The organism is Permianibacter fluminis (genome assembly GCF_013179735.1).
In the GTDB taxonomy this organism is placed as follows: Bacteria; Pseudomonadota; Gammaproteobacteria; order Enterobacterales; family Permianibacteraceae; genus Permianibacter; species Permianibacter fluminis.
The window spans coordinates 517704-747594 of sequence record NZ_JABMEG010000001.1 but is presented as its reverse complement, the minus strand read 5'-3'; the positions used below and the strand labels follow the sequence as shown (position 1 = coordinate 747594).

The following is a 229891-nucleotide window of genomic DNA, read 5'->3' as shown; positions in this document are numbered from 1 at the left end:
CAAACGCGGTCAGCACCAGTACTTTCGGCTGGGGCGTCAACGTTGGTAACAGCGCGTGCAGAAAACTCAGGCCATTGGCTTGCGGCAGCCCGACATCGGAAATGATGGCGTCGGGCCGGAATGGCGTCGCCATCGCGAGCGCATTGTAGCCGTCGGGCGCCGCCAGAATCTGCGCCGACGGAAACAGGGCCGCGATCATGATTTTCAGCGCCTGCAGCTGATCCGGATCATCTTCTACCAACAGGATTCGGTTGATGGTCATCGTGCCCTCCGTGGTGCGGTCAACTACCGGGTTTATTTTCCGATGCAAAATGAACTGAAAATGCGGCCGAGCAAATCGTCGGCACTGAATTCGCCGGTGATACTGTTCAATTGCTGCTGCGCCAAGCGCAGATCTTCGGCCAGCAATTCGCCGGCACGAAAATCCCGTAGTTGCTGCGCGCCATGTTGGATCAATGCTTGCGCCTGTTCGAGCGCATCAAGATGACGACGGCGCGCCATGAACAGGCCTTCGGCCGGTGCGGTCAGACCCGCCAGTTGTTTCAGGCGCTCACGCAGCATCGTCATGCCGGCACCGGTTTGTGCGGACAACGCGATGACCTGTGCTCCATGTTCGGGATGAATGCCAACGCGTTCGCCACTGAGATCGCTTTTGTTGTGCAGCACGGTGATCTTGTCGCGGCTGACCGGTAGCGGTGAGGCGAGCGGCCATAGTTTTTCCGGATCGGTTTCCCGGCTGTCGCTGCTGTCGACGACCAACAGCAAGGCATCGGCGTCGCGCATTTCGCGCTGCGCGCGCTCGATGCCGATTTGTTCGACCGGATCGGCACTGTCGCGCAAACCGGCGGTGTCGATTAAATGAATCGGCAGACCATCAACCGTGATCAATTCCCGCAACACATCGCGAGTGGTGCCGGCAATCGCGGTGACGATGGCCGCGTCGCGGCCGGACAACGCGTTCAGCAATGAGGATTTGCCGGCGTTCGGTTTGCCGGCAATCACCACTTTGATGCCTTCGCGCAGCACCTGACCCTGACGCGAGGCATTGAGCAATTCGGCCAGATCGGTTTGCAATTGCTGAACATCGCTGGCGACTTTACCGTCGGACAGAAAATCGATTTCCTCTTCCGGAAAATCGATCGCGGCTTCGACATAAATGCGCAGCCGAATCAAGGCTTCGACCAGTGCGTGCACGCGCGCGGAAAATTCGCCGCTGAGCGAGCGCATCGCCAATCGCGCAGCAGTTTCGGAACTGGCGTCGATCAGATCGGCGATGGCTTCGGCCTGGGCCAGATCGAGTTTGTCATTGAGAAAGGCGCGTTCGGAAAACTCGCCGGGCCGGGCAACCCGGGCACCGAGCTGGAGGCAGCGCCGTAGCAAGCGGTCCAGCACCACCGGACCACCGTGGCCCTGCAGTTCCAGCACGGGTTCGCCGGTAAAGGATTTCGGCGCGGCAAAATACAACGCCAGACCATCATCGATGGCGCTGCCGTCGGCATCGCGAAAATGAGCCCGGGTCGCCAGCCGGACCGGCGGCAGCTTGCCGAGCAGGGCTTCGGCCATCGCCGGCACCAGCGCGCCAGAAACGCGGACAACGCCGACCCCGGCACGGCCGGCCGCGGTGGCTATCGCTGCAATGGTGTCGGTGCTGGCTTTCATGGCGACTCGCGGTCGGCGGGTTTCAGGCCGGGCAGAAACAACTCGGCCCCGGCGCCCGGTCCATCTTAGCGGAACAGGGCGGGCGGGGCCGATAGTCTTCGATCGGAGGCTAACTCAGCTCTTGCGGGCCTGTTCGTGCTCGATCTTCTTGGTGATATAGGTTTGCTGGGCGATCGACAGCAGGTTGTTGACCAGCCAGTACAGCACCAGACCGGCCGGGAACCACAGGAAGAACACGCTCATGATGACCGGCATGTACTGCATGATTTTCTGCTGCATCGGGTCCATGGTCGGGCTGGCCGGCTGCATCTTCTGCATGACCCACATCGAGATGCCCATCAGAATCGGCAGCACGTAGTACGGGTCCATGACCGACAAGTCTTTGATCCACAGGATAAAGCCGGCGTGGCGCAGCTCGACCGACTCCATCAGCACCCAGTACAGCGCCATGAAAATCGGCATGGTGATCAGCAGTGGCAGGCAGCCGCCGAGCGGATTGACCTTTTCCTTCTTATATAGCTCCATCATGGCCTGCGAAAAGGCCTGACGGTCGTCGCCATAACGCTCTTTCAGCGCCGCCAGTTTCGGCGCCATCATCCGCATCTTGGCAAAGCTGCGGTACTGGGCGCTGGCGACTGGATAGAGCAGCAGCTTGACCAGCATGGTCACTAGAATGATGGCGACGCCCCAGTTGCCGACAATGGCATGGATGGCGGTCAAGGCGATAAACAGCGGCTGGCCGATCCACCAGAGGAAACCATAGTCGACCGTCAGGTCGAGACCGGGGGCAACTTTGGCCAGATCGTCCTGGATCTTCGGGCCAAGATACAGCGAAGCCGAAAGGGTCATGCTTTCGCCCGGGGCAATGCTGACCGGCGCTTGTTGGATACCGATGATCGACTGCTTGTCGGCGCGGACCCGGGTATAGATGTTGTTGGCGGTCTTGTCGGCCGGCACCCAGGCCGCGATGAAATAGTGTTGCAGATAGGACACCCAGCCGCCGGTGGTGTCGATGTTCAGCGGCGCTTCGTCCATCGCTTCGAACTTGTACTTCTCGTAACGCTTGTCGGCCGTGTTGAAGGCGGCGCCGGTGTAGGCGGAAAGTCCCATCGAGTTGGCTTTGGCCTCGACGAAGCGGTCACGCTTCAACTGGGTGAAAAGCCGGCCAGCAAATGGAGCGGCAGTGCCATTCTTGACGTCGACATCCAGCTTGATCAGGTGTTCGGCACGGGCCAGCGTAAAACGCTTGCTGACGCTCAGGCCTTCCGGGCTGGTCCAGTCGAGTTTGACAGTGAGTGCTTCGTTACCGTCGGCCAGCACGGTCGCGCCCGGCTCGATGCTGTAGGTCGCCCGGCCCGTATCGCTATCTGGACCGCCGGTGCCTGACAAACCACTCTGAGCGACATAGGTACGGTTGTCGCGGTACTGCAGCAGATGGATGGGGTCGCTGTCGGCGCTCAATTCTTTCCGGTATTTCAGCAGGTCGGCTTCGACCACATCGCCGCCGACCCGGTCAATCACGACCCGCAGGACGTCGGTGCGCAGTTCGACATAGCGGTCGGCTTCGGTTGCTGCCGGGGCCGGCTCGGTCGGGCTGATCGACGGTGCGGTCGGTACATCGGTACCGCTACTGGCAACAACATCGGGACCCGAATCGGCCACCGGCGTTGTCACCGGCGTGCTGAGCTCGGTTGCCGGCCGCATCGCTGCCTGTTGCTTGGCGTTCTGGTCATCTTTCCAGTTGATGAACAGCAGGGCGCTGACAGCGGCAAACGCCAGCAGCAGAAAACCGCGTTGCGATTCGAGCATGTGAGGATCAGCCTTGAGTGCGATCGGATGGGGGAGCAGCGGAGGGCGAACGGGCCAGCCGGGTCAACAACAGTTGGACCTGACGGCGGAGTTCTGGCGGCGCAAGCCGGTCGACACCGGGTTTGGCCAGTACGATCACGTCACGGGCCGGCAGCGCTGGCTGCGCCAACCGGAAGGCTTCGCGTACCGCCCGCTTGATGGCGTTGCGGTCGGAAGCAAGACGGACGTGCTTTTTGGCTATCGCCAGACCCAGCCGGGCATGGCCCAGCGGGCTCGGTCGTGCCAGCAGTGTCAGGCCGGTCGCGTGGAAACGCTCATTCTCGGCAAACACCTGCTGGAACGCCGCCGGCTCGGTGAGGCGAAGCGCCCGGGTAAAGGCAAACCCCGCCACCGGCACGGACGGAAACCGTAAAGTCTTAGACTACCGTCAGACGCTTGCGGCCTTTGGCGCGGCGGCGCTTCAGCACCAGACGGCCGTTCTTGGTCGCCATGCGGGCACGGAAACCGTGGTCGCGCTTTTTCTTCAGGTTGCTGGGTTGGAAAGTACGTTTCATGACACACCTGCACAAACAAGACGCAATGGCGGGCTGCCACTGGGTCGGAAAAGGGCGCGCATTCTACTGTGCGGCTTTTGTTCGGGTCAAGAAAAAACCAAGGAAAAACGGCCACTTAGCGTTGGCGTACCAGGCCAATTCACTATCGCTTGGCGTTGGTTTGCTCTCGGACCACTAGATATTGTGATCTTGCTCATTTTCACGGCTCTCATTTTGGTCGAATTTGTGTATAACTTTTGTCCGTTTTCGGGCTGCAGAGATATACACAATTTGGTCGGCCGTTGCACGTCTTTTGACCCGAAAGCGATGTCTTTCCGGTTTGGCAAAACCCTAATAAGTTCTTTTGGTGAAAGAAGATCTTTTCTTACTGTTAATAACTATTATGTCGAAATTTTCTGTTAGTAAGATATTTAAGTGATTGTTTTTATTTAATTAATTTGCTTTGTTATGCTGTGATAAACCGGTAATACTGAACGGTATAGATGACTTGTTTCTGTTGATAAAAGTAGCTTTTTTTTGAATCGATAATATTTATCAACAGATTTACAGAGGTTTTCCTTTTTTCTGCCGAGAACCAGCCAGTTTTGCAAGATCCGATCCGGTAAAAGCTTGTCAAGGGAAACAAATTTGACCAAGCCCTGTGGATTATTTTTGCGCTCGTCCTTACACTCTGCCGCTTGCTTTCCCGCCGCCCCAAAAATCAGAACGGTAGAAATGAGCCAGGGATCGTTTTGGCCGCATTGCCAAGCCCGTTTACAAGATGAACTGAAGCCGGACGAATTCAGCATGTGGATTCGGCCGCTGCAAGCCCATGAAACGGAACAGGAAGTCCAACTGTTTGCCCCGAACCGGTTTGTTCTGGAGTGGGTGCGCGACCGCTATTTGCCAAGAATCCGTGATTTTCTGGTTGAACTGGCCGGTGACAAAGCGCCGATGGTGCAATTGGCCGTTGGCGAGCGTCGTCTCAATGAAGCCGCCAAACCCGCTGCAACAAGTCCGGCACCGGCAACGAGCCGAGTCGAGGTGATGCCGGAGCGCAAGCCCGAGGAATCGGTGGCAACGCCAGTTCCGGCGGCACCCAGTCATCGCAGCAATCTGAATCCGACCTTTGTCTTCGATAACTTTGTCGAGGGCAAATCAAACCAGGTCGCCAAAGCGGCAGCACTACAGGCTGCGCTCAATTCAGGTCGGGCCTACAACCCCTTGTTTATTTATGGCGCAACCGGTCTGGGAAAGACCCACCTCATGCACGCGGTCGGCAATGCCATCGAGCAACAGAAGCCGGGCGCCAAAGTGGTGTACGTGCGGTCTGAGCGCTATGTCCAGGACATGGTCAAAGCCTTGCAGACCAACAGCATCGAGCAATGGAAGCGTTATTACCGTTCACTTGATGCCTTGTTGATTGACGACATCCAATTCTTTGCCGGCAAGGACCGCTCGCAGGAAGAGTTTTTTCACAACTTCAATACTTTGTTCGAGACCAACCGGCAGATCGTGATCACCTGTGATCGCTATCCCAAGGAAGTGGAAGGCCTGGAAGACCGACTGAAATCCCGTTTCGGTTGGGGACTCACCGTTGCGATTGAACCGCCGGATCTGGAGACACGTGTCGCGATCTTGATGGCAAAAGCCGAGAATGCGCACGTTGGCCTGCAACAGGAAGTCGCGTTCTTCATTGCCAAACGGATTCGCTCGAACGTGCGCGAGCTGGAAGGGGCGCTGACCAAGGTCATTGCCTATGCCCATTTCACCGGCCGCCAGATTTCGGTCGACATGGTGCGGGAAGCCTTGCGGGATTTGATTGCCGCGCAAGAAAAAATGGTTACCATCGAGAACATTCAGAAAGTGGTCGCCGAGTATTACCGCATCAAGCTGTCGGATCTGTTGTCGAAGCGGCGTTCGCGTTCGGTAGCGCGGCCACGACAAGTCGCGATGGCCTTGTCGAAAGAATTAACCAACCATTCACTGCCGGAAATTGGTGAAGCGTTTGGTGGAAAGGACCATACGACGGTGTTGCACGCTTGTCGCAAGGTCAAGGAATTGAAAGAAAGTGATCGCAGCATGGAAGAAGATTACGCGAACTTGTTGCGTACGCTTTCCAGCTGATGTGATCGGTGTATAACTAAAACACAATATCTTGTGATCTCGAGCCCAACATGAAATTCACGATAGCGCGCGAAAATTTGCTTCCGGCTTTGAACATGGTTTGTGGCGCGGTGGAGCGTCGCAATAATTTGCCAATTCTGGCCAACGTGTTGGTCAGTGTCGAGGAAGGCAAATTGAGTCTGACCGGCACCGATCTGGAAGTGGAATTGCGCGCTGAAGTTGCGCTGGAGAAAGGTGAGCCTGGCGATATCACGGTGCCGGCGCGCAAGTTTCTCGACATCGTCAAAGCCCTGCCGGACAAACAGACCGTGACCTTTCAGTTGGGCGATGGCCGTGTCACGGTTCGCTCTGGCAGCAACCGGTTTACCCTGACGACCTTGCCGGCCTCGGAGTTTCCGTCGCTGGAAGAGGGTCCGGGCGCGGTCAGCTTTGATTTGCCGCAGGTGGAATTGCGCTCGCTGTTTGAACGCAGCCAGTTCGCGATTGCCCAGGGCGATGTTCGCTATTACATGAATGGTCTGTTCGTCGAGCTGAAGTCCGGCCGGCTTCGTGCCGTTGCCACCGATGGCCACCGCTTGGCCTTGGCCGAGGCGCGCAGCCCGGTTGAAGCGCAGGGCGACTTTGGCGTCATCGTGCCGCGCAAGGGCATCATGGAGCTGTTGCGGCTGCTGGAACCGTCTGATCAGACCGTCAAAGTCACGGTCGGTACCAATCATATTCGGGTCCAGACTGATAGTTATCACTTCGTGTCCAAGTTGGTCGATGGCAAGTTTCCGGAATACGAGAAGGTCATTCCGCGAAGCGGCGACAAGATCATGGTCATCGCTCGCGAATCCTTGAAGGAGGCCTTGGGCCGCGCCGCCATCCTGTGCAACGAGAAATTCCGCGGTGTTCGGCTGAATCTGAAGACTGGCCAGCTGGTGCTGGTTGCCAACAACCCCGAGCAGGAAGAGGCGGAGATTGAAGTCGACGTCGATTACACCAGCTCGGATCTGGAAGTCGGCTTCAACGTTAACTACCTGATGGACATCGTCAATGCCGTGAAGTGGGAGAAACTCCGGTTCATGTTCAGCGATGCGGCCAGCCCGGCCCTGGCTGAAGAGCACGGAGGCAGCGGCACGCTGTATCTGGTCATGCCGATGCGGCTGTGATGTTGTTGTAATGAGCCTGCAAGCTGCATGCTGACCGAGCTTCGCTTTCAGCACATACGCAATTTGACCGATGGGGCGCTCTTACCGGCGCCCCATCTCAATTGGGTCTTTGGTGGCAATGGCGCCGGCAAGACTTCACTTCTGGAAGCCATTGGCCTGTTGGCCACCGGCCGATCCTTTCGTAGCAGCCAGATTGAGCGGGTCATCCAGGACGGCAAGGCCGAACTGACGGTGTTCGGCCGTTGGCAGAGTGGGGCACAGGAACACCGGATTGGTGTTCGGCGCGACCGCCAGAGCGGCTTCGAACTTCGGCTGGACGGGCAGAGTGAGCGCAAGCTGTCGGCTGTCGCGACTTTGATGCCGGTTCAGGTACTCACCCCTGATAGCTATTCCCTGTTGTCGGCCAGCCCGCGCGAGCGCCGGCGCTTCCTCGATTGGGGCGTGTTCCACGTGGAACATGGTTACGCCGGCATCGCCCAGCGTTATGCCCGGCTGCTGCAACAACGCAATGCCTTGTTGAAGGCAAAGGCCGGTAGCAAGGAGCTGGCGCCATGGACCAGCCAACTCGTTGAAGCTGCGGACATTTTGCACCGACTTCGCCTGCACTACTGGCAGATGCTGGCACCTGACGTCGAAGCGGCCGTGGCTGGCTTCCTGCCGGATGCCGGTGTCAGCTTCGATTGGTACCGTGGCTGGCCCGAAGGCCAGCTGGCAGAGTTGCTGGAGACGGGCCTCGAACGCGACCGCATCAATGGCGCGACCGGCTACGGCCCCCACAAGGCCGACCTCCGTGTCCGTATCGGCCGCATCGCTGCAGACGAGAAGCTCTCCCGCGGCCAGTGCAAGCTGGTCGTCCAGGCCTTGCATCTGGCCCAGCTGCGTAAAGTTGCCGAGCAGAATGAGCGGGGCGGGCTGTTGTTGCTGGATGACATCAGCACCGAGCTGGATGCGGCCCGACAGGCGGAATTACTGGCGTCGGTGCTGGCGTTGCCGGGCTGGCAGGTGTTTGTCACGGCCACACAAAAGGGGCCGGAGGACCTGCTGGCGCGGTATAATGGCGCCATGTTTCACGTGGAACATGGCGTGGTCTCGGCACTACAGTGATGCGCCGGCGGCAGACGTCACCACCACCCGATTTTCCGGTCCGGCAACCCAGTGTTGGCGGGCCGTTGCAGCACTAAAACGAAACCTGAAACTTGGCAAAAACGTTGCGCGCGCAGCAGCGACGTGTGGAAACCCAGCATGACCACTGAACATACCGATAACGGCGGCTACGATTCCTCCAGTATTTCCGTTCTGAAAGGCCTCGACGCGGTGCGCAAGCGCCCCGGCATGTACATCGGCGACACCGACGACGGCACCGGCCTGCACCACATGGTGTTCGAGGTGGTCGACAACGCCATCGACGAGGCACTGGCCGGCTGGTGTACCGATATCAACGTCATCATCCACACCGATGATTCCGTCTCGGTGGCCGACAACGGCCGTGGCATCCCGGTCGATATTCACCCGGAGGAGGGCGTTTCTGCCGCCGAGGTGGTCATGACCGTGCTGCACGCCGGCGGCAAGTTCAACCAGAACAGCTACAAGGTCTCCGGTGGCCTGCATGGCGTCGGTGTTTCGGTGGTCAACGCGCTGTCCGACGTGCTGAACCTGACCATCCGCCGTCAAGGCAAGATCTGGGAACAGACCTACCACCTCGGCGTGCCGCAGGCCCCGATCGCCCCGACGGGCGATGCCAACACCACCGGCACCACCGTTCGCTTCCACCCGAGCCCGGAAATCTTCACCAACACCGAGTTCCATTACGAGATTCTGGCCAAGCGCCTGCGCGAGCTGTCGTTCCTGAATTCCGGCGTCTCAATCAAGCTGACCGATGAGCGCAATGGCCGCCACGATCACTTCTGCTACGAAGGCGGTATCAAGGCTTTCGTTGATTACCTGAACAAAAACAAGACTTTGGTTCACCCGACCGCGTTCTATTTCAGCCGCGAAGTCGAAGGCACCCCGCCGGTCACGGTCGAGATCGCCCTGCAGTGGAACGACACCTACGCCGAGAACGTGTTCTGCTTCACCAACAACATTCCGCAGCGCGACGGCGGCACCCACCTGGCAGGCTTCCGCGCTGCGTTGACCCGCAGCCTGAACCAGTACATGGAAAAAGAGGGTCTGCTGGCCAAGGCCAAGATCCAGACCACCGGTGACGACTCGCGCGAAGGCCTGACCGCGGTCGTCTCGGTTAAAGTGCCGGACCCGAAATTCTCCAGCCAGACCAAGGACAAGCTGGTCTCGTCGGAAGTGAAATCGGCGGTCGAAACCGCAATGTTCGATGCGCTTGAAACCTTTCTGCTGGAAAACCCGAACGACGCCAAGGCCATCTGCGGCAAGATGATCGACGCCGCCCGCGCCCGCGAAGCCGCCCGCAAGGCCCGCGAAATGACCCGCCGCAAAGGCGCGCTCGATATCGCCGGCCTGCCGGGCAAACTGGCCGACTGCCAGGAACGCGACCCGGCGCTGTCCGAGCTCTACATCGTCGAGGGTGATTCTGCGGGTGGTTCGGCAAAACAGGGCCGAAATCGCAAAAATCAGGCGATCTTGCCGCTAAAAGGCAAGATCTTGAACGTTGAGAAAGCCCGCTTCGACAAGATGCTGAGCTCGCAGGAAGTCGGCACCCTGATCACCGCGCTTGGCACCGGCATCGGCCGCGAAGACTACAACCCGGACAAGGCTCGCTACCACAGCATCATCATCATGACCGACGCCGACGTCGACGGCGCCCACATCCGGACCCTGCTGCTGACCTTCTTCTACCGGCAGATGCCGGAACTGATCGAGCGCGGCTATCTCTATATCGCCCAGCCGCCGCTATATAAGGTCAAAAAGGGCAAGCAGGAGCAGTACCTGAAAGACGAAAAGGCGCTGGAAGACTTCCTGACCAATATGGCGCTCGATGACGCCGCCCTGTTCAGCAACCCGCAGGCCCCGGCCATCACCGGTCTCGGCCTCGAAACGCTGGTCAAGGACTACCGTGGCGCTCAAGCCGTTGTAGAACGACTGTCCCGTATTTACCCGGCCGAAGTCATGGAACACTTCATCGAGCTGCCGACCCTCAGTGTCGAGCAACTGACCGAAAAAGCCGCCGTCGAAGCCTGGGCCAAACAGCTGAACGAGCGTCTGGAAACCCCAGCCGGCGCCGCCACCCGCTACGAGGTCATCGCCGCCGAAGACAGCGAGCGCCACCTGTTCCTGCCAGAAGTGCACATCCGTCACCACGGCGTCGACCAGGTCTACCGCTTCGACAAAGACTTCTTCAGCTCCAACGACTATCGCAAGATCGTTGCAGTGGGCGACACCATCCGCAGTCTGTTGGAAGTGGGTGCTTACATTCAGCGCGGCGAGCGCAAGCAGGAAATCACCCGCTTCCGCGAAGCCATGATCTGGCTTATGGAACAATCCAAACGCGGCCTCGGCGTCCAGCGCTACAAAGGCTTGGGCGAAATGAACCCCGAGCAGCTCTGGGAAACCACCATGGACCCGAACGTCCGCCGCATGCTCAAAGTCACCGTCGAAGACGCCGTCGCCGCCGACCAGTTGTTCACCTGCCTGATGGGCGACAACGTGGAGCCGAGGCGGGAGTTCATTGAGTCGAACGCGCTGGCTGTCGCCAACCTCGACGTTTGATAAAAAAATTGTGGGATCTCACAATAAGGCGTTCGAATTCTCACAATAAGACCGAATAGACGTCCAAACAGAAAAGGCCCGAAAGGGCCTTTTTCTTTAATATCAACGTGTTACTTAAATGAGTAGTTGGTGGCGATTTCTTCATTATTTACCGGGAACAGTGTCTGTAAGTGTAGGTACCGGACCGAATTTCCGGCCAAACCGGCCCACCTCGACAGGGCGGCCATTCAATGAGGTGACCCGACCGTTCTGCTTGTGGGCCGGGTCCAGCCGGCTCGAATCACCGAACGGGCACCAGCACAGCGAACTGCACGTTGGTACCGACTGTAAGGCCGAGCCACCGATTGGGATTGGAGGCTCGGCCACGTCAGCATATTGCGTTGAAAAAAAGGGCCACTTTTCCAAAGACTATTATTCTGCGGCTCATTGCGAGATACGCAATTTATGTGCATATTTTACGCATTAATTGTGCATAGGAAGTAATTGCCATGAGCGTCCGTTTCAACGTGGTCCTCTCTGATGACCTTAACAATGAACTCGACCGTGTGGTAGCGGAAGCCGAAACCAACAAAAGTGAAATTTTGCGGAAAGCCCTCCAACTATATCTCGCTGCTCGTGAGGGAAAGCAGCGGGGCTTGAAGCTCGGTTTGGCCAACCCACAAACCAAACAACTCGAAACGGAAATTGTGGGGCTGTGAGTCAGAATGATCTAAACAATCCAACCACCGAACCGCAATTTCAAAGTCACGGTTGAGCGTGAGGAAACCAAAGCGGTACGTAGCGTTCGTCTCTTCAACCTTGCGCAATGGTTGATGAACAGCCAATTTTTCAACGCCATTGCAGGACTCGCTGGAGATATGTGCCGTATGGGACAAGCCCGGATAAAGCAGAGAGCGGCTTTCGCTCCGAATTTGATTGAGGAGTGGGAAACCAACGACTGCGTGGACTTTGCTGTCGCACTCGCACGAATAACGGGATGGCTATTGCAAGTGGACTGGTTGTCCAACTCAGTGGAACATCAAGAAAGTATCACCACCGACAAGCTCCGGCCTCTACGCGTCCACGTTGCAGACAATAGCGAGCTGGTCTTCGATGTTCGAGGTGTACGGTCATTTTTTGAATACAACGAGCGCATTATTCAACCACTCGCTACCAAGATGCAATTGAGTGGTGGTGGGGTTTACACGCGTTATTATAGTGAGGAGGGTCTTACACGCCAGCCCTTACGTGTTCAGCCTAACGAGGCAAATATCAAGCGAGCGTCAGAAGCGATCGCTTTGAATTTCCACTTCCTTGCCTCCATCCCACAGAGAAACTCGCCAAGTTTGCCGGCAGATAGAGCGGCGACATTCACATACGGCCGGTGCGCACCTTATGCAGAGGCGATGAAGGAGCTAACCGGGCTGACCCCTGTGGGACTAATTGCAAAGCGATTCTCGCCTCGATTCGAAGGGACTAAGAGAGCTGCTAGTGGATATGTGCACAGTGTAGTGATCCACCCTGATGGTATGGCAGAGGACTCGTGGGGAAAGGCTCCACTGAGCGAGATTGCTGGGCGATTCGGCGTCATAGAATTTTCGACGAGCGAGGAGGCGCATCGTTCGGTTGTAGCTAGGCTTTGCCACAACAGTAACGACCTGTACTCGGCTGCCTTACATGAGGCCCAAGAACTTATCCGTCTCCACCGCCTATGAGCCTACGCTTTATTTTGCACATCTACGAAAAACAGCTGTCGCAATGCAGTGACTCAGAAGTTGTGAAATGAGCGGTTGCTATTGGTCGCTTTCGGCCAGAAGCGGACGGTCGAAATGAGTTCGCAGAATGGGTAGAACCTAAGCGAAACCCATTAGTCGGTTTACGCATTCGAAGAATGAGCTCAGTGAGTTGGGTGAATCCAGCAACCGGGACTCTCGCTGCCGAAGAACTCCACTTCGACATGCGCGCCCAAGATGTCGTGGATCATCTGGAATATCCGGTTGCAGTACGCCTGATCCCCTCGGAATACAGAAACCGCTACACGATTGATGCCCGTGTCTCGCATACGCTGCAGGAGATGGATGTCTTGGTCGGCGAAGCCCCAGCCGTAGACCACAAGCGTGTCCTGCCGCGATTTCAGGACCTCTCTGTAGACCGTGGAGAGGTAGTAGCTGTTTTGGATGGAAGCAACTTTCTGCTGCCATGTTCCCTCGCTCACGAACAAAGGCACGACTTCTCCGTTTTGCCAGCGTTGCAGGATCGCCTCCAGCAACCCGTCCTGAACATTGTGGATCTTGCGCTCCTGCTCCACCAAGTTTCGGCACAGCACCAGACTGCCATGGGCATAAAACACAAGCGTGGTTGAACGGTCCCCTCGGATCGGCTGTCTGAAACGTTGCCAGTCATCATCGAAGGCGCCACCGTCCACGAAGCAGTCCTTGAAAGCATGCTGGTCTTCGACATCCAGCCCATAGGTCATGGCCCAGTACAGCACCAAGTCGTAGTTGAGTGAGATGACGGTTCTGAACCGCTTCAGGAACTGATAAATGCTCGGCAAGTGTGCGCTAACAGCATCGTGCTCCGGGTGAATGTCGCGGACTGTTTGTATGAGGCAGTCCCGGAGACTCACATAGGCAGCATGGGTTCGTTCGTCCGGTATGCGCAGCGACTGATTGACGTTCGATGCCTGCCAGACGATCCGAAGAATTAGCTCGAAGTCGTTGGTCTGAAAGAAATCAAACAGCCGCTGAGCATCCCCGGGAAGGAGGTTATTCTCAGCGGCATGTTGGAGTAACGAGCCGTAAGAGAAGCTCGGGTTCACAGAAATGCTAGCTCCGTTGCCCAGCAGAATTGTGCACCCGTAGTCCTCAGCAATCGCTTCCCAAGGTTTGATCTCAAACGGCATGCGTCGGTCCTTGCGTATTCAAGTCGGGGCGGTCAAGGCTGTTAGTTTCGCGCGAGGTGGTTCTTTAGCAGAAACCAGCACATATTGAGCGCGAAGGAGCGGCCGAGTCGCGTCATCTGATCTTCCGGGATGCCCACCGGACGGTGAGCGCCAGGACTCAGAAAACCGAACACGCCAGCCAATCCTTTTTCCTCCTCGACCGTGATCTCGCCGCTGCTGCGCAGGAATGCAAGCACCTCACCCCACTTCGATGAGTTGTAGGTGGGGGGTATCTGCTGCTGTGAGGCGACATTTGCGGCTACGTCACCAGCCAACGTCTCAAGCGCGACACGGGCGTTCACAAGCGAGGCGTTGTAGTCGGGCGGTGTCGCCCGGAACGCGCCAGCCGAGTCGTTGACCTTAGCGATAATTTCCTGCGCACGAGGAGCTCCCGAGTTCTGTAATGCGTCGATCAGGTCGTCTTCCAAGGGCGCAGCATCGGCAATCGACGGATCGGTTTGAACCAGCTTCTTGCCCTGGATGATGTAACCGTCCAGCAGCAGGCATTGCGCCAGGTCGTGCAGGCGCTCGTCGAACCGATATTTCGGATTGACCCTGGCCCGCAGATCGCCCGCAGTCGCAACGACCTCGGTCAGCGCCAGCATGAGCGTGCGGTCATCGAGACCGCGCAGCGTGTTCAGTAAACCGTGCAACAGTTGTCCGTGCAGCAGCGACAAATGTTGCACGCCGTATTTGCCCAAGAGCACGATTGAATTCATGGGCTCTTGAAGCTCCAGGAATTGCGCGAACGAATAGCGGGTTCTTTGCCCAATCATGCTTCTTATCTCTCGCAGATCTCAGGTGAATGGTGTGGCCTTACTTGCCCCGATTGCCGATGCCCATGGAACTCCTGGAATTCAGGCACACTCCAATATTTCAACCGCCATCAATCTTGCATTCATCCAAATCTGATGCCAAACAGCCCACCATCTTCAGTGGCATCAGTTAAACGTTTAGGCAGCACATAGTCGTTAAGGTCGAAGCCATCGATGGTCTCCTTGAAGGCATCGTCCTCATTCATCGTCACGATGTACTGAAAACCAAGCTCCTGCGCGATCTCTGAGCCAAGTCGCAATGCACTGATAACCTGGCGCCCGTCAACACCATCAAACAGATGGCTGTCATGGATCAGGAATCCCGGCCCGATTTTCCGCTTGACGCATAAACGCATCAGCATCATGTCGAAGCAGAAGATCTGCATGTTTTTGATGCCCTTGCTGCGTTCGCCCTGCATCGGAAATTTGAATATCGGCCCATTGGAAGTTTCATCGACAGTCATGCTGCCGGCCGATTCATACAAGCGTTGTGAAGTTTCCTCGAAGGCGACGATGGCTTCGGCCAATCGCTCCTTCTGCTCGGCGAAATCACGCCGAAGGCGGATCGTGAGGCGGTTGCGCTCGATCTCCAACTCGTTCTTGGTGCCTTCGAGCTGCTCGGCAGCCTCGAAGCGTTGTCGCAACGATTCCACTTCTGATTCCAGCCGTCCCAGTTCGCCTTGCAGTTTAAGGAACTGTTCGAGCGCACCGTGGCTCTTGAGAATGCCCAGGATTTCACCGCGCCGCCGATCGAGCTGCGCCTTCTTACTATCACGCAGCTCGATACGCAGCTTGGCAGCTTCAAGTTCACTGGACAGATAGTCTTTGCGATTGCGCACCACCGATTCGTGAAAGCTCTTCACGTCCTCATAGCGGCGCTTGACCAGTCCAGGAAGTACGACGCCTGCTTCTTGATAGACCGCTTGGAGGTCTTCATGGTCTGGAGGAACCTCGGAGGCAAGTGCGCTTTCCAGATCACGAATAGCCGTGAAGTCGATGGTGTTGGCGTTGGCCAACTCATTGAGCTGGCGTGTCAACATGGCGCTTTCAACTTCCAGTTCTCGGTATTCCGGCAAGACATGAAAAGTCTCAACTTCTGCGTGAAGCTTCTTGAGACGAGCTTCCTGAATGGTCAGCTCCGTGCGCAAGTCAGCGGCCTTACCGATGATTGAACCGAATGCGCCGTTCCCAGCTGCCTTCTTCAGCTCTTCGAGGGTCTTTTCCCGATCGCGAACAGCTTGCCAATCCCGGGCAATCTGCCAGTCCAATCCGAGCAGGAACATCAGCGCCATCTGCATGTCGCCAGTACCCTGCATAGCGGCCTGCTTTTCCGGCGTCGTAAAGGCACCGCTCGACTGTCGGCGCACAAAGTAGGCAAACAGCGACCGGAACGAAGGAGGCTTGCTGCCTGCAGCTTCAAGGCTGCTCAGACCAAACATTTGTTCGCCGAGGAACGTACACCAATCGGTGGCCGAAAACTTGACCTTCGCTGCTGGCGGGGCTGCCATGAAGACTTTGGCTTTGGAACCACCGCTGCGCTCGACGACCGTGCGTTCTGACTTCAGGTCGAAGTCCATGCCGAAGGTGTGCTCCGCCAACTCCGGGGTGCGGAATATCGAGTCCGGACCAGCGTCGGAACCAAGCAGAAAATGCACAAGCTCAACGAAACTGGTCTTGCCGGCGCGATTGCGCGTTTGCTTGCTGGTCGCACCCTCGGTTTTTTGAGCAAGCAGCACATTCAGGCCGGGCTTCAGATCTCCAAGGCTCTTGAAACTGGGCAGCGTGCTGAAAATGTGATGAATCAAGCTGTCCTCCGTGCCACAAGGCCGCTCTCAAGTTCGATGGTCCCAAGGGCGTACAGGAGATCGAGGGCGAGCAGGAACCAGTCGTAAGTAATTCGCCGAGGCATTGCAGCCAGGCCTGCCTCATGCCTGTTCAATTCATCCCAAAGTGCGGAGACAGTCTTTGGCAGTTCGAGAAAAGTCAGAACATGCGCGCCGACGGTCAATAGCGCGCGGTCCTGCGGCAGATGTTTCGACGGCAGGATCATGCAGCCCCCACCGCTTGAGCGTCTTCAAAAATCTCGCACTTATCGAATAGGTATGCCATAACAGCCAACACCGCCGCTTTATGCGTGGGCGTAGTATTCGCCGTGCCCCCGGCCCATGCTTCGAGGCGGCCGAATATTTCATCGGGATGGAGTTGGGGAATTTCGTCCCGCAGCTTCAAGTATTCACTCTTGAACGCCTGCGCGATTTGTTCACCGTAGGTAGGGTTCTTCCAGTTATTGAAGAACTGCGCAACGAGTGGCGACTTCTGCATGCCAATCTTCAGAAAGTCAGCTACAGCTTGGGACAGGAGGTTTGCCTCGATCTTCCCGCGAGACACGTCCTTCACTTCGCTGGCCGTAGGCACAGGAGCGATGCTGATGTGGGTGAGCACAGCGATCAGGTCGCTGTACCCGAGATTGACATTCGCTTCCATCGTTAGCGAGGGCCCAAACCAGGATTCAATATCCTGCAAGCTCAACTGGCGGAACTTCGCCAGCATTTCCTCGTATCCGCAGTGGCCGATTTTGATCTTTGGATTTTCTTGCCCAAGTTTGGCTAGGACTTCGATGATGTGAGGACCCAAGCGACCATCGGGTGCGTTGTGAACAAAAGTCCATTCATCGAAATAGTCTTCCCAGTGCTCTTTGGCCCCCTCGAAATCTTCGTTGATCTTCTTGATGGCCTCGGCTGCGCTCAATTCATTGGGGGCATAGCTCTGGAACAGGATTCGCGCGGAAGGCAGATACCCATCGTTTTTCCGGTCTCCAACACTACCCCAGGGACGGCAAGCCATGAAATCGTTGGGGTGAGCCTTCGACATCAGCTTCTCAAACAGGCGTTGAAACCCGTCCCCCTTGGATTCCAAGAAGGCAATACGGAAGTCCTTTTCGTAGTTGAGCTGCTGTATGCGATCCATGGATTCAAACCCGTGACTTAATGTTCTTGGAATCCTTCAGGCTAGACCTCATGGCTTCTTGGTATCCGATTGGGACGGAGCACGATTGATATCAAAGGGAAGTGCTTTATCGGCCGCAATGCGAGTGAGCAGCATCCGAATTGCATCCGAAACAGACAGGCCCATTCCGGCCAACACGTTCGTTGCTTCCTCTTTGATATGCCCGTCAATCCGGGCGCGAACGACATCACTACTGCTTGCCATTGTATGCCCCAAGGTAGTTTGTAGCTACATTGTGCCCCATTTGTATCGCTGAGTCATTGGGTTCTCGTTTTGTGGCAACTCACAGCATTAGAAAGCCAACGCCACTTTTTGCTCCGTCTGCTTTGGGTCGAAACCAGTCATAAGTCAGCCTCAACTGAATTGCCGGCTCAATAGACCGACATACTGTCTATGTTGCTAACGCGCATGAATACTGAGCCGGCAACTAACTGCTTGTGTGCATACCTCAGAACCCAAACTCATCTCGTCTTTTTAAGTATCGGTCTAAGCCTCTTCCATCAGCAAACCCCAAAACATGGCCAGCATCATCCTGATCACCGTACTTGTCCTTGGCCAATACAGCTAGAAGCGTGACAAAAGCATCCCTCAATCGGTCCAATGGGCAAACGTTTTCTGGCCAGTGGCCGGCTGCGATTTCCTGCAATTGCTCCATGAGCGCTTGGCCACGAGGCATCTTTTCGTCTGTCTCTGGCTTTGCTAGGACGGTCGCCACAGCCGCCCGAGCGAATGCTTTAAGGTCATCTGTACCGCCATCTCTCAACACGTTTCTGGCTTTTTCGAAGCTTTCGAAAGGTACCAGTTCAAAGCCACGTTTGACACGCTGGTTATGAAAGGCCTCTGCAATTGCATGTGACACCATCGCAAGATTTCCACGGTCAGAATCCACGTGCTCGCAAATTTCAATCACTCGTCCGGAAACCTTCGATAGGCTCTTCCGTACTTCCTTGGTAGTGCGCCGCCCAACGACAAATGCCGTACAGAAGCGTCGATCAACCGACCTTGATAAGAGATAGCGATGAAACGCTTTGCCAAGCAACTGTTCATTCCAAACAATACTGTTTGGATCGGCAAAGTCAGGATTAAAGAAGACCACTGGCTCTTCGCCAACCTCACGGAGAAGATCAATATCACGATGATAAGTTGAGATCGGGCTGGTAAAAACGACCTCTTTTCCTTTCTCATAATGGAAATCCATCGAAACAGAAATGTAGGTCTGTGGTTCGAAATGGGCGAAAACCGAAAGCGCTTGCTCCATGTCTGAAATGTTGTGGGCCAACAGCATGACGTGAGCAGTGGACTCATGGCTGAGCTGGTCCACTAATGTCGACCAACGCGGGTCGTCAAAGAGAATCGTGGTGAGCCCACAAAATCCCAATCGCCACTTTCCGTCCTCCTCAGTTCTGAGAACGGCTTTCGGCAATACAATTCCGACACTTTGATTTTTGACCAGCTCGCTTGAGTACCTCATTCGAGATCCATCGACAAGAACCCTCATTCCTCTGGGCAGAGAGCGACTCTTTGGAAAAAACTCGAAGGGCTGAATATCAATGTAATGAGGGCGAAGAAAGTAGATGTATCGATGGCGCTCCTCTTCCTTTATGGAGCGAGAAAAGGTGTCGAATGCTGCCTGAAATCGATGCTCGCCAGGTACAACGCGAACAAACTCAACCTCCAGATGATGAGTTCCTTTCACCCATGCTCGGAACGCCTGCTCTCGTTCCTCGGCTGCTTCAGAAAGGCATATCAGCTTACCAATCGGGTGATGGCACAGAACGAATGACAGTGGATGCTTTTCCGGTGGCTGGTCTTCATCAGCCAAACGCAGGTCTTCTGGTTGCAACGACATGACCAACACAAAGGACTCCACGGCTTTCGGATTTGGATACCAAGCTGGAATCGGCGCCAACAGCGATGCCAGTTCAGGAAACGCTTCAATACGTGGAATCTGTTCCATAGAAATCGCCCTTTTTAAGACCGTAAAACCACGTTTTGTGGGTAAATTGTCTTTATAAATCAAATTGTTGCGAGCGGGTAGCCGAAGAGCTAAATTTCCGATGCTACGAATAACGGCTACCTGATGTGACATGCCAACACCTGCTTCAGCAGTGCTCGCGGATATCCGCCGACGCCGAAAAATACGACAAGCAGAATTAGCTGAGAGGCTGGGGATCGGCGCGAGCTATTTAAGCCAATTGGAAACCGGCGCACGGCGAATGCCGGAACGGTTCATTGAGCGAATGGCTGTGGAGTTGTCGCTTTCAGAAGGCGAGCGCAAAGCTTTAGAGAAAGCTGCGCGCATTTCGCTACGGCACAGAACGGTGCCGACAAATGCTTCACCTGAGGAATACGAACTGGTGGATGCGTTGTGGGAGGCACTAGGCCGCCTTGGCAGCAATCAGATTAATGCGATGCGGTTTGTCATCCTGACGAACACCGCTAACTCGACTGAAGGTTCTATGGACCCATAAAAGCAAAACGGGACGACCTCCTGAGAAGCCGTCCCGCTCTGAGTGGGTATCAGATACCACACCTGGCCGTGCAAGTATCTGAATCACCTCCCTGAGCGTCAAGGCTCCCAGGACGTCTTTTCCCCAACCAAGGCTGCGAAAGAAAACAGCGGATCTTGCTGTAGTGGCACTCGCCCTTGAGGAAAGCCATCAGCGTTCTGCTGCAGGGATAGCTTTGCCTGGAGATTGAGAAATGCTGGTTGACCTGTTTGCCGGCGGGGGGCTGATCACGCCCGAAAAACCGCCCACCTCAGCAATTCGCTGGGGTAACCCGACTGTCCGTGACCCAATGAGCCGGTCCAAGGAAACCGTCAGAGCTTGGATGAATGACCCCAAAGCTCGCCGCTTTATTGCGACGGAGTCTGGGATTGAGCGGCGGTTTGTTTTGTCCGTCCTTTATTGGTCAGTTGCGGCCGCGATACAAGAGCAGGCGCTTGAGGTGAGGGTGCCGGGACCAGAACCGTTCTCCGCCTTTCCGGATTTTCTGCTGACGCTAAAGTCCGGCCGGAAACTCGTAATCGAAATCAAAGCGGCTGAACGCCTAGCTGAAGACGAGTCGCTTCGACGGCGCCTGACTCGCGTGGCCCATGCTCTCGCCGAGCATGGGCTGCTGTATTCGGTGGTAACCGAACACGATTTCAGCGCTGCCTACCACCTTTCCAATCTCATTCAGCTCAAGCCGTATCTCAGCTACGCAGTGCCTCAGCTTCCAACGATTGTTGATGCTGTCTATCGACACTCCCCAGCCAATTTTGGGCAGCTCGCTGCCGTCACCGGCGACAGGCAGGTGGCGTTAGCGTTGATCGCCCAAAAGTACGTGAGCGCGAGTTTGCAGTCCCCGCTCGTTGATGAAACACCCATCTCACCCGGAGGACACGATGAACCACCTCACTTTGACGGTTGGCACCCAACTGACGGTCCGTGGCAAGCCATGGAAGATCGTCAACATTGACGAGAACGAGACCTATCTGCTCAAGAATGAACAGAACGGCGGCATCCAACAAAAAAGCCGTTCCGAGCTGATCGACCTCTATTCCGAAAAGAAGCTCCGTATTGCCTGCGAGGATGCGAGCAAACCGCAGTACGACGAAAAAACGGGGGCCGCAAAGCGCTTCCAACCGACATCACTTCTTCATGTCAGTGAAAAACAACGTGCAGAAGCGATGTTTCGCCAGGCACTTGTCCTGAGCACGAAAGAGTTTGTTGGCAAGGAGAAGTTCGTCACAAGCGATATCACGGAAGACGTGACGACGGAGCTGAAAATCCGATTCCCAGAACAGGAGATTCCGGCCCCAGGAACCATAACGTATTGGGCGAGGAAGTACAGGAAGTCGGGTGACAATCCAGTAGCTTTAATTGGGCGCGAGTGCCTGCGCGGCCGAATTGGGTCCCGAATCGACAAGCGCACAGACCATTTCATTCAAGAAGCTGGGCTGCCGCAATATCTGTCAAAACAGCGCAAGGCTGCCAAAGTAGCGTTCAACGTTGTACGTTCCCAAATCGCGCGCCACAACCAACAACATAACGACGATATTCCACTACCCTCACGTGCAACCTTTTATCGGCGTTTACGAGCTCTGCCCTCATATAATGTCGAGAGAGCCAGGCACGGCCGTCGGATCGCGGACAAGAAATTTCGGATGTCGGGCGCTGGCGTCGAAGTCAGCACCATCCTTGAGCGGGTCGAGATCGACCACACACCGATTGATGCCTTTCTGATTGACGACCTGACCGAGAAAGTCATCAAGCGGGCCATCCTCACACTCATCATCGACGTCTATTCCCGAGCCATTCTTGGCTACGCCATCAGCATTGGTGGCACGCCGGCATGGAGTGTCAAGCGCGCGCTCTATCACGCGATCATGCCCAAGAAGTACCTGGACCTAAAATACCCTGGAAAAAATTGGCGGTGGCCATGTTATGGAATTGGGCTGCAGTACTGGTTGGACAATGGTTCAGAGTTTCATTCCGAGTCACTTCGTGCCAGCCTGTTCGACCTCGGCGCGGATGTCATCTTCATTCCGCGTCGTCAACCCCACATGCATGGCGTTATTGAGCGGTTCAATCAATCCATCAATCGCGGCGTGAGTGATCTGTTGCCCGGTCGTTCCTTCTACAAGGCCAGTGAACGCCAAGACTACGAATCGATCAAGGAAGCCTGTATCACGATCAGCCAGTTCGAGGAGCTGCTGCATCAGTGGATCATCGAGGTGTACCACCCGCGTGTGCATTCGACCACGGGCGAACCGCCGATCGAGCGCTGGAATCACCGTGCCGAAATCATTCCACCCTTACTGCCCGCATCTGCAGAAGCGCTTGAGTTCGCCTTGTCCGAATTCACGACGCGCACCCTCAGCCACAAAGGCGTTGAACTTCATTCCATCCAATACAACAGTCCAGAGCTACAGGAAATACGCAAGCGGTACGGCGAAACGATCGTCGTTGACGTCCGGTACTACCCGGATGATCTGACCTCTGTATTTGTCGCGCCGACCGGTTCAAAGGACTTTGTCCTGGTTCAAGCCGTACACCATGAACAGTATGTCGGCCTCAGCCTGTACGAACACAAATTGCGTCTGAAAGCAAAGCGTAAGGGTTCTGATATGGAAGAGGCGCATGCAACCGCTCGTCTGGTCGACACGATCGATGACATGGCCGCACAAACCAAGCTTAGCCAGCGCACTCAGAAGGCCAAACTCGAAGGTGAGCGTAAGGCCGCACGGAATCGCAAAGGCTTGACGCAGCAGCAGGTCGCTGCCGCACAGGCCCCAAAAGTCCTTATCGATTGCGAAGCAAACTAAGCGAGGGGGTGTAATCATGAGTTCGGTTAATTGTTACAAGCACATTGAAGCCGCTGTTTCGCACACGCCTGTTCTCCATAGAGGATTCGCGCGCGCGCTGGATACTCTCGAAATGATTTATCAGTCGAACGGGACGCTTAACGCCACGCTGTGCGGGGAGTCCGGTACCGGCAAGTCGACGCTTTGCCGAATATTTCGACAGAACCATCCGATTAGTAATGGCCCCGAAGGCGACGAAATTCCGGTGGTATGCGCCACCTTACCGTCTCGACCCACCGCCAAATCGGTCGCCCGAAATGTCATTGGCGCGATGGGCGCCGTGGTGTTGGGCCGACCCGACCAGGACCAGCTCACCAAACAGCTACGTACACTGTTGCAGGGCTGCAAGACGAAAGTGATCGTGCTTGATGAGTTCCAGCACTTCATTGACCGCCGCGGTCAAGATGCTGTTGCCGAAATGGGTGATTGGCTGAAAGTTTTGCTCGAAGACCTACCAGTGTCTCTTGTGCTGGTTGGCCTGCCGCGTACGGGGTTGATTCGCCAATCCAACGAACAGTTCCGCCGGCGCTTCAATCTGGACCATGTCATCAAGCCGTTCTCGGTCGAGACTGCCACAGATCAGCAGGAGTTCTTTCGCTACCTCCGCAAGTTGGAGGCGATGCTGCCGTTTGAGCAAACTCAGCGCATCTCAACCGAAAACCTGTTGTTGCCGTTGTGGTTTGCCTCAAATGGCTTGATCGATTACCTCAACAAAGTGGTGGGCCTGGCCGGCGATATCGCGCTCGAAAATGGTGCTGATTTCATCAGCCGTGAGCACTTGGAGCTGTCGTTTCAGCGCTATGTCTGGCCTGGCGCCAAGAATGAAGACAACCCGTTTCACCCCGATTTTCGGATGCGCGCCTTGGTCGGTGTGTATGAGCCGTTCGCGCCGGTGAATGTCGCTCACGTCACACGGAGGGCCGCTTGATGACACTTCGTTTGGTCCGCCGACCCGCAACGGGAGCTGATGAGTTTCCGGCATCACTGGTAAACCGAGCTTTGCGCGCCAATGGCTACACGGCTTCGCGGCCGAATCGCAAAGTCATTACTGCAGCAGTAGTCGAAAATCCGGTTAACGGCTATCTCGACATCATCAAACAGCAGCAGCTCTGTGCCGCGATGATGTTCTCACGCCGATCCGAGCAAGAGGACGACACGTGGCTCGCCGGTGCCCTGTGTACGGCCTGTATTGCCGAGGGTAGCAAGCTGTCAATGATCGCGGCACATCCTTATTTCGCGGTTTGTGTGCGCCACGGGATCAAGTTGCACGCGTATTGCCCGAACTGTCGAACGCCAACCTCGTGGACATGGCTTGTGCATCAGCGGTGTCAAACCTGCCGAACAGCAATCATCCATTTTTCGAAACTTCCCTGCAATGAAGCCGAGGCATGCACCGCGCAAGCGGTGCATGCCTGGCTGTCAGGTGCCAGCGAGAGCCCGACCGTCGATATCCTGGCGGGACTCTGGTCGGTGCCGTTAACGCAGCGACCTTCCGTGCTGCGTTCGTTGGTTTCCACAGCGCTACCACGGCCCAAAGATCCGTCCTTTGCCGAGCAGCAGTGCTATTTCACTGCATGTCGCGACTGGCTGCTCAGCAATGCCGCCAATTGGCGGTTTGTTCTCATAGCAGCGTTGGCGCAGCGCTTTCCGCCACCACGAAACGACACCGGATTTCTGGCGGCTTGCCGATGGTTGGGGCGAGCGCTCAACCAAGGCGAAGTCGCGTCGACATGGCCACTTCCGGTACCCACCGACAGTTTCAGGTGGTTGCCGGCATTGCTGGCCGAGGATTTTCTGGTGCTTGTCGACCGAGCCCGAACTCACTCCAGCCATGAACCAGGTGATGTTCGGTTGCCAACAGTCCATGCGATCAGGCGACCCAAGCTCAGCAGTTGTACCTGTCAGTGGTCTTTGAAATTGCCAGGCTATTACCAATCGCAAAAGGCTGTGGTCTCGCTACGTCGGCTGAATCGCGCAAGGCCGAAGAAGGTACGGCATTCATCCGAGCAAGTGCCGGTACAGCGGAGTGCACGTGCAAAGCGCTTCCAGTTTCAAACGCACCGCCAACAATCGCTCGATGCGTTTGAACTCTTGGTTCGCCGCTTGGTTGTCGGTAGCCGTGAAAAAAGTGAGCACTACATATCGTTGGGCGAGATTGAGCATGCTTTGCCGGAACGTCAGCTTATGCACGCAGAAACTGCCATCGCGAATCAGCTAATTCGTTGCTATCTCATCGACAAGACGGGCAACTATCGCAACGACATTGGCGTCACTCGTCAGGCTTTGGCGACGTGGCAAGCAAAGCAGGAAGGAGGTCAATATGTCATTCCACTCTGTGCATGAGACGGCTCGGTCGGTGCCGATGCCACGGCGGCCGGTGCGCGCTGCCGGTGAGTCCGTGACCGGACATCTCGTCCGCAAGGCCAACCAGAATGGATTGCCAGGCCGAGTACTGCTGAATCATGCGAGGGCCGCACTGCGACATGGTTTGTCGAAGTGCTGTAGCAGGTGTTTGAAGGAGGGCGGACATTTTCTTCGCGAGTGGGATCGCGATGATTCACTCTGGTGCCAGCAACACCAAACTTGGCTTCTCGATACTTGTCCCGGTTGCCAAACACCGCTTCGCTGGCAACGTGAACAGTTATTGCGTTGTGACTGTGGCATGCGCCTCGACCAAGTTCCTGAAAATTCGGTCACCGAGCTTGATGAGAAGACATTTCAGTGGCTGACCAGTGAACGCAAACGGGCGCCAGGGTTGCCTCGAATTGGCAAGGCACATCGCTTGAAGTTGGCCATATTGATCGGCGCCTACTCCTGCACCAATGGCCGTGACACACCATTGCACAAGCGCCATGGCCGCACCGTGGAGACGCGCAAATCGCTTCTGTTGGCAGGACTGGCGCAGTTGAAGAGTTGGCCTCACGCCTTCGACGGTTTTCTCGATGACCTGTACTGGCGCAGCGTCTGCGCCCTGCCCAAGTCGAGAGAGTCTCTGCTGTTCACGGCGTTCGGCCGTCAGCTTCGCCAGCTTTGCAAACATCTCCCGCGTGATCCGGTTCGAGTCCGTTTTGAGTTAAAGCAGGACCTGCATGCGCGAAGAGCGTTGAACGGGCGCCATCGGCTAGCGACTGAACGCGTCCGTGAGCAAAATCGCTGGCTTACCGTATCGGCAGCGGCCCAGGAGTTGGAGGTTGCACCGGCAGTACTCAGTCGGTTGACTGACATCGGCAAACTCAATGCACTGGAGCGACCGTCTGAACGGGGTCGAACGTTGACGGTCATCGAGCAGGCATCCGTAGTGCATCTGAAAGCCGAACTGCAAGGCCTGTTCGATGGAACTGCGGCAGCGAATCGACTTGGCCTCAACAAGGCCCAGTTTCGGTCGGTTGTCCACGCCGGTTTCCTGCAACCGGTATTGCCAGCGACCAAAGCCGGCATGGCTTCGTACTTCTCTGGCGCAGCGCTCGCGCAATTACTGTCTCGATGGGAAGCACGCGTGTTGCCGGGGCTGCCGGTGGACGCATTGTCGTTCAACCGTGCAACCAAGCATGCGCTGCTGCTTGAGCGCGGCCTCACGGCGATCTTGGTTCGGGCCGTTATGGCTGGAGAGTTGGCAATCTACCGCCATCCAACAAGTGAACCCGGTATCCAGCGTTTTTGTTTCTCAAAGGCAGAGGTACGAGACTGGGCCAGAATTCATCGGTCTCAGCAGTGGGTGTATCCGACAGGCTTGGCTGCACGGCTGCACATCAAGCCCGAGGTCGCTCAGCACTTGATCGCAAATAAGGCGCTTTCATGCCCGCGGACACCGCTGTCGCATAGTGAAGCCGACCGAGCTATTGCGGCCTTTCGGCAGGAGTATGTGCTGGCATCGTCATTGGCCAAACGGAACCAGCAGTCTCCGCGCTGGTTGGCAGCGCGGCTCGCGAAGAAAGGCATTACCCCAGTGCATGGGCCGGCAGTCGACGGCTGTCGGATGAATATCTACCGTCGCCTTGATATCCCCGAAAGCCTGCTTCGAGGTGCTACATCATGACTGTCAGGGTGGATCGGGTTTGGCGCCGGGATGACGGCGGCTGGGGTTGGGATATCAAAGGTTACGAGGGGCGAGGCATTTATGTGTTGCTGGCGACTGACCCGGGCGGCAGGGGTATCTTCGTTATCGATGGCATGACCTCGACGACCGGCAAATGTGTGGTTCCGCAACAGGACTTCGCTCTCGCCAGAGACGCTTCAAGGCGACAAGCTGTCGAGGCGCTTGAGGTGGCGCTGACGGCCATAGGCTGGGGGCCTGCCATCAGGGATGGCGAAAACATGAATAAGGATGAAGCGTCACAGCAAAGAGAGGCATTCGAGTTGATTACCCAGCCAGAGTTGCTGCAGGAGGGCACGACAAGACAGCGGCTGCTTGGTGCTGAGCTGCGCTACGACATTATCTCCAGCGTTGAGCATTTGGATTACCAAGGAGTAGCCAAACGGATGGGGCTTTCGGCTGAGTGTGCTGGCGAAGTCATTGCGGAGCTAACTGCCGGGCAGGAAATATTTTCCGTCACCGTTGGCAATGTGGAAATATTTCCTGCTTATCAGTTTGACCCCGTCCATGGCACCCCGCGCCCTGAGATCAAACAGATCATGGCGTCCTTTGCGAACGGCACCAGCGCGTGGGCAATTGCGTTCTGGTTTCATGCGCCCAATGGCTACTTGAGTGGTGCTCGCCCTTACGAGCACCTATCTGTTGACTCCAGCGCAGTGGTTAATGCCGCACGAGCGGGCAATGAGCTGCTGGATTATTGATACAGTGATAAACGCAGGCACCTAGGTTGACTGCGGTCCGGCCAAGGGCATTGCCGATAAAAGCATCAATACGGACGAAACTTGATGGATATCGAGACCATGCTTCAGCGCTCGCTTGAACTAGAGCGAGCGCTGGTGAATTTAATCGAGACAGTACCGCCTGCGACGAACAAGCGGGCGGTGGTTGTTCGCAATCTTTGCAAGTTGTCATTTGAGCATGGCAACAGCACGCGGTTGCTGATAGCGCATCAGAACCTGATCTCGGCTATCGCGCTCATCCGATTGCAGTACGAGTCCATCGCACGGGCAGTCTGGGTACTATACGCCGCGGCAGAACACTGGGTTGACCTTCTCAACAGCGATTTGACACAAGAATCCGACGAAGAGGCAAACAAGCTTCCATCCCTTCAAAAGATGTTGAATGCGCTTCCAGGCGTAGCAGGAAACAACGAGCTCATAAAAGAACTGCTCCGAATGCTAGACGAGTTCAAGCGCTCTGCTTGGAAACAATTGAGCTCTTTCGCCCATGGCGGAATACATGCCATTAGGCGCTCAGAGAACGGGTTGCCACGTCCACTTCTGGAAGAGGCCATCAAAATGTCGAATGGACTTCTGATCATGGTTGGCATCGTGATGGTCGTCCTTTCGCGCGATTCGAGGCTGTACGGAAGCGTCCCTGCGATACAACGTGACTTTCGGGAGTGTTTGCCGCCAGAAATTCTGGCCACATCCAAACAGGAAAGCTCTTAACTCAAACAGCACCTTTCCATGGCGACCAACTGTTGCCAGATACATTCTTTGTTTTACAAGATGCACAGCCGACCTTGGCGATACTGCCGGTGGAGACCGCCTTGGCTGATCTGGGCTGGGGCCCTGTCAAGCAATGGCGAGAACTAGATGAATACATGTAGGCACCGACTGACTAAGCCCAAGAATTAACGATGGCACTACTGGAAGAATTAAAGACCCTGAATGAGGTCCTGCGAATGGATGAGCGCCACCATCTGCTTGGTCAGGTGATAGACGGCGTCCCCACTCTGGAGCGGCTCCACTTCATTGTCAGCGAAATTCGCATGCACGATGGCGTGCCGCAAGCAGTGCGTGAGCAATTCAATATCGCCAGAAACATGGCGCTATACACCTACTTCATGATGACGCTGGCGCCTGAGGTCCAGTTTAAGACGTTCCGAATAATCGAACAGGCACTACGTATCCGGGCGAACGCCTCGGCAAGGGACTCCTTGAAAAGCATTCTTGACCGAGCTGAAACGGAAGGGTGGCTTGCTGATAGCGGGTTTCGACATATTGCAAGCCCATCACTGGAGAACGTTTATTGCATTCGCCTTTTCGAGAGCCTGCGACGACTCCGAAATAACTTTGCCCACGGCGGTGCAACCTTGACGCCTGATAGCGCCATATACCTCAGCGTATGCGCCGATTTCGTCAATCAGCTTTTCGCACCTTACAGCAAGACATGGTGACGGCCAGTTTCGCTAGCGAAACTGGTCAGATGGTCGCCTTTGCCCGCAGCCCTCTGTGAGGACGCCGTTGCCAAGCCAGAAAGGTGCATGCAGTAAATGGGATGCTTGCCGAAGATCATAGAACGCCAGCTTGACAGTCTGCGGGCTGGCCTTTAGCGTCACGACGTTACCGACAGTCGTCCGTTATTGTGTCGGTCAAAAAAACCACAAATAAACAAGAAACAAGGAAGTTCCCAAATGAAGTTGCCCACCTGCGACCCGAAAGGTCTGTCTGCGTTATCTGTTAGTGCAGTTTTGATGGCCTGTATTGGCCATCCAACTTCACTCGATACCTCGAGTGCCAACGGTACTTGGCAAATTGTCGATAGCTTCAATGGCAATATCCACATCGATGTCCTCGATCAAGGCCTGTCGAATGCAGAACACAACGTGGTGGTCAATGGGATTGAGGCCGCTGCAGCGCAGAGCTGACACGATGGGCATTTGGGCTCAACTGGAGTTTGCACGTCGGCTATGTCAGTAGTGATGTGGTGCTCCAAGCCAAGACGGGCCCTGTACTGAGTGACCCGTGCGGGGTTAGCGAGTCCAGTGAGTTGGGTGGATCACTGATGAACGGCGGAAGATGAAACCGCTCCCAAAAAGGACATCTCTGCAATGCGTTTACCAGCACTCCTAAAGCGATGCTCCAAAACTTTGGGAACAGCAAGTATTTCCTTAGTAGGCATCGGCTAACGCTGCGGCCACATACTAGTGGTTCAAATTTTAGTGGCACTCAACAGGTATGTCGGATTAACAGAAAAATAACTTTGGGAGTTGAGTACATGGTCCGTTTTGTTTTTTTTGCTTTAATGCTTGCAGCGCAGTTTTTGCCAGTAGCGTCAGCGGATTCCTACATAATTCGTTGTCCGAAAATCCAAAGCAACGGAAAGCCGCCGGGAGACGGAATACCCTTCACCGTTCATGGCAATTCCATTTGTACGATCACGCGATTCGGGTCGGGAGGCCCAGATGTTTCCTACTTTTTGGATGCAGGAAGTAGAGGCAAGCCGCAGAGCCCGGACTCTGAACAGAGTAGCGAAACCTCTGGTCCGTGCGATAAAAAAAACCCAACGTCAAAACGACCTGTAGTGATTTCCTCGGGTGTAAAGCGACAAACAGAGCCTGATTTCGCGACGTTGGGTGCGTACTCGTTAGCTATGACCCGCGAGTACCGATCAGACCTTGTCAATGTAGGGATCTTTGGCGCAAATTGGCTGAGTACCTACGACTATAGATTGAATTTTGTCTATACCAACATCACCTGTCGACCTGAACCTGGTGTACCAGACACATGCAACGGCATAAACACCATGGCTGGTGTTCTGCTCGCTCGGCCCGATGGCTCCTTATATATGTACACGTGGAATGCAGCGCGCGGTGTTTGGGATGATAGCAAGCCGAATTCCATCGCCTCACTCAAACAAGAAACAGACGGGACATGGACACATAAGACAGAAGACAACGTAACTGAGCGCTATAACAGCTCTGGTTTCATTTTGTCGCTGAAGGACGAAAGCGGAGTGGGATACGATTTTGCCTATTCGGGGGTGAACCTTCTCAACCGTGTAACGCACACTAACGGCAAATACCTGCAATTCAGCATGTCCGGAAACAAAGTCAGCACCATTACCGATCCCGCAGGTAAAGTTTACACCTACACTTACAACAGTTATGGCTATCTTGCCAGCGTCAAATATCCCGGAATACCCTCCGTTACTCGCAGCTATCACTACGAAGATTCAAGTGGTCGACACAGATTGACCGGCATTTCCGTAAACGGTGTTCGCTATTCGACTTACAGTTACTACAGTAACGGAAAGGTCAAGGAAAGCGGGCTGGCGAACGGTGTAGAAAAGTCCACTTTTGTGTATGGAACAAATGCTGCAGGTTACCGTCAGACAACCGTGACCGATGCATTGGGACAGGCCGCTACCTATGTTTACACACCAGTCAATGGCGTCGATAAGCTTTCGACGGTGAATCAGGCAGCCACTGTGACTTGCCCTCACGCTAGCGCCGGCAACTCTTACGATAGTAGGGGTTTTCTGGATGGGACGAAAGACTGGAACGGGAATTGGACCCGATATGTCTACGATGACAAAGGGTTGCTTCAGGAAACCCGAGAAGGTGAATACGTTTACGGTAGTGATTACGAACGTAGGACTTTCAACACGTGGGACCCGGTCGAAAACTGGCTGACAAGTACAGAGGTCCGTGACCGCTCCGGTGGGGTAAAGAGTCGAACGATTTATGCTTATCTCCAGTCCGGCCTGTCCAAAGGGCGAATTCAGTCTGTTACACGAACAGACTACACCGGCACCGGCACAATGAGCCAAGAGGTGACAACCTACGCGTACGGTTACACGGGTTCGCTATTAACCCAAGTCACCATTGATGGGCCTGCCACCGATATCAACGATACGGTAGTAATCAAATACGACACGGCCGGCAACCTTCTAGAAGAAAGTAATGGTTTGGGCCAAAAAACCGTTTACAGCAATTACAACGCCATGGGGTGGGTTGGGCGTGTAACGCAGCCTGACGGAAGCTATGTTGACTATACCTATTACGACAACGGCCTTATCAAATCTGAGACTCGTTACATTAATGGCGTAGCCACTACGACAAGTTATGGTTATACGGCGTTGGGTAAGCTGGCCTCAATTTCAAAACCCGGCGGTGGCACTTCAATCAGCTATCAATACGATGCAGCAGGGCGATTGATTGAACAGTCGCAATATGAGGGCGGGATCAGTGACCACCAATGGACTGATTTCGAAACCGTATACACCTATGATTTGCTGTCGAACCTGACAAAGAGAGAAAGCAAACGCATCACCACAACCGAAACGTATCAAAATGGTGAATGGGTAGTGAGTCAGGCTTTCGACACGAAATTTTCCGAGAGTCGAGATTACGACAGTCGCAGTCGATTGCTCAAAATCCGGGGCAACAATGGGCAGGTTACTGAGTTCAGTTACGATAGCAACGGGAACCTCAAAACCAGCAAGGATTATTACGGCAACACGACAACGCGAGACTACGATCCGTTAAATCGATTGGTGAAGGTCACCGACCCAGCTAATGGCATAACGAGCCTGGGCTATGATGCGTTTGACAACCTGGTCTCAGTGACCGATCCGCGCGGAAAATTGACGGCCTATAGCAAGGATTCATTCGGCTATACCTGGAATACCAACAGCCCCGATACCGGCAACAGCACAGCGACGGTGCTAGCTGGCGGCCGATTGAGCAGTTTTACCCGTCAAGATGGGTCGACGGCCAGCCTAGGCTACGACAGCATCGGTCGGCTGAGCGGCATCAGCGCAAGCGGGCAAAGCCAAAATCTGCTCTACGATTCCTGTAGTTATGGCAACGGCAAGTTGTGCGGTTTTACGGATGTCTCTGGCAGCAACAGTTATGCTTACACCAGCTGGGGCGCATTGGATACCCATACTCAAGTTATTAACGGGATGAGTTTCCTGCTTGATTACAACTACGATAGCAAGGGTAGATTGCAGGACATTGTTTATCCCGGAGGTGTCATCGTTCGCTATGAGTACAACGTAGAAAACGACAGTATCAGCGCCATCAAGGCCTATGTGGGTGGCGTCTGGAAAACAATAGTAAGTGGCATCGGCTATCAGCCATTCGGCCCCGTTGCCGGATGGAGTTTTGGCAATGGTTTGGCGCGGGCGCTCAACTTCGATACGGATTGGCGATTAACCAGCATCAGCAGCGCCAATGTTCAGAGCCTGAGCTATCAATACCTGTTTAACAACAATCTTTACAAAGTTACCAATGGCATCAATGGCGGGCTGACTCAAACCTTTGGCTACGATGGTTTGTCTCGTGTTAAGACCGTCACGGGTGGTGGTGCCCAGACCATCGGCTATGACGCCAACGGTAACCGCACCACGTCGACCTCAGGTGGCTATAGCTATAACTACGGTACAGACAGTACTAGCAACAAACTGACTAGCGTGGCTCGGACTGGACTTGCCAGGAGTTTCACTTCCGACGGACGCGGCAATATTACGAATATGACTGATGCCGATGGCGCAAGCTTGGCGATGACCTACAGCGGGTTCAATCATGTATCAGCCGTAAGCCGTAACGGGGTCAGCACCAGCTACCTGACCAATGCATTGAACCAGCGGGTTTACAAGAGCAACGGCAGCGGAACCTATCGCTACCTGTATGACCCAGCAGGTAACCTGGCTGCAGAAACCGGCAACGGCACCAGTACGCTGAACACTATCTACGTGCGCTTCGGCGGTGAAGTGGTCGGGCTCATTCGTAATAACGTGCTGTACTATGTTCACAATGACCACCTAGGCCGGCCGGAAGTGGTGACGGATAGCGCCAAGACAGTGAAATGGCGGGCCAGTAACTATGCGTTTGACCGGACGGTGACGACCGATACGATTGGTGGATTGAATATTGGCTTTCCCGGGCAGTACTTCGATCAAGAAAGCGGCCTCTGGTACAACTGGCATCGGTATTACGATGCATCCATTGGAAGGTACATCCAGAGTGATCCGATTGGACTTGCGGGCGGTCTGAATACGTATGCTTATGTAAGTAACAACCCGATAAGTTTCATCGACCCTCTTGGGCTGCTTGAAGAGGGTGCCACGTCTGCAATGTGTGGCTTCATGGATAAAGCAAATGGCGATGCGTTTGTGGCTTTTGGTTATGCAAATAGCGCCAGAAAGGAAAATGGTGCTGAAAGTTGGAATAATCCGTCATTGCGGGATGCCGAAAACTATTTGTATGCCTACTCGGCGGTAGCGGCCTATGGTGACAATCCAGCGGTTGTTGAGATGGGGGTGAATTTCCATGCTGCGCTGAAGCCGCTAGGGAGGTTATTTGGAGTTAAGACGTCGCCATACTCTTTATCTGCTCATGCAGCAGGAATGGAGGGAGTGCAAGACGCTAAAGCAGGCACGAATCCAAGTTCGAAATGTGGGTGCTCGCAATGATTTCAGTCGAAAATAGACACAAAATTCTCGGGGCACTTCTAATTGTCAGCGCTCTGATTTCAATTCTGCCTGTTTCTCCTTATGCGGAGTTACGTGGAGCAGTTAAGTATGTTTTAACCATTTCGTTTGGATTGCTTGGCATTGCATACCTTATCAAGCTGTCCGTGAGGCGATGGTTAGTGAAGCTTCTGATCTGGTTTAACTTTATTGCGCTCTGCGTAATTACCCTTGGAGACCCGGAGCAGCTAGAGCCGAGAGAGTACGGAAATTTGTCGTATGTGTATTTGGCGTGGACTGCGGTATTCACAATCGCCTGCCTTTACTTGGTTGACGGCAGACTCGGTTCGGCAAGGAGAGTGGAAAACTCAGCGCGGTAGGTTGGGCTGAGTTTGCGAAGCCCAACAACGGTTAGGCCGGGACATGCTTACGATGCAGATCAAAACATTTCCCGGCCAGTATTTCGATAGTGAAAGTGGGCTTTGGTACAACTGGCATCGGTATTACGATGCGAGTATCGGGCGGTATATTCAGTCTGATCCGATTGGGTTGTACGGAGGACTTAATACGTATAGCTACGCTTTAAATTCACCTACTCATAACATTGATGAGACCGGGTTGAAGTCTTGCCTTCTGACTGTAAGAAATTCGGGCGGATTCGGCGTGCACTCTGCACTTCACACCTCGACAGATGGGCCACTCTATGATCCAGCTGGGGGGTTCACGCAAAGCAGAAACTCCGGGGAAGTTACGCAGGCAAGTATTGATGATTTCAAAAAATACCATGAAGGTCTGGGTGATACGGTTGATGTGCAGTGCAAAGACACAACAGCGGCCCAGGAGGAGAAGATCTCCAACCAAATCACAATTTCGCCCACGGCCGCCCCTCTGGAGTGCGCCACTGCGGTATCAAATGTCCTGATGCAGTCGGGCGTTTTCTCAGGTATTCAAAGTCGATTTTTTCCTGGAAACTTATCAAGGGATTTCGGAAATGCAACCATCAATGGCCCTTAATAAAACGAGAGCTGCCATTTTTGGCATTTCGATAGCTCTGGCTTGGCTCTGGATTGACAGCTGGCTCAGAAGCTATTCGAGCGTGTTGGTTGTCATGATTCAGACTGTTCTAGTGGCGACGCTAGTTACTTGGAGCAGCAGGAGGATAAAAACTCTTGCGTTGGGTATCGCAACAGCTGTGTTGGCTGGATGGTTAGCAAGCATTTTTGCTCATCAAATTATGAGCTTGCTCTTTGTCCCTAGCTACTGGCACGTTTGGATAGAGCGGTATCAGCTAAATGTCCTGTCGAGCTACATCTGGTTTGTTGCCTATTCCTCATTGCTGTTTGGCGGAGTCGTTCAGGCCGTTTTACTCCTATTGTTACTGCGGACGAAAGCGGAAAAAGGTGACCGATCTATTTGATCGGCCTTCTTAGCTGAAAACCCTCACCAACCCCGGCTGCCGCGCCGGGGTTTTTAATGGGTTCCGTTTTAGCCGCCGTCAGCCTTGCTGTTGCAGCATGGCGTCGAGCATCTCGATCACAAACTTCTGTTTGGTGCCCCGTCCGCGTGTCCGAAGCGTAAAAACACCGTCGAACTACGGTGCTTTTAGCTGCGCAATGCGGTCGCATTCAGGCTGAATGCCTGATTGCATACCCAATCAACAGCCAGATCTTCTTGTTTCCTCCGCCGAACTATTGGCATTTTGTTCACTCACCGTGCGGGAGACGTGCGCCGGTGCGGACACTTGCTCCGAACGCGTTCTCCACGAAACCACCGAGCCGAGCTACGAGTCGTTTATGCAGTAGCCCGTCAACAAACCGTGCCAACCACAAAAATGCCGGGATTGAATCGGCGCATTGAGGTAAGGGTCGATGCCTTGCCAGCATTCATCCGGTGTCCGGCCGGTGAGATGCTGATGCGGTCGCACCCGGTTGTACCAGAACCGAAACTCCGCCAGCGCATCTATCAGTTGTGCTCCATCAGCAACGACGAGCTTACCCAGCCGTTCTTTGAGCGTGCCAAACAGGCGTTCGATGCGCCCGTTCTGCGACGGGCAATGCAGCGCGGAGCGTTGATGCCGGATGGCCAGCATGCGCAGAGCCAAGGTAAACCACCGTGAAGTAAATGCGAGATCGTTATCGGTTCGAAGTACACGCGGTTTGCCGAACTGTTCGATACAGTCGAGCAGCACCCGCAAAGCCATGATGCTGGTGCGGGACGGCAGCGTCCTCAATGCCAGCGCCTTGCGACTGCCGTGGTCGATAACGCCCACTATTGAGTGCTGGCAGCCGCTCTCGTCCATTCTGCCCGTAAAATCCATTGCCCAGATGGTGTTGTTTGGCAGTGCACTCGGAATTGCCCGTTTCCAGCGACAACGCAACTCATAGATCTCGGAATGGTGCCGGCGCAGCGTATTGGCGACAAAGGTCTTGCCCACAGTCATTGGTGTCGCGCGAGCATGCAAGCGATTGAATGTGAGGGCGATGCGACGACAGCCTGCTTCGGGCATATGAGCCGCAAGGCGAATCACCTCCTGAGTTACCCATTTTGGTTTTGTTCGATTGAGCGCTGGTGGCTGTGCTGTCACAACCCTGTGGAGATAGCGTCGCTGCTGGGTGGGTTTGAATTGCCAGCAAACGACCGCAACGATTGTGAACAGAAGCAAGAGCAAGAGCAAGAGCATTGCGCGAAGAGAGTGGAAGCTCGATGAAATACCTTAACATCCACCAGCCTTTGCGACTCCATCAGCTCTGTGTTTGGAAGTCCTGATTCGCCGCAAGATGGGCGTAATTCAGTATTTAAACTCGCCAACAGTGCGCCTAGCCGATGGGTCCTGCCGAAGCTTTATGAGGGGGGCAACTAACTGTTTAATTGGGCTTCCAGATAACGTCGGACCCGAATCATTCCTGAATTACCTTCGGAGATCATGACCTGAATGACTTGCTGGCCATGGAATACTGGATTGTCTTGACGAACCCAAGCCCCAGCATGGTCCGCCGGAACGAGTGCAAGCAACGCTTGCTGTATCCCAGTCAACAGACTGATGCGCTCCAGGATGGTGCTCGACACAGCCTCTTCAGTCTGGACCCTGCTTTGGAAAGTTTGCTCGTCCTGCATCCCCAGTAGTTGCCATCGCTCCGAATCTGATTACTCCCAAACGAAAAAAATGCCGAGAAATAGCTGAGGAGCACCCCGTCAGGCTTTCACGTGGTGTGAGTCGGCGCGTAACTTAGCGGGGCATCCAGCCCAACGGAATTTGCTGTGTTTGAATTGGCTGGCCAGTAAACCAACTCCAAAGGAGTGAACAGCGAATCGACACCTTGTTCCAACAAATCCCTTTGCTGTTGTACAAATGGTGTTATGTCTTCAACTTTCACAATCGCCTCGTCGGAGAAGCGTCGCAACGATGGCCCCCTCAGACCAAGCTGAACGGCACGACGGGCTAGCGGTTTCCCGTGTGGATCATGATCCGGATCCCACTGCAGCCGAACATCGGAGGTCTCTATTGCCGTTGCCCAGTCGTCCCGGGTTGCATACCGATTACTGTCAAACGAAGAGGCCACCGCCGATGCCAACAATTCATCAAAAAAATCACGCTGGAGCCATAAAGCGAGAATGCGCTCCTGACCCTCCTTGGTGGCCCAGCCAGACCGGTACATCATCCAAAGAAAGTTTGGCTTTACCCAGCTCATTCTAGTGAAGCTGAACTCACCACCGAAACGCTGATGGTTGACCGCGTAGTCGGCGATAGCAGGTCGGTAGGCTTGGTAAACCACCACCGAATCATCATCGAACTGGGCGAGAATATGCCGCCCTGTCTCAGGCCAATGGGCTTGTTGTTGCAGGTACGGCGATTTGATTAAATGCTTAATAAAGTTTCTCCAAACAAAAATCAGAGTCGTTCTGACTCAATAGTAAAGAACTGGGGCGGCACCTGCTTAGTCAGCCATACTCCGTTCGCAGAGCACTGAAACGAGTGCCCGGCTTCGTACATCTTTCGTGCCAACACCTTGAGCACAATCACCTTGCCATGACGCTTCCCTACCGCGAGGGCGGTTTCGTAGTTCTCTGACAGGTGCACGTCATGCCGGGCTTTGGGTTGCAACCCAAAGCCAGAGATGTCATCCAAGAAGCGTGTAGCGGTACCGTGAAAGAGGAATTCAGGCGGTTCACGGTTCGGCAACGCCAGTTCCACGGTAATCGAATGACCTTGGTTGGCCCGAATGCGCTGGCCATCAGTCGAAAGTGCAAAACGCTGTTTGTCGCTTTCCCGGACAATTCGGGTCAAGGTACCGAGATCGATTGGCGTTCCAGCGCGTGCCGCACAGTCGATCAGCTCGCTGACCTGTGCCCAGCCATTGCTGTCCAGGTTCAGCCCGATGGAATCTGGTTTGTGCCGCAGCACGTAACTCAGAAATTTACTTGTTTTTTCGTCACTCATTTTTTCTACTTCTATTCAGGTCGCCGGAATTCTCGGATCACTTCGATCCGTCCGACGATATTGTCATTTAGTGCTTCTAGCTCTTCGGCGGGTACCCACCATTCGGTGTGGTGTGAAGTACCGACTTGCTGAACCGGATAGCGGTCCATAAAGGTCTTCTTGACCATGAAGCGGGCGACATAGCCCACACCGCTGTCTTTCACATTCCATTGGCTGGCAATTTCCGCTGCATATTGCTCATTGGTTACCGGATAGAAAATCGGTTGATCCGGCAATCGCGGTGGCCAACGGCGGTATTCACTTTGTGCAACCAATTCCAGTTCCCTCGGGCCGGTGGGACGGTACAGCGTGACCGTTTCTTCAGTCATGTTGGGTTACCACCGTTTCAGCAGGGCTGGTCCAGCGCTTGGCGATAGGCATCCGGCGACCGGTGCCGAACGAGCGCCGATGTACGCGAATGATGGGTGGCGCCTGCCGGCGTTTAAACTCAGCGGCATCGACCATGCGCAGCACGCGGTTCACATCGAAATCCGCGTAGCGCACAACCAAAGCATTGTTCTCAGCGATTTCCGCTTCGGTCAGCAGATCGCGTTCGATATACAGCCGCAGAATGGCATCGAGCACCGGGTAGGGTGGCAACGAGTCCTGATCCTTCTGGCCTTCAAACAATTCTGCTGACGGCGCTTTATCGATAATGGCCTGCGGGATGATTTCGCGGCCGTGGTGCTCGTTGAGGTAGCGAGCCAGCGCATATACCTCCATTTTGTACAGATCGCCGATAAGGTTCAGACCGCCATTCATGTCGCCGTACAGTGTGGCGTAGCCAACCGACATCTCACTCTTGTTACCAGTTGATAGCACCAGGTTGCCGTGATGGTTGGAATACTCCATCAGGATGCGGCCACGGATGCGTGCCTGCATGTTTTCCTGCGTTAAGCGCGACGGCGCCTCGCCGAATGCCTCCGTGAAGTCGGCCACCGCTTGCTTGAATTGCGCTTCAATGGGAGCCCGATACAGCTTGATCCCTAGGTTGGTGCAGAGCGCCACCGAGTCGGTAACGCTGCCTTCAGACGAAAACCGGGATGGCATGGTTACCGCAACCACGTTCTCGGCACCGAGAGCATCATGGGCCAAGGCCAGTGTTACGGCGCTATCGATGCCGCCGCTAGAACCGACCACAACGCCACGAAAACCGCATTTGCTCACGTAGTCGCGCAAGCCCATGACGATTTGCTGGTAGTAAAACTCAACATCGCTGGGTTCGTTGCAGCGCGGATGCACCGTGCAGGACAGCTCATCGTTTTCATCGAGCATCAACGAAGCGGTGTGCTCAGCAAAGGCTGGTAGCTGCGCAATCAGCTCTCCGTTGGCATTGGTCACAAAGCTGTTGCCGTCAAACACGATCTCATCATTGCCGCCGACTTGGTTCACATAGATCAGCGGTAGCCGGTACTTGGCGCTGAGCTTACGAAACCGAATCAAGCGTTCGGCTTGCTTGCCCAGATTCGATGGCGACGCATTGATGCTGACAATGAAGTCAGGCTTCTCCCGAGCCAGCAACTTGATTGGCATCGTGGCGTAGTCACCGTCTTCATCGTCATTCCACAGATCCTCACAAATGGCGAAGCCGATGCGATATCCATTCAGCATCAGCATGCCAGGCAAATTGCCTGGTTCGAAGTGACGGGCTTCATCGAAGATGTTGTAGGTGGGCAGCAGTCTCTTGTGATAGACAAGCTGTGTCACACCTTTTGCCAGTACCATCAGGCCATTGTGAAACGGCTTGCCCGTCCAATGGTTACGGTCGATAAAACCCAGCACCACGGCAGCCCCAAACGAGCGAGTGGCTTCACGTACAGCTTCTATCGCCTCTTCCTGAGCCTGGAGAAATCCCGGTTGGTGCACCAGGTCCATTGGGTAATAGCCGGATAGGCAGAGTTCCGAGAACACAATAAGGTCGTGGTCGTGACCATGGCGCCAGACCAGATCGAGAATCTTCTGTTTGTTGCCGGAAAAATCGCCAACCGTAAAATTGCATTGGGCCATCAAAATTTTCATGGTTCAGTCCTTACGCAGCGTCGCCTACTTGGAAAACCTTACGGAGGTAAGCCAGGTAAGTTTCGTCGCGGCACATCGTTTTGCCGGGTGAGTCGCTCAGTTTGGCGACTGGTTGGCCGTTGCATTCGGTCATTTTGATCACGATGTTGAGTGGTTCGTAACCCAAGTCATTGGTCAAATTGGTACCGATGCCAAAACCGGTATTGGCACGGTCTTTGAAGCGCTGATACAGCTCTAGTGCTCGCGGGAAGGTCAGGCCGTCGCTAAACACCAAGGTCTTGCTACGGGCATCGATACGAAATTTCTGATAGTGCGCTAACACTTTCTCCCCCCACAGGAAGGGGTCGCCAGAGTCGTGGCGAACACCATCAAACAGCTTGCAGAAATACAAATCGAAATCGCGCAGGAACGCATCGACACCACAAACATCGCTTAGTGCAATACCAAGGTCGCCGCGGTACTCCTTGACCCAGGCTTCCAGCGCAAATTTTTGGCTATCGACCAAGCGGACCCCGAGAGCTTGGCAGGCCTGTAGAAACTCATGTGCCATGGTGCCAATCGGTCGGATCCCGCGAGTACGCGCCAGGTGCACATTGCTGGTGCCGGTCAATTGATTCGGTAGTTCCTGGATCAGCTTGTCCACCACCTCATAATGCCAGTCACGGTTGAAGCGGCGGCGAGTGCCAAAGTCCGAGAACAGAAAGCGGTCGTACGGTTGCAGCGCTTTGACTTGCCCGATTTTCTCGTTGAGTCGGCGCCGGCCTTCCTCGTAGTTAGGAGTTGGTTGGCTGTGCCGGAAATAGATCTCGTTGACGATGGCCAGCAGCGGGATCTCAAACAGAATTGTGTGCACCCAGGGACCGCGAACTACGATATCGAATTCCGGATCGGTAGTGATGGTCACGAAGCGCGGGTTCAATTGAAATAGCCGCAGGAAATCAATGAAGTCCGGCTTCAGAAAACGTAGCTTGCTCAGGTAATCCAGTTCGTCGGGTTGGAAGCGCAGCGTGCAGAGATGATCGATTTCTTGTTGTATGGTTTCGACCAGCGGTCGCAAGTCGACCCCCTTGTTCCGACATTTGAAGCGGTACTCAACTTGGGCTGCAGGAAACTGATGCAGTACGGTTTGCATCATCGTGAATTTGTAGAGGTCGGTATCAAGCAGCGATTCGATAATCATGATGGAAATACCTTGTTGTTCTTAGATAGTTCTTAGGCGGCAGCGATGCCGTTGTTGTTCAATTCATCCGCACGGTTCACAAAGCGAACACCAGCTGCTTTCATTTCGGTAATGGCCGCTGTGATAGTTTCGGCGGCGATACCGCGGCAGGCTCCGAGGTTGACCACAACATTGAAACCCGCGCGGCACAGCTGCATCACCGTCGTTTTGACACAGTAGTCGGTGGCGAGGCCGCCGACGATGACGGTGCGGATCTGCTTGGCTCTTAGGAACTCGATTACACCAGTGCTAAGCCGGTCAGCCAGGTCGTGGTAGCAGGCACCGTAGGGGTGCATGTCTAACTCAACGCCTTTCCAGACAAAGAAGTCGTAGTCAGCCGGTTTCGGCAAGCCTTCAAGCAATTCAAATCCCTTGGTGCCCGGCACGGCGTGAGCGGCCCAGCGGATGTCCATGTCCCGACCTTCAACTGGGGAAAACTGGGGGTGATCGGTATCGGCGACCCAGGCGGCGGCCGGTGAGTGGGCATCTTTTGAGCCGATGCGGACCGAGGCAAACCGAGCCTGTGAGTTCAATTCGGCCGCGATCTCATCGCCGCCGAGAACCGGCAACTCATTCGGGCAGACCGGCGTGAAGGTGTACTGCGGGTCGACATCAAAGCTGGCGACCTGTTCGATGCGGTCGATAACGAGATGGTCCATGGTTTCCCTCTTTTTTTACTGCCTGGCTACTACTGTTTAGCCATTAGATAGTGGCTCTACGAAACTATGGTTGTACTCTATCCATGATAGTGGCAATATGCAACTATCTTTTGAAGGAAGCCCGATCGCGTCGGGCAGCATGAGGAAAGGCTATGAGCAAGGCAATTAGCGAAGCCGATTACCTGAAGGGCTATGACGCCAAGGCCTTTGATGCGCCGCTGACCACGGTCGATACCGTGATCTTCACGCTCAAGGATGGCCAGCTGCAGGTTTTGCTGGTCCGTCGTAGTGACCATCCGGCCCAAGGGTTGTGGGCGATCCCTGGCGGCTTTCTGCGACTGGACGAAGACCGTGACCTGGAACAGGCAGCGCTGCGCATCCTGAAGGCCAAGACTGGGGTTGCCAGTCCCTACGTTGAGCAGTTGCTGACGGTGGGCAATAGCAAACGAGACCCGCGCGGTTGGTCGGTCACCGTCGTCTACTTTGCGTTGATCAACAGCGAAGCGATTGAACTCAGCAAGGGTGGCAACGCCGATGATGTTGCCTGGTTTCCGATACACGGCGAGTCGGTGAGTGAGTCATTGGCTTTCGATCACGCCCAGTTACTGCAACAGGCCGTCGAGCGTTTGCGGGCGAAGGCTGAGTACACAGCCTTGCCGGTGCATCTGCTGCCGGAGCAATTCACGCTGACTGATTTGCAGCGGACATTCGAAACCTTGCTTGGCCGACCCATCGATAAAAGCGCCTTCCGCCGACGCATCAATGACGCCGACATCCTGGAGGAGATCGATGGAGTGTTTCGCGGCGGCGCTAATCGACCGGCACAGCTGTATAGATTGAAAGACGGTACGCGGCAGCATTTCTTCCCGCGCATCATTACCAGCGGGGCGTGAGCAGCAAAATGGAACAACAAGAACGCTTTGAAGGCTGCTTGCTCGGATTGGCTTGCGGTGACGCACTCGGCGCTCAGGTGGAGTTTCGCGAGCGCGGCGCATTTGAAACCCCCACCGAAATGTTAGGTGGGGGTCCGTTTGAGCTCGGACCCGGTGAATGGACTGACGATACCTCCATGGCGCTTTGTCTAGCCGAAAGCTTGCTGCATTGCCGTGGCTTCGATGCCGTCGATCAGATGAATCGCTACTGCAATTGGATGAACTACGGCTACCTGAGCAGTAATGGAAGTTGCTTTGACATCGGCGTGACAACCTCGGTGGCGCTGCGGCAATACATCGCAACCGGTGAAGCGTTCGCCGGTAGCACTAATCCCAACTCGGCCGGCAACGGCAGCTTGATGCGCCTGGCACCTGTCGCAATGTTCTGGCTAAACGATTTGGATCAAGCGATTACTCAGGCAGGCCTGAGTTCAAAGACCACGCATGGTGCCGTTGAGTGCATCGAAGCCTGTCAACTATATGCTGAATACCTCATTCGAGCGCTGAAAGGAACACCGAAGACTACTCTGTTCGCTACGCCGAAATATGTACCGAGCTCACCATCGCTGCAACGCATCGCTAGTGGTGAATGGCAGCACAAAACTGTAGAGCAGATCGCCAGTTCGGGCTATGTCGTGCATTCGATCGAAGCGGCATTGTGGTGTGTTCATGGCACCAGCAGTTTCGAAGAGGCCATCCTGACAGCGATAAGGCTTGGTGATGATACCGACACAACCGCAGCTATCACTGGGCAACTGGCGGGTGCGTTGCATGGTGTATCTGCGATTCCCGAGCGTTGGCTTAGCCGACTGGTAGACCGTGAGCTAATTGCCAGCAAGGCCAGCGCCCTGTATGACGCCGCGAATGCCATGCCCTAACTAATAACGAGCCAAGAAATGAACGTGGCAGAAAGCATGATCAAAAACCTGAGCGAACTCGAAGACTATCTGCGCCTAGGTGGTGAGGTGAACTACCTATTCTTCTGGGGCCATCAAGGCAAGGGTGTTCAGATCGGCAAGTCATGTTTGAGTCAGTGGTATGAGGCGCCGTTTTTCGTGGAGGAGGTGCGGTATCCATCGGCAGAGCATTACATGATGGCCGAAAAGGCGCGATTGTTTGTTGATGAGGCGATTCGCGCAAAGGTTATTGAGGCGAAAACACCTGGTGCTGCGAAAGCATTCGGTCGCGAAGTAAAGGGATTTAACGAAGTCCTGTGGCAGGCCCAGCGCTTTGAGATTGTCGTTGCCGCCAATCAGCACAAGTTCGAACAAAATGCGCAGCTAGCTGAATACCTGCTAGCTACTGGCAACAAGGTATTGGTTGAAGCGTCGCCAGTAGATCGGGTCTGGGGCATTGGTCTTGCTGAGGCCGATTTGGCTGCACGTAACCCTAAACAATGGCAGGGTCTGAATCTACTTGGATTTGCACTGATGGTTGTTCGAGCGAACCTGCAGGCGAAGTCAGCATGAATGAGATAGTCCCGGCATGGGTCTTTGACTGGACAGGATCGATCCTCGTCGGGGTTTCATTGCTGTATCTCATACCGAAGAAACTTGCGTATTGGCATTTTTCAAATGCAAGCTTGTTGCCGTACTTCATTCTTTTCTTGGCGGGTGAGCAGTTTATGTTGGCTGGGCTTCAGTTGGCATATCTGATCTTCGGCATTCATGGCTACTGGTTATGGCATCTGGAGCAACGTCGTGACCAGCAGCAACATCCCTTTAACGAGCTGTTTTGGTACAACCTTGGTTGGGTGCTGACGCTACTAATCTTTGCCTATACGGCCTACATAACCGGTTTTTCCAATACCTGGGCCTGGTTGCAATTCGCCATCGTGTCACTGTCTTTGCTAGCAAACTGGGCAACGACCCGGAAGTGGGTGTGGAGTTGGTACGTTTGGTTGCCGGTTAATCTGTTGCAATCAGTGTACTTTTGGCACTACGAATACCTAGCATTGTTTCTGCTTCAGTTTGTACTGTTCAGCCTATCACTGCGCGGGCTTGTTGTCTGGCGTCGGGAGCGGGAGATTCATGCATAAGCATGCTTTGGTAGTAGGTAAGTTTGCGCCGCTTCATTGCGGCCACATGCTACTGCTTGAGGCAGCACGTGCTGGCGCGAAGCGAGTAACTGTATTGGTCTGGTCCAACCCAGACTTCCCGGACATGCGCGCGCCGGTAAGGGCTGGCTGGGTTCAGAAGTTATTCCCGGCTTTTGAAGTCCTGACACCATTGGATGCTCCCGCAAACAATGCTCCGGATGATGAGCACCGTCAATTTGTAAAACAGTGGTTGCAGCATCGCGGATTGTTCCCTGACGTGGTCTACAGCAGTGAGACCTACGGGCCTGGATTTGCACAGGTTATTGGATGCCAGCATGTATCGGTGGATGTTGGGCGCCAGCGGGTGCCCATTTCCGGTAGTGAGATTCGTAAGGATGTCCATGCTCACCGTAGCATGCTACCGGCCACTGTTTATGCACACTTTGTTCGAAGAGTGGTATTTCTAGGTGCGGAGTCAACCGGCAAATCAACGTTAGCTGCGCACATGGCTTCCGTAATGAATACGTGTTTTGTGCCGGAGTATGGGCGTGAGGTCTGGCAGACCCGAAATGGGCGGCTCGTGCTCGAAGACTATGTTGAGATTGCGGAGCGGCATCGCCAACTGGAGGATGAGGCAATCCTGCAAGCTAACCGATACCTTTTCGTTGATACCAATGCGCTGACAACGTTGTTCTTTAGCTATTACTACAACGGTGGTGGGCTACCGCGGCTGCATGCCTTGGCCGATGAGTGCATTGCACGCTATTCCATTGCATTCTTGTGCGGGGACGACATTCCGTTCGAGCAGGATGGCTGGCGCGACAATGTGCTCTGGCGCAGCCGCCTGCAAGGCTTGGTGCGTTACGATCTGGACCGTCGAGGCATTTCCTATCAATCGACTCTAGGCACGATTGCAGATCGAGCGGCCATAGTCCGCAAGGTATTGAGCGGGTTGTAACGCCATTGATAGGACAGGTGGAGCTTCAAACCACCAATACGGCTTGATGCGCTGCAGGCTGGATATGTGCGGTAAAGCCGGCACCAAACTGCAGCGCATCGACCTCCATGCCATCAGCGAAAATCACGCCACCTTCAGGCATCTCCGAGGCGATACGCAGTGGCATCGCCTTATCAACCTGACCCATGATCAACTCAGTACCTGTCGCGCGCGAAGGGAAAGCCTCTCGCACTACAAATCGCAGCTGCTTTTTATCCCATGGTAGCGGCTCGTAATGCGGCACATCGTCAGGGTGCTCAAGCCTACGCGCGGTGGTCAGCACACTGCGTAACCAGCCGGTAGAGCCGAGCCCGGTAGAAACGATGACGCCACTCGATGACTGCCGTTCTTTCAGCTGGCCGTGTTGAATGGCATACCGGGCCGAGACATGCGTTCTTTGGCCGATGAATAGATCGTTTACGGCGCGCAGGCGCTGACCGTCATTCAGTGTGACTTCGGCCATTGTGATGCGTTTACATTGCCGCTTGTTTGCCAATGCCTCAGCAACGATTGCCGCTGTGTCCTGCACTTGAAATGGCAACAGCACACCGTCCCAGCGTGTAGGATCTGGATTGATGGCTACTACAGGTTGCGTATCCAGGTATTTGAGTGTGTTGGCAACCAGTCCATCCTGGCCAAGCGTCACAATGATATCGTCTGGAGCAAATATAAAGTTGGGTAGGAAGCTGCGGTCCAGCTGCTGGATACGAACCATGGGTTCTACCCGCTGTAGGCAGCTATCCAAAGCGCGACGGTAGGTGTCGTGCTCGAGTACATAGTCAGCGAAATCCGCGCCCAAGTGCTCAATGTAAAATTTTGCTTGGCCGACCGAATTGTGACGCACCACGAGCTCCTCTAGCCGGGTGCGTCGAGTCACCAGTACAACCTTGCGGTCGCTGCTCATGCCTTGGCCTCGCTGGTAATCAGTTCACGCAGCAGATCGGGGCTGACATTCAGCTGGCCAATTTTGCTTGCGCCTTCCGCTAAACCGCGGAAGCCGAGCGCAACCATCCGCGAAGCATCCATACCGTTGAGTGCGAGCGCTTCTAGGGTTTTCACGTCCACGCCTTTGACAGTATTGAGCATCGCGGCCAAGTGATAGGCCTTGGCGTCTGCTTCGGCACGGGTATTCTCGGCAGCCTTAGCGACCAGCGCCTTGCGCTTCTCTTCACGGTCGACCTGGGCAGCCAGATCTTCCTCTGCAATGGCGTTCTTTTTCTGTTTGAAAATTCGCTCGGCCTCGATCCGCTCTTCTTGAACTTCACGCTTCTTCTTTTCAATCGCCACTTCGGTGTTAAGTTCATTTTCCTTGATGGTTCGTTCTTGTTCGACGGCGGCATTGCGCCGAGCATAGGCTGCTTCATCGGCTTCGCGCAGAATACTTTCGCGAACTCGTGCCTCAAGTGCTTTGCCGGTTTCCGGCTTTGGTTTAATGGCAAGTACTGAAAGGCCGAGCAGTTCCAGGCCGAGCGCTTCGAGTTCGCGATTGTGGCTCAGCGATTTCTGCACGGTTTCCACTAGCTGAGCGGAGGAGGCAAGTGCAACCTGCAACTCAAGTGCATTGAGTTGGGCACGCATCGCAACCTGCACCTGTTGCAGCACGCGGGCTGGCAGCTTCTCCGGGTCATCCGAAACGTACTTAGTGCCGCTAGCATCGAGGGTGAAATTCATCATGCTGGCGAGGCGAGGGGCATCCTTCACCCGCCACGTCACCCGACCCTGGAGCGTGACTTCTTGATAGTCATGGGTGGTCTCTTGAAACATGAAGGGCTCGTCCCGGCTGGCGACGGGTATCGAAACTAGGGAGCTCGTAGGGGCGAAATAGAAGAACGATAGACCCTGGCCCTCGCGGCGGATGCTGCCATTCCGGTATTGGATGAGGTAGCTGGTGGGCAGGGTCTTGATGTAGCGGAAGCCAAACATGGCGGTCTCCTTTGTTAGATAGGTGCTTTATGCAACTAACAGGGTGACGATACGCCAATAAGTGTTTCTATGCAACTATCAGTGTTAGGACCCTGCGAAAGGTCGACATATGTAGGATGAGGATCTGTCCAGAAGAGGCAGCTTAACTGAGGCCTCCAGCCAGAATGACGGGTGTTTTGCTTTTCTATGAGATTTAGGGAGAAAAATCCCGTTATTGTGAGAATATAAGGCAGGTGCCAGTCTCAAAGAATGGCAAATTTACCTGCGAATACAATAGTTTGCGGTTCTGTGGAATTATGGGATCCCACAAAAATCTCAGTTTCAAAAAAGGCCCTGCGGGGCCTTTTTCTTTTCATGAATTCATTCGTTCTAAAATTGACACCCGATACGTTACAGGTTACAAGGTGGTGTGCGACAGAACACATGACGGGGAGAACGCCAAATGAGCATCAGCATTCGAGGACCGATGAATGATCAAATCCATCCGTCACAAGGGACTCAAAGCCCTTTATAGCAAAGGGGATTCGAGCGGGGTCCAGGCCAATCATGTTGACCGGCTGCGGACACAGCTTTCCGCTCTGGATGTTGCGGTCACCGTCAAAGAGCTCGACCTGCCCGGCTGGCGCTTACATGCGCTGAAGGGAGATCAGAAAGGCCGCTGGTCACTGACCGTCAACGGCAACTGGCGTCTGACGTTCGAATTCCGAGACGGCGACGCCTATGTTCTGGACTACGAGGACTACCATTAACTTGGTAGTGCCTACACCGGCGAAATCCGGCTTCTATTTACGGAGTGACTTATGGCTATGCACAACCCCGCCCACCCGGGAGCCGTGCTGCGCAATGATGTTTTACCTTCACTGGAATTGAGTGTCACGGACGCAGCTGCTCACCTGGGAGTATCAAGAAAGACCCTGTCAGCGCTGGTAAACGAAAAGCAGGGCGTCAGCGCCGCAATGGCGCTCCGCCTTTCCGCGGTGTTCGGCAGCACGCCGGAGTTCTGGCTACGGCTACAGGAAGCCTACGACCTTTGGCAAGCGCGCCAGACCTTGGATACTTCCAACCTGCGACGTGTCGCGGCCTGAGCTTGGTGCTTGTTCATTTTTCCAGCGTGTTCACGGAACGTGAACACGGAGCGAGACTGAACAAATCGGGCTTATTGGCGCGATACGCCAAATCGAGCCAATAAACCCGAAATCGCGCCAATACCAAACCGGGTCCGGCGTTGAGCCACGGTTTTCGGCCACGTCTGCCAACCAACTCGCCCAATCAGCTTTCCCGGTCAAGACCCCTGCCTCTATATAGGCACAGACCCGGCGCAACAGGTACATTGCCCGCCTTCGCTGTCGTGTCCACAACACAGAAACCCGATCCCATGTTCGAACAAGCCTTTAGAAACATCGACGACGCGCTCTGGAAAGAAAGCGGCTGCACCACCGAGCTCGATTACACCGAGCAGACGTCCTGGCTCTTGTTCCTCAAATACCTTGACGGGCTGGAGCAGGACAAAGCCAACGAAGCAGCACTGGAAGGTAAACCCTACCGCTACATTCTCGACGAGGACTACCGCTGGCAACGCTGGGCGGCGCCAAAGGGCGCCGACGGCAAGCTCGATCACAACATCGCGCTGACCGGTGACGATCTGGTCGAGTTCGTCGATCGCAAACTCTTCCCTTACCTGCATGGAATCAAGCTGCGCGCCAGCGGCCCCAACACCATCGAATACAAAATTGGCGAGATCTTCGGCGAGATCAAAAACAAGATCCGCAGCGGCTACACCCTGCGCGACATCATCGACCACATCGACGAACTGCGCTTCCGCTCGCAAACCGAGAAGCACGAGCTGTCTATGCTCTACGAAGAAAAAATCAAACGCATGGGCAATGCCGGCCGCAACGGCGGCGAGTACTACACACCGCGCCCGCTCATTCGCGCCATGATTCAGGTGGTCCAGCCGAAAATCGGCGAACGCATTTATGATGGCGCCTGCGGCTCCGCCGGCTTCCTCTGCGAAGCCTATGACTTTTTAACCACCGTTCGCTCCCGTGTCGAGCACGGGACAGGCTCTGAGCCTGTCGAAGGGCAGGCTACACGCACCCTCTCAACCAGCGATCTCAAAACCCTGCAAGAAAAAACCTTCTACGGCAAAGAGAAGAAAAGCCTCGCCTACGTCATCGCCATCATGAACATGATTTTGCATGGCATCGAGGCACCAAACATTCAGCACACCAACACGCTGGCCGAGAACCTTGCCGACATCCAGGACAAAGACCGTATGGACGTCATCCTCGCCAACCCGCCATTCGGCGGCAAGGAGCGGGCCGAGGTGCAACAGAACTTTCCCATCCGCACCGGTGAAACCGCCTTCCTGTTTCTGCAGCATTTCATCAAGATGCTCAAAGCCGGTGGCCGCGCTGCCATCGTCATCAAGAACACCTTCCTGAGCAACTCCGATAACGCCTCGGTGAGCTTGCGCAAACTCCTTTTGGAAAGCTGCAACCTGCACACCGTGCTCGACTGCCCCGGCGGCACCTTCCAAGGCGCCGGCGTCAAAACCGTGGTGCTGTTTTTCGAGAAAGGCGCGCCGACCCGCAAGGTCTGGTACTACCAACTCGACCCCGGTCGCAATATGGGCAAAACCAACCCACTCAATGACAGCGATCTGAGCGAGTTTATCGCCCTGCAAAAAACCTTCGCCGACTCCGCCAAAAGCTGGAGCCTAGATGTGAGCGCCATCGACACCGCCACCTATGACCTGTCGGTGAAAAACCCGAGCGGTGGAGAAGAGGTGAAGCACCGCAGCCCGCAGGACATCCTTGATGAAATCGCGGCGCTGGATGTGGAAAGTGCAGTAGTGTTGGCAACGATCAGGGCGATGGTATGAAGGCCGGTTGGAGTCAAAAGACTATTGCCGACGTATGCAGCGTTGTTAATGGAGGAACGCCAAAAACGGGCGTGACTGAGTACTGGGATGGACTGCATCAGTGGATCACTCCTGCCGAAATGGGTAAGCGATCCACTCCCTATGTCTCCAGTACGGAGAGAACCATCACTGACGCAGGGCTGCAAAATAGCTCCGCGCGCTTGTTACCACCTTTCTCGGTCATCTTGTCATCGCGAGCACCGATCGGGCACTTGGTGATCAATACGGAGCCAATGGCAACAAATCAAGGTTGCAAAGGGTTAGTACCGAGCGCCGATCTGAACCACAAGTATCTTTACTACTATTTGAGCAGCATCGTTCAACTGTTGAACGACCTTGGAACTGGCGCTACGTTCAAAGAGCTTTCCGGTGGCAAGCTAAAAGAGGTGGCGATTCCGCTACCATCTTTGTCAGAACAACAGCGCATTGTCTCCGTTCTCGATGAGGCGTTTGCCGGCATTGCCACGGCCCGCACCAACGCAGAGAAAAACCGCCAAAACGCCCGCGCCCTCTTCGAAAGCCACCTCAACGCCATCTTCAGCCAGCGGGGCGCACGGTGGGAGGAAAGACCGCTAGGTGAGGTCGCTGATTTGTTAGATTGCTTACATAAAACACCCACTTACTGCGAAATCGGCTTCCCAATGGTTAGGGTGACAGACATCAAACCTGGATTTTTGGATCTATCCAAAGCAAGAAGGGTGGACGAGCAAACCTTTGTCGAGTTCTCAAAAAGGTACACACCGAAAGTCGGCGATATTGTCTTCTCAAGAGTTGGATCTTGTGGAGTATCAGCACTAGTAAGTTCCGATGAGCCATTTTGTCTTGGACAAAATACGGTGTTCATTCTTCCAAAAATGAACCCGACCCTACTTTACTATTTTTTGAACAGCCCACCCGCCAAAGGTCAACTCGAAAGACTCACAGAAGGCACAACTCAGCCGACTATCAGTATGAAAAGCATTAGAACGGTAAGGGTCTGCATACCCCCTGCTGGAGATCAGGAGCGTATCGTCACAAGCCTTAATGCCGCGAATATTGAAACCCAACGCCTCGAATCCCTCTACCAGCGCAAACTCGCCGCGCTGGACGAGCTGAAACAATCGCTGCTGCATCAGGCCTTCAGCGGCCAGCTTTAGGAAAAATGCCCATGCCTCCTGTTTCGTACCATCTCGGCAAGTTCCCTCCCGTGGATCTCGACTGGGCTCGCTTGATCCCGCTGGTGGGGCCGGCCAACGCCGGGTTGGCACGTTATGATGGATTGCTGTCTGCCATTCCGAATGCCCAGATTTTGCTTTCACCGCTGACGACGCAGGAAGCGGTGCTGTCATCGAAGATTGAGGGCACGCACGTCACCATCGGGGAAGTGCTGGAAATTGAGGCGGGCGGCGAATCGGAGGCCTTTACTCAACCGAAACGACTGGATGCTGAAGAGGTTTTGAACTATCGCCGCGCCATGCGCGCCTGCGTAGCAGAAATGCAGCACCGCCCGTTTTCCCAACATATCTTGCGCGGTGCGCACGAGTTGCTCATGCATGGTGTGCGTGGGCGCGACAAGACCCCGGGCTACTATCGGAACGACCAGAACTGGATTGGTCCACAGGGCAGCACCATCGACACGGCGAGCTTCGTACCGATTGCTCCTGAGCATTTGCGTTTTGGCATGGACGAGTGGGAGCGCTACTTTGGCAGCGTTACTGAACCCGATGCACTGGTTCAACTCGCGATCATCCATGTGGAATTCGAGGCCCTCCATCCCTTCATGGATGGCAATGGCCGTTTGGGTCGAATGCTAATCCCGTTGTTCCTGTTTCAGCGCAAGCTGCTGGCAAGCCCCGATTTTTATATGAGCGGCTATCTCGAAAGGAACCGAGACGAGTATCAGGAACGTTTACGGGCGGTTTCACGAGATGGCGACTGGACGGGCTGGTGCGTCTTTTTCCTTCAAGGCGTCCGTGAGCAGGCCGCGGATAACGAACGTCGAGCGCGCGCAATTTTGGACCTGTACGACAGAACCAAAACACAAATGGCCGACCTCACGCACTCTCAACATGCCATCAGGGCGGTGGACTTTCTTTTTCAGGCTCCGATCTTCAGTGCACCGACCTTCATTCATCACGCCGATATTCCCAAGCCAACGGCTAGCCGAATCCTTGGGCTGCTGAGGGAGGCCGACATTCTTAAGACGCTGGAGGAGGGGCGAGGGCGGAGGGCAGGTATCTATGCTTTCCGTGAGCTGCTGAATGTGGCGGAAGGCTATGAAGTGTTTTGAATCTCACTTGTGAGACTCAAATACACTTGTGTCTCATAATTCAGAAAAAACGAGACACAAATGCCATTGAGTCTCATGGGTGAGACTCAGCAGGTGAGAGAAGAGGGGATTTTCGTCCAAAAAAGCGAAAGGCCCCGATGCAACTCACCGAGGCCCTAACGCCGACCGGGAACCCCCTGTCCACTTGGGCCTATTTTAGAAAGCCGGAGCCATCCCGGACAAGACCATGCGGCTCCCCTCCTTGGCTAGGAGGGGCTGGGGGTGGTTAAGCTCAGGGTGAGATCAGCGGGCTGACGCACTCATGTTGTTCGGCCATCGTCCGCTGTTGTTTGCCCCAGCTTTCTTGATTGGGTTTTGATTTCGAATACAGACAGTGGTCACTCTGGCACAAGCGTTGGCTAACAACACTCGCCAAATCAGCCACTTAGGCCAAAATAGGTTTCGCCAGATTTCTTGATCCGGTTTTGATAGGCTGAATTGAGCGCACCTGCCCCTCTCCCCAACCCTCTCCCGCGAGGGGAGAGGGAGTCGCCCTGAGTGCAGGAATAGGGGCTCAGCGGTTCGCCGATTAGGCAGAACACATGTCATGGGGCACGTTGTGTCTCATTTTTTCAGAATTTCGAGACACAACCCGCTTTGTGTCTCACCGATGAGACGCAAATGAACGAAGCCGAAACCCGTGCTGATCATATCGACCCCGCCCTTGCCGCCGCCGGCTGGGGCGTGGTCGAGGGCAGCCGTATTCGGCGCGAATACCCGATTACGCTGGGCCGGCTGGAAGGGGCGGGCAAGCGCGGCAAGCCTCTGTCGGCCGATTACGTGCTGGAGTACCGCAACACCAAGCTGGCGGTGGTCGAAGCCAAGGCCTGGGCCAAGCCGTTGACCGAAGGCGTCGGTCAAGCCAAGGATTACGCCGGCAAGCTTGCCATCCGCTTTACCTACGCCAGCAATGGTCAGGGTATTTACGGCATCGACATGCACACCGGCACGGAAGGCGAGTTGCCGGCGTTTCCGTCGCCCGAGGCTTTGTGGGCCGCCACCTTCGCCAGCGAAAACGCCTGGCGTGATCGCTTTGCTGCGGTGCCGTTCGAAGACAAGGGCGGCTACTGGCAGGGCCGTTACTACCAGGACATCGCCATCGAGCGGGTGCTGGTCGCCATCGCCGAAGGCCGCGAGCGCATTCTGCTGACGCTGGCGACCGGTACCGGCAAAACCTTTATCGCGTTTCAGTTGGCGTGGAAGCTGTTTCAGAGCCGCTGGAATTTGTCGGATTGGAAAGCCAACAATGAACCTTCGCGGCGGCCGCGCATTTTGTTTCTTGCCGACCGCAATATTCTGGCCGACCAAGCCTACAACGCGTTCTCGGCATTTCCGGAAGATGCGCTGGTGCGTATCGCGCCGGACGATATCCGCAAGAAAGGCAAGGTGCCGAAGAACGGCAGCATTTTCTTCACCATTTTCCAGACGTTTATGAGCGGGCCGGCCCTTCGACAAGCTCAGGGCGAACGGCCAATAGAGTCCGTTCGTGGTGAGCCTGTCGAACCACCAACCGACCGGCAGTTTTACTTTGGTGAATACCCGCCGGACTTTTTTGACTTCATCATCATCGACGAATGTCACCGTGGCGGCGCCAATGACGAAAGCACATGGCGCGGCATTCTTGAGTATTTTGCACCAGCCGTTCAGCTCGGCCTGACCGCCACACCAAAGCGCAAGGACAATGCCGACACCTACGCCTATTTCGGTGAGCCGGTGTTCATCTACTCACTGAAAGACGGCATCAACGACGGCTTCCTGACGCCGTTCCGGCTCAAGCAAATCGCCACGACGCTGGATGAATACGTCTACACCGCTGACGACAAAGTCGTCGACGGCGAAATCGAAGCCGGTAAGCGTTACGAAGAAGCCGATTTCAACCGCCGTATTGAAATCCGCGAGCGCGAGCAAAAGCGCGTTGAGATCTTTATGAACGCCATTGACCAGCGCGAGAAAACCATCGTGTTCTGCGCCACGCAGGAACACGCGTTGCTGGTGCGCGATCTGATCAACCAGAGCAAGAAAAGCCAGGACCCTCATTACTGCCAACGCGTCACTGCGGAAGACGGCGCGCTCGGTGAGCAATGGCTGCGCGACTTTCAGGACAACGAGAAAACCATCCCGACCATCCTGACGACCTCCCAGAAACTCTCAACCGGTGTAGATGCCCGCAATGTCCGCAATATCGTCCTGATGCGGCCAGTCAACTCGATGATCGAGTTCAAACAAATCATCGGCCGTGGCACCCGGCTCTACGATGGCAAAGACTACTTCACGATTTATGACTTCGTAAAAGCCCACCAGCATTTCAGTGACCCGGAATGGGATGGCGAACCACAAGCGCCGGAAGCTTGCGACAAATGCAATCAGCAGCCTTGTGTTTGTGAAAAGCAGACAAAGGCGCCTTGTGCCGAATGCGGCAACCAGCCCTGTACCTGTCCGAAAGAGCCCTGTGAGGACTGTGGTCAGCGGCCTTGCGTCTGTGCAAAGCGAAAGAAAGTCAAAATCAAGCTTGCCGACGGCAAAGAGCGCCAGATTCAGCACATGATGGCGACCAGCTTCTGGCACCCGGACGGCACCCCGATGTCCGCCGCCCAATTCATGGAAGCGCTATTCGGCAAGCTGCCGGAATTCTTTCATGACGAAGACGAGTTACGCGCCATCTGGAGCGCGCCGGATACCCGTCGCAAATTGCTGGAGGGCCTGGCGGAAAAAGGTTTCGGCAAAGACCAGCTTGCCGAAATGCAGAAAATTCTCGACGCCGAAAACAGCGACCTGTTTGATGTTCTCGCCCACGTCGCCTATGCCGAAGTGCCACTGACCCGAGAAGAGCGAGCCGAACGAGCCAAGGCAGCAATAAGCTCACGCTTCGACCAAAAGCAACAGCACTTTTTGAGTTTTGTGTTGGGACACTATGTTTACTCAGGTGTCGAAGAGCTGGACGAAACCAAACTCGGCCCTCTGCTCAAACTCAAATACAACAACGCCATCGCCGACGCTTTCGCTGATCTTGGCCAACCCGATTCGGTGCGCAGCACCTTTGTCGGGTTCCAGAAGTATCTGTATGAGCGATAGAGCGAAACATCTTCCGTCAGTACGGTTAGCTGCGAAAGCCAAGCCTACTCAAACACGCTAACTCAATCACCGCCCGTTGTAAGCCAGCTTGGCTTCCCGGACAAAATTCTCGTATTCGGCCCGGCTGATTTTTTGGGCGCGGTAGGCAAGCTTCAATTCACGGATACGGTTTTCGTAGGTCTCTTCCAACTTGACCACAATCTGTTTGTATTCCGGCTTGCTGATTTGGCCGGCGCGGTAAGCGGCTTTGGCGCTGGTGACGTTCCAGACGACTGGCGATGGTGTTTTGGTTGGTGCTGGTGCTGGCTCTGCTTTCGCCGTGACTAGTTGCTTGTTGTCGGTATTGGCAACCTTTGTGTTTGCTGATTTGTTGGTGCTGGCGACTTTGTTCGCGGTGGTGTCGCTTTTGGTTTTGGTTGCGCTGTTGCCTGTGTTGTTTGTGGCTGTTGGCGCTGGGTTCACTGAGGCGGCGGGTGTAGGAGCGGTTTCGACAAGTTTGTTTTCAGCAGGCGCCTTAGCAGGTGCGACGGTGGAATCGCTATTACTTGTTGCCGGTGCAGGTTCTGTCGCGGTTACCGTGTTGGTTTTTGTGGCTTCCACAGGCGTGTTGGCTGCGACCGGTTCCGCATTGCGGTTGTTCTCCGCTGCGCTTCGCAGCCAGGCATAACCGGCCCAACCAAGACCGGCAACGACGAGCAATATGAATGCGGGCATGGCGAGTCGGTTCAGCGCGGGCGAGCTGTGCAAGCGTGAGCTGGATTGTGGTCGTGGTGCGCGCTGGTGCATGCCACCGTACGGGAACAGCAATTCGCTGCCCTGTTCCGGCGGCTGGATATTTTGCGGAATCAGCCGATGGGTCGCGAAGCGCGGAATGCTGTAAATGCGCACCGGTTGCGTGATGCCGGCCAGTTCCTTGAAGCCGACTTCCTGGGCTGGGACTTCGGCTTTGTTCATCGCCATGTACACGGCTTCGGAGAGATAAATTTCGTCAGCAGGCGCGACGCCCTCAATGCGTGAGGCGACGTTGACCGGTTCGCCGAAAATATCCTTTTTGGTGACGCGCACTTCGCCCAGATTGGCGGCTACCCGGATGTGAATTTTCTCGGCGTCCGGCGCATTCAGGTTGTGCGCGTGCATCGCATCCTGCAGCGCCATCGAGCAGAGCATGGCATCGGTTGGCGAGCGAAACGTCAGCAGCAGCGCGTCACCAATGCTCTTGACCACATTGCCTTTGAAACGCTTGATCAGCGGCAGCAAGGTGCGTTCAAACGTCTGCAGAAGATGGGCATTTTCAGCGCGCGATTGCCGGCTGGTGGTGGCGGTAAAACCGGCGATGTCGACAAACAGAATGGTCAGATTTTCGGTGCGGATATCCATGCCGGTCAGGATCCTGTCGAAACAACAGCGAGCGCTGCTTGGCAGTATAGCCCTGACGCCGGCCGGCGCCGCTGGCGGCAGTGAAACAGAGCGGCGCCAGCTGTCTGTTACTCCGCCGCCATCAGCACCCTTCACGCCGCACCCGCGCAGCGCTGGCGGGGTGGGCAGTATCGTTGCCCACCGGCACCGGTCCGGCGGCGACAATGCTGGCGAGCGGGCTGGTCCGGTGTGATTGACCAGGCTGGCCATCAATTCAAAGCAAGTGGCCCAGCTTGCGGCTCTTGGCCATCAAATAGCGGACGTTGTGCGAATTGTTGCCGACGTCTATCGGCACCCGTTCTGTCACGGCGATGCCCGCCTGCCTTAGCGCCTGCACTTTTGCCGGGTTATTGGTCATCAGCCGTACGGCGCTGAGTTCCAGCGACTTCAACAGCGATACGGCTTCACCGTAGTCACGTTGATCGGGCTCAAATCCGAGTTTGAGATTGGCTTCAACGGTATCCAACCCCTGATCTTGCAGCGCGTAAGCACGCAGTTTATTGACCAAGCCAATGCCACGACCTTCCTGGCGCAAATAGACAATGGCGCCACGCTGTTCGGTGGCAATGAAAGACAGCGCGGCTTTCAATTGAAAACCACAATCGCAGCGCAGGGAGTGCAGGGCGTCTCCGGTCAAACACTCGGAGTGCAGACGGACCAGCGGCGGTTTACCGCGCAGGTCACCCATGGTGAGCAGAATCGGTGCCTGCTCATCGGTGCTGTCTGTGCGGACATGCAATTGGAATGAGCCATACGGTGTCGGCAAATGCGTGCTGGTAAATTCAGCTGAGAAGGACATCGGAAACCTCTTCACGGATTCAGATCATTTGACACGCCGGTCGGCAAGCGCGCGACCAAGCCAAGCCGGCTTGCTTCTGCTTTCGCGACAAGTGCGGGGAGAAAATACCGGGTCACGCCAACAGTGCGTGACCCGGTGCCAGGCGCTAGCCCGGTAACATGCCTCTGCCACGAACCGGCTGGCTGACAGAAAAATGGTGTTTCAATGCCGCCGCAACATGGAGCAGCAACAGTCCATACAGCGCATAAGACAAACTGGTATGAATCAAGCCAAGCACTTCATGCCAATGCTCCTTTTGCACCGGTTCCAGCTGCATGATTGCGCCAATGCGCGGCCATTCAAACAGACCGAACAAATGCATTGGATGATCGCTGGCCGCTTTCCAGGCCGAATCGTGCAACCATCCAGAAATGGGTAGCAGCAGCATCAGGCTATACAGAAAGAGGTGGGTGGCGTTGGCCAGAAAGCGCTCAAGTGGCGGCTGCGGGTAGGGAAACGCCGGCGGCTGGCGATAGAGGCGCCAGAAAATCCGCAGCAAGACAAAACCCAGCACGCTAATTCCCAGCGATTTGTGGGTGTCGATGGCAAAGCGAATGTTGTCGTCCGAAATGAAATTGAACGACCACGCCAGCGCCACGTTGACGAGGATTCCGGCCGCAACGATCCAGTGCAAGATGACGGCGAGCGACGAATATCGGCTAGTTGTTTGCATAGTCAGCCCAATCAAATTCTAGAAAAATGCCGACACACCAACACCGATGGCGGTGTGAATGTAGCTGTCCTTGCGATCTTCGCGGGCATAGTCAATACGTGCGCCCCAGCCGTCACTCAAGCGCATCACCAAGCCGGCGCTGATCACGCTGATGTCGGCAACCTCGAGCGGCGGTGTCGCTTCCTTGCCTGTTGTATAGGAAAGGTAGGGTGAATATTTTTCGCCGTTGAAGGTCAGCTTGCCGGTATCAACGCTGGTGGTGGAGTCATCCAGATTGGTGGTCCGGCCGTGACGCAGCTCGATGCTGGCGCTGGCGAAATTCCAGCGCAGGCCGGGCATGATGGTGGTGACGTCGCCTTGGCTGAATGCCGAGTCGTAATGCGAGCGGCGGTAGCCCAGCAGTGGCTGCAGCTGCGCACTAAACAGAAACTCCGTGTTCAGCAGCGCGATGCTGTCGGGCCGAAAATCGGCATCGTCGGTGGTCCGTGCCCATTCCGCGTTGATCAGAATGCTGTCCATTGGCAGCCAGTACACGCCGAGCCCGGCACCGCGATCGGTTTCGTCGAAGTTGAAATAGTCTTCCCACTTGGCGTACAGCGTGGTTTTGTTGGTGGTGGTATAGCCAAGCTGAAGATAAGCGCTGTGTTCGTTATCGCGGACTTCACTAAAGTGATCGGCGACATAGCCGGCATCCAGCCGCCAGTGTCTGGCGGGCTTGGCTGCCGAAATCTTTTTTTCCAGCGCCGGGTCGGCGTTGCCACCCTGGAGCGCCTTCGCCTTCAGATAGGATTCGCGGGCCGCATCGGGTTGATTGTCCGCCAGCAACACGTCGCCTTGCAGGATCCAGATATCGTCCGCGCTGGGTTGGGCGTTCAACGCGATGGCAAGTTGGCTTAATGCTTCCTGGCGCTGACCTTGCCAATACAGCACGCGAGCCAGGCCAACGTGCGCATTGGGGTATTGTGGGTCTAACACCAGCAGGTGCCGAAAGCTGGCAACGGCGGCGTCAAATTTGTTTTGCCAGCTTTGCACAACCGCCAACTGTTCCAGCGCTCTGGTGTCAGAAGGATTGTCAGCCAACACGCTTTTAAAGGCGGCTTCCGAGGCTTCCAGCTGTTGATTGTTCTTCAGCTGCATGGCTTCATCAAAGCTGGCCGCGTTGCTGACCAGTGGCAGCAGCAAAAGCAGTCCACACACTTGCTTCACGGTGATTCTCATATCTGTTCCTTGTTGTTCACGGAGAGAAAGTAATCGGGCCCGGCATGGCGGATGGGCTTCCATTTGGCCTTGCCGGTCAGCAAGCTGCTCCAGCCCAGCAGGGCACCGACGTGGCGGATCAGCTGGAAAAAGAACGGCTCGGTCAGACAGCACAGCACCGCACGCCACCACAGCTGTGGCGCCACCGGTTGTTGCAGCCATTGGTGATAGCGACGCAACGCCCACAGGTGGTAACAAAAATCGATGCCCAGTTTGATCAAAATGACGGCCAATACCTGACTGGCAAGCTGAATGTCGGTGAACAGAAAGCGCAGCAGAAACGAGAACGCGACCAGACCGAACAGCGGCTGCAGGGTGTCGACGGTTTTGATCGGCAACATCAGCTTGCCGACCTGCTTGTAGCGCGTCGCACCGATCAAGTCGCGATACTGAAATTGGGTACGCAGAAAGCCGGTGAACCAGCGTTTTCGCTGTTGCAGAAAGGCGCGCAGGCTGGCGGGTGCATCGGTATCCGCCTGCGCGCCCGGCAACACCCGAACCGTCCAGTCACAGCCGCGATCACAGGCATATTTGTGCAGGCGATGGATGAGCTCGTAGTCTTCGACCAGGCTGTGCTTGTCATAGCCACCGATGGCCACCAGCGCGGACTTTCGGTAAGCGGCAAAAGCGCCAGACACCAACAGCAGCGCATTCGACTGCATCCATGCGGCGCGCGCCAAAAACGCGCGCAAATACTCAAAGTATTGAAACCAGGCAAAGCAGCGACTGACCAAGCCGCCGCGCGTGCGCGGGCTCAGCACGCCGCAGGCCGCCACCAGCGCCTGCTCGCTGGTAAACGCGCGGCGAATTTCGGCAATGGCGCCGGGCGCGAGCAGGGTGTCGGCATCGACCGTGACCACCACATCGCACTGCAGATGTGGCATGGCCAGATTGAGTGAGTCCGCTTTGCCGCTGTTATGTTTCTCCAGCAAAAACAATTGCGGGTGGCTGGCGGACCGAAACATGCCGCGGCCGGTAACGGTAAATTGAAAGCCGGCTTGCAAGACGGTCGACGTGTCATCGGTGGAGCCGTCGTTGATCACGATGATCTGCTCGGGCCCCTGCTGCTGTTGCAGCAAGTAGTGCAGCGTCGCGACGATAACCGCGCTTTCGTTATGGGCCGGCACCAGCACGCCAATGCTGACGGCTGGCACGTTGGAATGCGCCAGCGCGGTCGGCGATTTCACCGCCGTGATGGCCCGCGTTTTCCACGCGACGTAGGCCAGTAGCCAGGTGTCGTAGCTGACATAGAGCAAGCCTACGGTCCAGGCCAGAATGCCGCCGAAGGCATTCGCGCTGTAGATCGACAGCGACAGCAAGGTGCCGATGGCAAGGAACAAGGCCCAACCAAAGAAGCCCTTTGCTGGCGTGCGGTGGGTCCGGTGATGCAATGGCTGATGACGCACAAAAACCCCCAAGTACCAAGCAATTGCGGCGTAACGTTTCGGAGCTGATGCCGACCGGACTGCCTTCACAATCTGCTTGCCAGTACTTACGGCGCGACCGCTAAAAAAGTTGCACGGTCCGAATGTGGTTGAGCGGGCTGGGCCAGCCCTGTCGAGCAAAATCAACGAATAACGTGCGGCAAAACGGCCTGGCAGTCGGTAAGGAGCGGTTGCTAAAAGCCGGCAAAGCGCTGGGCTGGGTCAGGCAGGGAGTGGGGTGGCGGCGGGTCTGACAAACGTGCCCGATCGGCTATGATGGCCCGGGCACCGCCGGTGCTGACCGGCCTCGCCAACAGCAAAATCGCCAAGTCATGCAACTTTGCCGCTCCTGCGCCGTATATCGTCAGCAACGTTCACGCTGTTTGTCAGCACATCAATGGGCACTGCCATGCTGGATGAGGAAGAACTGATCACCCTGATTGCGCGCTGCGCCTTGCGTGACAGGAAGGCGCTGAAGCAGCTGTACGACAACACCAGCGCCTATATGAACGCGATTGCCTACCGGATTGTCCGGTCGCCGGAGCTGAGCAGTGATGTGTTGCAGGAAGCCTATTTGCAGATTTGGCGCAACGCGGCCACGTATCGGCCGGAACAAGCCAGGGCGCTGACATGGATGAGCAGCATTGTCCGTTATCGGGCCATCGACCGACGCGATCACGAGCATGTTCACAACAGCCGAACCATCGAATGGGATGCCGAAATTGAAAGCAGCTACGTTGTCGACCAGGCGACCCCGGAGCATCTGGCGATAAATGATCAGTTGCGCGATCAGCTGGTTCATTGCCTGGAAAAATTGAACGAGCGGGTCAAGCTCAGCATTCAGATGGCATATCTCGAGGGCCATTCGCGGGAAGAAATCGCCAGTCGATTCAACACCAATGCCAACACCGTGAAATCCTGGTTGCACCGTGGCGCCGACGCGCTGAAGCAATGTCTCGACACCACCATGGCGGTGTACCAATGAACGACCGCGAGCTGGCATTCGAATACGCCCTCGGTACGCTGCGTGGCCAAGCGCGCAAGGACGCTGAGCAGCGCCTGCGTGAAGACCCTGAGTTTGCCAACGCGGTCGCGTTCTGGGAGCAGCACATGATGGCGATGCAAAAACCGGCAGCGTTGCCGACCGCGGCCAGCACCTGGGCCCGCATTGCGGCAAAAATTGATCAGACCGTCGAGGTTCCGCGGCAGACCTTGCGCGAACTGTTGCTGTTGCGCTGGGCGCTGGCCTTGAGTCTGTTGTTTGCTGTAGGGCTGTCCAGTTACTCGCTGTTCTGGCGGGCACCGCCGACCGCGCCGAACGCCAGCTATGCTGCGGTCCTGCTCAACCAGAAAGGCTCCGCATCGCTGACGGCACTGACCTCAGCCGACAGCAAGCAGCTCTGGTTGCAATGGGAAACCGTAACGGTCAAACCGAACCGCTCGCTACAGCTGTGGGCGGTATCAAAACGAGACGGCGAAGCGCGATCCGTCGCAATTTTTTCCGGCACAGTGCAAACCGGTGTCGCGCTGGACGAAGCCACCGCCAGACTGATTCACGATGCGGCCGAGCTACTGTTGACCGAAGAAGAAACCGGCGGCTCCGCACTGGATCAACCCAGTGAGCAACTGATCGCGCGCGGGGTTTGCGTGCAGCTGAAGCGAGTGTAAACGGTGATCGCGCTACGGCATTTCGCTACGTTGGCGTTGTTCTGGGCGGCCGCTGGCGCTGCTTGGCCAAGCGAGAGCACAACCAATAAAACAGCCGAATGGTGGTCGACTCTGCCGGATCCGGCGCTGGCCGAATGCGTAAAAACGCTTGCCGCTGAAAACGGCTGGCATCAGCCAACAGATGTCAAATCCTTGAGTTGCCACTCACAGTCCATTCGTTCCCTGGCTGGTATTGAACAACTGAGCCAGCTGGAAAGCCTGAGTCTGCACAACAATCAGTTGACCGAGGTTTCGATTCAGAACCTGCCGCAGCTCCAGCGGCTGGCGTTGAGCCGAAATCGGCTCAGCGCGCTGCATCTCCAGAACGTTCCGCAACTCTCGGAGCTGTACATCTTTGACAATGCCTTAACACTGCTGGAGTTGGCTGATATGCCAAAGCTTGCGCTGCTGAAAGGCAACGCCAACCAGCTGACGGCGTTTCATTACCGCCAGCTTCCGGCTTTGGCAAAGATCTATCTGTTCAACAACAAGCTGCCTGACATAGATATTGATCATCTCCCGGCGCTACGTTATATGGATGTACGACAAAACCCGATGCCCGATGAGCTCTACCAACGCATGGACAGCATGAGAAGCGTGACGTTTCTGCACGACGGCAACGCCCCTGACTGGAAACAATAATGTCGCATCGCTATCGCCGGCGTGCTGCGCGCATGGTGGCAGTCGGTTTGTGCGCGGTCTTCGCACAGGCCGCGCTGGTGTTTGCGGAGTCCGATTTGACCGGCTCGGTTCGCACCCGCTACAGCGCAATTGATCAGGATGGCAATGCCGGTGCCGCCTTTTCGGCATTGCTGCGCCTCAATCTGCGGAGCCATTGGCAAGACAACTGGACCACTCTGCTTGAGCTGGACTATGTCGGCCGTGCTTTGCGAGACCAACACAGTGATGGCGTAACCGACAATGGTCAGCCGGTGGTGCCCGATACCGACGGATTTGATCTGAACCAGTTCTACCTTGAAAGCAACAATGATATGGCGCCGTGGAAGTTAGGCCGGCAACGCATCGAGTTTGATAACCAGCGCTTCGTGGGTGGCAATGCCTTTTGGCAAAATGAACAAACCTTTGATGGTCTGACGGTACAGACACGGTTAGCCGCGTCATCGCTGCTTCAATACGCTCATGTCTACAACGTCAACCGCATTTTTGGCGACGATGCCGGACGTAGCCTGTCAGAAAGCGACCAGCGCTATGATGATCTGAACGGTGTGCGCCCGGCGGCGCGGCTGGGTGACCATCGCATCAATGCCAATTGGCTGCGGGCGGAATGGAGCGAATGGGATTACCAGCACTTTGTTGGCTACGCCTATTTCAATGACTATCTCGATTTTCCCGAGTTGTCACACCAGCAGTTTGGCTTGCGGCATCAATTCGACTACAAATTTGACGCCTGGCGTTTGCGCACGCAGCTGGAATACGCGCATCAACACCGCGACAGCGTCAGCGGAGCGCTGCCAAAATCAGCGGTATCCGTTGTCTATCGCTTGCTGGATGCCGCGCTGGGTTATGATGCGGTTGAATTTGGCGCACGTTACGAAGTGCTGGACTCACAGCAGGGCCGGTCATTTATCACGCCGCTGGGCTCGTCACATGACTTCCACGGCGTGGTCAATAAATTTTCCAGCACACCTGAACAAGGATTGCTGGAGAAATCCGCTCGGATCAGCTGGCGGCAAGCGCCATGGTTGGTCGAGCTACGCCAGCAGCGGTTCAGTGCGGCCGCCACCGGCGTCGACTACGGCGACGAAACGGATCTGACGCTGCGCTGGCGCCGCGACCGCGTCCACAGCTTCATGCTGACCAGTGGCCGGTTTCAGGCCGCATCAGATTCCAGCTTCACGGATGAGTGGCGAATTTATCTCGACTACCGCTTTGAGTTTTAGCCATCGGCCACCGACACCGCTTTTGCCCCAGGGCCAACCCGCTCATCCGGTCACGACCAAGAGTCACACGGTCGACGCTCCGGATCAGTGCAGACCATCGTTTGCTTTGACCTGCGGTGATGGCTGGCGCTAACGACGATTTCCGGCGATAGTCGGGCAACCCGCATTCCGACCACAACCACATCCAAAACGACCATGACTTCGCCTCGGCTGCTCGTGCAAATTCAGCAAGGTATCGCCCACGTTACCTTGAACCGGCCTGACAAGCGCAATGCGCTGGATCTGGCGATGTTTCAGGCCATCGACCGGGTGATTGGTCAGCTCAAACGAGATCGCTCGGTTCGCGCAATCATTCTGGCTGGCGCCGGCGAAGACTTTTGTTCCGGGCTCGATATCAAATCGGTGTTCGGCAATCCGCTGACCGGTCTGCAGCTGCTGTGGAAATGGCTGCCCGGCAACGCCAACCTGGCCCAGCGCGTCAGCGTCGGCTGGCGCCGCCTGCCGGTGCCGGTGATCGCGGCGATTCATGGCCGCTGCTGGGGTGGCGGTCTGCAGATTGCGCTCGGCGCCGATTACCGGATCGCGACGCCAGAGGCATCACTTTCGATCATGGAAGCCAAGTGGGGCATCATCCCGGACATGGGCGGCACGCTGGCGCTGCGCGAATTGCTGCCGGTGGATGTGGCGATGCGACTGGCCAGCACGGCGGAATTGTTAAGTGGCAATGAGGCGCAGGCCTTGGGTTTGCTGACGGCCGTGGTGAATGACCCGTATGCCGCAGCGCAAGCGCTCGCACAGACCTTTGTTGCCCGTTCGCCCGACAGTGTTGCCGCGGCGAAACGGCTCTACCATTACGCATGGTCAGCGAATGCGCGTGCGGTGCTAGCGCGTGAAACGGCTTTGCAATGGCGCCTATTGCTTGGTGCTAACCAGAAAATCGCAGTACAGCGAGCGAAAGCCCAAGCGGACAACCAGCCGGAAAAACCGTATCGCCCGCGCGGACGGTGGTAAGGATCCCACTCGGCAAATCGCCAAAGCGCGCAACGCGAGAATGCCTGCCTTTGTTGGTAGGAGCGAGCTTGCCCGCGATAGCAATCCGCAAATGGCGACAGAAAAAGCAGCCCGCGTGGGAGCAATGCCGATCCGCTAAGCAAAACTGCTTTTCCCGCATAGGCGGCGGTGACAGATAATTTCCCAACTGCGCGGCATTACCTGTGTGAGAGCGACCTTACCCGCGATAAGACCCACACGCGCTATGCTGTGACAACAGTAAAACATCGCGGCGAGCGCCGCTCCCACGCCGAACCATTCGACGACGGAAAGGAGTGCCGATGTCCCGTTATCTACTCGCACTCGATCAAGGCACATCCAGTTCGCGCGCCTTGCTGTTCAACGAAAACGCCGAACCCGTAGCGCTGCATGCTGTGCCGTTCGCCTGTCAGTTTCCGCAACCCGGTTGGGTCGAGCAAGATGCCAATCTGTTGTGGCAAACCCAGCGCGATGCGGTGCTCGGCGTTCTGGACAAAGCCAAACTGTCCGCACGCGACATTCTCGCCATTGGCATCACCAATCAACGCGAAACGGTGATGGCCTGGCATCGCGACAGCGGCATGCCGCTGCACAATGCCATCGTCTGGCAATGCCGGCGCACCAGTGCGTTCTGTGAGCAACTGAAAGCGCAAGGACACGAACCCGATGTGCGTGCTCGCACCGGTCTGGTGATCGACCCGTATTTCTCCGCCAGCAAGATGCGTTGGCTACTCAATGAGGTCCCGGCGGTGAAAGCGGCTGCCGCAACCGGCAAGCTTTGCTTCGGCACTGTAGACAGCTGGTTGGTCTGGCAACTGAGCAAAGGCCGCGCCCATCTCACCGATGCCAGCAATGCGGCACGCACCCAGCTCTATAATATTCACAGCGGTGACTGGGATCCGGTGTTGCTCAAATTATTCGGTATTCCGCGCGAAACCCTGCCGAGCATCGTCGATTGCAGCGGCCCACTCGCGATGACCGATGCTTCGATCTTTGGAGCGGCCATCCCGATTACCGGCATGGCCGGCGACCAACAAGCGGCGTTGTTCGGCCAAGCCTGTTTCACGCCGGGTATGAGCAAAAACACCTATGGCACCGGCTGCTTCATGTTGATGAACACCGGTGATCAGATTGTCACGTCCAAGCACGGTCTGCTCAGCACCGTTGCCTGGCAGCTGCACGGCAAACGCACTTACGCGCTCGAAGGCTCGGTGTTTGTCGCCGGCGCCTTGATCCAATGGCTGCGCGACAATTTGGGTTTGTTTGAACATGCCAGCGACGTCGAAGCGCTGGCGCGGCAAGTGCCGGACAACGGCGGCGTGTACATCGTGCCGGCCTTCACCGGACTTGGCGCGCCGTACTGGGATGCTGACGCCCGCGGTCTTATCTGCGGCCTAACCCGCGGCACCAGCAAAGCGCACATCGCGCGCGCGGCGCTCGAAGCCGTGGCTTATCAAAGTGCCGATTTGTTGGGCGCGATGGAAGCGGATGTCGGTATGCCGCTGCCGGAACTGCGCATCGATGGTGGCATGGCGGTTGATGATCTGCTTTGCCAGATTCAGGCCGATGTTTTGCAGCGCAAAGTCACCCGACCGCAAGTTACCGAAAGCACCGCACGCGGTGCCGCAATGCTCGCTGGATTAGGCGCTGGTCTTTGGCAAACCACCGATCAACTCGCCGCGCTATGGCAGGCCGAGCGTTCGTTTGAACCGCAGCAAACGGCCGCTGCCATGGCGCCCCGTCTGGCAGGCTGGGCCAGTGCCGTTCGCCGTGCGTTGCCGTGTAAAAGCGACGTTAGCGCCGGCACATGATCGTTCTCCTGTCTCGTTCTCGAGCCGCTCTGACTCAAAAGGTGTTGCCGCTGAGCCGGGCCAGGCGCGGTATTGACGCTCAGCCAATGCCATGAGTGCGGAAGTATTCGCGTCGGCGCTGTGCGAAAATGACCCATCACCCCGATACAACGGTTGCCAATGAATTCAGGCGTTTCCCTTCCTGTTGTGATCATCGGCGCCGGTCCGGCCGGACTGATGGCGGCCGAATGCCTTGCCAGGCAGGGTTGGCCGGTGCGGGTATTCGATGCGATGCCATCGGCGGGTCGCAAGTTTCTGCTCGCTGGCATTGGCGGCATGAACATCACCCATTCCGAAGATCTGCTGGCGTTCATCGCGCGCTATGACGATGCGGCGGTGCCGATCGGCAAGTGGTTGCAGCGCTTTTCACCGCAGCAGTTGCGGGACTGGATTCATGGCCTCGGCATCGAGACGTTTGTCGGCAGTTCCGGTCGGGTGTTTCCAAAAGACATGAAAGCAGCGCCGCTATTGCGAGCCTGGCTGCAGCGTTTGCGCGAATTGGGCGTGCAGTTTCAGCCGCGTTCGCGTTGGCTGGGCTGGGCGGAGTCGCCGGCGGGCGGCGGGCAGCGGCTGCGCATCCAGACGCCCGATGGCGAACAACACGTGGATTGCGCCGCGCTGGTGCTCGCGCTCGGTGGCGGCAGCTGGCCGAAACTCGGCAGTGACGGCGGCTGGCTGCCACTGCTGCAGCAACAGGGCGTCGACGTTGCGCCATTGAAGCCGGCGAATTGTGGCTTTGATATCGGTTGGAGTCCGCTGTTTGCGGAAAAATTTGCCGGCGAAGCGCTAAAGCCGGTCGTGCTCGACTTTGTCGATAGCCGCGGTCGCCATTGGCAGCGCCAAGGTGAAGCGATGATCACCGCCACCGGCATCGAAGGCGGCCTGATTTACGCCGTGTCAGCGGCGTTGCGCGATGCCATTGATGCGACCGGCCACGCAACGCTGCGACTGGATCTGGTGCCGGGTCGCGACTACGCGCGCCTGCTAACCGAATTGAACAAGCCGCGCGGCAGCAAATCGCTGGCGGCGCATTTACAGCGCGCTGGTATTGGCGGCGTGCGTGTCGGCTTGCTGCGCGAAGTGCTCAGCAAAGACCGGATGAACGACATGGCGCAAATCGCGAAGACGCTGAAGGCACTGCCGCTCACCCTGAACGCCGCACGACCGCTCGCCGAAGTGATCAGCTCCGCCGGTGGCGTGCGCTTTGCTGCGCTGACCGATACCTTGATGCTCAAGCGGCGGCCCGGCGTATTCTGCGCCGGTGAAATGATCGACTGGGAAGCGCCAACCGGCGGCTATCTGCTGACCGCCTGCTTTGCCAGCGGTTGCGTTGCCGCCGACGGTGTCCAGCAGTGGTTGGCGCAATCAGGCTAGGTCAGTCATTAGCGCAGCGTGACCGAACGTGTCAGATGGCAAACGCGGGGCAGCTTCAACGCTGCGACCATTCCTGCACGGCGGCGCGGTCGAGCAGGTCGGACAATTGTTTTTTCAGCGGCCGCAGCAACCACGCGGCCAGCACAAATCCGGTGACGCCGCCGACCGCATGGGCCAGCGTGTTGACGCCAGTGCTTTCATCAAACGGGCCTTGCTCAAACAAAAACCATAACTGGCCGCCGAGAAAGACCAGACCGAACACCCAGACGCCGAGTCGCATCGGTATCGGAATGATGCCGATGAAAACGATCGATTTGATCGGCGCCAACGGCATCAGGAAGAGCAGGGCGCCGAGCAGGGTGAAATCGACGCCGGAAAAGCCGAGTGACAACCCGAGCGTGTCGCCATTGAGTTGGGTGGCAATAGCGTAGGAAAGGCCGACGGTCAGTACTGAGGCGAACATGAAGCCGAGATAGGCAATCGGCCCGATCACGACTTCCAGAATGCAGCCAAAGGCGATCAGGAAAACCATGTTGAAAATCACATGCCACCAGTCGCCGTGTGCCAGCGTGGCGGTCAGCATCCGGACCGGGTTGAGCGATTGCGCCGGCTGCGCCAGTTTTTCCTGCAGCAGTCGCGGGACGTAGAGTTCGGCTTTGCCAACCTGTTGTTCCAGATCGGCGCGCAGCCGGTCCTGACCGCGTTCATCCAGATGTGCGAAGCTGTCGTCGTCGAGCACATAGTCATAGGCGCCGGGTTTGTCGCCGACCCCGGCGATGAGGCCCACGACCGAGTCGCAGCGCCAGTACTCGGCGTCTTCATCGTCCGGCAGTTGCGATTGCCGGCGCAGCAGTTTGCTGAACGCTTCACCGTCATCGCTGGCGCAATAGCGGGCGACCGCTTCACCGACTTTTTCGGCGTTGATCTCGACCCGCCAATGGATGAACAGCATCAGGCCGACCAGGAAAAAAGTCAGCCAGGCGCGCTGGGTGGTTTTGTAGCCGAATTCGAGCGGGAGAATGAACACTGCGGCAGCCGTGGCCAGTGAATCAATGAGGCGAGCAGAATAGCGCGAGCGGTGGGGGAATTTACAGCGAACGCGGCGCGGTTTATGGTTGCAACTGCCGCCAACACCCCGGTTGATGGCACCTGACACGGAGGTAATGCAGATGGCGCTCAAAGCCAAAACCCGCAGTACAAAATTACGTCCTGGCAAATTGCTCAAGGCAAAACGTAAAGGCCCGAAACTGACCGCCGAGCAGCGCGCAGAAAAAGCCCGCGCCAAACGGGTCGCCGCCGCGAAGAAGAAAATCACCGCCATGAAAGCCAAACAGGCCAAGCAGCTCGCCGCATTCAAGGCCAAGCTGGCCAAGGCGCTGGAAAAATTCGAAGCCAAGGCGATGAAGGAAGTCGACAAGCCGAAGCGCAGAAAGAAAGCCCGCCGCAAAGCCGGCATGAACAAAACCGACTTGATCGAAGTCACTGGCAAGACGTCGCACTGACGGCGGCGCCGTCCAACGGCGCACATTCAGTGCACAACAAAAAGGGGCCATTCGGCCCCTTTTTGCTACTCCGCAATACCTCCCTGCAATGACTATTTGGTCAGCATGGTCGGGATATCGAGCCGGCCGTTGCTGACGACCTTGCCATTGACCGAAGCGGTCGGTGCGGCGCCGGTCATGATGGCGTTCTTGATGGCGGCAGCGGATGCCGCCGGTTTGACCGCCTTGTACAGCGCGGCAGCGCCGGTGACATGCGGCGTTGCCATCGAGGTGCCGCTGTAGCTGGCGTAGCTGGAGACAATCTTGCCTTTCGACGAGGTCGGCACGCTGGAATAAATGGCCGAGCCCGGCGCGGCGACATCGACCGTTGTGGCGCCATAAGAGCTGAATGAACTGAGCGCGCCGGTATTGGTGATGGAGGCGACGCTGATCACGTTGCTGTTCGGGTATTCGGCCGGATAGCAGGTCGAGCTCGAATCGCAATTGAAGGCGTCGTTACCGGCGGCGGCAACGAACAGAATGCCGGCGGTGTTGGCGCGTTCGATGGCGTCTTGCAGAGCCTGCGAGAAACCACCACCGCCCCAGCTGTTGTTGGTCGCGACGATGTTCAGGCCGTGCCGGGTTTTCAGATCGGTGATGTAGTCAACCGCGAGCACGGCGTTCGCGGTGGTGCCGCCGCGACGACCGAGAAATTTCGCGCTGATGAGCTTGGCGCTCCAGCAGACGCCGGCCACGCCTTTGCCATTGCCGCCCATGCCGGCAATCGTGCCGGCGACGTGGGTGCCATGATCATCGGAGGTGCCATCGAAGGTGCTGTTGTTGCCGCCGTCGAAATCCCAGCCGTGGGTGTCATCGACGTAGCCGTTGCCGTCGTTGTCGACGCCGTCGACCGGATCAAAGGGATTGGTCCAGGCGTTGCCCGACAGGTCTTCATGGTCGTACATGAAACCCTCGTCGATGATGCCGACGTAGACATTGCTGCAATTGGTATTGCCGGCGGCCCAGGCTTCAGCGGCCTGCGAGCCCCATTGATTGGCCGGGCTGCTGGCGTCGCCATACATGCCCCACAGCGAGCCGTTGGTGTAGTAGGTGTCGTTGCTGGTGGCGCTGTGCTGATAGACCCAGTTCGGTTCGGCGAACTCGACGTTCGGATCGTTTTCTAGTTGTTGCAGCACTTTTTCGAGCGCCTTGCCTTGCGGCAGGAACAACACGTCGATGTCGCCCTTGTTGTCGGCGCGCAGATGGCCGCGCATCAGGTTTTCATCGCCCAGCGCACCCAGTTTGCGCAGCACGGCGCCCTTCTGGTTGTCACTGGTGCTTTGTCGGTATTGCACGATGATTTCATCGGCGACGTGGGCACGACCGGCTTTCAGCCCGGCCATCACCTTGTCGAGATGCTCCCCGGCGGAAGCGGCGGTCCCTGCCAGTGCCAGCGCAACGGCCAGCGTTACCTTGTTGATTTGCTGCATGTGGACTCCCTCTGTCTCTGGTTATGTAGTCGCCGTGTGGTGGCGCTCCAGCCAGGCTTCCATACCTGAACGACGATTCCTTGCCGTCGTCCGGCAACTGCGTTGCCCCTGCTGTAAACAAAAAGTACACCACTGTAAAAAAGTCGTGGACTGACCATTATTTGGCCACCCAAGCGGCAAAGCGGCTGAATTTTGCCCAGCTTGGCGACATTCACAGCAAAATCGCTTGCCAACCTATACTGTGTGAAATACAGTGTCTACCACATACTGTGCAAAACACAGTATAACGAGACAAACCCGCACAGGAGCGGCCGATGGAACCGGATCTGTTTGAAAAACTCAGGCTGGAATTGCGCCGCGGCAGTCTGACGCTGGCCGTATTGGTCCAGCTCAGGAGCGAGCACTACGGCTATACGCTGCGCAAGGCACTGGCCGAACTGGGGCTCGATATCGACGAAGGCACCTTGTACCCGCTGCTGCGCCGGCTGGAAGCGCAAGGCCTGCTGACCAGCGAATGGCGGGAGGAGGACAAGCGCAACAAGCGCTTTTACCGACTCTCGGCCGAGGGCCAGCCGGTGCTGGAGCAGCTGTTGGCCGAATGGCGCGCGCTCGATGCCGCGCTGGCGCGCATTCATGGCGAGGCTGCCGGCCAGCCGCCGCGTCAGGCCCACCCCGAATCTGAACCGAACACCGTCGCCAAAGCGGCGACCGCAAAGGAGTCCTGATCATGGAACTGGTTGAACGTTATCTGCAGGCCGTCAACGGCTACCTGCCCAAACCGCAGGCAGCCGACATCATCGCCGAGCTGAAAGACAGCCTGTTGTCGCAAATCGAGGAGCGCGAAAGCGCGCTCGGCCGGGCACTGACCGAGGCCGAACAGCAGGCGCTGCTGAAACAAAGCGGCCATCCGTTGTTGGTCGCCGGTCGTTACCTGCCGCAGCAACATCTGATCGGGCCAAGTGTGTTTCCGCTTTGGTGGTACAGCCAGCGTTTGATGCTGACGATCATCGGCATCGTCTACGGCGTGCTCGCCGGCATCGACATGGTCAGCAGCCACAACCCGGTGCAGTCATTGATGCAGGCAGCGTTCGGTTATGCCGGTACTGCGCTGGTGTACATGGCGATCATCACGCTGTTGTTCTGGCTGTTCGAGCGCTACCAGGTCCGGCTCGGTTTTCTCGACAACTGGCAGCCCGCCAAGCTGGCGCCAGTGAAGGACCGGCTGCACATCAAACGCAGCGAAGCGCTGTTCGAACTGGTGGTCGGCGTGCTGTTTCTGTTCTGGTGGTGCGGCTGGCTGAAATTCCCGGCGTTGTTCATTCACGACGACGCAGTGGTGCCGTTCCAGTTGGCATCGGCGTGGACGCCGTACTGGTGGCCCATCTTGGCGCTCGGCATTGCCGACGTGGTGCTGGCCGGCATTAATTTGCTGCGCCCTTACTGGAGCCGTGACCGCCTGCTGCTGCACATCTTGCTGAACGTCATTGGCATCGGACTTTCGTATGCGCTGTTTCAGCACGATGTGCTGGTCACGGTGGCCGCCGCTGGCGTCCAGGCCGGTGTCGATACGCTGGAAATCGGTCGCTATGGCAACGTGGCGGTGCTGTTGAACAAACTGGTGCACGGCGTGCTGGTGGTGTTGATGCTGGTGTATGTCATCGAAATGATCGCCGACATTCGCCGGTTGCTACGGTATTTACAGCGCTGACACTGCTACCAAATCGGAAAAAAAAGCGAGGCCGTCTGCGGCCTCGCTTCTATTCATCCTCGCTGCGAAGGGTCACCTCGGGCGGTTCCTCGTCGCCAAATTCTCCGTCCGGCACGCGCACCTCAACGATCATCGGTCGGCAACAAACCGGACAATCTTCGATATAGCTCTGCTCGGCAATCGAGCCATCAATCAGCAGCTCGATGGACTCACCGCAATACGGACAACTCTGTTCGCTGCTGTGCAGACCGTTCATGCTGATTCACTCTCCGTCGGTGGTCACGCGCGCTGCGCATCGAGCGGCGCCAGCCGCTTGCCGAGTTCGCTGCGCAACAACAACAAGCTGGTCAGCATCTGCAAACCGACCGTTGCCACCGACAGATACCAGATGTGGACAATCTCAAAGCCCGGTTGGCGCGACAACCACAGTGCCGGCAGCGCGAACGTCAGCAAGCGCGTGGCCATGCTGATCAGGGCCGGCCAGGTATTGCCGAGTGCCTGAAACATGCCGGAGCAAGCGAAGATCACACCGGAGCCGACGAAATTCCAGGAAATGATCTGCAGGAATTGCGCGCCGACGGTGATCACGGCAGCTTCGCTTGAAAACACCCCGACCAAGGCGGCCGGTTTGATTTGGCAGAGCAAGGTCAAGGCAAACATCAGCGCCGCTTCCAGATACAGCGCCTTGCGGATGGTTTCGCGCACGCGCGCCGCATTTCTGGCGCCGAAATTCTGGCCGGCAATGGGCGCGACGGCGAAAGCGATTGCCATGGCCGGCAAGAAGATCGCTTGCATGACCCGCGAGCCAACGCCGAAGCCGGCTTGGGCCGCCGCACCAAAGTGGCTGATCACCGAGTAGATCACCGCCATGAACACGAACATGCAGGCAAATTCGCCACCAGCCGGCAGGCCGACATTGAGCAGACGCTTCCAGATGGCAAAATCCGGTCGCCAGAGTTGGCGATCAATGCTGACGTAATGTTCCAGCCGCAGAAAATACCAGGCCAGCACCATCACCCCGACGATCACCGCCAGCGAACTGGCGAGACCGGCACCGGCGACGCCCAGCGCCTTGCCGGTACCCCAACCGGCGATCAACACCGGCGCCAACACAATGTTGACCAGCACGGTCAGCATCTGCACCAGCATGGTCGGCTTGACGATGCCGGTACCGCGCAAGGCGCCGCTCATGCCGACCAAGGCAAACTGCAACGCCAAACCGGGCGCAAACCAAAATAGATAGCTGATGCCGGCAGCGTGGGTCTCCGCATCGGCGCCGACGGCGCTGAAGTAATAATCGGCCAGACCGTAGCAGCCGAACAGCGTCAGCAGGCCGCACAGCACCGACAGCAGCAAGGTCTGATTGAATGCCAGATTGGCGTCGGCCTGATCCTTGCGGCCGACCGCGTGCGAGATCAGCGTCACCGCGCCGACGCTGAGCATCTGGGTCAGCGCCATGATCAGGAACATCACATTGCCGCCGGCACTGACGCCGGCCAGCGCGTGATCGCCAAGCTGCGCGACAAAATACAAATCGACCATGTAGTAAAGCGTTTGCACCAGCATTCCGATGGCAATCGGTGCGGCCATCCGCAGCAGATGTGTGTGTATGGGGCCTTGGGTCAAATCTTTCATCGCGTGTCCTTGTCGAGACGCAGCGCCGTGTTCGTGATCAGCTCAGCAATTGCCAGAGCCCGCCAACGAGCACAACCAACAACAGCAGCAGCACTGGAATCAAGCCGAGCGTGAAACCGAGACTGCGGCTGCGCGGATCGGCCACATACGCACGGAAATACAGAAACCGGCCAATCAGATAGAGCACGCCCGCCAGCGCAACCCAGTATTCGGCGACATAGCTGCGCGCCAGCAACATCAGCGGCAGCAACAGGATCAGTTGCTCCAGCGTATTCATCTGCACGCGGTAGTAGCGTTCGAACACGTCATGACCGGTAGTGGCCGGTGCCTTGACGCCATACTTGCCGCGCGCCTTCGAGACCAGTGCGCCAAACAGCAGGTACTGCAGCAGCACCAGTGCAATGATCACATCCACCATTTTCATTCTCCTCGTGATGCCGCGTTCACTCGCCAGCATCGTGTTTTGCTTTTGTTGTTGCTGACCTGTCCGGTCAGTCCGCATCCACCGCTGCATAAAATGCAGCGACCGGAAAAAACGTGACGGCGCAAACTCTATCAGTGTTCGTCGTTCGGGTGTCAGGTGCCTGAGACGAGACGCCAGGAATTAGGCGTCAGTCGTTAGGAGCGAAGACGCGTGGCTTCTGCCGAGCGCGGAAGCGTGATCGTTCACCATTTGCCGCGATCGGATTTGCTGCGGCCAAAAGTGTGCGCCGAGGCGTAACGGAACAGTCCTCACCGCCGTCATCACTGCTGCGATGCAGCACAGTCATGCCGACCGCGCTTGCGCGGGCTGCATTTGTAACGCAAACGCCGTTCGATAAGCGCATTTGCGTCAGCATTTTTGACAACACGAAATTACACGGTGATTAAATCCCAACTACATCAGCGAGTTGCCGCGACGGCACGGTTCCTGCGGGCGATCCGCGTCGGCCGCCAGCCGGATGGGCTGGTGTCACATCTTCTTTACCCCACCTGTCGTAAAAAAAGTCGGTCAAAACCGTTTGTAAAAACAATCATTGGTTCGCAACGCTTGGAGAAATCAGGATGAAAGCCTTATCAATAGCTGCGGCTCTGCTGCTGGCGTCCGGAGTGGCGCAGGCAGATCCTATCTTTACCGAGGACTTTGATGACATCACGACGCTGGCCGGTGACGGCTGGGCGCTGATCAACAACAGCACCGCTGGCGGCCAAACCAGCTGGTTCCAGGGCAATGACGGCGTGTTTTCCGCCTATGAAGGTAGCGATAACAGCTATATCGCCGCCAACTTCCTCAATGCCGGCGCCGGTGGTCAAATCAGCAACTGGCTAATCACACCGCTGCTGACGCTGAATGAAGCCAGCTATCTGACGTTCTACACCCGCCGCAATGACTCCGAGTTTTTTGATTCGCTGGAAGTGCGCTTCACCACCAGTGATTCGATCAATGTCGGCAGCAGCGCCAACGATGTCGGCGATTTCACCAGCATGGGTATGGTCGAAGTGCTGCTGGCCGGCGCCGACTATCCGCTCGACTGGGTGCAGGTGCGGGTGACCTTTGGTGACATCGGTTTCGGCAATGGCCGTATCGCGCTGCGTTATGTTGTCGACAACACCGACCTCAATGGCGATTACATCGGTATCGATTCGCTGACCGTTGGCGTGCCGGAGCCGACCAGTCTGGCCGTGCTCGGCCTTGGTGTGTTCGGTTTGCTGGCGGCGCGTCGTCGCGCCCGCGTCTGAATGATTGACGGAGATCTCCCATGACTCGAACTCAATTTACCGGGCGCCTGCTGGCGTCCGTGTTGGTGCTGGCCTGCGCCGGTGCCGTGGCTGCCGACCAAACCGGCGATGAAGCGGCCGCTGCCAGTGCTGGCATGCGGGTGTTCAAAGATCCGGTGACCGGACAATTCCGCGAGCCGACCGCAGCGGAAGTCAAAACGCTGGAGCGCGCCGCGAGCGCCAACAAGCAAACGCGCAGCAAGAGCGCTGCCACGATGGTGAACAAGGCGCTACCGGCCAAACCGCAGCGCACGATGATGACGAGCAGCGGTGGCGCGGTCGGCATGGAAGTGCCGGAAAGCGAATACAGCTATGTGGTTGTGACGCGCGGCACTGACGGCAAACTGCACCAGGCCTGCGCGCAAGGTGAAGATGCCGCCACGCATGCTGCCCATCTGCAACTGCAATCGCCCACCGTTGCCCAGGAGACTGTCTATGAAACTCAATAAACTGCTCCTTGGCGCGGCGCTCACTGGCGCAATGGCGCTGCCGATCGCGGCAAACGCCGCGGCGACCATTGTCATCGTCAACGGTAATGCTCCCGGCGTTGGTTTCAATGACGCGACCCCGGTCGCACCGGTCGGTGGCAACGTCGGCACCACACTCGGCCAGCAACGGCTGATCGCGTTTCAGGAAGCGGCCAACATCTGGGGCGCAACGCTGAACAGCAACGTGACGATCAGCGTGCTGGCAACCATGGAACCGCTGACTTGCACCTCCAGCAGTGCGGTGCTGGGCAGCGCTGGTCCGTTGTCCGTCTGGCGCGATTTTGCTGGCGTGCCGATGCCGGCACACTGGTATCACGGCGCGATCGCCGACAAGCTGTTCGGTGCCGATTTGGATCCGGGTCAGCCGGATATCCGCGCCCGCTTCAACTCCAACCTCGGTCAGCCGAACTGCTTGGCCGGTTCGCCGTTTTATCTCGGTCTCGACACCAATCACGGCACCGCGATTGATCTGGTCACCGTGCTGCTGCATGAGTTTGGTCATGGTCTCGGTTTCAGCAACGTCACCAACGGTTCCACCGGTGCCCAGCTGGCCGGCTTCCCGTCGATGTGGGACCCCTTCCTGTACGACCTGAGCTTGAACAAGAACTGGGAGCAGATGACCCAGGCCGAACGGCAAAGCTCCGGCATCAACGGTCGCAAGGTGGTTTGGACCGGTAACAACGTCACTGCGCTGACACCCAGCGTATTGACGCTCGGCACGCCGCGTCTGGCAGTGACGGCTCCGGCCAATCTGCTCGGTGACTATCTGGTTGGCGCTGCCAGTTACGGTCCGGCCATTGCGGCACCGGGCGTGTCCGGTACCGTGATGCCGATCTCGACCGATGGTTGTGCGCCGCTGAGTGCAGCCAATGCTCTGGCGGTGAAAAACAACATCGCGCTGATTGACCGTGGTGTCTGCGGCTTCACCATCAAGGTGAAAAACGCCCAGGACGCCGGCGCCATCGGCGTGATCATTGCCGACAACGTTGCCGGTACGCCGCCGGCCGGTCTCGGCGGTGCCGATCCGAGCATCACCATTCCGTCGGCTCGGATCACGCTGGCCGATGCCACGCTGCTGCGCACCGCCCTGAAAACCCGGTCGCGGACCAGCTCGGCGCTGAAGGTCAATCTCGGCGTCAATCCGAACCAGCTGGCCGGTGCCGATACTGCAGGTCGGGTGATGATGTTCACGCCAAGCCCGTATCAAAGCGGTTCGTCGGTTTCGCACTGGGACACCAGCGCAACCCGCAACCTGCTGATGGAGCCGTCCATCAACGGCGATCTGACCCACTCGGTCAACGCGCCGGAAGATCTGAGCAAGGCCTTGCTGACCGACCTCGGTTGGTAAGCTTCAGGCTCGTTCAGGCAGAAAAAAACCGCCGGCAATTGCCGGCGGTTTTTTTTTGCGGGTTGCGCGCTGAAGTAGGTGTCGCTTGTGGTCAATAGCGGCTATTTCCTTCGACTATTTCCCACCGACGAACTCCGTCAACTATTTCCAAACGACATCAACCGCCTCGCACAGCGTGTGCATGAATTCTTCGGTGGCAGCAAACCGGGTCAAGCAGAATTTGCCGAACGATTTCTTCAGCGCTTCCTCGGTGGCAAACGGATGGATCGCAATGAAATCCTTGCGCTTCAGGTCAACCGCATGCTCATGGCTATCCGAATAGCCACGCGGCATCCGCTGCAGGCTGTCACCCTCCAGGCTGAAATACTTGCGAAAGGTCTTGTCGCGCACCGACATGCCCCAGGTGTAGGGATTGTCGTGAATGTAGTTGCGGATCTTCTTCAACGCATCGGCTTCCGGATGCCACATGCCGGCGCCGAGAAAACATTCCTGCGGGCTCAGGTGAATGTAAAAGCCGGGGGCGTGGACGTTTTTGCCGGTGACATGGCGAAACTGGATGCCGATATTGGTTTTGTACGGAGTCTTGTCGTTGCTGAACCGGGTGTCGCGGAACACCCGCATCAGCGAGCCGCCCATTTTCTTGGCGCTGACGTCAAATTGCGGCGCCAGCGTTTGCATCGGCGCCTGCAGGCTGGCGATGAACGCCAGCGCCGGTTCACGCACCAGCTCTTCATAGCGCGGCTTGTTTTGCTCAAACCAGTCGCGGTTATTGTGTTTGGCCAAAGCAGCCAGAAACTTGAAAGTGCCTTCGGTAAAACTCATGGAACTCCTTTCGGCGATCACCCGGGGTTTGCTGCGGCGCGACCGCGGCAACGCGGTCGTCAGCTAGGGCGTTGCGGCCGGGCAGACCGGATTGCCGCGATCAAAAATGATGCGCCAGACGCCGGGCGCTTCGTGTCGCCAGATTGAACTGAACTGGGCGATTACTTTACCGCTGCCGTCGCGAACCGGGCCACTGCTCAGTGCCAGCTGACCGGAGTTTTGAATTTCGACAAATTCCGGCTCCCAGGAAAATGGCGCCGTCGGTGCCTCATACAACGGCTTCCAGGCGTCGGCAACGGCCTGCTTGCCGCGCAGGTGCGAAGCGCCGGAAATGAAAATGGTGTCGTCGGCCAGAAAGCCGGTGAACGCGGCGTGATTGCGCTCCGCCATGGTCCGGGCGAAGGCGCGTTCGGTTTCGGCGACTTCCGCTTGCAATCGCGCCAGCTCGGTTGCCGCGGGCGGCCGGTGCGCGCAGCCACTCAGCAATGCGGCGACGAACACGATGCCGGCGCTGAATTTGCCAGCGAGAAAGTGGTTCATGGATGGGTTCCTCCCAAGTGTCTACGTGCGCTAGCGATGGGCGCGGTATCGCGGCCTGCGAATTTTTGCAGCCTGCGCGTTTGTAGCAAGCGCGAGTCGTCGCTGTCAGTGCACTAATGCCGCAACGACGGCGTTATCAGAACGTGCGTTTCAGTTGCATTTGCGCTAGTTGAACTCACGTCTCTGATGCCTACAAAGCGATACAAACCGCTACCAAAACGCAGTACTCGCGGTCGGCACATTTCACTAGATTCGGTCGCTCGGGCCGAAGAGCCCGAAATAAAACAAGCAGTGGCCGCCTATGAGCGATCACGCTACGCAACGCTACGGAGACACACCATGCATCACGCTTTTCGCGCCCGAACTCTGCCCCACTTCAAACCACTCGCACTCGCGGTAGCCGCCTTCGCCGGTACCGCGCTCGCCGCACCGGCAACCTTTCATGACGATGGCCGCTCGGCCGTAAAACTGGATTTGGTCAACGCCAAATCGGCACCGCTGGATTATCTGCGCGCCAATGCCGCGCGCTATCAATTGCCGAAACAGCTGAACAATCTGCAACTGGTCAAGGTGCAGGAAAGCCTGACCGGCAAGCACTATCACTACCAGCAAATGCAGGCCGGCTATCCGGTCGACAAGGCCGAAGTGGTCGTCAGCGTCGGCAACAATGGCGCGGTGTATCAGGTCTATAACAACAGCTTCCCGGTTCCGGCAACGCTTGCTGCTGCCAAAACCGCGCCAGTCGCCAAGCTGTCGCGCGAAGCCGCGCTGGATCGCGCCTGGGCCAATCAGAAAGTGCGTCACGGTTTGACCGACCAACCGACCGCTTCGCTGGTCTGGGTGCCGGTTGATGGTCAATTGAAGCTGAGCTGGAAAGTGCATGTGGCGGCACAAATGCCGACCGGTGCCTGGCTGCAATATCTCGATGCCGACAGCGGCAACCTGCTGAAGAGCGAAGCGACCACGCTGGTGCGCAAAGGCGAGCGCGCGCTGGTACTCGGTGGCGACGACCGCGCTGCCACCAGTGAGCCACTGCTGGATCGCAAAGCGGCGATGCAGGAATTCACCCGCAAGCAGGCCATCTCGGCCAAGAACGATTTCAGCAAAACCAGCGCGATCGCCCGCGCCAGTGCGCTGGCCAGCGGTATCAACGGCAGCGGCAATGTGTTTGATCCGGACCCGCGCACCACGCTGAACAACGACTCGCTGAGCGACACCACCGCTGCCGCCAGTTTTGATGCCGCCTACCAGAACAAGGCGCTGCTCGATCTGACCGTCAGCAACGGCGTCTATTCGCTGTCCGGTCCGTGGGTCAACATCAAAAACATCGAAGCGCCGAATACCGCACCGTCGACCACGACCACCGGTATCTGGACTGCCAAGCGCGGCAACAACGCCTTCAACGACAGCAACACCTACTTCCATCTCGATCAAAACCAGCGCTATATGCAGTCGCTCGGTTTCACTGGCAGCAAGGGCATCATTGCCCGGCCGCTCGATGTCGACACCGATGGCCTGAATGGCGATGACAACTCGCATTACAGCTTCAGCGGTTCGACCGATTATCTGGCCTTCGGTCACGGTTGCGTTGATGACAACGAAGATGCCGACGTCATCCTGCACGAATACGGTCACGCCATTCAGCACAACATCAACAGCAACTGGAGCGGCGGCGACACCGGCGCGATGGGCGAAGGCTTTGGTGATTACTGGGCTGGCAGCTACAGCTACAGCACGCCGAACGGCGCCAGCTATCACCCGGAATGGGCGTTCAGCTGGGATGGTCACAACAATTGCTGGGGCGGCCGGGTGATGAACAAGACCACCGCGCTGTACAACAGCAGCAAAACCTACGGCGCGCACCAATCGGTGACCGAAGGCGGCGTGACGTTCCAATCGGATGAGCTGTGGTCAACGCCGCTGTTTCAGGCGCTGGTGGAACTGATGGCGCAAGGCAAACCGCGCGCCAACGTCGACAAGATCATTCTGGAAGCGCATTTCGGTCTCGGTGCCAACCTGAAGATGCCGGACATGGCGAACGCAACGGTTGCCGCGGCGACGGCGCTGTTCCCGAGCGACCCGACTTACGCCAATGTGTTCAAGGCGAAGTTTGTCGCGCAGAAGATTCTGTCTGACACCACCACGCCGCCGCCGAGCGGCAACATGAACGAAACCGAAAGCAACAATTCGTTCAGCACCGCCAACAGCGTTGCCACCTCCGGCACCGTGGTCGCCGGCAACATGGCCAGCAGCAGCGACGGTGATTACTTCAAAGTGACGCTGCCGGCCGGCAAGACGCTGACCGCGACGCTGACGCCGAATGCCAGCTCCGACTACGATCTGTACGTGTACAACAGCTCGCAGAAGCAGGTGGCCTCGTCGACCAACGGTACCGGCCAGGTGGATACCGCCAGCAGCAAAAACACTGCGACAAGCAGCAAGACTTACTATGTGCGGGTGAAGTACTACAGCGGTGGCACTGGCGCCAGCAACGGCACCTATACGCTGAAACTGAGCTGGTAAGTTCTACTGGATCAGTACAACCAGAAACGTTCCGGTCATTAATATTTTTGGCCGGCCACGACAAAAGCCCCTCGATCGAGGGGCTTTTGTTTTGTGCCAGTGAACGCCAAACCGCATTTGTGATTACGGCGACGCCGGGATGACGATGGCCGCGATGCTGTTGGACAGATTGCCAATGTCCTGCAGCGTGTGATTGGTTCGATTGGACATGATTGCGATCACCGTCCCGTCATCGCGATAGGCGCGCAGCCAAGTGCGGGAGCCGGTCCAGCTGCCATTCCAGTCGGCGACCCGTTGACCGCTGCCAGTGGTGCCGACCGCCCAGGCCAAACCGTGACTGAAGCTCGGATTGACCCGGGTCCAGAGCCGATTGTCGCGGGTATCAGCGCTGACGATATCGCCATGCAACACCTTCCAGCCGAAGCTTGCCAAATCCAGCGTATTGGTTTCCAGACCGCCACCGAGCACTTTCCAGCTGCTGTCGGTATAACTGCTGGCGACATTGGGATTGTTGACTGCATTGGGTGGATCAAAGCCAACTTGCCCGGCTGTGCCGATCGGATCGCGAACCGTATACGGCACCGCACGCAGACTGTTGCTGGGCAACGCCGCGCTTTCATACATCACGCGGGTGCTGCTGAGTCCATACGGTGTGAACAACTCGTCTTCCAGCAATTGGTTGATGCCGCGGCCGGACACCTGTTCGAGCACCGCGCCGACATAGGTAAACGCATGAGTCGAGTAGTTCCAGCTGGTGTTAGGCGTGCAGCCAACAATGTTGGCGCTGTTCTTGATGCTTTGCAGCGCGGCAGTTGCCGAACTGTAATGGCTGGTCTGGTCGGCAATGCCGGGGTTGGTGTTGTAATGCGGTACGCAGCTTAAGTGTGACAGCAACTCACGCACGCGGTGCTTGTGTTGGGAAGGCAGGCCCGGCAAATAGCTGGAGCTCAAGTTGTCCAGATCCAGCGAGCTCGACAGCGCGGTGCCATCGTGCAATTCCTGATCTTGTTCCAGCTTGGCGGCCAGCACGCCACCGTAGATCTTGGAAATCGACGCTGCCGCATAGACGGTGCTGGCATTTGCGGTTTTGTTGCCGGCGACATCGGCAAAACCGAAGCCACGCCGATACAAGGTCTTGCCATTCTGAATCACCACCACCGAAATGCCGGGCAAATTATTCAGGTTGCGGTAACTGGTGATGGCGCTGTCCAGGTTCGCTTTCTTGCTATAGCGAAAGCGCTCGTCATTCTCGCGCCAGATACCGCCGTAGCGCGTTCCGTCCGGTGTTTCGTAGCGCTCGAAATCGACCAGCCGATAGCCTTCGTCCAGATACTGGTACCACAGATTGGAGAATTCCTGTGCCGTCCGGTCGGTACGCACCTGCGCGGCGTGGCCGCTGCCCTTTTCCCAGATGCCAGCATACGACTGGCCCGACGGTGACGAATAGGATTCAAAATCGACCAACTGAAACCCGGCGGCACTGCGCGCTGCCAGCTCGGCGTCATATTGCTCGCGGCTCATGTCGCGGCGCTCGGCCCACGGTGTTTGCTCAGGATTGGCCTGCCAGATGCTGTTGTAACGCAGGCCGTTGCTGGTGTTGTAGATATCGATATCAACGATGCGCCAGCCGGCGTTGCTCTTGCTCTGGAACAGCGTGCTGAAATCGGCGCTGGTCAAGCCGCGATGAGATGACCAGTTGAGGTTTTCCTTGTTTTGCACCCAAATGCCGGCCCAGCGGATTTGACCGTTGAGCGGATACGCTTCGACATCGACCAGGCGCATGCCCTGACCGACGTAGGTATTCCAGGCCGTGGCAAAATCGGCGCTGCTCAAATCACGTTTCTCGGCCCAGCCACGATGATCGGTGTTCTTTCGCCAGAGCATGGAATAACGGGTGCTTGAGCCGCTCGGGTAGGCGTCGATATCGGTCATCAGATAGCCCTTGTCGCTGTAATCGGCAAAGGCGGTCGCGAATTGCGCGCTGGTCAGATCGCGTTTGAAAACCCAGCTCTGGCCGACCTCATCTTCCACCAGAGCGGCCTGCGCAGCGCCGGCACTGCCGAACAGCAGCGCTGCCATGGCGAAACGGCGAATCGGTTGCAGTGTGCCAATTTCCGGCAACACCGGGGCACTCGCCACGACACGTTGCCGTGGGCGTTCGTCCTTGAACATGCTGATCTCCTGTCTTGCAAACTGGCGCCGGGCGCAGCGCCCAGCGGATACCATGGCCACCGTCATGGCGGACCATGACAGGCTACGGAACGTCGCCAAGACTGGACAGTTCGAAGAGTTGAAGAGGCGTTAAGAAAAACTGAAGCGCGGCCAGAGCGCTGTGCCAGCGGGGCTCATGAAGCGTCTTTACGCAGCAAAGCTGCTTGGGCACCGATCAGCAGCAACCAATCACCAACGCCCCAGCAACCTGGCGCGGTTGTGGTCACCCGCGAACCAGAGCGGTCGCTATTCAAACACCGTATAGCGCAGCTGACAGCGGTTCACCGCAAGGGCGTCGCGGCAATGGTTGATCAGGGCATCGCGGACCGCACGCAGCGGTGCCGGATAGTAGTCCCGGTGTGGAAACTGCAGCAGCACGGGTGTTGCCCAGGCGCGTTCGTAACCGGGCACCAAACGCAGTCCCATGTCCGGGCTGAGCAAATGCACCGGCACCACGCCACGACCAAAACCCAGCCGGGCGGCGTCGAGAATGCCGTAAATATCGTCGCAGAAACGGCGCCGTATCAGTTTGTCGCTGCCGCCATCGTGGCGGTGCAAAAAGCGTTCGGTGAAATCGTCCGACTGATTGTGATCGAGATAGACCTCGCTTTGGCCCTGACCATCGGCGCGTTCCACCAGCACATTGTGTTCGTGACCCACCAACAGGCTCTGAAAACCAGCGCGTTCGATCTCATCCTGCGAGACGATAAAATCGACCTGACCGCGCAACAGGATTTCCCGTAGCTCATACATATGAGCCACCCGGAAATGCACCGTCAATTCCGGATGCGCCAGCTGCAGCGCTTGCAGTGCGGGCATCAGCACCGAACGCGACGCCGACGAGAAGCCGGCGATATTGACGGTGCCGCCCAGGCTTTTGTTGCCACCGATATCGCGCAGCAGTTCTTCTTCCAGCCCCGCGACCGCCTCGCAGTAGCGCAACAAGCGATCACCGACTTCGGTCAGCGTAATGGTGTTGGCCTGACGGTGAAACAACCGGCTTTGGAGTTGGCTCTCCAGCGAGGTAATGCGCTGGGAAAAGGCCGACGGTGTAATGCACAGCAACTCGGCAGCCTTGCCGAAATGCAGGGTTTTCGCCGCCAGCAAAAAAGCTTCGACATTGCGGGATTGCAGTTCGACTTTCACGAGCACGACCGGGCCGCAGTGGGAGTGGTCATGCTAGCGTGAAAGCGTGCTCAGGCCGAGCGGTTTCTACCGACAGCCTGAGCACGCTGACATGAACGAACGTAAGGACACACTGTGGCCGTGTCCGCTATGACTCAAAAACGGTAGCCGATGCCGACAAAGCCGCCGGTAATACTGGCGTTCTCCACCATCGGACTGTCGCTCACCTGCTGATCATAGCGACGGACATACAGCATCAGCATGGCCTGCCAGTCGTTGGCGAAATTGTGCATCACGCCACCACCCACGGACAGATCATTGCCAGCCCCCGGCGTGTAAGCGGCGAGACCAGATCGCGTGGATTCGGCGGCACTGACGCCAAAGTAGTAATCGTTGTAATCGGCATCGACCATTCGCAGACCGATCTGACTGAATACCTGACTATTCTCGAATCCGAAATCGAACATGTGTTTCCAGCCGAGCTCGGCCACCCGGCCATGATGGCGATTGGTGAGCTCGCCGAGCAGACCTGCCGTCACGGTATCGGCAGCACCGATTCGATACTCCAGGCGGACGCCAGCCAGCACGCCGGCTTTGCGTTCATCCAGTGCGGCCAAATCGGCCCGCCGCGCTTCCTCCGGATCGTACTGACGAAAATCCAGATCGCCGGCCAATGACACCGTGAGCTGTTCTGACTGCGTCAGCTGATAACCAAAGCTGGTACCTTCAAAGAAAAAACGATCGCCGTGATAAACCACCAATGGGAAACCATTGAGTTGCTCGGGTTGCTGGTAATACTCCGATTCGCTGATCGCGGCACCGAGGCCAACGGTGGCCTCACCCGCATTCGCTACCCCGGCACAGGCGAACACGCCCAGCAATGACATTGATACGACACGCACTCTCTACTCCCAACGCGTTACTGATCGGGCAATCAAAGCCACCACTCGGTAACGCGCTGGCGGCTCAATCGTTGCAGAACAATCTGCCGGCGGGAGCATGGCGATCAGGTGTGTAATCGATCACGGCGGGAATGGCTGCGCCTGTAACAAGCGGTTGCGGCCGGGCGCCGCGCCAACATCCGGAAAGGGCGGGGCGCAGATCGGATTTCGGCGGGGATAAAAGGAGTCAGCGTGCGATGGAGCCACTAGCAAAGAACGGGCACCGCCGCCGCCAAATACCAGCGAATTTCCCGGCGCCGGCACTGGAGCCACTTTGATTGGCCGCGCCAGCGCAAGGAACCGGCATCTGAACGCGACCACGTTGCAATCAAGCCATCAGGTCGACGTATCTATACACAGCTGGGCACGAACTTACTCAGAGACCACCGTACGCATTGCCGGCGGTTCGTTCAGCAGCGCCGCCCAGAATCCGGTCGTGATGTCGTTGATGACGGCGCTTTCGGCATTGAGCAGTACCACGAGGCCGGTGCGCCGGACTTTGGAGTAGGCGATCTCGGTGACATAGCCCTCGACCCAGCCGCTGTGCATGAACAACTCTTCTTTTTTCTCCAGCTGATAGATGCGCCAGCCGAGTCCGTAATGGGCGTCGGTGATCAGCTCACGCCATTTTTTCCGGCGCATGTCGCGCAGGGTGCGCACACGCTTTTCGGTCAGTTGATCAATCACCTGAGTCGGCACCACCTCGGGATTGTTGCCCATCTGGGCGATCAACCACTTGCCGAGATCGGTCACGCTGGCGTTGATGCCGGCGGCTGGAAGCACTTCGTAGTAACCGGGTTGCACTTCGGTGGCGACCCAGTTGCCGCGCCGTTTGATATGTGGCAACGCGCGGTTGTTGGCCCGCAAAAATGCCTGCATGCCGACCGACGCCTGCTGCATTTGCAGCGGTTGAAACAGCCGTTGCTGGATCAAGTTGCTGTAAGAAGCATGCGCGGCCTGCTCGACCACCGGTGCAATCAAACCGAACATGATGTTCTGGTAGCTGTAACACTGGCCGGGTTGGCAAATCGGGTCGAGCTCGCGAAAACGCGGCAGAATTCTATTCAGCGGCTGATTGGCATTGAGCAGGTTGTCAAAGGCATTGGCAATCAAACCGGTGCTTTGGCCAAGCAGATGCTGCACCTGCAATGCCTGCGAATAGCGCGGCGTCTTGAACTGAAAATCTGGCACGAAGCGGTTGACCGGGTCGTCCCATTTCAGCTTGCCTTCCCGCACCAGCAGCGCCGTCAATTCTGCGGCAAACGTCTTTGACACCGATGCCAGTCGAAACACGGTGGTCGGGCTGATCGGCTCGTTGTAACCCAGCGTGCGGGTGCCGTGGCCTGCTGCCTGAATGATCTTGCCATCGCGAACGATGGCGTAGGCACCACCCGGAATCGCCGCGGCATCGAGCTGCTGACGAAACGCATGATCAAATGCTTCAAAGGGCAACGGCGCCAAGACCGTTTGTGTCAGTGAAGTCTGCGCCAGTGGAGCCTGCCCAAGAGATGATGGCGAAAAAGCCGACGGGGCGACCGGCGGCAGCACAAACGGCTGCCGAGCAGATGGCAGTTCCATGAGCGACTGTTCTGTGAGCGGCTGCTCGACAAGCGGCGCAATCATCGGCGCTTCAGCGAGCGGTTCCGCGCCCACCGGCTGTTGCGTGGGCAACTCCTGCCCGAATGCCGACGCGGTCAACGTCAGCAGCATGGCGCTGAAAAAAAATCTCAACATGGATTCATCACAAACGATTCTGCTGTTCAGGACCGGTCGACAAGGGCTGCGCTACCAAGCAACACACCAATCAATGCCAGACCGTCCGGCGCGATGCCGGCATTGTAAGCGGCAATGCCGGCAATTGACGACTGTCTGGCGAGTGATCGGAATAAAAACGGCGGAGCTCAGCGCGGTGGGTAGACAAAAAACTGCCGAAGCGCTGCCAGCGCGGCCGGGTGATAAATCGTGCTGTGACTTTCCTGCGGCATCGGCGTGTAAGACCAGTGGAAGTCCGCCGGCGCTGCGGCCTTCACCGCAGCAACCAGTTTGTTGACGCCATCTTCCATTTCGCCGCCTTCGTCACCGAGTGCCAGATAAAGCCGCTTGTTGTGTAGATTGGCAGTCGCCAGCAAACCGGGTGCGGCCTTCGCGAGTGATTGCCCGTCCCACCACAGCGACGGACTGATCGCGATGTAACCGTTGAACAACGCTGGCTGGCGCAAAAACGTTTCGGTGACAAACAGACCGGCCGCAGATTCACCCATCAGTACCGACTCGTCACTGACCCGAAAATGTTGCTGCACGTAAGGAATCAGTTCTTTGGCCAGAAATTCGCGAAACTGCGCCGAGCCGCCCGCCGTCGGCCAACGCTGTTGCTCTGCCGGCACAGCGCTTGGATGATCCAGCTCATGGTAGCGATCCAGTGACGCGACGCCGATGACAATGAACTCGCGAATGTTGCGCCAATCTGCCGCCAGTGAGGCGATACCGGCAATATGAATAAAGTCCTCATCAACGCCGCCATCGAGCAGATACAGCACCGGATACGTCGCCTTACTGTCGTCATAGCCCGGTGGCAGGTACACATTAAGTGGGCGATTCTGACCGAGTAACTTTGATTGAACCGTGTAAGACTGGCCCAATGCGATAGGCTGCGGCTTGTCAGCCGCCGAACCTGCACCGGCAACGCTGAGCAAGAGTAGCGCCAATAGTTGAACTGGCAATCGTAAAGGCTTCATCGAGCGGGCATCTCTTCGGGCGAGGAGCCGGGACTATATTCAAGACCAAGTGAAAAGCACAAGGCGTCATTCTAGAGGCGCGTTTTCATTAGCGGCAATCGATGAATTTTCCAACAAGAAGCCAACAAACCTGGGCAATGGCATATGCTGGCAAGGCCTTGCCCATGACCAGCTCAGCTACATGGCGCAACGCCACCGCCGTAAAACGGAATGCGGACTCTACGAATGCATGACTTCTCCCTGATAGAGCTGATCTTCCATTTTGACCAAGCCATAGGCCCCGCTTTGAGCGCCTATGGCAACAGCATCTATCTCGTGCTGTTCACGGTGGTCGTGCTGGAAATCGGTGTCCTGCCGCTGTTTTTCCTGCCGGGCAATCCAATGCTGTTTATCGTCGGTGCGCTGTGCGCGGCCGGCAGCCTGCAGCTGGCGCTGGTCGTGCCGTTGTTGCTGCTGGCGACAGTGCTGGGTAGCGTGCTGAGTTATGGTGCCGGCTATGCGCTTGGTGATCGCGCCTATCACCAGCATTACCGCTGGCTGAATCAAGATGCGCTTCGTCGTGCCCACGCGTTCTATGAGAGCAGAGGCGCTTACACCTTTCTGCTGACACCATTCATTGCGGTAATCCGCACCTTTGCACCGTTTGCTGCCGGTGTCGCGCAGATGACCTTCCGCAAATACCTGATCTCGGTCACGGCCGGCGCTGCGGTGTGGACCATTTCCCTGCCGGTTGCTGGCTACTATCTTGGCAATGTGCCCTTGGTCCGCCAGCACATGGCGACAATGGTGCTGGCGGGCATTGTGCTCGGTGTCGGCAGCTTGGTTGTCGTCAGCGTGTGGAAAGTCTGGCGCAGGCGCTGAAGACGTCCGCACAGCGAATGCGCAGAATGAATCTGCCGGAAACTCACGAAACAAAAATACCAAGCCGCATGAAAGACAGACAGCACCTCGCAAGAAAAGCGGAGTAGACATGACCAGCGTTCAACACATCGCCGAACAATCGATTGCCTTCGTTCGCCGTGCCGGCTTGAAAGTGCTCGACTGCAAACCGGGTTATGCCCATTGTCTGATCCCGCTGGCTGGCAATGAAAACCATATGGGCAGCATGTATGCCGGCGCGCAATTCACCCTTGCCGACATCACTGGCGGCGTACTGGCGCTGGTCAGCTTCGACATGCAGCGGTTTTACCCGACCTTGAAAGATCTGAAACTGGAATTTCTGAAACCGGCCACTAGCGATCTGAGCTTGGTATATCAGCTCAGTGAGACTGAGCTCGGTGAGCTGCAGCAGTCCGCCACGGCCAACGGCAAAGCCAAATTCCTGCTGCAAGGCGAATTGAAAGATGTGCAGGGCTCGGTGGTTGCGCGCGCCAGTGGCGAGTTTCAGGTGCGCTCACGCTAACGCTGTTTTTTGACTATGGCGCCAGTTTTCACTGCCACGGGCACTTAAGGTCAGTCCGCTGAGACCGGTTTGGCTATTGCGTCACAGCATGCTGCGAAGAGGCGATTACACTTTACTGGCGCAGATGGCAATGCGCGGGACGGTCGTTTGACTGTGTATCGTTAAGCACCCATGCCAGTGAGGTCTTCCCATGAAACAGCTCTCGCAACGACACGGCGTTTTTCCTTCGGTAACAGTTTCTCTGGCAACAATTGCCTTGGCAACCATGCTGGCCAGCTGCGGTGGTGATGGTGGCGGCAGTGATGGTTTCGGCATGTTGTCGCTTGGTCTGACCGACGGACCGGTCGATGATGCCGAAAACGTCGTCATTCGATTCACCGGCGTTGAGGTCAAGCCGGCTGACGGCCCGGCGCTGAATTTTGATTTCACCACACCGAAAGATCTGGATCTGCTGAGCTTGCAAGGTGGCAATGCGGCGCCGCTGATCACGGCTCAGCAAGTGCCAGCCGGCAATTACGAATGGCTGCGCTTGAAAGTCTCGGCGGTGCAAGACAATGTGTTTGACTCATACATTCAAATCAACGGCACCATGCATGAGCTGGACGTGCCGAGTGGCAGCCAAACCGGTCTGAAGCTCATCAGCGGTTTTACCGTCGCCCAGGGCGGCGACGCCAACTACACCATCGATTTTGACCTGCGCAAATCAGTGACCGCGCCGCCCGGTCAGGCGCCAGCCTATATTTTGAAACCGGTGTTGCGCTTGGTGAACAATCTGGAGGTCGGCACGCTGGCCGGAACGGTTGACCCGTCGATTATCGCCGCCGAATGCAGTGGTGACGGCACCGGCGCGGTGTATCTGTGGCGTGGCGCCGATGTCACGCCGGATGATGTCGATGGCGACGCCGGTGATCCGCTCAGCACCGGATTGGTCAGTCTGGTGGCGCCCGGCAGCTACCAATACCAAATCGGCTTTTTGGCCGCCGGCAGTTACACCATTGCCTATACCTGCGATGCCGCGACCGACATTGCCGACAGCGATGAGGCGCTGACCTTTGTCGGCACCCAGAACATCACCATCACCGCCGGCATGACCAGCACCGGCAATTTTGACGGCGGGATGTAAGCGCCTTCCGGTTCGGGAATCGCGGCGTTCATTGCGCGATTCCCGAATGCGCGATTCCCAAATGAATCTTTGACGCAGCCAACGACGTCATAACCGCAAACGAAAACCAAACACCGACAGTTCGCCCTGCTGGAAATCCAGCTCCGCGGCGCGGACAAAGCCGATCCGTTCATACATCGCCCAGGCAATTTGCATGGCGCGCGTTGTGTGCAGCAGCACCTGCTCATGGTGGCGCGCACGCGCCAGGGCAATGCAGGCCTGCGTCAGGGCTTTGCCAACACCGAGACCGCGAGCGCGGGGGCTGACCGCCAGCAGGCGGATGCCCGAGGCGTTGCGCTCGGCGGTGGCGGTACCGCCGGAACCGTATTGCGCCATGTCGCCGAAATAGACCACGCCGCCGAAGAGTTCACCGTCGGCAGAAGGTGCGACCAGCACCTTGGTGTCCGGCTTCTCGGTAAAGCGGCCGATATTGGCCAGCATGTCGTAATAGCCGGGTTGTTCGGCCGGTGTCGGAAAACCGCTGAGCTGCGAATAGACCTCGACCAGCAAAGCGCCGAGCCGGGCAAATTCGTCGCGGCGAATTTCGCGTAGGGTCAGGTTGGTGTTCATCGTGACGGGCATCCGATAACGCGGCGTCACGCCAGCAGTTGCGACACGCAGTGCCAGAGCAGCAGCAACTGGCCGACAAAACTGCCAAAAAAGCCGAGCGTGCGCAGCCACGGCAGCGCCAAGGTATAGGCGACCACGTGCAGCAGTCGCGACCAGAAATACAGCATGCACGCCAGCGCCGTCATCGCGCTGCTGACTCCAAGCTGCTGCGTGAGCAGGACGAGCGGTGCAAACACCACCAGATTTTCCACCGCGTTGGCGTGGGCCGCGCGCAGCCGCTGCGCCCACGGCGCCAAGGGTTTCGGGTGGGCCGGATAGCTGACGGTATCCCGCAGGCCCCAGACGACGATGCGGTTCAGCACATAGGGCAGCCACAACAGCGCAGTCAGTGCCAGCACCAACAGCAGATAAAACAGTTCCGTTTTCATGCTTACTCCAGCGAGCTTCGATCGGTTAGGGCGGGGTGGAGTTGGTCTGCACAGATCAGCGCGCACGCCAACCGGCACACCAAGGCCTTCCCGCCGTGGGCAACTTTACGAACCCCGCCGCTGGCGCAATACTGTCCAAATTGACAACTTTGATAGCGCTATTGCCATGAAGGACAGGCCATGAATATCGCCGTGCTGGCCCTGGAGGGGGTGTTCGATACCGGTATCAGCACCGTGCTCGATGTCTTCCACAGTGCCAACGAACTCAACCAGCTGACCCAGCTGCAGGCGCCGGCGCTGACCGTGCAGGTGGTCGGCTTGCGGCCCACGGTGCAGAGCGCACTGGGCTGGCAGATCCCGGTGCAGCCGGTTCCGGCGGCCACGCCGGATTGGGTCGTGGTGCCGGCCATCGGCTACAAGCTGCCCGAGGCTCTGGTGCCGGCGCTGGCCCGTGCCGATGTCATCGACGCTGGCGCCCAGTTGCGCCAGTGGGCCGGGCAAGGGGCCAGCATTGCCGCTGCCTGCATCGGCACCTTTGTTCTCGCCGAAAGCGGTCTGCTGAACCAGCATCAGGCCACCACCACCTGGTGGCTGGCGCCGCTGTTCCGCCAGCGCTATCCGGAAGTGCAATTGAACGCCGAGCAAATGATTGTCGCGGATCGCAATTGCGTAACGGCCGGCGCCGCGCTGAGCCATGTCGATCTGGCGTTCTGGCTGTTGCGGCAACACAGCCCGGCGCTTGCCAGTCTGGTCGCCAAATATCTGGTGGTCGATTCGCGGCCCGCGCAATCGGCCTATGTAATTTCCGATCATCTGGCCCGGGCCAATCCGCTGGTGGAGCAATTTGATCGCTGGGCGCGCGCGCATCTCGCGCAGCCGTTCAATCTCGATGCCGCCGCAGCGGCGCTCGCCACCAGCAAACGCACGCTCGCCCGTCGACTCAACGCGGTGCTGGGCAAATCGCCGGTGGCTTATCTGCAGGACCTGCGCATCGAACGTGCGGTGCATTTGCTGAAGACTAGTCAATACAGCGTCGACCAGATCGCCGAGCAGGTCGGTTACGCTGATGGCGTCACGCTGCGGACGCTGATGCGCCGGCGCCTGGGTTTGGGTATCAAGGAATTGCGCCGTGCCTAGTCAGTGCTTGAGCAACGCGGCGGCGATGGCGCAGGTGCTACGGTGATCGGCTGTACTGGAGTCTGCTATCGTGGCCGCTCCGTCGGGTTCCTGTGTTTGGTGGAAAATATCAGAGCCGCGATGACGGCCAAGAGAAAAGGAAAGTTCGCTACATGAAAACGACGTCGCCGTTCGCTGTGTTGCTCGGTGCAAGCCTCATCACCTGGGCTGCATTCGTCTCGGCAAATGACATCAAGCACGATGAATACATTCAGTTTGCCCGCGGCATCGCCACGCTGAACAAAGACGGTCTGGTTGAAGGCCAAATCACCGCCTGGGTGTATGAGAAAGAAAGTCGGCCGGGCGCCAAGCAATTGTTCGCGACCTTTGCCGGGTTTGATGTTGAGGCCATGTCCGAGCGGGAACGAAGCAACTTTGATAACCGGACCCAACTGTTCCGATTTGATTCGGAGCATGGCAAGCAAATCACGCTGCACCTGTCGCCGAACAAAACACTGACACTGCCAGCCACCGATTCCGACGGCATCACCCGCGCGCAGCTGACGCTGGCGCCACTGAGCGAGCTAAGCGTAATCCAAACACCCGGCGCAGCACCGGTCATTGACTATCACGCCGTGTTGCCGGCAAACGACAACCGGGAATTCAACGGCCAACTCTTGCTGGTGCCCGAGACCGGCGTATCGGTGGTGTCCGATATCGACGACACCATCAAGGACAGCAACGTCCGCAATCGCACCGAGTTGCTGAACAATACCTTTGTTCGTGACTTCCGGGCGGTGGCTGGCATGGCCGAGCGCTACGGCCGTTTTGCTGCCGAAAATACCACGGTGCGCTTTCACTACCTGTCCAGCAGCCCGCACCAACTCTATCCCGCGATTGACGAGTTTCTGCAAGGCAATGGCTTTCCCGTCGGCAGCCTCCATTTGCGCTATCTCGATGTTTCGGACGAGCTGTTCGGCAACGGCGACAGCTCTCGGCGGCAAAAGCTCAATACGCTGCAGCAGTTGCTGCAGCAATTCCCGCAGCGCCGATTTCTGTTGATAGGCGATTCCGGCGAAGCCGATCCGGAGATCTACGCCGAAACGGCGCGCCGTTTTCCGCAGCAAGTGTTGGCCATTTACATCCGTGATGTCACCGGCGAACCGGCAACGGCCGCGCGCTACCGCGACACGTTTGCCGGCTTGCCAGCCGGCCAGTGGCAGATCTTTACCGAGCCCGGCAGCTTGCCGGCGATTGCGCCGCTGCCGTAGAAATTGGGTAGAAGCTATCGCGTAAACGCGAAGCAGCTGCAGATGCCTTCTAGGCGCCGCCAATACAGTTGTGGTCGCCAAACGGCAACGGCATACTCGAACCGTTTGTGATGACCGGCGCCGGGCTTTCCTGCCCGTCGCTTTGTGGGGAAAAAGGCGTAGGGAGGGCTTCATGACCAATCAGAACAGCAATAATCCGTATCAACCGCCGGTGGCCAATGTGGAGCCGCCGATGACGCCGGTGGGCGGCGACTTTATTGATGGTGGCCGCACCGTGCCGGCAGGTAATGCCGCCAACTGGCTCGGCGAGGCCTGGCGACTGTTCGCCAAATCGCCGGGCATCTGGATCGCCAACATGCTGATCCTGTTTGTGCTGGCGATGATGGTGAATTTTGTCCCGATACTCGGTGGTCTGGCATCAAGCGTGCTGACCCCGGTGATCATCGGCGGCCTGATGCTGGGCTGCCGTGAACTGGATGGCGGTGGTCAACTGAAAATCGAGCATCTATTTGCCGGCTTCAAAACGCACGCCGGCCCGCTGATGCTGCTAGGTCTCTTGGTGTTGGTCGCCATTGTTGCGGTGATCATTGTGCTGACCATTCTTGCCATGTTGTTTCTGGGCGCCGGCTTTTTCAGCTCGTTCTCAGGTGGTGAGTCGGCCATTCTCAACTTTATCGGCCAATATGGTCTCAAGTTCCTGTTGATCATGTTGCTGCTCTACATGGCGTTGATCATCCCGGTGTCGATGGCCTACTGGTTTGCACCGGCGCTGATCGTGCTGCACGGCATCGAGCCGCTAGCCGCGATGAAGCAAAGCTTCAAAGGCTGTCTGCGCAATTTCCTGCCGTTTCTGCTGTACGGCATTTTGCTGCTGATCTTGATGATCATCGGCATGATCCCGCTGCTGCTCGGCCTGTTGGTCGTTGTGCCAATGATGTATGCGTCGATGTACACCGCGTACAAGGACATTTATCTGCGCTAGAAAGATTCCGACCCCAGCGGAACGCGACGCAAAGTAATCACCCCGGCCCAGGCCGGGGTTTTTTCTGCCGGCAAATAACGAACGGGAGTCAGCGGCGTTTACTGCGGGTGATGGCATCTGTGCGACGAGCGCGCACAGCGGGCCGCTCAGTTCTGCTTGCCAAACTGATTGAGGGGAATGCTCAGATACCGCACACCATTCTCAGCAGCGGCTGGCAGCTCGCCGCCACGCAGATTGCAAATAATCGATGGCCAGAACAGTGCAGGTACCGGCAGGTTGGCATCGCGGCCCTGGCGCAGCTCAACAAACGCATTTTGTGTTTTGCCGTTGCCAACATGAATATTGTCGGCGCGCTGTTCGGCCACACTGGTCTGCGAGCGGGCAGCGCGGCCCTGTACCGGATAGTCGTGGCACAGATGCAGCGTGGTGTCATCGGGTAGATTCAGCAGCGCCTGAATACTGCTGAACAATTGCTCGGCGCTGCCACCGGGAAAATCGCAGCGAGCGCTGCCAACATCCGGTGCAAACAGCGTGTCACCAACAAAGGCATGCTGGCCAATGCGGTAGCACAAGGAATCGGCAGTGTGGCCGGGCGTGGCCATCACGGCGACAGCAAAACTGCCTGCTTGCAGCACGTCGCCATCACGCAGCAGGCGATCAAAGCCGTGCACATTCGCGGTCTGGTTTTGGGTTATACCCAGCGTGTCAGCAAAATTGTCCAACACCTCAACAATGCCGGCACCAATCGCCAGTGGTGCACCAAGTTGCGCCTTAAGGTAAGCGCCGGCCGAAATATGATCGGCATGGGCGTGGGTCTCCAGCAACCAGTGAACCTGCAGCGTGCGCTCGGATAGCCACGCCAGCAACTGATCGGCGCTGCGCGTGCTCACCGTCGCCGAGCGGGCATCAAAGTCGAGCACCGGATCAATCACCACGGCATCGCTGCCGGCACTGACCACGTGGGTCCAGGTGCCGGTATCCGGATGAAAAAACGACTTCACTTCCACTAACGCTTCTCCAAAGCAGCGACATAAAGTGCTCGATGAAGAGCAAGCTGCGGCCACAATCGGCACATCCGGCAACCGGTCAATGCGTCATCGACACCGTCACAGCTACGGTGTGTTGCTCAATGGCATGTGCCAGCGGTTGCTTCAACACCGCATCGAGCTGGTCCAACGACGACAGGCTGACATTGTCGATCATGACCCAGCGATTGCGGCCGCTGGCCTTGCCGAAATACAGCGCTGCATCGGCGAGGCTGACAAGTCGGTTCCAGAGGCTGCTCGCGTCGCCGTCGATAAACGGGTGCTTGATGGCGCCGATGGTACAGGTCACGGCAAACGGTTCCTGCTCCGGCAGCGAAAACGGGTCGCCGTTGACCGTGGCCAATAGGCGGTCGGCAAGCTGCTGGGCTTGCTCGGCACTTTCCAACCGGGCGACAAACAGAAACTCTTCGCCGCCCCAGCGAACGAACAGGTCCGTGTCGCGGATGGCGCCCTGTATCCGGCGACTGAATTCCACCAACACCTGATCGCCAACGCTGTGGCCGAAGCGGTCATTGATACTTTTGAAGTAATCAATGTCGATCAGGAAAATGCCGAGCACAGCCTTTGGATGCGTGCGGCGCAGACGCTGATATTGCGAGAACTCGCGATCAATCTGCTGTTCCAGAAAGCGCCGATTGCCCAGCGAAGTCAGACTGTCCTTGACGCTCAGCTGCTCAAACTGCTCGGCCAGTTTCTTCTTTTGCCGCCACTGCGACAGAATCAGCAACACCACTACCAGCAGTAACAAGCTGAGCGTAATAAACAGATTCTGGCGCTGGGCGTTGGTGGCATCGCGCTCACGCTGCAACTCCTTTTGCTGCTCCAGCACCACGGTTTTCAGCTCGGATTCACGCTGCAGCCGTTTGACTTCGGTATTGGAGGCCGCGCTGGAGCCGCGTCGGTGCAGTTGTGGCTCCAGCGTGTTGACAAACAAATCGCGCAGCCGAGTCAGGCCGGCGAGGGCGATGTCGGCATCCGCGCTATTCGACAAGCGCTTGTAGACGTCCAGCTGCACTTCCACCGTGGTGGCCGGGCTCAGTTGCAAACAGGCAGTAACGGATTGATTGCGATCCCAGTGCCGGATGGCGAGTTGGCGGTAACAGGTCAGATATTGTTGCACCACCGGATCATTGGCATAACGGCTTTCATTCGCATCGCTCAGGCCACGCAAATAGGCCTTGGCCTGATCGACACGGCCGAGCTCGGCGGCGGCCACCGCAGCAAAAATCAGGCTGCTGTTTTTGTAGTTCTCGCTGCGTTTGCTAACCCCGTCAAAATACGGCAGCGCACGTTGGTAATCTTGCAAGTGCAACAGATAGGCAATGCCGGTGTTGAATTCGGTCAGTGCGATGGTGTCTTCGATCAGTGCCCGGTCGATGCTGGCATCGCCGCTGCTTAGCCGCTGCTCGCTTTGGCTCTTCACCTTGGCCAACAGTTCAATGCCCTTGTTGATGTAATGGGCATCGCCATTGACGATGTAGTTGGTGGCCGTGTCGGTCATAATCGACAGCATCAACTCGGCATTGTCGACCGGTACCTCTGACAGCGCCAGTTCATAACTTTCAAACGCTCCGGCGATATCGCCGGCCTGCGATTGCCGCCACGCCATGTCGGCGAGCACCTGCGCCGCCGCCGATTGATTACCAAACTGCTTGGCCTCGTGCACCAGTTGCAGCAGCAATGGCAGCTGCTCGTCAACACTTGGCTTGCTGATCAGAATGCAACGTTCGCGGTAGTAAATGTCATCGCGAAGCGGCTCGTTGCTTTGGCACAGCGCGGTCGCTTCTTTGGTTCGGTTGTCGTAATAGTATTCGTGGAAAAGAATGCGCTGATAGCGGTACTGGTTGGCGCTGTCAGGTGTCGCCCGCAGCTGCTGCTGCAACCAGTCAATGCGGGTCTGCAGTGGCCAGGCATCATATTCGGCGGGGATGGGCGGCAGTGCTCTCACTTCAGCCAGCGTCAGTTCGGCCGCGCAGGGCAATGCCAGCAGGCAAAGCAGACACAGCAAGGCCCGCAGCCGTCCGGCCAGACTGAACCTGCCGAGTTGCAATTGCCCAACCTGAACCATAGCCCTGCTCGCGGCCCCGACCCACCGGTAATCTACAGTGTAGCAAGTCAGGCTGGCCGGGCCGAGCGGCGTTAACGTGGCCGAGCTGAGCAAAACCTTAGAGGGCCTATAGCAGCTCCATCTTGTAGCGTGCCCACCTGTGGCGCTCAGTGACCTGACTACCAAGCGCGCTATGACGTACCCGACGACTTCCCCGCCTACCGGTTTGCGACTGTAGTGTTTTGTGGCACTGCGACCTGTATCACAAACGGATCGGCGTTCAGCGACTTTCCTTCAAGGCCGGCAGCGCCAGTGCCTATTTGTCTTGTTCTGCCCGTCGTCCATCCCGCTTATCGCACGGAACCGGAGACACCCTCATGTCCAGAACCGCTTTGCTGTTCCCTCTCGTGTTGTCAGTTGTAGCCATGGCGCCAGCCCATGCCGAAAATGCCGCTACCGTGAACTGTCCCAACAGCATCAACGATCGCAGCGCTGTGATTGATTCTCTGCACGCACTCGGCAGCCGCCTCGCCATGGGCCGCATCTGCGCAATGAATGAAGATGTGTTGCTGCAGCTCAAGCACCAAACGCTGTCACGTTATGCCGGCTGCCTGCTGACGTACCAGATCAAAGCCACGGAAATTCAGGATGCCCTGGAAGCGCCGCGCTTGGAGGCGCATACCGTATGGAAACAAGCGAAAGACAAGTCGCTGCTGTGCAAACAGGTGCGCCTGGCGACCAATTAAATGGTCAATTAGCCAGTAGCCAGTAGCCAGTAGGGCGGGTTCAGCGCGTAGCGCCAACCCGCCATTTCGAATTACGCACCCCTCTTACGCACCCTCTTCAAATCACGAAGTGGTGGATTGCTTCGCGAATCAACCCTACGCCGAGCCGTGATCCGTTTTACGCGCGTTGCATCTTGTTTTACGGCCGCCAGCTGCCGGTGTCCGTTGGTAAAATGCAATCCAACATCGCGCGTGACCTGCTCCACGTGCAGTAGGTGTCGGAATCGGACAGTCAGTCTCACGTAGGGCGGACCGTGATCCGCCATTTCGCAACACCCAGCAAACCAGTACGTTACGACGCATTCTGAGTTGGCACACTTTAGGCGGGCAATGGCAATGTTGCCGTGAGCCGCGCCGGCATTTCTGCAACCAGTGCGTCAATTGCCACCCGCATTTTTGCCGGCAGGTGCCGTTGCTGTGGCCAGAGTGCATGAATCGCCATTTTGGTCGAGCCGACATCGGCAATCGCCAAACGTTTCAGTTCACCGCGCTGTACGTGTGTTGTTGCCAACCAATGTGGCAGGCGGGTGATGCCGGCGCCGGCCATGGCGGCATCCGCCATGGCTTGCACATCGTTAAAGCGCAGCCGGCGTTTGACTTTCAGTTCCTGAATGTGGCCACCGGCATCGCGAATTTGCCACGGCGTTTCCGGGCCGACGCCGGCATAAGCAATCGCGCTGTGGCCGGCAAATTCATCAGCGGTGTTCGGCTCGCCGTGCGCGTGCAAATAATGCGGAGCGGCGTACAGCGCGAGCTGCTGCGTGCCGAGCGGGCGCGCGGCAAGGCTGGCGCTGTCGGGCAAGTCGCCAATGCGCACGGCCAGATCGAATCCTTCCTCCAGCAAATCAATCACCCGGTCGGTAAATGCCATTTCCAATTCCAGTTGCGGATAGCGCTGCACCAGTTGACTCAGAATCGGCGCGACGCAAAGCCGGCCGAGTAGGGTCGGTGCCGTGATCCGCAAGCGGCCCATGGGTTCGCGACCACCGGCGTCGAGCTCCGCTTCGGCGGCTTCGAGCTCAGCCAACAACCGCTTGCAGCGTTCATAAAACAGTTGGCCGCTTTCGGTCAGGCTCTGGCTGCGTGTTGTCCGATGAAACAGCCGCACCCCCAGCCGGAGCTCCAACCGGGCAATGCTTTTGCCCACCGCCGACCGGGTCTGGTGCAGACGTTCGGCGGCGACGGCAAAACTGCCGGCCTCCACGGCCTGAACAAAGCTGGCAATGCCCTTCAGGCGCTCATCCATTCCGGCCATATTGGTTCCAAATAGGCAACTAATTGCTGATGAAACTACGCCACTGGCGCCCGCATGTCACCTATAGACTGACTTCCATCGTATCGACAGCCGTTCTGCGGGTAGCCGCAGGCACGACGTGACCGGGAGCATGACCATGAAGGCATACCGAATTCATCGAGGCGGGCAGATTGACGGCCTGGAGCAAGTGCAGGAAACCCTGGCGGCCCCGGCCGCGCACGAAGTGCAGGTAAGGATGCGCGCCGTCGCGCTCAACTACCGGGATCTGGCGGTTGCGCGCGGCCAGATGGGCGCCACCGACCGGGCCATCGTGCCGGGCTCGGATGGCGCGGGCGAAGTGATCGCCATTGGTTCGGCGGTGACACGGTTTCGGGTTGGTGATCGGGTGGTCGCGGCGTTCTATCCCAACTGGATTGATGGTCCGGTCAGCACGGAGGCCACCGCGGTATCGTTCGGTGGTTTGCTCGATGGCATGTTGGCCGAGCAGGTAAATGTGCCGGAATCGGCGTTGGTGCCAATTCCAGACGGCATCAGCTTTGAGGCGGCAGCCACCGTGCCCTGTGCCGGGGTTACGGCCTGGCATGCCCTGTTTGCAGAACTGCCGCTCGTCGCCGGTGAAACGGTATTGCTGCTGGGCACCGGTGGTGTCTCGATGTGGGCGCTGCAACTGGCAAAAGCGGCCGGCCTGCGTGTGATCATCACCTCATCGGACGATGACAAACTCCGCCACGCTCTGGCGCTCGGTGCCGACATCGGCATCAACTACGCGCGCATCCCCGATTGGTCGCAAGAAGTGTTGCGACTGACCGATGGCCGCGGTGTCGACAAAGTGTTGGAGATCGGTGGCAAAGGCACGTTCAAATCGTCGGTGGCCTCGGCCAAGATTGGCGGCGCCGTCATGATGGTCGGTGGCGTCAGTGGCGGTTTTGGTGTCGAGCTCGACCCGTTTGCGCTGGCCATGAACAAGCGGGTGGTCGGCATTGTGGTGGGCAACCGCGCGATGACCGAGGCAGTGCTCAAGTTTGCAGCGTTGAACCGCATCAAGCCGGTGACCGACCGTGTATTTGGCTTTTCCGAAGTGCGCGAAGCCTACCGCTATCTTGCAACAAACAAGCATGTTGGCAAGGTGTTGATCACAGTTGCTGATAGCTGAGCAATGCCGTCAAGAAGGCCAGAGCATTCATCGTTGGGATTTGATCTGAATTGAAGAAATTTGAAGGGGTCTGACGCCTTAAACAGGGCGCCTTAAATAGAACCCCTTAAATTGCACAGATGGTCACTCGCCACGCAGCGCTCGCATCAGCAACACCGGCATCAGCTCCACTTTGCCGTACTTCTCGTTTTCAATCGCGCGCATGCGGTCCATGGCTTCATTCCGCTGCTTGATTTCTTCAGGGCTCAAACTATTCCGGCGCTGCGTTGCCAGTTTCATGATTTGCCAGTCGGCCATGTAATCGGGCCTGTTCAGCAGCTCCGCCGATTTTTGATAAACGCCGACAATTTCCTGCTTCTTGTTGCTGCAAGTGGTGCGGGCTTCTTCCGGTTTGCCGGCAGGATCATAGCGCCAGCCGGGCGAATAGCCGTCGCTGCGGGCCAATTCATCCAGACTTGCCAATCTCTGGGCTGCGGACACGAACTCCTGCGGCGCATTGAAAATGGCTGAACTGATGGTGCCGTTGAGCTCATCTGTCGCCGCGGTCAACTCGTCTACCTTGCCGCTGTCCCGCCACCACGGCGAGTAAAGCAAGCGATCGCAATCCAGCCGTAGCCGCGCGGTTTGAATCAAGAAGCTTGCATCGGCGACCCGGCCGGCTGCCAAGGCCTGACGCGCTGCCTCGGTCAATCCAGCGCTGGCTGTGCCGGCGATATTGGTGAGCGCGGCGTCGACGCTATTTACGCTGTCAGAGCCGGTCGCCTGTTCTGCATAGCAGGGTGCCAGCAGCAGCCCAAGCAGCAGCGTGCTTAAAATCCGCAAAAAATTTTTCATCTCAATCAAGCTCCACTAAGTGCAATGCCGAATAAACAGAGAAAGCATCAAAGGACCATGCCACAGATAAACCGATGTGGTAATGCAAGACCTGACTCTCGCATCTTGCTGCGAAGGATCTTCCGCCGCATGTGAGAGTCGATAGATAGCACTCGGCGGAAACGCTTTGCGGTTCCATTGCCCTACGAGATCTGAAGTATCACCGCAACCAGATCTTTCTGTATGGTGACGATAACGCAAAGTCACGACGTGGTAGCCCGGAACGAGCGTAGCGGGTTCCGGGGAAAGGATCCTGGGTCATGCTGCGCACGACCCAGGCTACGCTTGCTAAAAATCCATAGGTAAATCGAGTGCTCGATTTGCCGATTCCATGACCAATTTCCAGTCGCCATGGCCAAAAAAATTCCTATAATTGCTTTGATCATCTGGCTTCACATCAATAGAGATTTCGCCATCTAAACTGCGATAGGCAGATGACAGGACATTCAAATTCGATTTATGCCAAGTACTATTGCCAGGCTGAAATTGCTCCGCAAAATTTTTCAGTAAGTCCGACACCTCCCCACAAGCGCTTCTATTCATCGCTCTAACTCGGCCAAACAAGTCGGGGTATTTCAGTTTGAGTGATACGAGATGTGCCATAAGTGCCCCATATCGGCACCCAGACAGAACAAAAAGTGCGCAGGCCCGTTCAATATCTCGGAGAGATAGTTTGTAGTCGATAGCGAAATGTGGAAGGGCGTCAACGAAGCCATTTATGCTGTTGTCATACTGTTCTATAGTGAAATTTGACAGAACTTTATTGACATATTGTTGAATCCTGTTGAAACCGATCTCGCCTCCAGTTCTGGGGTTTGGTAGGGACAGTCCGAGATGAATAAATTTCCCGAGATATGTGCTGGCATCAGTTTCGGAGCCATAAACACCTCGCACAGCGCCTTCCAACTGCGTTCTATTTATGAGAAGTACAAACACGATGTTCTGCACTTCAAAGAAATGCTTTATCCTCTCAACAAGACTAACTGCGAATCTCGGATTACACCTGTCGAGTTCATCTATAAATATGACGACAGGATTTGGCTGCTTCTCTGCGTATGAAGCCAACAATTTCCTAAAAGAGGCAATTGAGTTTTTCTCTTTATCGTAATCCTGTATTTTCTCTGCAACCATCGTCTCTGTTATGCCGCCCAATTCAGAAACTATACTTTTCATCTCAGAAGATATGGTTTCTGATAGGCCGGCAGTGCCTAAGGCAAATCGACCAACCCCATCGACAAGTAATTTTGCCGCGGCAGGAAGAATTGCCTTGCCGACAGTTGCCGCCTTATCAATAAAGGCCAGTTTCGTCGACTCATCACCCTCAAGTAGTTGAGCAATTTCCGAAGCTATCAATAAGAATGGATCAGAAACGTAGTCCTGCTGGAACGCGTCGATATAGATAGTCTTGCGGTTTGATTTTCTAAGAAAATTAGCCCAGTTTCTTCCAAGCCATGTTTTACCTTCTCCCCACGGCGCGTCTATAGCAATGACAGCACCGACTTTCAGTCTGTCTATATACCCTGTGAGAATCTCTGCTGTAGCTTTTCTACCAAGCAAATCACCATTGAAGGGCATAAGTGCATCGCATGTGCTTCCGGCCACGTTTAGTGGAGCAGACGCAATTTGATTCTGTTTCAGCACCTTTCAGCCTCCTTGCGGGTATTGCTGTTGCGAATCTATATGAAGCCGGCTCGGTACGTTGGGCTACTAAGCCCAACGTATACGCTCGCTAATCTCTGTTGGACTTCGCAAGCTCAGTTCAACCTCCAATCTCACTTCACCATCGCCTGCATCTTGCCAAACGCCGTCTTCATCTCCTCTGACGGCTCTTTGTCCAGCTTGCTGCCCACCACAATCGCGATACAGGCAAAGGCAAAGCCCGGCACCATTTCATACAAGCCAAACCAGCCGCCGTTGCGCCAGATGATCACGGTCACGGCACCGACCAACATGCCAGCGAGGGCGCCGTTGCGCGTCATGCGCGGCCAGAGCAGTGAGAACAAAACAACCGGACCAAACGCAGCACCGAAGCCGGCCCAGGCGTAGCCGACCAGGCCGAGCACGCGGCTGTCCGGATTTGATGCAATGCCAATCGCCAGCACGGCGACGGCGAGCACCATCAGGCGGCCGAACCAGACCAGTTCTTTTTGCGAGGCGTTCGGGCGCAGGAAGGCTTTGTAGAAATCTTCGGTGAGCGCAGACGAGCAAACCAGCAATTGGCAGGAGAGTGTGCTCATTACCGCCGCGAGAATGGCACTCAAGAGAATGCCGGCGATCCACGGATTGAACAGCACTTGTGCGAGCGTGATGAACACGGTTTCGCGGTTCGCGGTGACCGGTGCCGCTTGATCCGGGTGCGCGGCAAAGTAGGCGATGCCGAAGAAGCCGACGGCCATGGCGCCGAAGAGACAAACAATCATCCAGGTCATGCCGATGCGGCGGGCGTTTTTCATGGTGGCGTAACTTTCGGCGGCCATGAAGCGGGCGAGGATGTGCGGCTGGCCCATGTAACCGAGGCCCCAGGCCATCAGCGAGACGATGCCGATAAACGTGGTGCCGCGGAACCAGTCGGTGTAGTTCACATCGACCGCTTGAATGGTGCTGATGGCGTGATCAAAACCGCCGAGGTTCACCAGCACCATGATCGGCGCCAGCAGCAGCGCGAAGATCATCAGCGTGGCTTGCACGGTGTCGGTCCAGCTCACGGCGAGAAAGCCACCAATGAACACATAGATGATGGTGGCGGCAGCGCCGGCCCACAGCGACACGCCGTACGAGAAACCAAAGGTTTCCTGGAACAGGCGCGCACCGGCGACCATGCCGGAGGCGCAGTAGATGGTGAAGAACACCAGAATCACAATCGCGGCGAGTACGCGCAGAATTTTGCTGTGGTCTTCAAAACGGTGACTGAAGTAGTCGGGCAGGGTCAGCGCGTTGTGAGTGATCTCGGTGTACACGCGCAGGCGGCCGGCGACCATATACCAGTTGAACCAGGCGCCAATGATGAGGCCAATGGCGATCCAGCTTTCCGATAGGCCGCTGGCGAACAGCGCACCGGGCAGACCCATCAGCAACCAGCCGCTCATGTCGGAGGCGCCGGCGCTCATCGCGGTGACAAACGAACCGAGGCTGCGGCCGCCAAGGATGTAATCGGACAGGTTGTTGGTGTAGCGCCAGGCGGCGAAACCGATGCCGATCATGGCGAGGATGTAGATGATGAAGGTGATGCTGGTCGGGTTGCTGAAGTCCATTGGCGGCGGGCCTTGTTGTTGGTCTTGGCAGAGTGGAACGAAATGCCACGAAGTGCGGGCATTCTGCGGGCAGTTGGCGCCGGGGGCAATTGTGCGGAGCGGCAAGGTGTCGCGGTGGTTACTGGCAGGGGGGATTGGGTGGAGCGTTTAGCGAGAGTGGTTGAAGGTTGAGGGAAGGGGGCGGCCCTTCGACGGGTACGCGGTATTGGCCGGATTTGCCCCGGCCTCGCGACTCGCCGGGTCGAACCACCGCGGCAAGGCGTGCAGGCGCCAGCGGGATGATCTAGCCTACAGCCATGTCGTGGATTCCCGCCGCGACCATGGATGATGTTCTCTTATGCTGTTACCTGACGATATTGCCCTCGGCAATACCTACAACTTTGTCGTCGCCCATTTGCCGCGTGCGCCTGCCCGGGTGCTGGAAGTCGGTGCTGGCGATGGCGCGCTGGCCGAGCGCCTGCAACAACGCGGTTACGAAATCACGGCGCTGGATAGCGACACCACGGCGGTCACCGCGGCCCGGGCGCGCGGCGTGCGTGCGGTTGCGGCGGTCTGGCCGGAGTACAACGACGCGCCCTTGCAGGCGATTTTGTTTACCCGCTCGCTGCATCAAATCTCGCCGCTGAAAAAAGCGATTCTGCGTGCCAAGCAATTGCTGGCGCTGGATGGCGTGCTGCTGATCGAAGACTTTGCCCACGCCCAGGCGCGGCCGCAGGACATCGAGTGGTGGTGTCGTCATGCCGGGGATTGGTTGAAATCGTTTGCTGCGTCGTCGGAAGAAGGCGTTAGCCGCGAGTTCCGGCTCGACAGCACGGCTGCGCGCTTGCTGACAGCAAAAAATCCGATCGAAGTCTGGCGCGAGCAGCACGATCGTCCGCGCCATGATGCCGATGAAATTGACGCCGAGTTGCGGCTGCAGTTTGGCAACGTCCGGATGGAAGGCGCGCCGTATTTTTTCCGCTATCTCGCTGCCGCGCTGCCGGCCAATACCCGCTACACACCGCTGCTGCGTTATGCCTATGAACAGGAGTTGATGGCGATGACATCCGGCAAGCTCGGGCCACTGGGCCGCCGTTGGATCTGCCGTTGAGCGCCGCGACCATGTGTTGGAATGCGGAATGAAGCCACTCAGCTCGCCATCATCCTTTTCTTTCCGGCAAATCTGCTGGCAGCCTGCCGCACGCGCGTCATCGTCACTAATCGTCGCGTTACTATTGCTGCAGTTGAGCACCAAAGCGCAGGCGGTTGATGCCGGGTTTCGTTTGTGCACGGAAGACCAGCCGTCGCTGCCGCTGTCCAATCTGGATCCGGCCCATCCCGGGACGGCGCAGGTGCTGATCGCGACGGCGGCCAGCAATCTGAAACTGAACATCGAGCATTACACCGACACCTGGCAAAACTGTCAGCGCCACTTGAAAGCGGGAACTACCGATGCGGCGAATATCGCATCGTATGCCGGTATCAACAAAGTGATTGCCGTGTTTCCGATGCGCGGTGACAGCGCGGACCCGAGCAAGGCGCTCGGGCACATTCCGACGCTGCTGTATCGGCGGGTGGGGACAAACGTGGATTTTGTCAACGGCACGTTCGTCAATCTGAAAACGTCGGTTGGCGTTCTGAATTCATATCAAGCCAACAGTGTTGATGTCGGTCGCGCCGGCGGCATCGTCGATGACCGTTCACACAGCGTGCATTCGTTGGCGCGCCGACTGCTGGCCGGCAAACTGGATTTGGTTGCGGCGGACCCGAGTCTGGCCGAGCTGGTGAAGCGGGAATACAGCGGTCAAATCGAGGCCTTGCCGAACTGGCTCAACAACGAGCCGCACTATCTGGTGTTCACACCCACGTACTACGCCCGTAACCGGGATCTGGTCGAGGCCTTTTGGGCCGAGCTGGCGCGCCTGCGCAGTCGCCAGCCCTGAACAATCTGCCCTGCTTGCTAACGACGATTTGATTACGTCTTCACGCTGTCATTTCTGCGGGTGCTCTCGCCGGAATGACAGTTTGATTTGGATTCCAGAACTTGCTCAGCGCTCGCCAAACATTGTCTCAATGCGGTGAAGAGTCTTTCCAGCCGGTCAGCATGGCCGCAACCAATTTCTCTTTGTGCTGGCGGCTGGCAACAATCACGCCGAGCACATGCAGCACGACCAATGCCAGCGCCAGGTTGGCAAAAAATTCGTGCAGCTCTTCCCATTGCTCGTGACGGGCATAGGCAGCTTCATGGTCGGCCGCACTGGTCGACAGAGTTGTCGATGTGCCTGTCGCTGTGACGGCGACTTCGCTACCACGCGTCTCGTGTTCTTCACCGGCTTCGCCGGCTTCCTCTTCGCGTTCGGATTCGGCGCTGAATGCGGCCTTGGTCTGGCCCGGCAGATCACCGTTCAATGCCAAGCCGGTGACGACGATACCGCTCAGTGACAGCAACAGCGCAAACACCATCAGCGCGCCGAGTGGATTGTGGCTCAGATAGCGGGCCGGCTGACCGCGAAAACTGCCGCGCACATAGTTAAGCGTTTCCCGCGGCGAATACAGAAACGCCGTGAAGCGGGCGTAACGCCCGCCGACAAAACCCCAGAGCAAGCGGAACGCGACCAACCCGGCCACGGCATAACCGGCATAGACATGCAACGGGCTTTCGTCTTCGGAGGTGAGCCAGGCCAGCGCAAACGCTGCGACCAGCGACCAGTGAAACACCCGCACGCCCAGATCCCAAACCTTGATACGTTCCGCCATGATCATGCCTCCATCAGTACTGGGCCCAAGCATGAACCCTGCGGATTAGCTTGGGCTTAACGGACCGTGACGAAATCGCTTGGGTTTGCGCGCGATCAAACGATCGTGGGCATGGCGCGCCCGGATCAGCAGCAACGCGGTCGGTCGCTGCCGCTTTCATAACGGCTGCGCTGGGCCTGATCATAGAACGCCCGCCGATTGAGTACCGGCTGGTCAGGATGGCTGGCCCGCATATGCGTCAGATAGCGCTCGTAATTGGGCAAGCCGAGCAGGCGGTCGAGCGCTTCACGCCAGTGCCCGAGCGTTAATCCGATTGTGGTGCTGGCCATGAATCAGCTCCTGCTTATCGTTTGTGGTGGGGCGCGGCACTTACTCCACCTCATTCCTTGTCTCGGGAGTTCTTTGCACCTCCCCCTGTGAAGGGGGAGGCCGGGAGGGGGTAGTTGCCGCCCCGAATCACGATTGCGTCACCGCTGCCTGAAGCAGTGCTTCTTTCAGCGCCGGCGCTTTCCTTGCGACGGAAGTCTTTCGCTCCTCCCCCTGTGAAGGGGGAGGCCGGGAGGGGGTAGTTGCCGCCCCGCATCACGACTGCGTCACCGCCGCCAGAAACGACGCTTCGTTCAACACCGGCGCTTTCCTTGCGACGGAAGTCTTTCGCTCCTCCCCCTGTGAAGGGGGAGGCCGGGAGGGGGTAGTTGCCGCTCCTCCTCATGACTGCATCACGACTGCGTCACCGCCGCCTGAAACGGCGCTTCTTTCAGCGCTGGCGCTTCACCGCGCCAGATGCGCAGGCAAGCACGCAAGGCCACCACCGCCATCGCGATCACAATCAGCGCAAACAGCGCGCACAGACCGGCGTTGATCTGGTCGTTCAACACAATGCGACTCATGTCATCGAGCGACTTCGCTGGTGGCAAAATCTCGCCGCGTTCCAGCGCGGCACGGAATTTCTCAGCGTGCGAAAGAAAGCCGATGCGAACGTTGTCGTGAAACAGTTTTTGCCAGCTGGCCGTAAGGGTCACAATCAACAACCACGCCGCCGGCAGTGCGGTCACCCAGACCAGCAAACCGCGCCGCATCTTGACCAGCAGCACGGTGGCAAACAGCAGCGCCATCGCCGCCAGCATCTGATTGGCGATACCGAACAACGGCCACAGCGTATTGATGCCGCCGAGCGGATCAATTACGCCTTGGTAAAGGAAATAACCCCAGCCAAACACACACAACGACGTCGCCACGAGATTGGCGGTCAGTGAATGGGTGTGGCCCAGTTTGGGCACGTACTGGCCAAGCAGATCCTGAATCATGAACCGGCCGACGCGGGTACCGGCATCAAGCGTGGTCAGAATGAACAGCGCTTCAAACAGAATGGCGAAGTGATACCAGAACGCCATCATCGCGGGGCCGCCGAACACGCTGCTGAAAATCTGCGCCATGCCAACGGCCAGCGTCGGCGCGCCACCGGCGCGCGACAGGATACTGCTCTCGCCAATGTCCTTGGCGGTCTGCACCAGCACATCCGGTGTGATGACAAAGCCCCAGCTGTTGATGACCGCTGCTGCCTGTTCCGGCGTGGTGCCAATCAGCGCCGCCGGACTGTTAAGTGCAAAATAAACGCCCGGTGTCAGCACGCAAGCCGCAACCATGGCCATCACCGCAACGAACGACTCCATCAACATGGCGCCGTAACCAATCGGCCGGATATGCGATTCGCGTTCAATCAATTTGGGTGTGGTGCCGGACGCCACCAAGGCATGAAAGCCGGACACAGTACCGCAGGCGATGGTGATAAACAGGAACGGAAACAGACTGCCGGCAAACACCGGACCGCTGCCATCGGTGAACGAGGTCAGCGCCGGCATGTGCAATTCCGGCAGCGTAATGGCAATGCCAATCGCCAAACCAAAAATGGTGCCGATTTTCAGGAAGGTGCTGAGATAATCGCGCGGTGCCAGCAACAGCCAGACGGGCAACACCGAGGCGATAAAACCATAACCGATCAATCCCCAGGCCAGCGTCTTGCCGTCCAGATCAAACCACGCCGCCAGCGCCGGTGAGTGCGCGATTTCCTGCCCGGCATACAGCGACAGCACCAGCAACACCACGCCGATCAGCGACACTTCACCGACCCGGCCCGGCCGCAGATAACGCAGATACACGCCCATGAACACCGCGATAGGAATGGTCAGCACCAGTGTGCTGACACCCCAGGGGCTGCCGATCAACGCTTTCACGACAACGAGTGCCAGCACGGCGAGCAGAATGATCATGATCGCGAGAATGCCGAACATCGCCAGCTTGCCGGCAAAGGTGCCGATCTCTTCACGGATCATGTCGCCGAGCGATTTGCCGTTGCGCCGCGTCGAGGCAAACAGCACCACCATGTCCTGCACTGCGCCGGCAAACACCACGCCGACCACCAGCCAGATCGTGCCGGGCAGATAACCCATCTGCGCGGCGAGCACCGGGCCGATCAACGGACCGGCCCCGGCAATCGCAGCAAAGTGATGACCGAACAGCACCGCCTTGTGGGTCGGCACAAAATCCTTGCCGTCGTTGACCACGTGCGCCGGCGTCAGCCGTTGATCGTTCAACTGCAAGACGCGGTCGGTGATAAAGCGGGCATAAAACCGATAACCGATGGCGTACACCGACAGCGCCGTCACCACCAGCCACAGCGCGTTGATCGTCTCGCCCTGATGCAAGGCAATGGTGGCCAAACCACCCGTCGCCACCAAGCCCAACACCACCCACAGCGCCATGCGCGGCCATGCCAGATTCACGTTCGTCCCCCGTTATCTTTTTGCGCGGCGCCTCGGTAATACACTGGCGCCGCTGATTCGGTCGGTACAGTAACGCAGATAGCGGAGATGGGCTACCGCTCAGAACGGCGGAGCATTTGATGGCCAACATGGCTCCGCGCAATACGACTCTCTCCCCTGTCAGGGGGAGGGGGCAAGACTGTTCCTCCTCCTGTGAAGGGGGAGGTCAGGAGGAGGTAGTAGTCGCGCGGAACTCAGCAGTCCTTGGATTGCAACGTTATCGCGATGTGTTGCAAAACCCCGGGCAGATTATCGATGACATCCTGATTCGTGACCCGAACAACCTGCAAGCCCAGTTCTGCCAGATAAGCGTCGCGGTCACTGTCGTACTGGCGAGCTTCGGTGTCGGTGTAATGACTGTCACCGTCTACTTCGATAACGAGTCTGGCTTCTGCGCAGTAAAAGTCGACAATGTAGGAACCCATATTGTGCTGCCGGCGAAACTTCACGCCGAGTTGTTCACCGCGCAGCGCTTGCCAAAGTCGATGTTCTGGTGCTGTCGGGTTGTTGCGCAGTTCGCGGCGGAACTCTGCGCTGGATTTGCGGTTGAAAGTGAAACCCATTGCTTCGCCTCCATGGCTTGCAAATAGCATCCGGTAGCGGAGCGGCAACTACCCCACCCCGGCCCTCCCCTTAACAGGAGAGGGAGCAAAACCGTTCCTCCCCCTGTAAAGGGGGAGGTCAGGAGGGGGTATTTGCCGCTTCGATATTGAATCGCGCATTAGCGTCTGGCTATTGCCGCTCCATCTTAACAACGCAGCCAAAATCACACACGACGCAAACCACACCCAACAATCCCCTCACAATTCCCCCCGCTCCAGCTTCAACAACCAGCTCTTGCGATGCAGGCCGCCGCCGTAGCCGCCGAGATTGCCGGATTTGTTCACGACGCGGTGGCAGGGAATGATGATGGCCAGGCGATTGCAACCGTTGGCGGTGCCGACGGCGCGGCTGGCATTTTCATCGCCGACCCGGCGCGCCAACTCCTGATAGGAAATAGTTTCACCATAAGGAATGCCCTGCAGTTGTTGCCAGACGCTCTGCTGGAAACTGGTGCCGGGATAGATCAGTGGCAAATCGAACTGCTGGCGCGAACCGGCAAAATATTCCGCCAGTTGTTTGCGCAGCGCCTTCAACCATTTGTGCTCACCTGGCACGGCTTTGCATTGCAGCCATTTGCAGATCGCTTCGAGTTGGCGGGTGTGGCGTTTCTGCATGACGAATTCGAGCAGGCAGACGCCGTCATCGGTAACGCCGGCAAGCAGCGGACCGACTGGCGATTCGATTTGCGCGGTGATGATGCTGGCTTGTTTCGCGCTGGCGCCGGGGGCGTGACCGAAGGCACGATCAAACGCCGAGCGAAAACCGCTTTCCGAGCTGTAACCCCGAATCGCCTTGCTGGCTTGCTCGCCGCTGCGGATCGTCTCGCGTGCTTCGTTCAGACGCCGGCTGCGCGCCCAGGCTTGAAAGGTCATGCCGTGATGCTGGCGAAAATAGCGCCGGGCCCGCGCCGGATCGACGCCCAGTTCGCGCATGCGTTCATCCGGCAGACGGCCGTCGGCGCTTTGCTCCAGCGCCTTGAGCAGGGTTTGCACCCAGGTTGGCGGCCTGCCGTCGGCGTTCAGCGGATGGCAGCGCTTGCAGGCGCGAAAGCCAGCTTGCGCTGCAGTATCGGCATCGTGGAAATAGCTGACGTTTTCCGGTTTAGGCCGGCGCGCGGAACAGGATGGCCGGCAGAATATGCCGGTGGTTTTGACGCCAACAAAAAACAGGCCGTCGTAGTCAGCGTTTTGATCATAAAACGCCTTGGCCATTTCACGTGGCTTCAGTTGGGCTGTGGTCATGGCGGACCTCCGTGCGGGTTACCGCTGAGTCGGGTTGGACGGAACACGACCGCCATGGTCCGGCCAACGGCAAACAGACTCCACCGAAAACTGAACACGATATTGGCGTGGGGCGGGGACTCGAGTCAGGACTTGTAGGAGCGGCCTTGGCCGCGATTGTCCGAACGAGTTATCGCGGCCAAGGCCGCTCCTACACAATACGCCGATTACGACAGGAAACAGCCTACGCCGGCGATTGCCGCGCCCGCCAATCCGATTCCAACAAACTCATAATCAGCGAATCATACCAGCGACCATTGAGCCAATAGGTGTCACGCAAGCGGCCTTCGACCTGAAAACCAAACGCTTCCAGCAGCTTGCGTGAGCCGGCGTTATCCGGCTCCAGATCGGCGCCGATGCGGTGCAACTGCAATCCGGTAAAGGCGTGCCGTATCAGCGCGCCGGCGGCTTCGCGGGCATAGCCCTTGCCTTGATGACTCGGCATCAGCGCGTAGCCAATCATGCAATGGCGATGGCGGTGATCAACCGCACTCAGTGTTGCGGTACCAATCAGCCGATCAACGCCAGCAAGGGTAATGGCCCACTGGAACAACTCACCGCTTTGGGCTTTGGCGACGATATTCTGCAGTAGGGATTCTGCCTGAGCACGTTCAGTCCAGGCCTCGTGACTCCAGACCTCGGTGATACGCGGATCCGAGAACAGCGCAAACAGATCATCGATGTCGTTAGCGCGCGGAGGCCGCAGCGACAGTCGCTCGGTGTTCAGGACGGGAAACATGATCGGGCCAGCGTCATTGCAGTCGATGTGGTTCGCGATTGTCGCGCTGGCCATCGCCGAACACAACCGTGGTTTCCGGATCAGGCTGACTCAGGTCGGCGCCGACAATCCGGCACACAGTTGCTGAATGCTGTCCTTGCCTGGATACAGCGCTGCGACCGGAATGCGCGGAAAGTCGGCGCTCCAGAACGCTTTTGCCCGCAACTGGAACTTGCCGATCAAGCGCCGCGCAACGTCGAGATGCGGACCGCGCCGTTCGCGCACCACTGGAAACGAGCCGACCAGATAGCCTTCCTGAAAATACGGCCGCTTGGCATCGGGCGGACAAATGCCGAGCAGGCGCACCATCAGCAATTCTTCTTCTGCAGAATAGGTCAGCGTGCCACTCGGGTGTGGCAGCGCATACACATAGACAATGCCATCCTGCTCCTTGCCGGTGGCAAACGACGCGGCAACGCGCAGCGAATGGGTGACATCGAGCAAAGGCGTCGGGCACACCTCGTAATGTTGCAGCACCGACCACGCCAGCTCCGGGAATTTCTCCAGCTTATCGTGTCCGGGCAACTTCGCCTGTTTGAACGCGGTGGCGATGGCAGTCCGATAATGTTCCAGCTGGCTCAGCCGTTGTTGCAACTCGCGATCTTTCAAACGGCCGTTACTGCTGCTGCGATACAGCGTCGGATAGCAACTACTTTGCTGCTGTGAGTTGAAATGCTCAGTGGACTGGCCGCGATAAAACAGTGCGTATTCCGGGTTGTGGAATGCCAGCTTGGCGACTGCCTGCACCAACTCCGGATAGCTGCGCACCAGCTTCGCTTTGCTGGCGCGGATATCCGGTACTGGCAAACGCTGTTTTGGTTCTTCGGTCAGGTGACACCAAAGTCGGGGTTTCATGGGCTGGCGCATGGCAATCCTTGGCAAGTGTGCGACAGAGATTATCCGCCGCTGCCGGGCGAAAACCGTGCGCCCGAGTCCGCCGTACCCTAGCACAGAAGCGATCCGCACACGACCAGCCTGAATGGTGAGCTGTCTCCGCAGAATGCGAGATGGCAACAGCAGAAAAGCCGGCGCCAGAAAAGACAATCACAAAAAAACCCGCCGGGAGGCGGGTCTTTTTGTTTGGCCAAATCAGCAGCCGCGCTGACAATTGAAGCCGCTGTAGCCGCCACTGGTATACCAGTATTTTTGCGTGCCACCGGTGCCGGACCAGTTGGTAAAGCTGAAGCTGCCGTTACCGGTTCGGCTGCCCTGAATCCAGTACACCGTGACGGCCGTGTTGCCGCTGTTCCAGATCAGCGTGCTACCACTCTGAATGCGCTCAGGGTAGACATTGGGCTTCAGGAAATAGGCCCGACCGATGCCGTAGACCTTGGCGTTGCCGCTGCCATCAAGGGCGATGAAAGTGCCTTCATCGACACCGATCGCGCGGGCATCCAGGGTATTGCGGGCAGCAACACTGCGCGCCAGAAAGCCGAGCACGCGACCGTGCCGGGTTTCGGCGTTGCGGCCACTGCCGGTGATGCGATTCAGGTGCGTGTCGGTGATGACATTAGCCAGCTGCGGGTGCAGCAGAAAATCGCCGTGATTGATGTCACGGGTGTTGGTGTGGAAGGGATTGTCGAGAATTTCTTTTGACAGCACGCCGGTGCCGGCCGGGGCGTAATAGGACTGACCGAGTATCGCCAGGCCAGCGCTGGTGCCGCCGATCGGTTCGCGGCTGACCCGGACATGATCATTCAGGGCCGTTTCCACCGCGGTGTCTTTCCAGTAATCCTCGTATTTGTTTTGATCGCCGCCGGCAATGAAAATGATTTCGGCATCGCGGATTTTCTGGGCAACCGTGGCATCGTTGGCGCCGGTGCGGTTGTCAATCGACAATTCCGCTGCGGAACCAATGCTGCTGCCGAAGTTGCTGCACACCCACGACGCCTGACCACCGGTGCCGCCGGTGCGCAGGACCAGATAATCGCCACCCTTGGCGTTGTTCAGTAACCATTGGGTGGCTTCGACTTCCCCCGTGGCACCGGCCTCGGCGCCACCGACCAGCAGCGTCGCCGTGCTGGTGGTCACCGTGTGGTTGGCCGTGCCGCAGGCGACACTGTAGGTGTAGTTTGCCGCGAGTGCGACCGGGCCGCACAACAGGCTGCCGAGGATCAGAATGAAACGTCTCGCACGATTGTTTTTCATGGTTGTGACTCCGTATTTGCGTTGCGTGATGGAAATCAGCGGACAACAGCTCCTTCGCGCGGCATAGGCCGCGCCAACGCGCAGACGGACTTCGGGCCTGACAGCAACCGGAAAACAAAGCAAGAACCTGACTGCCGTTACCGGCACAAGGCGGGGTGAAAATCGGCAAGTGGCAGGGAGCACCAGTGCATCAAGCAATGCACTGTTGGCGTGCCCCGCTACCGTTTCGCTGTGGTCACCCGGACCTGCACGCCTGCGCAGGTCCGTGGCTAATTATTGAACCACTCGCTGAGGTAGTAGGGGGTGTAGCGATAGGCGCCCAGATTGTGCGCTTTCTTCAGCATGACCCCATACCCTGGTGAAGACGCGCCAGAGATGCGCGTCAGCACCGAAACTAGTCCTGTTAAAAGCCAGTGTCAACGCTGATGACGGCTCGTCATAAGACTGTTGCGGGGCAACAGTATTTATATACAGGGCATGGAATGAATTCGCATTGAATCGGTCACCGGCAGCGCGGGCTGAAGCGGGAAACCTCAGCGGTTTTTGCCGCGCTTCCAGCAGCCGGGCATATGATCATCGACCATGCCGCTGGCCTGCATGAAGGCGTAACAGATAGTCGTGCCGACAAAGGTGAAGCCGCGTGTCTTCAGCGCTTTTGACATGGCGTCGGAGGCGGCGGTCGAGGTGACTGGCGTGCGGTCGTTGTCGTGGCCACGTAATGCTTTACCACCGACAAAGCTCCACAAAAACTCGCTGAACGAGCCCAGCTCTTTTTGCAGCGCCAGCATTGCCAGCGCATTTTTGCGGATGCCGTAAACCTTCAACCGGTTGCGGACGATACCGGGATCAAGCAGCAGCTTTTCCAGTTTGTCATCGCTGAAGCGGGCAACCTTCTCCGGCACAAAACCGGCAAACACCTTGCGGTAGTGCTCACGCTTTTTCAGCACCGTGATCCACGACAGCCCGGCCTGCATGCCTTCCAGACAGAGCAGCTCAAACAGCTCGCGGTCATCGCGCAGCGGCACGCCCCATTCCTGATCATGGTAGGTGATGTAAATGGCTTCGCTGGTGCACCAGCTGCACCGAATCTTGTCTGGGTTCGCGGCTTTCTTGGGTTTGGCGGTGATGGTGGCCTTCGCGACGGCCGTGGATTTTGAAACTGTTGCGGCTTTCGAAACTGCTACGCGTTTCGAAACAGTCGCGGGCTTCGCCGCTTTCTTCGGCGTCGCGGTTTTCACAGGTTTCAAGGCTTTCATAAACACACTTCCATCGGTGAAAGGGCCGCGACGCCAGCAGCAAAAACCGGAGCGGCTGCTTGATGCAAGCGCTCCGGCAAGCTGGCTAGCGAGACAAAGTACAACTCACGTTAACACGAGAGTTCGGAACTGAAATAATCCGACTTCAAGCGGGCTCGTGGCAGACCGCTTCAATGTTGTGGCCATCGGGGTCGAGCACGAACGCGCCGTAGTAATTCGCATGATAATGCGGCCGCAAGCCCGGCTCGCCGTTGTTCCGGCCACCCGCGGCCATGGCGGCGCGGTAGAACGCGTCAACCGTGGCGCGATCCTTGACCCGGAAAGCAACGTGAATCGGCGGCTGATTCGGTGTGCCGCGGCTGAGCCAGAAATCCGGTTTCGGCGGCTCGCCATAACCGGCGACATCGGTGTGGCCCGTGATTGCCGCAGAAAACTCCATCAGCCGCTGATAACCGATGGCGCCAAGCGCGGCATCGTAAAAGCGTTTGCTGTGGTCGTAGTCGGACACGACAAGGCCAGTGTGATCGATCATGAGACGCTCCCTGTGGTTAAAAAGAATGAATCCGGTCACGCGCATTTTTACCGCGCGGTAACGGGCGCGCAACTGTAAACGGTTGCTGGTTGGCTTAGGCCGCCGTATTCGGAAACTGCGGATTCTGGATCAAACCAAAATGATTGCCGAACGGGTCGACCACCTGCGCAATCCAGATGCCACCGCCGACATCTTCCGGGGCGGTCAGCGTGGTGGCACCGAGATCCAGCAGGTGCTGGTAAATGCGCTGAATGTCATCGACGCCCCAGTAAGCGCAGCAACCGGTCTGCTGCAGCGCCGCTTCACCGGGCTCTTTCGGGTGCAGGCCAAGCTCATATCCGGCGACGTTGAAGCCGACGTAATGCTCAATCGATTCCCAGTACGGCTCCTGGCCCAGCGCCTCGACATACCAGTCACGGGCGGTCTTCATCTGGGCCGGGTCGATTTTGTAAATCGCGGTCATCAGGGCTTTGTAGCCGGTGCGGCTGGCAGGTGTATCAACGGCGGACATGGTGGCGCTCCTTGGCCTTGAGTGGACGGGCGCCAGTGTAGGCGGGGTGCCCTGACAACAGTCTGTCAGCAGTGATGCGCGGGGCGCGGCCGGCGGCGACGGCCGACTGGCAAAAAAGCCTGAGCCCGGGTCGGCTGATCTGGCCGGACAGGCCGCTATAATGCCGGTCCTTTGTCGACTCCCGGATGAGCGTTGTGGCCATTGGTAATGAAAACACCCGGACCTTTCAGGGCCTGATCCTGACCCTGCAGCAATACTGGGCCGAACAGGGCTGCGTGATCCTGCAGCCGCTGGACATGGAAGTGGGCGCCGGCACCTTCCACCCAGCCACTTTCCTGCGCTCGCTCGGCCCGGAGCCGTGGAGCGCCGCCTACGTGCAGCCGTCGCGCCGGCCGGCCGATGGCCGCTATGGCGAAAACCCGAACCGCCTGCAGCACTACTACCAGTATCAGGTGGTGATCAAACCGTCACCGAAGAACGTGCTCGATTTGTATTTGGGCTCGCTGCGCGTCATGGGCATTGATCCGCTCGAACACGACATTCGCTTCGTTGAAGACAACTGGGAATCGCCGACCCTCGGCGCCTGGGGTCTCGGCTGGGAAGTCTGGTTGAACGGCATGGAAGTGACCCAGTTCACCTACTTCCAGCAAGTTGGCGGCATCGAATGCGCGCCGGTCACTTCGGAAATCACTTACGGTCTGGAGCGGCTGGCGATGTACCTGCAAGGCGTCGACAACGTTTACGACCTGACCTGGACCGACGGCCCGCTCGGCAAGATCACCTATGGCGATGTCTTCCATCAGAACGAAGTCGAGCAATCGACCTACAACTTCGAGCACGCCGACACCGAGTCACTGTTCAAGTGGTTCGACAACTGCGAGAAAGAAGCGCTGCGTTTGATCGAGCTGAACCTGCCGCTGCCGGCCTACGAACAAACCATCAAGGCCTCGCACACGTTCAACCTGCTCGATGCCCGCAAGGCGATCTCGGTGACCGAGCGCCAGCGCTACATCTTGCGCGTGCGCACGCTGGCTCGTGCCGTGGCCGAAGCGTATTTCAAGGCCCGTGAAGCACTCGGCTTCCCGATGTGCGCGACGGTGAAGAAAGCAGGGTGATTGCTTTCTCCCTCTCCCCTTGTAGGAGAGGGTTGGGGTGAGGGGGCGCCGGTCGCGCAAGTGCGCTTCGGATGACGCAATGCGTAATTCACCAACCACCCCCAACCCCTCCTTGACAAGGAGGGGAGTAAAAGCCAAAGAAGATACGAAATTTATTGCTCACCAAAAAACGGTGGGTGAAAAGCAGAACTGGAAAACAACACAATGCAAACACCAGATTCATCTAAACATCAGGATTTTCTGTTTGAACTCGGCCTCGAAGAACTGCCGGCGCGTTTTCAGCAAGAAATGTGGCAGGACCTGCACACGGCACTGAAAGCGCGGCTGGCGGAGCTCGGTACCGTCGAGTGCGACGACAGTCTGCAACTGGTGACGCCGCGCCGCTTGGCGGTGAAGTTCAAGATTCCGGTGACCCAGCAGGATCGCACGGTGTCACTGTTCGGCCCGCCGAAAGCCGTGGCCTTCGATGCCGACGGCAAACCGACCAAGGCACTGGAAGGCTTCGCCAAGAAAAACGGTCTCGACGCCAGTGACTTTGTGCTCAAGGCCGACGGCAACGTCGATAAAGCGTTCTGCGAGAAAGTGGTCAAGGGCCGGCCGGCCATCGAATTGCTGCCGGAGATGATCAGCAGCGCGGTCAGCAAGATCACGCTGGCCAAACCGATGCGCTGGGGCGCGGAAAAACATTTGTTCATCCGTCCGGTGCATTGGCTGGTGGCGCTGTTCGGCCATGAAGTGGTGGATGTTGAGCTGTTCGGCGTCAAATCGGGCCGTGTTACTTACGGCCATCGCTTCCATGCCCTGGAAGCCATCGAAATCGAATCGGCCAATCATTACGAGATTCTGCTGCGTGAGCGCGGCAAGGTGATGCCATCCATCGCCGAGCGCCAGCGCGCGATCGTCGAGCAGGTCAACACGCTCACGTCAGCCAATGGTGGCGTCAGCGTATTCGGCAAGCCGACCTTTGACGGCGAAAGCTGGGATCGTCTGCTTGATGAAGTGGCCGGTCTGGTCGAGTGGCCGGTGGCCGTGCTCGGTGAATTCGAATCGCGTTTCCTGGCGGTGCCGCAGGAATGTCTCATCTCGACCATGCGCGACAACCAGCGCTATTTCCACATCGTTGATGGCAACGGCAAGCTGCAGAACAAGTTCATTGTCATCGCCAACATCGAGAGCAAACGGCCGGCCTCGATCGCCGAAGGCAATGCCAAGGTTATTCGACCGCGCTTTTCCGACGCCGAATTTTTCTTCAATCAGGACAAGAAAACCCGGCTTTGCGATCGCCGCGCCGGTCTGGCCAATGTGGTGTTCCAAAAAGAACTCGGCACCGTTGCAAACAAAGCGCAGCGGGTCGCCGAACTGGCCGCCAGTGTCGCCAATCTGCTCGGTGCCGATGGCGTCAAAGCCATGCGCGCCGGTGAGCTTTGCAAAGCCGACTTGCTGACCGCGATGGTCGGCGAATTTCCGGAACTGCAGGGCATCATGGGCGAGTACTACGCCAAACATGATGGCGAAGATGCCGAAGTGGCCCAGGCGATTCGCGAGCACTACCTGCCACGGTTCAGTGGCGATGCGCTGCCGCAAACCTTGACCGGTGTCTGCGTGGCGATTGCCGATCGCGTGGATACCCTGGTCGGGATTTTTGGCATTGGTCAGGCACCGACCGGCGCGAAAGATCCATTTGCCCTGCGTCGCGCCGCCATTGGCCTGCTGCGGCTGTGCACGGAAAAAAATCTGCAGCTGGATCTGGCGCCGGTCATCAGCAAAGCCAAGGCGCTGCTCGGCAACCGGGTCAGCAATGCCAAGGTAGAAGACGAGGTGCTGGACTTCATTTTCAACCGGCTGCGTGCCGACTATACCGAACAAGGTGTCGCGGTTGAGATCTTCAATGCGGTCATGGAACTGAAAATCAGCCACCCGCTCGACTTTGATCAGCGCGTGCGCGCGGTCAAGCACTTCAGCACGCTGCCGGAAGCTGCAGCACTGGCGGCCGCCAACAAGCGTGTGCGCAATATTCTGGCCAAGTCGGATGTCGCCAGCGGCGACCTGATGGTCGAAGAAGGCGCGCTGATCGAACCGGCCGAAATCGATTTGCATCGCGCCATTGTCGCCGCCAAAAAAGAAGCAGCGCCGCTGATTCTGGCTGGTGACTACACCAACACCCTGGTGCGCCTGGCCGCCCTGCGTACTGCGGTTGATGGTTTTTTTGACGACGTGATGGTCAACAGCCCGCACGAACAGATCCGCCGCAACCGGCACGCCTTGCTGCGCGAGCTGCAGAAATTGTTTGGTGCGGTGGCGGATATTTCGCAGTTGCCGGGTTGATGATTCCGAGTTGACAAAAAACTGGCAGCAGACGTGATAGTAAGCGGCATCTCGTAGATTACCCCCTCCCAGCCTCCCCCTTCACAGGGGGAGGGGCGGTTGCCGATTCGTGCCTATTCTCCTCCCCCTGTGAAGGGGGAGGTCGGGAGGGGGTAGTTGTCGCGCCGAGGCCAACTCGCAACATGAAACCCTACACCGCCTACAAATGCATCGTGCTCGATCGCGATGGCGTCATCAACGAAGATTCCGATGACTACATCAAGTCGGTTGCTGAATGGATTCCGGTGCCGAATGCCATCGCCGCCATCGCCACCATCAAGCAGCATGGCCATCTGGTCTGCGTCGCGACCAATCAAAGCGGCATTGGTCGTGGCTATTACACGCTGACCGAGTTGCACGCCATGCATGCCAAGTTGAACACGCTGCTCGCCGAGCAAGGCGCGGCGCTCGATGGCATTTATCTCTGTCCGCATCATCCAGACGATGGCTGCAATTGCCGCAAACCGAACACTGGCATGCTGGAACAGATCGCCGCCGATCATGGCCTGCAACCGGGCGAGATGTTGTTTCTCGGTGACAGCCAATCCGATTACGACTGTGCCCAGCGCTTTGGCTGCGATTTCGTGCTGGTGTTGACCGGCAAAGGTCAGCGCACGGCCGCCAAACTGCCAGCCGATGTGGCTCAGGTCAAAGACCTGCCGACCTTTGCCGAATTGAGCTGATGTTGTAGGAGCGGCCTTGGTCGCGATAGTTTTCAGCACAAACATCGCGGCCAAGGCCGCTCCTACAATGGTTACGTGAGCTCAGCAGGTTGATCACAAATGGCGAGCGGCGCCACAACACAAGGCAACACGAACAGTCGGTCAGGAGAACGGGTATGCGTACCATCGGCCTTATCGGCGGCATGAGCTGGGAATCGAGCGCGATCTATTATCGCCTGCTCAATGAGCAGGTCCGGCACCGCCTTGGTGGTTTGCATTCCGCGCAATGTCTGTTGTACAGCGTTGACTTTGCCGACATCGAGCAGCGTCAACGCACCGGCGACTGGGACGGTGCTGGCCAGATTCTGGCGACGGCCGGACAATCGCTGCAGCGCGCGGGTGCCGAGGCCCTGCTGCTGTGTACCAACACCATGCACAAAGTCGCCGATCAGATCAGCTCCGCGACCACGATACCGCTGTTGCACATCGTCGATGCCACCGCGCAGGCCATTCAGCGTGCCGGTCTGAACCGCGTGCTGCTACTGGCCACCCGCTTCACCATGGAGCAGGCGTTTTACCGCGAGCGCATGCAGCGGCTATTTGGTGTTGAGTTATTGATTCCGGATGCCGCGGAGCGGGAAGACATTCACCGGATCATTTATCAGGAACTCTGTCTTGGTGTGGTTCGCCCGGAATCGAAGCAACGCTACCTTGAGATCATTCAGCGTCACGGCGAGGCCGGCGGCCAGGGCGTGATCCTCGGCTGCACCGAAATCACCATGTTGATCCAACCGGGCGACACCCGCCTGCCGCAGTTCGATTCAACGGCGCTGCATGCGCAAGCGGCCGTTGACTGGATGTTGCAACCGATGCCGCAGGCAACGCCGTCCGCTGGCTGACATCAGGTCTAGTAACAGGCGCCATACAACTCCAGCAGCGACAATTCGCCGGTGCGGGCAAAACTCAAGCCGTGCTGGAACATCGGCCGCATGCCAGCTTCCAACGCCAGCGCGCGCAACTCGGTGGCCGACAAAATCTTGTTGAGTCTGGTTTGCACGGCCTCGGTCAATTCAAACAGTTCGTAGATCGCCTTGCGCCCAGCAAAACCGGTGTGGTGACAATGGCGGCAACCGGCGCCGGCATAAAACACCTCATTGTCGGCAAAGCCAAACAGTGCACGCAAACTCGGGCTGACGTTTTCCGGCTGCCGACAGTGCGGGCAATTGATCCGAACCAGCCGCTGCGCCAGCACGCCGATCACGGATGAGCGGATCAAATATGGCGACATGCCCATCTCTTTCAAGCGGATGATCGCGCCGGGCGCATCGTTGGTGTGCAGCGTCGACAACACCAGATGGCCGGTCAGGGCGCTTTCCAGCGCGATGCGGCAGGTCTCTTCGTCGCGCATTTCGCCGATCATGATCACATCCGGATCATGGCGCAGGATATGGCGCAAGGTGCGTGGAAAACCAAAGCCGATGGCGTCAAGCAACTGAATCTGGCGCATGCCCGGCAGTTCGTATTCGACCGGGTCTTCAACGGTGATGATGTTCAGCGCGCGTTTGGCGATTTCCTGCAGCGCGGCGTACAGCGTCGTGGTCTTGCCGGAGCCGGTCGGGCCGGTCACCAGCAGGATGCCGCTGCCACGCACGAGCAGATTCTGCAGCGTTTCCTGATCCTTCGGATCAAGGCCGATTTGCGCCAGCGTGCGCAAACCCTGCTGTTTGTTCAGGATGCGCAGCACCACGCTCTCGCCCCAGACCGTCGGAATGATCGACAAGCGAAAATCGATCGACTGTTTCTGGTACATGACCTGAATATGGCCATCCTGTGGCACCCGGTGCTCGGCGATGTTGAGCTTGGCCAGAATCTTCAGCCGACTGACCACCGCCGACAGCAGCGCGCGCTTCAGTTGCTGCACCGGCACCATCGAGCCATCGACGCGATAGATAAGCTCCACGCTGTCGCGCTCAGGCCGCAAGTGAATGTCGGATGCGCGTTGGTCGATGGCGTCCTGCAAGATGGAATTTCCCAGCTGGATAATCGGCGGTCGATTGGCTTGCCGTTCTTCTTCCAGCGACAGCGTCACCGGAGCGCCGTTCTCGGTGCTGAAGCCGTTGTTGTCCTGTTCCAGTACCGCCTCGTAATGACGGAACAGCGCATCGCGCAGCGGCCCGGCAGCGGTCAGGACAAAATGCACCGGCATCCGCGCAGCGAATTCCACTTCGGCAATTTCTTCCGGCGATGGCAAGCGGTGACAGGCCACCACCAGCTCATCGCCGTCGAGCAGCACCGGCAGCAATTCCAGCCGCCGGGTCACCGTGGCCGGCAGCCGCTGCAAGGCGTCCGACTGCAGCGGCAGGTTGTCGAGATCAATGGTCGGCACGCCCATCAGCGTGTACAGCGCGTGCTTTAGGGATTCCGCACTGAGCTGGTTGTGCCGTACCAGAATTTCACCGAGCTTTTCACTCGGGCGTTGCCGTTGTTCGGACAGCGCATGTTCGACATGGTCGTGATGCAGCTGACCGGTCGAGACCAGGTACTCACCGAGTCGCCAATGATGACGACCGCGATACAGCAACAGGTATTCGCGCAACGCAGCCATGTTCTGAATGACCGGAATCGGCGGATTGGGTACAGCGTTCATGTCGATGCTCCGAAAGGCCCATACCCAGTGTGGCCCAGCAACAGAAAATTGCCCGGGGCCAAATTAAACGGAGCGCGAATAAGCGCGGCAAAAAAAAGACCCGCCGGGTTCGGCGGGCGGGCTGAGTCGTCTGGTTCGGTAAAGTGTGGTTCGATGAAGTGAGGTTCGAAAACGAGCGGGCCGGGAATCTCAGTTGTGTAGACAAGCCAGTCGCTGACAAAAAGCAAAGTCGCCCTGGGCTTACGGGGTCGGCTCGGCCGGGGCCGGTGCCGGATTACGCTCGACCGTGACGTCCCGATTGCGGGCACCGGTTTCGGCATCAACGCTGCCGTTAACGGTCACCGTGCGGGTGCCACCATTGGCAGCGGTCGTGGTTTGCGTGCGCAGCCAGCTGCCATCGTCATTGCGCACCAGTTCGCCGTGTTGGCTGACGGTTTGGCCGTTGGCAGTGGTGCGGCTGGCATCGCGAACAAAGCCGTCATCGCTGCGGGTGGTGACGGCGCTGGCGGTCCACTCGCCGGCGGCATTGGCGCCGGAGCTGGTGCGACTGACGGTGCCGGTGGCGGCATCACGAATCACTTCGTCGTGACGGCTGCGCTCACCGTTCGGGCCGCTCGCATTGACATCGCGAATCACGCCGCTGTCCGTGCGCGTGGTGGTGGCCGTGCGGCTGAATGCCTCGCCTTGCAGCGTGTTGCCGGTCGTCGTCACGGTGCGGATGCCATTGTCGTGCACGACTTCGGTGTGTGCGCTGGCGCTGCGGCCATCGGCGAGCGTCGTGGTGCGATCGCGAACCACACCGTCTTCGGTACGTTGGCCGGTAACGACGGTGGTGGCGCTCTGGCCGGCGCTGTTGCTGCGCGCAATCGTGCGCTGGAAGCTGCCGGTTTCCGGATCACGGCTGCCGCTGACGTTGACGGTGTAATCAACACCGGCGCGGGTGGTGCCGGTGACCTCGCGGCTGTAGCTGTGATTGTCGCGGTCGACACTGGCATCAACCGTGCGGCTGGCTTGCTGGCCGTTTGCCAGCGTGACGTTGGTGGTCCGGTGCAACTCGGTCGCTTGCGGGTTGTTGCCACGGTTGCGATGCAGCTGCGCGGCAGCGCCAGCGTTGGCGGCGCCGCCAACGCGCAGGCCCCGCTCGCCGGCATCGGCGCTGTTGATGCTGGCGGCCATCAGCACCGCCAATGCTGTCAGGGTCATTGCAGATTTCATGATCGGCTCCTTGGCCTCGGGTGAATGAGTGAGCGCGCGATGCGCTTGTCTCCTTCAACGAGGCCTCCGCCGATTGGTTGACAAGCTGCAGGCTCAATCGGCCAGCAGCGGCTGCACGGCCAACTCGCCTTTGTTGACCAGCAGGCGCCCGCGTGCCCAAACCGAATGCACCTGCAGGCGGCTGTTGAGCAGCAGCAGATCGGCATCCATGCCAGCGGCCAGCGTGCCCTTCTGCGACAAGCGCAGGGCCCGCGCCGGATTGCGACTGACCACGCTGAGCGCGTCGGCCAGCGCCACCTGTTCGTGCAACACGGCGTCACGCACTTCGCCCAGCAAGCTGCCAATACGGCCGATGCCGAGCCCGGCAAAATGACCGGCGGCATCAAAGCGCGGCAGCGAGGCATTCGCATCTGATGAAAACGTGATCTGGCTCACCGGCACACCGGCGTCCAGCGCTTCTTTCAAACCGCGCGAGCATTTCACTTCGCCTTGGGCGAGTAGCTCCGGTGTGGTGCTGGTGGTGAAGTCGATGTAACCGCCATGGCGGGCGTAATCGAGCGCGGTGACAAACAACCGTTGATTGCGATTGATGTGGGTCGGCAGGAATTGCGTGATCGGAATGTCGCTCTCGGCAACCAGTTTTTCGATCAGGCTCAAGCCCTCCGGCGCATCACCGACATGCACACTGACAATGCCACCTTTACCGGCCAGCATGCCGCCAACGCGCGCTTCGGCCGCCAGTTTCTTCAGCTCATTCAACGTCGGCTGTGAGGAGCGGTGATCGGCGATGGCGACTTCACCCACGCCGATGAATTTGTCGATCAGAATCAGATCTTCCTGCACCGAATCAAACAGCGTCTTGACCGGAATCTGATACGAGCCGGTATGGCAATAACAGCTCAGGCCCTCTTCGGTCAGGGCGCTGGCTTTTGCCAGCAGATTGGTCAGAGTGCGGGTTACCGCATCGGTGCCAAGCACGCCGACCAGCGTGGTGACACCCGCCAGGGCGGCATCGACAAAATCAAGTTCCGGCGTGCGAGTACGAAAACCGCCTTCACCGCCGCCACCGATGATGTGCACCAGCGAATCGACCAGCCCCGGCGTTGCAATCAGCATGCTGCCATCGACCACCGTGACATCGTTGCCGCTCAGTTCAATCTGCGGCGCGATGCGGGCAATGCGTTCACCGGCGAGCAGGATATCGTTGCGCCCGAGTGCGTCCGGGGCATACACATCGGCATTCTTAATCAGCGTTATCACAATCTAAGTCTTCTCAGGCGCAAGGTGTGCGCCAGCACTGACCGCCAGCCAGCAGCGGCCGTTTGTCAGGGTCAATTCGAAAGGGATGCTTACTACTGCTTACACAACCAGTTGAAGCGAGCAACCGTCGCTAAAAACGAGTCAGCACGGCCACTGCAACCGCCATCAGGCTCAATGCAGCCATCAGCAACTGCAAGGACCAAATCGTGCGCAGCCATTGCACAAACGGTACTTTTGCCACGGCCAACGTGCCCATCAATGCGGCCGAGGTTGGGTAAATCAGATGGGCCAGGCCATCGCCGAGTTGAAAGGCCAGCACGGCAGTCTGGCGGCTGACACCGACCAGATCGGCGAGCGGCGCCATCAGCGGCATGGTCAGCGCCGCTTGCGCCGAGCCGGACGTGACAAAGAAATTGAACACCGACTGGAACACCAGCATGCCTTGTGCAGCGAGCCAGCTCGGGGCATCGCCAATGAGATCGGCAGCAGCTTGCAACATGGTGTTGACGACACTCGGCTGGGTCGGGTCCACGCCGCCAAGCAGAATCATGATGCCCTGAGCAATGCCGACCACGATGGCGGCCGGCAGCAATTGCGCCGCACCGGTTTTGAACGCTTCGGCCAGTTCATTGGCGCTGCAGCCGGGCAACTTGCCAAACCGGGCAATGACCGCGCAAAGCAGCGCAATGGCGAGAAACTGGGTGGCGATTTCGCGCAGATAATAACCGTGCGCGGTCACGCCCCAGACCACCCAGCACATGCCGAGTACGAAAACCAAAAGAATCAGGCCATGCCGACTGTTGAACGCATGTTCGATGTCGACGTTGGCGGTGACTGATTGATCCCGGTGGCGCAGTGCATAACGCAGCACCCAGGCCATGAACACCACAGTAAAAACCAGCCACATGACAAAGCGAAAACCGGTGCCTGACATCACCGGCAACCCGGCAACGCCCTGTGCGATCACCACCGAGAACGGATTCATCCACGACGTGGCAAACCCGACTTGGGTGGCGCCGTAGGTAATCAGCACGCCGGTGACGGCATCAAAGCCCAGTGTTCGCATCAAGGGAATGATAAACACAGCGAATGCCATCGCCTCTTCACCCATGCCGAACACGGCGCCGCCAAAGGAAAAGAAAAACATGAACACCGGCAACAACACCCAACCGTAACTGCGCATGCTGCAAGCCAGTCGCTTGAAGGCTTCATCCATCGCACCGGTCTTCAGAATGATGCCGAAAGCACCACCGACAATCAGGATGAACATCACCACGCCGATCGCGGCGCCATGCTTGGTGCCGGAGGTGAGACCGTCGAACAGGGCATTCAGGACGCCCGGCTGTTCGTTACCGGAAAAAATCGCCACGCCTTGGGCGTGACCGTCATCGCTGTAATGAAAGGAGCCGGGCACCACCACCGGTTTGCTGGAGGTCGCGCTGGGCGCAACCTGAAACTGGCCGCGCGGGATCAACACCGTCATCAGCGCTGCCAGCAGTAACACCGCAAAGACGATCAACAAGGTGTCCGGCATGCGCCAGGTGGATACCGCGTTCGGGTTCTGCATGTTCTACTCCGCGTCACCATAGTCGTGACGGAAAAATAACCGGGTTTGCGCACGCCTTTTGGAGGTGGCGACGCAGACCCGGTCCCATACGGGATAAATGTCACGGGCGACTTGTCTGTTACAACAGGCCACACCCAAGCAACGCCTCAACGAATCAATGCCACGCCGTGACAACGCCAGGAGCGCTGACGTCATGACAGCCGAAACGCTGTCATGACGCACCAGATCGCTTTAGAACGATTGTGTGTAACGGACTGATGCAACACGACCAAAGAAGTCATGCACCGAGGCGGCATAGCCGGAGGTCGGCGACGACGCAAACGGCGGCTCCTCGTCGGTCAGGTTGCGGACCGCAAACGTGACATGACTTGATTCGCTGAAGTCGTAGCCGACGCTGGCATTCCAGACCAGCCAGGCGTCAACGGTCGGGTGATCGTCATACTGGAAATCGCCATCGCCCAGTTCATCGGTATAGTTACCGGACAGTGACCAGTTCCAGCTGTCACTGGCCCAGTCAACGCCGAAATCGGCGACCAGTTCCGGACGACCAATCTCGTTCTCACCAGACAGCCGGCCCAGCAAATCTTCGTTCGGTTGATCCGGCGCGATCTGCCGCTCATAGGAAAGCGTCTTGGATGCCGAGAAGAAGAACCGGTAATTGTCGAGCTTGTACTTGATGTTGACGTCGTAGCCATCGGTTTCCTGCTTGCCGACGTTGAAGAAGCCGGTGCGCAGGAAGAAGATGTCACCGTTGGCATCGACTGCACAACCAAAACCGCCGTTCAGGTCATCCGGATCGGCCACGACCGGCGCGCTGCCATCCACGCATTGACGCAAGGTGGTGTTGGCGTCGACATCGACGATGTCTTCATGGGTATAGCGCCAGTAATCCAGCGTGACTTGCAGATCGTTGGTGATATTCCACGATACGCCGACGTTACGCGCTACCGAGGTTTCGGCATCGAGGCCGGTGTTGCCCAGCGTTTCTTGATCAAATTCCAGCTCGCCGGCCGGGTTGCCAACCGTACCGCATAGCGCGCCAAAAGCTGCGCTCGGACCGCAATCGATGAAGTTGCTGCCGAGCGTGGTGCCAGAGCCGAGCTGCGACAACGACGGCGCCCGGAAGCCGGTGCTCCACGACGCCCGGAAGATCAGATCTTCGGTGGCTTTCCAGCGGAGCGACACTTTGGGATTTACGTCACTGCCAAAGTCACTGTAGTGGTCGTAGCGGAAGGCGGTAATGACATCGACGCTGCTGGTCATCGGCAGCAAGAACTCGCCATAGACAGCATATTGTTTGCGATCGGCTTCAGCTTCGGTGGCGCCGAGCCCGTAAATGCCATCGGCCTGTGCGAGTGCGGACGGTTTGTCGAACATGTCTTCAGTGCGGTACTCACCGCCGAGCGCTGCTTTGACCGGGCCGGCCGGCAGTGCGAACAGATCACCGTTGAAGCGGAAATCCCAGGTCTTGACCTCCGACTCGCCGGTGCGTGGTGCGGTTTCGCGCAAGCTCGCCAGGGTGGCTTCGCTGTTATCACGGCCGAGGTTGAAGGGATTGAAAGTCCCGTTATCCGCTGCGGCATCGACGGCATCGATATTGTAGAAACCGGCAACGTGGCGAATGGTACTTTCGGCCTTGCCAATCGCCAGCCCGCTTTCCCAATCCCAGTTGCCGATCGTGCCACGCAGGCCGGCGAGTGCACGATAAGTGGTGTCTTCAAATTCCTGGGTACGCAAATCCGGGAAGCGACTGCGAACGCGAATGTCATCAGCGTTGCCATCCAGCGCATCGATGTCGAGCGCCCATTGCGGAATGGTTGCGCTGCCAGCAGGCACCCAGGTCGAGAAGCTCGACGGCGCTTCGTAGGCATGGCCTTCGTTGCGCTGATACATCACTTCCGCAAAGAATTCGCTGCCTTCACCCAAGTCATAGGTGTGGCTGAGCGTGAAGCCGAGATTTTCGGTATCGGACTGGATGGCGCGCTGGCTGACATAGTCATAGCGACAGCGGGTGCCACCGTTGCTTTGATCATCACCACACCACGGTTCCGGATGGTCGACGCCATCAATGGTGACGCGGGTGGAAGAATAAAGCGTTACGTCTATCGGCCGATCCGAGTTCATCAAGGCATTGCGATCGTAGTAGTCCAGTACGACTGTGGTATTGCTCTTTTCGGTCGCGAAGCCGCCGACATAGGTCAGGTTATAGCGGCCGAAATCATCCTTGGCGGTGTCATCGCCATACATGACGGAGATTTCCTGACCGGTATAGTCTTTGCGAAGAATGAAATTGATTACGCCCGCAATGGCGTCTGAACCGTAGATGGACGATGCGCCATCGGTCAGCACTTCAATGCGGTCAATGGCAGACATCGGAATGCTGTTGACGTCAACAAATGAGTCAAAGCCATTGGTAAAAGAATCAACCGCAACCCGGCGGCCGTTGATCAGCACCAGGGTCGAGCTGCTGCCCAAACCGCGCAAGGAAACGCCAGCCGAACCGGCCGGTTGACCGCGGGTGCCGGAGGCGATGCCGCCCGCTTCGGAAAAGGTGCCAGCACTGGAGGTTTGTGGCAGATCTTTCAGAAATTCGCCGACGCTGTCGTAGCCGCGCTTTTCCAATTCTTCCCGATCAATGTCGATCACCGGGCTGGCGCCTTCCATGTCGACGCCTTTCAACCGGGTGCCGGTGACTTCCACGCGTTCGGCGTTTTCATCAACCGGCTTCGCGTCGTCGGCGGCGTAGGCGCTGCCGGCGCCGAGCAGTGCCAGGGCAATCGCGTGGTACAGCGTGTGTTTGTCTTTTTTGTGCTTCTTGTTGGTGGCTTGCATAACGCACTCCTCAGGGTTGCTTGCCGCATCGCGCGGCGGGTCTGAAACTGCAAAGCAGGCAGAACGGCGCAAACGCGGGAGTGGTCTCTGCAATCACCCAGGGCCGCAGGCGGCCAGCGGGACGGATCACGGCCAGTGCGGGCAAATCGCGGGCGAGCGAAAGCGCTGACAGGGATCGAACAAAGAAGAGGAGAGGGCGATCAGAAAACGGGTCATGACCAGCATGACGACACGTTCAATCACGCAGCGTCAGTCGAAGAAACGGTAGACCAGACGACTGCGTTTACTGCTGCCGGCTCCCTCCGCGTTGCGCGGAGGGCTGGCTAATTGTTGAACCACTCGGACAGGTAGTACGGGGTATAGCGATAGCCGCCGAGGTTGAAAGCTTTCTTCAACATGGCCCGTCCTCCTTTTCCGTTGGGCGCCAATGGCGCGTGGTGATTTGAATAGAACGAGGCCGAATTTGCCGCGTCGCAAATTTCCTGTCAATCACCATTTGCCATAAGGCTGAAATATTTTCTAGAGTGCAGCACCTGCAAATGACCGACGTTGCATATCTATGCGCAAACTGGCACTGGCCGCGGCTCTGGCTGCAATGACTTGTTCTGCAGCAAACGCCGAGTCCGCGCGCGTTCTGGTATTGGCCGGTGGCCATCTTTCGATATGCAGCAGCATGAATCTGGATGCCTGCGCCGAAGACCAGCGGGAAAATCTGGCGCGTGACTGGCGCCAGCAAGAGGCGTTGTTTGAAGCGCAATACGAACCGGCCCGACTGAGCCAGGCATCTGCCGCCATGCTGGCGTTGTTGCCGGCCGCGCGTATCGAGGCGCTGCAAAAAGCGCTGGCAAGCTTGCCGGCGCGGCGGCTGTCCGGCAGCGAATTGAGTCAGGGCCTGAAGACGGCCGGCCTCACGCTGAGTGATGACGAATGGCTGTGGTTGCAGGAGCGGCTGGAAGTGCAGCCGTTGATGGTCGACGGCAAAACGCCGCGGCGCGAACGCCTGGATGTCAACGGCACCGACCCGCAAGTGCGCGCCGTGTTCGAGCGCTTTCTGCAGGCGAGCCAACGCGGGCAAACCCGCAAACCGCGCATCGGTGTGTTGACCAGCGCCGCGCGCGAACCGCTCGATGCGGCGGCGTTCTATCAGCAATGGTTCAGTCTGCTTGGTGCGGAAGTGGTCTGGGTTCCGCTCGATGCCGCCAGCCGCCGCTTGCGCGATCAGGCGCAAACCACTGACTCGCTGAGCACGCCCTGTGGCGCGCTGAGTCAGCAGCGGCAACGCTTGTTCGGGTTGGAGCGGTTTGCCCGCGTCGACGAGGCGCTGTGGCAACGCTACTGCAGTAATGATGATCTGCTGCCCGTACTCGAAACGCTCGATGGCCTGTTCTTCAACGGTGGCGATCAATCGCTGCATGTACGCAGCCTGCTGCGCGCCGATGGCAGCGACTCGCCGGAAATGGCGCTTATCCGGCAACGTTTCAGCCGTGGCGAACTGGCGATCATGGGCACCAGCGCCGGCACCGCGGTGCAGACCGGCAACGAGCAAAAAACCCTGCCGATGATCAGCAACGGCCGCAGTGCGCTGGCGCTGCAACATCCGGTTGTTACCGAGTCACCGCGATTGCCATTCTGTGAAAGCCGTGGCGATTGCCCGACTGCCAGCGACGAACACTTGAGCTATCGCCCGCAAGGCGGCCTGCGGCTGTTTCCGCATGGCATTCTCGACACCCATTTTTCTCAGCGCGCGCGCCAGGGCCGCATGCTGATGCTGCTGGCCGACACTCACCAGACCGCTGCTTACGGAGTTGATGAAACCACCGCGCTGGTCGTCACCGAAGCTGGCAACAAAGTGGAATTTGATGTGGTCGGCGCCAACGGCGTCTGGATTGCACAATCGCTCGCGCCCAGCAAGGCCGGCAAGCAAACCGAAATCAAGGTCAGTGCCCATTACCTGCACGCCGGTGATCGCGCCAGCCTGCGCGGCAAAAACCTGACGATACAACTCGGCAGCTGCGGCCGCAGCGCGCAATACAAACTGGCGGCGCTCGATGGCGAGCGGCTGATCAACCAGAACGGCGTCAATGAAGCCGCGCTGCAATTGCAAATGCTCAGAACCGATGAAATGACGGTGCCCGCCGAGCACAGCAACTGGAGCTTCGCTCGTGGCAAGGCGTTTGCGCTTTGCCCGAAAACCGGCGGCGGCTGGAGTTACCGTGATCTGCAGATCACCACGACTGTCACCGGGCGGCAGCCATGACGATGGTTGATCGCTGGTCGCAACGCCTGCAAACGCTGGTCGACAGCGACAGTTTTCACAGCACGGTGCTGAGTCTGATCCTGCTCAATGCCGTGGTGATGGGTTTGGAAGCCGTGCCAGCGTTGCAGGACTATGGCCTGTACTGGTTCTATTTATTGTGGGCAACGCAGCTGGCGTTCACGGTCGAACTGCTTCTTCGTATCGGCGCCCACGGTCGCGATTGGCGGCAGTTTTTCGCCGACTCCTGGAATCGCTTTGATTTTTTGGTCATCGCCATCGGTTGGGTGCCGGCTATCGGCGGTTTGTCACTGATCGCACGGCTACTGCGTCTGCTGCGGGTGCTGCGTCTGGTCTCCGGTTCGGCGTCGATGCGAGCGGTGTTGTCCGGGCGCGCGCTGACCGCCGGTGCGATCTGGTCGCGACTGCTGCTGCTGTTGCTGCTGCTCTATATCCAGACACTCGCTGGCTACTATCTGTTTGGTGAGGCGCTGCCACAGCAGTGGGGCGATTTGGCAGCGGCTGCGCAGAGCATCGGCCAATTGCTATCGCTTTACGCAGGGGCGCCGGTGGCGCGAGCGCTGTACGCGATGTCGCCGCTGGCGGTGCTGTTCATCTTGTTGCCGCCGCTGTGTCTGCTGTCGGTTTGCTTTCATGGCTATCGCGCCTGGGCCGCCAGCCGGCGCGGTGGTTCAATATGATTGAGCACCGCGCATCATGATCAAGAACCGATTCTTCTTCGCCATTGCGGGGGTGTTGGCGTTGGTGACGCTGTACTTCGTCACGGATCGCTTGCTGTTCATTGCCCATGCCGAAAAGACCACGGGCACCGTGACCGCAGTCGATGCCAGCAATGGCCGCTGCGGCGGCAGCAAGCGCCGACGCAGCTACGACTGCACCAAGTTTCATGCCGATATCGAATTCGCGGCAACTGATCAAAGCCATACCTTTTCGGTCAGCGCCGGCGATGCCCGTGGTCACGACCAGCCGGTTAGCAGGGCGCGACATCAGGTCGGTGACGCGGTCGCGGTTGTCTACAATCCGGACCGACCCGATGAAGCCTATCGGGACAACTGGTTTGATATCTGGTCGACGCCGCTGTTTGCCGCCTTTGGCCATTTGATTGCGTTGTTCGGCAGCATGAAAGAACGCCGGCGCGAAGAGAATCCGTGAGCCTGTCGACGCGGTCCGCTTAGCCGACCGTGCCAGCCGTGGTAACGTAGCGCCGGTGTCATCAAACGGTCATCCGGTCGCATGTTCAATTCCTGGTCCAAACTCGGCCTGCTCAAGGTCACCCTGCTGCTGGCATTTCTCATTATTGGTCATTGGCAGTTACCGCAATTGCTGCAGGACCAGTCCAGTATCAATGGCGGGCCTTTCTGGTTCAGCTTCATTTGGCTGAGTGGCCTCGCCGCCACTTTCGCCGTGGCATTTTCCCGTTCGCTGTGGGTGCGCGTCGGCTGGGGCTTGTTGCTGGTCTATGCGGCCGGCAACGCGCTGTCGTATCTGTACATCACCGGCTCGGTGCTCAACGCCATTGAAGTCGAGCGGCTGTTTCAAGACATCGCGTTCATTGACGAAACCTTCCAGTTTTACGGCCCGCTGATCGGCAAGGCGGTGCTGGTGATCCTGCCGCTGCTGATTGGCATCTTGCTGCCGCCGCCGCTGCTGTCACTGCGCTGGACGCGCTGGACCCGGCGCGCCGGTTGGCTGCCGTTGCTGCCGCTGTGCGCCATTGCCGGCGTGGTCTATTTTGATGGCGGTGGCGACAGCGACACCTTTCCGCAGCATTTGAATCCGGTCGCATTTGTCGGCGTACTGCTCGGTGATGAGTGGTTGAAACCCGATCCCGGTCCGCGCCAGCAGGTCAGCGTCACGGCCGGCGCATCGCCGTTCGACAAAATCGTTGTGATCATGGACGAGAGCGTGCGCGGTGACTGGCTCGATTTAAATACCGCCAACGGCATTCCGACCGGCCTCATCAGCCAGAGCTATCGTGCCGCCAATTTTGGCTTGACCGCGTCGCACGCCAATTGCAGCGCCGCCAGCAATCTCAGCTTCCGTTACGCCGTGCGCCGCGCCAGCTATCAGCGCGACGAAGCGACCCGGCCATCGCTCTGGGCGTACGCCAAGGCCGCCGGCTACAGAACCGTTTATCTCGACGGCCAGCGAACCAATCGTGAGTTGCAGAACTTCATGAGCGCGCAGGAGCTTGGTGAAATCGACGAGCTGATCCAGCACGACGACACCACCGTGGCGCGTGACAAGGACATGATCCTGGTCGAGAAACTCAAGGCGCTGCTGGCCCGGCCCGAGCGCCTGTACATTTACGTCAACAAGAACGGCGTGCACTTTCCCTATGAGGGCAAATACCCGCTCGACGCCGCGCCGTTCCAACCGCATATGGACAACGCGACCATCAAGGGCTTGAACGAAGGCAATCAATACGGCGACGGTTTCGGCAACGAAGCCTTTCGCAACAGCTACCGCAACGCCGTGGCCTGGAACACCGGCGAATTTTTCAAGCGCCTGCTGCCGGATCTGGATCTGAGCAAAACGCTGTTGGTGTACAGCTCTGATCACGGCCAGAACTTCACCAAAACCCAGGCCGTCGGTTTCCTGACCCACTGCACCACCGGTCCCGCACCGGCGTCAGAAGGCACCGTGCCCTTGGTTTTTCTGACCGACGAACCGAACACGCTGGCTCAGCTGCAACACAGCGCGCAGCGCTGGCACCATCAAGCCAGCCAATGGAATGTGCCGAGCTCGGTGTTGCAAATGATGGGCTACCCAAGCGACTGGCTCGCCCAGCAATACGAACCCACCGTGTTCGCCGACCAACTCGGCGCACCGCAATTCATCTCGACCTATTTTGTCCGCTTTGGTTTGCAGCCGGTCTGGAATGATCCGGTCAAGCCGAAACCGGCTGAGGTGGAATAGCGTGAGTAGGACGGGTCAAGCGCAGCGGACCCGCCGCAACGAACATGAACGGGCAAAACAGAACAATCAAAAAGCAACAAGAACAAGGACCAAACCATGTCCGATAGCTCACTACTGCAACGCACTGCGCTGCGTTTTACCCACTGGGCCGAGCGCTGGTTTCCCGATGCGTTTGTCTTCGCGATTCTGGCGCTGCTCATCGTTGTGTTGGCGGCGTTCGCCAATGGCGCGCCGGTGTTGGCGATCAGCAAAGCGTTTGGTGACGGTTTCTGGTCGCTGATCCCGTTCACGATGCAAATGGTGATGGTGGCGATCAGCGGTTACGTGGTGGCGGTGTCGCCGCCGGTCACGCGTTTGATCAATACCATTGCCGCGCAACCCGGCAGCGGTCGCAGCGCCATTGCCCTGATCGCCAGCGTCAGCATGTTGAGCTCTCTGCTCAATTGGGCGCTCAGCTTGATTTTCAGCGGCCTGCTGGTGCGGGCCTTGGCGCGACGTGAAGCCTTGCAAATGGATTATCGCGCTGCCGCTGCGGCGGGCTATCTCGGTTTGGGTGCAACCTGGGCGATGGGTTTGTCATCGTCAGCTGCGCAGTTGCAGGCCAATGCCAGCAGTCTGCCGGCACCGCTGCTTGCCATCACCGGCGTGATTCCGTTTTCGCAAACCATTTTTCTCTGGCAGTCCTTGCTGCTGACCGCTGTTTTGTTGCTGGTATCGATGCTGGTGGCGTGGTGGTCGGCACCGACCGGCAGCAGCGCCACCACGGCGCAGCAACTCGGCATTGATATCAGCGAGCCAGCGGTCGTGCAAACGGCACCGTCCCGCCCCGGTGAGTGGCTGGAGCATTCGCCGCTGTTGATCGTATTCGTGGTGCTGCTCGGTGCCGGCTGGTTGCTGCAGGAATTTCAGCAAAAAGATCCGCTGCTGGCGCTGTCCGGCCTGAACACCTACAACTTTCTGTTTCTGATGACCGGCATGGCCCTGCATGGTCGGCCGCAACGGTTTGTTGCTGCCGTGACACGCGCCGTGCCGATCATGGGCGGTGTGCTGATCCAGTACCCGTTGTTCGCCGGACTCGCCGCCGTGCTCACCAGCGCTGCCGGCAGTGACGGCATCAGCCTGTCCAGCCGGGTTGCCACCGCGTTTGTCACCATCGCCAGCACGGAGACCTATCCGCTTTTGATGGGCGCCTATTCCGCGATACTCGGCTGGTTCATCCCTTCCGGCGGCGGCAAATGGCTGATCGAAGCGCCGTATGTGATGCAAGCCGCCATTGAATTGAAAGTGCATCTCGGCTGGGCCGTGCAGATCTACAACGCCGCCGAAGCGCTGCCCAACCTGATCAACCCATTCTGGATGCTGCCGCTGCTTGGCGTGGTCGGTTTGAAAGCCCGCGACATCGTCGGCTTTACTGCACTGCAGCTTTTTGTTCACTTGCCGCTGGTGTTAGGCTTGCTCTGGCTGCTGGCCGGAACGCTGACGTATGTGCCGCCGCTGTTGCCGTAATTGACGTAGGTCCGAACCGCGCAGCGTTTCGGACGCATGTAAATGTCATTCGTACGAAACCGCTACGCGGGTTCGTACCTACAAGCTCTGTTGGTTGGCGCCGTGCAGTGCTTCGAGAACTTGTAGGCATCATTCGTATGAAACCGCTACGGGGATTCGTACCTGTAAGCTCGTTAGTGTGCGATTGGCCGATAGGACATTTCAGATCTGCCCCAGTTTTAGCGCGCACAACTTGGTGCCGAATCAGAGTTAATAAACAGGAGGCATCTTGCTATCTCCACGACTCGTCGCAAAAATCGAATCCGAAGAGCCGACACTTCGATTGGCGGTTCTTATAGATGCGGACAATGCACAGGCTGCTGTCATCGAAGGATTGCTTGCGGAAATAGCAAGATTCGGAGAGGCAACTGTCAAGCGCATTTATGGAGATTTCACGGCGCCAACAAGCTCTTCCTGGAAGAAAGTGTTGCAGCGATACGCGATCAAGCCGGTTCAACAGTTTGCCTACACGACTGGAAAAAATTCCACAGATAGCACGCTAATTATCGATGCGATGGACCTGTTGTATACGCGCAAGTTCGACGGTTTCTGCCTTATCACCAGTGACAGTGACTTTACTGGCCTTGCAATGCGGCTGCGTGAAGAAGGGCTGACAGTTCTTGGATTTGGTGAAAAGAAGACACCAGAGGCATTTCGCAATGCCTGCCACAAATTTGTGTTTACTGAAGTGCTCCGCCCTGAAGTGACAACAGAGTCTGCCAGTGTGCCAGTAAGAGTGGAGGCCGGACAAAAGCAATCATTACCTCAGGCAACAACCGAAACTCCAGAGCCAAAGCTTGAGTTTCCAAAACAATTCGTCCTAACTGCATTAGAGCAATCTATTGACGATGCTGGATGGGCGCATCTTGGAACCTTTGGAAGCTATCTTACCAAGCTTCAACCTGACTTTGACTCTAGGTTATATGGATACAAAAAGCTGTCCGACCTTGTAAAGGCAAAAACAGACCTCTTTATAACGGAAGAGCGGCAAGCCCCAGGATCAAGTCAGAAGGTTTTGCACCTTCGCGCAAAATAGATCTTGTAGGTGCGATTACGCTGCGCGCGTTCGTGCCTATGAGCTTGAAATATTCAACCATTTACTCAAGCAAAGAATGCGAAGATGAATCATTGTTGTGTTCAAATGAAGGATGCGGTGGAGTTCAAGTGCGCGATCCATGCAGATCCATACGAGTGCCCTGATAGCTTGGTCATATACGTCGAAAAGTTCGATGAATACGGTCTGGTTGTCCACGATGGCGGAACGGCAAAAATAGCAATTTCATTTTGTCCATGGTGCGGGGCGCACCTGCCAGAGTCAAAGAGGGATCGCTGGTTTGATGAGTTGGAACGCATTGGTTACGACAATCCATCTGAACAAGACATTCCAAAAAAGTATCAAAGTGGCGATTGGTATCGCGCATAATCATTCGCCGAAGTTCGCGTCGCATCGATTAATCGCGTTTACGACTTGGAACGTTGACGTATTTGCCGCCGCAGCGCGGTATGTTGGGTTGATAAGCCCAACATCTTTTGGTCAGTCCAAACGGAAATGCTGGGCTTCGCAAAGCTCAGTCCAACCTACGTCATGTTCCATGCCTATGTAGCAATTTGAGGCGTGCTGCAAAGGCACCCATTCGCGATCCGCGCCTTTGCCAACTATCTTTAGCTTGACTGCCACGGACAAGCGGAGCGCGGGCGATGATCGAGCTATTAACCAACCTGCCGGATCATGTCGTTGGCATTGCCGCTAGCGGCGAGGTCACGGCCGATGAGTATGAGTCGGTGATCATTCCGGCGATTGAGGCCAAATTGGCGGCGTATGGCCGGGTCTGGGTGTTGTATCAGTTGGGACCGGCGTTTACCGGTTTTACTTCCGGTGCGTTGTGGGACGATTTGCGTCTGGGTGTGGCGCATTTTCGGGCCTGGGAAAAGCTCGCGATTGTTACTGATCTGGACTGGATGGGTGGCGCCATTCGCTTGTTTGGTTTTGCCTTGCCGTGTCCGGTGCAGATTTTCCCGAATGCGGAACTGGCCGAAGCGGTGCGGTGGATCAAGGTGGATTGAATGGGTTTGGTTTCTTTGGTGCTGGTTAGGCGCATGGTTGGTGTTTGAATGGCGGTGCTGCGAAGACATAGCTTCACTGCGAAATTCCCCCCTCTCCCCTAGCCCCTCCCCCGCGAGGGGGGAGGGGAACAAATCATGGCGGATTCCTCTTCTACCCAACCCCGCTACACCCCCAAGCCAGTCGCCAGCTCATGGCGTTAAGGCGGAACGAAGCGTTGCTTTGCAAAATTCCGCCTTGCGCTACGAGTGACAAGCGGCGAGGGGCTTCAATCGGATCAGCGTATTCGGCGTGGCTTTGTTCCCCTCCCCACTCGCGGGGGAGGGGTTAGGGGAGAGGGGGCTCTCAATCCCCATCATGTCGGTCCGCACACTCACCTACCCAAATCCAACACCCGACCCACTTTCCCGCCAGCTGCCGTCGCGTCGCCGATTGCTGGACTAATCTGATAGCCGGGTTGTACCTCGCAACGGGACGGGCAGATGGAGTTGTTGTTGTGGCGCTGGAGCACCATCGTTCAGGTCAGTTCGGATCTGATGATTGCGCTCTTTTTCATCACGCTGGCGCTGTCCACCCGGCGTGTTGAGCTGCGGCCATGGGTGCAGGCCTGGTTGATGAATCTGGCGGCGTTGGCCGTGGCGGTGCTGTATTGGCTGTGGCAACCGCAAACACGGCTGTGGTTTGCCGTGGTGTTGTTCCTGTATGTGTTTTGCAAAACCCTGTTTGTCCTGCTGCTGTTGCTGGGCACCCGGCAATTCCTGCCGACTCGGCGTTGGCGGCTGAACCCGCGGCAGGCGGTGCTGGTCAGTGCGGGGCTGGGTTTCGCCGGCGCGGTGCTGATTCCGAACATTGACTGGCTCGGGACGGTGCAGGCGTCGGTCATTGCCATCGGGCTCGGCTATGGCGCTTGGCTGGCATTGCGGCACCGGATTACCGCGCTGGCCTGGATTGCCGTGGGTTTTGCGGCGCGGGCAACGCTGGCGCTGGTCGAAACCGCCGCGTATGTGCTGTCCAACCAGATGCCGGATGGCGGCGGCGACCCGGTGCGGATTTATCTGGCGGCGCATTCGTCGTTCGATTCGGCAGCCGAATGGGTCATTGCGTTGGGCTGCGTGCTGGCGCTGTATCGCACCATTCAGCAGGAACTGACCCAGACCTGCAGCCATCTGCTGTCCGTCAAAGAAGAATTGCAGACGCTGGTCGACAGCGACGCGCTGACCGGGCTCGGCAATCGCCGGACGCTGCGACAGGTGCTGGCGTCGGCGCGCGACACCGGCGCCAGCATCGTGTTTTTTGATCTCGACAATTTCAAGCAGATCAACGACGAATACGGCCACCAGATCGGCGATGACTGCCTGAAAGATTTTGCCAGCGCGCTGCAGCACAGCTTCCGGCCGACCGATCACATCATTCGCTATGCCGGTGACGAATTTGTTGTCGTGGCGCCGGGTGTGACACCCGAGGCCCTGCAGGACCGCATCAACACCACCCGCCAGCAGCTGAGCCGGCACCACCGGCGCGGGCCGCGCATCCGGTTTTCGGTCGGTACCTCCTATCTGGACGTTGGCGGTGAACCGGAAGCCGCCCTGCACGCCGCCGACGCGGCGATGTATAGTCAGAAAAAAGCCTGAGCGCTTGTACCAAGACCGTTTAACGAGATCCCGTCCAGTAACCGACTATCCATCCAGTAACCGAGACCTGCGGTTGCGTGCGAACGCGGCGCCGGCAAGCTTGAGTCATCACCTGCGGGACACGCCGCAGCAACGGAGGCGACATGACGACTACCCACGGTGCCCACGGCATTTGTTTGAGCCTGCTTTCGAGTCTGTCTTTGAGTTTAATGGCTGCGCTCTGCAGCCACCCGGCACTGGCCGCAGAAACCGATAGCGCACCCGCAACTCGAACGCTCATCCAGGCCGGTAAATTATTTGATGCCCACACTGGCAAGCTGCGCAGCAATCAGACCATCGTGATCGAAGGCGAGCAGATTGTCAGCGTCGGTGCGCACCAGGATGGCAAACCCGGCGATACCGTCATCGATTTGTCCAACGCCACCGTGCTGCCGGGCTTGATCGATGCCCACACCCATCTGACCGGTGAACCGAAATTTGGTTATGAAGAGCTGGGTATCAGTACGCCGCGGGCGGCGCTGACTGGCGCCAAGAATGCCCGCATCACGTTGCTGGCCGGCTTCACCTCGGTGCGTGATGTCGGCGCCCCGGCGTATGCCGATGTCGCACTGCGCGATGCCATCGATGCCGGCGACGTACCGGGCCCGCACATGATCGCCAGCGGCGCTGCGCTCGGCATCACCGGCGGCCACTGCGACAACAATCTGCAACCTTACGAGGCGCATGCCCAGGCTGACGGCATTGCCGATGGCGTCGAAGGCGTGCAAAAGAAAGTGCGCGAAGTGATCAAGTACGGCGCCAGCGTGATCAAGTTCTGCGCGACCGGCGGTGTGCTCAGCAAAGGCGATGACCCGGAAGCCTCGCAGTACACCTTTGACGAAATGAAAGCGCTGGTTGCCGATGCCCATCGGCTTGGCCGCAAGGTGGCGGCGCATGCCCACGGCGGTGACGGCATCATTCTGGCCAGCGAAGCCGGTGTCGATTCGATCGAGCACGGCAGCTACATCGATGCCAAAGGCATCGCGACGCTGAAGAAAAACGGCACGTACATGGTGCCGACGATCTATCTGAACACCTGGTTGCTCGACAACGCCGACAAAATCGGCTTGCCGGAGTTTTACCTGAAGAAAGAAAAAGCGGTGGCGGCGGTCAGCTTCAAGAACATGTCGAACGCGATCAAGGCCGGCGTCAAGATTGCGTTCGGCACCGACGCGGCGGTCTATCCGCACGGCCTCAATGCCCGCCAGTTCGCGATGTATGTGCAGATGGGCATGACCCCCGCGCAGGCCATCCAGAGCGCGACCGTCAACGCCGCTGATCTGCTTGGCTGGGCCGACCAGACCGGCGCGCTCGATGCCGGCAAATGGGCCGACATCATCGCCGTCAGCGGCGACCCCTTGGCTGACATCACGTTGCTGGAAAATGTTCAATTTGTCATGAAAGCTGGCGCTGTGTACAAAAACAATGTGGCGAAATGAACCGGATGCCTTCGCGTGTCTGAGCTGAAGATACTGGCGCTGTCAGGCAGCTTGCGCAGCGCCTCGCTCAACTCCGCATTGCTGCGGTCAACGGTGCGGCTGGCACCGCCGGGCATTAGCGTCAGGCTCTTTGCCGGCATCGGTGATTTGCCGCTGTTCAATCCGGATCTTGAGGCGACTTGGCCGCCGCCGGTCGCTGCGTTGACCGAGGCGGTTGCAACGGCCGATGCCTTGATCATTGCCAGTCCGGAATATGCGCACGGCATTTCTGGCGTCATGAAAAACGCGCTGGATTGGCTGGTCGGTGGCGACGCCTTTGTCAACAAGCCGGTGGCGCTGTTCAACGCCTCACCACGCTCGACTTACGCGCTAACGGCGTTACGGGAAGTCATTGCCGTGATGTCGGGTCGGCTCGTTGCCGCCGCTGATCTGGAATTGCCAATCAGGGGTTCAGGCCTCGACGAACACGGTATTGGTCGCGACCCGGCGATGTCGACTGCCATCCGCACCTCATTGCTTGCTCTGCAGCACGCTGTGCAGGAATTCCGGCAAACGGATAACGGCTAGCCTCGGCAGCCACGATTTTTCAAGGACACAGCAGATGGACGCGGGACTTTTGCTCTGGGGCGTACTGTTCAGTGGTATCGGCATCGGTTTTTTTCTGTACGGCAAAAAGCAGAAAAAGCTGGTGCCACTGTTTTGTGGCATTGGCCTGATGGTGTTGCCGTACTTCCTGTCGAGCGTGACGGCGCTGGTGCTGATCAGCATCGTACTGATGGCCATACCCTATTTCATCCGGCTGTAATCGAGCGTTGGCCCCGAATTGATGAAGCGTGCGCTTTTTATCTGCAGCCAAAACCGGCTGCGCAGTCCGACGGCCGAGCAGGTGTTTGCCGGCTGGCCCGGCGTCGAGACCGATTCCGCCGGCATCAGTGCCGATGCCGAAGTGCTGCTGTCGACCGAGCAGCTGGCTTGGGCGACCGTTATTTTTGTAATGGAGAAGGCGCACCGACGCAAGCTCGCCAGCAAATACCCCCGTCAGCTGAAAGACAAGCAGGTGATCTGTCTGGATATTCCTGACGACTACGCGTTCATGCAACCGGAGCTGGTGCAATTGCTGGAACGAAAAGCCGGACCGTTTCTGCGCACCGGTGCTGCCGCGATTCGGCGCGGCGTGATGGAACAAGACTGAATACTTCCCACTGAACTCAATTCAACTCACCTCAACTTAACTTAACTTAACTTAACGACGACAGGACAAGACCATGATTCGGGTATCGGCGTTCTATTCGCAGCAGGCGGCCGCCAGCTTTGATTTTGACTATTACAAAAACCAGCACTTTCCGATGGTGCTGGCACTGATGAAACCGTTTGGTGCCATCCGCTTCGAAGTCGAGCGCGGTCTGGCGATGAGTGATGGCAGCGCACCGGCGTACCTCGCGGTCGGCACGATCTATTTTGAAACGATGGACGGCTTGGCCAAGGGTCTGGCCCAACATGGCGGCACCATACTCGCCGATGTCAAAAACTACACCAACCTGACGCCACGGCTGCAATTTGGCGAATTGGTGTAAAGGCGGCTTGCCTTTTGGCGCCGCTTGAGCAAACTTGAATGCACGGCCCAGGGACTGGGCGGTAAAACGAGAAGCCATCAGTCCTGTCCTTGGAGTCTGCGCATGCGCAAGAAGCCCTTTTACCAGCAACCCTTTTGCAAAAAAACCAGTTGCAAGAAACCTTCATGCAAGAAGCTCTGCTTTAAAAAGCCCTGCGGCAAGAAAGGCAGTATTTCGGCTTTGCTTTGGCTGACGATGCTGACCGTGTTGGTGCCAACCTGCGTCAGCGCAGCGAGCACTGACACCACCGAACTGGCGCAGACCGACAAGGGGTGTAAGTTCTACACCTATTCCCGTTATCGCGTCACCAGCGCCAGCTGGAGCTTGCCGTGTACCGCCGGCAGCTTTATTGCGGGCAAAGGCACGTTGACGTTTGATTCACGCTACCTGAAACCCGACAGCGATGATCTGATTGGCCTGCGGCACAGCGAATACCGCGGCGTGTTCAAGAACGGTTATCTCGAAGGAGCCGGCGAGCTGAAACGTGACTTGATGGACGCAGAAGGCAAGCTTTATGCGCGCGTGCAGGCCACCGGCAATTTTGTTCGCAGTGAGCAGACCGGCCCCGGCAAATCGATTCGTGAAATACCGGACGGCAACGGTGGCTGGCGGCAGACTCAGCTGCAGGACGGTGAATTTCTGTATGACAACATGCACGGTCAGGTGACCTGGACTTACTATCCGCCGCCGGGCTCCGGCTATCGCGCGCGCATCATCAGCGGTCAATTTGATGCGGCTGAAGCCAGGAACGCCACCGTGATGTATACCAATACATGGCTCGGCGGCACGCTGACGATTACCGATCCGGTCAGCTTCAACAGCGATGGCCAGATTGTCGATACCTCCGCACGGCTGCATGGCACGCTGGCGCGGTCGGGCAGTCGGCTGAACGTTTCGCTGCCGGCGGTAACGCTCGACAACGAGGCCAAATTTCTGCGCACGTTCAACCTGTCAACGGGCAACTGGGAGATCAGTTGCGAGGACATCAGCGATATTCGTGACAACTATGCGTTTGTCTGTCCCGGTACTCTGGCCGTTGACACACCCGTGTTTCAGGGTGAGCAAGACTGGACCATTTTGCTCGCGGAACTGGATAACAGTGTTGCGCCATTGAACGCCATGGATTTGCGGGCGCTGCGGGATCTGGCCGCTGCCAACGAAGCGCAGGAGCAAGCCGAACAAGAGGCTGAAGCCAATGCGACATTCACCCGTGATGAATTTGTCAGCTGCATTCGCTTTTCCGAGCGGCTGGAAAAACAATCACAGGAACTCGAGGCCGATGGCGAAGCCATCGATGATGATGAGACCGCATTGACCTGGCTGATCTCGCTGCACAATGCTGCCGTTTCGGTGGGCGGCGATGGCAGTGGCGCAGGCGATCTGAATGCCCGTCAGCGACAGCATCACAATTGGGTGGAGCGTCACAACCGCCAGGCCGATGCGCTAAACGAAAACGTCAGTCGCTACAAAGACCAATGTCTGATCGAGGACGCCAGCATGCCACATGCGATTGTCAGCGAATTGTGTGCCGGTTCCGACTCGGATTTCTGCCGCGCCTGGAATTAGCGCCCGAAGGACTTTACTGCAAGCAGCTGCCGCGCCTGCCTTTACTGGCGCAGCTGCTGCAAGGCCTGGGCGCGGTTCTGCTGCAGTTGCCGGAAAATTTCCGGATCCATCCCGCGCCAGAGTGGATGATCTTCCGGCAAAAAATACTCATCGGCTGGCGACGGCAGTTCACCGTTTTGTAGCAGCGCCAGCCATTCCCGACCAACCGCCTGTTGCTCGCCGACCAGCAAACGCAATTGCAGCTTCATGCGAAACGGCAACGCCGACGTTGCCAGAAACGTCTGCATTGCCGGTTGCAGCTGATGCCGCTTTGACGTCGGCGCCAACCACAGCCAACTGATCAGGGTGCGCAACTGGCTGAGTTGCAATGGCGGCGTGATCGCCGTTTGGTAGTCGGGAAATGCTTGCTCGAAGCGGGCCCGGGCGACGTCCTGGCCATCGACTTCGGCCTGTTGCAGCATGGCGACTTGCCGGTAGAACGGATTCTGTGCCGATTGCTCCGCGCGCCGTTGCAGCACGGCTAATGCCTGCTTGGGGTTGCCTTTGGCGCGCCACCAGACGGCGCGCGTCAGCTGCACATACGGATGCTGTGGGGCAACGGCTTCGGCTTGCTGGAGCGCCGCGTCGGCCTGTGGCAAATCGCGCAGTGCGAGGTAGACCATCGCCAGATTGGTTTGCACGCCGACACCGCGCTCGGCTTGGTTGGCGGCGCTGCGGTCCGGAAAACGTTTCGCCCATTGAATAAAGGCGACGGCGCGCGCCACCGTCAACGGCCGCATCTCGATTTCATCGAGTGCGCGGTCGGCGTAATCCGGTTCCAGCAGCAGCGCTTCCTCGAACGCCTGTTGCGCACCGATGAAGTCACCGGTATTCATCAGCAGATGACTTTGGCTGCGTTTGACAATGGCGGACAGCGGGTCGAGTTCTGCGGCACGACGCATGCGCTCGGTAGCGCCGGCGACATCGCCGCGACGCTGCAGGATCTGGCCACTCCAGAGCCAGGCCATGGCGTTGTCGGGCTCGCGCGTCAGCGCCCGCTCAAGAAAGGTGGCCGCCGCATCAAGCTCGCCTTGGGTCAGTTTCAGCAAACCGAAACTGGCCAGCGCCGCTCCCAGCTCGGGCTCGCGTTGCAAGGCATCGCGCAGCAGCGGTTCGCACTGCGCCAGCACTTTGCTCAGTGGCCAGTCGCCGTACAGATGTTGAAAATGGAAGACATCGCAAAGGCCGACCGACGCCAGCGCCAGATTCGGATCTTTGGCCAGTGCGGCGCGAAAATAGCTGGCCGCTTCGTTCAGCTGCTCGGGTTTGCGCTGATTCCACAGCCAGCGACCCTGCAGATAATCATCCCAGCCCGGTGAATCGGCGTGAGCATCGCTGTTGCTCATCCCACTGTTGTTCATTCCGTTATTGGCTATCACGACCGTTTCAGGGTTGGCGCCAGTTGGGTTGGGTGCTGTGGTAGTCGCCGTGATCGCGGTGGGCTGGTTCGCTGGCGGGTTCGCTGGCGTGGGCGCGTGCGTGAGCACCAGCCAGCCAAGCGCGCCGGTCAGTGCGAGGATGGCTGCGAGCAAGGGCCAGTAGCGTTTGCTGCGCGGCAGCGCCGGCGCGATTGCGGCGGTATCGGTGCGCTTGTCGAGCACGGGCGACGCTGGCGGTTGGCTTGGTGTCGCAGTGCTGATGCTGCTGGTGGTGTTGTTGACGTTGTTACTGAAGTCGCCGCTGAAGCTGCCGGTGCTGCCGGCCAGCGCCTGCGCCGGCTGCATCAGGTAATAACCCTTGCCGGACACCCGACCGACATAGCGATAGGGCTTACCGCTGTCGCCGAGCGCTTTGCGCAGCTGGGCGATGGCCTGATAGACCGAGGCGTCGCTGACCGCGACCCCGGGCCAGACCTGAGCCAGCAAGGTGTCATCGCTGACCGGCTCGGCGCCGCTGGCGGCTTTCGCGAGCAGCAATTCCAGCACCGCCATGACCCGCGGTTCCAGCGTCCGCTCGTTGCCGTCGGCATCGCGCAGGACATTGCGCGCCGGCTCGACCAGCCAGTCGCCGAGCTGCCAGCGGTCCGGCCGCAGCGGAAGCGGTGTTTGATCGATCAAGGGCGGTGGTCCATCAAGCGGTGTTGTCCCTGAAAAAGGCAGTCGGCCCGGTCATCGGGCCTGCCTAAGCGCTTGATTCTACAGCCTTCAGAAAATCTTCAGGAAAGCCTTTCGGCGTCTTCAGGCATTCCACATGGCGCGCCGACGACACTGCGACTCCCGGTTTCCACTTGAGTACCCGCCATGAACAAAACCACTTTTCGCCGCACGTTGCTGGCCCTTCATGCCGCCGGCGCGCTCGCCGCGGCGGTGTTCGCCAGCAACAGCAGCCACGCGGCCGAAAGCGCCGCCGGCGCCAATCTGCTGATCGAAAACGTCACCATTGTCTCGCCCGAGCTGGCCGCGCCGCAGCCCGGCCGCTGGGTCCGCATCGAAAACGGTCGCATCAGTGCCATCGCCGACCACGCCATTACCGCGCCAGCCGGCACCCGCCGCCTGAACGGTGCCGGCAAGTTTCTGACCCCCGGCCTGATGGACAGCCACGTCCACGTCAGCATTCCGGCTGGGCTGCCGTTTGGCGTGCAGTCGCCGGGGCTCGACCGTTTGGTGAGTGATTATCAGCGCCAGCAACCGCGCAGCTATCTCTACTTCGGCGTGACCCAGTTGCTCGATCCGGCCGGCTTTGAAGACGGCATCGCGGCTTTCAAGGCCCAGCCGCAAAAACCGGATCTATTCCGGTGCGGCGCCGCTTCGGTGCTGAACGGCTATCCACGCATTGTCGCGGGCAACGAAGTACACAGCATCCTTCCGGAATTCATTTACGAGCCGGAAAACCCGGATCCGATTCCGGCCGGCGTCGACCCGGCCCAGCACACGCCGGAAGCGGTGGTGGCGCGCATTGCTGCCAGCGGTGCCCGCTGCATCAAGATCTTCATCGAGGATGGTTTTGGTGAAGCGCATCACATGCCGCTGTTGAAACCGAAAACGATGGCGCGGGTGCGCGCTGCGGCCCATCAAGCCGGTCTGCTGGTCGTCGCCCATGCCAATGCCTATGACATGCAGCAGATCGCTGTTACGGCCGACGTGGATGTGTTGGCACACGGCCTCTGGAGCTGGGGCAAACTCAGCAGCGCCGACGGTTTGCCGAGTGAGATTGCTGCGCTGATGCAGCAAGTGCAACAAAAGCATATTGGCTTTCAACCGACGCTGCGTGTGGTCGCTGGACTGCGCGATCTGTTTGTGCCGGCCACGCTCAGTGATCCGGTACTGAGCAAAATCACCCCGCCAGCGGTGCTGGATTTTTATCGCAGCGCAGATGGCAAATTCTTCCAGCAGGAATTGCGCGCAGATTTCGGTGACGGCAGTGATGCCGAGCTGGCCGCAGTCTATGAAAAAATTTACCAGCAAGGTGCGCGCGTTACCCGCTACCTGCATAGCATCGGCCAGCCGCTGCTGCTGGCCAGCGACACGCCGTCGGCACCGGTTTACGCCAACCAGCCGGGCTACAACAGCTATCAGGAACTGCGCGCGCTGATCAACGCTGGCATTCCGCTTGACGCCGCCTTCCGCGCCGGTACGCTCAACAACGCCCGCCAGTTCGGTCTCGACGGCGACTACGGCACGGTCGAGCAGGGCAAGATCGCCAACCTGCTGCTGCTGGCCAGCAACCCGTTGCAAACGGCTGACGCCTGGGCGCAAATCGAAACCGTCATCCTGCACGGCAACCCGCTGGCCCGCGAATCGCTGGCGGCGAACTGAGCATCGCTTGTCGAGCAAAATGTGTCCCGTACGACGGATCCGCTGCAGGCGGGTCCGTCGTCGTTTGAACAAACGGCCGAACCGTGTCTGCCCACGCTCGTGCCGGACGAGATAAAGCCGTGACAAAGGCGTGATCCGCTATGATGCGGACTGCAATCTTGAACGCAGGCCCGAATCGCCGGTCTGAGATGCAGGTCCGCAAGTTCTGCAGGCACAGGGAGCGCCGTCATGCAAACCATTCTCAAGATACTGATAGCCGGCAGTGCAGCGTTGCTTCCGGTGCTTGCCCATAGTCAGGAGCCCGTTTCACGCAGTGAAACCCCGGCCTGGTTACAACAGAAAATAACCGCGGACGAAGCGCTGCCGGAACATGCCGGGGCGTTTGCGATCTGGCAGTTGCAGCATCACGGCAAGCCAGCGTATCTGGTGATCTCGCCTTGCTGTGATCAATACAATCCGCTCTACGACGAACAGGGCAAGCTGCTTTGTCATCCGACCGGCGGTATTGTCGGTCAGGGCGATAGCCAGTGTCCCTTCCCGGCGGACCCGGGCACGCCGATACGCCTGGTCTGGCTGAATCCGAAATCGTCGGTTAAACAGTTGGACCCGCCGCAACTGTCGAAGTCACAACAATAATTTCAATACAGGTTAGGTGACATAAACCAACCAAAGAGGCGTTATGAGCACTTACCTATTGTTTTTCCTTTTCGCCGGCGCGGTTGCAGACGAGCCAACATCTGATCCTCAATATGAGGCCATCAGCAAAGTTTCGGACAAATCGGCTAACTGTGCATCGCCGGATGCGTTAGATAAACTGTTTCAGTTGTCCAGTTCTGGACTGATTACCGGAGTTGATCCGCAAGAATGGCTGTCCGGCGTTAATGAAGATACATTTCTAAACTGCCCCCAAGCGTTTTTGGTAGCTTTGAGCAAACAGCCTGCAGCCACGCAATACCACTTACTCAATCAGTATTTTGGTATTCAGCATGCGCCGTGGCACCTGGGGGCCGAGCTACGCAAGTGGCAAAACGATGTTGAAGTGGGCGCGTTTGTGCGCGCGCAGTTTGCCGCTTACCTGGTTGCCGAAGAACCGCAATGAAAAGTGCTGACAGGCAGCACGCAGCAAAGCTCGCAACAGAGATCGCAGTATGAACCTGACTGCGCCGATTGTGCGTCGGCAATTGACCTTGTTTGTGCCCGATGTCGTGGCAGTGGAGCTGGAGGCGCTGCGTCGGGTGCTGGACCCGGTGCAGAGTCGGCTCATTGCCGCGCACGTGACGCTGTGCCGCGAAGACGAGCTCGGTGCCTGCACAGAGTCGGAACTGCGCGCGCGCATAGCCCGCTGTCCGATCAGGGCGCTGCAATTACAGTTCGGCCCAGCCGAAGTGTTTTATGAGCACGGCATCCGCTTGCCCAGCATCGGCGATGAGCGGGATTTTCATACGCTGCGCCAGTACTTGCTTGGCACCGAAGCCATTCGCCTGCAGTCACCGCACATCACGCTGGCTCATCCACGCAATCCCAAAGCGCCGGGCAACAGCCTGGCGACCGCCACCGCGCTGACGACACCGTTCACCATCCGGTTCTCGACGATATCCTGGATCGAGCAGCGTGGTACCGCGCCCTGGCAATTGCTCAGTCAGCTGACCTGACTACCGCGCCAGCAGCAAGCAAGCTGAATGCGGGTTGTTGATGCCGGTCACTCAGCGCGTCGTTAGCGCACCCGCAAATAATGCACATTGAACCAATCGCGATCATCGGCCCAGGTTTGCACGGGCTCGTAGCCAGCACGTTCGGCCAGCGCCAAAAACGCCGAGCGGGAATACTTGTAGGAATTTTCGGTGTGGATGGTTTCGCCAGCGGCCAAGTGGATCCACTCGCCGGCAATGGCGACCCGTTGCTCCGTCACTGACCGCAGGTGCATTTCGATGCGACCGGCGTCGGCGTTATAAAACGCCTGATGAGCAAAGCGCGCCGTATCAAACTTGCTACCGGTCAACGCATTGATGTGCTGCAGGATATTCAGGTTGAACGCCGCAGTAACGCCATCGCCATCGTTGTAGGCCGCATTCAGAATCGTTTCGTCCTTCGGCGTATCGACGCCGATCAGCAGGCCATTGCCAGAACCGAGCAGCGTTGCGACTTGCCGCAGAAATTGCTCGGCATCAGCCGGTTCGAAATTGCCGATGCTGGAGCCGGGAAAAAAGCCAATGCGCTGCTGACGGCTGACCGGCAAGCTGAATGGCTGGCTGTAATCCAGACAGATGGGCGTCAGCTTCAGCCAGGGATAATCCGCCTTCAGCTTGCGTGCCGACTCGTGCAGATGCTGGGCCGAGATATCGACCGGCAGATAATTTTCCGGCCGCAACGTCTGCAGCAACAGCCGAATCTTGATGCTGCTGCCACTGCCAAATTCGATCAGCTCCATACCGGTGCCGAGCACTTTTGCAATCGCCTGCCGTTGCCGGCTCAGAATATCGACCTCGGTGCGGGTCGGATAATACTCGGGTAAATGACAAATGCGGTCGAACAGCTTCGAGCCGACGGCGTCGTAGAAATATTTTGGCGAAAGTCGCTTTGGCGTTGCCTGCAGGCCGGCCACAATCTCGGCCAGTCGCGGGTCGGTGTGCCGATCGAGTTGATCCAGTCGATCGCGTTTGTGCAGGGTTGTGGTTTTCATGCGTCCTCCGCCAAGCGAAGACCGGTGAACGACCACCGATCATGAGGGTAGAAAAAATTGCGGTAGCTGGCCCGGCTATGGCCCGGCGGGGTGATGCAGGCGCTACCGCGCAAGACGTATTGATTACTCATGAATTTGCCGTTGTATTCACCGACGGCACCGGCAGCTGGTTTGAAGCCGGGGTAGGCCGAGTAGCTGCTGCGGGTCCATTGCCACAACGCGCCGAAAAAGCCCTGGCTGTCGTTATGCTGAGCGCGCCAGCTGCTCGACCAGTGCTCCGGCAGTTTGGCGGCGTTGGCCAGCACTTCCCATTCCGCTTCGCTGGGTAAACGCTTGCCGGCCCAGCGCGCGTAGGCATCGGCTTCGTAATAACTGATATGCGCCACCGGTAGATTCGGATCCAGTGCCTGCAAACCGTGCAAACTGAATTCCTGCCAGCTGTTGTGATCGGCTGCAGCGTCTTGTCGCCAGTACAGCGGTTGCTGCCAGCCCTGTTGCTGAATATGGGCCCAGCCGTCAGCGAGCCAATGCTCGGCGCGCCGATAACCGCCATCCTGAACAAATTGCAGATACTCGCCATTGCTGACCAGCCGATTTGCCAACCGGAACGGTTGCAAGTAGTGCTGATGCCGCGGCGCTTCATTGTCGAAAGCAAAGTGCTCGTCGCTGCGCTGCTGGCCTATGTCCTGCAGGCCGCCGTCGTGACCCAGCCATTGCAGTGGCGCAACGGGTTTTGCCGGCTGCAGCGCGCGCTCGTCATAAACGGGGCAAAGTGGGTTATGGGAAAAGTGATAAAGCAGATCACAGAGCAATAATTCCTGATGTTGCTGTTCGTGTTGCAAGCCCAGCGCCAACCGCTGCAGCAAATCGGGATCGGTGCGCTCGGGATGGCGACCGCTGTCATCCAGCCATTGCAAGACCCGCTCATCGACAATCATCCGGTAATCGCGAACATCGGCCGTGGTTGGCCGTGACAGCGCACCGCGCATGGCGCGCGGAAACGGTTGGCCGACGCCCTGATAGTAAGAATTGAACAGCTGATGAAATTGCGGGTGCACCGATTGGTAGTGTGGATCCGCCTCGGCCAGGACAAAGGTTTCAAAAAACCACGTGGTGTGACCGAGATGCCAGCGTGGCGGGCTGGCAAACACGGCCGTTTGCAAACCGTAGTCTTCGGCGACCAGCGGCTCGCACAAAGCCAGGGTATCGGCGCGAATGCGGCGATAATGGCGTTGCAGGGCGTGTATCGAGGCTGCCGCAGCGGCAGCGCTGTTGACTGACATGGCGGTCACTCTCCTGATGAACAGTTTGGAGTGCCACAGTGATCACGGCGTTACAACAAGGGGGCGGAGACAGTGCCGGCAAGCTGAAAAATTTCACCCGCTGCACCGGCAGCAACAGCAAATCCACAGTCGAGCGGGCACTCGACTGCGAGATCTGCATCAATAAACGCCAGATCACGTCGACAAGGATTCGCCGCAAATCGGCGAAGCTGCCTGCAGTGTAGAACGATACTCTGGGCATGAACACCGGATCTGCACTGGTTATGGCCGGCCAAACGGCCATAACCAGTGCAGATCCTGACAACGTATTGACAGTTCAGTGCAACAACTTGGCGCGCCAGTGTCGGCTGACCGCGAACACCGTCAACATGATCACCGGCACTGCCGCGCCGCTGATCAGTTCAGTCGGCAGGTGTGTGCCCGCTGCCGACACCGCCTTGAGCGCGTAACCCAACAGGCCGGTGAGATAGTAAGTGAGCACAACCACCGACAGCCCTTCCACCGTCTGCTGCAGGCGCAGCTGCAACTCGGCGCGTTTGTTCATTGAACTCAGCAGTTGCTGGTTTTGTTCTTCATGTGTCACTTCAACGCGGGTACGCAGCAGCGTTGTCGCGCGCTGCAGTCGGGCATTCAGTCTTTCCTGACGCTGGCTGACGGTGTCGCAGGTTTCCAGTGCCGGCATCAACCGGCGATGCAGAAATTCACCAAAGGGCTGAATGCCTTCCAGTCGCCGTTCGCGCAACTCGTCGATGCGGCGAGCAACCAGCGCGTGATAGGCACGCGCCGCCGAAAAACGGTACTGGCTGTCGCCAATCAGGGCTTCTGCTTCGGCGGACAATCGCGACAACTGCAGCAGCAGTTCGCGGTCGTCGCCACCATCGAGCAAGCCATCGGTGATTTTGTTCAGCTGCTTGCGGATGCTGTCGATCTCGGCCATCTGATGTTTGGCGATCGGCAGAGCCAGCAGGGCCAGCATCCGGTAGCTTTCGAGTTCGAACAACCGTTGCACCATGCGGCCGGTCTGGCCGGCGCTCATCGATCGGTTCAGCAGCACCATGCGGGTGACGCCACCGCTGAACGGCGCGTCCGGGTACAGCCGCAGATCGGTAATCGCAATGGCTTTGCCGAGCGCCAGTTCAGCTCCGACCCAGTCCTCTTCCTGAAACCAGCGGTGTCGGTGCGCCAGCGTCGCGGCGGCCTCGCCGTCTTCATTGAGCACCAACAATTGCATCGCAACCAGCAATTCGCCGGGCAGGCTGCTCAGCCAGCCGTCCGGCAATTGTCGCCAGAGCGTGTCATCAAAGCTCAGCGCGCGCTCGGCGCGCAGCACGGTGTAGCGAACAAACTCGGTGTGCAGCGCCCAGCGCAGCGTCAGCGCGCCGCTGCAGGCGACATGGTGATTGCAATCGTCCGGTGCGGGCCGGCAGTGCCAGCTCTGCAGCAGGCGACCAAGAGCTTCGCGCTGTGCGGCGATATCGCCGTGATGCAACACGGTGAAACTGATGATGCGGGCCGGCGATTGCACCGGCAGATTGGGTCTGGCATGCACTTCATCATTGAGCACACGCCGCTGCGCGTGAATGGCGACCATCGACAGACTCCTGATAGGGATTAACTGAGTGGTGCGCGAGCTGGGGCTTGCGCCCGGCATCCGCCGCACGCACGACCGAATCCCCACGGTTGATAAAACCCGTACTGCACAACACCAAGGCCATGCCGACTTGCAAACGCGGTGCCGAGCATGAACCCTGCGCATCACGCGCGGATGACAATGACCGGCGCTCAAAGCGAACCGAATCGGCGCAGGGCCGTCAGGCAATCGCAGTTGCGTGAGCCGAAGAGGTGCAGTGGGGTGGCGCTGCGTGTTGGCAAAGGCGTGGCGATCAAAAAACGCGAATCGCGGTGCCGCTCGCCTGTAGCTGCGCCACGGCGTGTTGCACGCGGGCATCGCCGACCGCGCGATCCAGACCCAGCCGGAAATGCACCCGGCCCTGCAAGTCGCGCGAGGAATGCAGCGACTGCAGATTGACCTCGGCATCGGCGAATGCGGCCAGCAGAGCGCGTAACTGACCGGGCTCATCGCGCGGCAGATGCATCACGACCACGTTTGGCTCATCGAGATCGGCCAGCAAATAGGCGAGCTGCTCGAAGCAGGCATTGCCGTTCTCCAGCGCGTCCGCGCCCAGCGTTTGCAGCGGCTGCCGCCAGTATTGTCGGTGCCACGCTTGCTGAGCGTTTTCGTCACCACGGCGCACCAGCGCGGCCATTTGCTGCAGCGTGCTGGCCAGCGCATCAAGCACCTCCGGCACATGCGGATTCAGGAACTGGATGTCCTGGTAAATCGCCGAATTGCCGGTCAGCAGGCGGGCGATCACCGCGGTGTCGAGCGCAAATGAAGGCGAGCGATACGGCAGCAACGCCGCCAGCGTTTGCAGCGCATCGGGCTGGGCGCCAATCACGTTTGCCTGCGCCAGATGGCTGGCATGCACCAGTCCCTGCACCAGCGCCATGATGCGATCGTGTTCCGCTGCCGTGGTCTGCACGGTCTGGGCGTCGAAGCCGCGCAGCAAGGCCTCGAACCACGGCCGCCAGCGCTGCAGGCGGCCTTCGCAGACCACCAGCACGCGGCCACGCAGCGTGCGTGTTTTCGGCGCCGCGCACATCGGATGCAGGCCGACCACCTCGGCGTCGCTGGTCAGCATCGCCTGCATGGCCGGCGTCTTGATTGAGGTGATATCGAGCCAGAGTTGCGCCCGGCTGCGGGCGCCGGCCCGCTGGACGTAGTCGGCGATGATGGCCGGGGTTTGCCGGATGGGGGCGGCGAACACCAACACGTCGGCCTCGGCCAGCAGTTGCTCCGGGCTGGGACCGTCCGGCCATTGCGGGTCCTGACCTAGCACCGGGCACTGCATCACGTCGGTGAAAAACGCCGTCAGCCAGCGGCCATAGGCACCGGCAGCGCCGACGATGCCGACGGTGCAGGCGCTGACTGCGTCGGGCAAGCGGGGGGTGCGGTTCATTCCGGGTTTGCTCGGCGGCTTCGATGGCCTCCTGTGTAACCGACCCGGGTGGCCGGCGGGAAATGGCCTGCGGCTGTATGCCTCGGAAATGGGGAAATTTGATCCGGGACAAGCCTACCTAGATAATAAGCATTATCATTAGCGAATCATTCTTGAGGTCCCTGCCGATGAAGCTGACTGCCCTGAGACAAACCGCTGCCGCCCTGCTGCTGCTGGCCACCGGCCCGGTACTGGCGGCCGATACCCCGGAATACACGCTGGTGCTGAAGGACCATCAATTCGTGCCGGCCGAGCTCAGCATTCCGGCGGACACCAAGGTCAAGCTGCTGGTGCGCAATGACGACGCCACGCCGGCCGAATTCGAAAGCCATTCGCTGAATCGGGAAAAAATCATTCCGGCCAACGCCACCGTCACGATCTTTGTTGGCCCGCTGAAGCCGGGTGAATACGAGTTCTTCGACGAGTTTCACGAAGCGACGACCCGCGGCAAGCTGATCGTCAAATAAGGCGCTGTTCTTCAACACAGGCCTTGCCCGTCTACAAAGGTTATTTCGGTGTTTGCAACTGCGCTGATTGTTTTTCGCGAAGTGTTCGAAGCGGCGTTGATCGTCAGCATTGTGCTGGCCGCCGCGCAGGGTGTGCGCTATCGCAATTATTGGATCGGTGCCGGCATCGGCATCGGTGTGCTCGGCTCGCTGCTGGTGGCCGCGTCGGCAGAAGTGATCGCCAATGCCCTCGAAGGCGTCGGCCAGGAATTGTTCAACGCCGGCGTGCTCTTGGCCGCAGTGCTGATGCTCGGTTGGCACAACGTCTGGATGGCGCGACACGGCCGCGAACTGGCGAGCCAGATGGGCGCGGTCGGCAATGCCGTGCGCGTGGGCAGCCGACCGCTGTATGCCCTGATGCTGGCAGTCAGTCTCGCGGTACTGCGCGAAGGTTCGGAGCTGGTGCTGTTTCTGTACGGCGTTTCGGCAGCTGGCAACAGCGCTGGCATGTTTACCGGTGCGCTGATCGGCCTGGCCGGTGGCGTTGCGGTCGGTGCCTTGCTCTACATCGGTTTGCTGCGGGTGCCGACCCGGCATCTGTTTAGCGTCACCAGTTTCATGATCCTGCTGCTGGCTGCCGGTCTCGCTGCGCAAGCAGCGGCCTTCCTGAGTCAGGCCGGTTTGTTGCCGGAACTGATCAGCACGGTCTGGGACAGCTCGGCGCTGTTGTCGGAACATTCGCCGCTGGGAGAAGCACTGCACGCGCTGATCGGTTACGACGAAGCGCCGTCGGCGATCCAGCTGCTGTTTTACTTCTGCACGCTGATCGGCATGCTGGTGCTGATGAAGCTGTTCGGCAAGGTGCCCGCTGCCGCCAAGCCTGCCAATAACGCCTTGCAATAATTATCAATTAGCCATTTTTGTGGGATGAACCAATGAAACTCACTCGTCTGTCGCTACCGCTGTGTCTGTCCCTTGGCCTGCTGCAAAGTGCCGCCGCCATGGCCGTCAATGGCAGTGTCAACATGGTGTTCTACCCGACCGTCGAAGAAGGCGAGGTTGAGGTTGAGGCGCGCGGCTGGCGCGGTAATGACGATGGCGCGTTCGATGGTGCCGAAGTCGACAAATTCGATCTGGCCTACGGCGTCACCAGCTGGTGGAAAACCGAGCTGGAGTTTGTCGTCGAGAAAGCGCCCGGCGAATCGCGCGAGTGGGAAGCCACCGCCTCGGAAAACTTTTTTCAGCTGAGCGAGCAAGGCGAATACTTTGCTGACTTTGGTTTCTTCTTTGAATATGAAAATGTCCGCGACGCGGACATTCATGAAGTGGTGTTTGGTCCAATCATCCAGATGAGTTTTGGTGACATCGTCGCCACTACCAACCTGTTTGTCGAACGCGAGTTTGGTTCTGACGCCGAAGAAAAGAAATTCGAACCGTTTGGTTCGCTGCAGGTGAAATACCGTTTGGCCAAAGCCTTTGAACCGGCGGTCGAACTGTACATGGACGAGCACGGCTGGATTGCCGGACCGGCCGCGCTCGGCGAAGTCAAACTGGCCGGCAACAAACTGAAATGGCAACTCGCCTACCTGCTCGGCAACAGCAATGATGACGATGTCGCCGACCAGACCCTGCGCTGGGCCGTTGAATACGAGTTTTAAATAGACACGTCAAGATACATATTTCGGTGTAAGAAGAGTTGAAAAAAGCAGAAGCTCAAAAATGAGACTGCTCAGATGGCCCATAAGCATTACTGACATGCTAGATCTCCGCGACAATCATTCCGTTCCCAGCGCGAAGACAAAGCCTTTGCTCAGATGCTGAGACAAATTTTTCATCGCCCAACGGGCGATAGAAAGTGGATTGGCTAATAATCTCATTCACGACTTTTTGTGTTGCTTTGTCTGTGACACCGCCATCAATTACTATTTCGCGAGCCTTACCTTCCGATGTTATTACGAAGGTAGCGCACGTTGCGTCCTCAAGTATGCCTTTTCGTATAGTTTCAGTGCTGTTCACCCCAGATACGACTAGATTGAGTAGCACAGGATGATTCAGTACGAGAAGTTCCGTCTGTCCAGAACTTCCCGCAGAAGAGTCAGAACGTCCGGAGTTTTCTAAACGGGAAACATAGTCGAATAGTTTTATAAACTTAGTATCGGTAGTGAATTTTTTCTTGGCTGCATCTGCGGCCTCTGTCGCGTCTGAATAGTCCTGCATTTTCAGCAGCGAATGAATGTTTAGATCATGCCAAGCCTGATTACGATACAATTCATCCATGTAGGATAGCGCGCAATGCGCAGTGTGATAGTCGGCGGTAACAAAAGAGGCGTAGGCAACCGAAAAATAGTCGAAATTTTGTATTGGCTCTTCATTATTATTTTGAAGTTCGGCAATTCTAGAGAATTGGTTCAAAATGAGTAAATGCTTTATCAAGGCTGATTTGTAGATCATTTTTGCTCCGGCGCTTACGGCCGTTTCTTTCAGTAAGCGAGAGAGGTTGTCAACAGCAATTAGTCTATTTTTCTCAGAATTGGCAAGCGATGCGGAATACTTCAGCAACTCCACTCTATTCACTGAATGTTCTTCAGCTTCGAGTTTTTCCGCAAGATAACGAATAGCGCGATCGGTGTCTCCGCGTGAGTGCAGAAGCAGGGCTTTTTCGATACTCTTTATTGTGCTTGCGCTTGGCTTTTCGGTGACTACGGCCTGTGCTTCATCCGGTAATGCTTTTACTTGTGGGCAGTCATTCGATGAGCTGAAGCTAGCGGAAGAATAGCAACAGAAAGATAGACACAAAGTAAATAATGCGGCGCTAATCACATCCTCACTATTCAGTTGTTGTGATTTGCAGATAAATTTTTTTGGCATTTGAACTACTCCCTGTCTTATTTCATCAAGTAATTGTTTGATCAAGCAACAACGGCAGCCAACGAACCGTTCCCCTACTCGTGGTTATCAGTGACGAATGAGTTGGTTGCATAAAAAGTGATTATTAGGGTGCGCTCGCTGCCGGGGCAGTATCTGCCGCCGACGAGGATTCCTCGTTGGGCACCCATTCAAACCGGAAGCCGCCGCTGTCGTCGGCGAGGCTTTCACCTTTCAACAAGGTATTCAGGGCATTGACATAAAACGCCTTGGATTTGGCGCCGTAGCCACTGCGAAGGTTTTGCACGACGCCCTGCCGATCAATCAGCACGATATACGGAAAGCCTTCGCCACCATACCCGGCCATCGCGTCGCCTTTGCGATCATGGGCCATGACCACGGTGCTGTCTTTCGCCCATTTCTTTGCGCTACGCAAGACCTCGCGATCTTCCTTGACGTTGATCAGCACCACCTGCAGCCCGGCTTTTTCAGCCACCTGTTGAAACTGCAGAAAATCCGGCATCGCCTTGCGGCAGTACTGACACCACGAGGCCCAGTACAAACCGACCACCACTTTGCCACGCAGTTGCTCGGGCTTCAGTGGTTCGCCATCGGGGCCGACACCGAGTGGCAGGCTGGCCGTTTCACCGACTTCAATTGCGCTGGCTACCGGTGCTTGCAACAGCGACGTCAACAAGACAAAAACTGCCAGCACGGTTTTGGTCATGGCCCACATCCTTGTTTTGAGTAAGCGGCTTGCTCTCATGAAACTTTCTTCTTTCCTAACCGCTAGTCTTTAAACGAGTTCGCTGTGTGGAACCGCTTGTTGTGTAGAAAAACGGCGCACTCATTGCACGCCAATGGCACCGCCACCGGCCCGGCGCGGATCGGCCGCGCCCTGGAACCAGCCGTTGGCAAAGACGATAGATTCAGTCGTGCCGAGCGGTGAACCGACCCGAATATCGTGGCCTTTGGCTTTCAGGGCATCGATGGTGTCGGCAGCAAAACCGAATTCCAGCCGGACCCGATCCGGTTGCCACTGCGAATGAAAACGCGGCACGCTGGACGCGGTGGCAATGTTCAAGTCGTGATCGACCACGTTCATGACGATTTGCAGCACGGTAGTGATGATGGTGCTACCACCGGGCGAGCCGGTCACCAGCATCACCTTGCCATCTTTCATGACAAAAGTCGGGGTCATCGAAGACAGCGGCCGTTTGCGCGCCGCGACAGCGTTGGCTTCTTCACCGAGCAGGCCGTAGGCATTGGCCACGCCGGGTTTGGCCGAGAAATCGTCCATTTCGTTGTTCAGCAAAATGCCGGTGCCTTTGGCGGTGATGCCGGTGCCGTAACTCCAATTCAGCGTGTAAGTGTTGGCGACGGCGTTGCCCCACTGATCCATGACGCTGTAATGGGTGGTCTGCGGGCTTTCATAGCCCTTCAGATCGCCGGGGGCGACTTGCGCCGACGGCGTCGCCTTGTCGAGCGAAATCTGGCTGCGAATTTTCTCCGCGTAGCGTTTGTCGGTCAGCTGCGCGACCGGCACCGTAACGAAATCCGGATCGCCGAGATAACGCGAGCGATCGGCATAGGCGCGGCGCTCGGCCTCGATCATCACGTGCATCGTTTTGCTGCTGTTGAGGCCCCAGTCTTTCACCGGATAGCCTTCGAGCACGTTCAGGATCTGGATCAGGTGAATGCCACCGGAGGACGGCGGCGGCATCGACACCACTTCATAGCCGCGATAGGCACCGCGTACCGGTTCGCGCTCGACCACCCGATACTGCTGCAAATCCTCCAGCGTCATGATGCCGCCGTGGGCCTGGATATCGGCGATCAGCTTTTGTCCGACCACGCCACCGTAAAATGCCTGCGGACCTTGCTTGGCAATTTGCTCCAGCGACCAGGCCAGATCCTTTTGCACCAGCTTGTCGCCGAACTGGTAATTGCTGCCATCGGCTTTCAGGAAAATGCGCCGGGATTCGTCGTTGCGCAAAAAGCGATCGCGGGCGTTGGCAAACGACTCTTCATGGGCCGGTTTCAGGACAAAGCCTTCGCGCGCCAGTTTGATCGCCGGCGCGAGCACGTCTTTCAATTTCAGCGTGCCGTATTTCTCCAGCGCCTGGACCATGCCGGCGACGGTGCCGGGCACACCAACGCCTTTGTAGCCAAAGCCGAGTTCATCGTGATTGACGCTGCCATCAGCGTTCAAATACATGTCGCGCTGGGCGCGGTTGGGCGCCAGCTCGCGATAATCGATGGCAATGGTTTTGTTCGCTTTGGCCAGATGCACCAGCATGAAGCCGCCGCCACCGATATTGCCGGCTTCCGGCAACACCACGGCCAGGGCAAAACCGACCGCGACGGCAGCGTCGACCGCGTTACCGCCGCGGGCCAGCATGTCGGCGCCAATTTGCGAGGCGATTTCCTCTTCACTGACCACCATGCCGCGTTTGGCCAGCGTCGGCGAAAACACATTGGCCAACTCAAACCGCGCCTGCGGCGTGCTGTCGGCCGCGACCGCCTGCGGGCTGGCGAGTGGCAGGGCGATATACAGCGCCACGGCAGCGGCGCGCAGGGCATCAAAGCGTAGCGACATCGAAGGACCATCCGGAAAAAGAAGCAGGCTGGCACCTTACCTGTGGCCATGTGCTGCTGGCAAATGCGGTCGAGTTGGTGGCCGCGCTGTGGCAGGATCGCGGCCGGAACAGGCCGAGAAAGGATGCGGAGATGACGAAGGGGTTGGTGGCCACGGTGCTGGTACTGTTGCTGCGGGTTCCGTTGTTGCCGTTGCTGCTGTTTCCGGCGCCGGCAGTTGCCGATATCTACCGTTGTCCCGGTGCCGATGGCAGTGTCCGATTTTCCGACCAACCCTGTGACAGCAACAGCAAGGCGGTCACCCGCGCGCCAGCGGTGCCGACCGGCGACGCCCGCTGCGAGCGCGCCGGCCAGATCGCCTACGACACGGCGCTGAAATCGAGTCGCGGTGTCGGCAAAGTCAGCATCCTCGCCGAACTCGGCAATGAAGCAAATGATCCGCTCTACAAACGCTCGGTCGATATTGGCTACCAATACGGATTGGGCGCAGAAAATCTCCGCAAACAAGCGCTGCGCGAATGCCGCAACGACCTGCTGCGCACCGCGCCGGCCACGGTCAGCGCGCCGAACAACGCCCGTGATTTCACCATCAGCGGACTGCGCTATCGCTTCTCCCGTTTGCCTCCGTGGCAGGAGATAGACAGCAACATCCGCGTCGATGATGTCTCGCTGACGTTTCAGTCACCCCAGCCCGAGTGGGCCAAGTTGACGCTGTATTGCTCAGCGGTTCAGAACACAAGAGCCGGCGACGTGGCGGCCTGGTCCGAGAATGCCGCGCGCCATCGCACGCGCAGCAAAGTGCCGCCGGAACGCGAGCAGTGGCAGACCGACGCCGGTACCGTTTCGGTGGCGCGCGCAGAGCGACCGGTCGGCGAGAAGCTCGATGCGTCCGGGTATCGATATGTCAGCGCTTACGGTGTGTTCGGCAAAGGCATGCGCTGCGATATCGTGGTGGAGTCGCAATATCGCGGTGGCGATGCGACCCGCAATGCCGACAGCATGGTGCGCACCTTGAAACCGATTTGAAAAAGTGGCGTGATCAGTGTCGGCGCCGGGTCTGGTGTCGGACATGGCGCTGATAAACGCTGCCGCCGCAGCACGGCCCAGGTGGATACACGCGACGTGATTGCCGCTTGTATCGTGCCGATTCAGAAATCGTAGCTGGCAATGATGGCGTTGGTTTTGCCGCTGGCGTTCAATTCGTCGAAGCCCTGATTCAGCAGCGCGAGCAAGGTCTCACTGTACGACTTGGTTTTGGCGACGCCCATGTAGATCGGTGTTTTCAGCCCGGTTTTGTGGATGACGAGGGTGTCGTTCAGTTGGTTGGCTTGCAGATGACGGCGCAGGGCCGGATAGCTGCTGAAAAACACCTGCTGACGTTTGTGCTGAATGAGCAGCACCGCCTGTCGAAAGGCGTTGTCGCCGGAAAGTTGATGCACAGTATCCGGGTGCGCGGCCAGCCACGCAGGCAGGGGTGCGGCATATTCGTAATTGGCGATCACGACCACACTTTTGCCGGTGAGACTGGTCAGGCCCTGCCAACGAAAATCCGTGTCGCGATGAGTGAGCGCGGCGAGTTCTGCGTGTAACCAGGGCTTGCGGGTCAACAGCGCGAATTTGGCATCGCTTTCACCCGCACCGATGATGCCATCGATACGACCTTCGCTGACTTCCTGCAGCGCGCGGGTCCACGGCAGCACGCGGTAGTCCAGGGCGATGCCGCGCTTGGCCAGAATGGCGGCAAGCATATCGACCAGGGCGCCGCGTCGCGCGTCCTGCTCGGCGCAGTTGTAGGGACACCAGATATCGCCGACAAAACTGACCCGCTCCGGCAAAGCGTCATCCGCCAGTGCGGGCAGCGCTGCCAGCAAAACCAGACTGCCGAGGCAAAGCCGGCGGCACTGCCAGGCGATACGACACCACACATCCGATACCGTCACGGTCTACTCCCGTGCCTCAGCGTGCAGCACGTCAAATACTTTATAGGTGCAAATAACTATAGAAGCGCCAACGCCGATGCATGCCGTTGGCTGAAAAAATTGGCCGATGGTGTGGTGATAACGGAAGCCGGAAACGCTGGCGGAAAAGCAAACGGGCCATCAGAAGATGGCCCGCTCTTGTTTATCGCTGACTGGCTAAGGCTAGCGACGTCGCTCCGGCGCGAAGGTCTACGGCGGGCAGTGCGCGCTCCGTTTCGCGGCAGTGCTGATGGGGCTAACGCAGGTTGAGGCTAACGTAGAGTCAGCGCCGCAGGGCTTAACGCAACGTCAGTGCCGCGGCTAACGCAGAGTCAGCGCTGCTGACTCGGGCCAGCGCTCGATACCGGCGAAAATCACCCGGAACGCCGCGGTCTCGGCGTTTTCCCAGGCGTCGGCGGCATCCCGATCGAATTCGTCTTCGCCTTCCAGCATGGCGCTCATGGCGGCGTGGGCCGCTTCGGCACTGACGCCGGCCTTGGCCAGAACCTGTTGGGCGGCGGCGATGCCGGCGACGATCTGGGCATCGGCAAGCCCGCTGTCGGCAATCCACAAAGTCATTGCAGCTATCCTTGGTGATTCGGACGGAACGGTCGTCCGTTAAATGTGATGGCGGTCACGGCGCACTCTGCCGCAAGTGCGCGTTTCCGACAAGCTCTGGACCAACCTGCGTCGTCCGACCGGCCCGTTCCGGCGGTAAAGCCACCGCCGCACCGTGGTAGCCGGCCCGCGTTGCGGCCTCACGCCGAGCGGCGGTCATGTTCCGGTTATAAGCTAAGACGGCCGCGTTGTTGGAGCAGGGATGTCTGGCCGCCTAAGCTGGCGCCACTTTCGATGACGGACCAACCGGAGACGACGAGATGAAACGAGGCCACTGGCTGACCGGCCTGTTCGCCCTGCTCAGCCTGCACAGCTTGGCGGCCGAGACGCTGCTGAATGTGTCCTATGACCCGACCCGCGAGCTGTACGAAGCGGTCAACACCGCTTTCAACGCCAGCCGCAGCAAACAGGGTCTGCCGGCCGTTACGATCAAACAATCGCATGGCGGCTCCGGCAAGCAGGCGCGCGCGGTCGTCGATGGCTTGCAAGCCGATGTGGTGACACTGGCGCTGGCCTACGATATCGACGCGATCGCCGAACGTGGCCTGCTGGCGAAAGACTGGCAGAAGAAATTCCCGCATAACGCGACACCGTTCCAGTCGACCATCGTGTTTCTGGTGCGCGCGGGCAACCCGAAAAAGATCAAGGACTGGGGCGATCTGATTCGCGCCGACGTCAAGGTGATCACGCCAAATCCGAAGACTTCCGGTGGTGCCCGCTGGAACTATCTGGCGGCCTGGGCCTGGGCACTGCAGCAACCGGGTGGCAACGCCGCCAGTGCCAAGGCCTTTCTGACCAAGCTGTATGCCAATGTGCCGGTGCTCGATACCGGTGCCCGCGGCTCGACCATCACCTTTGTCGAACGCAATCAGGGCGACGTGTTGCTGGCCTGGGAAAACGAAGCCTTGCTGGCGACGCGCAAACTCGATCCGGGCAAGTTTGAAATTGTCGTGCCGAGCGTGTCGATTCTGGCCGAGCCGCCGGTGGCGGTGGTTGACAAAAATGTCGACAAACATGGCAACCGCACGCTGGCCGAAAGTTACCTGAACTATCTCTACAGCGCCGAAGCTCAGCGCCTCGCCGGACAGAATTACTACCGGCCGACCGACAGCAAGATTGTCGCGGAATTTGCCAATCAATTTCCGCCGCTGAAACTGGTCAGCATCGACGGTGTGTTTGGTGGCTGGAGCAAAGCGCAGAAAGAACATTTCGACGACGGTGGCCTCTTTGACCAAATCAGCGCTACGCAGTAACGCACCCGCGGGCGAGCTACAGCCGCAAGCACATCAGCTGCGGCAACGACCGAGCCGGGTACTGCCCGGCTTTCGGCTAACCCTGTTCTGCACCGCTCTGTATCTGCTGATTCTGGTGCTGGTGCCGATCTCGGCCGTGCTGCTGAAGTCGATGAGTCTGCCGCTTGATGGCTGGTGGAAACTGTTGACCAATGTCCGGGTCTTGTCGGCGTTGAAAATCTCGTTTGGCTCGGCGCTGATCGCCGCGCTGGCCAACGTTTTCATCGGCACCTTGCTCGCCTGGGTGTTGGTTCGGTATCGGCTGCCCGGTCATCGCTTCTGGGATGCACTAATCGATTTGCCGTTCGCGCTGCCGACTGCGGTCGCCGGCATCGCGCTGACCGCAGTGTATGCCCCGGATGGCAGCATTGGCCGCTACTTGCAAACCTTAGGCATTGAGGTGACGTACACGCCATTGGGTATTGTGGTTGCGCTGCTGTTTATTGGCTTGCCTTTCGTTGTGCGCACAGTGCAACCGGTACTGACTGAACTGGATGCCGGCGTCGAAGAAGCGGCGGCGTCACTCGGTGCCAATCACTGGCAGATTTTTCACCGTGTTGTTCTGCCGGCGATCCGGCCAGCCATCCTGACCGGTTTTGCCTTGGCGTTTGCCCGCGGCATTGGCGAATACGGTTCGGTGATTTTCATCGCTGGCAACATGCCGAAAGTTTCGGAGATTGCACCGCTGCTGATTTACATCAAGCTGGAGCAATACGATTACGCCGGCGCCACGGCAGTTGCAACCATCATGCTGCTGCTGTCATTCGCACTGCTGTTGCTGATCAACCAGCAGCAGCGTCGTCTGAACCGCTTTCAGCGCAAATAGAAAAGGCGACCCGTTCATGTCCGTTGCTCGCAGACCATCGCACCTGCTGATCGAACCATGGTGGATACGCTGGCCGCTGATTCTGTTGGCAGCCGTGTTGTTCTTTGGCGTGTTGGTCGCACCGCTGCTGACCATTTTCATCGAAGCGTTTGCCAAGGGCTGGCAGGTGTATCTGACTGCCGTCACCGACGCCGAAGCCTGGTCGGCGATCCGGCTGACGGTCTGGGTTGCGCTGATCGCCGTGCCGCTCAACACCGTGTTTGGCGTGCTGGCGGCTTGGCTGCTGACCAAGTTCGATTTTCGCGGCAAGGATATTTTGCTGACCCTGATCGATCTGCCGTTCTCGGTATCACCTGTGGTTGCCGGCCTGATGTTCGTCTTGCTGTTCGGTGCCCAGGGCTGGATGGGTCATTGGCTGCAAGACAATGACATCCAGATTATCTTTGCCTTGCCCGGCATCGTGCTGGCCACCATTTTCATCACCCTGCCGTATGTCGTGCGCGAGCTGGTGCCTCTGATGCAAGCGCAAGGCCGCGACGAAGAAGAAGCAGCGATGACGCTGGGGGCGTCCGGCTGGACGCTGTTCTGGCGAGTGACGCTGCCGAATATCAAATGGGCGCTGATCAACGGCATCATTTTGTGCAACGCCAGAGCGATGGGCGAGTTCGGCGCGGTATCGGTAGTGTCCGGCCACATTCGTGGTGAAACCAATACCCTGCCGCTGCACGTTGAAATCCTGCATAACGAATATCAATTCAGCGCGGCGTTTGCCTGCGCGTCCTTGTTGACCGTGCTGGCGCTGCTGACCCTGATTCTGACCACCATCACCGAAAACCGGCGCCAGGCGCGCGCCGTGGAACCCGAAGCATCATGAAAATATCGCTGCAACAGATCAGCAAGCAGTTCGACAACCAGAAAGTGCTGCGCGACATTTCGCTGGACTTCGCGCCCGGCAAATTGACGGCGCTGCTTGGCCCGTCTGGCTGTGGCAAAACCACCTTGCTGCGCATCATTGCCGGTTTGGAGCAGGCCGATCACGGTCAGCTGTTGCTCGATGGCGTCGACAGTTCGGACCGGCAAGTGCGTCAGCGCAAAGTCGGTTTTGTCTTTCAGCATTACGCGCTGTTTCGGCACATGACCGTGTTTGAGAACATTGCCTTTGGTTTGCGGGTCAAGCCGCGGAAAGAACGGCCGAGTGAACATGCGCTGCACTTGCGTGTGCAGGAGTTGCTGGATCTGGTGCAGCTTGCCGGATTTGCCGATCGCTATCCGGACCAATTGTCCGGTGGCCAGCGCCAGCGGATTGCCCTGGCCCGGGCACTGGCGGTCTCACCGCAAATCCTGTTGCTCGATGAACCGTTCGGCGCACTGGACGCACAGGTGCGCAAGGATCTGCGCATCTGGTTGCGTCAGCTGCAGAACGAGCTGCAAGTCACCACGATCTTCGTCACGCATGATCAGGAAGAGGCGCTGGAAGTGGCTGATGATGTCGTGATCATGCAGCGCGGCCAGGTCGAGCAGCGCGGCAGCCCAGAGGCCGTGTATGAAGCGCCAAACAGTCCGTTTGTTTACCGCTTTCTCGGTGGCGTCAATCAGTTCAACGGCGAGCTGCGTGGCGGTCGCCTGCTGCTGGCCAATCATTTCCTGAAAGTGGCGACCAGTAATCTGGCCGATGGTGCCGCCGCTACCGGTTTTGCCCGCCCGTATGAACTCGATCTGGAACCCGATCTGACCGATCACGGTGGCCTGCCGGCCCACATTGATCGCGTGCTGGGCTTGGGACCGCGGGTGCGGGTGGAGTTGACCACCGACAGCAGCGCTGAGCGGATCGAAGTGGAATTGTCGCGGGCGCGTTACGCCATGCTGGAATTGGAAGAAGGCCAACTGGTCTGGGTGACTGCGCGCCAGCTGCACTTGTTCGCCGCCAGCTGATCGACTGCTGATTTCAGTGTGGGCGACGTTGACCGAGTTGCGGTGGTCTGAGGCAATAGCAGAAATGCGGAAGTGACTGCTGTGCTACGAAAGCGACAGCGGTGTTACTGAAGAGGAAGCTTGGCAAACGACAGGCAAAAAAACCGACGCGCCGGATGGACCGACGCGTCGAGGTGGAACCGACACCCGCAGTGCGGGCGGCTAAAGCAGTGTTAAATCCGACTCAGGCAGCGCGCTTGCGGCGGGCGGCCAAGCCAGCCAGACCCAGCGCCATAAGCGTCAGTGCCAGCGGCTCATCAACGGTGACGCTGTGACCGGTCAGGCCGCTGATCTTGATGTAGTCATTACCGGTGCTGAAGGCATCACCACCGAATACCGGGTTGTGCGCGCCAACCAGCCAATAACGTGAGGCATAACCGGCGGCGTTGATGTTCTGCCAGCTGCCGGTAACGAGGTCGGCGTACTGACCAACCAAAGACCAACCGGCACCAATCAGATCGCCCCAGCCCATGCCGGTTGTGCTCGGCGGTGCGCCCGGACCGGTCCAGGCCAGCACCGACATGTCACTGTCGTCACCTTTCCAGCCGATTTCCAAACCAGTCAGTTCAGTCATCTGGGCGAAGGTGAACAGGGCCATTTCATAGCGGCCGTTGTTGTCGAGAGCATGCTCAGGTGCATTGCCTTCGTTGCTGTCGACATCATTGGTGGCGTCGGAGTCATTGCCGGCGCTGCGATCGCGGTTATAGGCCCCCAAGCCGCCATCCCATGCCGCCAGATAGGCGTCCTGAATGGTGATGTTGCCGTTGCCGCCGGTATTGGCCATGGCACCGACATCGACAGTCGAGCTGGCATCGCTACCGGTGAAGGAGCGGTTGTTACCATAGGCCGAGGTATTGGGATTGCAGTTGCTGCTGCAGGTAAAATCCCAAGTAATGGTGTCGGCGAGGCTGGCATTGGCGGCCACCAGGCTTCCCAGCCCAAGCGCAACAACAAGAAGACGCTTCATGATGCAATCCTTTGACGAACAGACAATGGCAATTGGCAAACCCTGAGCAAGCCCTGTGCCACAAAAATAAGGCCAGAAAAAACAAATACTTGGAACGGGTCATCACGCGGCTCGACGGTAGGCTGTAAAGCCCTTTGACAGGGTGCGGGGCGGCTGGTGTACAGCCAGTGCGAATGTACCAATTGAGGAATGATGATGACGCTGTGGGTCGATGCCGATGCCTGCCCCAAGGTGATCAAGGAGATCATCTTTCGGGTTTCGGCCCGTTTGCAGCTGCCGGTGGTCATGGTCGCCAACCAGTATCTGGCCAAGCCGGCGTCCAGCCTGATTCGCTGCGTTCAGGTCGAACAGGGCTTCGATGTTGCCGACAACTACATTGTTCAGCAGGCCCAGCCCGGTGATCTGGTGGTGACCCAGGACATTCCACTGGCCGCGGAGCTGGTCGAGAAGAAAGTGGCCGCGCTGAATCCGCGCGGCGAACTCTACACCCGGGAAAACGTCCGTCAGCGGCTCAATATCCGCGACTTCATGGACACCATGCGCGCCAGTGGTGAACACGGCGGTGGCCCGGCGCCGTTCAGCCAACAGGACCGGATGCGCTTCGCCAACGCGCTCGACAGCTGGCTGGCGCGGCGGCGTTGAACCGTTTTCCGGAGCGGCGCCGATAAATCGGCCCGGCCGTGATTCAGCCAACAGGACCGGATGCGCTTTGCCAACGCGCTCGACAGCTGGCTGGCGCGGCGGCGTTGAACCGCGCGGCGCTGGCGTCGGCTACGCTTGCCCCGGTATCCCTGCATCGAAGAGCTCCCCTTTGAAGACTGTTCCTGCCGGTGGCGCCGGCATCCTGCTGTTGCTTGCGGTGGTCCTGGCCGGCAGCGCCAACGGCGCGGTTGGCGTAGCGGCCGCACCGTCCGCCGACTCGTCGACCGATACCGCCAGCCAGCTTGCCGAGGTCGAAGCGCTTGCCAATACCGATGCCGTGGCGGCGCTGGCGCGCGTGCAGCAACTGAAAAATTCCGCAGGCTTTCAATCGGCGCCAGCAGCGCTCGCCACTCTGCACGCGCTCGAATGCAATCTGGTCATCAACGATCAACCCAAACAGGCCATCGCCTTGGCAGAGTCGGCGTTGCAAACGCCAGATCTGCCGGGCAAGCCGCGCATCCGTCTGCAGATCTGTCGCGGTCAGGGATTGGATTGGACCGGTCAGCCGGAGCCCGCCCGGCAGGCGTTTGATGCCGCGCTGGCCGATGCTCGCAAAAACGGTGACGCGCTGCTGATTGTCGAAGTGTTGAGTGCGCTGGCGGCGCTCGATTCCTATCAGGGTCGGTACGTCAGGGCAGCGGCGTCGCTACGCGAAGCGCAGGCGCTGGTCGATCAAGCCCGGGCCGCGCTGCCGCTCGACATCCAGGCCAACGCCGAGCACGAAAAAATGCGCGAACTGCGCAATGTCCAGCTCAGTCTGTGGCAACGCCTCGGTGTGCTCTATATCGGCATGGATGATGGCGAAAAAGCCATGCAATATTTTCAGCAGGTGTTAACCGAAGTCGAAGCGCGCAAGGAAGTGCCCGGGCAAATCACCGCGTTGTACAACATTGGCCGGGCACTGGAAGAGCAAGGCAAACTGGACGAGGCCTGGAAAGCCCAATACCGCTCCTACGAACTCGCCAAGGCGGCAGGCGACAACACCAGTGTCGCCTGGGCGCAGCGCTCTCTCGGTGCCATCCGGGTGCAGCAGGATCGCTACGACGAAGCCGCACCCTACATCGACGCGGCCATTCGTGCGTTTGAGCAAATTGCCGATGCCGAAATACTGGCGCAACTGACGTTCTATCGCGCTCGAATCGCTCGGCATCGTGGTGACGTAGTCGCCGCCGAGCGCGACTTGCGCGCTGCTCTGGTCACTTTTCGACAGAATCAGACACTGCGCTATCTCGACCGGGTGCTGAGCGAGTTGTCCGCCTTGCGCCAACAAGCCGGCGATCTGCCGGAAGCGCTGACCCTGCTACAAGAGCGTGACCGCATTCATCGCGCGCTCGATCTGCAAATCCAGGATCGCGCGGCGGCGCGGCTACAGGCCGAGTTCGACAATCAGGCCCAGCAGAAAGAAAACCAGCGCCTGGCCGAACTGCAACAGTGGCAGGCGCGCCAACTGCAGGATGCAAGCACGCTGGCCCGCCAGCAATACCTGATCATTGTGCTGGCCGGGCTGATTGCGATCTTCGTTGCCTATTTCGCGGTGCGCCAACTGCGCATTGCCCGTCATATGCGGGCCATGGCTTTGACCGATGAGCTGACCAAAGTGCCGAACCGGCGCGCGGTATATCAACTGGCCAATGAGCATTGGCGTAGTGGCGTGCAGCCGTTTTCGTTGTTGCTGCTCGACATCGATTATTTCAAACGCGTCAATGACCGTTTCGGTCATGCCTGCGGTGATCAGGCGCTGCAATTGGTCGCGCAGTGCTGTCGCGACCAATTGCGTCAAGGCGACACGATTGGTCGCATCGGTGGCGAAGAATTCATGGTGTTGCTGCCGGGCGCCAACGCTAGCACCGCAGTCGATGTTGCCGAACGCCTGCGCAAGGCGGTAGTGCAGGCGCCGGCTGGCCATATCGCGTCAGAACTCAGTCTCGCCATCAGCCTTGGGGTGGCGACGCGGCAGCGCGGCGAGACCAATTTGCAAGCGCTGATCCAGCGCGCGGATGCGGCGCTGTATCAGGCCAAGGCTGCCGGTCGCAATCAAACCGTACTGGCCGAGGAAAATGCCAGTGACGATGTGGCGTGATTCGGTTTGCAGTGATTCACGCCGCTACGCTGGCCGGCGTTGAAACTGGCAGGCGCGGTCGGCGCAATTGCCAGCGCAGTAACAGCAAACTGGTCAGTGCCTGCAAGGTGTTGGCGGCGACCGACAGATACCAGACCTGAGTCAGCGTGAAGCCCGGCTGTCTGGCCAGCAGCAAGGCCGGCAGGACAAAACTCAGCAAGCGGGTGCCGGTGCTCAGCAAGGCCGGCCAGGTGTTGCCCAAACCCTGGAAAACACCCGAGCAGGTCATGACGATGCCAGCGGCAACAAAGTTGAACGAAATGATCTGCAGGAACTGACTGGCCACCGCGCTGACCTCGGCATCGTTGCTGAAGGCCTGCACCAGCCAATGCGGTTGCAGCTGGCACAGCACGGTCAGCACCAGCATCAGCAGGCTTTCGATCATCAGCGCGGTGCGAATGACTTCACGCACGCGCGCCGTGTTGCCGGCGCCGACGTTCTGACCGGCGATGGGGCCGACCGAAAACGCAATTGCCATGCCCGGCATGAAGATCGCCTGCATGACGCGCGAACCGATGCCAAAGCCGGCCATCGCGCTGCTGCCGAACGAGCTGATCAGCGCGTAAATGATCGCCATATAGACAAACATGAAGGCAAACTCACCGCCGCTCGGCAGACCGATATTCAGAATGCGTTTCCAGACCTGCCATTGCGGCCGTAACAAGTGCCGGTGATAGCCCACGTATTTTTCCTGTTTGGCAAAATAACGTGCCAGTAACAGCACCCCAGCCGCCACGGCAATCGAGCTCGCCAGACCGGCACCGGCAACACCGAGTGCAATACCCGTGCCCCAGCCAGCAATCAGGACCGGTGCCAGTACGATATTGATCAGCAAGGTAAGCATGTGCACCAGCATCGTCGGTTTGACGATGCCGGTACCGCGCAGCGCCGAACCCATGGCATTGAGCGCAAACTGCAGCGCCAGACCTGGCGCAAACCAGTACAGGTATTGCAGGCCTTGTTCGCGGGTAGCGGCATCGGCACCGAGTGCCTGCAAATAACTCGGCGTGAGCGTGTAGGCGGCGAGCAAAGTCAGGCCGCCGCACAGCAGCGACATCAACAGACTCTGATTGAAAATCAGATTGGCATCGTCCTGATCCTTGCGGCCGACTGCCTGCGCGATCAAGGCCATGCTGCCAACGCCAAGCATTTGGGTCAGCGCCATGATCAGGAACATCACATTGCCAGCGGTGCTGACGCCGGCCAGTGCGCTGCCGCCAAGCTGGCCGACAAAATACAGATCGACCAAGAAATACAGCGTTTGCACCAGCATGCCGATGGTGATTGGCGCGGCCATGATCAGGATGTGTCGGGTAATCGAACCCTGGGTCAAATCTTTCATGTTGTACTCGCTGGTTAAATCTATTTTTCTGGGGCGGGCTGGTCAGTCGGACTGGCGGGCAGATCGATATCCCAGAGTTCGCGTTTTTCCGCGCAGACGGCGAACGCGCGGCCGATAAAGTCGAGCAGCTCGCGATCGATGCCGGTCAGTTTTTGCAAGCCCGGCTCCTGCTGATACATCGAGCCGATTTTCTGAATCATCTGCAGATCACCGTTGGTGAATTGCCGCAGCAATTGCATCCAGCGGATCGCCAATTGCTGCACCGGTTCGCTGGTCGGGTCGCTGCCTTTTGCCAGTTCCGCGCGCACCGCCGGAATCAGTTCGGCCCAGTTTGCCCGCACCGCTTCCAGCTGACCTTCGTCCATCGATTGCCGGATGCGATCCAGCTGCTGCTGCTGATCGGCATCGAGGTACTCATCGAGCTTGTTCATGATGGTCATCGCCTGCAGCAACTCGTCGGCATCGACGCCGTCCGGGCCGCTGGCACGGCGCGACAAATACTGCAGGCGATCCAGCAAGCGCTGTTGCCGGCTGATCTGCTGGCGGGTCGCGTTGATCTGCTGGTCCAGCACCTGTTGCAGTGACAGCGATTCGCTGTTCAGCAAACGGAGCACGTCTTTCAGTGCCAGGCCCATTTGCCGGTACGCCAGTATGCGCAGCAGCCGGGTCACGTCGGCATCGGTATACAGCCGGTAGCCGCTGTCGCTGCGGCCAGAGGGCTTCAGCAAACCGAATTCGTCGTAGTGATGCAGGCTGCGGACCGTGACGCCGCTGCGCTTGGCGAGCTCGCCGATTGTGTAAGCCATGCCGGGCCCCGGTGAGGTCGAGTGCCGGCACGATAAACCCTGACGTAACGTCAGGGTCAAGGGTGAATGTGGCAGCAGTTGGGTTCAGCCGCAGGCTCTGCTGGCAGCATGGGCCGGGTCGCAGGGTTGGTCTGGCTAGGGCGAGCCGGAGCGCAATGGCGGTTGGGTCTGCAGGCCGGACTCTGGGATAATGCCGGCCACTTTCGCCAACGGACCTCCTGCCATGATTCCCGAAGAACGCCTGCCCGACATGCGGCTCGACACCGCCAACCTGTACAAGGAAGAGGTCTATACCGATGGCCGGGTCGGCAGCATCCGGGTGATGACCCCGGTCAATACCGACGGCAGTTTCGACATGAACCGGGCCGTGCTCTACACCGGCCAGACCCAGCTGATGACGCCGGGCGGCGCACTGCCGCTGGCGTTTGAAATCGAGGCGGCAACGCTGGACGAAGCTATCGGCAAGTTCGCCGACGCCGCCAAGCAATCGTTGTTGCAAACGATGGAAGAAATTCAGGAGATGCGCCGGCAACAGGCGTCGTCGATTGTCATTCCCGGCCAAGAACCCGGTGGCTTCGGCGGCATGGCCGGGCTCGGCGGTGCCGGCGGCAAAATCCGGATGCCCTGATGAAGGCGGAGGGCTTGCTTGACGCAGCCCGAAGCGTGTCCGATACCGTTATGGCTTCGTCAGGAGCAGCTTGTCGGCGATGCCATAACGCGCGGCCAGTGCCTGCAACTGGCCACTGTCATGCAGCTGGTGAATCAGCTGATCAAAATGCGCGGCGGTGAACCGCTGCTGCTTGCGCACCAGCGCACCGAGGGCGTATTCGGTGTCGTACTTTTCCGCTAGCAAAACGCGATCGCGCAGCGCAGGTTGCTGCAGAAAAGCATATTGCAGATAGCTGTCGGTGGTGATCATCAAATCGGCATGGTCGCTGGCGATCTGCTGCAGCCCGCGATCGAGGCTGGCGCTGGTCGGGTCGAGCAGCTCGACCCTTAGCGGACTGTTGCCGGGCTCGGCCTGAAAATCGAGAAAGGCGTAGTGGTAACCACGTACCGCGAAAATCCGTTTGTTGCCCAGTTCGGCAAAGTAGCGTTGATTGCGTTCCGGCTTGCGGCCGCTGACAAAGCGATCACCATCCCGCAGAAAGGCCGGACTGGCCTCCATCATCTGATTGGCCCAACCCCAACGGCTGTCTTCAAAGACAATCGCATCAAAGCGACCAGCGGCAAAGTCCTGAAACCGGCGATTGGGTGAAGTCAGGACAAATTCGAAGCGAAACTGGTTCTGGCTTTCATTGAGCAGTGCCAGCAGATCCAGGGTCAAGCCAAAAGGCTGGTGCTGACTGTCGACATCCACATAAGGCGGAAACGCGTAACCGCCCACTCTGACAGTTACCGCCTCGGTTGCTGCCATCGCCGTGCTGAACCAGACCACCAGCAACACCGACCACCATGGCTTGCCCATGAATTTCCCCATTCGTTTTTCTTATCGTTGGCGCGGGCCGGACGGCAATGCCGTGCCAGTGCCCGGCAGTAATACTAGTCATTAACCGGGCAAATGCGAGGTTTCGCCGGCGCAATGCCGTACAATCGCCAGCCCGCTCGAATGCCCTGCTGCGATCCCTGCCATGCCCCTGTTGACCCTGCGCGAACTCTCCCTTGCCTATGGCCATGTGCCGCTGCTGGACCACGTCTCGACCAGTGTCGAGAAAGGTGATCGGATTGCGCTGATTGGTCGCAACGGCGAAGGCAAATCGACCTTGCTGCGCGTGCTGACCGGCGCGCAAAAACCGGACGGTGGCGACTACAAACTGCAGGGCGGTATCAAGCTGGCCAGCATGGCTCAGGAAGTGCCGCAGGAGTTGCAGGGCAGCGTGCTCGATGTGGTGCTGACCGGCGCCGGCAACATGGCGGAACTGCTGGTGCAGTATCACCATCTGGATCCGATGAGCGATGCCTTTTCCCGTTTGCACGAACAGATTGATGCCGGCAATGGCTGGGCGCTGGAGTCAAATGCCCGCCGCTTGATCGAGCGGCTGGAGCTGGACCCGGAGCGCGATTTCGCGGCGCTGTCCGGTGGCCTGAAACGGCGCGTGTTGCTGGCGCGGGCGTTGCTGACCGAGCCGGATATTCTGTTGCTTGACGAGCCGACCAACCATCTCGATGTGCGTTCGATTGAATGGCTGGAAGGGTTTTTGCGCGACTGGAACGGCACGCTGATCTTCATCACCCACGATCGCTCGTTTCTGCAAGCGCTGGCCAATCGCATCTGGGAACTCGACCGCGGCATTTTGCGCGACTTCCCCGGCGATTTTCCGAACTACCTGCGCCGCAAACAGGAAATCCTGCACGCGGAAGAAAAAGCCAACGCCGACTTCGACAAGAAACTCGCCGCCGAAGAAGTCTGGATCCGGCAAGGCATCAAGGCGCGCCGCACCCGCAACGAAGGTCGCGTCCGCGCGCTGAAAGCGCTGCGCGAAGAACGTGCCCAGCGCCGCGAGCGCAAAGGCAATGTCAGTCTGGCGATCCAGGGCGCGGAAAAGTCCGGCAAGGTCGTCATCGAAGCCAAGGATCTGAGTTACGCCTACACCGCGGGCAGTGGCACCGATGTCGCCAGCTGGCCGACGGCGATTGTCCGCAACCTGAACCTGACCATCGAACGTGGCGACAAGATTGCCATTCTCGGTGACAACGGTGTCGGCAAAACCACGCTGCTGCGTTTGCTGCTCGGCCAGTTGCCGCCGAGCAGCGGCGAAGTCCGCGCCGGCACCAAACTGGAAGTGGCCTACTTCGATCAACTGCGCAATGCGCTCGACGAAGAAAAAACCGTAGTCGACAACGTCGCCGACGGCGCCGATTTTCTCGAGATCAATGGCGAGCGCCGGCACGTGCTCGGCTATCTGCAGGACTTCCTGTTCCCGCCGGCGCGCTCACGCTCGCCGGTCAAGGCGCTGTCCGGGGGCGAGCGCAACCGGCTGTTGCTGGCCAAGCTGTTCACCAAACCTTGCAACGTGCTGGTGCTGGACGAACCGACTAACGATTTGGATGTGGAAACGCTGGAGCTGCTGGAAGAACTGCTGATCGATTACAAGGGCACGCTGCTGATCATCAGCCACGATCGGGAATTCGTCGACAACGTCGCCACCTCGGTGCTGGCGTTTGAAGGCGATGGCGTCATTCGTGAGTATGTCGGTGGCTATCAGGACTGGCTGCGGCAGCGACCGGTGCAGGCAACGCGAAAAGAAATCGAGCGGAAAGCCGCCGAGCGCAAAGAGTCGGAACGAAAAGCCGCCGCCAATCAACCGGAAGCGGCGACAAAGCCAGCGGCCGACAAGAAAAAACTCAGCTACAAAGATCAGCGTGAACTGGATCAACTGCCAGCCTTGATCGAGAAGCTGGAAAGCGAACAACAAGCCTTGCAACAGCAATTGGCCGATCCGGCAATCTATCGCGAGCGCGCTGCCGAGGCCGCCGCACTGACCAGCAAACTGGCCACGCTCGACACCGATTTGCAAAAAGCCTATGCCCGCTGGGAAGCGCTCGACGCCGGCGGTTAAGCGGCTAAATCGACAACAAAAATCGCAATAACAAGCACAACAACAAGCACAACCGAAACTGCAAAATAGCCAACACTATGGCCCGGTGGTGGCGCGCCGGCGATTGAGCCGGGTTAGCCAGTACAGCAGCGCCAGGGCTAGTGCGAACACCATGCCGAGCTCGGCAATGGTAGGCAGCGCAAAACGAAACGCGCGCTGCAAACCCGGCGCCGTCAGCACCGCGATCAAAACCAGCAGTGTCGCTGACAGTGCCCAGCTCAGTGCGGTGTTGGTTGCGGACCGCTTACCGAACGGCAGCCAGCCGCCGTCACGGTTACTCAGTATCAAAGCCAGATTGCCGAGCATCAGCAGAGTAAAGCCCAGTGCCCGCTGCACCGGCTCGGCCAGGCCCTGCCAGCGTGCCCAGCCAACCACGATCAACACCGCCAGCAGCAGCACACTGCCTTGTCCGACCGCCAACAGCAAATCGCGGCGTGACAGCAATTCGCTGTCGGCGGCGCGCGGCGGTTGCTGCATTTGCGTCGGCTCGTCCGGCTCGGCTTCAAACACGATCGAGCAGGCTGGATCGATCACCAATTCCAGCAACGCGATATGCGCCGGCAACAGCAGCATCGGCCAGCCAAACAGCAGCGGCAGAAAACACAAACCGGCAATCGGCACGTGCACGGCAATCAAATAGGCCATGGCGCGGCGCAGGTTGCGAAAAATGCGCCGACCGGACCGGACGGCATCGACAATCGAGCGAAAATTGTCATCGGTCAGCACAATCGCTGCCGCTTCCCGCGCCACATCGGTGCCGCGACCGCCCATCGCAATGCCGATATCGGCCGCTCGCAGCGCCGGCGCATCGTTGACGCCATCACCGGTCATTGCCACTACTTCGCCAGAGGCTTGCAAGGCCTTGACGATGCGCAGTTTGTGTTCGGGAATGGCGCGCGCGATGACGCTGGTCTGAGCCAGCCGCTGCGCCAGTGTCGCGTCATCAAGTTGTTCGGTTTCGCGGCCGAGCAACACGGCCTCGGGCGCGGCCAAGCCGGCTTGCCGGGCAATGCTGATGGCGGTGCCGGGATAGTCGCCCGTGATCATCAACACGCGGATGCCGGCCTCGCGGCAGGCTTGCACTGCGGCAGGCACTTGTGGCCGCACCGGATCGCGCAGCGCCAGCAGTCCGAGCCATTCGAAGGCGTAATCGTGAGCTGTTGTTGATGCGGTTTGTGCGGTTCGTTCTATGGGTTCTGCTTGCTCAGTTTGTCCGGTTTGAACTGTCGCACCGACGGAGCCGTCGTCGCCGGCGATGGCAACATTGCTGTGCATCAGTTCGGCGCGGGCAACGGCCAGTACCCGCAGGCCCTGATCGGCAAACGCGGTGACCTGTTGCAACAGGGTGGCGCGCGCCTTGGCGTCGAGATGGCAGAGATCGGCAATCGCTTCCGGTGCGCCTTTGGCGGCAATCACCCGCTGATCGCCCGCGGCGGTTTGCCATAGCTGCGACATCGCCAGCAGTTCGCGCGACAACGGGTATTCGCGCAGCATGCGCCAGTCGCGATGCAGATGTCCGGCGTCGATCTGGTCATGCAAGCCCAGCTCGCGGATGGCCCGCTCCATCGGATCAAACGGATCGGTGCGGCTGGCCAGCAGGGCAAATTCGATCAGCTGATGCGTGGATTCCGGCAGCGGCTGATCGCTAACCGCAAACGTTTCGCCGCTTGCGATCAGCAATTGCGAAACCGTCATCCGGTTTTCGGTCAGAGTGCCGGTCTTGTCGACGCAGAGCACCGTGGCGGCGCCGAGCGCTTCGATGGCGGTCAGGCGCCGGGTCAGCACATGTTGACGTGACATGCGCCAGGCACCGAGCGCCATGAACACCGTCAGCACGACCGGAAACTCTTCCGGCAGCAAACCCATCGCCACCGAAATGGCGGCGAGAAATGCCTGCAGCCATTGGCCACGACTGAGTCCGTACAGCAGCAACACCAGCAGTGACAACGCGATGGCGATGATCGCCACGCGCCGGACCAGCGCCCGGGTTTCGCGTTGCAGCGCGCTGGCACCGGGGGCCTGCGATTGCAGCGCCTTGCCGATGCGGCCGAGCTCGCTGTGTTTGCCGGTCGCCAGCACTTCGGCAACGCCGTGACCACTGGTGATCAGGGTGCCGGAAAATACCAGCGCGGTGTCGTCGCCACCGGGTCGGTCGAGGCGGGCAAGCGCGGCATCACCATGTTTGCGTACCGGAACCGATTCACCGGTCAACAGCGACTCATCGACTTGCAGATGATTGGCATCACGCAGCACGGCATCGGCCGGTACCCGATCGCCCTCGCTGAGGATCAACCAGTCACCGACCACCACCTCGCGCCCGGCAATGCGAACGCGCTGGCCATCACGCAGTACCAGCGCGCGCGGACTCGACCAGTCGCGCAGCGCCGCCAGTGCGTGTTCGGTTTTGCGCTCCTGATAGAGCGTGATGCCGACCACCGCCAGCATGGCGATGCCCAGCACGGCGGCGTCGCGGGGCTCGCCAAACAGCAGATACACGGCGCTGCAACCGACCAGCATCAGCAGCATGGGTTCGCGCAGCACATCAATCAACAGCCGCGCCAACGATCGCGGTTGCGCGGCGGGCAGCTCATTGCCGCCATCACGCAACAGCCGTTGTGCCGCTTCGCTGCTGCTGAGTCCCTGGCTCATGGCCATTGTCTGCTCCGTGACGGAATGCCCGGTTGATTCATCCTGCCGGCGCTGACTGCTGCGGCGGTTGCGCCGGGTCAACCGGTCGGCAATCAGCTCGCGCCTTGTTGCCAGCGCCACACGTCCATGGCCAGCGCACCAAGGGTGATTTCCGGTGCGAAATGTTCGACGGCATCATCGCCGGCCGCGCCGATGGCGGCGAACAGCGGCAACAAATGCTCATCGGTCGGATGATTGCGCAGCGCATGCGGCGCCTGTTGCTTATAGTCGAGCAAAGCGGCGGTGTCGCGCGCGGCGACGGCCGTGATCAGCCAGTGTCGAAATTGCTGCAACCAATCGGGCCCGGATGAATTCGAATCTGCGCCATAGCGCCCGCTCATCACTTCGCGCAAATTGTGGCTGGCCGAACCGCTGGCCAGAATCAGCACGCCGTCGTCGCGCAGCGCCGTCAGCGCCAGCCCGAGCGCAAAATGCCAGCGCGGATCGCGCTGCGGCTGTATCGACAATTGCAGCACCGGAATATCGGCTGCCGGACGCAGGAACAGCAGCGGCACCCAGGCGCCATGATCCAAACCACGATCGGGATGCACGTGGGTCTCGATGCCTTGTTCACTGAGCAGTTGCTGGATGCGTGTTGCCAGCGCCGGCGCACCGGGCGCCGGATACTGCAGCGCGTACAAGGGCTCCGGAAAACCGTAGAAGTCGTGAATGGTGGCGGGCTGGCTTGCCGCGCTGACTTGCGGTTGCGCGCTGGCCCAATGCGCCGATAGCACCAGAATTGCGCGTGGCGGTGCCGCTTGCGCGGCGAGCTCAGCGCCAAGCTGTTGCCAGAGCGCACCCGTGGCGCCAGGTTGCAGCGGCAGCGTGGGCGCGCCGTGGGAAACGAACAGAACAGGTTGACGGGTCATGATGGCAGCGGCCGCAGCAAATGGGATGACGGCATCATCGGCGCTTTCCCGGCCCCGTAACAGCGCCCGGCGTTGACGATCTCGTTCAAATTAATTGAGCCGGCCGATAACCTGAGTGGGGACAGCGACTCAGCGCCACCACTGCTTCAGTTTGTCGCGCCAGCCGCTGCTGGCGTCGCCATCGCCGACGTCGATCAGCACCACTGAGACATTGTCGCGGCCGCCGAGCTGATTGGCGGCATCTACCAGCGCCTGCGCGCGCTCCTTCTGACCCAGCCATTTGTTGCCGAGCAGGGCGCCGATTTCGTGATCGCTGAGCAAATCATTGAGCCCGTCCGAACACAGCAGATAACGGTCGTCATCGGCCAGCTGATGAATTGCCGTGGCGATCACCGGCATCTGCTCGGAGCCGAGCACTTGCAGCAGAATGTTTTTCTGGCTGGAGCTGCGCGCTTCTTCGGCAGTCAGCAAACCTTGATCAACGTGCAGCTGGACCAGCGAATGATCCTTGGTCAGCGCCTTGAACTCGCCACCACGCAAACGGTACAGCCGGGAGTCGCCGACGTGGGCGATGATCAACTGATCAGCATTGATGACGGCGGCGACCACGGTCGTGCCCATGCCGGCGCATTGCGGATCGCGGCTGGCGCGGGTGCGGATCTGCCGCTGCGCTTCTTCGATGGCAATCAGCAATTGTTCCTGCAGCTCGTCCACCACCGGCAATTGCTGATGGGCCAGCGTCGCCGTCAGCCGGGCCCGGATGGTATCGACCGCAAGGTGGCTGGCGACCTCGCCGGCATTGGCGCCGCCCATGCCATCGGCCAGCACGGCAAAGCGGCCACCCGGATCGGCAAACACGCAATCCTCGTTGCCACTGCGGACGCGGCCGACATCGGTCAGTGCCTGCAGCCGGATCATGGTCATGGCTGGTGCAACTCCGCTCCGTCGTGGCCTGTGGACCTGCTCGTCACCGCTCGCCCCTGTTGTGAACTCCGCCAGCAACCATAGCGGCGAGCGCTTGAACAGGCAACGCCACAGCGACAGAATCGGTGCAGTAGGCCACAATGCGCCGCAACGGATTGACCGGCACGGCCACGTTCGGGCCGGTGGTCGGAACTGGCGCGCGATGTGGTAACGGATTTTGACGTCGGTGTTACCGGCGGCTGACGAGGGCAGAAAACAATATGGAACTGGTATTCGAAGCAGTGCAGGGACCGTTTGCTGGCGGGGCAAGTGCCGGCAGTGTGTTGGCCCGGTTCGATGGCAGCGGCGGCATCATCGGTCGCTCGCCGGAATGCCAGCTGGTGCTGGACGATCCGGAGCGCACCGTCTCGCGCCAACATGCCGGCATCCGCCGCCGTGGCGATCAATTTGTGCTCGAAGTGCTGTCGCAGGTCAACCCGGTGCTGGTCAATGGTGAGCCCTGCGCACACGGCCAAACTGCGGTGTTGAACGACGGCGATACCCTTGCCATCGGTCCATTCAGCGTCAAGCTGAAAGTCATCGTTGCCGCACCAGCGGCGGTACCAGCGGTCAAAGCTGAGACGTCGGCCAGTGCTGACGCTGGCAGTGCCGACAGCCAGCGCGCGCTGCAAATGTTGTCGCAGGGACTCGGTTTTCCGCTGCGCGCCAACAGCAGTGCCGAAGCAGAAGAAAAATTGCGGCTGTACGGCGAAATGCTTGCCGAAGCGCTGGAAGGTCTGCGCCGGCTGATGCTGCAACGGGCCGAATCGAAAAGTGAACTGGTCCCCGCCAACCGCACCATCGTGGTCGCGACCGACAAGAATCCAATCAAACACGCCGGCACCCGTCAGGAAATGATGAGCCTGATGTTCTCCAGCGAAGCCATCGCTGCCGGCATTGTCGATCCGGTCGGCGCCGTCCGCGATGCCATGACCGATATCCGCCAGCACGAAGCAGCGATGCTGACCGGCCTGCACGGCGCCGTCGACGGCGCACTCAAGCGCTTGTCACCCAGCGCCATCGAGAAAGAAACTTCCGGCGGTTTCCTGCCTGCACTGCGCAAAGCCGCGCTCTGGGATCATTACTGCAGCCGCCACGGTGAACTTGGCGCCGACATGATGAAGAGCGGCAGCACCGGCATCTGGGATGATTTCAAGCACTCCTACAACGAAGAGATTGCACGGCAGAAAGCGCGGAAGTAAGGGTCGGCATTGACAGTGTGCTGTCAGCGTTCCGATCATCGTCACCTATTGTGGCTGTCGGACAGTTTATTCTGACAAGGAATGGTTTGGCGTGAAGCGCGTTATCGTTCTGCTTTTCATTGGCCTGTGTGCCATGCAAGCGAATCCCGGTCGCGCGGCAGAAACCCGGGTGCTCGGCTATTACAAGCTCGATGACATTTCAGCGTTTGCCGAAAGCAAGTTGTTGCCGGGCACGGTTGGCTTTCAGGCCGATCCGAAGGCGGGCCCGGTTTGGGTTGCCTACTATTTTCTCGGCGCCCTGCATGACAGCGCGAAGCTCGGTGGCATCGGATTGTCGGCAACGCCGGAGGGCGTGCCGGTAAGTCTCGGCAATGCCACCATTACGATCAACTCACCGAACATGGCGATTCCTGATCTGGAACCGGGCGTCGGTTTGCAAGTGGAGTTTGCCGGCACGCCGATCACGGTCAGTGAAGAAGATCTGCGTCAACTGCTCGGTGATGACGCGGCCAGTACCGCACTTGCCGAGCCGGATGCGCTGCGCCACCTCGTCGTCATCCGTCACTACCAGATTCCGGATGACAATCCGACCGCGATGTCCATCGAGGTGTTGCGGGTGGAAAACATGCAACCGCTGACGTTTGAGATGGTGGTCGGTCAGGGCCCGGTTCCGGAAACGCTGCAGGCATTCGAGACGGCGATCAATGGCAACTGGATCAGCCGCAATCGGGTACCGTCAGCGATTCTTGGCAGCATTGGTTTGTTCGCCATTTGGGTTTTTCGGCGATTGAGCCGCTGAACCAATCCCGGAATTTGCCGCCGCCATTGCCGGCTGCACTGAACTGTAGCCATGATGATGCCGCCATAAAAAAAGCTCGCCAGTGCGAGCTTTTTTTATCGGTTGACGTTACCGCGCCGAGAGGCTCGTGATCAGAACAAATCGGCCCGCTGGATCTTGAACGGCAGACTGGACAGTCGCTCGCCGTTGGCGAACAAGTCAAGAAAATACTCGCCGTCCGGGAAGCCTTCGACCGGCCGGTCGATCTGGAAACGCAGTTCGCCGGCGTCGTAATTCAGCGTCAGTTTCTTGCTGCCGAGTTTGATCTGGTGGTTGTCGTCGTACAGCGTTGCTTCGACCACGGTCGAGCCGGATTTGAAATTCTGGTAAGTGAACGCAGCGTGCAAACTGGTACCGATGACCAGCAGCGTTGGTTGATCGGACGGCAGGCTGTTGATCGGATTGCCGGAGACGCGCAGCGACAAGATCTCCGGGCGTTGCAATTCATCGTCCAGCGTGTCGCTCGGCTTCGGTTTCGGCTTGCGGTTGGCGCCCTGGACAATCGCTTTGCCAGCATCGGCAATGTCCTTGCTGTCCGGATAACGCTCTTTGGCGCCGGCATACAGCGCACTGGCTTCGCCAACCTGGCCCTTGCGCCAGAGCCGTTCGATTTCATCGGCCAGCTTCACTTCCACTTGCGACAAACCGGCCAGTGCCAGCGTGCTGGCCGGATCGATTTTCTGCGCTTGTTTGTACAGATCGTAGGCATTGGCATTGGCCGGTGTGATCAGGGCGCCGGCGGTCTCATATTGTTTGGCCTTGGCGAGCAGCGGCTTGGCTTGTTCGGCACGCGCGGCGCCGTCCAGCCGTTGTTTGAGCAGCTGCACGTCGCGCGCTTTCGGTGCCAGTACAACAGCGCGCTCATACAACATGGTGGCGCGTAGACCGTCGCCGGCTTTGCTGGCATCGATGCCTTGTTTCGCCAGCGCGGTGCCGACATTTTTCAGGCCGTCTTTGGCGGCGGCATTTTTGTTGTCGAGTTTTAGTGCCTGCTGATACAGCGCTTCGGCATTGTCATTGGCCGGTTCGATCAGCTTGCCGGCCTTCAGGCGCTTGTCGGCATCGGCGAGCAGTTTGCGAAGAGCTTCGGCTTTCGGATCAGCAGCAACCGGTTCGCTCGCCGGCGCGGTTTCGGCAACGGCCGGTATGCTGGGGCCGGGTTCAGCAGCGACCGGCTCCGGTTTGGCTTCGCTCACCGGTGCCTGAGTCGGCGCATTGGCGACGTCGCCGGCATTGGTGTTGGTATTGGTGCTGCTGCTGGTGTTGGTCGCGTCGCTTGCCGGCTCGGTTGGTGCTGCGTTTGTTTCCGTGGCCGTGTTGCTGCCCGTGAGGTTGCCGGCATCGCTACCGCTGCCGTTTTCGGCAGTCGTGGGATTACTGACCGGCACGGTGACGGTTTGATCATTCGTCGCCGCAGGTTTGCTGTTGCTTGCAGCGGTCGCATCGGTGGCAACGGCGGATTTTTGTTGGTACCAGAGCCAGCCAGCGGCGCCAGCGGCAACCAGCACCAGCGTCAGCGCAATCAACAGACCTTTGCCGGATTTTGCCGCGGGCTGCGCCGGTGTTTGCAGCACCGATCGTGCGCGCGCCTGCCCACCGGGGCGATCAATTGCGTGTGCCACTAGCGCCGCTTCGCCGACGATCGTCGGCGTTGCGGGTGACCTTGCTACAGACATTGCTGCTGACGGGTTTCCTGATGAATGCGCTGCCGCGGATGGTGTTCCGGCAGGTGTCCGCGTCGGCGGGGCAATGGTCGGATTGGCGCCGCTGATGATGGTCGCGGCCGGGGCGGCTTTTTCCGCACCGGCCATGGCGTGAAGCTGCGCCCGCCAGGCTTGCTCGAGTTCGCTGTTCAGTTTCGTGATCAGCTCATCCAGCGCGTGGGCAAATTCGGCGCCGGTTTGAAAACGTTTGTCAGCGGCCTTGGCCAGGGCTTTGTCGATGATCAGCTGGAACGGCATCAGCGCGGCCGGCAGCCGCGGCACCGGTTCGACGGCGTGCTTGATGCCAACGGCGACGGCCGAGTCGGCGGTGAACGGCACTTCACCGACCAGCAGGAAATACAGCACTACGCCGAGGCTATACAAATCGGTGCGGTGATCGAGCGGCTTGCCGAGCGCTTGTTCCGGGCTCATGTAACTCGGCGTGCCGATGGCGGTGCCGGTCTGGGTCAGGCCGCCTTCGACACCGGATGGCCGGGCAATACCGAAATCGGTCAGCACGGCACGGCTGTTGTCTTCGTTCAGCAGCACATTTTCCGGTTTGATGTCGCGGTGGACATAACCTTTTTTGTGCGCGTACTCGAGCGCCAGTGCGATTTGTTTGACCGCGCTCAGCGTCTGCGCCAGCGACAGGTCCAGCCGCTTCAGTTTCAGATCGCTGCCGGGAACGTATTCCATGGCCAGATAATGCTGGCCGTCGTGGACGCCGACGTCATAGACCGCGACGATATGCGGATGATTGAGCTGGGCGACGATGCGGGCTTCGCGAATGAAGCGTTCGCCATAGGAGCTGTCGCCGCGCGCGAGCTGCGGCGACATGATCTTGAGCGCGACTTCGCGCTCGAAATTTTCTTGTACGGCCAGATAAACCGTGGCCATGCCGCCTTCACCCAGTGTACGGACGATGCGGTATCCCGGAATCCACATGGTGGTGGCAAACCCCAGCAAAAATCGTTGTTATGACAAAGACCGACGACCAGCGTCAGCGGTGGCGGTCGTACAGCGCGTTGGCAGCGCCAGCAATGTTCGCTATCGACACCTTGTTATCGAATCGGGTGGCGTCGTTGCCGCCTGCTACCGGCTGGCGGCCGCCCTGCAGTATCGATTGTGCGTGGCAGGCGCGCAAGCCAGCCGCTACCATCTCGCGCATTCTGCGCCGGCTGGCGCTGCGGGAGGGCATGATGAGCAACGTCATTTGTGGTCAAGGCAGGCTCGGCGGCCGGGTGACGGCGCTGCTTGCCGCTCGTCAGCTGCCGCTGATTCCGTTGCGGCTGGATCGCGATGCGGGCCTGATCAACCCGGCCGGGCCGGTACCGGCCGACATCGATCGCCTGCTGATTTGTCTGGTGCCGCGGCATCCGGACGGCGGTTCCGGCTGGACCGGCTTGCTGAATGGTCTGCAACGCCAGCTCGAGCGCGGTGAATTGCGGCTGCGCCAGGTGTTGCTGGTGTCGTCGACCGCGGTGTACGAAAGCTACGAACATGGCTGGGTCACGGCCAGCAGCCCGGTGACGGCCGCCAGTGCCCGCAGCGCCGGCCTCATCGAAGCCGAACAGACCGCCCGTGCACTGACCGCGGACAGCTGCATTGTCCGGCTGGCCGGTATCACCGGCCCCGGCTATGAGCGCTATGACCCTGTCGCAATGAGTCAGCAGCAGCCACGCCATGCCATCGACGTTCGCGCCGCCGCCGCGCTGATTGCCGAATTGGCACTGCGTCCGGCTCAGGCTGCCCGTACCGAACTGATTACCGACGGCTACATTTATTTTCGCCAGCAGCGCTATCCGGCGCAGCCATCGCTGCCGGAGCTCGCCACCCTCGCACAGCAGCACCGATTGATGCGGCCGTCGTTGTCGGCTCCTGAATTGAGTTAAATAAAATTAAATCAAACTGAATCGAGCGGCAGCGACCGAATGCCGCGGTGCCGGGTAAGCAACCAAACTGACAAGCTGATTCAGTCGCGCGAAACACAGGAGCGGATCATGACGTCGTTAGCGGTGCAGGGCATCGGCCAGATTGCCGTTTACGTGCACGATTTGCCGAGCGCGGTTCGGTTCTATCGCGAACAACTGGGTTTGCGCTACCTGTTCGAAGCCGGTGGCATGGCTTTTTTCGACGTCAACGGCGTGCGTCTGATGTTGTCGCAGCCCAATGCGGCTGATCCGCAGCAACGGGCATCGGTGCTGTATTTCAAAGTGGCCGATATTGACCACAGCTGGCAGGCATTGATGGCTGCCGGCACCGTTGCCCGAGAGCCGCCGCAGCAGGTTTATGCTGCTGCTGGTACGGCGCAGTGGCTGGCGTTTTTTGAAGACCCAAGCGGCAACGTCATGGCGCTGATGGAGGAGCGCAAGCAGGCCTGAGCAACACGCGAAGCAAAAAACTCTGTCTGAATACTTCTCTGATCACGCAGCTGCGGCGCGGTCGCGCTCCGTCGACCGCACAGAAGATTGCAGCGCAGATCGCACACCTGCTGCAGGCAAAGCGGCAGTGATCGCGACCATTCGCGTTGCAATTCAGCGCAAGTGCGCCAGCGCAGCAGCTACCACCGCCGGATCTTTCAGCACCCGACGATGACCGAGACCGGTGGTGCTGAGCAGCGTGGCATTCGGCCAGGCTTCGGCCAACAGCGCACCGCGGCTGTGTGGGACATCGCGATCGTGTTGATCGTGAATGATCAGCGCGTCGCCGTGCAGCTCGGCGGCCATCTTGATGGCGTCCAGATCGGCAAAACGAATGCCGAGTTTTTCCTCCCAGTGCGCGTGCAGCCGTTGTCGGCTGGCTTCACTCAAGCCGAGTGTGCGTACCAGCGCCTGAGTGAAATCGAGCACCCGAATCGGCGGCGCAATGAGCACGGCTTTGGGTACGGTCAGGCCTTCGGTCATGGCATGCAGCAGCGACGGGCCGCCAAAGGAATGGGTGATGGTGCCATCAATTGGCCCCAGCTCGCGGACCACGCGTTGCAGCGCGCGGCTGAACTGCAGCAGCGACGACCAGCGACCGTGGCTGTGACCATGGCCGGGCGCATCCAGCGCGATGACTTCCTTGCCGGCGGCCAGCAAGCCGGGCAGAAATGGCCACAACTGGGTAGCGCGACCGGCCCAGCCGTGCATCAGCAGGACCCGGCCGGTCATGGCCGTGGTCGGCCGCCAGCGATAGACCGCGAGCGCTTTGCCGTCCCATTCCGGCAGCGGCATGTCGCGGCTGAACAAGGTTTTGCGCTCGGCCAGTGCCAGCCACTTCTGCTCTTCAGCAGGCCAGGGATGACGGGCCGGCCGGGCAAAGACCCGGTTCAGCGCGGTCAGCGCCAATGCCGGTGACAGCTTCTCCAGCAACTGAAAGCCGAGCCGGATGCCGGTCGGCACTCCTTCCGCGCGAACGGTCGTGCTTTTGCTGGGCGAAAGAGCGGTTTGCATGATGGGCTCCATAAAATCCGGGGATACGGTGTGCGGTCGATTCAGTGGCTGAGGTGCAGCGGCGGGTAGGCCAGCAGTCGTTCAAAGCCACGTTGGGCGCGGCCGAGTGCTTGGGTCTCGCCGAGCAGGCGCTGGTCGTGATGGCTGGCAAGCACCAGCGCAAACAACTCAAAACCAAACTGCTCGGGATCGGTTTCCGCCGGCAATTCGCCAGCGTCGACCGCCATCTGGATGGCCTTCAGCAGCGACAGCCGCCATTGGCTCTGTTGTTGTTGCAGGAAATCGCGCACCGGGCCCGGCTTGTCGTCAAATTCGGCAGCGGCAGCGATAAACAGGCAGCCACCGGGCAAGCCACTGGCAACCGAATAGGCCAGCCAGTGCTGCAGGATGGCGCGCACCCGGGCGACGCCACGCGGCTGTGCCAGCGCGGGCCTCAGCACCTGTTCGGCAAAGCGCTCGGCGGCCTCTTTCAAGACCGCGATCTGTAGTTCTTCCTTGGAGCCGAAATGGGCAAAGACGCCGCTTTTCGACATCGCCAGCCCATCGGCCAGCGAGCCGATGGTCAGCCCTTCCAGCCCGCGTTCCCGGGCCATGCCCAGGGCGGTGCCAAGAATGTGCTGTCGGGTTTGCTCGCCTTTGCTCATGGGCAGATGGACTGGGAAGTGGTGATGCTCGAATAATAGAACGACCGTTCGTAAGCTGTCAAGTCGGATGCCCTCGGCAGGCCAACGGGGCTAAGCTAGTCGTCCGTGCCGCAAAAAGCGGCGCCTTGCCGGCGCCACCGCAGGGGCCGGATTTGCTCAGTCGATCACGGAGGAAATCATGAAAATTCGACAAGTTCTGGCATCGTTTTTGGGGCTGCTGGCGAGCTGGACGGCAATGGCCGCTGACAGCGTCGTGCCGGTTTATCAGGACGAAGACTTCGTTGCGAACGCTGAAATCAGCAGTTGCAGCGGTTGTGGCAAGCGCATGGCGGTGATGGCACGTCACCAGTTTGTCTTCGATGGCGACTACAACCATCTTTACGCCGAGCTGGCTGACATCGGCATCAAAGTCACCGTCTATGATGGCGTGTGGGCAGATTCTGATTCCGGTGAGGTGAATTTCAAAGTGGCCAGTTCGACCAGACCATTGGAGCGTTGGCGACGTACCAATTTGGGTCAGCGTCGGCTTAATAAAGTCAGCGAGTCGGCCAATGCCATTTATGCGGTAACCGCGCCCGGCCAGTTGGTGACGCTGGAATTCTTGCAGGATGCCAATGATCTGGTCGGCAACGACTTTACCGTCAACGTCCGCCGCTACAAGAGCGACTCTCTAGTCGGCACTCGGTCCATGGCCGTGTCGCCCGTTGGTGGCGGTGGTGGTGCCGAAACAATCGAGCCCTGAGAAAACAGACACATCTGGAAACCATGCCAGGTGTGTTGGCATCAGGTTGCACTTGTCGCGACCGAGGGCAGGCCGTAGTCTCGCCGGAATATTTTCCTCCGCCCGGAAGACTTATGCCTGCCTTCATTTCCCCCCAAGCCCCGCGTCTGCTTGCCCTGTTGATCGCCGCCAGTTTGTCAGTGGCCTGTACTGACAGTGAGCCGCCAGCACCGGTGGCGGTGCCGCCGATTGCCGATATCAACACGGTGGCGGATCAGTATTTCGAAGACAACCTGCAGCTCAATCCCTGTGCGGGCATCTACTTTGGCGACTACCGCTTCAACGACAAATACTGCATCAGCAGTCCGGAAAAACTGGCAGCGCAGCGCGAGCTGAATGCGCGTTACCTGAATCGACTCACTGCCATCGAGCCGGCTAGCCTGAGCCCGGATCAGCGCATCACCTATGAACTGTTCAAGTTTGATCTGCAGCAGGCCAAGGCTGGCGAACGCTTCCCGACCGAACTGCTGCCGCTGAACCAGTTCTATAACGAGTACAGCCAGTTTGCCCAGCTCGGCTCCGGCCAGAGCGCACAGCCGTTTGCCACCGTTGCCGATTACGATGCGTTCCTGCGCAAGATTGACGGCTTCGTCGAGAACAGTACTTACAACATTGCGCTGATGAAGCAAGGCATCGCGAAAGGTGTGGTCTTGCCGAAAGTCTTGGCTGAGGCGATTGTGCCGCAGCTGGCGGCGCATCTGGTCAGCACGCCGGAGGCGAGCATTTTCTGGGGGCCGATAACGGCCATGCCGGACAGCTTTTCCGCAGAAGATAATACCCGGCTCAGCACAGCATGGCGTGCCGCCATTCAGGACAAATTGCTGCCGACCTATCAGACCGTCCACGACTTTCTGATCAAGGAATACATTCCGGCGGCCCGCAGTAGCCACGGCTGGAATGCGCTGCCGGACGGTGCCGCCTGGTACACTTGGCTGGTGACGCAGTCGACCACCATTGCCGGGCAGTCGCCAGAGCAGATTCATCAGTTGGGTTTGCAAAAAGTTGCTGAAATTCACGCCGAAATGCGCAAGGTGCAACAGCAGCTCGGTATCAAGGGTGATCTGCAGGCTTTCTTCAAATTCCTGAAAAATGATCCGAACCAGTTTTTCAAGACGCCAGAGGAAGCGCTGCAGGCCTTTCGGGATCTGAAAACCAGCATCGATGCCAAACTGCCGCAATATTTTGAGGTGTTGCCGAAACAGGATTACGAAGTGCGCGCCACCGAGGCATTCCGGGCCGCCAACTCGGCTGCGGGGGAATACTCGGCTGGCACACCAGATGGCAGTCGCAAGGGTATTTTCTACGCCAACGTCTACAACCTGAAAGTGCAACCGAAATACGGCATCACGACACTGTCGTTGCACGAAGCCGCACCCGGCCATCACTTCCAGATCGCCTTGCAACTGGAGCAAGCCGATTTGCCGAAGTACCGGCAGTTCGCCGGTTACAACGCCTATGCCGAAGGCTGGGCGCTGTATGCCGAAACGCTCGGCAAAGACATGCAACTGTTCAACGATCCCTACCAGTATTACGGTCACCTCAGCGATGCCTTGCTGCGTGCAATGCGGCTGGTCGTCGATACCGGTCTGCATGCCAAAGGCTGGACCCGTGAACAGGCCATTGCCTATATGCGTGACAACAGCAGCATGCCGGATGACGATGTCCGCTCGGAAGTCGAACGCTACATGGTCATCCCGGGTCAGGCGCTCAGCTACATGATCGGTCGCTTGACCATCGAGCGACTGCGTGATGAGGCGCGTACGGCGCTCGGCCCACGTTTCGATATTCGGGCATTCCATCGGGAAGTGCTGCGCATAGGCGCGGTGCCGATGGCAGTGCTGGAACAGCACATTCGCGATTGGGTCGCCAGACAGCAGGCTGCGCCGGCGGCCTGATTGCGTGGCCGCCGCAGATTCTTGTAACGGAAATTCAGCGCTGAATTTCGGAACCAGAATTCAGGATCACATTTCAGGAAGTAAAGCCATGCTCAAATGGTATCTGATGGCAGCAGCGATCGCGTTTGCCGGTTATCAATGGTATTTGCGTCAGCAAAATCCGCTCGAAATCGAACACCCGGTCTATGTTGAATACCGGATGGATATCGATGCCGGTGGCCGCACACTCAACGCCGTGCTGTTCGGCAAGATGGTCAGCTTCAAGGAGTGTCAGGCCCAAGCCGACAAAATCTGGCGCGACAGTCTGGCGGACTGCGAGGCCTGCCAGTTCGAATCGAGCAAATGTCAGGAAGAACTGCCCAAGCGTTATGCCGGCATTTTCGCCAACGAACGACTCAGCACCAGCTACATCCGTTTTGATCGGGCTGATCGCTACGAGCGCGATGGCCGGATGATCCTCTGGGGCATGACCGACGCTGAAGCGCAAATGGTTTGCGAGATGATCAGCCGTGGCGCCAACGATCATTACCGTGGCGACGTCGGCTGCGTGGTGGGCGGCGATTGATCGTACGCGTCTGTTGCCATCTGTCTGTTTCTGCCGGCCAGTCACCACCTGTTTGTCAGACAAGCGTGTTGCATGACTTGGCCATATGCAACGCGCGGCCTGTGAGCGAATTCATTACAGTCCTGTAAAGCTTTCTGACATGCGGCTTAGGCCATTTATCACTTTGTATCGTCGCGCTACAAAAAAATCCGTTTTAGAGCACCGCTCAGAGTTGGCAATCGAGCTCGACTGGCCTAGGCTCGATTTCGGCAACTCACCATCCCGCTGTGAGTCGCGCCGCCGCTGTTTGACGACGTGAGAAAAGGGTCGGCCTGTCCGACGCAGTCCTGATACCGGGGTACCGCCGGAGTACGGCAACACGTCGCTGTCGTTTGTTTCTGTGTTTCCTCTCCGAACCGTAGGCGAGACCTGGCTGAGTGCGCCATTGACCATTTGTTCATGGAGAGGACGATCAGAATGAAACATGCTACCCCCCGATCACACGCACTCGGCAGATTGGCGCTACTGGCCACTGCCCTGGTCACCGGCAGCTCCAGTCTGCTGGCGGCCGACAAAATCGATTTGCGCCAGGAACCCCGACAAGCACTGCTGACAAAAAGCGCACAGCAACGCAGCCAATCGGCCGAGGCCTTGCTGCAAATTGGCACCGATGAACGCCTGCAACTGGTCAGCGAGCATGTCGACCGCAAAGGCCGGGTGTTCCAGCGCCTGCAACAATCCTATCGCGGCATTCCGGTGTGGGGGGAACAGGTCGTCATCGAGCGTGACGCCAAGCAGCAAGTAACCACCATGCATGGCGCGCTGATCAATGGCATTGCCACCGATCTGGTCAGCACCACACCCGGCATCAGCGCAGCGGATGCGCTGAGCAAAGTCAAAGCCAAACAAGTGGCGCTGAACAAAACCGGATCGGCACCCAGCTATCGCAACGAAGACAGCAAGTTGATGATTCATCTGGACGGCAATCAGGCCAAGCTGGTCTGGTTTGTCAGCTACCTGTCGGACAGTGCCAAAGGTGGCCAACCGGCGCGGCCCCATGCGCTGGTCGATGCCCGCAGCGGCCGCGTCATCAAATATTGGGATGCGCTCGCCTATCGTGATGCCACCGGTCCCGGCGGCAACCTGAAAACCGGTCAGTATGAGTACGGTACCGACTTTGGCTTTCTGAACGTCACCGATGCTTGCGAAATGAACAACACCAATGTTCGCACCATCAACATGAACAATGGCACGTCGGGCGGTTCGGTGCATCAGTTCACCTGCCCGCGCAACACGGTCATGCAAATCAACGGCGCTTACTCACCGTTGAACGATGCGCATTATTTTGGCGGCGTCATCTTCAACATGTACAGCGACTGGTACAACACCGCGCCGCTGACCTTTCAGCTGACCATGCGGGTGCACTACTCCAGCGGCTACGAGAACGCGTTCTGGGATGGCAGCCAGATGACTTTCGGTGATGGTGCCAGCACGTTCTATCCGCTGGTGAGTCTCGATGTTGCTGCACATGAAGTCTCGCACGGCTTCACCGAGCAGAACTCCAATCTGACCTATTCCAGTCAGTCGGGTGGTATCAACGAAGCCTTCTCCGATATCGCCGGTGAAGCGGCCGAGTTCTACATGCGCGGCACCAATGACTTTTTGGTTGGTGAGCAGATCTTCAAGTCGAGTGGCGCGCTGCGTTACATGGCCAACCCGCCACAGGACGGCGCCTCCATCGGCAATGCTGCCGACTACTACGAAGGTCTTGATGTGCACTATTCCAGCGGTGTCTACAACAAGGCGTTCTATTTGCTGGCGACCAAGCCGGGCTGGAGTACCCGCAAGGCGTTTGATGTGTTCGTCGATGCCAACCGCAATTACTGGACGGCGAACATGACCTTCGATCAGGCCGCTTGTGGCGTGATTGACGCTGCCACCGCGCGCGCCTACAGCAGCGCCGATGTCATCAACGCGTTCTCGCAGGTCGGTGTTGCCTGTGTGCCGCCGCCGCCGGATATGGAAATTTTCAATGGCGTTCCAGTCAGTGGCATCAGCGGTGCGGCGGGTTCGGATCGTTATTTCTTCATCAACGTGCCGGCGGGCGCCAGCAATCTGGTGATCAGCACCAGCGGCGGTACCGGTGACATGGATCTGTACACCCGCTTCGGCAGCAAACCGACTACCAGTGTCTGGGACTGCCGGCCGTATACCGGAACCAACAACGAAACCTGCACCGTGGCTGCGCCTGCGGCCGGCACCTACTACATCGATACCCGCGGCTACAGCGCGTTCAGCGGAGTGACGCTGGTGGCGAGCTACACCGCTGGTGGTGATGGTGCCAGCTTTGAAAACACCAAGGACTACTTCATTCCGGACAACAACACCACCGGCGTGAAGAGTCCGATTGTGGTGACTGGCAGCAGCAACGCTGGCACGGTCAGCGTGGCGGTGAAGATCCTGCACAAGAACATCGGTGATCTGGTGGTCGACCTGCTGCACCCGGATGGCACGGTGTACAACCTGCATAACCGCACCGGTGGCACGGCTGACAACATCGATCAGACCTACTCGGTGAATGTCGGTGCCAAATCGCGAGCCGGTACCTGGACGCTACGGGTACGTGACCGCGCCAAAGGCACGGTCGGCAAGATCGACAGCTGGAAGATTACCTTCCCGTAATGAGCGTGACTCGCCAGCGCTAACGCGCCGGCATGCGAAACCCACCCGGTTGCTGACGCAGCCGGGTGGGTTTTTTCTCGCTCTTGCAAAGATCCGCCCAGCTCGCGCTAGCAGTAACTCATCTCAACCAGAGTGATCACCGCAACGGCGCTGGCATCCGGGACGATGGGTGAGCAATCACTGACGCGATTCGGTATCGGTTTGTAACCACAACACTACAAAAAACTTTGCCTTTTATCGCGTTACGCGCTGGCAATTTGTCCGCGCTGGCCTAGGCTCGAAAACGGCAGCTCACCATCCCGCTGTGCGTCACGCCGTCGCTGTTTGACGCCGTGCGAGTACAAAGGGTCGGCCCTACCGACGCAGTCCTGATGCCGGGAAACCGCCGGGACGAAGCTCACACCGTTTTCTGTCTGTGGTTATCCGCTTCGTGTCCTGAACGTATGCAAGAACGCATGCGTGGGCTTGCCTTTGGCAAAAAATCGAGAGGGAACGCATCATGAAACAGGCTAAGCCTAGAAGTGGAGTACCCGCAGTGCCGGCACTGCTGGCTGCTGCGGTGCTGATGGCATCGGGCGGCGCATTCGCGGCCGAGAAAATCGATTTGCACCAACAACGTGGCCAGTTGCTGGCCGCGCAAACGCTGTCGGCGCGACCGCAAACCGCCGATGCGCTGATCGCATTGGCCGCGGATGAAACGCTGCAGCTGCAGCGGGAAACGGTTGACCATCGCGGCCATCATTTCCAGCGCCTGCAGCAGCAGTATCGCGGCCTGCCGATTTGGGGTGAGCAGATTGTCGTCGAGCGCGATGTCCAGCAGCGCGCGGTCAATCTGTATGGCAGCAAGATCAATGGTCTCGCTGCGGACGTTCTCAGTATCAAGCCGGCCATCGATAGCGCCACGGCCATCAGCAAAGTCAAAGCTCGCGAAGGCGCGACGCGTACCGGTGCCAGCCGCGACTACCGCAACGAAGCCAGCCAGCTGATGATTCATCTCGACGGCGACAGAGCCAAACTGGTTTATCTGGTCAGCTACAACGCCGACGTTCGCGGTGGTGGCGAGCCGTCGCGGCCCCATGCGCTGATCGATGCCAACACCGGCGCGGTCATCCAGTACTGGGATGCAATCGCCTACCAGAATGCCACCGGCCCCGGCGGCAACACCAAGACCGGAGTCTACGAGTACGGCACTGACTTCGGTTATCTGGATGTCAACGCCAGCTGCCAGATGAACAACACCAATGTCCGCACCATCAACCTCAATGGCGCAACTTCAGGCGGCAGCGTGCACCAGTTCACCTGCCCGCGTAATACCGTCAAGCAGATCAACGGCGCCTATTCGCCATTGAATGATGCCCACTATTTCGGTGGCGTGATTTTCAACATGTACAGCGACTGGTACAGCACCGCACCGCTGACTTTCCAGCTGACCATGCGCGTGCACTACTCGACCAATTACGAGAACGCGTTCTGGGATGGCAGCCAGATGACCTTCGGTGATGGCGCCAGCCGATTCTATCCGCTGGTCAGTCTCGATGTTGCCGCGCACGAAGTCTCGCACGGTTTCACCGAGCAGAATTCCGGCTTGACCTATTCCGGGCAATCGGGCGGCATGAACGAAGCGTTCTCCGACATGGCCGGTGAAGCGGCGGAGTTCTACATGCGCGGCAGCAATGACTGGATGGTCGGCGAGCAGATTTTCAAGTCGGCCGGTGCGTTGCGCTACATGGATGATCCGACCCGCGACGGCAACTCCATTGGCCACGCCAGCAATTACACCTCGGGCATGGACGTGCACTATTCCAGTGGCGTCTACAACAAGGCGTTCTATTTGCTGGCGAACAAGCCGGGCTGGGGTACCCGCAAAGCCTTCGATGTGTTCGTCGATGCCAACCGCAATGCCTGGACGGCGAACATGACCTTCGATCAGGCCGCCTGCGGCGTCGTTGATGCGGCCACCGCGCGCGGTTACAGCGCGGCCGATGTCACCAATGCGTTCAGTCAGGTGGGCGTCAACTGCGGCGGCACACCGCAACCAGCGGATACCGAAATCTTCAACGGAGCGCCGGTGACCGGACTCAGCGGTGCCAGCGGTTCGGATCGCTATTTCTTCATCAACGTTCCGGCTGGCGCCAGCAATCTGGTGATCGCAACCAGCGGCGGTACTGGTGATGTCGATCTGTATACCCGCTTCGGCAGCAAGCCCACGACCAGCACCTATGACTGTCGGCCGTATACCGGTGGCAATGCCGAATCCTGCACAGTGGCGGCGCCGCAAGCCGGCAAGTATTACATCAACCTGCGCGGCTATTCGGCGTTCAGCGGCGTCACGCTGACGGCGAGCTACAGCACCGGCGGTGGTGGTGGAGCAACGTTTGAAAACACCAACGACTACAACATTCCGGACAACAACGCGACCGGTGTGCAAAGTCCGCTGGTGGTGACCGGCAGCGCCAACGCCGGCACGGTCAGCGTCACCATTGCCATTGTCCATCCGTATATCGGTGATCTGGTGGTCGACATGATTCATCCGGATGGCACGGTGTACAACCTGCATAACCGCAGCGGTGGTTCGGCCGACAACATCAACAAGACAGTTTCGGTGAACGTCGGTGCGAAAGCGCGTGCCGGCACCTGGAACCTGCGCGTGCGTGATCGCGCCGCAGCGGATGTCGGCAAGATCGACAGCTGGAAAATCGTCTTTCCGACTGCCGTGAAATAGCACCTCGTAACGGCCTGCGCTCGCCGTCTGTCAGCACATCGACAGGCTGTGGGTGCAGACCGCATCTGAACAATAGCCAAATCGCCCAAGCTCTTTGCATCGTCCCAGCACGGATCGCCGCCCAGCTTTCGCCAGATCCGGCCGAACAAGTGGCACCAGGAACGGCCCGCTAGCCGATGCAACCTTGATGGAGTCAAATTTGTGAAACGCCTTATCCTGAGCAGCTTGCTGCTGACGCTGACGCTGACGCTTACCGTCAGCGCTCGTGCAGCCGATCACTACCTTACCGTCGACAGCAACGACTGGCGCGAAGCGCAGCAGCAACTGCGCGCGTCAGCATTGCCCGCACAAGCCATCGCCGAGCGCCGTGGCGTCAGCCTGCTGAAAGTCACAGACGCGCAACTGGACCAGTTGACCATTTTTTTTCATGAGCAAAAAAAACGCTGCGGCGGCTTCTTTGCCTTTGACAACTTGGCACGTGCGCAAAGCTTTCTGACCAGCGAAGGCAGCGCGTCAACGGCCATCGCAGCAGCCTATACCATCGATCAGCAGACAGTGGTGCGACCGCTGCTGAGTGCAGTGACGGAAAGCAATTTGCGCAGCACCATGACCACGCTGGCCAATTACCAGAACCGCTATTACAACTCCAGTTACGGCAAAAGCTCGTCGGAGTGGATTCGCGATCAATGGAGCCAGCTGGCCAGTGGCCGCAGCGACATCAGTGTCGCGCTGAAGGGTTGCAGCAATTGCGGTCTGCAGCAGAACGTGGTGTTGACCATCACCGGCACCGAGTTGCCGAACGAGTATGTCGTACTTGGCGCTCACGCTGATTCGATCATCAGCGGCATGACCACCGAATCGCGGGCGCCTGGCGCCGACGATGATGGCTCCGGCGTGTCTGTGCTGACCGAGGTGCTGCGCGTGGCATTGGCCAACAACTTCCGGCCGCGCCGTACCGTGCAGTTCATGGCCTATGCTGGCGAAGAGGTTGGCCTACGCGGTTCACAAGCGCTTGCCAGTGAATACCAAACCGCCGGTAAAAACGTTTACGGCGTCATTCAGTTCGACATGACCAACTACGCCGGCACGGGTGCCGATGTCTGGGTCATGACCGACAACGGCAACGCCAGCATGATCCAATACCTGCGCGATCTGTTTGACGAATACCTGGCGCCAACCGGGCTGACGCGCGCAGACACCAGCTGCGGCTACGCCTGCTCGGATCATGCGTCATGGACCCGTTCTGGTTTTCCCGCCGCCATGTACGCCGAAACCAGCTTCAGCCAAACCAACCAAAATCTGCACACGGTCAACGACACGCTTGCCGCCAGCGGTGGCAATGCCAATCACTCGGTCGCGTTCGCGAAACTTGGCTTGGTGTTCGCCTATGAAGCCGGCAAAACCGGCAGCGGACCGCCGCCGCCGACCGATCCGGAATTGCAGCCCGGCGTGCCGGTTGGCAATCTCAGCGGCGCTGCGGGTTCCAGCAAATACTATCTCCTGAAAGTGCCGGGCAATGCGATCAATCTGCGCATCGCCACCACCGGCGGCAGCGGTGATCTGGATCTGTATGTCAAATACGGCAGCAAACCGACCACGGCCAGTGCCGATTGCAAATCGGAAGGCTCCAACTCGACCGAAACCTGCAATATCCCGACCGCACAGCTCGGCGACTACTACGTGCTGCTCTCGGGTTATTCGGCGTACAGCGGCGTCACATTGACGGCCAGTTACGCGGTGGTTGATGGCGGTGTCAGCTTTGAAAACACCGCTGACTACATCATCCCGGACAACAACACGACCGGCATCAAAAGCTCGATCACAGTCACCGGCACCAGCACCGCCGGCACTGTCAGCGTCGCGTTCAACATTGTCCATCCCTATATCGGGGATTTGATCGTCGATCTGATTCACCCGGATGGCACCGTCTACAACCTGCACAATCGCAGCGGCGGTTCGGCCGACAACATCAACAAGACCTACTCGGTCAACGTTGGCAGCAAGCCGCGCGCCGGCGTCTGGAACCTGCGCGTGCGCGATCGCGCCGCGTCGGATGTCGGCAAGATCGACAGCTGGAAGCTGACCTTCCCGTCACCTTGATGTGAAATGCTGACCGGGTTGGCAGCTTGCCAGCCCGGTCAGCATTCGTCTTACAGGTCTGAGGCAAACCTCGCGTCATAACCCGCAGCCAGAACAGAGCCAGGTAATCTTGCGCGCGGCTTGTCGCCGTTTACGCAAACCCGCTACAATCTCTGCGCTTACTCAGCGGGGATACGAGCAAACTCCCCGCGGGCACACGCTCGGTAAACAAGACGCACCGCGTCCAAGCTTTGCTCTCACCGGATTGATTTCCGGCTTGAGAGAGGTGCGTCACCATGAAATGGATTACCCGCGAACGTCCCAAGATTGATCGCATTGCCTGCCCCTGGCTGATTCAGCGTTTCATCGATCCCAACCCCGAATTTCTGTTCGTCCCGGCAGACCACGTGCTGATCGGCGCCGAGCGGCTCGGCGCCATCCCGTTTGATATTCCCGCGGTCGAGCTGAGTCATGACGGCCCACGCTGTTCGTTTGATGCCTTCCTCAAGCGCTATCAACTCAGCGATCCCGCGCTGCATGCGCTCGCGGATATCGTTCGCGCCGCCGACACTGACAATCTTGCCGATTCAGCACAAGCGGCAGGATTGCTCGCCATCTCGCTTGGGCTAAGCGCAAATATCAAAGACGACCACCAGCTATTGGCTGCTGGCTTCGTGATCTATGACGCGCTGTACAGCTGGTGCCGCTCCGGGCAACACGAGCGGCACCACTGGCAAGCAGGCACGCCGACCCGCACCGCCGGAGCACGGCCATGAAGCGCCTACAGTGGGTCGCCATTTTCTTGCTGCTGCTGAGTGGCTGCGGCAATGCCTTCGAGAGCAAGCCAGTGACCGTTGTTTTTGTCTGCCAATACGGCTACGGCAAAAGCCTGGTCGCTGCGCGCCACTTCGAGCAAAAAGCTGCCGCCAGTGGCTTGAACGTGCAGGTGCTGGCGCGCGGTCTGACACCGACATCGACCGTCGCGCCAGCGATGGTCACGGCATTGGCGAACGATGGCTTTGATGTCAGCCAGTTTCAGCCATCGGCACTGACAGCAGCGGATATCGAGCTGGCCGATCGCATCGTCAGCTTTGGTGTTGACGTGCCGGGAGCCGTGGCGATCACAACACGGGTTGATGATGTGCCGGCGCTGAGTCAGGACTATGTGGCGGGTCGTGATCGGATCAATCAGATTCTGGATCGATTGTTGATTGAGCTGATGGCGGAGCGGCAGTTGATTGAGACGGATTGAGTTTCTGAGTTTGTCGGTTTGAAAAGTGCACGCTCGTCGTTCGATCACCGTTCTGATAGCTGGCAGCAGTAAGAGCTGAAGGTTTGCCGGGTCTCGCCCCGGCTGGCGAGTTACTTTCTCTTGCTCGTGCAAGAGAAAGTAACCAAAGAGAACACGCCCCAGCGCGCCAGAATTGGATTGGTTGCTTCAGAGAGTCCGCCCGTCGCTTCGGCGCTAGCGGCTTCGGGCACGTGCTGATGCGGCATCCTTGCCTTATCAGCACTGCGCAAGCCATCCGGGCTTGCGCACCCGGCCGCTAACGCCGAATCGTCGGCTGGCGCGAATGGGGACCCCGGGTTCTAGCCGAGTCAGTTGCTTCGGCTTTTCTTCTTTTGTTTGTCATCCCCGCGGACGACTGCATGAATGCAGGAAGTAGAGCAACGCAGGAGCAGTTGCCGAGGCGGGGACCCAGTGTCTTTTCCTGATTCAAAGTCTCTGGATTCCCGCCTTCGCGGGAATGACAGTTCTATTTTCATTTTTTGCCTTTGCCTTTGCCTTTGCCTTTGCGCGCAGCGTGCTTTTGAAATCCCGCCCGTTCGACGAGCCGAGCAGCGGAATGCAGTCTGGGTTAACAGCCCGTAGCGCAGCGAAGGGGCGAGGCAGGAAGCCGAAGCCTTTTGTGACTGCACAAGGATGTGCTGTCACAAAAGCCCCAGACGGAATGAGCAGCACAGGGGACCGTGCGTAGCACGGCTCGGAGCCGGGCAATGTGCTTTGCCTACTTTCGTGCGCCACGAAAGTAGGTCGCCCGCCGGGGCGAGTCCCGGCAGCAGCCTCGAATTACGAGGCGCGAGTTAGTAGTTGAAGGTTAAGCATGCTTACGATTACGCTTCGCCGAATAAGCGTACGAGATCTTGAAGCCGCCAATGACATCGCGACTGATTGTGGACCCTAGCATTATGGCCTTGGAGGCCAACTTAAGCTTGTCAGTATCGCTTGAGAGCGCTTTGCTTGGACTGACTGAAGCAACATATCCAACTACCGATCCTCGTATTGAGGTGGCGAGAAGCCTTTGCGATTTGGTCTTCGAGCATTGGCACAGCTTCTGTGCACTTCTTGAAATTGGCCAGTTCTCATCTGCCATGGTCATGATGCGTTCTCAGTATGAGGCTTTTGTCCGTTCTGTATGGATTACATATGCAGCTTCAGATTCTTGGGTAGAAAAGCTTTCTGCTGAACTGACTACTGAAACGGCGAAACAGGCTAACGATTTGCCTTTACTTGCAGCGATGATCTCGGAAATGGAGGGAAAGGCGCCAGCATTAGCCATGGACACGATCAGGGAGATTAAGGAAAAAGGCTGGAAGCATATGAGTTCGTTTGCTCATGGAGGGCTGTTCGCTATCCATCGAGGGAGCAGAGGCTACCCCATTCCTTTCCTAGAGCAGACGCTCCGCAATGTGAATGGGATCGCCGTTAGTGCTGGAATGATGGTGGTTATCCTCTCAGGAAATCCTAATCTTCAAGGCGTAATTCCACGAATCCAGCAGGATTTCTCGCCGTGTCTTCCACCGCCAAAATTCGTAGCGCCTTAATTAGTACAGAGATGGACCCGCTCAAACCGCATCATTCAAAAATAGTGCTTTACTGCTGCTCTTCGAATCAACCTGACAAAATCACACCCCACTCATCCCATAATTCGGCAACACCCTAGCCGACGGATCCGTCACATTGCAGTTCACCCAGTCCTTGTTCGGCAACCAATAATCCGGGATCCAGCTGGCCCGATCCGGATAATGGCTTTCAAACAGCTCGCGATACAACAACGCTTCCTTGCTCAGCGGCGGGCAATGCTCAAATTGCTTCGCGCGCTTGCAGAACTCGGCGTCGCTGTACTTCTTCTCGGCATGGGCTTTCAGCTGCTCGACCAAACCATGACCGACCGCATCGGAAAACGCGGCTTTTTCGCGCCACAAAATCGCGTCCGGTAACAAGCCAGTGCCGGCGAATGCTTGCCGCAGCAGCCACTTGCCCATGCCACGGGTATTCATCTTCAATTCCGGGTCAATCGCCATAACCCATTGCACGAAAGCGGTGTCGGAAAACGGTACCCGGGCTTCCAGTCCGTGCGCGGCGATGCTGCGGTCGGCGCGCAGCACGTCGTAGGCATACAGCTCGCGCAGGCGTTTTTGCGCTTCCTGCTGGAAAGCGAGCGGGTTTGGCGCAAAGTCGGTGTATTTGTAGCCGAACATCTCGTCGCTGACTTCGCCGGTCAGCAGCACTTTGACGCTGGTGTTTCGCTTCACGTACTGGCAGACGAGGTACATGCCGATGCTGGCGCGCACGGTGGTCACGTCCCAGGTTTCCAGTTGCCGAATGAGTTCGCTCAAACCGGCAATGGCATCGTCCATCTCGAAATAGACTTCATGGTGATCGCTGCCGATATAGTCGGCGACTTGGCGCGCGTACGGCATGTCGATCGGTTTGTCGCGCAGGCCGACCGCGAAGGTCACCAGCGGCTTGGTCAGCAAGCGCGCGGCGATGCCGCAGACCAAGCTGGAGTCGAGGCCACCGGACAACAGGAAGCCGACCGGGACATCGGCATCAAGCCGTTTGTGTACCGCTTCGGTCAGCCGATCGCGAATGCCGGCGAGCGCCAGTGCTTCGTCGTCGATCACGACGGTTGATGGCGCGGCGATATCGATCCAGCGCACCAGCTTTTCACCGTCGTAGTAGTGACCGGGCGGGAACGGATAGACCTCGCTGCAATGCGCTTCCAGCGCTTTGGCTTCCGAGGCGAACAGGGCGCGGCCGCTCTGCGTTTCGAAACCATAGAACAGGGGCCGGATGCCGATCGGGTCGCGGGCGGCGAAAAACCGGCCGAGCGTGGCGTCGTAAATGACGAAGGCAAACTCGCCGTCGAGTTTGCGCAGCAGGCCTTCGATGCCGTGACGCTGGTACAGCGGCAGCAGCACTTCGCAATCGGAGCCGGACTGGAATTCGTGATCATGAAGTTGCTGGCGCAGTTGGCGATGGTTGTAGATCTCGCCGTTGCAGAGCGCGTACTGCTGGCCGCCTGCCGAGACAAACGGCTGCTGACCGGCGGTGCTGGTGTCCATGATGGCCAGCCGGACAAAGCCAAGCTTGATGCCGCCATCCAGGGGCAGGACGGTCGTCTGATCCGGACCGCGATGGGCCAGCAAGGCCAGCGCCTGCTGGAAGGCGGGCAGGGAGAGCGGGGAGCCGGTATCGGCGAGCAAACCACACATTTTTGGAGCTCCGACTATCAATTTGGCATCAATTAGGTCGGCATAGCTCAGCATTTATTTAATGAATCGCCAAATTTCTGCTAATTTCCATGGCAAATGGCCGCATGGCTGAATAAATGGCAATTGGAGCCGGGGTTGGCCCATGGAAAACTACCGAATCGATAATCTGGACCGGGCCATCCTGCGGGCGCTGCAGGCCGACGCCAAGCAGCCCTATCTGGAAATTGCCCGCCAGCTCGAGGTTTCCGGCGGCACGGTCCATCAGCGGGTCAACCGGCTGCGTGAACTCGGTATCATCACCGGCAGCAAAATCAGCGTCGACCGGCGTAAGCTCGGCCTCGACGTGACGGTGCTGATTGGCCTGCACCTGACCAGTGCCAAGGCGATGAACAAAGTGTTGGCCCAGTTGAAGAAATTTCCGGAAGTGCTGGAGGCCTACTACACCACCGGCAATTACTCGCTGATCCTGAAAGTCTGCGTCGCGTCGATCGAGGAATACCACCAGTTCCTGATCAAGAAACTGCAGGCGATTGATGAAGTGCAGTCGACCGAATCGTTCATCTGCATGGATCAACCGCTGGAGCGTGACATCGCCATTTGAACCGGCAGTGGGGCTCGGTCACCGCTGCCAAACCCAAAGAAAAACAACAGTCAAAACTGGGGCAAACCTAAACATGAAAATTGCAATCGCCATGCTGCTGACGCTGTTGCTGCTGTTCAGTAACAGCGCCCGCGGCGATGAAGAGGCGGCGATCCGGGCCGTGCTGATGAACCAGCAGGCGGCTTGGAACCGTGGCGACATCGACGGTTACCTGTCCGGTTACTGGCAGAGCCCAAAGCTGCGCTTTGCCTCCGGCGCTGAGGTCACCTATGGCTATGCCGAAACGGCAGCGCGCTATCGTCAGCGCTATGACAGCAAAGCGAAAATGGGCGAGCTCAAATTTGAATTGCTGGAAGTGCAACAGCTCGGCGAGCACTCGGCGCTGGTTTTTGGCCGCTGGCAACTCACCCGCGCCACGGATCAGCCGCATGGCCTGTTTACGCTGGAGCTGGAGAAATTTGCCGAGGGCTGGAAAGTGACCCGCGATCACACCTCCAGCGGTAATTGATCGGCTTTTCAAACCTGTTAAAAAATTTCCTGCAAACAAGGAGTCTCGACATGGATCTGGTGCAATTGTTGGTCAGCCAATTGGGCGTCAACGCCCAGCAAGCACAGGGCGGCGTCGGTGCGCTGCTGAAGGTGGCAAAAGAGCAGGTGACGCCTGCCACCTTTGGCGAAATCGGCAAGCTGCTGCCGCAGGCGGCTGACTGGATGAAAGTCGTGCCAAGCAGCGGCGGTGGTCTCGGTGGCATGTTGGGCGGCATGCTCGGTGGCAATCTCGGCACGCTGGCGAAAATTGCCAGCCAGTTCCAGGCGCTCGGCATCGACGCCGATCAGCTGGCGCCATTCGCCAAAACCGCGTTCGAATTTCTGCAGAAGAATCTGTCCGGTGAAGCCAAGGACGAGATCAGCAAACTGGTCAGTCAATTCCTGAAATAATTGTCAGACACGCAGCGAGGGAGTCCAGCCGCATCATGATGGGAAAAGCACGAGTCGAAGCCTTCAGTGATGGTGTATTGGCGATCATCATCACCATCATGGTGCTGGAACTGAAAGTGCCGCATGACGCCAGCTTGGCGGGCCTGCTGGCGCTGTGGCCGGTGTTTCTCAGTTATGTGCTGAGCTTTATCTACGTCGGCATTTACTGGAACAACCATCACCATATGCTGCATACCGTGCACCATGTCAGTGGTTCGATGCTCTGGGCCAATCTGCATCTGCTGTTCTGGTTATCGCTGGTGCCGTTTGTTACCGGCTGGATGGGTGAGAATCATTTTGCTGCCTTGCCGACGGCGCTCTATGGCATCGTGTTGCTGATGGCGGCGATTGCCTATTTCATTTTGCAATTGACCATCATTCGCGCCCATGGTAGTGATTCGGTGCTACACAAAGCATTGGGTCGTGATTTTAAAGGCAAGATCTCGCCGCTGCTGTATGCCAGCGCGATTGTGCTGGCGTTTTTCAGTCAGGCGTTGGCTGGGGCCATTTACGCCGGGGTGGCGCTGATGTGGCTGGTGCCGGACCGGCGGATCGAGAAAACCTTAGCCAGTTGAATCGCAGCAAAAAAAAACGGCGCCAACAGGCGCCGTTTTTTTCGTTAAAGGCTATCCCATCACGACCAACGATTGGCACCCGGTCGCTTGGCAACGTCAGCGGTGTAGACCACGCAGAACCGATGGCCGGTCGGTGCCTGCATGACCCACCAGTTGCGCACTTTCTTGACGCGGATTGCGCCGAGCTGTTCCAGTCGCTGCACTTCTGCTTCGACATCATCGGATTCGATATCCAGATGCAGACGGCTTTCATGGTCGACTTGCTGGGTTTCGATATGCAGACCGTAGGCGCCGGTATCGAGCAGCGCGTAGCCGGCATCTTCGTTGGCGGTGGATTTCTTCTCCGGCATGCCGAGCGCCGGGCTCCAGAATGCGGCCGCTTTGCCGGGCGCGATATCCTTGCAGTCGATGATGAAACCGGCCAGACGGCTGTGGTGCATGAGTTTGTCTCCGTGTTGCTGCGTGGTCGATGATTCACTGAGCCGCAATTGTGCCGGGCCGATTCCTGCAGCGGTAACGGAATCGCGATGGCTGCTGGCAACGTGCTGTCAGTACCGGCAAAGATCTCAGCTGGCCAAAATCAGAACTGGAACCAAAGCCTGAGCTGGAACCAAAACCAGAACAAACGACAAGGAAAACAGCCGCAACTGCCGCCAGCAGCCACTACAGCAAGCGAAACCACAAACCGTTACTGCGGATGCCAAAACCATCGTCCGGTTCGGGCAAGGATTCGACATCGGCCGCCAACCGGTAATAGGCCGACCGACTGAGCAGCGCCCACAAATCGTTGCGGACATGGACATACGGTTTGCGGTTGCTGGCATCACCGCGAACTTCCAGACGGTGGTTGGCGTCGAGCTCGAACGACTCGTCAATGTTGCTGGTCAAGCGCACCCGTTGACTAGGCAGCGCCGGGTCCAGAATGTCAGCGTCGGTGATGACGAACGCAGCGTCTGCCACCTTGATGCCGACCTTCTCGGCCGGCGTCACCAGAAAATATTTGTCGCCTTCACGGCGCAGCACGCGGGCGAACAGTTTGACCAGCTCCGGTCGCTGAATGGGCGTGCCGAGATACCACCAGCTGCCGTCAGCGCGGATTTCCAGATCAATGTCGCCGCAGAACGGCGGATTCCACTGTCCCGGTTCGCCTTTGGCGGCGCTGATTTTTGCTTCGATATCCATGCGGAACTCCTGTGCGAATGTCGGTCGATTGGTCGCGACGCGCGGCCAGCGAACTCGCCAGCGCGGGCGACGACTGGCTGACAGTGTGCCGGATTCCGGGCATGCTGCGCGGACCTCGTTTCGGTCGCTGTCACGCTCATGCTAACGCTCAGTTCCCTGCACATCTATCCGATCAAAGGCATCGCCGGTATTGCGCTGGCATCGGCGCGGGTTGAACCGCGCGGTTTGCAGGGCGATCGGCGCTGGATGTTGATCGACGAAAACGACCAGTTCATCAGCCAGCGTGAGTTGCCGGCAATGAGTCAGTTTAACGCGGTCGCTGACGGTGCCGGCTGGCGCATTTCGACCGCTGGCCAGTTGCCGGCGTTGCCGCCGTTGCTGTTGCAGACCCCAACCGCTGCTGAGCGGGTGCTGGCAACGGTCTGGTCCGACACGGTTTCCGCCATCGTCGCGCCCGAGCCCGTCAACGCCTGGTTCAGCCGCGCGCTGGCGCAACCGGTCCGGGCCGTGTTCATGGATGCCGAGGCGCGCCGGCCGGTGGACCGCGACTACGGCCGCGCCAGCGATGAAGTCAGCTTCGCCGATGGCTTTCCGCTGCTCATCGCCAATACCGCCTCGCTGGCCGATTTGAACGCCCGCATCGGCGAATCGCTGACCATGGCGCGGTTCCGACCCAATCTGGTGCTGAGCGGCGCCGAGGCCTGGACCGAAGACGGCTGGCAGCGGCTGCGCATTGGTGACATCGAGATTGACCTGGTCAAGCCCTGCGCCCGTTGTCAGGTCACCACGCTCGACCCGGCCACCGGCCAGATGCACGGCCGCCAGGAGCCGCTGCGCACGCTGGCCAAATTCCGCAAGGACGCCGGCAAGGTGATGTTCGCGGTCAATGCGATCGCCCGCGGCAGCGGCCCGCTGCAAGCCGGCATGCCGGTGACTGTGCTGGCGTGAGCAGGTATCCATCGGGCCGCCGTCCTGCCGACTATCCTTGTCCGGCGAGGGGCGAGGAATGACAAGCATGTGGCGATGGCTGCTGATCGGCAGCATGGTGGCGGTGTGCCAGGCCGACCAGTATCCCGAGCTGGAGGCCGAGCTCGGCCGCGATCCGGCTGCCGTGCTGGCGGCTGTCGAGCCGTTGCAAGCCCAAGCCGGGCAAAGCCCGGAGCAAAAAGCGGAATTGCATCTGCTGGCCGCCGAGGCGCAGGCGATGCTGACCCGCGGCCGTGAAGCCCTGAACGAGGCGGATGCCGGTCTGGCCCTGCTGCCACCGGCACCGGGTGGCCAACTGCTGCTGACGCCACTGGCGATCCGGCTGCAATTGATTCGCGCGCTGGCGCAGGATTTACTCGGCCAATCCGCGCAGGCCTTGCCCGCGGTCAACCGGCTGCTGGACCAGTTGTCGGCCGATACCCCGGAGCAACAGCAAGTGCTGGTTGAAGTGCTGAATGCGCGCGGCTCGCTGTTGCTGTCACTGACCGATTTGCCGGGCGCACTTGCTGATATGCAGCGCGCGTATGCGCTGGCGCAGGAAGATGACGCCCGGGTTTCGCGCGGCGACATCGCCGCCTTGATTGCCAATCTCTATGCCCGTCAGCAGGACACCGAAAACGCTTTGCGCTACTACCGTGAAGCGGTCAACTCGTTTCAGCGCAGCCATTCCGATATCAAATTGTCGATTGCGGTGTATGGCATCGGCACCATGTATCGCGACAGCAAGAACTGGCCGGAAGCGCGTCGGCATTTCGGCTGGTCGCTGGAGTTGTCACGCAAGCGGGGCGACCGGCAGGGCGTTGCTTATGCCCAGCAGCAACTGGCCCATATCGCGGTCGAAACTGGCCAATTCGACGAAGCGAAAAACCTGCTCGATGCGGCCCAGCCGTTGTTCGAGCAAGCCGAAGATCACGCGATGGTGATCAACAGCAAAGTCACTCGTGCCGATCTGGCCGGCAAACTGAATCACTACGACGAGGCCATGCGCTGGCTGCAGGATGCCGAGCTGCTGGCCAAGAAAACGGACCAGGACTGGAAAGAGCCGGTGATCTGGGAGCGCCGGGCCATGCTGCTGGCAGAACAGCGGCTATATGAGCAGGCCTACGAGGCGTATCGGACTTTTCACCAGTTGCATGAGGCCAGTTTTCGCGGCGAGTCGGACCGGCAGTTGCAGGAATTGCGGGTGCGCTTTGATTCCGAGCGGCAGGAGCAGCAGAACGAGTTGCTGCGTCAGCAGAACGCCCTGCAGGAAGCGGCGTTGCAGCAACAGCGCCAGCGCCTCTGGCTTTATGTTGCAGTTGCGTTGCTATCGCTGCTGTCAACGCTGTTTCTGTTGTACTCGATCTACAAGGGCCGTCAGGTTCGCCGCAAACTTGACGAACTGGCCCACACCGATGAGCTGACCGGCTTGCCCAATCGGCGCAGCGTGATGCAGGAAGCGCAACTGGAAATTGACCGGTCGCGGCGCTACCGGCTGCCACTCTGTCTGGCTGCAATCGATCTGGATCAGTTCAAGAGCATTAACGATCGTTTTGGCCACGCTGCCGGCGACGAGGTACTGAAACACTTTGCCAGGCTGTGTCAGCAATCGCTGCGGCAAACCGATTTGATTGGCCGGGTCGGTGGTGAAGAATTTATCCTGATGCTGCCGCACACCAGCCTGACCATTGCCCGCCAAATTCTCGAACGCTTGCGCGAGGATTTCAAACTGAGCGCGATTCCGGCACTGACCAACAAGCACCAGCCCAGCATCTCGATTGGCGTCACCGTACTGAGCGAAGCCGATGAAGGTCTGGCTGAACTGATGCGTCGCGCCGATGAAGCGCTTTATTGCGCCAAACAAAATGGCCGTGACCAGGTGGTCGTGCGCGAACACCCTCAGGCGCCAGCGGTTGGCAGTCAAGCGGGCGAAGGCTTCCAGCAGTACGAGAAATACTGAACCGGATTCAGCTGAACCGGTTTCAGCTGAACCAGTTTCAGGTGAACCGGGATCAGCCCAGCCCTTTTGCCAGCAGATACAGATACGGCAATTCCGCAGTCCGGCTGCGCAGCAGCCGATGCTCCATAAAGGCGCAGAATTTGGGAATGTCGCGGGTGGTGGCCGGATCGTCGGCGACGACCAGCAAAGTCTCACCGGCACCAAGCTGACGCATTTTCAGCCGCAGCATCATCACCGGCTCCGGGCAGCGCAGACCGAGCGCATCGTACAGGTGATCATGCTGACGAAAACCGTCCGGCAGCGGTGCGTTGGCCAAATCCGTTGTCATGTTCAGCCGCTCACAATCGGAATGATTTTGCGATCACCGTGCCGCGCCAGCTCATCAGCCATAAAGCGCTGCAGTACGCTGTTGAGATAGCGCAGGCCAGTGTCAGTCGGTGCCAGCCGTTCACTGTCAGCTTGCAACAAACCGTCATCGCGGCCGCGCTGCAATACCTTGCTGAGCGCATCCAGGCGCAAGCCGGTGCGGGCGCCGTAAAACTCCGCTGGCAAGCCATCGACCAGGCGCAGTGCATTCATCATGAATTCAAACGGCATATCATCGGCGGTGATCGTGGTTTCGCCGGCGATGAAATCGCTGCCGGCGGCCAGATAATCCTTCGGGTGTTTTTTCTTGTGCAGGCGATAGGCGCGCTGATGCTGCAAGTCGGTGATCTTGCCGTGAGCGCCGGCACCAATGCCGAGGTAATCACCAAACTGCCAGTAATTCAGGTTGTGCAGCGCACGTCGCGCCGGCGGCGCATAGGCGGACACTTCGTAGCGCGGATAGCCGCTGGCCTGCAGCAGCGCGTGGCCGGCGTCCTGAATGTCGGACAATACCTCGTCATCCGGCAGCGCCGGCGGATCGAATGCAAACCGGGTATTGGGTTCGATGGTCAGCTGATACCAGGACAGATGGGTGGGTTTCAGCGCAATCGCCGTTTCCAGATCGCGCAAGGCATCGGCGACGGTTTGTCCCGGCAGGCCGTGCATCAGATCAAGATTGAAATTGTCGAAGCCGGCTTCGATGGCCCATTCGGCGGCGCGGCGCGCTTCCAGCTCGCCGTGAATGCGACCAAGCCGCTCCAGCTGTTGTGGCTGGAAACTCTGCACACCAATCGACAAACGATTGATGCCGGCATCGCGAAAGCCCTTGAACTTGCGTGCTTCGGCGGTGCCGGGATTGGCTTCCATGGTGATTTCGATATCGCCCATGAACGGCAGATACGACCTGACCCCGGATAGCAGGCGGTCAATCGCTTCCGGTGAAAACAGCGACGGCGTGCCGCCACCAAAAAAAATACTGGAAATGCGCCGACCCCAGACTCGCGGCAAATCCTGCTCCAGATCCCGCAGCAAGGCATCAATGTATTGTGCCTCCGGAATCTCCGCCTTGCTCTCATGCGAATTGAAATCGCAATACGGGCATTTGCGCACACACCAGGGAATGTGCACATACAGCGAAAGTGGCAATGGATTACTGAATTGCTGAAACATGGGTCGTGATCAAGGTCGCGAATCAAAGTGATGCAACGTAGGGCGGGTCATGACCCGCCACGCTGCCCAACCAAACCAGAAGCGGGTCTAAGCGCTGCTCAATTATCCGTCTTTCCGGCGCTGATGCGCGAGCTTTGCCGGCAGCCGTTCAAGCAGCGCGCGCAGGGCCTGGCCGCGATGGCTGCGCTGGCCCTTGTCGGCCTTGCTGAGCTCAGCGGAAGCGCACTGCGTTTCCGGTACCCAGAACAGCGGGTCATAGCCAAAGCCATTGGCGCCGCGCGGTTCATGCAGGATACGACCGTTCCAGTAGCCCTCGGCGATCAGCGGGGTCGGGTCGTCGGCGTGCAACACGAACGCCAGCACGCAGCAGAACCGGGCGCCGCGCTGCGCTTCCGGCACGTCTTTCAGCGCGGCCAGCAGTTTGGCATTGTTGGCGGCATCATCGGATGGCAGGCCGGCGTAACGGGCCGAGTAAATGCCGGGGGCGCCGGCCAGCGCGTCGACTTCCAGACCAGAGTCGTCGGCCAGCGCCGGCAAGCCGGTCAGCCGGGCCGCGTGGCGGGCTTTCAGAATGGCGTTTTCGATGAACGACAGCCCGGTTTCATCGGCGTCATCGACGCCGAGTTCGCGCTGCGAAACGATCTGCAGGCCAAGCGGTGCCAGCAGCTCGGTCAGCTCGCGAATCTTGCCGGCATTGCCGGACGCCAGCACGATGCGCTGGGCGCTCAATGAGGTCATGGAAATCACCAGAACAGGGCGGGAGGTGTGCGGCAAAATGTGCGCGCAGTATACGGCAATGGCGCTATCCTTGAGCGCCAGCAAAACGCCTCGCCGGCCTGACCGGATCGGCAGCGGTGACTCAGTCGCGGGCTGTCTGTTGCGGCCGAGCCGGTCCCGGATCCGATTCTGCACGGAGCAAGCATCATGAAAGTGGCCATCGTCCTGTCCGGTTGCGGCGTCTATGACGGCGCCGAAATTCACGAAAGCGTGCTGACCATGCTGGCGCTGGCTCGCGCCGGCGTCGCGTACCAATGCCTGGCACCCAATATCGCCCAAGCGCATGTGGTCAATCACCTGAGTGGCCAGCCGAGCGCTGGCGAAACGCGCAACGTGTTGGTCGAAGCTGCGCGCATCGCCCGCGGCGACATTGTCGATATTGCCAAGGCCAATCCGAGCGATTACGCGGCGCTGTTTTTCCCCGGTGGCTTTGGCGCCGCGAAAAACCTCTGTGATTTTGCCTTCAAAGGCGCCGACTGCAGCGTGCAGCCGGACGTGCTGAAGTTTGCCCGGGCCTTTGCCGAGGCCGGCAAACCGGTTTGTTTTGTCTGCATAGCGCCGGCCATGATTCCGCGCATTTATGGCGACGGTGCCCGCGGCACCATCGGCACCGATGCCGATACCGCCGCCGCCATCGAACAAATGGGCGGTGTGCATGTCAGTTGCCCGGTGCGCGAATTTGTCGTCGACGAGCAACGCAAGATCGTGTCGACGCCAGCGTACATGCTGGCGCAAAACATCGGCGAAGCGGCTGACGGAATCGAAAAAGCGGTCAAGGCGACACTTGCCCTGATCAAATAATTGTTTGCAGTAACAAGGCTTGCTCGCGATGGTTTCGCTGATGCTATCGTCAAAGACCGCGGGCAAGCCCGCTCCCACAAAACTCTACGGATCACTTCAGCGTTGATGCCTTCCCCCCTGTTCGCGGTGCACGCGCAATCGCTGGATTTTCAAGCGGCCGCCGCGGCGCTCGCCGAACAGTTGCAACTACCGCTTGGCAGCGCCGACTTCACGCTGGAGCTTGCTGACACGCTCTGCCTGCGGGCGCAGATCGATGGCGAAACGGTGCGCCTGCAACCGGATTTTGTGAACGGCGTGCTCGACTGGCGACGCAAGCACGGGGGTGGTCGTGGCGAGCCGGTGGTGCGGGCCGTCTGGGGCAAGAATGCCAATGCGCCGACCGTGTTTGATGGCACCGGCGGTTTGGCCCGCGACAGTTTTGTGCTGGCGGCAGCGGGCTGCACCGTGATCGCCCGCGAACAACATCCGATCATTGCCGCATTGGTCAGTCACGCGCTCAGCCATGCCAGCCACTGCGCCGCGCGCGATCAGAACGAGGCCCTGCGCGCGACGCTGGCGCGTCTCGATTACCAACACGGTGACACGGCACGGTGGTTGGCCACGGCTGCGCCCGGCAGTGTCGATGTGATCTATCTCGATCCGATGTTCCCGCCACGACCCGGCCGCGCCAAAGTCAAAAAAGACATGCAGATTTTGCAGCGGCTGACCGAAGCCGGTTTGGGCGATGAGTTGCTGGCACCGGCGCGGCGAGTCGCCCGGCAACGGGTGGTGGTCAAGCGGCCCGATTACGCGCCGCCTTTGGCCGGCGTCGCGCCGAGCGGCGCATTGCCGGCCGGCGCCAACCGGTTTGATATCTATCCGCCGGCGCCCTGAGCGCGTGCGTGAGATTGTTGCGACGCGGATACCGCGGCGATGGCAAAAAAACCAGCGACAGCAAGAGAAGAAGCAACGGCAAAAGAGGACGCGACAGCAAAAAAAAAAGCCAGCGAAAACGCTGGCCTTTTTTATCGAGCGAAAGCGACCGTTTATTGCACCCACAGCGTCTGATTGAACGTCAGCGGGTAGCTGCTGTTGTCGCCATCCGGCTGGACATTCAGTTCAAAGGTCAGCGTGTCCTTGTCATCAAAGCGGAACGTGGCGATGTAATAAACCGCACCGGTTTCCTTGATCTCTTTGAAGCTCAGCGTATTGCGCTGCGACAGCAGGTTCTTGACGTCACCGCTGACTTTGGCGGCGACGGCCGTGCCGTCTTTGCCATCGCGTTTGCGCACGGCGATATTGATCAGACCCTGGTTGCCGCCGCGAGTCAGCCCGTATTGCTTGGCAATGGCCGGACTCAGGGCGCTGCTGTTGAGCGCGTTGTAATGTACTTCGTAATCACCGAACACCTGCACTTGTTCGGCGGCGACACTGCCAGTGCCGAGCACAGCAGCCAGCACGGCAACAGCAGTCAGGATGTGACGCCACATAATGAATCCTCCAGCCCGGGTTGAGCGTTGGTCAGGTCGGACAGCCGGTCGGCTAAGTGTAGACCTCCGTACGCGTTGACGAAACGGTTTCAGGTGCGGAACCGGCCGACCAGCCGATTCAGCTGGGCCGCTTCGGCCAACAGCTGGCTGCTGGTCTGGCTGGCACCGGACGAGGCGGCGGCCAGCTCGTTGGCGACCGAACCAATGACGGTGATGTTGCGACTCACTTCATTGGTGACCGTGCTCTGTTCTTCGACGGCCGTGGCGATATGGGTGTTCATGTCGTTGATGCGCTGTACCGCGTTGACAATCGCCTGCAAGGACTCGCCAGCGGCTTCGGCGCGCTGCACGCTGGTCTCGACCCGTTCCTTGCCGCGCTGCATCGTGGCGACGGCCTGACTGGTGCCGCCGAGCAGCGCTTCGATCATATGCTGGATTTCCTGGGTCGAATTCTGGGTGCGCGAGGCCAGTGTCCGGACTTCGTCGGCGACCACCGAGAAACCGCGACCGTGTTCACCGGCGCGCGCCGCTTCGATAGCGGCATTGAGCGCCAGCAGATTGGTCTGGTCGGCGATATTGCGGATGACATCGAGAATGGTGCCAATCTGGCCGCTCTGTTGTTCCAGTTGCCGGATCACATTGGCGGTCGATTCGATTTCACCGGCGAGCCGGCTGACTTCACTGACCGCCGCCTGCACCCGATCCCGGCCGACGTTGACGGCCTGGGTCGCTTCGCCGGCGGCATTGGCGGCCTGCTGGGCGCTGCCGGCAATTTCCTGAATGGCGGCCGACATTTCGTGCACTGCCGTCGCCACCTGATCGAGTTCGTTCTGCTGGGTATTGATGCCGCCGCTGGTTTGTTGCGAGACCTTGGCGGTGGCATCAGCGCCTTGTTCAACGGCACTGGCTGAATTCTTGATGTCGCCAACCAGGGTCTGCAATTTGCCGAGAAAAACGTTGAACGAATGGGCGAGCTCGGTCACTTCGTCGTTGCCGGTTTCCGCCAGCCGGGTGGTCAAATCGCCTTCGCCTTCGGCAACATCATGCAGGCTGCGGGTGATTTGCACGATCGGTTGGGTCAGCCGCTTGGCCAGCACATAGAGCAGACCGATGGCGGCGATGGCGACGATCAAACCTGCAATCAATTGGCCGAGCGTGTTCTGCCAGCGCAGGCTGTCGAGCCTGTTGTCGAGTGCGATCAGATTGGCTTCGGCGACACTGCGTGGCACCCGCAGCAGCATCAGCCAGGTGGTGGCGCCATCGGCAACATCGATTGGAATGGCCGCTTCGATCAAATCTTCCGCGTCGTTGCGCCAGAAGCCGGGACTGCGCCGATCAAACGTTTCTTTGACGCCACGGCTGGATTCCGGCCAGATGCTGTCGATGTTTTTCATCAGCGCATCGGTCTTGCCGCTCATCGCCACCACGCTGCCTTTGCGCGCAACCAGCGCGATACTGCCTTTGCCATCGAAGATATTGCGGTTGCCGTCTTCGATCAGTTGCTGCAGAAAGCCGACCTGCAAATCGGTGGTGGTGACGCCGACAAACTGGCCATTGCGCAGCATCGGCCGGGCCAGAGTGGTCATCATCACCTGCTGGTTGCCAATCGGATACAGATAGGGCTCGACCAGAACGACTTTCTTCTGTTCTTTCGGGTACAGGTACCACTCGGCATTGCGATCGCCGGTGGCCTGCATGGTGGTATCGGTCTGATAAATTTCGCCGATCGGTTCGTGAACCAATTTGCCGCCTTCGCTGCGCGCCCAGTAATCGGCAAAGCGACCGACATCATTGCTGCCATTGCCGGTATCGCCGATGTGCTTGCTGTCGCTGCCATCGAGCACATTGGGTTCGAACACCAGACTGGTGCCGACAAATTCCGGATGCGCTTCGGCAACCGCATGCGCCAGCTGGCTGAGTTCGGCGCGGACATTGGCGCCGCCGTTCGCCTGCAGCCGGAGCGCCTGGGTTGCCAGCGCTTCGGTCTGGTGTTCGCCGGTGCTGAGCAGACCGGCCAGCTTGGCGCTGATCTTCTGCGCCTCCAGCACCAGTTGTTGCTCGGTGCTGGTCTGGACCAGCGGCAGCACATGCTCGCGGGTGGCGTCCTGGCTGCGCTGGGCGGCGTAGACGCTGTACAGGATGATCACGCCGATGGCGGCCAACAGGCCAACGCTATTCCACAACAGCATGCGGGTCAGGATGGATTGCCGGGTAGCCATGATGGCGAGCACCTACAGCGGAAGGCCGTGTGCTGCAAGCATAGTCCGGCGGTTCGGATTGACCGGTGGCGGCAATGAAAAACCCGGCCGAGGCCGGGTTTTTCAGGTCTGTTGACGAGCCGGGTTCAGCGCCGGGCGCGGGCGAACTCGACCACGTTGCTGGCTTCGGCTTCCGGTGGCGGCGAGCGCAGCGACTGCAGCAGTTCGCGGCCGCTGGCCAGTTCGCCGCCCAGATCGCGTTGCAGGGTTTGCAGTGCCCGGATGCGACCGGCCGCGGTGGCGCCCGATTTCTGCATCAGCTCCAACTGCTCCAAATGTTGCTCGACCAGTGCCCGCTGCGATTGCAACTGCTGGCCGAGCGGCGCCAACACGTTCTGGCCCCAGCTGACCAGCTCGCGGCGCACCGCCTGCAGAAACTGGGTGATTTGCGAAACGGTGGTATTGAAGAACCGGCGCACCGAGACCGACTCGAAAGTCAGCGCAATTTGCATCAGGCGCGGCAATTCGTCGGCGTCATGAATGAATTCCTGCAGCCGCCGGCGGAAACCGCGCGCCGGCAACAGCCGAGGTTCGAATTTGTTCAGCCCGTGCTCGGATTCAAATTTGCGGTAAATCGATTCTGCCATCCGGTTCGACAACTCGGCCTGGTGCGACAGATCGCCAACAATGGCATCGATCTCGGCAAAAAATTCCCGCATCGCGCGGACCAGACCAACGGTGGTGTGGGCGTTGACCAGCCGGCTCTGGGTCCGATCGATCAAGCTGCCGATGACATCGTTGTTGATCAAGTCGAGCAGAATCTGCGCCTGCCGATCCATCAAGCGCTGCGACGGCGTCAGCGCCAGATGCTTGCGGCGGAATTCGTTCTGCATGGCCTGTGCGGATTTGACCATCTGCACCAGCTGGCCGTGGTTCTGGCCTTGCAGCTGCTCCAGTTCCTTGGCTTGCTGTTCAATCTGGGTGTGGCGACCGCCAAGCACTTGCAAACTGTCTTCGATATGGGCAGCGGCTTCTTGTACCACGCCTTGCCACAAGGCTTGCCGGCGATTGCCGAGCACGGCATCGGACAGCAGTTTTTCCAGATCGAGAATTTGCGAACGCAGCAGCAGTGCCTGATCTTCCCGCACTTTGGCGAGCAGACCTTGCTTGGCCGAGACCGGAATGATGTCGCTTTCTTTCAAACCGAGATGGCGCGAGGTGCTGCGCAGAACCCGGCCGAGCGCTTTTTCGATTTTCTTGCGCGAATCGAGTTCGTCCCAGAGCGTGTCGACCTTGTTCAGCACGGCGTACAGGCCAAGATTCGGCCGGTCTTTCAGTTGCGCGACGTGCTCTTCCCAGATCGCCATGTCGGAGGCGGTGACGCCTTGATCGGCAGCCAGTACAAACACCACGGCCTGTGCTTGCGGCAGCAGGCTCAGGGTCAGTTCCGGTTCCGAACCGAGCGCGTTCAGGCCCGGGGTGTCGAGGATGCACAGACCCTGTTGCAACAGCGGGTGCGGGAACGACACCAGAGCATGGCGCCAGGCCGGGATCTCGACCTTGTTCGGATCGGTTTCGCTGACATCGAGCCGCTCGGGTTTGAAGCCGAGCTTAATCGCGTCGTCAATCGGCACGGTCTTGGTTTCGGTGATGCTCATCATGACCCGGGCCATTTCGGCCGGGTTGTCGGCCATCAGCGGGATTTCGACCCATTGGCCGGGCATGGTCCGGTAATCGGCGATGGTGACGTCGGTCAGCCGGGTTTCGATCGGCAACAGCCGCAGATAGGAGGTGCGGGTATCGCGGTCGTAGAACAGCTCGGTCGGGCACATCGTGGTGCGGCCGGCTTGCGACGGCAGGATGCGCTGGCCGAAGCCGGAGAAGAAAATGGCGTTGATGAGTTCGGTCTTGCCGCGGGAGAACTCGCCGGCGAAGGCGATGGTCACGTAATCCGAGCGCAGCGTTTCCAGCAGGTGGTACAGCCGCAGGTCGCTTTCCGGCGAAAACAGGTTATTGCGGCGCAGCCACAGCCGATAGGCGCGGATGTCTTTGGAGATCTGAGCCTTCCACAGCGCGAAGGATTCAACTTCGCGGGAAAACAACTGGCTGGTCATATTGGGGTTCTGCCACTGCGGGAGGCCTTTTTCGGCCAATGGTTAAAAAGTGTACCAAGTGTCGGCGGTAAATCAATGAACTGCGTCTGCCTTTGGTCGGGGCATAGCGTCCGACGGGCAAAAAAAAGGACACTTTTCAGTACGTCGGCATCATGCCAAGCCACTTTTGGCCCGTCTGTAGCATTTTGTAGAGGGTGCTTGCTGCAGGGCGAGCGTGCCGGCCGGGCATCCCTGTCTAACGTGGTGGCAGTCGGGCGTTGATGGCAGCCTCATCGGCAGCCAGCTCGACCAGTTTGTGCCGGCTGCTATCGCCACGGACCAGGCTGACTTGGCTGCGCTTGAGCCCGAAGGCCTCGGCCAGAAACGCGATCAGCGCAGCATTGGCGGCACCTTCGACCGGCGGCGCGGTCAGCGCCACCTTCAGCGCATCGCCGTGCCAACCGACTATGGCATTGCGGCTGGCGCGAGGCTGGACATGAATGGCCAGTTTCACCGGAGGGTCGGCGCGGGCAGGCAGACGTCAGGCCAGCAAGGAGCGCAGCCAGAACGGCAGGCTGTTGACCGCCCAGATCAGCAGGTACAACAGCAGCAGGCCGAACATCGGCGCCAGATCAAAGCCGCCAATGGGCTGAATGATGCGGCGGAACGGCCGAATCACCGGTTCGGTCAGTTGCACCAGCGGCCGCTGCATCGGATGACCCTGGTACGGATCGACCCAGGACAGCAGCATCCGGCCAAACAGGCTGACGATCAGCACGTCGATCATCAGCAAGGTCAGATCAAAGGGCAGCGCCAGCCACATGCCCAGTTGATAGGCCATCGCGCTGCCGAACAGGTAATTGCGCAGCAGCACCAGCGCTGCGGCCAGCAGCAGCGACGACCAGTCGATGCCACCGGCACCGCCGATGATCCGGCGCAGCGGCTTCAGCACCGGCTGGGTCGCTTTCAGGACAAATTGCGACAGCGGGTTGTAAAAATCGGCCCGGACCAGCTGCAGCAAAAACCGCAGCAGCACCACGTAAATGAACAGATTGAACAAAAACGCCAGGATCTGGAACGGGCTCATGTTGGTTTCGGTGCTCGGCTGCAAAAAAGAGAAAACGGGGTGATGCCACGGCTAAGCCACGACACATCGGTTACGCGATAACTCAGCGGCCACGACATGACAACGCGACAACTCAATAACTCGACATCAACGCATCAAATCGTTGATCACAACATCAGGTCAATCACTGGCATTTCAATCATTGGCGGCGGCCAGTTCCTTGCCACGGGCAACGGCGGCCCGCAGCGCGGTGTCCATGATGCCAGCCAAGTCGTGCGCCGCCAAAGTCTTCAATGCCGCTTCGGTGGTGCCGCCCGGTGAGGTGACCCGCTGGCGCAACTCGGCCAGCGCCGGTGCGGTCGTCGCTGTCGCCAGACTGCTGGCGCCGAGTGCGGTTTGCCGGATCAGCAGATCGGCGGTTGCGGCCGGCATGCCTTGTGCGATTGCGCTGGCCAACATGGCTTCCATGATCGCGAAGTAATAGGCCGGGCCGGAGCCGGCAATCGCGGTGACCAGATCCATCAAGCTTTCGTCTTCGAGCCAGACCGAGCGGCCGATGGCCGCGAACAGCTGGTCGGTCAGTGCGCGCTGGCTGGCATTGACGCCGCGGTCGGCGTAGAGCCCGGTTGCGGCCAGACCCAGCGCGGCCGGGGTATTCGGCATGCTGCGGACAATCGCCAGCGGTGCGTCGGAGGCGGCGCTCAACCAGCGCTGCAGCTGATCGGTGCGGATGCCCGCTGCGACCGACACCAACAGCTTGCCAGTGAGCGGGATCGCCGCCAGATCACGACAGAATTCGGCCATTTGCTTCGGTTTGACCGCCAGTACGATGATATCCGCGACGGCGGCCAGCGCTGCATTGTCGGCGGCGGTTGCAATGCCGTAGCGCTCGGCCAATGCCTGCCGGCGTTCCGGCCGCCGGCTGCTGGCGCTGAGCAGCGCGGCCGGATGGCCGCGTTCGCGCAGGCCGGCCAGCAGGCTTTCGCCAAGGCTGCCGCAGCCAAGAATGGCAATGCGCTGGTGGGCGAGGGAAGCGGGTTGAGTCATGAGAGTGGCGGTGCGTGTAGTGGCTGCTGGCAGTGCGGCACTATCGCAGAAAGCCGCGGTCGCTGGCGAGCTTGCGGCAAGCACTGGTAAAACCGGCCAACTATGTTCCCAGAGACCGTATCTGGCGGCGGACAAACGGATGAACAAGCGCGGGCGGTGTTTGCGACGGGTTAGTGCCGGCGTTGTGATTGCCGCTACAACTGTCGCATCCATCGTGACGATGGCGATCATGGCCATCATCATGATCATGACAACAGCGGCGGCAGCCGAACTGGATTTCAGCTGGCGTCGTGGCGAGGTTGCCGGTTACAGCCAGACCCCGGCCGGCGGTCAGCCCGGCAGTTCCAGTCTGGCGCGGCCGGATTTTGCTGAGCTCGGTTACAACGATGCCCATCGGCCGCGGCTCGCCCTGCGCGGACCGGCTGCGGCGTTCAACTGGCAGTTGCAGGCAGAGCGGGTCCGGCTCGATGGTCGCCAGACCTTGCAGCAGGATCTGATCAGTTGGGGCGTGCCGATTCCGGCCGGCAGCACGGTCGACAGCGCCCTGCAGTTTGACTGGTACAGCGCCGGTGCCGGCCGTCCGCTTTGGACCGGGCCAACGTGGCAAGTCGAGTGGCAGCTGGCGCTGATCGGTTTCGACTTCGATTTTCAGCTTGATGTCGACAGCGGCCAAACCCAAACCCAAAACCAAACCCGCGCCGAAACCAAGTCCGAAGCCAGTAACGAAATCAGTAACGAAACCCGTGTCGAGAACCGCCTTGAATCCGACCGGATTCACCGCGACTACGGCAGCAAGGGTCTGCAGGCCGGGCTTGAACTGCGCTATGCGCTAACCGATCGGCTGCAGTTGCAGCTGTCCGGTCGGCGTGGCTACCGGGCCGCGCATTTCCTTGCGGTGGATGACTGGGCGCTGGCGCTGGCATGGCGGTATTCGGACCTGACGCTGTATGGCGAACTGGGCCGCTTCGCTTTGCGCTATCGCGACCATCAGGAATTGCCGAACCGGTTGATGTTCGATCAACGCGAAACCGTCGGGATTGGCTTGCGCTGGCAGTTTTGAGCCCGGTTCAGCGGGTCGGCGGCCGAGCACCAAACAGCGCCGTGCCGATGCGGATGAGCGTGCTGCCTTCGGCGATAGCCGCTTCCAGATCGCTGGACATGCCCATCGAGAGTGTGTCGAGGCTGGGGTGCTGTCGCTGCAGCGCCTCGAAACAACCGCGCGCTTCGGCGAACCAGCGCCGTTGCTGGCCGGGATCATCGCTGGGCGGCGGAATGGTCATCAGACCGCGCAGGCGAAGGCCCGGCAGTGCGGCAACGGCTTCGGCCAGGGCACCGGCTTCCGCCGCCGTAATCCCGCTTTTGCTGACCTCGGCGCCGACGTTCAGTTGCAGGCAGACATTCAGCGCCGGCAGGCCAGCCGGCCGTTGCCGGGCCAGCCGTTCGGCCAGCTTCAGGCTGTCGACACTCTGGCACCAGGCAAAGTGCTCAGCGACCGGTTTGCTCTTGTTGCTCTGCAGCGGGCCGATGCAATGCCATTCGATATCGGCCGGCAATTGCGGCTGCTTGCTCAGCGCTTCCTGAACGTAGTTTTCGCCGAACGCCCGCAGGCCGGCGTCATAGGCGCTCAGGATGGCGCTGGCCGGCTGGGTTTTCGAGACCGCCAGCAAGTGGATGCTGCGCGGATCGCGGCCGGCCTGCCGGGCGGCATCGGCAATCCGGGCGTGCAGGTCGGTCAGACGGGATGCCAAAGACGCGGCCATGCGCTATTGTGATCCTCCGGGTTTCAAATCAATAACATTCCTAACCAACCTTCCCAGACTTAAGGGATTCGGATCAGTCGATGGATATTACCGAACTGCTCGCCTTCAGCGTCAAGAATCGCGCATCCGACTTGCATTTGTCGTCCGGCCTGCCGCCGATGATTCGGGTCGATGGCGATGTCCGCCGCATCAACGTGCCGCCGCTTGATCACAAAATGGTTCATGGTCTGGTTTACGACATCATGAACGACAAGCAGCGCAAGGATTACGAAGAGTTTCTGGAAACGGACTTCTCGTTTGAATTGCCCGGTGTGGCCCGGTTCCGGGTCAACGCCTTCAACCAGAACCGTGGCGCTGGCGCGGTGTTCCGGACCATTCCGTCGCAGGTGCTGACGCTGGAAGAATTGAACGCGCCCGCCGTGTTCAAAGAAGTGTCGATGAAGCCGCGTGGTCTGGTGCTGGTGACC

Annotated in this window: 207 protein-coding genes and 1 pseudogene (2 of these 208 only partly in view); 112 read left to right on the top strand and 96 right to left on the bottom strand. The window is 58.5% G+C overall.

Annotated features, from left to right (window positions below; genetic code table 11):
* The 6 genes from HPT27_RS03265 to HPT27_RS03240 form a co-directional block, all read right to left on the bottom strand.
* On the bottom strand, nt 1-262 hold the 5' portion of the coding sequence (locus tag HPT27_RS03265; protein ID WP_172238889.1) for a response regulator. It extends 107 nt beyond the left edge of the window; 262 of the gene's 369 nt are visible here — the first part of the coding sequence; its start codon is at nt 260-262; its stop codon lies off the left edge, out of view.
* Between the two features lie 32 nt (nt 263-294).
* Entirely contained in the window at nt 295-1659 is a 1365-nt protein-coding gene (gene mnmE, locus HPT27_RS03260) for a tRNA uridine-5-carboxymethylaminomethyl(34) synthesis GTPase MnmE (RefSeq protein ID WP_172238886.1), read from the bottom strand.
* Between the two features lie 114 nt (nt 1660-1773).
* Complete coding sequence (gene yidC / locus HPT27_RS03255) at nt 1774-3468, bottom strand: membrane protein insertase YidC (protein ID WP_172238883.1); 1695 nt, start codon at nt 3466-3468, stop codon at nt 1774-1776.
* A gap of 7 nt (nt 3469-3475) precedes the next feature.
* Nucleotides 3476-3865, bottom strand: a complete 390-nt coding sequence (gene rnpA / locus HPT27_RS03250; RefSeq protein ID WP_211197833.1) for a ribonuclease P protein component — start codon at nt 3863-3865, stop codon at nt 3476-3478.
* A 19-nt stretch (nt 3866-3884) separates the two neighbouring features.
* The gene (gene rpmH, locus HPT27_RS03245) at nt 3885-4022 is read right to left on the bottom strand and encodes a 50S ribosomal protein L34 (RefSeq protein ID WP_133593613.1); all 138 of its coding nucleotides are present in this window, start codon (nt 4020-4022) and stop codon (nt 3885-3887) included.
* Between the two features lie 428 nt (nt 4023-4450).
* Nucleotides 4451-4810: a hypothetical protein gene (locus tag HPT27_RS03240; RefSeq protein ID WP_172237154.1), complete on the bottom strand. Its 360-nt coding sequence runs from the start codon at nt 4808-4810 to the stop codon at nt 4451-4453.
* Here HPT27_RS03240 and dnaA point away from each other — a divergent pair.
* The 6 genes from dnaA (at nt 4737) to HPT27_RS03210 (ending at nt 12654) form a co-directional block, all read left to right on the top strand.
* Nucleotides 4737-6128 (top strand): chromosomal replication initiator protein DnaA, encoded by a 1392-nt coding sequence (dnaA, locus tag HPT27_RS03235; protein ID WP_172238880.1) that lies wholly within the window; start codon nt 4737-4739, stop codon nt 6126-6128. The two genes, HPT27_RS03240 and dnaA, sit on opposite strands and share 74 nt — an antisense overlap.
* A gap of 50 nt (nt 6129-6178) precedes the next feature.
* Nucleotides 6179-7279 (top strand): DNA polymerase III subunit beta, encoded by a 1101-nt coding sequence (gene dnaN, locus HPT27_RS03230; RefSeq protein ID WP_172238877.1) that lies wholly within the window; start codon nt 6179-6181, stop codon nt 7277-7279.
* A gap of 27 nt (nt 7280-7306) precedes the next feature.
* Nucleotides 7307-8383: a DNA replication/repair protein RecF gene (gene recF / locus HPT27_RS03225; RefSeq protein ID WP_172238874.1), complete on the top strand. Its 1077-nt coding sequence runs from the start codon at nt 7307-7309 to the stop codon at nt 8381-8383.
* 138 nt (nt 8384-8521) lie between these two features.
* Complete coding sequence (gyrB, locus tag HPT27_RS03220; RefSeq protein ID WP_172238871.1) at nt 8522-10960, top strand: DNA topoisomerase (ATP-hydrolyzing) subunit B; 2439 nt, start codon at nt 8522-8524, stop codon at nt 10958-10960.
* A 488-nt stretch (nt 10961-11448) separates the two neighbouring features.
* The gene (locus HPT27_RS03215; protein ID WP_172238868.1) at nt 11449-11658 is read left to right on the top strand and encodes a ribbon-helix-helix protein, CopG family; all 210 of its coding nucleotides are present in this window, start codon (nt 11449-11451) and stop codon (nt 11656-11658) included.
* Nucleotides 11659-11772: 114 nt separating this feature from the next.
* Nucleotides 11773-12654 (top strand): hypothetical protein, encoded by an 882-nt coding sequence (locus tag HPT27_RS03210; RefSeq protein ID WP_172238865.1) that lies wholly within the window; start codon nt 11773-11775, stop codon nt 12652-12654.
* A 182-nt stretch (nt 12655-12836) separates the two neighbouring features.
* Here the strand turns inward: HPT27_RS03210 and HPT27_RS03205 are convergent, their stop codons facing one another.
* The 7 genes from HPT27_RS03205 to HPT27_RS03175 form a co-directional block, all read right to left on the bottom strand.
* Nucleotides 12837-13841 (bottom strand): DUF4917 family protein, encoded by a 1005-nt coding sequence (locus HPT27_RS03205; protein WP_172238862.1) that lies wholly within the window; start codon nt 13839-13841, stop codon nt 12837-12839.
* 41 nt (nt 13842-13882) lie between these two features.
* Nucleotides 13883-14599 (bottom strand): hypothetical protein, encoded by a 717-nt coding sequence (locus tag HPT27_RS03200; RefSeq protein WP_172238860.1) that lies wholly within the window; start codon nt 14597-14599, stop codon nt 13883-13885.
* Between the two features lie 179 nt (nt 14600-14778).
* The gene (locus tag HPT27_RS03195) at nt 14779-16500 is read right to left on the bottom strand and encodes an ABC-three component system protein (RefSeq protein WP_172238857.1); all 1722 of its coding nucleotides are present in this window, start codon (nt 16498-16500) and stop codon (nt 14779-14781) included.
* On the bottom strand, nt 16497-16745 hold the full coding sequence (locus tag HPT27_RS03190) for an ABC-three component system middle component 6 (RefSeq protein WP_172238854.1): 249 nt from the start codon (nt 16743-16745) through the stop codon (nt 16497-16499). Before HPT27_RS03190 ends, HPT27_RS03195 begins: the two co-directional genes overlap by 4 nt.
* Complete coding sequence (locus HPT27_RS03185) at nt 16742-17662, bottom strand: ABC-three component system protein (RefSeq protein ID WP_172238851.1); 921 nt, start codon at nt 17660-17662, stop codon at nt 16742-16744. The genes HPT27_RS03190 and HPT27_RS03185 overlap by 4 nt, the downstream gene beginning before the upstream one ends.
* A 48-nt stretch (nt 17663-17710) precedes the next feature.
* Complete coding sequence (locus tag HPT27_RS03180; protein WP_172238848.1) at nt 17711-17905, bottom strand: type II toxin-antitoxin system RelB/DinJ family antitoxin; 195 nt, start codon at nt 17903-17905, stop codon at nt 17711-17713.
* A gap of 244 nt (nt 17906-18149) precedes the next feature.
* Nucleotides 18150-19790 carry a hypothetical protein gene (locus HPT27_RS03175; RefSeq protein ID WP_172238845.1) on the bottom strand — a complete coding sequence of 547 codons (1641 nt, stop codon included), beginning with the start codon at nt 19788-19790 and terminating at the stop codon, nt 18150-18152.
* On the opposite strand from HPT27_RS03175, the gene HPT27_RS03170 reads away from it, so the two are divergent.
* The 13 genes from HPT27_RS03170 to HPT27_RS03110 all read left to right on the top strand — a co-directional run bounded on the left by HPT27_RS03170 (nt 19789) and on the right by HPT27_RS03110 (nt 35764).
* Nucleotides 19789-20172 carry a helix-turn-helix domain-containing protein gene (locus HPT27_RS03170; protein WP_172238842.1) on the top strand — a complete coding sequence of 128 codons (384 nt, stop codon included), beginning with the start codon at nt 19789-19791 and terminating at the stop codon, nt 20170-20172. The genes HPT27_RS03175 and HPT27_RS03170 overlap by 2 nt on opposite strands.
* A 232-nt stretch (nt 20173-20404) precedes the next feature.
* Nucleotides 20405-21163, top strand: a complete 759-nt coding sequence (locus HPT27_RS03165) for a hypothetical protein (protein ID WP_172238839.1) — start codon at nt 20405-20407, stop codon at nt 21161-21163.
* Nucleotides 21090-23012, top strand: coding sequence for a Mu transposase C-terminal domain-containing protein (locus HPT27_RS03160; protein ID WP_172238836.1), 1923 nt, complete (start codon nt 21090-21092; stop codon nt 23010-23012). The genes HPT27_RS03165 and HPT27_RS03160 overlap by 74 nt, the downstream gene beginning before the upstream one ends.
* Nucleotides 23013-23028: 16 nt before the next feature.
* Complete coding sequence (locus HPT27_RS03155; protein ID WP_172238833.1) at nt 23029-23979, top strand: TniB family NTP-binding protein; 951 nt, start codon at nt 23029-23031, stop codon at nt 23977-23979.
* Entirely contained in the window at nt 23979-25394 is a 1416-nt protein-coding gene (locus HPT27_RS03150) for a hypothetical protein (RefSeq protein ID WP_172238830.1), read from the top strand. Before HPT27_RS03155 ends, HPT27_RS03150 begins: the two co-directional genes overlap by 1 nt.
* 319 nt (nt 25395-25713) lie before the next feature.
* Nucleotides 25714-27087, top strand: a complete 1374-nt coding sequence (locus tag HPT27_RS03145; RefSeq protein ID WP_172238827.1) for a hypothetical protein — start codon at nt 25714-25716, stop codon at nt 27085-27087.
* Nucleotides 27084-27845: a hypothetical protein gene (locus HPT27_RS03140; RefSeq protein WP_172238824.1), complete on the top strand. Its 762-nt coding sequence runs from the start codon at nt 27084-27086 to the stop codon at nt 27843-27845. The genes HPT27_RS03145 and HPT27_RS03140 overlap by 4 nt, the downstream gene beginning before the upstream one ends.
* Before the next feature lie 84 nt (nt 27846-27929).
* Complete coding sequence (locus tag HPT27_RS03135) at nt 27930-28595, top strand: DUF6988 family protein (RefSeq protein ID WP_172238821.1); 666 nt, start codon at nt 27930-27932, stop codon at nt 28593-28595.
* A 191-nt stretch (nt 28596-28786) separates the two neighbouring features.
* Entirely contained in the window at nt 28787-29326 is a 540-nt protein-coding gene (locus HPT27_RS03130; RefSeq protein ID WP_172238818.1) for a hypothetical protein, read from the top strand.
* A 237-nt stretch (nt 29327-29563) separates the two neighbouring features.
* Nucleotides 29564-29797, top strand: a complete 234-nt coding sequence (locus HPT27_RS03125; RefSeq protein ID WP_172238815.1) for a hypothetical protein — start codon at nt 29564-29566, stop codon at nt 29795-29797.
* A gap of 350 nt (nt 29798-30147) precedes the next feature.
* On the top strand, nt 30148-34350 hold the full coding sequence (locus HPT27_RS03120) for an RHS repeat-associated core domain-containing protein (protein WP_172238812.1): 4203 nt from the start codon (nt 30148-30150) through the stop codon (nt 34348-34350).
* Between the two features lie 429 nt (nt 34351-34779).
* A complete protein-coding gene (locus HPT27_RS03115) occupies nt 34780-35361 on the top strand; it encodes an RHS repeat-associated core domain-containing protein (protein ID WP_235950840.1) in 582 nt (193 codons plus the stop codon).
* The gene (locus HPT27_RS03110; RefSeq protein ID WP_172238806.1) at nt 35339-35764 is read left to right on the top strand and encodes a hypothetical protein; all 426 of its coding nucleotides are present in this window, start codon (nt 35339-35341) and stop codon (nt 35762-35764) included. The genes HPT27_RS03115 and HPT27_RS03110 overlap by 23 nt, the downstream gene beginning before the upstream one ends.
* Before the next feature lie 363 nt (nt 35765-36127).
* Here the strand turns inward: HPT27_RS03110 and HPT27_RS03105 are convergent, their stop codons facing one another.
* The 7 genes from HPT27_RS03105 to HPT27_RS03070 all read right to left on the bottom strand — a co-directional run bounded on the left by HPT27_RS03105 (nt 36128) and on the right by HPT27_RS03070 (nt 42721).
* A complete protein-coding gene (locus HPT27_RS03105) occupies nt 36128-37015 on the bottom strand; it encodes an integrase core domain-containing protein (protein WP_172238803.1) in 888 nt (295 codons plus the stop codon).
* Between the two features lie 532 nt (nt 37016-37547).
* Nucleotides 37548-38150: a DUF4291 domain-containing protein gene (locus HPT27_RS03095; protein WP_328820706.1), complete on the bottom strand. Its 603-nt coding sequence runs from the start codon at nt 38148-38150 to the stop codon at nt 37548-37550.
* A gap of 86 nt (nt 38151-38236) precedes the next feature.
* Complete coding sequence (locus tag HPT27_RS03090; RefSeq protein WP_172238797.1) at nt 38237-38785, bottom strand: RNA 2'-phosphotransferase; 549 nt, start codon at nt 38783-38785, stop codon at nt 38237-38239.
* Between the two features lie 11 nt (nt 38786-38796).
* On the bottom strand, nt 38797-39153 hold the full coding sequence (locus HPT27_RS03085; RefSeq protein WP_172238794.1) for a hypothetical protein: 357 nt from the start codon (nt 39151-39153) through the stop codon (nt 38797-38799).
* Nucleotides 39146-40843, bottom strand: a complete 1698-nt coding sequence (locus HPT27_RS03080; RefSeq protein ID WP_172238791.1) for an NAD+ synthase — start codon at nt 40841-40843, stop codon at nt 39146-39148. Before HPT27_RS03080 ends, HPT27_RS03085 begins: the two co-directional genes overlap by 8 nt.
* A 10-nt stretch (nt 40844-40853) precedes the next feature.
* Entirely contained in the window at nt 40854-42023 is a 1170-nt protein-coding gene (pncB, locus tag HPT27_RS03075; protein ID WP_172238788.1) for a nicotinate phosphoribosyltransferase, read from the bottom strand.
* A gap of 32 nt (nt 42024-42055) precedes the next feature.
* The gene (locus HPT27_RS03070) at nt 42056-42721 is read right to left on the bottom strand and encodes an isochorismatase family protein (protein WP_211197831.1); all 666 of its coding nucleotides are present in this window, start codon (nt 42719-42721) and stop codon (nt 42056-42058) included.
* Between the two features lie 152 nt (nt 42722-42873).
* Between HPT27_RS03070 and HPT27_RS03065 the strand changes: the two genes are divergently transcribed.
* Genes HPT27_RS03065 through HPT27_RS03045 form a run of 5 tightly spaced genes read left to right on the top strand, consistent with a single transcriptional unit; the run spans nt 42874 to nt 46649 of the window.
* Nucleotides 42874-43614 (top strand): NUDIX hydrolase, encoded by a 741-nt coding sequence (locus tag HPT27_RS03065; protein ID WP_172238785.1) that lies wholly within the window; start codon nt 42874-42876, stop codon nt 43612-43614.
* Between the two features lie 8 nt (nt 43615-43622).
* A complete protein-coding gene (locus HPT27_RS03060; protein ID WP_172238782.1) occupies nt 43623-44531 on the top strand; it encodes an ADP-ribosylglycohydrolase family protein in 909 nt (302 codons plus the stop codon).
* 18 nt (nt 44532-44549) lie between these two features.
* Nucleotides 44550-45122, top strand: a complete 573-nt coding sequence (locus HPT27_RS03055) for an NADAR family protein (RefSeq protein WP_172238779.1) — start codon at nt 44550-44552, stop codon at nt 45120-45122.
* The gene (locus tag HPT27_RS03050; protein WP_172238776.1) at nt 45119-45691 is read left to right on the top strand and encodes a nicotinamide mononucleotide transporter family protein; all 573 of its coding nucleotides are present in this window, start codon (nt 45119-45121) and stop codon (nt 45689-45691) included. The genes HPT27_RS03055 and HPT27_RS03050 overlap by 4 nt, the downstream gene beginning before the upstream one ends.
* Nucleotides 45684-46649 carry an AAA family ATPase gene (locus HPT27_RS03045; RefSeq protein ID WP_172238773.1) on the top strand — a complete coding sequence of 322 codons (966 nt, stop codon included), beginning with the start codon at nt 45684-45686 and terminating at the stop codon, nt 46647-46649. The genes HPT27_RS03050 and HPT27_RS03045 overlap by 8 nt, the downstream gene beginning before the upstream one ends.
* Nucleotides 46650-46674: 25 nt before the next feature.
* On the opposite strand, the gene HPT27_RS03040 is transcribed toward HPT27_RS03045, so the two are convergent.
* Nucleotides 46675-47592: a diacylglycerol kinase catalytic domain-containing protein gene (locus tag HPT27_RS03040; RefSeq protein WP_172238770.1), complete on the bottom strand. Its 918-nt coding sequence runs from the start codon at nt 47590-47592 to the stop codon at nt 46675-46677.
* Complete coding sequence (locus HPT27_RS03035) at nt 47589-48611, bottom strand: SPFH domain-containing protein (RefSeq protein WP_172238767.1); 1023 nt, start codon at nt 48609-48611, stop codon at nt 47589-47591. Before HPT27_RS03035 ends, HPT27_RS03040 begins: the two co-directional genes overlap by 4 nt.
* Before the next feature lie 470 nt (nt 48612-49081).
* Here HPT27_RS03035 and HPT27_RS03030 point away from each other — a divergent pair, with 470 nt between their 5' ends.
* From HPT27_RS03030 to hsdR, 6 genes are all read left to right on the top strand, one after another.
* Nucleotides 49082-49360, top strand: coding sequence for a type II toxin-antitoxin system RelE/ParE family toxin (locus HPT27_RS03030; RefSeq protein WP_172238764.1), 279 nt, complete (start codon nt 49082-49084; stop codon nt 49358-49360).
* 51 nt (nt 49361-49411) lie between these two features.
* Nucleotides 49412-49696, top strand: coding sequence for a HigA family addiction module antitoxin (locus HPT27_RS03025; RefSeq protein WP_172238761.1), 285 nt, complete (start codon nt 49412-49414; stop codon nt 49694-49696).
* Between the two features lie 290 nt (nt 49697-49986).
* Nucleotides 49987-51495 (top strand): type I restriction-modification system subunit M, encoded by a 1509-nt coding sequence (locus tag HPT27_RS03020; protein WP_172238758.1) that lies wholly within the window; start codon nt 49987-49989, stop codon nt 51493-51495.
* A complete protein-coding gene (locus HPT27_RS03015) occupies nt 51492-52670 on the top strand; it encodes a restriction endonuclease subunit S (RefSeq protein WP_172238755.1) in 1179 nt (392 codons plus the stop codon). Before HPT27_RS03020 ends, HPT27_RS03015 begins: the two co-directional genes overlap by 4 nt.
* Before the next feature lie 11 nt (nt 52671-52681).
* Complete coding sequence (locus HPT27_RS03010; protein WP_172238752.1) at nt 52682-53803, top strand: Fic family protein; 1122 nt, start codon at nt 52682-52684, stop codon at nt 53801-53803.
* A gap of 660 nt (nt 53804-54463) precedes the next feature.
* A complete protein-coding gene (gene hsdR, locus HPT27_RS03005) occupies nt 54464-56914 on the top strand; it encodes an EcoAI/FtnUII family type I restriction enzme subunit R (RefSeq protein WP_172238749.1) in 2451 nt (816 codons plus the stop codon).
* 66 nt (nt 56915-56980) lie between these two features.
* On the opposite strand, the gene HPT27_RS03000 is transcribed toward hsdR, so the two are convergent.
* The 5 genes from HPT27_RS03000 to HPT27_RS02980 form a co-directional block, all read right to left on the bottom strand.
* Nucleotides 56981-58291 carry an adenylate/guanylate cyclase domain-containing protein gene (locus HPT27_RS03000; RefSeq protein ID WP_172238746.1) on the bottom strand — a complete coding sequence of 437 codons (1311 nt, stop codon included), beginning with the start codon at nt 58289-58291 and terminating at the stop codon, nt 56981-56983.
* A 253-nt stretch (nt 58292-58544) separates the two neighbouring features.
* Nucleotides 58545-59129, bottom strand: coding sequence for a GTP cyclohydrolase II (gene ribA / locus HPT27_RS02995; protein WP_172238743.1), 585 nt, complete (start codon nt 59127-59129; stop codon nt 58545-58547).
* A 145-nt stretch (nt 59130-59274) separates the two neighbouring features.
* Entirely contained in the window at nt 59275-59841 is a 567-nt protein-coding gene (locus tag HPT27_RS02990) for a cytochrome b (protein WP_172238740.1), read from the bottom strand.
* Nucleotides 59842-59859: 18 nt separating this feature from the next.
* Nucleotides 59860-61059: a YaiO family outer membrane beta-barrel protein gene (locus HPT27_RS02985; protein WP_172238737.1), complete on the bottom strand. Its 1200-nt coding sequence runs from the start codon at nt 61057-61059 to the stop codon at nt 59860-59862.
* Nucleotides 61056-62504, bottom strand: a complete 1449-nt coding sequence (locus tag HPT27_RS02980; RefSeq protein ID WP_172238734.1) for a glycosyltransferase family 2 protein — start codon at nt 62502-62504, stop codon at nt 61056-61058. The genes HPT27_RS02985 and HPT27_RS02980 overlap by 4 nt, the downstream gene beginning before the upstream one ends.
* A 427-nt stretch (nt 62505-62931) precedes the next feature.
* Here HPT27_RS02980 and HPT27_RS02975 point away from each other — a divergent pair, with 427 nt between their 5' ends.
* The 7 genes from HPT27_RS02975 (at nt 62932) to HPT27_RS02945 (ending at nt 70383) form a co-directional block, all read left to right on the top strand.
* Nucleotides 62932-63507 carry an RNA polymerase sigma factor gene (locus tag HPT27_RS02975; protein ID WP_172238731.1) on the top strand — a complete coding sequence of 192 codons (576 nt, stop codon included), beginning with the start codon at nt 62932-62934 and terminating at the stop codon, nt 63505-63507.
* Entirely contained in the window at nt 63504-64190 is a 687-nt protein-coding gene (locus HPT27_RS02970; RefSeq protein WP_172238728.1) for an anti-sigma factor, read from the top strand. Before HPT27_RS02975 ends, HPT27_RS02970 begins: the two co-directional genes overlap by 4 nt.
* Before the next feature lie 3 nt (nt 64191-64193).
* Nucleotides 64194-64871, top strand: coding sequence for a leucine-rich repeat domain-containing protein (locus HPT27_RS02965; protein ID WP_172238725.1), 678 nt, complete (start codon nt 64194-64196; stop codon nt 64869-64871).
* Complete coding sequence (locus tag HPT27_RS02960; RefSeq protein ID WP_172238722.1) at nt 64871-66130, top strand: alginate export family protein; 1260 nt, start codon at nt 64871-64873, stop codon at nt 66128-66130. Before HPT27_RS02965 ends, HPT27_RS02960 begins: the two co-directional genes overlap by 1 nt.
* 195 nt (nt 66131-66325) lie before the next feature.
* On the top strand, nt 66326-67141 hold the full coding sequence (locus tag HPT27_RS02955) for a crotonase/enoyl-CoA hydratase family protein (protein WP_172238719.1): 816 nt from the start codon (nt 66326-66328) through the stop codon (nt 67139-67141).
* A gap of 320 nt (nt 67142-67461) precedes the next feature.
* Nucleotides 67462-68970 carry a glycerol kinase GlpK gene (gene glpK / locus HPT27_RS02950; RefSeq protein WP_172238717.1) on the top strand — a complete coding sequence of 503 codons (1509 nt, stop codon included), beginning with the start codon at nt 67462-67464 and terminating at the stop codon, nt 68968-68970.
* A 159-nt stretch (nt 68971-69129) separates the two neighbouring features.
* Complete coding sequence (locus tag HPT27_RS02945; RefSeq protein ID WP_172238714.1) at nt 69130-70383, top strand: TIGR03862 family flavoprotein; 1254 nt, start codon at nt 69130-69132, stop codon at nt 70381-70383.
* Between the two features lie 55 nt (nt 70384-70438).
* On the opposite strand, the gene HPT27_RS19440 is transcribed toward HPT27_RS02945, so the two are convergent.
* Nucleotides 70439-71410 (bottom strand): rhomboid family intramembrane serine protease, encoded by a 972-nt coding sequence (locus tag HPT27_RS19440; protein ID WP_172238711.1) that lies wholly within the window; start codon nt 71408-71410, stop codon nt 70439-70441.
* 142 nt (nt 71411-71552) lie between these two features.
* Here HPT27_RS19440 and HPT27_RS02935 point away from each other — a divergent pair, with 142 nt between their 5' ends.
* Nucleotides 71553-71885, top strand: coding sequence for a hypothetical protein (locus tag HPT27_RS02935; protein ID WP_172238708.1), 333 nt, complete (start codon nt 71553-71555; stop codon nt 71883-71885).
* A 92-nt stretch (nt 71886-71977) separates the two neighbouring features.
* On the opposite strand, the gene HPT27_RS02930 is transcribed toward HPT27_RS02935, so the two are convergent.
* Nucleotides 71978-73354, bottom strand: coding sequence for a S8 family peptidase (locus HPT27_RS02930; protein WP_172238705.1), 1377 nt, complete (start codon nt 73352-73354; stop codon nt 71978-71980).
* Between the two features lie 314 nt (nt 73355-73668).
* Here HPT27_RS02930 and HPT27_RS02925 point away from each other — a divergent pair, with 314 nt between their 5' ends.
* Together HPT27_RS02925 and HPT27_RS02920 are read left to right on the top strand one after the other, a co-directional pair.
* The gene (locus tag HPT27_RS02925; RefSeq protein WP_172238702.1) at nt 73669-74079 is read left to right on the top strand and encodes a PadR family transcriptional regulator; all 411 of its coding nucleotides are present in this window, start codon (nt 73669-73671) and stop codon (nt 74077-74079) included.
* Between the two features lie 2 nt (nt 74080-74081).
* Nucleotides 74082-75062 (top strand): hypothetical protein, encoded by a 981-nt coding sequence (locus HPT27_RS02920; protein ID WP_172238699.1) that lies wholly within the window; start codon nt 74082-74084, stop codon nt 75060-75062.
* A 49-nt stretch (nt 75063-75111) separates the two neighbouring features.
* Here the strand turns inward: HPT27_RS02920 and HPT27_RS02915 are convergent, their stop codons facing one another.
* The 3 genes from HPT27_RS02915 to HPT27_RS02905 are packed head-to-tail and all read right to left on the bottom strand — an operon-like array spanning nt 75112 to nt 77115.
* Nucleotides 75112-75318, bottom strand: a complete 207-nt coding sequence (locus HPT27_RS02915; RefSeq protein ID WP_172238696.1) for a CPXCG motif-containing cysteine-rich protein — start codon at nt 75316-75318, stop codon at nt 75112-75114.
* Nucleotides 75319-75341: 23 nt separating this feature from the next.
* Complete coding sequence (locus HPT27_RS02910) at nt 75342-76697, bottom strand: MATE family efflux transporter (protein ID WP_172238693.1); 1356 nt, start codon at nt 76695-76697, stop codon at nt 75342-75344.
* A 37-nt stretch (nt 76698-76734) separates the two neighbouring features.
* Complete coding sequence (locus HPT27_RS02905; protein WP_211197830.1) at nt 76735-77115, bottom strand: MAPEG family protein; 381 nt, start codon at nt 77113-77115, stop codon at nt 76735-76737.
* Between the two features lie 626 nt (nt 77116-77741).
* Between HPT27_RS02905 and HPT27_RS02900 the strand changes: the two genes are divergently transcribed.
* From HPT27_RS02900 to HPT27_RS02890, 3 genes are read left to right on the top strand one after another with little or no spacing between them, the layout of a single operon-like run.
* Complete coding sequence (locus tag HPT27_RS02900) at nt 77742-78416, top strand: choice-of-anchor J family PEP-CTERM protein (protein ID WP_172238687.1); 675 nt, start codon at nt 77742-77744, stop codon at nt 78414-78416.
* 20 nt (nt 78417-78436) lie between these two features.
* Complete coding sequence (locus HPT27_RS02895) at nt 78437-78904, top strand: post-PEP-CTERM-1 domain-containing protein (RefSeq protein WP_172238684.1); 468 nt, start codon at nt 78437-78439, stop codon at nt 78902-78904.
* A complete protein-coding gene (locus tag HPT27_RS02890) occupies nt 78891-80291 on the top strand; it encodes a PA domain-containing protein (protein ID WP_211197829.1) in 1401 nt (466 codons plus the stop codon). Before HPT27_RS02895 ends, HPT27_RS02890 begins: the two co-directional genes overlap by 14 nt.
* 141 nt (nt 80292-80432) lie before the next feature.
* Here HPT27_RS02890 and HPT27_RS02885 read toward each other — a convergent pair whose 3' ends face one another.
* Together HPT27_RS02885 and HPT27_RS02880 are read right to left on the bottom strand one after the other, a co-directional pair.
* Nucleotides 80433-81113, bottom strand: coding sequence for a DUF2461 domain-containing protein (locus tag HPT27_RS02885; RefSeq protein ID WP_172238681.1), 681 nt, complete (start codon nt 81111-81113; stop codon nt 80433-80435).
* A gap of 63 nt (nt 81114-81176) precedes the next feature.
* Complete coding sequence (locus HPT27_RS02880; RefSeq protein WP_172238678.1) at nt 81177-81653, bottom strand: YybH family protein; 477 nt, start codon at nt 81651-81653, stop codon at nt 81177-81179.
* Nucleotides 81654-81992: 339 nt separating this feature from the next.
* On the opposite strand from HPT27_RS02880, the gene HPT27_RS02875 reads away from it, so the two are divergent.
* Complete coding sequence (locus tag HPT27_RS02875; RefSeq protein ID WP_172238675.1) at nt 81993-84176, top strand: pre-peptidase C-terminal domain-containing protein; 2184 nt, start codon at nt 81993-81995, stop codon at nt 84174-84176.
* Between the two features lie 123 nt (nt 84177-84299).
* Here HPT27_RS02875 and HPT27_RS02870 read toward each other — a convergent pair whose 3' ends face one another.
* From HPT27_RS02870 to HPT27_RS02850, 5 genes are all read right to left on the bottom strand, one after another.
* Nucleotides 84300-86348: a serine hydrolase gene (locus HPT27_RS02870; protein WP_172238672.1), complete on the bottom strand. Its 2049-nt coding sequence runs from the start codon at nt 86346-86348 to the stop codon at nt 84300-84302.
* 285 nt (nt 86349-86633) lie between these two features.
* Complete coding sequence (locus HPT27_RS02865) at nt 86634-87533, bottom strand: LysR family transcriptional regulator (protein WP_172238669.1); 900 nt, start codon at nt 87531-87533, stop codon at nt 86634-86636.
* Between the two features lie 134 nt (nt 87534-87667).
* The gene (locus HPT27_RS02860) at nt 87668-88414 is read right to left on the bottom strand and encodes a MipA/OmpV family protein (protein WP_172238666.1); all 747 of its coding nucleotides are present in this window, start codon (nt 88412-88414) and stop codon (nt 87668-87670) included.
* Nucleotides 88415-88825: 411 nt separating this feature from the next.
* Nucleotides 88826-90187 carry a serine hydrolase domain-containing protein gene (locus HPT27_RS02855; RefSeq protein WP_211197828.1) on the bottom strand — a complete coding sequence of 454 codons (1362 nt, stop codon included), beginning with the start codon at nt 90185-90187 and terminating at the stop codon, nt 88826-88828.
* A 167-nt stretch (nt 90188-90354) separates the two neighbouring features.
* The gene (locus tag HPT27_RS02850) at nt 90355-91188 is read right to left on the bottom strand and encodes an alpha/beta hydrolase (protein ID WP_268935719.1); all 834 of its coding nucleotides are present in this window, start codon (nt 91186-91188) and stop codon (nt 90355-90357) included.
* 225 nt (nt 91189-91413) lie between these two features.
* Here HPT27_RS02850 and HPT27_RS02845 point away from each other — a divergent pair, with 225 nt between their 5' ends.
* From HPT27_RS02845 to HPT27_RS02835, 3 genes are all read left to right on the top strand, one after another.
* Nucleotides 91414-92049, top strand: a complete 636-nt coding sequence (locus HPT27_RS02845) for a VTT domain-containing protein (protein WP_172238660.1) — start codon at nt 91414-91416, stop codon at nt 92047-92049.
* 109 nt (nt 92050-92158) lie between these two features.
* Nucleotides 92159-92590 (top strand): PaaI family thioesterase, encoded by a 432-nt coding sequence (locus HPT27_RS02840; RefSeq protein ID WP_172238657.1) that lies wholly within the window; start codon nt 92159-92161, stop codon nt 92588-92590.
* A gap of 190 nt (nt 92591-92780) precedes the next feature.
* Entirely contained in the window at nt 92781-93713 is a 933-nt protein-coding gene (locus tag HPT27_RS02835; RefSeq protein ID WP_172238654.1) for a DUF4382 domain-containing protein, read from the top strand.
* An 87-nt stretch (nt 93714-93800) separates the two neighbouring features.
* Here the strand turns inward: HPT27_RS02835 and HPT27_RS02830 are convergent, their stop codons facing one another.
* Nucleotides 93801-94322 carry a GNAT family N-acetyltransferase gene (locus tag HPT27_RS02830; protein WP_172238651.1) on the bottom strand — a complete coding sequence of 174 codons (522 nt, stop codon included), beginning with the start codon at nt 94320-94322 and terminating at the stop codon, nt 93801-93803.
* A gap of 26 nt (nt 94323-94348) precedes the next feature.
* Complete coding sequence (locus HPT27_RS02825) at nt 94349-94750, bottom strand: MAPEG family protein (RefSeq protein WP_172238648.1); 402 nt, start codon at nt 94748-94750, stop codon at nt 94349-94351.
* Between the two features lie 180 nt (nt 94751-94930).
* Here HPT27_RS02825 and HPT27_RS02820 point away from each other — a divergent pair, with 180 nt between their 5' ends.
* The 3 genes from HPT27_RS02820 to HPT27_RS02810 all read left to right on the top strand — a co-directional run bounded on the left by HPT27_RS02820 (nt 94931) and on the right by HPT27_RS02810 (nt 98119).
* Nucleotides 94931-95887, top strand: coding sequence for a GlxA family transcriptional regulator (locus HPT27_RS02820; RefSeq protein ID WP_172238645.1), 957 nt, complete (start codon nt 94931-94933; stop codon nt 95885-95887).
* Nucleotides 95888-96039: 152 nt separating this feature from the next.
* Nucleotides 96040-97137 (top strand): phosphatidate phosphatase App1 family protein, encoded by a 1098-nt coding sequence (locus HPT27_RS02815; RefSeq protein WP_172238642.1) that lies wholly within the window; start codon nt 96040-96042, stop codon nt 97135-97137.
* Between the two features lie 172 nt (nt 97138-97309).
* On the top strand, nt 97310-98119 hold the full coding sequence (locus HPT27_RS02810) for a BPSS1780 family membrane protein (RefSeq protein ID WP_172238639.1): 810 nt from the start codon (nt 97310-97312) through the stop codon (nt 98117-98119).
* A gap of 146 nt (nt 98120-98265) precedes the next feature.
* Here HPT27_RS02810 and HPT27_RS02805 read toward each other — a convergent pair whose 3' ends face one another.
* Nucleotides 98266-99126, bottom strand: a complete 861-nt coding sequence (locus HPT27_RS02805; protein WP_172238636.1) for an MBL fold metallo-hydrolase — start codon at nt 99124-99126, stop codon at nt 98266-98268.
* Nucleotides 99127-99205: 79 nt separating this feature from the next.
* Entirely contained in the window at nt 99206-101233 is a 2028-nt protein-coding gene (locus HPT27_RS02800; protein WP_172238633.1) for a GGDEF domain-containing protein, read from the bottom strand.
* A 356-nt stretch (nt 101234-101589) separates the two neighbouring features.
* On the opposite strand from HPT27_RS02800, the gene HPT27_RS02795 reads away from it, so the two are divergent.
* Entirely contained in the window at nt 101590-101958 is a 369-nt protein-coding gene (locus HPT27_RS02795) for a hypothetical protein (protein WP_172238630.1), read from the top strand.
* 358 nt (nt 101959-102316) lie between these two features.
* Here the strand turns inward: HPT27_RS02795 and HPT27_RS02790 are convergent, their stop codons facing one another.
* Nucleotides 102317-103252, bottom strand: coding sequence for a LysR family transcriptional regulator (locus HPT27_RS02790; protein WP_235950839.1), 936 nt, complete (start codon nt 103250-103252; stop codon nt 102317-102319).
* A 136-nt stretch (nt 103253-103388) separates the two neighbouring features.
* Here HPT27_RS02790 and HPT27_RS02785 point away from each other — a divergent pair, with 136 nt between their 5' ends.
* On the top strand, nt 103389-104405 hold the full coding sequence (locus tag HPT27_RS02785) for a zinc-dependent alcohol dehydrogenase family protein (RefSeq protein WP_172238627.1): 1017 nt from the start codon (nt 103389-103391) through the stop codon (nt 104403-104405).
* A gap of 123 nt (nt 104406-104528) precedes the next feature.
* Here HPT27_RS02785 and HPT27_RS02780 read toward each other — a convergent pair whose 3' ends face one another.
* The 3 genes from HPT27_RS02780 to putP all read right to left on the bottom strand — a co-directional run bounded on the left by HPT27_RS02780 (nt 104529) and on the right by putP (nt 108529).
* Nucleotides 104529-105239, bottom strand: coding sequence for a hypothetical protein (locus tag HPT27_RS02780; protein ID WP_172238624.1), 711 nt, complete (start codon nt 105237-105239; stop codon nt 104529-104531).
* Between the two features lie 327 nt (nt 105240-105566).
* On the bottom strand, nt 105567-106919 hold the full coding sequence (locus tag HPT27_RS02775; protein WP_172238621.1) for a KAP family P-loop NTPase fold protein: 1353 nt from the start codon (nt 106917-106919) through the stop codon (nt 105567-105569).
* A gap of 131 nt (nt 106920-107050) precedes the next feature.
* On the bottom strand, nt 107051-108529 hold the full coding sequence (gene putP, locus HPT27_RS02770; protein WP_172238618.1) for a sodium/proline symporter PutP: 1479 nt from the start codon (nt 108527-108529) through the stop codon (nt 107051-107053).
* Nucleotides 108530-108866: 337 nt separating this feature from the next.
* Between putP and HPT27_RS02765 the strand changes: the two genes are divergently transcribed.
* Nucleotides 108867-109619 (top strand): class I SAM-dependent methyltransferase, encoded by a 753-nt coding sequence (locus tag HPT27_RS02765; protein WP_172238615.1) that lies wholly within the window; start codon nt 108867-108869, stop codon nt 109617-109619.
* Nucleotides 109620-109647: 28 nt separating this feature from the next.
* Nucleotides 109648-110451, top strand: coding sequence for a hypothetical protein (locus tag HPT27_RS02760; protein WP_172238612.1), 804 nt, complete (start codon nt 109648-109650; stop codon nt 110449-110451).
* A gap of 127 nt (nt 110452-110578) precedes the next feature.
* Here the strand turns inward: HPT27_RS02760 and HPT27_RS02755 are convergent, their stop codons facing one another.
* The 11 genes from HPT27_RS02755 to HPT27_RS02705 all read right to left on the bottom strand — a co-directional run bounded on the left by HPT27_RS02755 (nt 110579) and on the right by HPT27_RS02705 (nt 121195).
* The gene (locus HPT27_RS02755) at nt 110579-111265 is read right to left on the bottom strand and encodes a cytochrome b/b6 domain-containing protein (protein ID WP_172238609.1); all 687 of its coding nucleotides are present in this window, start codon (nt 111263-111265) and stop codon (nt 110579-110581) included.
* Between the two features lie 125 nt (nt 111266-111390).
* Entirely contained in the window at nt 111391-111594 is a 204-nt protein-coding gene (locus HPT27_RS02750; RefSeq protein WP_172238606.1) for a CstA-like transporter-associated (seleno)protein, read from the bottom strand.
* Nucleotides 111595-111984: 390 nt separating this feature from the next.
* A complete protein-coding gene (locus tag HPT27_RS02745; RefSeq protein ID WP_172245029.1) occupies nt 111985-114027 on the bottom strand; it encodes a carbon starvation CstA family protein in 2043 nt (680 codons plus the stop codon).
* Nucleotides 114028-114281: 254 nt separating this feature from the next.
* Entirely contained in the window at nt 114282-114650 is a 369-nt protein-coding gene (locus HPT27_RS02740) for an endonuclease domain-containing protein (protein ID WP_172238603.1), read from the bottom strand.
* Nucleotides 114651-114887: 237 nt separating this feature from the next.
* Entirely contained in the window at nt 114888-115931 is a 1044-nt protein-coding gene (locus tag HPT27_RS02735; RefSeq protein ID WP_172238600.1) for a bifunctional transcriptional activator/DNA repair enzyme AdaA, read from the bottom strand.
* Nucleotides 115932-116154: 223 nt separating this feature from the next.
* Nucleotides 116155-116709: a GNAT family N-acetyltransferase gene (locus HPT27_RS02730; RefSeq protein ID WP_172238597.1), complete on the bottom strand. Its 555-nt coding sequence runs from the start codon at nt 116707-116709 to the stop codon at nt 116155-116157.
* A 90-nt stretch (nt 116710-116799) separates the two neighbouring features.
* Nucleotides 116800-117603, bottom strand: a complete 804-nt coding sequence (locus tag HPT27_RS02725; RefSeq protein ID WP_172238594.1) for an FRG domain-containing protein — start codon at nt 117601-117603, stop codon at nt 116800-116802.
* Nucleotides 117604-117837: 234 nt separating this feature from the next.
* The gene (locus HPT27_RS02720; RefSeq protein WP_172238591.1) at nt 117838-118896 is read right to left on the bottom strand and encodes a cyanophycinase; all 1059 of its coding nucleotides are present in this window, start codon (nt 118894-118896) and stop codon (nt 117838-117840) included.
* A 533-nt stretch (nt 118897-119429) separates the two neighbouring features.
* On the bottom strand, nt 119430-119984 hold the full coding sequence (locus tag HPT27_RS02715) for a DNA-3-methyladenine glycosylase I (RefSeq protein ID WP_328820705.1): 555 nt from the start codon (nt 119982-119984) through the stop codon (nt 119430-119432).
* Nucleotides 119985-120297: 313 nt separating this feature from the next.
* A complete protein-coding gene (locus tag HPT27_RS02710; RefSeq protein WP_172238585.1) occupies nt 120298-120684 on the bottom strand; it encodes a VOC family protein in 387 nt (128 codons plus the stop codon).
* 94 nt (nt 120685-120778) lie between these two features.
* Entirely contained in the window at nt 120779-121195 is a 417-nt protein-coding gene (locus HPT27_RS02705) for a VOC family protein (RefSeq protein WP_211197826.1), read from the bottom strand.
* Nucleotides 121196-121389: 194 nt separating this feature from the next.
* Between HPT27_RS02705 and glyQ the strand changes: the two genes are divergently transcribed.
* The 4 genes from glyQ to HPT27_RS02685 all read left to right on the top strand — a co-directional run bounded on the left by glyQ (nt 121390) and on the right by HPT27_RS02685 (nt 126235).
* The gene (gene glyQ, locus HPT27_RS02700) at nt 121390-122310 is read left to right on the top strand and encodes a glycine--tRNA ligase subunit alpha (RefSeq protein ID WP_328820009.1); all 921 of its coding nucleotides are present in this window, start codon (nt 121390-121392) and stop codon (nt 122308-122310) included.
* Between the two features lie 204 nt (nt 122311-122514).
* Nucleotides 122515-124635 carry a glycine--tRNA ligase subunit beta gene (gene glyS / locus HPT27_RS02695; protein WP_172238582.1) on the top strand — a complete coding sequence of 707 codons (2121 nt, stop codon included), beginning with the start codon at nt 122515-122517 and terminating at the stop codon, nt 124633-124635.
* Nucleotides 124636-124817: 182 nt separating this feature from the next.
* A complete protein-coding gene (gene gmhB / locus HPT27_RS02690; RefSeq protein WP_172238579.1) occupies nt 124818-125357 on the top strand; it encodes a D-glycero-beta-D-manno-heptose 1,7-bisphosphate 7-phosphatase in 540 nt (179 codons plus the stop codon).
* 155 nt (nt 125358-125512) lie between these two features.
* Nucleotides 125513-126235: an aspartate/glutamate racemase family protein gene (locus tag HPT27_RS02685; RefSeq protein WP_172238576.1), complete on the top strand. Its 723-nt coding sequence runs from the start codon at nt 125513-125515 to the stop codon at nt 126233-126235.
* Nucleotides 126236-126243: 8 nt separating this feature from the next.
* Here the strand turns inward: HPT27_RS02685 and HPT27_RS02680 are convergent, their stop codons facing one another.
* The 5 genes from HPT27_RS02680 to HPT27_RS02660 all read right to left on the bottom strand — a co-directional run bounded on the left by HPT27_RS02680 (nt 126244) and on the right by HPT27_RS02660 (nt 134857).
* Entirely contained in the window at nt 126244-127983 is a 1740-nt protein-coding gene (locus HPT27_RS02680) for a GspE/PulE family protein (protein WP_172238573.1), read from the bottom strand.
* Nucleotides 127984-128223: 240 nt separating this feature from the next.
* Complete coding sequence (locus tag HPT27_RS02675) at nt 128224-129198, bottom strand: hypothetical protein (protein ID WP_172238570.1); 975 nt, start codon at nt 129196-129198, stop codon at nt 128224-128226.
* Between the two features lie 93 nt (nt 129199-129291).
* On the bottom strand, nt 129292-130458 hold the full coding sequence (iadA, locus tag HPT27_RS02670) for a beta-aspartyl-peptidase (RefSeq protein ID WP_172238567.1): 1167 nt from the start codon (nt 130456-130458) through the stop codon (nt 129292-129294).
* A gap of 130 nt (nt 130459-130588) precedes the next feature.
* Nucleotides 130589-132025 carry a putative basic amino acid antiporter YfcC gene (gene yfcC, locus HPT27_RS02665; protein ID WP_172238564.1) on the bottom strand — a complete coding sequence of 479 codons (1437 nt, stop codon included), beginning with the start codon at nt 132023-132025 and terminating at the stop codon, nt 130589-130591.
* 231 nt (nt 132026-132256) lie between these two features.
* Nucleotides 132257-134857: a TonB-dependent receptor plug domain-containing protein gene (locus HPT27_RS02660; protein WP_172238561.1), complete on the bottom strand. Its 2601-nt coding sequence runs from the start codon at nt 134855-134857 to the stop codon at nt 132257-132259.
* Nucleotides 134858-135452: 595 nt separating this feature from the next.
* Between HPT27_RS02660 and HPT27_RS02655 the strand changes: the two genes are divergently transcribed.
* The 15 genes from HPT27_RS02655 (at nt 135453) to HPT27_RS02585 (ending at nt 149946) form a co-directional block, all read left to right on the top strand.
* Nucleotides 135453-137114, top strand: coding sequence for a cyanophycinase (locus HPT27_RS02655; protein ID WP_172238558.1), 1662 nt, complete (start codon nt 135453-135455; stop codon nt 137112-137114).
* On the top strand, nt 137111-137812 hold the full coding sequence (locus HPT27_RS02650; RefSeq protein ID WP_172238555.1) for an ion transporter: 702 nt from the start codon (nt 137111-137113) through the stop codon (nt 137810-137812). Before HPT27_RS02655 ends, HPT27_RS02650 begins: the two co-directional genes overlap by 4 nt.
* 16 nt (nt 137813-137828) lie before the next feature.
* Nucleotides 137829-138284 (top strand): DUF3592 domain-containing protein, encoded by a 456-nt coding sequence (locus tag HPT27_RS02645; protein ID WP_172238552.1) that lies wholly within the window; start codon nt 137829-137831, stop codon nt 138282-138284.
* A gap of 81 nt (nt 138285-138365) precedes the next feature.
* Complete coding sequence (locus HPT27_RS02640; RefSeq protein WP_172238549.1) at nt 138366-140051, top strand: sulfatase-like hydrolase/transferase; 1686 nt, start codon at nt 138366-138368, stop codon at nt 140049-140051.
* Nucleotides 140052-140147: 96 nt separating this feature from the next.
* Nucleotides 140148-141557: a short-chain fatty acid transporter gene (locus HPT27_RS02635; protein WP_172238546.1), complete on the top strand. Its 1410-nt coding sequence runs from the start codon at nt 140148-140150 to the stop codon at nt 141555-141557.
* A 268-nt stretch (nt 141558-141825) separates the two neighbouring features.
* Complete coding sequence (locus HPT27_RS02630) at nt 141826-142632, top strand: NYN domain-containing protein (protein WP_172238543.1); 807 nt, start codon at nt 141826-141828, stop codon at nt 142630-142632.
* A gap of 84 nt (nt 142633-142716) precedes the next feature.
* Nucleotides 142717-143019, top strand: coding sequence for a DUF6980 family protein (locus HPT27_RS02625; RefSeq protein ID WP_172238540.1), 303 nt, complete (start codon nt 142717-142719; stop codon nt 143017-143019).
* Nucleotides 143020-143294: 275 nt separating this feature from the next.
* Complete coding sequence (locus HPT27_RS02620) at nt 143295-143660, top strand: SpoIIAA family protein (protein WP_172238537.1); 366 nt, start codon at nt 143295-143297, stop codon at nt 143658-143660.
* 480 nt (nt 143661-144140) lie between these two features.
* Nucleotides 144141-145289 (top strand): GGDEF domain-containing protein, encoded by a 1149-nt coding sequence (locus HPT27_RS02615; RefSeq protein ID WP_172238534.1) that lies wholly within the window; start codon nt 144141-144143, stop codon nt 145287-145289.
* Nucleotides 145290-145432: 143 nt separating this feature from the next.
* Nucleotides 145433-146767 carry a Xaa-Pro dipeptidase gene (locus tag HPT27_RS02610; RefSeq protein WP_211197823.1) on the top strand — a complete coding sequence of 445 codons (1335 nt, stop codon included), beginning with the start codon at nt 145433-145435 and terminating at the stop codon, nt 146765-146767.
* Nucleotides 146768-146782: 15 nt separating this feature from the next.
* The gene (locus HPT27_RS02605) at nt 146783-147334 is read left to right on the top strand and encodes an NADPH-dependent FMN reductase (RefSeq protein WP_211197822.1); all 552 of its coding nucleotides are present in this window, start codon (nt 146783-146785) and stop codon (nt 147332-147334) included.
* A gap of 34 nt (nt 147335-147368) precedes the next feature.
* Nucleotides 147369-147572: a hypothetical protein gene (locus HPT27_RS02600; RefSeq protein ID WP_172238531.1), complete on the top strand. Its 204-nt coding sequence runs from the start codon at nt 147369-147371 to the stop codon at nt 147570-147572.
* A 21-nt stretch (nt 147573-147593) separates the two neighbouring features.
* Nucleotides 147594-147959 (top strand): low molecular weight protein tyrosine phosphatase family protein, encoded by a 366-nt coding sequence (locus HPT27_RS02595; protein WP_172238528.1) that lies wholly within the window; start codon nt 147594-147596, stop codon nt 147957-147959.
* A 73-nt stretch (nt 147960-148032) separates the two neighbouring features.
* A complete protein-coding gene (locus tag HPT27_RS02590; RefSeq protein ID WP_172238525.1) occupies nt 148033-148341 on the top strand; it encodes an EthD family reductase in 309 nt (102 codons plus the stop codon).
* A gap of 243 nt (nt 148342-148584) precedes the next feature.
* Entirely contained in the window at nt 148585-149946 is a 1362-nt protein-coding gene (locus tag HPT27_RS02585; RefSeq protein ID WP_172238522.1) for an MORN repeat-containing protein, read from the top strand.
* Between the two features lie 41 nt (nt 149947-149987).
* Here the strand turns inward: HPT27_RS02585 and HPT27_RS02580 are convergent, their stop codons facing one another.
* The gene (locus HPT27_RS02580; RefSeq protein ID WP_172238519.1) at nt 149988-152042 is read right to left on the bottom strand and encodes a tetratricopeptide repeat protein; all 2055 of its coding nucleotides are present in this window, start codon (nt 152040-152042) and stop codon (nt 149988-149990) included.
* 183 nt (nt 152043-152225) lie between these two features.
* Here HPT27_RS02580 and HPT27_RS02575 point away from each other — a divergent pair, with 183 nt between their 5' ends.
* From HPT27_RS02575 to HPT27_RS02560, 4 genes are all read left to right on the top strand, one after another.
* The gene (locus HPT27_RS02575; RefSeq protein ID WP_172238517.1) at nt 152226-153740 is read left to right on the top strand and encodes an amidohydrolase family protein; all 1515 of its coding nucleotides are present in this window, start codon (nt 152226-152228) and stop codon (nt 153738-153740) included.
* 228 nt (nt 153741-153968) lie between these two features.
* On the top strand, nt 153969-154376 hold the full coding sequence (locus tag HPT27_RS02570; protein ID WP_172238514.1) for a DUF6970 domain-containing protein: 408 nt from the start codon (nt 153969-153971) through the stop codon (nt 154374-154376).
* Between the two features lie 43 nt (nt 154377-154419).
* The gene (locus tag HPT27_RS02565) at nt 154420-154839 is read left to right on the top strand and encodes a hypothetical protein (RefSeq protein WP_172238511.1); all 420 of its coding nucleotides are present in this window, start codon (nt 154420-154422) and stop codon (nt 154837-154839) included.
* A gap of 49 nt (nt 154840-154888) precedes the next feature.
* A complete protein-coding gene (locus tag HPT27_RS02560; RefSeq protein ID WP_172238508.1) occupies nt 154889-155392 on the top strand; it encodes a 2'-5' RNA ligase family protein in 504 nt (167 codons plus the stop codon).
* A 62-nt stretch (nt 155393-155454) separates the two neighbouring features.
* Here the strand turns inward: HPT27_RS02560 and egtD are convergent, their stop codons facing one another.
* The 4 genes from egtD to HPT27_RS02540 form a co-directional block, all read right to left on the bottom strand.
* Nucleotides 155455-156420, bottom strand: a complete 966-nt coding sequence (gene egtD / locus HPT27_RS02555) for an L-histidine N(alpha)-methyltransferase (protein ID WP_172238505.1) — start codon at nt 156418-156420, stop codon at nt 155455-155457.
* Nucleotides 156417-157703 (bottom strand): ergothioneine biosynthesis protein EgtB, encoded by a 1287-nt coding sequence (egtB, locus tag HPT27_RS02550; protein WP_172238502.1) that lies wholly within the window; start codon nt 157701-157703, stop codon nt 156417-156419. Before egtB ends, egtD begins: the two co-directional genes overlap by 4 nt.
* Before the next feature lie 316 nt (nt 157704-158019).
* Nucleotides 158020-159294, bottom strand: a complete 1275-nt coding sequence (locus tag HPT27_RS02545; protein ID WP_172238499.1) for a DUF3422 family protein — start codon at nt 159292-159294, stop codon at nt 158020-158022.
* A 292-nt stretch (nt 159295-159586) separates the two neighbouring features.
* On the bottom strand, nt 159587-160723 hold the full coding sequence (locus HPT27_RS02540) for a prephenate dehydrogenase (RefSeq protein WP_172238496.1): 1137 nt from the start codon (nt 160721-160723) through the stop codon (nt 159587-159589).
* 167 nt (nt 160724-160890) lie between these two features.
* On the opposite strand from HPT27_RS02540, the gene HPT27_RS02535 reads away from it, so the two are divergent.
* The 3 genes from HPT27_RS02535 to HPT27_RS02525 are packed head-to-tail and all read left to right on the top strand — an operon-like array spanning nt 160891 to nt 162866.
* Entirely contained in the window at nt 160891-161229 is a 339-nt protein-coding gene (locus HPT27_RS02535) for a cupredoxin domain-containing protein (RefSeq protein ID WP_172238493.1), read from the top strand.
* 48 nt (nt 161230-161277) lie between these two features.
* Nucleotides 161278-162111 (top strand): FTR1 family iron permease, encoded by an 834-nt coding sequence (locus tag HPT27_RS02530; protein ID WP_172238490.1) that lies wholly within the window; start codon nt 161278-161280, stop codon nt 162109-162111.
* Nucleotides 162112-162143: 32 nt separating this feature from the next.
* Entirely contained in the window at nt 162144-162866 is a 723-nt protein-coding gene (locus HPT27_RS02525; RefSeq protein ID WP_172238487.1) for a hypothetical protein, read from the top strand.
* 100 nt (nt 162867-162966) lie between these two features.
* Here HPT27_RS02525 and HPT27_RS02520 read toward each other — a convergent pair whose 3' ends face one another.
* From HPT27_RS02520 to ggt, 3 genes are all read right to left on the bottom strand, one after another.
* A complete protein-coding gene (locus HPT27_RS02520) occupies nt 162967-164076 on the bottom strand; it encodes a hypothetical protein (protein WP_172238484.1) in 1110 nt (369 codons plus the stop codon).
* 124 nt (nt 164077-164200) lie between these two features.
* Nucleotides 164201-164800 (bottom strand): TlpA family protein disulfide reductase, encoded by a 600-nt coding sequence (locus tag HPT27_RS02515; protein WP_172238481.1) that lies wholly within the window; start codon nt 164798-164800, stop codon nt 164201-164203.
* Between the two features lie 120 nt (nt 164801-164920).
* Nucleotides 164921-166672: a gamma-glutamyltransferase gene (gene ggt, locus HPT27_RS02510; protein WP_172238478.1), complete on the bottom strand. Its 1752-nt coding sequence runs from the start codon at nt 166670-166672 to the stop codon at nt 164921-164923.
* A 131-nt stretch (nt 166673-166803) separates the two neighbouring features.
* Here ggt and HPT27_RS02505 point away from each other — a divergent pair, with 131 nt between their 5' ends.
* The gene (locus HPT27_RS02505) at nt 166804-167697 is read left to right on the top strand and encodes a DUF4124 domain-containing protein (protein WP_172238475.1); all 894 of its coding nucleotides are present in this window, start codon (nt 166804-166806) and stop codon (nt 167695-167697) included.
* A gap of 122 nt (nt 167698-167819) precedes the next feature.
* Here HPT27_RS02505 and HPT27_RS02500 read toward each other — a convergent pair whose 3' ends face one another.
* Together HPT27_RS02500 and HPT27_RS02495 are read right to left on the bottom strand one after the other, a co-directional pair.
* The gene (locus HPT27_RS02500; RefSeq protein WP_172238472.1) at nt 167820-168611 is read right to left on the bottom strand and encodes a substrate-binding periplasmic protein; all 792 of its coding nucleotides are present in this window, start codon (nt 168609-168611) and stop codon (nt 167820-167822) included.
* A gap of 339 nt (nt 168612-168950) precedes the next feature.
* Nucleotides 168951-169208 (bottom strand): hypothetical protein, encoded by a 258-nt coding sequence (locus HPT27_RS02495; RefSeq protein WP_172238469.1) that lies wholly within the window; start codon nt 169206-169208, stop codon nt 168951-168953.
* Nucleotides 169209-169507: 299 nt separating this feature from the next.
* Here HPT27_RS02495 and HPT27_RS02490 point away from each other — a divergent pair, with 299 nt between their 5' ends.
* The 4 genes and pseudogenes from HPT27_RS02490 to HPT27_RS02475 all read left to right on the top strand — a co-directional run bounded on the left by HPT27_RS02490 (nt 169508) and on the right by HPT27_RS02475 (nt 173297).
* Nucleotides 169508-170500 carry a sulfate ABC transporter substrate-binding protein gene (locus HPT27_RS02490; RefSeq protein ID WP_172238466.1) on the top strand — a complete coding sequence of 331 codons (993 nt, stop codon included), beginning with the start codon at nt 169508-169510 and terminating at the stop codon, nt 170498-170500.
* Nucleotides 170501-170537: 37 nt separating this feature from the next.
* Entirely contained in the window at nt 170538-171365 is an 828-nt protein-coding gene (gene cysT / locus HPT27_RS02485) for a sulfate ABC transporter permease subunit CysT (RefSeq protein WP_172245022.1), read from the top strand.
* A gap of 76 nt (nt 171366-171441) precedes the next feature.
* Nucleotides 171442-172239, top strand: a pseudogene (gene cysW, locus HPT27_RS02480) (sulfate ABC transporter permease subunit CysW); the annotation flags it as partial.
* Entirely contained in the window at nt 172236-173297 is a 1062-nt protein-coding gene (locus HPT27_RS02475) for a sulfate/molybdate ABC transporter ATP-binding protein (RefSeq protein WP_172238460.1), read from the top strand. The pseudogene cysW and the gene HPT27_RS02475, both read left to right, overlap by 4 nt.
* 223 nt (nt 173298-173520) lie before the next feature.
* Here HPT27_RS02475 and xdp1 read toward each other — a convergent pair whose 3' ends face one another.
* A complete protein-coding gene (xdp1, locus tag HPT27_RS02470; RefSeq protein ID WP_172238457.1) occupies nt 173521-174303 on the bottom strand; it encodes an exosortase-dependent surface protein XDP1 in 783 nt (260 codons plus the stop codon).
* A 189-nt stretch (nt 174304-174492) separates the two neighbouring features.
* Between xdp1 and HPT27_RS02465 the strand changes: the two genes are divergently transcribed.
* Both HPT27_RS02465 and HPT27_RS02460 read left to right on the top strand, forming a co-directional pair.
* Nucleotides 174493-174945 (top strand): YaiI/YqxD family protein, encoded by a 453-nt coding sequence (locus HPT27_RS02465; RefSeq protein WP_456238492.1) that lies wholly within the window; start codon nt 174493-174495, stop codon nt 174943-174945.
* Nucleotides 174946-175114: 169 nt separating this feature from the next.
* A complete protein-coding gene (locus tag HPT27_RS02460) occupies nt 175115-177085 on the top strand; it encodes a tetratricopeptide repeat-containing diguanylate cyclase (protein ID WP_172238454.1) in 1971 nt (656 codons plus the stop codon).
* A 16-nt stretch (nt 177086-177101) separates the two neighbouring features.
* On the opposite strand, the gene HPT27_RS02455 is transcribed toward HPT27_RS02460, so the two are convergent.
* On the bottom strand, nt 177102-178466 hold the full coding sequence (locus tag HPT27_RS02455; protein ID WP_172238451.1) for an MATE family efflux transporter: 1365 nt from the start codon (nt 178464-178466) through the stop codon (nt 177102-177104).
* 20 nt (nt 178467-178486) lie between these two features.
* The gene (locus HPT27_RS02450) at nt 178487-179272 is read right to left on the bottom strand and encodes a MerR family transcriptional regulator (RefSeq protein ID WP_172238448.1); all 786 of its coding nucleotides are present in this window, start codon (nt 179270-179272) and stop codon (nt 178487-178489) included.
* Between the two features lie 223 nt (nt 179273-179495).
* Here HPT27_RS02450 and HPT27_RS02445 point away from each other — a divergent pair, with 223 nt between their 5' ends.
* Entirely contained in the window at nt 179496-179900 is a 405-nt protein-coding gene (locus HPT27_RS02445; RefSeq protein ID WP_172238445.1) for a hypothetical protein, read from the top strand.
* A gap of 48 nt (nt 179901-179948) precedes the next feature.
* Here HPT27_RS02445 and HPT27_RS02440 read toward each other — a convergent pair whose 3' ends face one another.
* On the bottom strand, nt 179949-180752 hold the full coding sequence (locus HPT27_RS02440; protein WP_172238442.1) for a substrate-binding periplasmic protein: 804 nt from the start codon (nt 180750-180752) through the stop codon (nt 179949-179951).
* Nucleotides 180753-180903: 151 nt separating this feature from the next.
* On the opposite strand from HPT27_RS02440, the gene HPT27_RS02435 reads away from it, so the two are divergent.
* Nucleotides 180904-182832: an ATP-binding cassette domain-containing protein gene (locus HPT27_RS02435; RefSeq protein ID WP_172238440.1), complete on the top strand. Its 1929-nt coding sequence runs from the start codon at nt 180904-180906 to the stop codon at nt 182830-182832.
* Between the two features lie 75 nt (nt 182833-182907).
* Here HPT27_RS02435 and HPT27_RS02430 read toward each other — a convergent pair whose 3' ends face one another.
* The 3 genes from HPT27_RS02430 to HPT27_RS02420 form a co-directional block, all read right to left on the bottom strand.
* Nucleotides 182908-185520: a cation-translocating P-type ATPase gene (locus HPT27_RS02430; RefSeq protein WP_172238437.1), complete on the bottom strand. Its 2613-nt coding sequence runs from the start codon at nt 185518-185520 to the stop codon at nt 182908-182910.
* A gap of 92 nt (nt 185521-185612) precedes the next feature.
* Entirely contained in the window at nt 185613-186428 is an 816-nt protein-coding gene (locus HPT27_RS02425; protein ID WP_172238435.1) for a DODA-type extradiol aromatic ring-opening family dioxygenase, read from the bottom strand.
* Nucleotides 186429-186557: 129 nt separating this feature from the next.
* The gene (locus tag HPT27_RS02420; protein WP_172238432.1) at nt 186558-187352 is read right to left on the bottom strand and encodes a PP2C family protein-serine/threonine phosphatase; all 795 of its coding nucleotides are present in this window, start codon (nt 187350-187352) and stop codon (nt 186558-186560) included.
* 260 nt (nt 187353-187612) lie between these two features.
* On the opposite strand from HPT27_RS02420, the gene HPT27_RS02415 reads away from it, so the two are divergent.
* Both HPT27_RS02415 and HPT27_RS02410 read left to right on the top strand, forming a co-directional pair.
* Nucleotides 187613-188593 (top strand): type VI secretion system-associated FHA domain protein, encoded by a 981-nt coding sequence (locus HPT27_RS02415; protein WP_172238429.1) that lies wholly within the window; start codon nt 187613-187615, stop codon nt 188591-188593.
* A gap of 91 nt (nt 188594-188684) precedes the next feature.
* Entirely contained in the window at nt 188685-189392 is a 708-nt protein-coding gene (locus tag HPT27_RS02410) for a hypothetical protein (RefSeq protein ID WP_172238426.1), read from the top strand.
* A 131-nt stretch (nt 189393-189523) separates the two neighbouring features.
* Here the strand turns inward: HPT27_RS02410 and HPT27_RS02405 are convergent, their stop codons facing one another.
* Nucleotides 189524-192079, bottom strand: a complete 2556-nt coding sequence (locus tag HPT27_RS02405) for a serine/threonine-protein kinase (RefSeq protein WP_172238423.1) — start codon at nt 192077-192079, stop codon at nt 189524-189526.
* Between the two features lie 32 nt (nt 192080-192111).
* Between HPT27_RS02405 and HPT27_RS02400 the strand changes: the two genes are divergently transcribed.
* Together HPT27_RS02400 and HPT27_RS02395 are read left to right on the top strand one after the other, a co-directional pair.
* On the top strand, nt 192112-193026 hold the full coding sequence (locus tag HPT27_RS02400) for a Rossmann-fold NAD(P)-binding domain-containing protein (protein WP_172238420.1): 915 nt from the start codon (nt 192112-192114) through the stop codon (nt 193024-193026).
* A 108-nt stretch (nt 193027-193134) separates the two neighbouring features.
* Nucleotides 193135-193515 (top strand): VOC family protein, encoded by a 381-nt coding sequence (locus HPT27_RS02395; RefSeq protein WP_172238417.1) that lies wholly within the window; start codon nt 193135-193137, stop codon nt 193513-193515.
* 153 nt (nt 193516-193668) lie between these two features.
* On the opposite strand, the gene HPT27_RS02390 is transcribed toward HPT27_RS02395, so the two are convergent.
* Both HPT27_RS02390 and HPT27_RS02385 read right to left on the bottom strand, forming a co-directional pair.
* Nucleotides 193669-194568: an alpha/beta hydrolase gene (locus HPT27_RS02390; RefSeq protein ID WP_172238414.1), complete on the bottom strand. Its 900-nt coding sequence runs from the start codon at nt 194566-194568 to the stop codon at nt 193669-193671.
* A gap of 41 nt (nt 194569-194609) precedes the next feature.
* Nucleotides 194610-195212, bottom strand: a complete 603-nt coding sequence (locus HPT27_RS02385) for a TetR/AcrR family transcriptional regulator (protein WP_172238411.1) — start codon at nt 195210-195212, stop codon at nt 194610-194612.
* A gap of 178 nt (nt 195213-195390) precedes the next feature.
* On the opposite strand from HPT27_RS02385, the gene HPT27_RS02380 reads away from it, so the two are divergent.
* The 9 genes from HPT27_RS02380 (at nt 195391) to HPT27_RS02340 (ending at nt 208741) form a co-directional block, all read left to right on the top strand.
* Nucleotides 195391-195954, top strand: coding sequence for a hypothetical protein (locus HPT27_RS02380; RefSeq protein ID WP_172238408.1), 564 nt, complete (start codon nt 195391-195393; stop codon nt 195952-195954).
* A gap of 113 nt (nt 195955-196067) precedes the next feature.
* Nucleotides 196068-197888: a DUF885 domain-containing protein gene (locus tag HPT27_RS02375; protein WP_172238405.1), complete on the top strand. Its 1821-nt coding sequence runs from the start codon at nt 196068-196070 to the stop codon at nt 197886-197888.
* 88 nt (nt 197889-197976) lie between these two features.
* Complete coding sequence (locus tag HPT27_RS02370) at nt 197977-198453, top strand: hypothetical protein (protein ID WP_172238402.1); 477 nt, start codon at nt 197977-197979, stop codon at nt 198451-198453.
* Between the two features lie 456 nt (nt 198454-198909).
* Nucleotides 198910-201114 carry a M4 family metallopeptidase gene (locus tag HPT27_RS02365; protein ID WP_172238399.1) on the top strand — a complete coding sequence of 735 codons (2205 nt, stop codon included), beginning with the start codon at nt 198910-198912 and terminating at the stop codon, nt 201112-201114.
* A gap of 499 nt (nt 201115-201613) precedes the next feature.
* On the top strand, nt 201614-203836 hold the full coding sequence (locus HPT27_RS02360) for a M4 family metallopeptidase (RefSeq protein WP_211197821.1): 2223 nt from the start codon (nt 201614-201616) through the stop codon (nt 203834-203836).
* Nucleotides 203837-204037: 201 nt separating this feature from the next.
* Nucleotides 204038-205936 (top strand): M20/M25/M40 family metallo-hydrolase, encoded by a 1899-nt coding sequence (locus HPT27_RS02355; RefSeq protein WP_172238396.1) that lies wholly within the window; start codon nt 204038-204040, stop codon nt 205934-205936.
* Between the two features lie 275 nt (nt 205937-206211).
* Nucleotides 206212-206691: a chromate resistance protein ChrB domain-containing protein gene (locus HPT27_RS02350; RefSeq protein ID WP_172238393.1), complete on the top strand. Its 480-nt coding sequence runs from the start codon at nt 206212-206214 to the stop codon at nt 206689-206691.
* Complete coding sequence (locus tag HPT27_RS02345; protein WP_172238390.1) at nt 206688-207167, top strand: arsenate reductase/protein-tyrosine-phosphatase family protein; 480 nt, start codon at nt 206688-206690, stop codon at nt 207165-207167. Before HPT27_RS02350 ends, HPT27_RS02345 begins: the two co-directional genes overlap by 4 nt.
* 905 nt (nt 207168-208072) lie before the next feature.
* Complete coding sequence (locus tag HPT27_RS02340) at nt 208073-208741, top strand: DUF6988 family protein (protein ID WP_211197820.1); 669 nt, start codon at nt 208073-208075, stop codon at nt 208739-208741.
* A gap of 81 nt (nt 208742-208822) precedes the next feature.
* Here HPT27_RS02340 and asnB read toward each other — a convergent pair whose 3' ends face one another.
* The gene (asnB, locus tag HPT27_RS02335; protein ID WP_172238387.1) at nt 208823-210415 is read right to left on the bottom strand and encodes an asparagine synthase B; all 1593 of its coding nucleotides are present in this window, start codon (nt 210413-210415) and stop codon (nt 208823-208825) included.
* 142 nt (nt 210416-210557) lie between these two features.
* On the opposite strand from asnB, the gene HPT27_RS02330 reads away from it, so the two are divergent.
* From HPT27_RS02330 to HPT27_RS02315, 4 genes are all read left to right on the top strand, one after another.
* Nucleotides 210558-211016, top strand: coding sequence for an Lrp/AsnC ligand binding domain-containing protein (locus tag HPT27_RS02330; RefSeq protein WP_172238384.1), 459 nt, complete (start codon nt 210558-210560; stop codon nt 211014-211016).
* A 73-nt stretch (nt 211017-211089) separates the two neighbouring features.
* Nucleotides 211090-211524 (top strand): YybH family protein, encoded by a 435-nt coding sequence (locus tag HPT27_RS02325; RefSeq protein ID WP_211197819.1) that lies wholly within the window; start codon nt 211090-211092, stop codon nt 211522-211524.
* Nucleotides 211525-211574: 50 nt separating this feature from the next.
* Complete coding sequence (locus tag HPT27_RS02320) at nt 211575-211955, top strand: DUF2780 domain-containing protein (RefSeq protein ID WP_172238381.1); 381 nt, start codon at nt 211575-211577, stop codon at nt 211953-211955.
* A gap of 35 nt (nt 211956-211990) precedes the next feature.
* Nucleotides 211991-212569, top strand: coding sequence for a TMEM175 family protein (locus tag HPT27_RS02315; RefSeq protein WP_211197818.1), 579 nt, complete (start codon nt 211991-211993; stop codon nt 212567-212569).
* A gap of 59 nt (nt 212570-212628) precedes the next feature.
* Here HPT27_RS02315 and HPT27_RS02310 read toward each other — a convergent pair whose 3' ends face one another.
* On the bottom strand, nt 212629-213009 hold the full coding sequence (locus tag HPT27_RS02310) for a VOC family protein (RefSeq protein ID WP_172238378.1): 381 nt from the start codon (nt 213007-213009) through the stop codon (nt 212629-212631).
* 223 nt (nt 213010-213232) lie between these two features.
* Nucleotides 213233-213751, bottom strand: a complete 519-nt coding sequence (locus HPT27_RS02305) for a DUF1285 domain-containing protein (protein WP_172238375.1) — start codon at nt 213749-213751, stop codon at nt 213233-213235.
* Nucleotides 213752-213889: 138 nt separating this feature from the next.
* Here HPT27_RS02305 and HPT27_RS02300 point away from each other — a divergent pair, with 138 nt between their 5' ends.
* Both HPT27_RS02300 and HPT27_RS02295 read left to right on the top strand, forming a co-directional pair.
* A complete protein-coding gene (locus HPT27_RS02300; protein WP_172238372.1) occupies nt 213890-214699 on the top strand; it encodes an MOSC domain-containing protein in 810 nt (269 codons plus the stop codon).
* A 67-nt stretch (nt 214700-214766) separates the two neighbouring features.
* Complete coding sequence (locus tag HPT27_RS02295; RefSeq protein ID WP_172238369.1) at nt 214767-216677, top strand: tetratricopeptide repeat-containing diguanylate cyclase; 1911 nt, start codon at nt 214767-214769, stop codon at nt 216675-216677.
* A gap of 52 nt (nt 216678-216729) precedes the next feature.
* Here HPT27_RS02295 and tusA read toward each other — a convergent pair whose 3' ends face one another.
* From tusA to rdgB, 3 genes are all read right to left on the bottom strand, one after another.
* Nucleotides 216730-217005 carry a sulfurtransferase TusA gene (gene tusA, locus HPT27_RS02290; protein WP_172238366.1) on the bottom strand — a complete coding sequence of 92 codons (276 nt, stop codon included), beginning with the start codon at nt 217003-217005 and terminating at the stop codon, nt 216730-216732.
* A gap of 2 nt (nt 217006-217007) precedes the next feature.
* Nucleotides 217008-218213, bottom strand: coding sequence for a radical SAM family heme chaperone HemW (hemW, locus tag HPT27_RS02285; RefSeq protein ID WP_172238363.1), 1206 nt, complete (start codon nt 218211-218213; stop codon nt 217008-217010).
* Between the two features lie 102 nt (nt 218214-218315).
* Complete coding sequence (gene rdgB / locus HPT27_RS02280) at nt 218316-218951, bottom strand: RdgB/HAM1 family non-canonical purine NTP pyrophosphatase (RefSeq protein WP_172238360.1); 636 nt, start codon at nt 218949-218951, stop codon at nt 218316-218318.
* Between the two features lie 186 nt (nt 218952-219137).
* On the opposite strand from rdgB, the gene elbB reads away from it, so the two are divergent.
* Together elbB and HPT27_RS02270 are read left to right on the top strand one after the other, a co-directional pair.
* On the top strand, nt 219138-219791 hold the full coding sequence (gene elbB / locus HPT27_RS02275; protein WP_211197817.1) for an isoprenoid biosynthesis glyoxalase ElbB: 654 nt from the start codon (nt 219138-219140) through the stop codon (nt 219789-219791).
* Nucleotides 219792-219896: 105 nt separating this feature from the next.
* Nucleotides 219897-220664 carry a class I SAM-dependent methyltransferase gene (locus HPT27_RS02270; RefSeq protein ID WP_172238357.1) on the top strand — a complete coding sequence of 256 codons (768 nt, stop codon included), beginning with the start codon at nt 219897-219899 and terminating at the stop codon, nt 220662-220664.
* 152 nt (nt 220665-220816) lie between these two features.
* Here the strand turns inward: HPT27_RS02270 and HPT27_RS02265 are convergent, their stop codons facing one another.
* The 6 genes from HPT27_RS02265 to proC form a co-directional block, all read right to left on the bottom strand.
* Nucleotides 220817-221260: a DUF4426 domain-containing protein gene (locus HPT27_RS02265; RefSeq protein WP_172238354.1), complete on the bottom strand. Its 444-nt coding sequence runs from the start codon at nt 221258-221260 to the stop codon at nt 220817-220819.
* 89 nt (nt 221261-221349) lie between these two features.
* A complete protein-coding gene (locus HPT27_RS02260) occupies nt 221350-223479 on the bottom strand; it encodes a methyl-accepting chemotaxis protein (RefSeq protein WP_172238351.1) in 2130 nt (709 codons plus the stop codon).
* Nucleotides 223480-223604: 125 nt separating this feature from the next.
* A complete protein-coding gene (locus HPT27_RS02255; RefSeq protein WP_172238348.1) occupies nt 223605-225572 on the bottom strand; it encodes a dynamin family protein in 1968 nt (655 codons plus the stop codon).
* Nucleotides 225573-225807: 235 nt separating this feature from the next.
* The gene (locus HPT27_RS02250) at nt 225808-226065 is read right to left on the bottom strand and encodes a DUF167 domain-containing protein (protein WP_328819963.1); all 258 of its coding nucleotides are present in this window, start codon (nt 226063-226065) and stop codon (nt 225808-225810) included.
* Nucleotides 226066-226092: 27 nt separating this feature from the next.
* Nucleotides 226093-226638: a YggT family protein gene (locus HPT27_RS02245; protein WP_172238345.1), complete on the bottom strand. Its 546-nt coding sequence runs from the start codon at nt 226636-226638 to the stop codon at nt 226093-226095.
* Nucleotides 226639-226812: 174 nt separating this feature from the next.
* Entirely contained in the window at nt 226813-227664 is an 852-nt protein-coding gene (proC, locus tag HPT27_RS02240; protein ID WP_172238342.1) for a pyrroline-5-carboxylate reductase, read from the bottom strand.
* A 229-nt stretch (nt 227665-227893) separates the two neighbouring features.
* On the opposite strand from proC, the gene HPT27_RS02235 reads away from it, so the two are divergent.
* Nucleotides 227894-228724 (top strand): hypothetical protein, encoded by an 831-nt coding sequence (locus HPT27_RS02235; protein ID WP_172238339.1) that lies wholly within the window; start codon nt 227894-227896, stop codon nt 228722-228724.
* 7 nt (nt 228725-228731) lie between these two features.
* Here the strand turns inward: HPT27_RS02235 and HPT27_RS02230 are convergent, their stop codons facing one another.
* Entirely contained in the window at nt 228732-229424 is a 693-nt protein-coding gene (locus HPT27_RS02230; RefSeq protein WP_172238336.1) for a YggS family pyridoxal phosphate-dependent enzyme, read from the bottom strand.
* Nucleotides 229425-229504: 80 nt separating this feature from the next.
* On the opposite strand from HPT27_RS02230, the gene HPT27_RS02225 reads away from it, so the two are divergent.
* A protein-coding gene (locus HPT27_RS02225) for a type IV pilus twitching motility protein PilT (RefSeq protein ID WP_172238333.1) crosses the window boundary here: on the top strand, nt 229505-229891 show its beginning. The gene runs 648 nt beyond the window's last position; the window shows 387 of its 1035 coding nt (coding positions 1-387); its start codon is at nt 229505-229507; its stop codon lies off the right edge, out of view.

Excerpts from the sequence above, each read along its gene's own strand:
- mnmE (WP_172238886.1), bottom strand. The coding sequence starts at position 1,659 with ATGAAAGCCAGCACCGACACCATTGCAGCGATAGCCACCGCGGCCGGC.
- yidC (WP_172238883.1), bottom strand. The coding sequence starts at position 3,468 with ATGCTCGAATCGCAACGCGGTTTTCTGCTGCTGGCGTTTGCCGCTGTC.
- rpmH (WP_133593613.1), bottom strand. The coding sequence starts at position 4,022 with ATGAAACGTACTTTCCAACCCAGCAACCTGAAGAAAAAGCGCGACCAC.
- dnaA (WP_172238880.1), top strand. The coding sequence starts at position 4,737 with ATGAGCCAGGGATCGTTTTGGCCGCATTGCCAAGCCCGTTTACAAGAT.
- HPT27_RS03240 (WP_172237154.1), bottom strand. The coding sequence starts at position 4,810 with ATGCTGAATTCGTCCGGCTTCAGTTCATCTTGTAAACGGGCTTGGCAA.
- dnaN (WP_172238877.1), top strand. The coding sequence starts at position 6,179 with ATGAAATTCACGATAGCGCGCGAAAATTTGCTTCCGGCTTTGAACATG.
- recF (WP_172238874.1), top strand. The coding sequence starts at position 7,307 with ATGCTGACCGAGCTTCGCTTTCAGCACATACGCAATTTGACCGATGGG.
- gyrB (WP_172238871.1), top strand. The coding sequence starts at position 8,522 with ATGACCACTGAACATACCGATAACGGCGGCTACGATTCCTCCAGTATT.
- HPT27_RS03215 (WP_172238868.1), top strand. The coding sequence starts at position 11,449 with ATGAGCGTCCGTTTCAACGTGGTCCTCTCTGATGACCTTAACAATGAA.
- HPT27_RS03210 (WP_172238865.1), top strand. The coding sequence starts at position 11,773 with ATGAACAGCCAATTTTTCAACGCCATTGCAGGACTCGCTGGAGATATG.
- HPT27_RS03205 (WP_172238862.1), bottom strand. The coding sequence starts at position 13,841 with ATGCCGTTTGAGATCAAACCTTGGGAAGCGATTGCTGAGGACTACGGG.
- HPT27_RS03200 (WP_172238860.1), bottom strand. The coding sequence starts at position 14,599 with ATGAATTCAATCGTGCTCTTGGGCAAATACGGCGTGCAACATTTGTCG.
- HPT27_RS03190 (WP_172238854.1), bottom strand. The coding sequence starts at position 16,745 with ATGATCCTGCCGTCGAAACATCTGCCGCAGGACCGCGCGCTATTGACC.
- HPT27_RS03185 (WP_172238851.1), bottom strand. The coding sequence starts at position 17,662 with ATGGATCGCATACAGCAGCTCAACTACGAAAAGGACTTCCGTATTGCC.
- HPT27_RS03180 (WP_172238848.1), bottom strand. The coding sequence starts at position 17,905 with ATGGCAAGCAGTAGTGATGTCGTTCGCGCCCGGATTGACGGGCATATC.
- HPT27_RS03170 (WP_172238842.1), top strand. The coding sequence starts at position 19,789 with ATGCCAACACCTGCTTCAGCAGTGCTCGCGGATATCCGCCGACGCCGA.
- HPT27_RS03175 (WP_172238845.1), bottom strand. The coding sequence starts at position 19,790 with ATGTCACATCAGGTAGCCGTTATTCGTAGCATCGGAAATTTAGCTCTT.
- HPT27_RS03165 (WP_172238839.1), top strand. The coding sequence starts at position 20,405 with ATGCTGGTTGACCTGTTTGCCGGCGGGGGGCTGATCACGCCCGAAAAA.
- HPT27_RS03160 (WP_172238836.1), top strand. The coding sequence starts at position 21,090 with ATGAACCACCTCACTTTGACGGTTGGCACCCAACTGACGGTCCGTGGC.
- HPT27_RS03155 (WP_172238833.1), top strand. The coding sequence starts at position 23,029 with ATGAGTTCGGTTAATTGTTACAAGCACATTGAAGCCGCTGTTTCGCAC.
- HPT27_RS03150 (WP_172238830.1), top strand. The coding sequence starts at position 23,979 with ATGACACTTCGTTTGGTCCGCCGACCCGCAACGGGAGCTGATGAGTTT.
- HPT27_RS03145 (WP_172238827.1), top strand. The coding sequence starts at position 25,714 with ATGCGCCTCGACCAAGTTCCTGAAAATTCGGTCACCGAGCTTGATGAG.
- HPT27_RS03140 (WP_172238824.1), top strand. The coding sequence starts at position 27,084 with ATGACTGTCAGGGTGGATCGGGTTTGGCGCCGGGATGACGGCGGCTGG.
- HPT27_RS03135 (WP_172238821.1), top strand. The coding sequence starts at position 27,930 with ATGGATATCGAGACCATGCTTCAGCGCTCGCTTGAACTAGAGCGAGCG.
- HPT27_RS03130 (WP_172238818.1), top strand. The coding sequence starts at position 28,787 with ATGGCACTACTGGAAGAATTAAAGACCCTGAATGAGGTCCTGCGAATG.
- HPT27_RS03125 (WP_172238815.1), top strand. The coding sequence starts at position 29,564 with ATGAAGTTGCCCACCTGCGACCCGAAAGGTCTGTCTGCGTTATCTGTT.
- HPT27_RS03120 (WP_172238812.1), top strand. The coding sequence starts at position 30,148 with ATGGTCCGTTTTGTTTTTTTTGCTTTAATGCTTGCAGCGCAGTTTTTG.
- HPT27_RS03115 (WP_235950840.1), top strand. The coding sequence starts at position 34,780 with ATGCAGATCAAAACATTTCCCGGCCAGTATTTCGATAGTGAAAGTGGG.
- HPT27_RS03110 (WP_172238806.1), top strand. The coding sequence starts at position 35,339 with ATGCAACCATCAATGGCCCTTAATAAAACGAGAGCTGCCATTTTTGGC.
- HPT27_RS03090 (WP_172238797.1), bottom strand. The coding sequence starts at position 38,785 with ATGAGTGACGAAAAAACAAGTAAATTTCTGAGTTACGTGCTGCGGCAC.
- HPT27_RS03085 (WP_172238794.1), bottom strand. The coding sequence starts at position 39,153 with ATGACTGAAGAAACGGTCACGCTGTACCGTCCCACCGGCCCGAGGGAA.
- HPT27_RS03080 (WP_172238791.1), bottom strand. The coding sequence starts at position 40,843 with ATGAAAATTTTGATGGCCCAATGCAATTTTACGGTTGGCGATTTTTCC.
- pncB (WP_172238788.1), bottom strand. The coding sequence starts at position 42,023 with ATGATTATCGAATCGCTGCTTGATACCGACCTCTACAAATTCACGATG.
- HPT27_RS03070 (WP_211197831.1), bottom strand. The coding sequence starts at position 42,721 with ATGGACCATCTCGTTATCGACCGCATCGAACAGGTCGCCAGCTTTGAT.
- HPT27_RS03065 (WP_172238785.1), top strand. The coding sequence starts at position 42,874 with ATGAGCAAGGCAATTAGCGAAGCCGATTACCTGAAGGGCTATGACGCC.
- HPT27_RS03060 (WP_172238782.1), top strand. The coding sequence starts at position 43,623 with ATGGAACAACAAGAACGCTTTGAAGGCTGCTTGCTCGGATTGGCTTGC.
- HPT27_RS03055 (WP_172238779.1), top strand. The coding sequence starts at position 44,550 with ATGAACGTGGCAGAAAGCATGATCAAAAACCTGAGCGAACTCGAAGAC.
- HPT27_RS03050 (WP_172238776.1), top strand. The coding sequence starts at position 45,119 with ATGAATGAGATAGTCCCGGCATGGGTCTTTGACTGGACAGGATCGATC.
- HPT27_RS03045 (WP_172238773.1), top strand. The coding sequence starts at position 45,684 with ATGCATAAGCATGCTTTGGTAGTAGGTAAGTTTGCGCCGCTTCATTGC.
- HPT27_RS03040 (WP_172238770.1), bottom strand. The coding sequence starts at position 47,592 with ATGAGCAGCGACCGCAAGGTTGTACTGGTGACTCGACGCACCCGGCTA.
- HPT27_RS03035 (WP_172238767.1), bottom strand. The coding sequence starts at position 48,611 with ATGTTTGGCTTCCGCTACATCAAGACCCTGCCCACCAGCTACCTCATC.
- HPT27_RS03030 (WP_172238764.1), top strand. The coding sequence starts at position 49,082 with ATGATCAAATCCATCCGTCACAAGGGACTCAAAGCCCTTTATAGCAAA.
- HPT27_RS03025 (WP_172238761.1), top strand. The coding sequence starts at position 49,412 with ATGGCTATGCACAACCCCGCCCACCCGGGAGCCGTGCTGCGCAATGAT.
- HPT27_RS03020 (WP_172238758.1), top strand. The coding sequence starts at position 49,987 with ATGTTCGAACAAGCCTTTAGAAACATCGACGACGCGCTCTGGAAAGAA.
- HPT27_RS03015 (WP_172238755.1), top strand. The coding sequence starts at position 51,492 with ATGAAGGCCGGTTGGAGTCAAAAGACTATTGCCGACGTATGCAGCGTT.
- HPT27_RS03010 (WP_172238752.1), top strand. The coding sequence starts at position 52,682 with ATGCCTCCTGTTTCGTACCATCTCGGCAAGTTCCCTCCCGTGGATCTC.
- hsdR (WP_172238749.1), top strand. The coding sequence starts at position 54,464 with ATGAACGAAGCCGAAACCCGTGCTGATCATATCGACCCCGCCCTTGCC.
- HPT27_RS03000 (WP_172238746.1), bottom strand. The coding sequence starts at position 58,291 with ATGGATATCCGCACCGAAAATCTGACCATTCTGTTTGTCGACATCGCC.
- ribA (WP_172238743.1), bottom strand. The coding sequence starts at position 59,129 with ATGTCCTTCTCAGCTGAATTTACCAGCACGCATTTGCCGACACCGTAT.
- HPT27_RS02990 (WP_172238740.1), bottom strand. The coding sequence starts at position 59,841 with ATGCAAACAACTAGCCGATATTCGTCGCTCGCCGTCATCTTGCACTGG.
- HPT27_RS02985 (WP_172238737.1), bottom strand. The coding sequence starts at position 61,059 with ATGAGAATCACCGTGAAGCAAGTGTGTGGACTGCTTTTGCTGCTGCCA.
- HPT27_RS02975 (WP_172238731.1), top strand. The coding sequence starts at position 62,932 with ATGCTGGATGAGGAAGAACTGATCACCCTGATTGCGCGCTGCGCCTTG.
- HPT27_RS02970 (WP_172238728.1), top strand. The coding sequence starts at position 63,504 with ATGAACGACCGCGAGCTGGCATTCGAATACGCCCTCGGTACGCTGCGT.
- HPT27_RS02960 (WP_172238722.1), top strand. The coding sequence starts at position 64,871 with ATGTCGCATCGCTATCGCCGGCGTGCTGCGCGCATGGTGGCAGTCGGT.
- HPT27_RS02955 (WP_172238719.1), top strand. The coding sequence starts at position 66,326 with ATGACTTCGCCTCGGCTGCTCGTGCAAATTCAGCAAGGTATCGCCCAC.
- glpK (WP_172238717.1), top strand. The coding sequence starts at position 67,462 with ATGTCCCGTTATCTACTCGCACTCGATCAAGGCACATCCAGTTCGCGC.
- HPT27_RS02945 (WP_172238714.1), top strand. The coding sequence starts at position 69,130 with ATGAATTCAGGCGTTTCCCTTCCTGTTGTGATCATCGGCGCCGGTCCG.
- HPT27_RS02935 (WP_172238708.1), top strand. The coding sequence starts at position 71,553 with ATGGCGCTCAAAGCCAAAACCCGCAGTACAAAATTACGTCCTGGCAAA.
- HPT27_RS02930 (WP_172238705.1), bottom strand. The coding sequence starts at position 73,354 with ATGCAGCAAATCAACAAGGTAACGCTGGCCGTTGCGCTGGCACTGGCA.
- HPT27_RS02925 (WP_172238702.1), top strand. The coding sequence starts at position 73,669 with ATGGAACCGGATCTGTTTGAAAAACTCAGGCTGGAATTGCGCCGCGGC.
- HPT27_RS02920 (WP_172238699.1), top strand. The coding sequence starts at position 74,082 with ATGGAACTGGTTGAACGTTATCTGCAGGCCGTCAACGGCTACCTGCCC.
- HPT27_RS02915 (WP_172238696.1), bottom strand. The coding sequence starts at position 75,318 with ATGAACGGTCTGCACAGCAGCGAACAGAGTTGTCCGTATTGCGGTGAG.
- HPT27_RS02910 (WP_172238693.1), bottom strand. The coding sequence starts at position 76,697 with ATGAAAGATTTGACCCAAGGCCCCATACACACACATCTGCTGCGGATG.
- HPT27_RS02905 (WP_211197830.1), bottom strand. The coding sequence starts at position 77,115 with ATGGTGGATGTGATCATTGCACTGGTGCTGCTGCAGTACCTGCTGTTT.
- HPT27_RS02900 (WP_172238687.1), top strand. The coding sequence starts at position 77,742 with ATGAAAGCCTTATCAATAGCTGCGGCTCTGCTGCTGGCGTCCGGAGTG.
- HPT27_RS02895 (WP_172238684.1), top strand. The coding sequence starts at position 78,437 with ATGACTCGAACTCAATTTACCGGGCGCCTGCTGGCGTCCGTGTTGGTG.
- HPT27_RS02890 (WP_211197829.1), top strand. The coding sequence starts at position 78,891 with ATGAAACTCAATAAACTGCTCCTTGGCGCGGCGCTCACTGGCGCAATG.
- HPT27_RS02885 (WP_172238681.1), bottom strand. The coding sequence starts at position 81,113 with ATGAGTTTTACCGAAGGCACTTTCAAGTTTCTGGCTGCTTTGGCCAAA.
- HPT27_RS02880 (WP_172238678.1), bottom strand. The coding sequence starts at position 81,653 with ATGAACCACTTTCTCGCTGGCAAATTCAGCGCCGGCATCGTGTTCGTC.
- HPT27_RS02875 (WP_172238675.1), top strand. The coding sequence starts at position 81,993 with ATGCATCACGCTTTTCGCGCCCGAACTCTGCCCCACTTCAAACCACTC.
- HPT27_RS02870 (WP_172238672.1), bottom strand. The coding sequence starts at position 86,348 with ATGTTCAAGGACGAACGCCCACGGCAACGTGTCGTGGCGAGTGCCCCG.
- HPT27_RS02855 (WP_211197828.1), bottom strand. The coding sequence starts at position 90,187 with ATGTTGAGATTTTTTTTCAGCGCCATGCTGCTGACGTTGACCGCGTCG.
- HPT27_RS02850 (WP_268935719.1), bottom strand. The coding sequence starts at position 91,188 with ATGAAGCCTTTACGATTGCCAGTTCAACTATTGGCGCTACTCTTGCTC.
- HPT27_RS02845 (WP_172238660.1), top strand. The coding sequence starts at position 91,414 with ATGCATGACTTCTCCCTGATAGAGCTGATCTTCCATTTTGACCAAGCC.
- HPT27_RS02840 (WP_172238657.1), top strand. The coding sequence starts at position 92,159 with ATGACCAGCGTTCAACACATCGCCGAACAATCGATTGCCTTCGTTCGC.
- HPT27_RS02835 (WP_172238654.1), top strand. The coding sequence starts at position 92,781 with ATGAAACAGCTCTCGCAACGACACGGCGTTTTTCCTTCGGTAACAGTT.
- HPT27_RS02830 (WP_172238651.1), bottom strand. The coding sequence starts at position 94,322 with ATGAACACCAACCTGACCCTACGCGAAATTCGCCGCGACGAATTTGCC.
- HPT27_RS02825 (WP_172238648.1), bottom strand. The coding sequence starts at position 94,750 with ATGAAAACGGAACTGTTTTATCTGCTGTTGGTGCTGGCACTGACTGCG.
- HPT27_RS02820 (WP_172238645.1), top strand. The coding sequence starts at position 94,931 with ATGAATATCGCCGTGCTGGCCCTGGAGGGGGTGTTCGATACCGGTATC.
- HPT27_RS02815 (WP_172238642.1), top strand. The coding sequence starts at position 96,040 with ATGAAAACGACGTCGCCGTTCGCTGTGTTGCTCGGTGCAAGCCTCATC.
- HPT27_RS02810 (WP_172238639.1), top strand. The coding sequence starts at position 97,310 with ATGACCAATCAGAACAGCAATAATCCGTATCAACCGCCGGTGGCCAAT.
- HPT27_RS02800 (WP_172238633.1), bottom strand. The coding sequence starts at position 101,233 with ATGGTTCAGGTTGGGCAATTGCAACTCGGCAGGTTCAGTCTGGCCGGA.
- HPT27_RS02795 (WP_172238630.1), top strand. The coding sequence starts at position 101,590 with ATGTCCAGAACCGCTTTGCTGTTCCCTCTCGTGTTGTCAGTTGTAGCC.
- HPT27_RS02790 (WP_235950839.1), bottom strand. The coding sequence starts at position 103,252 with ATGGCCGGAATGGATGAGCGCCTGAAGGGCATTGCCAGCTTTGTTCAG.
- HPT27_RS02785 (WP_172238627.1), top strand. The coding sequence starts at position 103,389 with ATGAAGGCATACCGAATTCATCGAGGCGGGCAGATTGACGGCCTGGAG.
- HPT27_RS02780 (WP_172238624.1), bottom strand. The coding sequence starts at position 105,239 with ATGAAAAATTTTTTGCGGATTTTAAGCACGCTGCTGCTTGGGCTGCTG.
- putP (WP_172238618.1), bottom strand. The coding sequence starts at position 108,529 with ATGGACTTCAGCAACCCGACCAGCATCACCTTCATCATCTACATCCTC.
- HPT27_RS02765 (WP_172238615.1), top strand. The coding sequence starts at position 108,867 with ATGCTGTTACCTGACGATATTGCCCTCGGCAATACCTACAACTTTGTC.
- HPT27_RS02760 (WP_172238612.1), top strand. The coding sequence starts at position 109,648 with ATGAAGCCACTCAGCTCGCCATCATCCTTTTCTTTCCGGCAAATCTGC.
- HPT27_RS02755 (WP_172238609.1), bottom strand. The coding sequence starts at position 111,265 with ATGGCGGAACGTATCAAGGTTTGGGATCTGGGCGTGCGGGTGTTTCAC.
- HPT27_RS02750 (WP_172238606.1), bottom strand. The coding sequence starts at position 111,594 with ATGGCCAGCACCACAATCGGATTAACGCTCGGGCACTGGCGTGAAGCG.
- HPT27_RS02745 (WP_172245029.1), bottom strand. The coding sequence starts at position 114,027 with ATGGCGCTGTGGGTGGTGTTGGGCTTGGTGGCGACGGGTGGTTTGGCC.
- HPT27_RS02740 (WP_172238603.1), bottom strand. The coding sequence starts at position 114,650 with ATGGGTTTCACTTTCAACCGCAAATCCAGCGCAGAGTTCCGCCGCGAA.
- HPT27_RS02735 (WP_172238600.1), bottom strand. The coding sequence starts at position 115,931 with ATGACCACAGCCCAACTGAAGCCACGTGAAATGGCCAAGGCGTTTTAT.
- HPT27_RS02730 (WP_172238597.1), bottom strand. The coding sequence starts at position 116,709 with ATGTTTCCCGTCCTGAACACCGAGCGACTGTCGCTGCGGCCTCCGCGC.
- HPT27_RS02725 (WP_172238594.1), bottom strand. The coding sequence starts at position 117,603 with ATGAAACCCCGACTTTGGTGTCACCTGACCGAAGAACCAAAACAGCGT.
- HPT27_RS02720 (WP_172238591.1), bottom strand. The coding sequence starts at position 118,896 with ATGAAAAACAATCGTGCGAGACGTTTCATTCTGATCCTCGGCAGCCTG.
- HPT27_RS02710 (WP_172238585.1), bottom strand. The coding sequence starts at position 120,684 with ATGATCGATCACACTGGCCTTGTCGTGTCCGACTACGACCACAGCAAA.
- HPT27_RS02705 (WP_211197826.1), bottom strand. The coding sequence starts at position 121,195 with ATGTCCGCCGTTGATACACCTGCCAGCCGCACCGGCTACAAAGCCCTG.
- glyS (WP_172238582.1), top strand. The coding sequence starts at position 122,515 with ATGCAAACACCAGATTCATCTAAACATCAGGATTTTCTGTTTGAACTC.
- gmhB (WP_172238579.1), top strand. The coding sequence starts at position 124,818 with ATGAAACCCTACACCGCCTACAAATGCATCGTGCTCGATCGCGATGGC.
- HPT27_RS02685 (WP_172238576.1), top strand. The coding sequence starts at position 125,513 with ATGCGTACCATCGGCCTTATCGGCGGCATGAGCTGGGAATCGAGCGCG.
- HPT27_RS02680 (WP_172238573.1), bottom strand. The coding sequence starts at position 127,983 with ATGAACGCTGTACCCAATCCGCCGATTCCGGTCATTCAGAACATGGCT.
- HPT27_RS02675 (WP_172238570.1), bottom strand. The coding sequence starts at position 129,198 with ATGAAATCTGCAATGACCCTGACAGCATTGGCGGTGCTGATGGCCGCC.
- yfcC (WP_172238564.1), bottom strand. The coding sequence starts at position 132,025 with ATGCAGAACCCGAACGCGGTATCCACCTGGCGCATGCCGGACACCTTG.
- HPT27_RS02660 (WP_172238561.1), bottom strand. The coding sequence starts at position 134,857 with ATGCAAGCCACCAACAAGAAGCACAAAAAAGACAAACACACGCTGTAC.
- HPT27_RS02655 (WP_172238558.1), top strand. The coding sequence starts at position 135,453 with ATGACTTGTTCTGCAGCAAACGCCGAGTCCGCGCGCGTTCTGGTATTG.
- HPT27_RS02650 (WP_172238555.1), top strand. The coding sequence starts at position 137,111 with ATGACGATGGTTGATCGCTGGTCGCAACGCCTGCAAACGCTGGTCGAC.
- HPT27_RS02645 (WP_172238552.1), top strand. The coding sequence starts at position 137,829 with ATGATCAAGAACCGATTCTTCTTCGCCATTGCGGGGGTGTTGGCGTTG.
- HPT27_RS02640 (WP_172238549.1), top strand. The coding sequence starts at position 138,366 with ATGTTCAATTCCTGGTCCAAACTCGGCCTGCTCAAGGTCACCCTGCTG.
- HPT27_RS02635 (WP_172238546.1), top strand. The coding sequence starts at position 140,148 with ATGTCCGATAGCTCACTACTGCAACGCACTGCGCTGCGTTTTACCCAC.
- HPT27_RS02625 (WP_172238540.1), top strand. The coding sequence starts at position 142,717 with ATGAATCATTGTTGTGTTCAAATGAAGGATGCGGTGGAGTTCAAGTGC.
- HPT27_RS02620 (WP_172238537.1), top strand. The coding sequence starts at position 143,295 with ATGATCGAGCTATTAACCAACCTGCCGGATCATGTCGTTGGCATTGCC.
- HPT27_RS02615 (WP_172238534.1), top strand. The coding sequence starts at position 144,141 with ATGGAGTTGTTGTTGTGGCGCTGGAGCACCATCGTTCAGGTCAGTTCG.
- HPT27_RS02610 (WP_211197823.1), top strand. The coding sequence starts at position 145,433 with ATGACGACTACCCACGGTGCCCACGGCATTTGTTTGAGCCTGCTTTCG.
- HPT27_RS02600 (WP_172238531.1), top strand. The coding sequence starts at position 147,369 with ATGGACGCGGGACTTTTGCTCTGGGGCGTACTGTTCAGTGGTATCGGC.
- HPT27_RS02595 (WP_172238528.1), top strand. The coding sequence starts at position 147,594 with ATGAAGCGTGCGCTTTTTATCTGCAGCCAAAACCGGCTGCGCAGTCCG.
- HPT27_RS02590 (WP_172238525.1), top strand. The coding sequence starts at position 148,033 with ATGATTCGGGTATCGGCGTTCTATTCGCAGCAGGCGGCCGCCAGCTTT.
- HPT27_RS02575 (WP_172238517.1), top strand. The coding sequence starts at position 152,226 with ATGAACAAAACCACTTTTCGCCGCACGTTGCTGGCCCTTCATGCCGCC.
- HPT27_RS02570 (WP_172238514.1), top strand. The coding sequence starts at position 153,969 with ATGCAAACCATTCTCAAGATACTGATAGCCGGCAGTGCAGCGTTGCTT.
- HPT27_RS02565 (WP_172238511.1), top strand. The coding sequence starts at position 154,420 with ATGAGCACTTACCTATTGTTTTTCCTTTTCGCCGGCGCGGTTGCAGAC.
- HPT27_RS02560 (WP_172238508.1), top strand. The coding sequence starts at position 154,889 with ATGAACCTGACTGCGCCGATTGTGCGTCGGCAATTGACCTTGTTTGTG.
- egtD (WP_172238505.1), bottom strand. The coding sequence starts at position 156,420 with ATGAAAACCACAACCCTGCACAAACGCGATCGACTGGATCAACTCGAT.
- egtB (WP_172238502.1), bottom strand. The coding sequence starts at position 157,703 with ATGTCAGTCAACAGCGCTGCCGCTGCGGCAGCCTCGATACACGCCCTG.
- HPT27_RS02545 (WP_172238499.1), bottom strand. The coding sequence starts at position 159,294 with ATGGTCGCCATTCACGCGCAGCGGCGTGTGCTCAATGATGAAGTGCAT.
- HPT27_RS02540 (WP_172238496.1), bottom strand. The coding sequence starts at position 160,723 with ATGAACCGCACCCCCCGCTTGCCCGACGCAGTCAGCGCCTGCACCGTC.
- HPT27_RS02535 (WP_172238493.1), top strand. The coding sequence starts at position 160,891 with ATGAAGCTGACTGCCCTGAGACAAACCGCTGCCGCCCTGCTGCTGCTG.
- HPT27_RS02525 (WP_172238487.1), top strand. The coding sequence starts at position 162,144 with ATGAAACTCACTCGTCTGTCGCTACCGCTGTGTCTGTCCCTTGGCCTG.
- HPT27_RS02520 (WP_172238484.1), bottom strand. The coding sequence starts at position 164,076 with ATGCCAAAAAAATTTATCTGCAAATCACAACAACTGAATAGTGAGGAT.
- HPT27_RS02515 (WP_172238481.1), bottom strand. The coding sequence starts at position 164,800 with ATGACCAAAACCGTGCTGGCAGTTTTTGTCTTGTTGACGTCGCTGTTG.
- ggt (WP_172238478.1), bottom strand. The coding sequence starts at position 166,672 with ATGTCGCTACGCTTTGATGCCCTGCGCGCCGCTGCCGTGGCGCTGTAT.
- HPT27_RS02505 (WP_172238475.1), top strand. The coding sequence starts at position 166,804 with ATGACGAAGGGGTTGGTGGCCACGGTGCTGGTACTGTTGCTGCGGGTT.
- HPT27_RS02495 (WP_172238469.1), bottom strand. The coding sequence starts at position 169,208 with ATGACTTTGTGGATTGCCGACAGCGGGCTTGCCGATGCCCAGATCGTC.
- HPT27_RS02490 (WP_172238466.1), top strand. The coding sequence starts at position 169,508 with ATGAAACGAGGCCACTGGCTGACCGGCCTGTTCGCCCTGCTCAGCCTG.
- HPT27_RS02475 (WP_172238460.1), top strand. The coding sequence starts at position 172,236 with ATGAAAATATCGCTGCAACAGATCAGCAAGCAGTTCGACAACCAGAAA.
- xdp1 (WP_172238457.1), bottom strand. The coding sequence starts at position 174,303 with ATGAAGCGTCTTCTTGTTGTTGCGCTTGGGCTGGGAAGCCTGGTGGCC.
- HPT27_RS02465 (WP_456238492.1), top strand. The coding sequence starts at position 174,493 with ATGATGATGACGCTGTGGGTCGATGCCGATGCCTGCCCCAAGGTGATC.
- HPT27_RS02455 (WP_172238451.1), bottom strand. The coding sequence starts at position 178,466 with ATGAAAGATTTGACCCAGGGTTCGATTACCCGACACATCCTGATCATG.
- HPT27_RS02450 (WP_172238448.1), bottom strand. The coding sequence starts at position 179,272 with ATGGCTTACACAATCGGCGAGCTCGCCAAGCGCAGCGGCGTCACGGTC.
- HPT27_RS02445 (WP_172238445.1), top strand. The coding sequence starts at position 179,496 with ATGATTCCCGAAGAACGCCTGCCCGACATGCGGCTCGACACCGCCAAC.
- HPT27_RS02440 (WP_172238442.1), bottom strand. The coding sequence starts at position 180,752 with ATGGGGAAATTCATGGGCAAGCCATGGTGGTCGGTGTTGCTGGTGGTC.
- HPT27_RS02435 (WP_172238440.1), top strand. The coding sequence starts at position 180,904 with ATGCCCCTGTTGACCCTGCGCGAACTCTCCCTTGCCTATGGCCATGTG.
- HPT27_RS02430 (WP_172238437.1), bottom strand. The coding sequence starts at position 185,520 with ATGAGCCAGGGACTCAGCAGCAGCGAAGCGGCACAACGGCTGTTGCGT.
- HPT27_RS02425 (WP_172238435.1), bottom strand. The coding sequence starts at position 186,428 with ATGACCCGTCAACCTGTTCTGTTCGTTTCCCACGGCGCGCCCACGCTG.
- HPT27_RS02420 (WP_172238432.1), bottom strand. The coding sequence starts at position 187,352 with ATGACCATGATCCGGCTGCAGGCACTGACCGATGTCGGCCGCGTCCGC.
- HPT27_RS02415 (WP_172238429.1), top strand. The coding sequence starts at position 187,613 with ATGGAACTGGTATTCGAAGCAGTGCAGGGACCGTTTGCTGGCGGGGCA.
- HPT27_RS02405 (WP_172238423.1), bottom strand. The coding sequence starts at position 192,079 with ATGTGGATTCCGGGATACCGCATCGTCCGTACACTGGGTGAAGGCGGC.
- HPT27_RS02400 (WP_172238420.1), top strand. The coding sequence starts at position 192,112 with ATGACAAAGACCGACGACCAGCGTCAGCGGTGGCGGTCGTACAGCGCG.
- HPT27_RS02395 (WP_172238417.1), top strand. The coding sequence starts at position 193,135 with ATGACGTCGTTAGCGGTGCAGGGCATCGGCCAGATTGCCGTTTACGTG.
- HPT27_RS02390 (WP_172238414.1), bottom strand. The coding sequence starts at position 194,568 with ATGCAAACCGCTCTTTCGCCCAGCAAAAGCACGACCGTTCGCGCGGAA.
- HPT27_RS02385 (WP_172238411.1), bottom strand. The coding sequence starts at position 195,212 with ATGAGCAAAGGCGAGCAAACCCGACAGCACATTCTTGGCACCGCCCTG.
- HPT27_RS02380 (WP_172238408.1), top strand. The coding sequence starts at position 195,391 with ATGAAAATTCGACAAGTTCTGGCATCGTTTTTGGGGCTGCTGGCGAGC.
- HPT27_RS02375 (WP_172238405.1), top strand. The coding sequence starts at position 196,068 with ATGCCTGCCTTCATTTCCCCCCAAGCCCCGCGTCTGCTTGCCCTGTTG.
- HPT27_RS02370 (WP_172238402.1), top strand. The coding sequence starts at position 197,977 with ATGCTCAAATGGTATCTGATGGCAGCAGCGATCGCGTTTGCCGGTTAT.
- HPT27_RS02365 (WP_172238399.1), top strand. The coding sequence starts at position 198,910 with ATGAAACATGCTACCCCCCGATCACACGCACTCGGCAGATTGGCGCTA.
- HPT27_RS02360 (WP_211197821.1), top strand. The coding sequence starts at position 201,614 with ATGAAACAGGCTAAGCCTAGAAGTGGAGTACCCGCAGTGCCGGCACTG.
- HPT27_RS02350 (WP_172238393.1), top strand. The coding sequence starts at position 206,212 with ATGAAATGGATTACCCGCGAACGTCCCAAGATTGATCGCATTGCCTGC.
- HPT27_RS02345 (WP_172238390.1), top strand. The coding sequence starts at position 206,688 with ATGAAGCGCCTACAGTGGGTCGCCATTTTCTTGCTGCTGCTGAGTGGC.
- HPT27_RS02340 (WP_211197820.1), top strand. The coding sequence starts at position 208,073 with ATGACATCGCGACTGATTGTGGACCCTAGCATTATGGCCTTGGAGGCC.
- asnB (WP_172238387.1), bottom strand. The coding sequence starts at position 210,415 with ATGTGTGGTTTGCTCGCCGATACCGGCTCCCCGCTCTCCCTGCCCGCC.
- HPT27_RS02330 (WP_172238384.1), top strand. The coding sequence starts at position 210,558 with ATGGAAAACTACCGAATCGATAATCTGGACCGGGCCATCCTGCGGGCG.
- HPT27_RS02325 (WP_211197819.1), top strand. The coding sequence starts at position 211,090 with ATGAAAATTGCAATCGCCATGCTGCTGACGCTGTTGCTGCTGTTCAGT.
- HPT27_RS02320 (WP_172238381.1), top strand. The coding sequence starts at position 211,575 with ATGGATCTGGTGCAATTGTTGGTCAGCCAATTGGGCGTCAACGCCCAG.
- HPT27_RS02315 (WP_211197818.1), top strand. The coding sequence starts at position 211,991 with ATGATGGGAAAAGCACGAGTCGAAGCCTTCAGTGATGGTGTATTGGCG.
- HPT27_RS02310 (WP_172238378.1), bottom strand. The coding sequence starts at position 213,009 with ATGCACCACAGCCGTCTGGCCGGTTTCATCATCGACTGCAAGGATATC.
- HPT27_RS02305 (WP_172238375.1), bottom strand. The coding sequence starts at position 213,751 with ATGGATATCGAAGCAAAAATCAGCGCCGCCAAAGGCGAACCGGGACAG.
- HPT27_RS02300 (WP_172238372.1), top strand. The coding sequence starts at position 213,890 with ATGCTAACGCTCAGTTCCCTGCACATCTATCCGATCAAAGGCATCGCC.
- HPT27_RS02295 (WP_172238369.1), top strand. The coding sequence starts at position 214,767 with ATGTGGCGATGGCTGCTGATCGGCAGCATGGTGGCGGTGTGCCAGGCC.
- tusA (WP_172238366.1), bottom strand. The coding sequence starts at position 217,005 with ATGACAACGGATTTGGCCAACGCACCGCTGCCGGACGGTTTTCGTCAG.
- hemW (WP_172238363.1), bottom strand. The coding sequence starts at position 218,213 with ATGTTTCAGCAATTCAGTAATCCATTGCCACTTTCGCTGTATGTGCAC.
- rdgB (WP_172238360.1), bottom strand. The coding sequence starts at position 218,951 with ATGACCTCATTGAGCGCCCAGCGCATCGTGCTGGCGTCCGGCAATGCC.
- elbB (WP_211197817.1), top strand. The coding sequence starts at position 219,138 with ATGAAAGTGGCCATCGTCCTGTCCGGTTGCGGCGTCTATGACGGCGCC.
- HPT27_RS02270 (WP_172238357.1), top strand. The coding sequence starts at position 219,897 with ATGCCTTCCCCCCTGTTCGCGGTGCACGCGCAATCGCTGGATTTTCAA.
- HPT27_RS02265 (WP_172238354.1), bottom strand. The coding sequence starts at position 221,260 with ATGTGGCGTCACATCCTGACTGCTGTTGCCGTGCTGGCTGCTGTGCTC.
- HPT27_RS02260 (WP_172238351.1), bottom strand. The coding sequence starts at position 223,479 with ATGGCTACCCGGCAATCCATCCTGACCCGCATGCTGTTGTGGAATAGC.
- HPT27_RS02255 (WP_172238348.1), bottom strand. The coding sequence starts at position 225,572 with ATGACCAGCCAGTTGTTTTCCCGCGAAGTTGAATCCTTCGCGCTGTGG.
- HPT27_RS02245 (WP_172238345.1), bottom strand. The coding sequence starts at position 226,638 with ATGAGCCCGTTCCAGATCCTGGCGTTTTTGTTCAATCTGTTCATTTAC.
- proC (WP_172238342.1), bottom strand. The coding sequence starts at position 227,664 with ATGACTCAACCCGCTTCCCTCGCCCACCAGCGCATTGCCATTCTTGGC.
- HPT27_RS02235 (WP_172238339.1), top strand. The coding sequence starts at position 227,894 with ATGGCCATCATCATGATCATGACAACAGCGGCGGCAGCCGAACTGGAT.
- HPT27_RS02230 (WP_172238336.1), bottom strand. The coding sequence starts at position 229,424 with ATGGCCGCGTCTTTGGCATCCCGTCTGACCGACCTGCACGCCCGGATT.